General features: G+C 62.6%; 225 protein-coding genes, 12 tRNA genes, 3 rRNA genes, 1 other RNA gene and 2 pseudogenes (2 of these 243 running past the window's edge). 102 read left to right on the forward strand and 141 right to left on the reverse strand.

Annotation, left to right across the window (positions count from 1 at the left end):
- Positions 1 to 323 carry the final stretch of a fructosamine kinase family protein gene (locus tag SynWH8101_RS02380; protein ID WP_165380902.1) on the forward strand. Its footprint begins 577 nt before the window's first position, so 323 of the gene's 900 nt are visible here — the last part of the coding sequence; its start codon lies beyond the left edge, outside the window; it ends in the stop codon at positions 321 to 323.
- 48 nt (positions 324 to 371) lie between these two features.
- Here SynWH8101_RS02380 and SynWH8101_RS02385 read toward each other — a convergent pair whose 3' ends face one another.
- Positions 372 to 758, reverse strand: coding sequence for a CAAD domain-containing protein (locus SynWH8101_RS02385; RefSeq protein ID WP_130128415.1), 387 nt, complete (start codon positions 756 to 758; stop codon positions 372 to 374).
- A 19-nt stretch (positions 759 to 777) separates the two neighbouring features.
- Between SynWH8101_RS02385 and SynWH8101_RS02390 the strand changes: the two genes are divergently transcribed.
- On the forward strand, positions 778 to 1,293 hold the full coding sequence (locus SynWH8101_RS02390) for a M67 family metallopeptidase (RefSeq protein WP_254428014.1): 516 nt from the start codon (positions 778 to 780) through the stop codon (positions 1,291 to 1,293).
- A 6-nt stretch (positions 1,294 to 1,299) separates the two neighbouring features.
- Entirely contained in the window at positions 1,300 to 2,463 is a 1,164-nt protein-coding gene (gene moeB / locus SynWH8101_RS02395) for a molybdopterin-synthase adenylyltransferase MoeB (protein ID WP_130128416.1), read from the forward strand.
- Positions 2,464 to 2,502: 39 nt separating this feature from the next.
- On the opposite strand, the gene SynWH8101_RS02400 is transcribed toward moeB, so the two are convergent.
- Positions 2,503 to 3,663 carry a cob(I)yrinic acid a,c-diamide adenosyltransferase gene (locus tag SynWH8101_RS02400; RefSeq protein ID WP_130128417.1) on the reverse strand — a complete coding sequence of 387 codons (1,161 nt, stop codon included), beginning with the start codon at positions 3,661 to 3,663 and terminating at the stop codon, positions 2,503 to 2,505.
- Between the two features lie 160 nt (positions 3,664 to 3,823).
- Between SynWH8101_RS02400 and larE the strand changes: the two genes are divergently transcribed.
- Positions 3,824 to 4,705 carry an ATP-dependent sacrificial sulfur transferase LarE gene (gene larE / locus SynWH8101_RS02405; protein WP_130128418.1) on the forward strand — a complete coding sequence of 294 codons (882 nt, stop codon included), beginning with the start codon at positions 3,824 to 3,826 and terminating at the stop codon, positions 4,703 to 4,705.
- 29 nt (positions 4,706 to 4,734) lie between these two features.
- Here the strand turns inward: larE and speD are convergent, their stop codons facing one another.
- Both speD and recF read right to left on the reverse strand, forming a co-directional pair.
- Positions 4,735 to 5,223, reverse strand: coding sequence for an adenosylmethionine decarboxylase (gene speD / locus SynWH8101_RS02410; RefSeq protein WP_007100598.1), 489 nt, complete (start codon positions 5,221 to 5,223; stop codon positions 4,735 to 4,737).
- A gap of 39 nt (positions 5,224 to 5,262) precedes the next feature.
- Complete coding sequence (recF, locus tag SynWH8101_RS02415; RefSeq protein ID WP_254428100.1) at positions 5,263 to 6,348, reverse strand: DNA replication/repair protein RecF; 1,086 nt, start codon at positions 6,346 to 6,348, stop codon at positions 5,263 to 5,265.
- Positions 6,349 to 6,453: 105 nt separating this feature from the next.
- Between recF and SynWH8101_RS02420 the strand changes: the two genes are divergently transcribed.
- Positions 6,454 to 6,527 (forward strand) — tRNA-Arg (locus SynWH8101_RS02420).
- 17 nt (positions 6,528 to 6,544) lie between these two features.
- Here SynWH8101_RS02420 and SynWH8101_RS02425 read toward each other — a convergent pair.
- The 8 genes from SynWH8101_RS02425 to SynWH8101_RS02460 all read right to left on the reverse strand — a co-directional run bounded on the left by SynWH8101_RS02425 (position 6,545) and on the right by SynWH8101_RS02460 (position 17,046).
- Positions 6,545 to 7,006, reverse strand: a complete 462-nt coding sequence (locus SynWH8101_RS02425; protein WP_130128420.1) for an N-acetyltransferase — start codon at positions 7,004 to 7,006, stop codon at positions 6,545 to 6,547.
- A complete protein-coding gene (ppc, locus tag SynWH8101_RS02430) occupies positions 7,007 to 9,952 on the reverse strand; it encodes a phosphoenolpyruvate carboxylase (protein WP_254428015.1) in 2,946 nt (981 codons plus the stop codon).
- Positions 9,953 to 10,029: 77 nt separating this feature from the next.
- Entirely contained in the window at positions 10,030 to 11,172 is a 1,143-nt protein-coding gene (gshA, locus tag SynWH8101_RS02435; protein ID WP_130128422.1) for a glutamate--cysteine ligase, read from the reverse strand.
- Complete coding sequence (locus SynWH8101_RS02440) at positions 11,169 to 12,698, reverse strand: anthranilate synthase component I family protein (protein WP_130128423.1); 1,530 nt, start codon at positions 12,696 to 12,698, stop codon at positions 11,169 to 11,171. The genes gshA and SynWH8101_RS02440 overlap by 4 nt, the downstream gene beginning before the upstream one ends.
- Before the next feature lie 35 nt (positions 12,699 to 12,733).
- Positions 12,734 to 13,165, reverse strand: coding sequence for a photosystem I reaction center subunit II PsaD (locus SynWH8101_RS02445; protein ID WP_038000832.1), 432 nt, complete (start codon positions 13,163 to 13,165; stop codon positions 12,734 to 12,736).
- Positions 13,166 to 13,259: 94 nt separating this feature from the next.
- A complete protein-coding gene (locus SynWH8101_RS02450; RefSeq protein ID WP_254428016.1) occupies positions 13,260 to 14,669 on the reverse strand; it encodes a HAMP domain-containing sensor histidine kinase in 1,410 nt (469 codons plus the stop codon).
- Positions 14,666 to 15,943, reverse strand: a complete 1,278-nt coding sequence (rodA, locus tag SynWH8101_RS02455; RefSeq protein ID WP_254428017.1) for a rod shape-determining protein RodA — start codon at positions 15,941 to 15,943, stop codon at positions 14,666 to 14,668. Before rodA ends, SynWH8101_RS02450 begins: the two co-directional genes overlap by 4 nt.
- A 2-nt stretch (positions 15,944 to 15,945) precedes the next feature.
- Complete coding sequence (locus SynWH8101_RS02460; RefSeq protein WP_130128424.1) at positions 15,946 to 17,046, reverse strand: Mrp/NBP35 family ATP-binding protein; 1,101 nt, start codon at positions 17,044 to 17,046, stop codon at positions 15,946 to 15,948.
- A 118-nt stretch (positions 17,047 to 17,164) separates the two neighbouring features.
- On the opposite strand from SynWH8101_RS02460, the gene hemF reads away from it, so the two are divergent.
- A complete protein-coding gene (hemF, locus tag SynWH8101_RS02465; protein WP_130128425.1) occupies positions 17,165 to 18,220 on the forward strand; it encodes an oxygen-dependent coproporphyrinogen oxidase in 1,056 nt (351 codons plus the stop codon).
- On the opposite strand, the gene SynWH8101_RS02470 is transcribed toward hemF, so the two are convergent.
- From SynWH8101_RS02470 to SynWH8101_RS02480, 3 genes are read right to left on the reverse strand one after another with little or no spacing between them, the layout of a single operon-like run.
- Positions 18,147 to 18,983, reverse strand: a complete 837-nt coding sequence (locus SynWH8101_RS02470) for an N-acetylmuramoyl-L-alanine amidase (protein ID WP_130128426.1) — start codon at positions 18,981 to 18,983, stop codon at positions 18,147 to 18,149. The genes hemF and SynWH8101_RS02470 overlap by 74 nt on opposite strands.
- Positions 18,984 to 18,989: 6 nt before the next feature.
- Positions 18,990 to 19,544 carry a cofactor assembly of complex C subunit B gene (locus tag SynWH8101_RS02475; protein ID WP_130128427.1) on the reverse strand — a complete coding sequence of 185 codons (555 nt, stop codon included), beginning with the start codon at positions 19,542 to 19,544 and terminating at the stop codon, positions 18,990 to 18,992.
- A gap of 32 nt (positions 19,545 to 19,576) precedes the next feature.
- Positions 19,577 to 19,990 carry a helix-turn-helix transcriptional regulator gene (locus SynWH8101_RS02480; RefSeq protein ID WP_130128428.1) on the reverse strand — a complete coding sequence of 138 codons (414 nt, stop codon included), beginning with the start codon at positions 19,988 to 19,990 and terminating at the stop codon, positions 19,577 to 19,579.
- 115 nt (positions 19,991 to 20,105) lie between these two features.
- Between SynWH8101_RS02480 and SynWH8101_RS02485 the strand changes: the two genes are divergently transcribed.
- Positions 20,106 to 20,747, forward strand: coding sequence for a ribonuclease D (locus SynWH8101_RS02485; RefSeq protein ID WP_130128429.1), 642 nt, complete (start codon positions 20,106 to 20,108; stop codon positions 20,745 to 20,747).
- Between the two features lie 16 nt (positions 20,748 to 20,763).
- Here the strand turns inward: SynWH8101_RS02485 and SynWH8101_RS02490 are convergent, their stop codons facing one another.
- Both SynWH8101_RS02490 and SynWH8101_RS02495 read right to left on the reverse strand, forming a co-directional pair.
- Positions 20,764 to 21,033: a hypothetical protein gene (locus SynWH8101_RS02490; protein ID WP_130128430.1), complete on the reverse strand. Its 270-nt coding sequence runs from the start codon at positions 21,031 to 21,033 to the stop codon at positions 20,764 to 20,766.
- A complete protein-coding gene (locus tag SynWH8101_RS02495; protein ID WP_130130307.1) occupies positions 21,011 to 22,276 on the reverse strand; it encodes a lipid-A-disaccharide synthase-related protein in 1,266 nt (421 codons plus the stop codon). The genes SynWH8101_RS02490 and SynWH8101_RS02495 overlap by 23 nt, the downstream gene beginning before the upstream one ends.
- A 72-nt stretch (positions 22,277 to 22,348) precedes the next feature.
- Here SynWH8101_RS02495 and SynWH8101_RS02500 point away from each other — a divergent pair.
- Positions 22,349 to 22,419, forward strand: a tRNA-Cys gene (locus SynWH8101_RS02500).
- 152 nt (positions 22,420 to 22,571) lie between these two features.
- Here the strand turns inward: SynWH8101_RS02500 and SynWH8101_RS02505 are convergent.
- Together SynWH8101_RS02505 and SynWH8101_RS02510 are read right to left on the reverse strand one after the other, a co-directional pair.
- Entirely contained in the window at positions 22,572 to 23,069 is a 498-nt protein-coding gene (locus SynWH8101_RS02505) for a hypothetical protein (RefSeq protein ID WP_130128431.1), read from the reverse strand.
- Entirely contained in the window at positions 23,059 to 23,274 is a 216-nt protein-coding gene (locus tag SynWH8101_RS02510) for a hypothetical protein (RefSeq protein WP_130128432.1), read from the reverse strand. Before SynWH8101_RS02510 ends, SynWH8101_RS02505 begins: the two co-directional genes overlap by 11 nt.
- A gap of 23 nt (positions 23,275 to 23,297) precedes the next feature.
- Between SynWH8101_RS02510 and SynWH8101_RS02515 the strand changes: the two genes are divergently transcribed.
- On the forward strand, positions 23,298 to 24,257 hold the full coding sequence (locus SynWH8101_RS02515; RefSeq protein WP_130128433.1) for an aldo/keto reductase: 960 nt from the start codon (positions 23,298 to 23,300) through the stop codon (positions 24,255 to 24,257).
- On the opposite strand, the gene SynWH8101_RS02520 is transcribed toward SynWH8101_RS02515, so the two are convergent.
- Together SynWH8101_RS02520 and purM are read right to left on the reverse strand one after the other, a co-directional pair.
- The gene (locus tag SynWH8101_RS02520) at positions 24,245 to 24,883 is read right to left on the reverse strand and encodes a histidine phosphotransferase (protein ID WP_130128434.1); all 639 of its coding nucleotides are present in this window, start codon (positions 24,881 to 24,883) and stop codon (positions 24,245 to 24,247) included. The genes SynWH8101_RS02515 and SynWH8101_RS02520 overlap by 13 nt on opposite strands.
- A 121-nt stretch (positions 24,884 to 25,004) precedes the next feature.
- The gene (purM, locus tag SynWH8101_RS02525) at positions 25,005 to 26,042 is read right to left on the reverse strand and encodes a phosphoribosylformylglycinamidine cyclo-ligase (RefSeq protein WP_130130308.1); all 1,038 of its coding nucleotides are present in this window, start codon (positions 26,040 to 26,042) and stop codon (positions 25,005 to 25,007) included.
- Positions 26,043 to 26,397: 355 nt separating this feature from the next.
- Between purM and SynWH8101_RS02530 the strand changes: the two genes are divergently transcribed.
- A complete protein-coding gene (locus SynWH8101_RS02530; RefSeq protein ID WP_130128435.1) occupies positions 26,398 to 26,937 on the forward strand; it encodes a septal ring lytic transglycosylase RlpA family protein in 540 nt (179 codons plus the stop codon).
- Between the two features lie 44 nt (positions 26,938 to 26,981).
- Positions 26,982 to 28,484: a bifunctional pantoate--beta-alanine ligase/(d)CMP kinase gene (locus SynWH8101_RS02535; protein WP_254428018.1), complete on the forward strand. Its 1,503-nt coding sequence runs from the start codon at positions 26,982 to 26,984 to the stop codon at positions 28,482 to 28,484.
- Here the strand turns inward: SynWH8101_RS02535 and SynWH8101_RS02540 are convergent.
- From SynWH8101_RS02540 to SynWH8101_RS02645, 22 genes are all read right to left on the reverse strand, one after another.
- A complete protein-coding gene (locus SynWH8101_RS02540; protein ID WP_130128437.1) occupies positions 28,468 to 28,965 on the reverse strand; it encodes a low molecular weight protein-tyrosine-phosphatase in 498 nt (165 codons plus the stop codon). The genes SynWH8101_RS02535 and SynWH8101_RS02540 overlap by 17 nt on opposite strands.
- Positions 28,962 to 29,684, reverse strand: coding sequence for a HEAT repeat domain-containing protein (locus tag SynWH8101_RS02545; RefSeq protein ID WP_254428019.1), 723 nt, complete (start codon positions 29,682 to 29,684; stop codon positions 28,962 to 28,964). Before SynWH8101_RS02545 ends, SynWH8101_RS02540 begins: the two co-directional genes overlap by 4 nt.
- On the reverse strand, positions 29,681 to 30,538 hold the full coding sequence (locus SynWH8101_RS02550) for a HEAT repeat domain-containing protein (RefSeq protein WP_130128439.1): 858 nt from the start codon (positions 30,536 to 30,538) through the stop codon (positions 29,681 to 29,683). The genes SynWH8101_RS02545 and SynWH8101_RS02550 overlap by 4 nt, the downstream gene beginning before the upstream one ends.
- A 125-nt stretch (positions 30,539 to 30,663) precedes the next feature.
- Positions 30,664 to 31,152: a phycocyanin subunit alpha gene (cpcA, locus tag SynWH8101_RS02555; RefSeq protein ID WP_007100568.1), complete on the reverse strand. Its 489-nt coding sequence runs from the start codon at positions 31,150 to 31,152 to the stop codon at positions 30,664 to 30,666.
- A gap of 88 nt (positions 31,153 to 31,240) precedes the next feature.
- The gene (locus SynWH8101_RS02560) at positions 31,241 to 31,759 is read right to left on the reverse strand and encodes a phycocyanin subunit beta (protein WP_007100570.1); all 519 of its coding nucleotides are present in this window, start codon (positions 31,757 to 31,759) and stop codon (positions 31,241 to 31,243) included.
- A gap of 263 nt (positions 31,760 to 32,022) precedes the next feature.
- A complete protein-coding gene (locus tag SynWH8101_RS02565; RefSeq protein WP_130128440.1) occupies positions 32,023 to 32,874 on the reverse strand; it encodes a phycobilisome rod-core linker polypeptide in 852 nt (283 codons plus the stop codon).
- 226 nt (positions 32,875 to 33,100) lie between these two features.
- Positions 33,101 to 33,589, reverse strand: a complete 489-nt coding sequence (gene cpcA, locus SynWH8101_RS02570; RefSeq protein ID WP_007100568.1) for a phycocyanin subunit alpha — start codon at positions 33,587 to 33,589, stop codon at positions 33,101 to 33,103.
- A gap of 88 nt (positions 33,590 to 33,677) precedes the next feature.
- Positions 33,678 to 34,196 (reverse strand): phycocyanin subunit beta, encoded by a 519-nt coding sequence (locus SynWH8101_RS02575; protein ID WP_007100570.1) that lies wholly within the window; start codon positions 34,194 to 34,196, stop codon positions 33,678 to 33,680.
- Between the two features lie 263 nt (positions 34,197 to 34,459).
- Entirely contained in the window at positions 34,460 to 35,311 is an 852-nt protein-coding gene (locus SynWH8101_RS02580; protein WP_130128440.1) for a phycobilisome rod-core linker polypeptide, read from the reverse strand.
- A gap of 226 nt (positions 35,312 to 35,537) precedes the next feature.
- Entirely contained in the window at positions 35,538 to 36,026 is a 489-nt protein-coding gene (gene cpcA, locus SynWH8101_RS02585) for a phycocyanin subunit alpha (RefSeq protein ID WP_007100568.1), read from the reverse strand.
- An 88-nt stretch (positions 36,027 to 36,114) separates the two neighbouring features.
- Complete coding sequence (locus SynWH8101_RS02590; RefSeq protein WP_007100570.1) at positions 36,115 to 36,633, reverse strand: phycocyanin subunit beta; 519 nt, start codon at positions 36,631 to 36,633, stop codon at positions 36,115 to 36,117.
- A 263-nt stretch (positions 36,634 to 36,896) separates the two neighbouring features.
- Positions 36,897 to 37,748 carry a phycobilisome rod-core linker polypeptide gene (locus tag SynWH8101_RS02595; RefSeq protein ID WP_130128440.1) on the reverse strand — a complete coding sequence of 284 codons (852 nt, stop codon included), beginning with the start codon at positions 37,746 to 37,748 and terminating at the stop codon, positions 36,897 to 36,899.
- Positions 37,749 to 37,974: 226 nt separating this feature from the next.
- A complete protein-coding gene (gene cpcA / locus SynWH8101_RS02600) occupies positions 37,975 to 38,463 on the reverse strand; it encodes a phycocyanin subunit alpha (protein WP_007100568.1) in 489 nt (162 codons plus the stop codon).
- An 88-nt stretch (positions 38,464 to 38,551) separates the two neighbouring features.
- Positions 38,552 to 39,070, reverse strand: coding sequence for a phycocyanin subunit beta (locus tag SynWH8101_RS02605; protein ID WP_007100570.1), 519 nt, complete (start codon positions 39,068 to 39,070; stop codon positions 38,552 to 38,554).
- A gap of 263 nt (positions 39,071 to 39,333) precedes the next feature.
- Positions 39,334 to 40,185 (reverse strand): phycobilisome rod-core linker polypeptide, encoded by an 852-nt coding sequence (locus SynWH8101_RS02610; RefSeq protein WP_130128440.1) that lies wholly within the window; start codon positions 40,183 to 40,185, stop codon positions 39,334 to 39,336.
- Positions 40,186 to 40,411: 226 nt separating this feature from the next.
- The gene (gene cpcA, locus SynWH8101_RS02615; protein ID WP_007100568.1) at positions 40,412 to 40,900 is read right to left on the reverse strand and encodes a phycocyanin subunit alpha; all 489 of its coding nucleotides are present in this window, start codon (positions 40,898 to 40,900) and stop codon (positions 40,412 to 40,414) included.
- Positions 40,901 to 40,988: 88 nt separating this feature from the next.
- Positions 40,989 to 41,507, reverse strand: coding sequence for a phycocyanin subunit beta (locus SynWH8101_RS02620; RefSeq protein WP_007100570.1), 519 nt, complete (start codon positions 41,505 to 41,507; stop codon positions 40,989 to 40,991).
- A 263-nt stretch (positions 41,508 to 41,770) separates the two neighbouring features.
- Positions 41,771 to 42,622 carry a phycobilisome rod-core linker polypeptide gene (locus SynWH8101_RS02625; protein WP_130128440.1) on the reverse strand — a complete coding sequence of 284 codons (852 nt, stop codon included), beginning with the start codon at positions 42,620 to 42,622 and terminating at the stop codon, positions 41,771 to 41,773.
- A gap of 226 nt (positions 42,623 to 42,848) precedes the next feature.
- Positions 42,849 to 43,337: a phycocyanin subunit alpha gene (cpcA, locus tag SynWH8101_RS02630; protein ID WP_007100568.1), complete on the reverse strand. Its 489-nt coding sequence runs from the start codon at positions 43,335 to 43,337 to the stop codon at positions 42,849 to 42,851.
- 88 nt (positions 43,338 to 43,425) lie between these two features.
- On the reverse strand, positions 43,426 to 43,944 hold the full coding sequence (locus SynWH8101_RS02635) for a phycocyanin subunit beta (RefSeq protein ID WP_007100570.1): 519 nt from the start codon (positions 43,942 to 43,944) through the stop codon (positions 43,426 to 43,428).
- A gap of 292 nt (positions 43,945 to 44,236) precedes the next feature.
- On the reverse strand, positions 44,237 to 44,515 hold the full coding sequence (locus SynWH8101_RS02640) for a phycobilisome linker polypeptide (protein WP_130128441.1): 279 nt from the start codon (positions 44,513 to 44,515) through the stop codon (positions 44,237 to 44,239).
- A gap of 38 nt (positions 44,516 to 44,553) precedes the next feature.
- Positions 44,554 to 45,396: a phycobilisome rod-core linker polypeptide gene (locus SynWH8101_RS02645; protein WP_130128442.1), complete on the reverse strand. Its 843-nt coding sequence runs from the start codon at positions 45,394 to 45,396 to the stop codon at positions 44,554 to 44,556.
- Between the two features lie 201 nt (positions 45,397 to 45,597).
- On the opposite strand from SynWH8101_RS02645, the gene SynWH8101_RS02650 reads away from it, so the two are divergent.
- A complete protein-coding gene (locus SynWH8101_RS02650) occupies positions 45,598 to 45,987 on the forward strand; it encodes a hypothetical protein (protein ID WP_130128443.1) in 390 nt (129 codons plus the stop codon).
- A 23-nt stretch (positions 45,988 to 46,010) separates the two neighbouring features.
- Here SynWH8101_RS02650 and SynWH8101_RS02655 read toward each other — a convergent pair whose 3' ends face one another.
- Together SynWH8101_RS02655 and SynWH8101_RS02660 are read right to left on the reverse strand one after the other, a co-directional pair.
- Entirely contained in the window at positions 46,011 to 46,604 is a 594-nt protein-coding gene (locus tag SynWH8101_RS02655) for a chromophore lyase CpcT/CpeT (RefSeq protein WP_130128444.1), read from the reverse strand.
- A gap of 4 nt (positions 46,605 to 46,608) precedes the next feature.
- Positions 46,609 to 46,839 carry a hypothetical protein gene (locus SynWH8101_RS02660; RefSeq protein WP_130128445.1) on the reverse strand — a complete coding sequence of 77 codons (231 nt, stop codon included), beginning with the start codon at positions 46,837 to 46,839 and terminating at the stop codon, positions 46,609 to 46,611.
- A 215-nt stretch (positions 46,840 to 47,054) separates the two neighbouring features.
- Here SynWH8101_RS02660 and SynWH8101_RS02665 point away from each other — a divergent pair, with 215 nt between their 5' ends.
- A complete protein-coding gene (locus tag SynWH8101_RS02665; RefSeq protein WP_130128446.1) occupies positions 47,055 to 48,446 on the forward strand; it encodes a hypothetical protein in 1,392 nt (463 codons plus the stop codon).
- A 100-nt stretch (positions 48,447 to 48,546) separates the two neighbouring features.
- Positions 48,547 to 49,191 carry a recombinase family protein gene (locus SynWH8101_RS02670; protein ID WP_254428020.1) on the forward strand — a complete coding sequence of 215 codons (645 nt, stop codon included), beginning with the start codon at positions 48,547 to 48,549 and terminating at the stop codon, positions 49,189 to 49,191.
- Here SynWH8101_RS02670 and SynWH8101_RS02675 read toward each other — a convergent pair.
- Positions 49,185 to 49,715 carry a hypothetical protein gene (locus tag SynWH8101_RS02675; protein ID WP_130128448.1) on the reverse strand — a complete coding sequence of 177 codons (531 nt, stop codon included), beginning with the start codon at positions 49,713 to 49,715 and terminating at the stop codon, positions 49,185 to 49,187. The two genes, SynWH8101_RS02670 and SynWH8101_RS02675, sit on opposite strands and share 7 nt — an antisense overlap.
- A 787-nt stretch (positions 49,716 to 50,502) precedes the next feature.
- Here SynWH8101_RS02675 and SynWH8101_RS02680 point away from each other — a divergent pair.
- Positions 50,503 to 51,159, forward strand: a complete 657-nt coding sequence (locus tag SynWH8101_RS02680) for a hypothetical protein (RefSeq protein ID WP_130128449.1) — start codon at positions 50,503 to 50,505, stop codon at positions 51,157 to 51,159.
- Between the two features lie 439 nt (positions 51,160 to 51,598).
- Here the strand turns inward: SynWH8101_RS02680 and SynWH8101_RS02685 are convergent, their stop codons facing one another.
- The 13 genes from SynWH8101_RS02685 to psbB all read right to left on the reverse strand — a co-directional run bounded on the left by SynWH8101_RS02685 (position 51,599) and on the right by psbB (position 62,301).
- Positions 51,599 to 52,348 (reverse strand): class I SAM-dependent methyltransferase, encoded by a 750-nt coding sequence (locus SynWH8101_RS02685; protein ID WP_130128450.1) that lies wholly within the window; start codon positions 52,346 to 52,348, stop codon positions 51,599 to 51,601.
- A gap of 753 nt (positions 52,349 to 53,101) precedes the next feature.
- A complete protein-coding gene (locus SynWH8101_RS02690) occupies positions 53,102 to 53,470 on the reverse strand; it encodes a hypothetical protein (RefSeq protein WP_130128451.1) in 369 nt (122 codons plus the stop codon).
- Positions 53,471 to 53,487: 17 nt separating this feature from the next.
- On the reverse strand, positions 53,488 to 53,721 hold the full coding sequence (locus tag SynWH8101_RS02695) for a hypothetical protein (protein WP_130128452.1): 234 nt from the start codon (positions 53,719 to 53,721) through the stop codon (positions 53,488 to 53,490).
- A 501-nt stretch (positions 53,722 to 54,222) separates the two neighbouring features.
- Positions 54,223 to 54,295: transfer RNA gene (locus SynWH8101_RS02700), tRNA-Phe, on the reverse strand.
- Positions 54,286 to 54,984 carry a ComF family protein gene (locus tag SynWH8101_RS02705; RefSeq protein ID WP_174719489.1) on the reverse strand — a complete coding sequence of 233 codons (699 nt, stop codon included), beginning with the start codon at positions 54,982 to 54,984 and terminating at the stop codon, positions 54,286 to 54,288. Before SynWH8101_RS02705 ends, SynWH8101_RS02700 begins: the two co-directional genes overlap by 10 nt.
- A gap of 19 nt (positions 54,985 to 55,003) precedes the next feature.
- Positions 55,004 to 55,279 carry a DUF2470 domain-containing protein gene (locus SynWH8101_RS02710; protein WP_130128453.1) on the reverse strand — a complete coding sequence of 92 codons (276 nt, stop codon included), beginning with the start codon at positions 55,277 to 55,279 and terminating at the stop codon, positions 55,004 to 55,006.
- Between the two features lie 152 nt (positions 55,280 to 55,431).
- Positions 55,432 to 56,706, reverse strand: a complete 1,275-nt coding sequence (locus SynWH8101_RS02715; RefSeq protein WP_130128454.1) for an FGGY-family carbohydrate kinase — start codon at positions 56,704 to 56,706, stop codon at positions 55,432 to 55,434.
- 9 nt (positions 56,707 to 56,715) lie between these two features.
- A complete protein-coding gene (gene metK / locus SynWH8101_RS02720) occupies positions 56,716 to 57,975 on the reverse strand; it encodes a methionine adenosyltransferase (protein ID WP_130128455.1) in 1,260 nt (419 codons plus the stop codon).
- A gap of 39 nt (positions 57,976 to 58,014) precedes the next feature.
- A complete protein-coding gene (locus SynWH8101_RS02725; RefSeq protein WP_130128456.1) occupies positions 58,015 to 58,785 on the reverse strand; it encodes an HAD family hydrolase in 771 nt (256 codons plus the stop codon).
- A gap of 22 nt (positions 58,786 to 58,807) precedes the next feature.
- On the reverse strand, positions 58,808 to 59,917 hold the full coding sequence (locus tag SynWH8101_RS02730; protein ID WP_130128457.1) for a 30S ribosomal protein S1: 1,110 nt from the start codon (positions 59,915 to 59,917) through the stop codon (positions 58,808 to 58,810).
- Between the two features lie 117 nt (positions 59,918 to 60,034).
- Positions 60,035 to 60,508, reverse strand: a complete 474-nt coding sequence (gene nrdR, locus SynWH8101_RS02735; RefSeq protein WP_038000825.1) for a transcriptional regulator NrdR — start codon at positions 60,506 to 60,508, stop codon at positions 60,035 to 60,037.
- Positions 60,509 to 60,624: 116 nt separating this feature from the next.
- On the reverse strand, positions 60,625 to 60,720 hold the full coding sequence (locus SynWH8101_RS02740) for a photosystem II reaction center protein T (protein WP_006042122.1): 96 nt from the start codon (positions 60,718 to 60,720) through the stop codon (positions 60,625 to 60,627).
- A 21-nt stretch (positions 60,721 to 60,741) separates the two neighbouring features.
- Positions 60,742 to 62,301, reverse strand: coding sequence for a photosystem II chlorophyll-binding protein CP47 (gene psbB / locus SynWH8101_RS02745; protein ID WP_130128458.1), 1,560 nt, complete (start codon positions 62,299 to 62,301; stop codon positions 60,742 to 60,744).
- 232 nt (positions 62,302 to 62,533) lie between these two features.
- Here psbB and SynWH8101_RS02750 point away from each other — a divergent pair, with 232 nt between their 5' ends.
- Positions 62,534 to 63,001 carry a 2Fe-2S iron-sulfur cluster-binding protein gene (locus SynWH8101_RS02750; protein ID WP_130128459.1) on the forward strand — a complete coding sequence of 156 codons (468 nt, stop codon included), beginning with the start codon at positions 62,534 to 62,536 and terminating at the stop codon, positions 62,999 to 63,001.
- Between the two features lie 59 nt (positions 63,002 to 63,060).
- Positions 63,061 to 63,165 (forward strand): photosystem II reaction center protein PsbM, encoded by a 105-nt coding sequence (gene psbM / locus SynWH8101_RS02755; protein ID WP_007100550.1) that lies wholly within the window; start codon positions 63,061 to 63,063, stop codon positions 63,163 to 63,165.
- A gap of 32 nt (positions 63,166 to 63,197) precedes the next feature.
- Here the strand turns inward: psbM and SynWH8101_RS02760 are convergent, their stop codons facing one another.
- Positions 63,198 to 64,046, reverse strand: a complete 849-nt coding sequence (locus SynWH8101_RS02760; protein ID WP_130128460.1) for a universal stress protein — start codon at positions 64,044 to 64,046, stop codon at positions 63,198 to 63,200.
- A gap of 53 nt (positions 64,047 to 64,099) precedes the next feature.
- On the opposite strand from SynWH8101_RS02760, the gene SynWH8101_RS02765 reads away from it, so the two are divergent.
- The 5 genes from SynWH8101_RS02765 to SynWH8101_RS13970 all read left to right on the forward strand — a co-directional run bounded on the left by SynWH8101_RS02765 (position 64,100) and on the right by SynWH8101_RS13970 (position 67,377).
- Entirely contained in the window at positions 64,100 to 64,549 is a 450-nt protein-coding gene (locus SynWH8101_RS02765) for a thioesterase family protein (protein WP_130128461.1), read from the forward strand.
- Between the two features lie 77 nt (positions 64,550 to 64,626).
- Entirely contained in the window at positions 64,627 to 65,691 is a 1,065-nt protein-coding gene (locus SynWH8101_RS02770) for a DNA-processing protein DprA (protein ID WP_254428021.1), read from the forward strand.
- Between the two features lie 9 nt (positions 65,692 to 65,700).
- Entirely contained in the window at positions 65,701 to 66,600 is a 900-nt protein-coding gene (gene prmC / locus SynWH8101_RS02775) for a peptide chain release factor N(5)-glutamine methyltransferase (protein WP_130128463.1), read from the forward strand.
- A 4-nt stretch (positions 66,601 to 66,604) separates the two neighbouring features.
- Entirely contained in the window at positions 66,605 to 67,222 is a 618-nt protein-coding gene (locus SynWH8101_RS02780) for an L-threonylcarbamoyladenylate synthase (protein WP_130128464.1), read from the forward strand.
- On the forward strand, positions 67,210 to 67,377 hold the full coding sequence (locus SynWH8101_RS13970) for a hypothetical protein (RefSeq protein ID WP_165380903.1): 168 nt from the start codon (positions 67,210 to 67,212) through the stop codon (positions 67,375 to 67,377). Before SynWH8101_RS02780 ends, SynWH8101_RS13970 begins: the two co-directional genes overlap by 13 nt.
- Before the next feature lie 19 nt (positions 67,378 to 67,396).
- On the opposite strand, the gene SynWH8101_RS02785 is transcribed toward SynWH8101_RS13970, so the two are convergent.
- The 5 genes from SynWH8101_RS02785 to minC form a co-directional block, all read right to left on the reverse strand.
- Positions 67,397 to 67,468: transfer RNA gene (locus SynWH8101_RS02785), tRNA-Thr, on the reverse strand.
- Complete coding sequence (locus SynWH8101_RS02790; protein WP_130128465.1) at positions 67,459 to 67,701, reverse strand: response regulator transcription factor; 243 nt, start codon at positions 67,699 to 67,701, stop codon at positions 67,459 to 67,461. The genes SynWH8101_RS02785 and SynWH8101_RS02790 overlap by 10 nt, the downstream gene beginning before the upstream one ends.
- A 14-nt stretch (positions 67,702 to 67,715) precedes the next feature.
- The gene (gene minE / locus SynWH8101_RS02795; RefSeq protein ID WP_130128466.1) at positions 67,716 to 68,021 is read right to left on the reverse strand and encodes a cell division topological specificity factor MinE; all 306 of its coding nucleotides are present in this window, start codon (positions 68,019 to 68,021) and stop codon (positions 67,716 to 67,718) included.
- Between the two features lie 4 nt (positions 68,022 to 68,025).
- Positions 68,026 to 68,841, reverse strand: coding sequence for a septum site-determining protein MinD (gene minD, locus SynWH8101_RS02800; RefSeq protein WP_130128467.1), 816 nt, complete (start codon positions 68,839 to 68,841; stop codon positions 68,026 to 68,028).
- A 19-nt stretch (positions 68,842 to 68,860) separates the two neighbouring features.
- Complete coding sequence (gene minC / locus SynWH8101_RS02805; protein ID WP_130128468.1) at positions 68,861 to 69,568, reverse strand: septum site-determining protein MinC; 708 nt, start codon at positions 69,566 to 69,568, stop codon at positions 68,861 to 68,863.
- 106 nt (positions 69,569 to 69,674) lie between these two features.
- Between minC and SynWH8101_RS02810 the strand changes: the two genes are divergently transcribed.
- The 3 genes from SynWH8101_RS02810 to SynWH8101_RS02820 are packed head-to-tail and all read left to right on the forward strand — an operon-like array spanning position 69,675 to position 71,885.
- Positions 69,675 to 70,694 carry a phosphatidylserine/phosphatidylglycerophosphate/cardiolipin synthase family protein gene (locus tag SynWH8101_RS02810; protein WP_130128469.1) on the forward strand — a complete coding sequence of 340 codons (1,020 nt, stop codon included), beginning with the start codon at positions 69,675 to 69,677 and terminating at the stop codon, positions 70,692 to 70,694.
- Positions 70,687 to 71,277, forward strand: coding sequence for a chromate transporter (locus tag SynWH8101_RS02815; RefSeq protein ID WP_254428022.1), 591 nt, complete (start codon positions 70,687 to 70,689; stop codon positions 71,275 to 71,277). The genes SynWH8101_RS02810 and SynWH8101_RS02815 overlap by 8 nt, the downstream gene beginning before the upstream one ends.
- Complete coding sequence (locus SynWH8101_RS02820) at positions 71,274 to 71,885, forward strand: chromate transporter (RefSeq protein ID WP_130128470.1); 612 nt, start codon at positions 71,274 to 71,276, stop codon at positions 71,883 to 71,885. Before SynWH8101_RS02815 ends, SynWH8101_RS02820 begins: the two co-directional genes overlap by 4 nt.
- Here SynWH8101_RS02820 and SynWH8101_RS02825 read toward each other — a convergent pair.
- Together SynWH8101_RS02825 and ctpZ are read right to left on the reverse strand one after the other, a co-directional pair.
- Complete coding sequence (locus SynWH8101_RS02825; protein ID WP_254428101.1) at positions 71,836 to 73,119, reverse strand: HD domain-containing protein; 1,284 nt, start codon at positions 73,117 to 73,119, stop codon at positions 71,836 to 71,838. The two genes, SynWH8101_RS02820 and SynWH8101_RS02825, sit on opposite strands and share 50 nt — an antisense overlap.
- 4 nt (positions 73,120 to 73,123) lie before the next feature.
- Complete coding sequence (gene ctpZ / locus SynWH8101_RS02830; RefSeq protein WP_130128472.1) at positions 73,124 to 74,440, reverse strand: carboxyl-terminal processing protease CtpZ; 1,317 nt, start codon at positions 74,438 to 74,440, stop codon at positions 73,124 to 73,126.
- 59 nt (positions 74,441 to 74,499) lie between these two features.
- Between ctpZ and petB the strand changes: the two genes are divergently transcribed.
- Entirely contained in the window at positions 74,500 to 75,156 is a 657-nt protein-coding gene (gene petB / locus SynWH8101_RS02835) for a cytochrome b6 (RefSeq protein ID WP_006042106.1), read from the forward strand.
- Between the two features lie 77 nt (positions 75,157 to 75,233).
- Positions 75,234 to 75,716: a cytochrome b6-f complex subunit IV gene (gene petD / locus SynWH8101_RS02840; RefSeq protein WP_007100533.1), complete on the forward strand. Its 483-nt coding sequence runs from the start codon at positions 75,234 to 75,236 to the stop codon at positions 75,714 to 75,716.
- Between the two features lie 47 nt (positions 75,717 to 75,763).
- Here petD and SynWH8101_RS02845 read toward each other — a convergent pair whose 3' ends face one another.
- Positions 75,764 to 77,233, reverse strand: coding sequence for a glycoside hydrolase 100 family protein (locus SynWH8101_RS02845; RefSeq protein WP_130128473.1), 1,470 nt, complete (start codon positions 77,231 to 77,233; stop codon positions 75,764 to 75,766).
- A gap of 694 nt (positions 77,234 to 77,927) precedes the next feature.
- Between SynWH8101_RS02845 and SynWH8101_RS02850 the strand changes: the two genes are divergently transcribed.
- The 5 genes from SynWH8101_RS02850 to rrf all read left to right on the forward strand — a co-directional run bounded on the left by SynWH8101_RS02850 (position 77,928) and on the right by rrf (position 83,289).
- Positions 77,928 to 79,412: ribosomal RNA gene (locus SynWH8101_RS02850) — 16S ribosomal RNA — on the forward strand.
- A gap of 185 nt (positions 79,413 to 79,597) precedes the next feature.
- Positions 79,598 to 79,671, forward strand: a tRNA-Ile gene (locus tag SynWH8101_RS02855).
- A gap of 9 nt (positions 79,672 to 79,680) precedes the next feature.
- Positions 79,681 to 79,753 (forward strand) — tRNA-Ala (locus tag SynWH8101_RS02860).
- 443 nt (positions 79,754 to 80,196) lie between these two features.
- Positions 80,197 to 83,062 (forward strand): 23S ribosomal RNA (locus SynWH8101_RS02865).
- Between the two features lie 110 nt (positions 83,063 to 83,172).
- Positions 83,173 to 83,289, forward strand: a 5S ribosomal RNA gene (rrf, locus tag SynWH8101_RS02870).
- The 16S, 23S and 5S rRNA genes sit together here with 2 tRNA genes alongside, the layout of an rRNA operon.
- A 104-nt stretch (positions 83,290 to 83,393) precedes the next feature.
- Here rrf and mtnC read toward each other — a convergent pair.
- Genes mtnC through SynWH8101_RS02890 form a run of 4 tightly spaced genes read right to left on the reverse strand, consistent with a single transcriptional unit; the run spans position 83,394 to position 85,896 of the window.
- A complete protein-coding gene (gene mtnC / locus SynWH8101_RS02875; RefSeq protein ID WP_130128474.1) occupies positions 83,394 to 84,143 on the reverse strand; it encodes an acireductone synthase in 750 nt (249 codons plus the stop codon).
- Positions 84,144 to 84,151: 8 nt separating this feature from the next.
- Entirely contained in the window at positions 84,152 to 84,766 is a 615-nt protein-coding gene (gene mtnB, locus SynWH8101_RS02880) for a methylthioribulose 1-phosphate dehydratase (RefSeq protein ID WP_130128475.1), read from the reverse strand.
- A 42-nt stretch (positions 84,767 to 84,808) separates the two neighbouring features.
- Positions 84,809 to 85,681, reverse strand: a complete 873-nt coding sequence (locus SynWH8101_RS02885; RefSeq protein WP_130128476.1) for a DNA-formamidopyrimidine glycosylase — start codon at positions 85,679 to 85,681, stop codon at positions 84,809 to 84,811.
- A gap of 5 nt (positions 85,682 to 85,686) precedes the next feature.
- Positions 85,687 to 85,896, reverse strand: coding sequence for a photosystem I reaction center subunit IV (locus tag SynWH8101_RS02890; protein WP_007100528.1), 210 nt, complete (start codon positions 85,894 to 85,896; stop codon positions 85,687 to 85,689).
- A 116-nt stretch (positions 85,897 to 86,012) separates the two neighbouring features.
- Here SynWH8101_RS02890 and SynWH8101_RS02895 point away from each other — a divergent pair, with 116 nt between their 5' ends.
- Both SynWH8101_RS02895 and SynWH8101_RS02900 read left to right on the forward strand, forming a co-directional pair.
- Positions 86,013 to 87,053 (forward strand): hypothetical protein, encoded by a 1,041-nt coding sequence (locus SynWH8101_RS02895; protein ID WP_130128477.1) that lies wholly within the window; start codon positions 86,013 to 86,015, stop codon positions 87,051 to 87,053.
- Positions 87,054 to 87,107: 54 nt separating this feature from the next.
- A complete protein-coding gene (locus tag SynWH8101_RS02900; protein WP_130128478.1) occupies positions 87,108 to 88,607 on the forward strand; it encodes an ATP-dependent DNA helicase RecQ in 1,500 nt (499 codons plus the stop codon).
- 2 nt (positions 88,608 to 88,609) lie between these two features.
- Here SynWH8101_RS02900 and SynWH8101_RS02905 read toward each other — a convergent pair whose 3' ends face one another.
- Together SynWH8101_RS02905 and SynWH8101_RS02910 are read right to left on the reverse strand one after the other, a co-directional pair.
- Positions 88,610 to 89,557, reverse strand: coding sequence for a LysM peptidoglycan-binding domain-containing protein (locus SynWH8101_RS02905; protein ID WP_130128479.1), 948 nt, complete (start codon positions 89,555 to 89,557; stop codon positions 88,610 to 88,612).
- Positions 89,558 to 89,653: 96 nt separating this feature from the next.
- Positions 89,654 to 91,054, reverse strand: coding sequence for an aldehyde dehydrogenase family protein (locus SynWH8101_RS02910; RefSeq protein ID WP_130128480.1), 1,401 nt, complete (start codon positions 91,052 to 91,054; stop codon positions 89,654 to 89,656).
- A gap of 113 nt (positions 91,055 to 91,167) precedes the next feature.
- On the opposite strand from SynWH8101_RS02910, the gene SynWH8101_RS02915 reads away from it, so the two are divergent.
- The gene (locus SynWH8101_RS02915) at positions 91,168 to 92,871 is read left to right on the forward strand and encodes an alpha-amylase family protein (protein ID WP_130128481.1); all 1,704 of its coding nucleotides are present in this window, start codon (positions 91,168 to 91,170) and stop codon (positions 92,869 to 92,871) included.
- On the opposite strand, the gene SynWH8101_RS02920 is transcribed toward SynWH8101_RS02915, so the two are convergent.
- Together SynWH8101_RS02920 and glpK are read right to left on the reverse strand one after the other, a co-directional pair.
- Positions 92,868 to 94,472, reverse strand: a complete 1,605-nt coding sequence (locus tag SynWH8101_RS02920) for a glycerol-3-phosphate dehydrogenase/oxidase (RefSeq protein WP_254428023.1) — start codon at positions 94,470 to 94,472, stop codon at positions 92,868 to 92,870. The two genes, SynWH8101_RS02915 and SynWH8101_RS02920, sit on opposite strands and share 4 nt — an antisense overlap.
- Positions 94,469 to 96,001, reverse strand: a complete 1,533-nt coding sequence (glpK, locus tag SynWH8101_RS02925) for a glycerol kinase GlpK (protein WP_254428024.1) — start codon at positions 95,999 to 96,001, stop codon at positions 94,469 to 94,471. The genes SynWH8101_RS02920 and glpK overlap by 4 nt, the downstream gene beginning before the upstream one ends.
- Positions 96,002 to 96,058: 57 nt before the next feature.
- Here glpK and SynWH8101_RS02930 point away from each other — a divergent pair, with 57 nt between their 5' ends.
- Positions 96,059 to 97,492: a glycoside hydrolase family 13 protein gene (locus SynWH8101_RS02930; RefSeq protein WP_130128483.1), complete on the forward strand. Its 1,434-nt coding sequence runs from the start codon at positions 96,059 to 96,061 to the stop codon at positions 97,490 to 97,492.
- Between the two features lie 583 nt (positions 97,493 to 98,075).
- On the opposite strand, the gene SynWH8101_RS02935 is transcribed toward SynWH8101_RS02930, so the two are convergent.
- From SynWH8101_RS02935 to SynWH8101_RS02955, 5 genes are all read right to left on the reverse strand, one after another.
- Entirely contained in the window at positions 98,076 to 100,166 is a 2,091-nt protein-coding gene (locus tag SynWH8101_RS02935) for an ATP-binding protein (protein WP_130128484.1), read from the reverse strand.
- Positions 100,163 to 100,729, reverse strand: a complete 567-nt coding sequence (locus tag SynWH8101_RS02940) for a response regulator (RefSeq protein ID WP_130128485.1) — start codon at positions 100,727 to 100,729, stop codon at positions 100,163 to 100,165. The genes SynWH8101_RS02935 and SynWH8101_RS02940 overlap by 4 nt, the downstream gene beginning before the upstream one ends.
- A gap of 38 nt (positions 100,730 to 100,767) precedes the next feature.
- Entirely contained in the window at positions 100,768 to 101,640 is an 873-nt protein-coding gene (locus tag SynWH8101_RS02945) for a LysR substrate-binding domain-containing protein (protein ID WP_130128486.1), read from the reverse strand.
- Positions 101,641 to 101,671: 31 nt separating this feature from the next.
- Positions 101,672 to 101,743, reverse strand: a tRNA-Thr gene (locus tag SynWH8101_RS02950).
- A gap of 10 nt (positions 101,744 to 101,753) precedes the next feature.
- Positions 101,754 to 101,835: transfer RNA gene (locus SynWH8101_RS02955), tRNA-Tyr, on the reverse strand.
- Positions 101,836 to 101,914: 79 nt separating this feature from the next.
- Here SynWH8101_RS02955 and aroQ point away from each other — a divergent pair.
- Genes aroQ through SynWH8101_RS02970 form a run of 3 tightly spaced genes read left to right on the forward strand, consistent with a single transcriptional unit; the run spans position 101,915 to position 103,315 of the window.
- Positions 101,915 to 102,364 carry a type II 3-dehydroquinate dehydratase gene (gene aroQ, locus SynWH8101_RS02960; protein WP_130128487.1) on the forward strand — a complete coding sequence of 150 codons (450 nt, stop codon included), beginning with the start codon at positions 101,915 to 101,917 and terminating at the stop codon, positions 102,362 to 102,364.
- 6 nt (positions 102,365 to 102,370) lie between these two features.
- Complete coding sequence (locus tag SynWH8101_RS02965) at positions 102,371 to 103,000, forward strand: tRNA-(ms[2]io[6]A)-hydroxylase (RefSeq protein ID WP_130128488.1); 630 nt, start codon at positions 102,371 to 102,373, stop codon at positions 102,998 to 103,000.
- 60 nt (positions 103,001 to 103,060) lie between these two features.
- Entirely contained in the window at positions 103,061 to 103,315 is a 255-nt protein-coding gene (locus SynWH8101_RS02970) for a hypothetical protein (protein WP_130128489.1), read from the forward strand.
- Positions 103,316 to 103,324: 9 nt separating this feature from the next.
- Here SynWH8101_RS02970 and SynWH8101_RS02975 read toward each other — a convergent pair whose 3' ends face one another.
- Positions 103,325 to 103,882, reverse strand: coding sequence for an acireductone dioxygenase (locus SynWH8101_RS02975; protein WP_130128490.1), 558 nt, complete (start codon positions 103,880 to 103,882; stop codon positions 103,325 to 103,327).
- A gap of 101 nt (positions 103,883 to 103,983) precedes the next feature.
- Here SynWH8101_RS02975 and SynWH8101_RS02980 point away from each other — a divergent pair, with 101 nt between their 5' ends.
- Genes SynWH8101_RS02980 through SynWH8101_RS02990 form a run of 3 tightly spaced genes read left to right on the forward strand, consistent with a single transcriptional unit; the run spans position 103,984 to position 106,213 of the window.
- A complete protein-coding gene (locus SynWH8101_RS02980; protein WP_130128491.1) occupies positions 103,984 to 104,739 on the forward strand; it encodes a phosphatase PAP2 family protein in 756 nt (251 codons plus the stop codon).
- 27 nt (positions 104,740 to 104,766) lie between these two features.
- Positions 104,767 to 105,549, forward strand: a complete 783-nt coding sequence (gene cobI / locus SynWH8101_RS02985) for a precorrin-2 C(20)-methyltransferase (protein WP_254428025.1) — start codon at positions 104,767 to 104,769, stop codon at positions 105,547 to 105,549.
- A complete protein-coding gene (locus SynWH8101_RS02990; protein ID WP_130128492.1) occupies positions 105,542 to 106,213 on the forward strand; it encodes a DUF4079 domain-containing protein in 672 nt (223 codons plus the stop codon). Before cobI ends, SynWH8101_RS02990 begins: the two co-directional genes overlap by 8 nt.
- Here the strand turns inward: SynWH8101_RS02990 and SynWH8101_RS02995 are convergent.
- Genes SynWH8101_RS02995 through SynWH8101_RS03005 form a run of 3 tightly spaced genes read right to left on the reverse strand, consistent with a single transcriptional unit; the run spans position 106,182 to position 109,875 of the window.
- Complete coding sequence (locus SynWH8101_RS02995; RefSeq protein ID WP_254428026.1) at positions 106,182 to 108,209, reverse strand: cellulose synthase catalytic subunit; 2,028 nt, start codon at positions 108,207 to 108,209, stop codon at positions 106,182 to 106,184. The two genes, SynWH8101_RS02990 and SynWH8101_RS02995, sit on opposite strands and share 32 nt — an antisense overlap.
- An 8-nt stretch (positions 108,210 to 108,217) precedes the next feature.
- Positions 108,218 to 109,249: a tRNA dihydrouridine synthase DusB gene (gene dusB, locus SynWH8101_RS03000; protein ID WP_130128494.1), complete on the reverse strand. Its 1,032-nt coding sequence runs from the start codon at positions 109,247 to 109,249 to the stop codon at positions 108,218 to 108,220.
- Between the two features lie 44 nt (positions 109,250 to 109,293).
- The gene (locus tag SynWH8101_RS03005; RefSeq protein WP_130128495.1) at positions 109,294 to 109,875 is read right to left on the reverse strand and encodes a hypothetical protein; all 582 of its coding nucleotides are present in this window, start codon (positions 109,873 to 109,875) and stop codon (positions 109,294 to 109,296) included.
- 76 nt (positions 109,876 to 109,951) lie between these two features.
- On the opposite strand from SynWH8101_RS03005, the gene SynWH8101_RS03010 reads away from it, so the two are divergent.
- The gene (locus SynWH8101_RS03010) at positions 109,952 to 110,419 is read left to right on the forward strand and encodes a DUF1823 family protein (RefSeq protein ID WP_130128496.1); all 468 of its coding nucleotides are present in this window, start codon (positions 109,952 to 109,954) and stop codon (positions 110,417 to 110,419) included.
- 17 nt (positions 110,420 to 110,436) lie between these two features.
- Here SynWH8101_RS03010 and SynWH8101_RS03015 read toward each other — a convergent pair whose 3' ends face one another.
- The gene (locus SynWH8101_RS03015; RefSeq protein WP_130128497.1) at positions 110,437 to 110,820 is read right to left on the reverse strand and encodes a L,D-transpeptidase; all 384 of its coding nucleotides are present in this window, start codon (positions 110,818 to 110,820) and stop codon (positions 110,437 to 110,439) included.
- Between the two features lie 166 nt (positions 110,821 to 110,986).
- Between SynWH8101_RS03015 and der the strand changes: the two genes are divergently transcribed.
- Genes der through proC form a run of 6 tightly spaced genes read left to right on the forward strand, consistent with a single transcriptional unit; the run spans position 110,987 to position 115,744 of the window.
- A complete protein-coding gene (gene der, locus SynWH8101_RS03020) occupies positions 110,987 to 112,354 on the forward strand; it encodes a ribosome biogenesis GTPase Der (protein WP_130128498.1) in 1,368 nt (455 codons plus the stop codon).
- A 3-nt stretch (positions 112,355 to 112,357) separates the two neighbouring features.
- Positions 112,358 to 113,272: a CbiQ family ECF transporter T component gene (locus SynWH8101_RS03025; RefSeq protein WP_130128499.1), complete on the forward strand. Its 915-nt coding sequence runs from the start codon at positions 112,358 to 112,360 to the stop codon at positions 113,270 to 113,272.
- A gap of 17 nt (positions 113,273 to 113,289) precedes the next feature.
- Positions 113,290 to 113,556, forward strand: a complete 267-nt coding sequence (locus SynWH8101_RS03030) for a PipX family protein (protein ID WP_130130312.1) — start codon at positions 113,290 to 113,292, stop codon at positions 113,554 to 113,556.
- A 57-nt stretch (positions 113,557 to 113,613) separates the two neighbouring features.
- Positions 113,614 to 114,279 carry a YggS family pyridoxal phosphate-dependent enzyme gene (locus SynWH8101_RS03035; protein ID WP_130128500.1) on the forward strand — a complete coding sequence of 222 codons (666 nt, stop codon included), beginning with the start codon at positions 113,614 to 113,616 and terminating at the stop codon, positions 114,277 to 114,279.
- A gap of 56 nt (positions 114,280 to 114,335) precedes the next feature.
- Entirely contained in the window at positions 114,336 to 114,908 is a 573-nt protein-coding gene (locus tag SynWH8101_RS03040) for a cell division protein SepF (protein ID WP_130128501.1), read from the forward strand.
- Between the two features lie 17 nt (positions 114,909 to 114,925).
- Positions 114,926 to 115,744, forward strand: a complete 819-nt coding sequence (gene proC / locus SynWH8101_RS03045; RefSeq protein ID WP_255423175.1) for a pyrroline-5-carboxylate reductase — start codon at positions 114,926 to 114,928, stop codon at positions 115,742 to 115,744.
- A 14-nt stretch (positions 115,745 to 115,758) separates the two neighbouring features.
- Here proC and SynWH8101_RS03050 read toward each other — a convergent pair whose 3' ends face one another.
- Genes SynWH8101_RS03050 through hpf form a run of 5 tightly spaced genes read right to left on the reverse strand, consistent with a single transcriptional unit; the run spans position 115,759 to position 120,448 of the window.
- Entirely contained in the window at positions 115,759 to 116,934 is a 1,176-nt protein-coding gene (locus SynWH8101_RS03050) for a glycosyltransferase family 4 protein (RefSeq protein ID WP_130128502.1), read from the reverse strand.
- Between the two features lie 30 nt (positions 116,935 to 116,964).
- A complete protein-coding gene (locus tag SynWH8101_RS03055) occupies positions 116,965 to 118,344 on the reverse strand; it encodes an MFS transporter (protein ID WP_130128503.1) in 1,380 nt (459 codons plus the stop codon).
- 19 nt (positions 118,345 to 118,363) lie between these two features.
- The gene (locus SynWH8101_RS03060; RefSeq protein ID WP_130128504.1) at positions 118,364 to 119,149 is read right to left on the reverse strand and encodes a DNA repair protein RecO; all 786 of its coding nucleotides are present in this window, start codon (positions 119,147 to 119,149) and stop codon (positions 118,364 to 118,366) included.
- Complete coding sequence (locus SynWH8101_RS03065; RefSeq protein ID WP_130128505.1) at positions 119,139 to 119,843, reverse strand: 2-deoxyribose-5-phosphate aldolase; 705 nt, start codon at positions 119,841 to 119,843, stop codon at positions 119,139 to 119,141. The genes SynWH8101_RS03060 and SynWH8101_RS03065 overlap by 11 nt, the downstream gene beginning before the upstream one ends.
- 17 nt (positions 119,844 to 119,860) lie before the next feature.
- Positions 119,861 to 120,448, reverse strand: coding sequence for a ribosome hibernation-promoting factor, HPF/YfiA family (gene hpf, locus SynWH8101_RS03070; protein ID WP_130128506.1), 588 nt, complete (start codon positions 120,446 to 120,448; stop codon positions 119,861 to 119,863).
- A 12-nt stretch (positions 120,449 to 120,460) separates the two neighbouring features.
- Here hpf and lipB point away from each other — a divergent pair, with 12 nt between their 5' ends.
- The 4 genes from lipB (at position 120,461) to SynWH8101_RS13975 (ending at position 125,409) form a co-directional block, all read left to right on the forward strand.
- Entirely contained in the window at positions 120,461 to 121,186 is a 726-nt protein-coding gene (lipB, locus tag SynWH8101_RS03075; protein WP_130130314.1) for a lipoyl(octanoyl) transferase LipB, read from the forward strand.
- 28 nt (positions 121,187 to 121,214) lie between these two features.
- The gene (locus SynWH8101_RS03080; protein ID WP_130128507.1) at positions 121,215 to 123,161 is read left to right on the forward strand and encodes an AMP-binding protein; all 1,947 of its coding nucleotides are present in this window, start codon (positions 121,215 to 121,217) and stop codon (positions 123,159 to 123,161) included.
- A gap of 66 nt (positions 123,162 to 123,227) precedes the next feature.
- The gene (locus SynWH8101_RS03085; protein WP_130128508.1) at positions 123,228 to 123,671 is read left to right on the forward strand and encodes a YlqD family protein; all 444 of its coding nucleotides are present in this window, start codon (positions 123,228 to 123,230) and stop codon (positions 123,669 to 123,671) included.
- 235 nt (positions 123,672 to 123,906) lie between these two features.
- The gene (locus SynWH8101_RS13975; RefSeq protein WP_165380904.1) at positions 123,907 to 125,409 is read left to right on the forward strand and encodes a phage integrase SAM-like domain-containing protein; all 1,503 of its coding nucleotides are present in this window, start codon (positions 123,907 to 123,909) and stop codon (positions 125,407 to 125,409) included.
- On the opposite strand, the gene SynWH8101_RS03095 is transcribed toward SynWH8101_RS13975, so the two are convergent.
- From SynWH8101_RS03095 to SynWH8101_RS03115, 5 genes are all read right to left on the reverse strand, one after another.
- Positions 125,397 to 125,756 (reverse strand): hypothetical protein, encoded by a 360-nt coding sequence (locus SynWH8101_RS03095; protein ID WP_130128509.1) that lies wholly within the window; start codon positions 125,754 to 125,756, stop codon positions 125,397 to 125,399. The two genes, SynWH8101_RS13975 and SynWH8101_RS03095, sit on opposite strands and share 13 nt — an antisense overlap.
- Positions 125,757 to 126,184: 428 nt before the next feature.
- Positions 126,185 to 126,694 carry a hypothetical protein gene (locus SynWH8101_RS03100; protein WP_130128510.1) on the reverse strand — a complete coding sequence of 170 codons (510 nt, stop codon included), beginning with the start codon at positions 126,692 to 126,694 and terminating at the stop codon, positions 126,185 to 126,187.
- Between the two features lie 1,787 nt (positions 126,695 to 128,481).
- Positions 128,482 to 128,853 carry a hypothetical protein gene (locus tag SynWH8101_RS03105; RefSeq protein WP_130128511.1) on the reverse strand — a complete coding sequence of 124 codons (372 nt, stop codon included), beginning with the start codon at positions 128,851 to 128,853 and terminating at the stop codon, positions 128,482 to 128,484.
- Entirely contained in the window at positions 128,828 to 130,390 is a 1,563-nt protein-coding gene (locus SynWH8101_RS03110; RefSeq protein ID WP_130128512.1) for a ParB N-terminal domain-containing protein, read from the reverse strand. Before SynWH8101_RS03110 ends, SynWH8101_RS03105 begins: the two co-directional genes overlap by 26 nt.
- A 63-nt stretch (positions 130,391 to 130,453) precedes the next feature.
- On the reverse strand, positions 130,454 to 131,128 hold the full coding sequence (locus SynWH8101_RS03115) for a recombinase family protein (protein WP_130128513.1): 675 nt from the start codon (positions 131,126 to 131,128) through the stop codon (positions 130,454 to 130,456).
- A gap of 235 nt (positions 131,129 to 131,363) precedes the next feature.
- Between SynWH8101_RS03115 and SynWH8101_RS03120 the strand changes: the two genes are divergently transcribed.
- The 3 genes from SynWH8101_RS03120 (at position 131,364) to SynWH8101_RS03130 (ending at position 133,962) form a co-directional block, all read left to right on the forward strand.
- A complete protein-coding gene (locus SynWH8101_RS03120; protein WP_130128514.1) occupies positions 131,364 to 132,713 on the forward strand; it encodes a dihydrolipoamide acetyltransferase family protein in 1,350 nt (449 codons plus the stop codon).
- An 83-nt stretch (positions 132,714 to 132,796) separates the two neighbouring features.
- Complete coding sequence (locus SynWH8101_RS03125) at positions 132,797 to 133,426, forward strand: ISAs1 family transposase (RefSeq protein ID WP_130128088.1); 630 nt, start codon at positions 132,797 to 132,799, stop codon at positions 133,424 to 133,426.
- Positions 133,423 to 133,962: an ISAs1 family transposase gene (locus tag SynWH8101_RS03130; protein ID WP_254427991.1), complete on the forward strand. Its 540-nt coding sequence runs from the start codon at positions 133,423 to 133,425 to the stop codon at positions 133,960 to 133,962. The genes SynWH8101_RS03125 and SynWH8101_RS03130 overlap by 4 nt, the downstream gene beginning before the upstream one ends.
- A 45-nt stretch (positions 133,963 to 134,007) precedes the next feature.
- On the opposite strand, the gene SynWH8101_RS03135 is transcribed toward SynWH8101_RS03130, so the two are convergent.
- A complete protein-coding gene (locus tag SynWH8101_RS03135) occupies positions 134,008 to 136,857 on the reverse strand; it encodes a DUF4114 domain-containing protein (protein WP_130128515.1) in 2,850 nt (949 codons plus the stop codon).
- A gap of 150 nt (positions 136,858 to 137,007) precedes the next feature.
- Here SynWH8101_RS03135 and SynWH8101_RS03140 point away from each other — a divergent pair, with 150 nt between their 5' ends.
- Both SynWH8101_RS03140 and queA read left to right on the forward strand, forming a co-directional pair.
- Positions 137,008 to 138,861, forward strand: a complete 1,854-nt coding sequence (locus SynWH8101_RS03140) for an APC family permease (protein ID WP_130128516.1) — start codon at positions 137,008 to 137,010, stop codon at positions 138,859 to 138,861.
- 6 nt (positions 138,862 to 138,867) lie between these two features.
- On the forward strand, positions 138,868 to 139,986 hold the full coding sequence (queA, locus tag SynWH8101_RS03145) for a tRNA preQ1(34) S-adenosylmethionine ribosyltransferase-isomerase QueA (RefSeq protein ID WP_130128517.1): 1,119 nt from the start codon (positions 138,868 to 138,870) through the stop codon (positions 139,984 to 139,986).
- A gap of 11 nt (positions 139,987 to 139,997) precedes the next feature.
- On the opposite strand, the gene cysK is transcribed toward queA, so the two are convergent.
- The 4 genes from cysK to rpsD form a co-directional block, all read right to left on the reverse strand.
- Positions 139,998 to 140,984: a cysteine synthase A gene (gene cysK, locus SynWH8101_RS03150; RefSeq protein ID WP_130128518.1), complete on the reverse strand. Its 987-nt coding sequence runs from the start codon at positions 140,982 to 140,984 to the stop codon at positions 139,998 to 140,000.
- A gap of 102 nt (positions 140,985 to 141,086) precedes the next feature.
- Positions 141,087 to 142,568 (reverse strand): PLP-dependent transferase, encoded by a 1,482-nt coding sequence (locus SynWH8101_RS03155; RefSeq protein WP_130128519.1) that lies wholly within the window; start codon positions 142,566 to 142,568, stop codon positions 141,087 to 141,089.
- Positions 142,565 to 143,710, reverse strand: coding sequence for a PLP-dependent aspartate aminotransferase family protein (locus tag SynWH8101_RS03160; protein ID WP_130128520.1), 1,146 nt, complete (start codon positions 143,708 to 143,710; stop codon positions 142,565 to 142,567). The genes SynWH8101_RS03155 and SynWH8101_RS03160 overlap by 4 nt, the downstream gene beginning before the upstream one ends.
- A gap of 120 nt (positions 143,711 to 143,830) precedes the next feature.
- Positions 143,831 to 144,439 (reverse strand): 30S ribosomal protein S4, encoded by a 609-nt coding sequence (gene rpsD / locus SynWH8101_RS03165; protein ID WP_130128521.1) that lies wholly within the window; start codon positions 144,437 to 144,439, stop codon positions 143,831 to 143,833.
- A 74-nt stretch (positions 144,440 to 144,513) separates the two neighbouring features.
- Here rpsD and yidD point away from each other — a divergent pair, with 74 nt between their 5' ends.
- From yidD to SynWH8101_RS03180, 3 genes are read left to right on the forward strand one after another with little or no spacing between them, the layout of a single operon-like run.
- On the forward strand, positions 144,514 to 144,780 hold the full coding sequence (gene yidD / locus SynWH8101_RS03170; protein WP_130128522.1) for a membrane protein insertion efficiency factor YidD: 267 nt from the start codon (positions 144,514 to 144,516) through the stop codon (positions 144,778 to 144,780).
- Positions 144,761 to 145,069, forward strand: coding sequence for a glutaredoxin family protein (locus SynWH8101_RS03175; protein ID WP_165380905.1), 309 nt, complete (start codon positions 144,761 to 144,763; stop codon positions 145,067 to 145,069). Before yidD ends, SynWH8101_RS03175 begins: the two co-directional genes overlap by 20 nt.
- Before the next feature lie 26 nt (positions 145,070 to 145,095).
- Entirely contained in the window at positions 145,096 to 146,607 is a 1,512-nt protein-coding gene (locus tag SynWH8101_RS03180) for a UDP-N-acetylmuramoyl-L-alanyl-D-glutamate--2,6-diaminopimelate ligase (protein ID WP_130128524.1), read from the forward strand.
- 33 nt (positions 146,608 to 146,640) lie between these two features.
- On the opposite strand, the gene SynWH8101_RS03185 is transcribed toward SynWH8101_RS03180, so the two are convergent.
- Complete coding sequence (locus SynWH8101_RS03185; RefSeq protein WP_130128525.1) at positions 146,641 to 147,483, reverse strand: sulfite exporter TauE/SafE family protein; 843 nt, start codon at positions 147,481 to 147,483, stop codon at positions 146,641 to 146,643.
- Entirely contained in the window at positions 147,480 to 148,664 is a 1,185-nt protein-coding gene (locus tag SynWH8101_RS03190) for an aminotransferase class V-fold PLP-dependent enzyme (protein WP_130128526.1), read from the reverse strand. Before SynWH8101_RS03190 ends, SynWH8101_RS03185 begins: the two co-directional genes overlap by 4 nt.
- 88 nt (positions 148,665 to 148,752) lie before the next feature.
- Between SynWH8101_RS03190 and SynWH8101_RS14575 the strand changes: the two are divergent.
- The 3 genes and pseudogenes from SynWH8101_RS14575 to SynWH8101_RS03200 form a co-directional block, all read left to right on the forward strand.
- Positions 148,753 to 149,145 (forward strand): annotated as a pseudogene (locus SynWH8101_RS14575) (ATP-dependent zinc protease); the annotation flags it as partial.
- A 90-nt stretch (positions 149,146 to 149,235) separates the two neighbouring features.
- Complete coding sequence (gene rimK / locus SynWH8101_RS03195) at positions 149,236 to 150,144, forward strand: 30S ribosomal protein S6--L-glutamate ligase (RefSeq protein ID WP_370587020.1); 909 nt, start codon at positions 149,236 to 149,238, stop codon at positions 150,142 to 150,144.
- Between the two features lie 22 nt (positions 150,145 to 150,166).
- A complete protein-coding gene (locus tag SynWH8101_RS03200; protein WP_130128527.1) occupies positions 150,167 to 150,871 on the forward strand; it encodes a DUF4079 domain-containing protein in 705 nt (234 codons plus the stop codon).
- Here the strand turns inward: SynWH8101_RS03200 and SynWH8101_RS03205 are convergent.
- Positions 150,859 to 151,104 (reverse strand): NifU family protein, encoded by a 246-nt coding sequence (locus SynWH8101_RS03205; protein WP_130128528.1) that lies wholly within the window; start codon positions 151,102 to 151,104, stop codon positions 150,859 to 150,861. The genes SynWH8101_RS03200 and SynWH8101_RS03205 overlap by 13 nt on opposite strands.
- Positions 151,105 to 151,201: 97 nt before the next feature.
- Between SynWH8101_RS03205 and SynWH8101_RS03210 the strand changes: the two genes are divergently transcribed.
- Positions 151,202 to 152,695, forward strand: a complete 1,494-nt coding sequence (locus SynWH8101_RS03210; protein ID WP_130130317.1) for a malate:quinone oxidoreductase — start codon at positions 151,202 to 151,204, stop codon at positions 152,693 to 152,695.
- Here SynWH8101_RS03210 and SynWH8101_RS03215 read toward each other — a convergent pair.
- Positions 152,670 to 153,005 (reverse strand): multidrug efflux SMR transporter, encoded by a 336-nt coding sequence (locus SynWH8101_RS03215; protein ID WP_130128529.1) that lies wholly within the window; start codon positions 153,003 to 153,005, stop codon positions 152,670 to 152,672. The genes SynWH8101_RS03210 and SynWH8101_RS03215 overlap by 26 nt on opposite strands.
- 85 nt (positions 153,006 to 153,090) lie before the next feature.
- Here SynWH8101_RS03215 and lepA point away from each other — a divergent pair, with 85 nt between their 5' ends.
- Positions 153,091 to 154,905 (forward strand): translation elongation factor 4, encoded by a 1,815-nt coding sequence (lepA, locus tag SynWH8101_RS03220; RefSeq protein ID WP_130128530.1) that lies wholly within the window; start codon positions 153,091 to 153,093, stop codon positions 154,903 to 154,905.
- 19 nt (positions 154,906 to 154,924) lie between these two features.
- On the opposite strand, the gene SynWH8101_RS03225 is transcribed toward lepA, so the two are convergent.
- From SynWH8101_RS03225 to SynWH8101_RS03245, 5 genes are all read right to left on the reverse strand, one after another.
- A complete protein-coding gene (locus tag SynWH8101_RS03225; RefSeq protein ID WP_174719491.1) occupies positions 154,925 to 156,610 on the reverse strand; it encodes a vWA domain-containing protein in 1,686 nt (561 codons plus the stop codon).
- A gap of 111 nt (positions 156,611 to 156,721) precedes the next feature.
- Complete coding sequence (locus tag SynWH8101_RS03230; RefSeq protein ID WP_165380906.1) at positions 156,722 to 157,342, reverse strand: Tfp pilus assembly protein FimT/FimU; 621 nt, start codon at positions 157,340 to 157,342, stop codon at positions 156,722 to 156,724.
- A gap of 29 nt (positions 157,343 to 157,371) precedes the next feature.
- Positions 157,372 to 157,881 (reverse strand): prepilin-type N-terminal cleavage/methylation domain-containing protein, encoded by a 510-nt coding sequence (locus SynWH8101_RS03235; RefSeq protein ID WP_130128532.1) that lies wholly within the window; start codon positions 157,879 to 157,881, stop codon positions 157,372 to 157,374.
- 147 nt (positions 157,882 to 158,028) lie between these two features.
- The gene (locus SynWH8101_RS03240) at positions 158,029 to 159,783 is read right to left on the reverse strand and encodes a hypothetical protein (protein WP_130128533.1); all 1,755 of its coding nucleotides are present in this window, start codon (positions 159,781 to 159,783) and stop codon (positions 158,029 to 158,031) included.
- Between the two features lie 10 nt (positions 159,784 to 159,793).
- A complete protein-coding gene (locus SynWH8101_RS03245) occupies positions 159,794 to 160,336 on the reverse strand; it encodes a type IV pilin protein (protein ID WP_130128534.1) in 543 nt (180 codons plus the stop codon).
- Between the two features lie 105 nt (positions 160,337 to 160,441).
- Here SynWH8101_RS03245 and SynWH8101_RS03250 point away from each other — a divergent pair, with 105 nt between their 5' ends.
- The gene (locus SynWH8101_RS03250; RefSeq protein WP_130128535.1) at positions 160,442 to 160,708 is read left to right on the forward strand and encodes a hypothetical protein; all 267 of its coding nucleotides are present in this window, start codon (positions 160,442 to 160,444) and stop codon (positions 160,706 to 160,708) included.
- 23 nt (positions 160,709 to 160,731) lie between these two features.
- Here SynWH8101_RS03250 and SynWH8101_RS14555 read toward each other — a convergent pair whose 3' ends face one another.
- The gene (locus SynWH8101_RS14555; protein WP_130128536.1) at positions 160,732 to 161,208 is read right to left on the reverse strand and encodes a type IV pilin protein; all 477 of its coding nucleotides are present in this window, start codon (positions 161,206 to 161,208) and stop codon (positions 160,732 to 160,734) included.
- A 122-nt stretch (positions 161,209 to 161,330) separates the two neighbouring features.
- Here SynWH8101_RS14555 and SynWH8101_RS03260 point away from each other — a divergent pair, with 122 nt between their 5' ends.
- A complete protein-coding gene (locus SynWH8101_RS03260; RefSeq protein ID WP_254428030.1) occupies positions 161,331 to 162,635 on the forward strand; it encodes a sensor histidine kinase KdpD in 1,305 nt (434 codons plus the stop codon).
- On the opposite strand, the gene SynWH8101_RS03265 is transcribed toward SynWH8101_RS03260, so the two are convergent.
- Entirely contained in the window at positions 162,610 to 163,326 is a 717-nt protein-coding gene (locus SynWH8101_RS03265; RefSeq protein WP_165380908.1) for a response regulator transcription factor, read from the reverse strand. The genes SynWH8101_RS03260 and SynWH8101_RS03265 overlap by 26 nt on opposite strands.
- 43 nt (positions 163,327 to 163,369) lie before the next feature.
- On the opposite strand from SynWH8101_RS03265, the gene SynWH8101_RS03270 reads away from it, so the two are divergent.
- Genes SynWH8101_RS03270 through SynWH8101_RS03300 form a run of 7 tightly spaced genes read left to right on the forward strand, consistent with a single transcriptional unit; the run spans position 163,370 to position 168,013 of the window.
- Positions 163,370 to 163,822: a hypothetical protein gene (locus tag SynWH8101_RS03270; protein ID WP_130128537.1), complete on the forward strand. Its 453-nt coding sequence runs from the start codon at positions 163,370 to 163,372 to the stop codon at positions 163,820 to 163,822.
- Entirely contained in the window at positions 163,819 to 164,211 is a 393-nt protein-coding gene (locus SynWH8101_RS03275) for a hypothetical protein (RefSeq protein ID WP_130128538.1), read from the forward strand. Before SynWH8101_RS03270 ends, SynWH8101_RS03275 begins: the two co-directional genes overlap by 4 nt.
- Entirely contained in the window at positions 164,208 to 164,747 is a 540-nt protein-coding gene (locus SynWH8101_RS03280) for a GspH/FimT family pseudopilin (protein WP_130128539.1), read from the forward strand. Before SynWH8101_RS03275 ends, SynWH8101_RS03280 begins: the two co-directional genes overlap by 4 nt.
- A 4-nt stretch (positions 164,748 to 164,751) precedes the next feature.
- Positions 164,752 to 165,342 (forward strand): prepilin-type N-terminal cleavage/methylation domain-containing protein, encoded by a 591-nt coding sequence (locus tag SynWH8101_RS03285; protein ID WP_130128540.1) that lies wholly within the window; start codon positions 164,752 to 164,754, stop codon positions 165,340 to 165,342.
- 12 nt (positions 165,343 to 165,354) lie between these two features.
- Entirely contained in the window at positions 165,355 to 166,863 is a 1,509-nt protein-coding gene (locus tag SynWH8101_RS03290) for a HAMP domain-containing sensor histidine kinase (RefSeq protein WP_130128541.1), read from the forward strand.
- Between the two features lie 50 nt (positions 166,864 to 166,913).
- Complete coding sequence (locus tag SynWH8101_RS03295; protein WP_130130320.1) at positions 166,914 to 167,732, forward strand: ABC transporter permease; 819 nt, start codon at positions 166,914 to 166,916, stop codon at positions 167,730 to 167,732.
- A gap of 20 nt (positions 167,733 to 167,752) precedes the next feature.
- On the forward strand, positions 167,753 to 168,013 hold the full coding sequence (locus SynWH8101_RS03300) for a hypothetical protein (RefSeq protein ID WP_130128542.1): 261 nt from the start codon (positions 167,753 to 167,755) through the stop codon (positions 168,011 to 168,013).
- Positions 168,014 to 168,044: 31 nt separating this feature from the next.
- On the opposite strand, the gene trmH is transcribed toward SynWH8101_RS03300, so the two are convergent.
- Positions 168,045 to 168,734 carry a tRNA (guanosine(18)-2'-O)-methyltransferase TrmH gene (gene trmH / locus SynWH8101_RS03305; RefSeq protein ID WP_130128543.1) on the reverse strand — a complete coding sequence of 230 codons (690 nt, stop codon included), beginning with the start codon at positions 168,732 to 168,734 and terminating at the stop codon, positions 168,045 to 168,047.
- Between trmH and SynWH8101_RS03310 the strand changes: the two genes are divergently transcribed.
- Both SynWH8101_RS03310 and SynWH8101_RS03315 read left to right on the forward strand, forming a co-directional pair.
- A complete protein-coding gene (locus SynWH8101_RS03310; protein WP_254428031.1) occupies positions 168,733 to 169,158 on the forward strand; it encodes an MGMT family protein in 426 nt (141 codons plus the stop codon). The two genes, trmH and SynWH8101_RS03310, sit on opposite strands and share 2 nt — an antisense overlap.
- A complete protein-coding gene (locus SynWH8101_RS03315; RefSeq protein WP_130128544.1) occupies positions 169,151 to 170,515 on the forward strand; it encodes a 16S rRNA (cytosine(967)-C(5))-methyltransferase in 1,365 nt (454 codons plus the stop codon). The genes SynWH8101_RS03310 and SynWH8101_RS03315 overlap by 8 nt, the downstream gene beginning before the upstream one ends.
- On the opposite strand, the gene SynWH8101_RS03320 is transcribed toward SynWH8101_RS03315, so the two are convergent.
- From SynWH8101_RS03320 to SynWH8101_RS03330, 3 genes are read right to left on the reverse strand one after another with little or no spacing between them, the layout of a single operon-like run.
- Complete coding sequence (locus SynWH8101_RS03320) at positions 170,516 to 172,540, reverse strand: transglycosylase domain-containing protein (protein ID WP_130128545.1); 2,025 nt, start codon at positions 172,538 to 172,540, stop codon at positions 170,516 to 170,518.
- Positions 172,537 to 173,490, reverse strand: a complete 954-nt coding sequence (gene chlG, locus SynWH8101_RS03325) for a chlorophyll synthase ChlG (protein WP_130128546.1) — start codon at positions 173,488 to 173,490, stop codon at positions 172,537 to 172,539. The genes SynWH8101_RS03320 and chlG overlap by 4 nt, the downstream gene beginning before the upstream one ends.
- 10 nt (positions 173,491 to 173,500) lie before the next feature.
- A complete protein-coding gene (locus SynWH8101_RS03330; protein WP_130128547.1) occupies positions 173,501 to 173,722 on the reverse strand; it encodes a DUF2862 domain-containing protein in 222 nt (73 codons plus the stop codon).
- A 67-nt stretch (positions 173,723 to 173,789) separates the two neighbouring features.
- Between SynWH8101_RS03330 and hisF the strand changes: the two genes are divergently transcribed.
- The 9 genes from hisF (at position 173,790) to SynWH8101_RS03375 (ending at position 182,209) form a co-directional block, all read left to right on the forward strand.
- Positions 173,790 to 174,569 carry an imidazole glycerol phosphate synthase subunit HisF gene (gene hisF / locus SynWH8101_RS03335; RefSeq protein WP_130128548.1) on the forward strand — a complete coding sequence of 260 codons (780 nt, stop codon included), beginning with the start codon at positions 173,790 to 173,792 and terminating at the stop codon, positions 174,567 to 174,569.
- Between the two features lie 38 nt (positions 174,570 to 174,607).
- Entirely contained in the window at positions 174,608 to 174,829 is a 222-nt protein-coding gene (locus tag SynWH8101_RS03340; RefSeq protein WP_254428032.1) for a hypothetical protein, read from the forward strand.
- Positions 174,826 to 175,527 carry a bifunctional demethylmenaquinone methyltransferase/2-methoxy-6-polyprenyl-1,4-benzoquinol methylase UbiE gene (gene ubiE / locus SynWH8101_RS03345; protein WP_130128549.1) on the forward strand — a complete coding sequence of 234 codons (702 nt, stop codon included), beginning with the start codon at positions 174,826 to 174,828 and terminating at the stop codon, positions 175,525 to 175,527. The genes SynWH8101_RS03340 and ubiE overlap by 4 nt, the downstream gene beginning before the upstream one ends.
- 86 nt (positions 175,528 to 175,613) lie before the next feature.
- Positions 175,614 to 175,964: a hypothetical protein gene (locus SynWH8101_RS03350; RefSeq protein ID WP_038001534.1), complete on the forward strand. Its 351-nt coding sequence runs from the start codon at positions 175,614 to 175,616 to the stop codon at positions 175,962 to 175,964.
- 55 nt (positions 175,965 to 176,019) lie between these two features.
- Positions 176,020 to 176,898, forward strand: coding sequence for a glycine--tRNA ligase subunit alpha (gene glyQ, locus SynWH8101_RS03355; RefSeq protein ID WP_130128550.1), 879 nt, complete (start codon positions 176,020 to 176,022; stop codon positions 176,896 to 176,898).
- A gap of 51 nt (positions 176,899 to 176,949) precedes the next feature.
- Entirely contained in the window at positions 176,950 to 178,890 is a 1,941-nt protein-coding gene (locus SynWH8101_RS03360; RefSeq protein WP_130128551.1) for a ComEC/Rec2 family competence protein, read from the forward strand.
- A gap of 21 nt (positions 178,891 to 178,911) precedes the next feature.
- Positions 178,912 to 178,998: transfer RNA gene (locus tag SynWH8101_RS03365), tRNA-Ser, on the forward strand.
- A 103-nt stretch (positions 178,999 to 179,101) separates the two neighbouring features.
- Complete coding sequence (locus SynWH8101_RS03370) at positions 179,102 to 180,019, forward strand: LysR substrate-binding domain-containing protein (RefSeq protein WP_130128552.1); 918 nt, start codon at positions 179,102 to 179,104, stop codon at positions 180,017 to 180,019.
- Between the two features lie 63 nt (positions 180,020 to 180,082).
- Entirely contained in the window at positions 180,083 to 182,209 is a 2,127-nt protein-coding gene (locus SynWH8101_RS03375; RefSeq protein WP_130128553.1) for a hypothetical protein, read from the forward strand.
- A gap of 1 nt (position 182,210) precedes the next feature.
- Here SynWH8101_RS03375 and SynWH8101_RS03380 read toward each other — a convergent pair whose 3' ends face one another.
- Both SynWH8101_RS03380 and SynWH8101_RS03385 read right to left on the reverse strand, forming a co-directional pair.
- Positions 182,211 to 182,525 (reverse strand): hypothetical protein, encoded by a 315-nt coding sequence (locus SynWH8101_RS03380; RefSeq protein ID WP_130128554.1) that lies wholly within the window; start codon positions 182,523 to 182,525, stop codon positions 182,211 to 182,213.
- A gap of 87 nt (positions 182,526 to 182,612) precedes the next feature.
- Complete coding sequence (locus SynWH8101_RS03385) at positions 182,613 to 183,206, reverse strand: carbonic anhydrase (RefSeq protein WP_130128555.1); 594 nt, start codon at positions 183,204 to 183,206, stop codon at positions 182,613 to 182,615.
- Between the two features lie 123 nt (positions 183,207 to 183,329).
- Between SynWH8101_RS03385 and SynWH8101_RS03390 the strand changes: the two genes are divergently transcribed.
- Entirely contained in the window at positions 183,330 to 183,851 is a 522-nt protein-coding gene (locus SynWH8101_RS03390; protein WP_130128556.1) for a hypothetical protein, read from the forward strand.
- Here the strand turns inward: SynWH8101_RS03390 and SynWH8101_RS03395 are convergent.
- The 4 genes from SynWH8101_RS03395 to SynWH8101_RS03410 form a co-directional block, all read right to left on the reverse strand.
- A complete protein-coding gene (locus SynWH8101_RS03395; protein WP_130128557.1) occupies positions 183,794 to 185,956 on the reverse strand; it encodes a cation-translocating P-type ATPase in 2,163 nt (720 codons plus the stop codon). The genes SynWH8101_RS03390 and SynWH8101_RS03395 overlap by 58 nt on opposite strands.
- A gap of 30 nt (positions 185,957 to 185,986) precedes the next feature.
- Positions 185,987 to 186,535, reverse strand: coding sequence for a hypothetical protein (locus SynWH8101_RS03400; RefSeq protein ID WP_130128558.1), 549 nt, complete (start codon positions 186,533 to 186,535; stop codon positions 185,987 to 185,989).
- Entirely contained in the window at positions 186,532 to 188,961 is a 2,430-nt protein-coding gene (locus SynWH8101_RS03405; protein ID WP_254428033.1) for a cation-translocating P-type ATPase, read from the reverse strand. The genes SynWH8101_RS03400 and SynWH8101_RS03405 overlap by 4 nt, the downstream gene beginning before the upstream one ends.
- Before the next feature lie 89 nt (positions 188,962 to 189,050).
- Complete coding sequence (locus tag SynWH8101_RS03410) at positions 189,051 to 189,404, reverse strand: hypothetical protein (RefSeq protein ID WP_130128560.1); 354 nt, start codon at positions 189,402 to 189,404, stop codon at positions 189,051 to 189,053.
- A gap of 34 nt (positions 189,405 to 189,438) precedes the next feature.
- Between SynWH8101_RS03410 and SynWH8101_RS03415 the strand changes: the two genes are divergently transcribed.
- Complete coding sequence (locus tag SynWH8101_RS03415; RefSeq protein WP_130128561.1) at positions 189,439 to 190,557, forward strand: hypothetical protein; 1,119 nt, start codon at positions 189,439 to 189,441, stop codon at positions 190,555 to 190,557.
- On the opposite strand, the gene SynWH8101_RS03420 is transcribed toward SynWH8101_RS03415, so the two are convergent.
- Positions 190,497 to 191,018: a hypothetical protein gene (locus tag SynWH8101_RS03420; RefSeq protein WP_130128562.1), complete on the reverse strand. Its 522-nt coding sequence runs from the start codon at positions 191,016 to 191,018 to the stop codon at positions 190,497 to 190,499. The genes SynWH8101_RS03415 and SynWH8101_RS03420 overlap by 61 nt on opposite strands.
- 67 nt (positions 191,019 to 191,085) lie before the next feature.
- On the opposite strand from SynWH8101_RS03420, the gene SynWH8101_RS03425 reads away from it, so the two are divergent.
- Positions 191,086 to 191,793: a DUF1345 domain-containing protein gene (locus SynWH8101_RS03425; RefSeq protein ID WP_254428034.1), complete on the forward strand. Its 708-nt coding sequence runs from the start codon at positions 191,086 to 191,088 to the stop codon at positions 191,791 to 191,793.
- Here SynWH8101_RS03425 and SynWH8101_RS03430 read toward each other — a convergent pair whose 3' ends face one another.
- Complete coding sequence (locus tag SynWH8101_RS03430; protein WP_174719492.1) at positions 191,794 to 192,051, reverse strand: hypothetical protein; 258 nt, start codon at positions 192,049 to 192,051, stop codon at positions 191,794 to 191,796.
- 74 nt (positions 192,052 to 192,125) lie between these two features.
- Here SynWH8101_RS03430 and SynWH8101_RS03435 point away from each other — a divergent pair, with 74 nt between their 5' ends.
- From SynWH8101_RS03435 to SynWH8101_RS03445, 3 genes are read left to right on the forward strand one after another with little or no spacing between them, the layout of a single operon-like run.
- The gene (locus SynWH8101_RS03435; RefSeq protein WP_130128564.1) at positions 192,126 to 193,364 is read left to right on the forward strand and encodes a glycosyltransferase; all 1,239 of its coding nucleotides are present in this window, start codon (positions 192,126 to 192,128) and stop codon (positions 193,362 to 193,364) included.
- 26 nt (positions 193,365 to 193,390) lie between these two features.
- On the forward strand, positions 193,391 to 194,149 hold the full coding sequence (locus tag SynWH8101_RS03440; RefSeq protein WP_130128565.1) for a sugar transferase: 759 nt from the start codon (positions 193,391 to 193,393) through the stop codon (positions 194,147 to 194,149).
- Between the two features lie 15 nt (positions 194,150 to 194,164).
- Positions 194,165 to 194,899, forward strand: a complete 735-nt coding sequence (locus SynWH8101_RS03445) for a hypothetical protein (RefSeq protein ID WP_130128566.1) — start codon at positions 194,165 to 194,167, stop codon at positions 194,897 to 194,899.
- Here SynWH8101_RS03445 and cbiB read toward each other — a convergent pair.
- Genes cbiB through SynWH8101_RS03470 form a run of 5 tightly spaced genes read right to left on the reverse strand, consistent with a single transcriptional unit; the run spans position 194,890 to position 199,456 of the window.
- Positions 194,890 to 195,888 carry an adenosylcobinamide-phosphate synthase CbiB gene (gene cbiB / locus SynWH8101_RS03450; protein ID WP_130128567.1) on the reverse strand — a complete coding sequence of 333 codons (999 nt, stop codon included), beginning with the start codon at positions 195,886 to 195,888 and terminating at the stop codon, positions 194,890 to 194,892. The two genes, SynWH8101_RS03445 and cbiB, sit on opposite strands and share 10 nt — an antisense overlap.
- On the reverse strand, positions 195,885 to 196,880 hold the full coding sequence (ilvC, locus tag SynWH8101_RS03455) for a ketol-acid reductoisomerase (RefSeq protein WP_130128568.1): 996 nt from the start codon (positions 196,878 to 196,880) through the stop codon (positions 195,885 to 195,887). Before ilvC ends, cbiB begins: the two co-directional genes overlap by 4 nt.
- Positions 196,881 to 196,933: 53 nt before the next feature.
- Positions 196,934 to 197,536, reverse strand: coding sequence for an ATP-dependent Clp protease proteolytic subunit (locus tag SynWH8101_RS03460; RefSeq protein ID WP_130128569.1), 603 nt, complete (start codon positions 197,534 to 197,536; stop codon positions 196,934 to 196,936).
- A 59-nt stretch (positions 197,537 to 197,595) separates the two neighbouring features.
- Positions 197,596 to 198,270 carry an ATP-dependent Clp protease proteolytic subunit gene (locus SynWH8101_RS03465; RefSeq protein WP_130128570.1) on the reverse strand — a complete coding sequence of 225 codons (675 nt, stop codon included), beginning with the start codon at positions 198,268 to 198,270 and terminating at the stop codon, positions 197,596 to 197,598.
- Between the two features lie 58 nt (positions 198,271 to 198,328).
- Positions 198,329 to 199,456 carry a PIN/TRAM domain-containing protein gene (locus tag SynWH8101_RS03470; RefSeq protein WP_254428035.1) on the reverse strand — a complete coding sequence of 376 codons (1,128 nt, stop codon included), beginning with the start codon at positions 199,454 to 199,456 and terminating at the stop codon, positions 198,329 to 198,331.
- A gap of 71 nt (positions 199,457 to 199,527) precedes the next feature.
- Here SynWH8101_RS03470 and hemW point away from each other — a divergent pair.
- Positions 199,528 to 200,808: pseudogene (gene hemW / locus SynWH8101_RS03475) on the forward strand (radical SAM family heme chaperone HemW); the annotation flags it as partial.
- Here the strand turns inward: hemW and panB are convergent.
- Positions 200,693 to 201,511 carry a 3-methyl-2-oxobutanoate hydroxymethyltransferase gene (panB, locus tag SynWH8101_RS03480; RefSeq protein WP_130128572.1) on the reverse strand — a complete coding sequence of 273 codons (819 nt, stop codon included), beginning with the start codon at positions 201,509 to 201,511 and terminating at the stop codon, positions 200,693 to 200,695. The pseudogene hemW and the gene panB overlap by 116 nt on opposite strands.
- Before the next feature lie 43 nt (positions 201,512 to 201,554).
- Between panB and ffs the strand changes: the two genes are divergently transcribed.
- Positions 201,555 to 201,651, forward strand: an RNA gene (gene ffs / locus SynWH8101_RS03485) — signal recognition particle sRNA small type.
- A 14-nt stretch (positions 201,652 to 201,665) separates the two neighbouring features.
- Here the strand turns inward: ffs and ftsZ are convergent.
- From ftsZ to miaB, 5 genes are all read right to left on the reverse strand, one after another.
- Positions 201,666 to 202,823, reverse strand: coding sequence for a cell division protein FtsZ (gene ftsZ / locus SynWH8101_RS03490; RefSeq protein WP_130128573.1), 1,158 nt, complete (start codon positions 202,821 to 202,823; stop codon positions 201,666 to 201,668).
- 74 nt (positions 202,824 to 202,897) lie between these two features.
- Entirely contained in the window at positions 202,898 to 203,716 is an 819-nt protein-coding gene (locus tag SynWH8101_RS03495) for a cell division protein FtsQ/DivIB (protein ID WP_130128574.1), read from the reverse strand.
- Positions 203,713 to 204,123, reverse strand: coding sequence for a hypothetical protein (locus SynWH8101_RS03500; protein WP_130128575.1), 411 nt, complete (start codon positions 204,121 to 204,123; stop codon positions 203,713 to 203,715). The genes SynWH8101_RS03495 and SynWH8101_RS03500 overlap by 4 nt, the downstream gene beginning before the upstream one ends.
- 32 nt (positions 204,124 to 204,155) lie before the next feature.
- On the reverse strand, positions 204,156 to 205,217 hold the full coding sequence (locus tag SynWH8101_RS03505; protein ID WP_130128576.1) for a D-alanine--D-alanine ligase family protein: 1,062 nt from the start codon (positions 205,215 to 205,217) through the stop codon (positions 204,156 to 204,158).
- Positions 205,218 to 205,259: 42 nt separating this feature from the next.
- Positions 205,260 to 206,564 carry a tRNA (N6-isopentenyl adenosine(37)-C2)-methylthiotransferase MiaB gene (miaB, locus tag SynWH8101_RS03510; protein ID WP_254428104.1) on the reverse strand — a complete coding sequence of 435 codons (1,305 nt, stop codon included), beginning with the start codon at positions 206,562 to 206,564 and terminating at the stop codon, positions 205,260 to 205,262.
- A 189-nt stretch (positions 206,565 to 206,753) separates the two neighbouring features.
- Here miaB and SynWH8101_RS03515 point away from each other — a divergent pair, with 189 nt between their 5' ends.
- On the forward strand, positions 206,754 to 207,839 hold the full coding sequence (locus tag SynWH8101_RS03515) for a dipeptide epimerase (protein ID WP_130128578.1): 1,086 nt from the start codon (positions 206,754 to 206,756) through the stop codon (positions 207,837 to 207,839).
- Complete coding sequence (locus SynWH8101_RS03520) at positions 207,839 to 208,903, forward strand: DUF1611 domain-containing protein (protein WP_130128579.1); 1,065 nt, start codon at positions 207,839 to 207,841, stop codon at positions 208,901 to 208,903. Before SynWH8101_RS03515 ends, SynWH8101_RS03520 begins: the two co-directional genes overlap by 1 nt.
- 1 nt (position 208,904) lies before the next feature.
- On the opposite strand, the gene SynWH8101_RS03525 is transcribed toward SynWH8101_RS03520, so the two are convergent.
- A tRNA-His gene (locus SynWH8101_RS03525) sits at positions 208,905 to 208,977 on the reverse strand.
- An 88-nt stretch (positions 208,978 to 209,065) separates the two neighbouring features.
- Between SynWH8101_RS03525 and SynWH8101_RS03530 the strand changes: the two genes are divergently transcribed.
- Genes SynWH8101_RS03530 through SynWH8101_RS03540 form a run of 3 tightly spaced genes read left to right on the forward strand, consistent with a single transcriptional unit; the run spans position 209,066 to position 212,075 of the window.
- On the forward strand, positions 209,066 to 209,449 hold the full coding sequence (locus SynWH8101_RS03530) for a DUF4359 domain-containing protein (protein WP_254428036.1): 384 nt from the start codon (positions 209,066 to 209,068) through the stop codon (positions 209,447 to 209,449).
- Between the two features lie 5 nt (positions 209,450 to 209,454).
- Entirely contained in the window at positions 209,455 to 210,732 is a 1,278-nt protein-coding gene (locus SynWH8101_RS03535; RefSeq protein ID WP_165380909.1) for an amidohydrolase family protein, read from the forward strand.
- The gene (locus SynWH8101_RS03540; RefSeq protein WP_130128582.1) at positions 210,729 to 212,075 is read left to right on the forward strand and encodes an FAD-binding oxidoreductase; all 1,347 of its coding nucleotides are present in this window, start codon (positions 210,729 to 210,731) and stop codon (positions 212,073 to 212,075) included. Before SynWH8101_RS03535 ends, SynWH8101_RS03540 begins: the two co-directional genes overlap by 4 nt.
- Positions 212,076 to 212,095: 20 nt before the next feature.
- Here the strand turns inward: SynWH8101_RS03540 and SynWH8101_RS03545 are convergent, their stop codons facing one another.
- From SynWH8101_RS03545 to murA, 5 genes are all read right to left on the reverse strand, one after another.
- The gene (locus SynWH8101_RS03545) at positions 212,096 to 212,638 is read right to left on the reverse strand and encodes a pentapeptide repeat-containing protein (protein WP_130128583.1); all 543 of its coding nucleotides are present in this window, start codon (positions 212,636 to 212,638) and stop codon (positions 212,096 to 212,098) included.
- Positions 212,639 to 212,660: 22 nt separating this feature from the next.
- Positions 212,661 to 213,881, reverse strand: a complete 1,221-nt coding sequence (locus SynWH8101_RS03550; protein ID WP_130128584.1) for a folylpolyglutamate synthase/dihydrofolate synthase family protein — start codon at positions 213,879 to 213,881, stop codon at positions 212,661 to 212,663.
- Positions 213,878 to 215,077 carry an aspartate aminotransferase family protein gene (locus SynWH8101_RS03555; protein WP_130128585.1) on the reverse strand — a complete coding sequence of 400 codons (1,200 nt, stop codon included), beginning with the start codon at positions 215,075 to 215,077 and terminating at the stop codon, positions 213,878 to 213,880. The genes SynWH8101_RS03550 and SynWH8101_RS03555 overlap by 4 nt, the downstream gene beginning before the upstream one ends.
- A gap of 8 nt (positions 215,078 to 215,085) precedes the next feature.
- A tRNA-Leu gene (locus tag SynWH8101_RS03560) sits at positions 215,086 to 215,167 on the reverse strand.
- 43 nt (positions 215,168 to 215,210) lie between these two features.
- Positions 215,211 to 216,509 carry a UDP-N-acetylglucosamine 1-carboxyvinyltransferase gene (gene murA, locus SynWH8101_RS03565; RefSeq protein WP_130128586.1) on the reverse strand — a complete coding sequence of 433 codons (1,299 nt, stop codon included), beginning with the start codon at positions 216,507 to 216,509 and terminating at the stop codon, positions 215,211 to 215,213.
- Between the two features lie 157 nt (positions 216,510 to 216,666).
- On the opposite strand from murA, the gene SynWH8101_RS03570 reads away from it, so the two are divergent.
- The 3 genes from SynWH8101_RS03570 to SynWH8101_RS03580 form a co-directional block, all read left to right on the forward strand.
- Positions 216,667 to 216,750: transfer RNA gene (locus tag SynWH8101_RS03570), tRNA-Leu, on the forward strand.
- Between the two features lie 35 nt (positions 216,751 to 216,785).
- The gene (locus SynWH8101_RS14370) at positions 216,786 to 217,034 is read left to right on the forward strand and encodes a hypothetical protein (RefSeq protein ID WP_130128587.1); all 249 of its coding nucleotides are present in this window, start codon (positions 216,786 to 216,788) and stop codon (positions 217,032 to 217,034) included.
- Positions 217,035 to 217,051: 17 nt separating this feature from the next.
- Positions 217,052 to 217,225: the 5' portion of an RNA methyltransferase gene (locus SynWH8101_RS03580; RefSeq protein ID WP_130128588.1), read on the forward strand. The gene runs 660 nt beyond the window's last position; 174 of the gene's 834 nt are visible here — the first part of the coding sequence; its start codon is at positions 217,052 to 217,054; its stop codon lies beyond the right edge, outside the window.

Here is a 217,225-nt window from a genome sequence, read left to right on the forward strand (position 1 = left end):
ATGGGCCCGACGCTGCCTTGGTGCACGGCGATCTCTGGGGCGGGAATGCGGCCGTGTTGGCGGATGGTCGAGGCCTGATTTTCGATCCGGCCTGCTGGTGGGCCGATCGTGAGGTGGATCTGGCAATGACCCAGTGCTTCGGAGGCTTCTCGCAAGCCTTTTACAACGGTTACCACCAGGAATGGCCCCTGCCACCAGGAGCCAAGCAACGGGTGGAGATTTACAACCTCTATCACTGGCTCAACCACGCCAACTTGTTTGGTGGTGGCTACAGGCAGCAGTGCCTGCGTTTCCTTGAGCGCCTCTCACCACTGTCGTGGTGAGAGGCGCTGGTCGGTGCTCAAGGAAGCGCGTGGGGGATGGGCTGAAGCTCAGCCCAGGTATTCCTGACGCAGAGTCTGGACGCGACTGATCAGAGCCTGACGTTTTTCGCTGGTGGTGAGGTTCTTCCAGCTCCACTGGCCGACCACCACCACACCGAGCAGCTCCAGCAGGCCGGGCACCACGGGGAGCAGATTGATCGTGTCGAGGATGCCTTTGATCAGGATCTGCGCCACGATCACTGCGGCGAAGATGCCCACGATCTTGCCGATGCGACCCACCTTGCTCCAGTCGACCTGATCGAGCGTGGCATTCACTTTGCCCAGCACTTCGCTGTAGCGCTCACTGAAGTTGACGCCCTCAGCTGCAGTGGCCGTGTCGGTTTCAGGGGTGGCGGTGGACGTCGAGTCCTTCACCGCAGTGCTGTCCTCGCTCATGAAACGATCACGGGTGGAAATGCCAATCGAGCGTATCGGTCGGCTCTCGGAAATGCCAGAACGGCTGCTCCTCGGTCGTGAATGCCTGATCGTTCTCAAGCGCACCCTGGCCGCCCCGGCGCCGGAGGAGGGCTGTGCGCTTTTGCTGGGTTTGCCCATCAGCGATGGAGCTTCCCAAAGCAGCGCCTGGTGGGTGCAGCGGGTGTGGCCCTGCTGCAACGTCTGGAGCCCTGGGCTGACCGCCCTGCCTGAGCCGCCCGATGTCTCCCTCACGCGTCGCCATCGCTTCGCCCTGGATCCAAGGGAACAGTTGCATGCGCAGCGCTGGGCCCGCGCCCGCGGGCTGCAGGTTCTGGGGACGGCCCATTCCCATCCGCAAGGGGAGCCGGAGCCGTCACGGCTCGATCTTGGCTGGGCGACGACGCCGAGCCTGATGGTGATCCTGGGTGGCTCGGGAGCGCTGGGGGCGTGGTGGATCGAGGCGGGTGGGGCATCACCACTGTTGCTCGAACACACTGATGGGGAAGCGAGCTGAGTGTCGATGGTTCCGTTGGATGCTGTGCCCGAAGAGCTCAGTGCCGAAGAGCGGCAGCGCTATGCGCGCCACCTGAGCCTGCCGGAGCTGGGCCTTGAGGGGCAGAAGCGTCTCCGGAGTGCTTCTGTGTTGTGCGTGGGCACTGGTGGCCTGGGGTCACCCCTGCTGCTTTACCTCGCCGCCGCAGGTGTGGGGCGGATCGGCGTCGTCGATTTCGATCAGGTGGAGACGTCGAACCTGCAGCGTCAGGTGATTCATGGCAGCGCCAGCGTTGGCCAGGCCAAAACTCGCTCGGCGGCCAGCCGGCTCCAAGACCTGAACCCCCATGTGCAGGTGGTGGAGCACAACACGAGGCTCGATCCGACCAATGCCCTGCAGATCCTGGAGCCCTACGACCTGGTGTGCGATGGCACGGACAACTTCCCCAGTCGCTATCTCATCAACGATGCCTGTGTGCTGCTCGGCAAGCCTTGCATCTACGGATCGGTGCAGGGCTTTGAGGGTCAGGTGAGCGTGTTCAACCGCACGGCTGACAGTCCGAATTACCGGGACCTGGTGCCGCAGCCGCCTCCGCCGGGCCTGGTGCCATCGTGCGCCGCCGGTGGCGTGCTGGGCGTGATGCCCGGCTTGATCGGTCTGATCCAGGCCACCGAGGCGATCAAGCTGATCGCCGGACTCGGCACCTCCCTCGATGGTCGGGTGCTGTTGGTGGATGCGTTGGCGATGCGATTTCGGGAGTTGACGCTTGCCCCGTCGCCCACGCGCGAGCCGATTCAACACCTGATTGACTATCAGGCATTCTGCGGCCAGTCCGGATCCGCATTCGCTGAGGAGGAGCAAGTGGAAAGCGTGTCCGTGCGCGAGCTCAAGGCATTGCTGGATTCAGGCGCCGACCTGCTTCTGATCGATGTGCGCAACCCCGCTGAAGTGGAGGTGGCGGTGATCGAGGGATCGGAGCATTTCCCCCTCAGCGCCATTGAGAGTGGCGAGGCGATCGAGCCCATCCGCAACCGGGCCAGCGGCCGCAGCCTCTACATCCACTGCAAGCTGGGAGGCCGCTCAGCTAAGGCAGTGGCACTGCTGGCTGAACACGGCATCGAGGCGATCAATGTCAGCGGCGGCATCGAGGCCTGGTCGTTGGAGGTGGATGAAACGGTTCCGCGCTACTGACGCTCAGCCCATGAAAGCTTCTGGCTTAGCGGATCACCGTCAGTAGTCCACGCCGCGCTTGAGATCGACGCCCTGTTCGGCGTAGTGCTTGTGGCACACCATCTCGGAGTGCACGCTGGCCAGATCGAAATAGGCGGGAGGGTTCTTGCAGCGGCCGGTGATGATCACCTCGGTTTCCGCTGGTTTGCGCAGCAACGTCTGGAGGATCGGCTCCACCGGCAGCAGTTCCAGATCCACGCTGGGATTCAGTTCATCCAGGATCACCGTTTTGTAGAGCCCACTGGCAATCGCAGCCCGAGCGATTTCCCAGGCCCGCTCGGCTTCCACGTAATCGATCGGTTGCTGCTGGCCGCGCCAGACGATCGCATCACGGCCTGAGCGCAGGTGATCCACCAGGTGGGGGTAGCTCTCACGCAGGGCGGCGATTGCGGCGTCTTCGGTGTAGCCGCTGCCCCCCTTGAGCCACTGCAGGATCAACACCCGATGGCTCTTGTCTTGCGAGATGCCGCGGCCGATGGCCTGGAGGGCTTTGCCCAGGGCGCTGGTGGACTTGCCCTTGCCTTCGCCGGTGTAGATCTCGATGCCGCCCTGGGGAATCATTGCCGTCACGCCGGCCTCTGAGGGCTCGGGGCGCCGGTGGGCCCGCATCTCTGAATGGAGATCCGCCATCTGCACCAGGGCGCGGGGGGCGGCCCTTCCGGTGACGATGATCTCCATGCCCTCCGGCCGCTCGCGCAGACTCCGCAACACGTCGTCGAGATCGAGTAGGCCCAGCTCCAGCACCGGGTTGAGCTCATCGAGCACCACCACGGAATAGAGGGCGCTGGCGATCGCTCCCTTGGCGATGTCCCAGCCCCGCTGGGCTTCCTGCCGGTCAAAGCGGCTCACCTCATCAGCCCCGAAATACTCGCCACGACCGGTGCGCACCTGATCGATCAGATGGGGGAACCCCTGCTGCAGGGCTTCGATTGCCGCATCCTCGTCGTAGGCCCGGCCTGGCCCTTTCAGGAACCGCAGCAGCAACACCCGGGTGCGGCGTTGTTCGCAGATGCCAAGCCCGATGGTGCGCAGCACCACACCCAGAGCGGCCTGGCTTTTGCCCTTGCCCTCCCCGTCATAGACGTGCAGTTGGCCGAGACTACGTTCGCGGCTGTCAGCTGCAGTCACGATGCCGATGGCTGGTCGTCGATTCCCTGCCATGGCCGAAAGATGAGCCCTCGGAGCTTACCGAGCTTGAACCGCGTTGTGGTTGAGCTGGCGGTGATTCTGGCGCGGCGACCTTCGTTCGTTTGCTGGTCGCTTGCTGCCGGGCTTTTTTAGCGTGCGCCTACCCGATCAATTCAGGGAGTGGGCCGGTGTGATGGAGGAGACCGCTCGCACATTTCGCCAGCTCGAACTGCTGCCTGACGCGTTGCAGAGCCAGCTCGAGCAGCTGCGCGCCTGGCTGCGCTCACAGCAACGGGTGTGTGTGGCCTACTCCGGCGGGGTGGACAGCAGCCTGGTGGCGGCCATCGCCTGGGAGCAGCTCGGAGCTGGGGCGATCGCGATCACTGGGGTTTCCCCTGCGTTGGCGCCTCAGTTGCAGGAGGAGGCCCGGCAACAGGCCGCCTGGCTGGGCCTCCGCCATCAGGAGGTGGCCACCAGCGAACTGGAGGATCCTGCCTATACCAGCAACCCGCCGGAGCGCTGTTTTGCCTGCAAGCGGGAGCTGCACCGTCACTTGGCGGCCATCGCAGCCCAGGCTGGTCAGGCCCAGGTGGTGGATGGGGTGAATCACGATGATCTCGGAGACCATCGCCCCGGCATTGAGGCGGCCAGGCAGGCGGGTGTGCGCTCGCCCCTGGCCGAACTGGGACTGAGCAAGCTGGCTGTGCGCCAGATCTCCCGCTCGCTTGGATTCCCCTGGTGGGACAAGCCCGCTCAACCGTGCCTGGCGTCACGCTTTGCTTACGGTGATCCGATCGGCGCTGAACGCTTGCGCCGCGTTGGCGCGGCAGAAGCGTGGTTGCGGGAGCAGGGGTTGGATGACGTGCGCGTGCGCTGCCAAGGGGCGACGGCCAGGATCGAAGTGCCCAGCGACCAAATCGAAACGTTGCTGCTCAGGCTCCCTCGCGTTGCCCTGGTGGAACGGTTTCTGGCGCTGGGGTTCACCAGCGTCAGCCTGGATCTTGAAGGTCTCGTCAGCGGCAAGCTGAACCGTGAGCTCGCCCTGGGGGATCACCAGCAGGTGGCGATCCCCTAGCGAGGCCAGCCGGTCAGGCCGCCTGAGCTTCAGGCCGCCCGGAGCTCGGCCTGGGGATCCCGAGGGGTGTGGGCCACAGCGGCGGGCGTCTCGCGCCTGAAGCTGCGGAGTTGATGGCGACCGGCCCGCAGTTCATCCCGCAACACAGCGCAGGCTTTCTCGGGCATGGTGTGATCACCGCAGGTGAACACGTCCACTGCCGCGTAGCCACTTTCTGGCCAGGTGTGGATCGAGATGTGGGATTCAGCCAGAAGAGCCAGTCCCGTCACGCCCTGAGGTTCGAATCGGTGGGTGATCAGGTTGAGGAGTGTGGCACCAGCACGTTTCGCTGCAGTGGTGATGGTGGTCCTCAGGAAGGCTTCGTCGTCGAGCTTGGAGGCGTCGCAGTCGTAGAGCTCGAGAATGCAGTGCTTGCCCACCATGTCGGTGGCATTGGGCACGTCGGAACCGGTGGCTGTTGAGGAATCGGCGCCGCCCCATCCCGGGTTGGGATGCAGGCAAGACAGGGTCTGCTCCATCAGGGTATCGAAAGAAAACAGCCACTCATCTTAACGCAGTTACATCTCTGACTTCAATAACTCCGCGTTGAGAATCTGGGATCCAGCGCGCCAGTTCCCCTCGAAGGCGTCCAGGTGGGTGGCGCTGATCAGGCATTGATGCGTGCCGCCCACGGCTTCCAGCAGCGCCAGCTGACGATGGGGATCCAGTTCTGCCAGCACGTCATCGAGTAACAGCAGTGGCGGTTCCCCCCAGAGCTCCTGCACCAGCTGTAGTTCGGCCAGTTTCAGGGCCAGCACCAGGGTGCGCTGTTGCCCGGCGGACGCGAATCGGCGCGCGGCGATGCCATCGAGCATCAGGGCGATTTCATCGCGGTGGGGCCCGACGCGACAGCTCCCCAGTCGAGCCTCTTCGGCACGCTGGGCCAGCAGCTGGGCCGCGATCGCCTGCCGCCAGGGCTCTTCGGCTTCTTCGCCTTCCAGTCGGCTGCCCGCCTCATACCGGAGTTCGAGCGCTTCGTGGCCGTCGCTGAGCTGGTGCTGCCAGGCCGCCGCCAGGGGTTGCAGCCTCGCCAGGGCCCGGCGCCGGCGCCGATGGATCCGGGTGCTCACCAGGGCCATCTGCTGATCAAAGACCTCCAGCAGCTGCTCCCGTTCCGGTGTCGCTGTGCTCTGTCGCCGCCAGAGCTGGGCCCGTTGACGCAGCAAGCGGCCATACCGACTGATCAGGTCGCCATAGACCGGTTCCAGTTGGAGGACCACCCGATCCAGCCATTGGCGGCGCAGTGCCGGCTCCCCCCGCACCAGCTGCAGGTCGAGGGCGCTGAATCCGACGCAACGCAGGGGCCCGATGAGATCGAGCTGGCGCTCCAGCACCCGACCGTTCCGACGGGCCTGCCGACCTCCTTTGCGTCGCAGTTCCAGTTCCAGCTGATCCTGCTCCGCCGCCATGGCCCGGAGCACGGCCCGAGTCTGGTCCCAGTGGATCAGATCCTGATCCTGGCTGGCGCGATGGGAGCGCAGGCTTCCAAGCAGCTCGACCGCTTCGAGAAGATTGGATTTCCCCACCCCATTGCGGCCGATCACCAGCAGTCGAGGTGCCTCGATCGTGAGCTGCAGGTGGCCGTAGTTCCGGAACCCCTGCAGCTCGAGCTGGTGTAGCCGAATCGGTCCGGGTGCGACGTGTCGCTAAGGTACAAGGCTTGGGGTGATCTGCGGATGCATCCCCTCTGCAGCGGCATCAGCCGATGTGGGCATGTAGCTCAGTTGGATAGAGCATCAGATTCCGGTTCTGAGGGTCGGGGGTTCGAGTCCCTCCATGCTCGTCACAAGGCGTCGCGACTCAGCGAAGCCACAGTCCCATCGCTCGGATCCCGCCGGGGTCGAGCACGAATCCCTGGTCCTTGAGGGCCTGGAGTGCGGCCGGTGGGGCGGAGATCGAGATGCTGCAACCCGGCAGGTCCCGCCGCAGGATCGCCAGGGATCGGTGCACCAGCACGGCCATCACCTGCCCTTGACTCTCGCCCGGATGGGCGCAGAGGTTCCAGAGATTGGCATTCAGGGCTCGATCACTGGTCGCCCGCACAAAGCCGGCGAGCATGTCGTCGTGCTCCCGGCGCACGCTGAGGCACCACAGACTGCGCTCCAGAGCCGCCATCCAGCGCTCCTCAGGGATGGAGGGTTCGCCGCAGGCCTGGAGCAGGGCGTCGATCGCCCTGGCGGTCGGCTGGCTCTCGGGCTCCAGCACATAGCCGGGGGGAAGGGCCGGGACGGCCGGTCTGGAGCGAAAGGGAAGCAGCGCCACTCAGCCCGTGTTGCGCATGCCGGCGGCGATGCCATTGATGGTGAGCAGGGCTCCGCGCAACAGCTCACTGCGGCTGTAGGTGCGGCCATCCGGATCGGTGTTGGGTGCTTCGCTCATCGGCGGCTGCCGGTTCTGATCCCGCAGTCGGCGTAGTAGCGCCACCTGCAGGAAGCCCAGTGGAACAATCGTGCGGTTGCGCAGGTCCACCGAGAGCTGCAGGGCTGGATCGGCATCGAGCAGCCGTTCCTGGCCAGTGATGTCGAGCACTAGGCGGCGGGTGAGGCTGTATTCGTCGGCGATCGTGGCGTAAATCCGCTCGAACGCCTCCCGGTGATCGGCGCTGCCGAGGCTGGTCACATAGTGGCGCGCCAGCTCGAGATCGACCTTGGAGAGGGTCATCTCCACCTTGGAGATCAGCATCCGGAAGAAGGGCCAGCGCTGGTGCAGCCGGCGAAGGAGTTGCAGTTGTTCCTGGTCGTCGCCCACCTCGTCGGCCAGGGCCGTGCCGACGCCGAACCAGCTGGGCAGAAGAAACCGGCTCTGGGTCCAGCCGAACACCCAGGGAATGGCCCGCAGGCTGGAGAGATCCTTGGCGCCGCTTTTGCGGCGGGCCGGACGGCTGGAGATCTGCAGCTTGCTGATCTCTTCGATCGGCGTCACCTGTTGGAAGAAGGCCACCAGATCGGGGTTGTCGTGCACCAGGGCCCGGTAGTGACTGCGGGAGCGGCTGGCGAGACGGCTCATCAGGTCGTTCCAGCTCGGTGTGGCGTCCAGCTGGCTGGTGACAAGGCTGTTCTGCACCACGGCGGTGCTCATCGTTTCCAGGTTGTAGAGCGCCAGCTCCGGCAGGCTGTATTTCGAGGCCAGCACTTCCCCCTGTTCGGTGATCTTGATCCGGCCCTGCAGGGTGCCGCTGGGCTGGGCCAGGATGGCTTGGTAGGCGGGGCCACCGCCGCGGCCGACCGAACCGCCACGGCCGTGGAACAGACGCAGGGCGATGTCGTGGCGACTGGCGAGATCCTGTAAGGCGATCTGGGCCTGATGGATCTCCCAGTTGCTGGAGAGGAAACCGGAATCCTTGTTGCTGTCGGAGTACCCGAGCATCAGTTCCTGCAGGGGCTGGGCCTGTTCGCCCACCCGTGGCAGCAGTTGCCGGTAGAGCGGGTGCTCGAACAGCTGGCCCATCACCTCCGGGGCCCGCTGCAGATCTTCCACCGTTTCGAACAGGGGCACCACCAGGAGATCGGCATGGTGGGCCGCCGGATCGACCAAACCGGCTTCCTTGGCGAGCAGCAGCACCTCCAGCAGATCGGAGACGCTGTGGCTCATGGAAATCACATAGGTGCGGCAGATCCGGCTGCCGAACTCTTCCTGGAGGCGATGCAACATCCGGAAGACCGCGATGGTTTCCGCCGTTGCTGCCGACCATTCCACTGCGGGGGGGATCAGGGGACGGCGGGTCTGCATCTCCTCGAGCAACCACTCCACCCGGGCGGTTTCGTCCATCGCTCCGTAGGCGGTGGGGAGCTTCAGGTAGCGGGTCAACTCGTCGAGGGCATCGCTGTGGCGTGTGCTCTCCTGACGGATGTCGAGGCTGGCGAGCGAGAACCCGAAGATGTGCACCTGGGTCAGCAGGGTGTCGAGCGGGTCACAACTGAGCTCGGTGCTCACCAGGCTGTTGCGGATCAGTTCCAGGTCGCTGCGGAATTCGGCCACCGAGCCGTAGTGGAGAGCCTCGCCAGCGCTGGCATTGGTCGGTTGACAGGGCACCAGGCCCTCCGGTGGTGTGCGCCAACCCGCTTCCGACAACTGCTGATTGCGCTGTTGGGTCAGCCGGAGCCGCTCCAGCGTGTAGCTGAGCTTGAGCCTGTAGGGCTCCAGCCGGTAGCGAGCCGCTCGCTCTTCATAGACCTCGGGAAAGCGAAGCCGGTCCATTTCCAGCGACTCCAGCAGCGGCGCGCTCACCTGGCTCCATTGCATGGAGATGCTCAGTTGGTCGCGCAGATCCTGCACGGCTGAGATGTAGCGATCGAGCATCAGCTGTCGCTGATAACAGGCCGTTCGCCAGGTGATTTCCGGTGTGACGGAGGGGTTGCCATCCCGATCGGATCCCACCCAAGATCCGAAGGTGCAGAAGGCTGCGGGCGGCAGCCTCACATCGGGATAGTTCTGAGTGAGTGCCGCCTGGATGCGGCGACGTAACTGGGGCATGGCATCGAACAGCACCTGCTGGAAGTAGTGCAGGGCGTAATCCACTTCATCCAGCACGCTGGGTTTGAACTGGTGCAGTTCATCGGTGCGCCACCACAACCGGATCTCCTCTTCCAGTTGGCGGCGAAGGCTCGCCTGATCGCCGCTGGCCATGTCCACCGTGCCCTGCAGCTGCTGCAGCAGGCTGGCCACCCGGCGCTGCTTGTGTCGCACGGTGTGGCGCACGATTTCTGTGGGGTGGGCGGTGAACACCAACCGGATGTCGAGGTTCTGCAGCAGGGCTTCTAGCTGGGCCGGGGGCACATTCAGGCGCCGCAGGCGCTCGAACAGATCCCGGAAGGTGGCTGGTTCCGTCTGGCTGGCGAGGGGCGGTGCAAAGGGATCCACCCCCTCCGATTCAGATGACTCCTGGCAGCGGCTCATGCTGGCCAGATAGCTGTCTTCCTCGATCCTCTGCTCGAGGATGTTCACCAGTTGGAAATACAGCGAGAAGGCCCGCGCCGCGGCGATGGCCTCCACCAGATCCATTTCACGGATCAGCTGCACCACCGAATCACTGCTGCTGCTGTCGCCGTCGCCGTCGCCAGCCAGGGGTTCGCTGAGCTGCTTCATCCGCAGCAGTCGCTCCGCCTGCTCGGGCGGACACTCGCTGCGGAGCACCGTTTCCCAGAGATCCTCCACCAGCTCCAGACGCTGTTGGAGGAGTTGATCGTCTCCATTAGGACGCCGTGACATCCCTCGGGAGTCGCACTCGGAGTTGAGGGCGGATGTCGAAGGCATCGGGAGGGCGCCGTCTGCGGGTCTGGGCATGATCATCCCAAAGCGCCCGTTCCGCTGCTCATCAAGAGCTCTTCAGCGGCCATCGCGGCGATTCCCTCCCGCATCACGTCCCTCAGGCTGGAGCCGCTGCGGATGGCCTTCAGCCAACGCATCGCCTGATTCCCTTCCTGCAGGAGGGTGTCGATCGGCTGCAGGCGCTGGCGCAGGTTCAGCTCCTCCGCCAGGGGGGTGACGTCGGCCAGCAGGGCCTGAATCCAGTCGCTGCAGCGGATCGTGCGGCCATCGCGCCAATGCCGGAGTTCGGCCTCCAGGCTCTGCCGGGCGGCTGCCGCCTCATTGGCGTCACACAGAGCGGCCAGCTCTCGGGCCGACAGCGCACTGTCGTGGAGTGGATCGAGTCCGGCGGGGTGGCGCAACAGGCTGAGCACCCTCAGTTCCAACAGGGTGGTGACGGCAAGCAGCAGCTGGGGGTCGGTGATCAGATCGCAGATGCGCAACTCGAGCCGGTTCAGATCGTGGGGACGGTTCGGTCCGTTGGGCCGCACGGATGTCCAGAGGTGGCGCACGTTGTGCATCTGACCCAGGGCCATCTGCTCCTCCATCCAGCTCACGTAGTGGCTCTGGTCGCGGAACAGGGGCACCCACTCCGGCGTGAGTGGGAACTGCAGCCAGCGTTGCGAATGGGCCGTCATCACCTGCCCTCCGAGGAAGGGCGAACTGGCACTCATCGCCAACCAGAGGGCGGCTTCACAGCGGATCAGGCGCAGGCTCCGGAACAGGGCCTCCGACTCGGCGATGCCGAGGTTGATGTGGATGCTGGCGGTCACGACCCGAGTGCCATAGAGGCTTTCGATCAGGTCGTGATAGGCATTCTCTGGATCTGAGCGTTCGAAGCGGTCGGGATCGCCGAGGCTGAGGGTGCTGCCCGGCAGCAGGGTGAGATCCCGTTGGGCCAACCATTGCCTCAAGCGGCGTCGGGGCGCGATCAGAGCGTGTTCCAGCGGCTCGTAGCGCGCTTCCGGTGCTGTGACGTATTCCAGATTGCGATGGTCTGGTTCGGTGACGAAATCACCCAGGTCCCGGGCGGCTTCCACGGCAACGCCGACGTTCTCCCCGTCGTTGCGGCCGGTGAACAGCTCCACTTCAAAGCCCTTGAGCAGCAGGGGGCCGGTCATGGGGTGGGGTCCCCGAGGCAGGCAATCGCGGTGAGCATTCCCCGGGCCTTATTGAGGGTTTCCTGGTATTCCGCTTCCGGCCTGGAGTCGGCCACTACACCCGCACCGGCCTGCACCTGGATCCGACAGCCCCCGGCGGGATCGGGATGCACCACCATGGTGCGAATCGTGATCGCGGTGTTGAGCGCGCCGGCCAGGTCCACAGCGCCATAGACCCCGGAATAGGGCCCGCGGGCCTCGGGCTCCAGTGCATGGATCAGTTGCATGGCGCGGATCTTGGGTGCGCCACTGACGGTGCCGGCGGGGAACGCGGCCATCAGTAGATCCCAGATGTCGTGGTCGTCCGCGAGTCGCCCTTCCACCTCACTCACGATGTGCATCACGTGGGAGTAGCGCTCGATCACCATGAGGTCTTTCACGGCAACGCTGCCGGGTCGACAGACCCGGCCGAGATCGTTGCGTCCGAGGTCCACCAGCATCACGTGTTCGGCCCGTTCTTTTGGATCGGCCAGCAGGTCGGCCTCCAGGGCTCGATCCTCTTGGTCCGTGTCGCCACGGGGTCGGGTACCTGCGATCGGCCTGAGGCTCGCGCGGATACCCTCCGCGTCGGGTTCGGCCTTGACCATCACCTCCGGGCTGGAGCCGATCAACTGCCAGTCGCCGAAATCAAAGAAGGCCATGTAGGGCGAAGGGTTCACCATTCGCAGGCTGCGGTAGAGCTCCAGAGGCTTCTGGGGCACCGTCGTTTCAAGCCGCTGACTCAGCACCAGCTGGAACACGTCGCCGGCGGCAATGTGGTCGCGGCCGCTGCGCACGGCGGCCTCAAAATCGTCCTGATCGCGGTTGCTGCTGGTGGGAGGGAGCCCGCTGTTGGGTTGCCAGCGAAGGGGGCGCACCGAAGGCAGAGGCGCTGCCATCCGCTCTTCCAGGTGGCGGATCCGCGCTATCGCCCGTTCCCAGGCCTCATCGGCGCTGGAGGCACTGCCCCTGCCACCGCTGAGATCTCCGTAGGCCACGGCTGTAATCAGACGCTTGGCCTGGTCGATGATCAGGATGCTGTCCATCAGCATCCAGAGGCCATCGGGCGGATCGGATGCGGCCGGGGTGTGAATCGGCACCGTCGGCTCGATCCAGCGGATTAGTTCATAGCCCCAGATGCCGTAGAGCTGCCCCAGCGGTGGCAGGCCGGCGAGGCTGCCAGGGCGGTAAGGCTTCAGTTGGCTGCGCAGGATGTCGAAGGGATTGCCTTCCAAAGACTCCACCGCTCCATCGCGCCAATGACGGCTGCATGCCTTACCGCGAGCGGTCAGCGTCCAGAGCGGGTCACAGGCCACCACGCTCCAACGGCCGAGGTGGACACCGCCTTCTACGGATTCGAGCAGCACACCTGGAGGTCGGCCCTCTCCCACTTTCAACCACGTGGTGAGAGGCGTTTCCAGGTCGGCGGGCCAACTGTGAGCCACCGGAATGAAGGTGGCTCCCGCAGCGGCGGCCTCAAGAAAGGAGGCGCGGTCAGGGCTGAGCATGGAGGGATTCTCGCAGCCGACCGCGCTGCTCGACGTCAGGCGTCGAAGGTGTTGCGTCCGCTGAACTTGAGCGTGGAAGGGTCGGGATTGGCGCCGATCCGACGGGGGTTGTGACCCACCATGGTGCGTCCGTCATTCACTTTCTCAGGGAACACACCATCCTTGGGATGCAGGAATTCGGTGTCTCCACCAGGGAAGATCCGATAAATCTTGTAGTCCTCGATCCGGGGCTTGAACTTGGTGCGCAATTGGGTGCCGAGGGCGAGGCACTGCTCTTTGCGTGCGAAATACATGAGGTTTTCGCCTTCATGCATCATGGCGGCACCACCGGTGGGCAGTTCGAAAGCCTGAGCAGAAGCGCTGGTCCAGGTGATGGCGTACTTCTCTTCCGTCTCCGCGGCGTTCAGAAGTCCACCGGTGCTGCCGATGAACTGGGGGAGCTGACCGTTCAACGCCGTTGCTGTCATGGCTGTCCTCGAAAAATCGGCATGCCGTTACGGCTGGAAAGTAGCACCGTGATTCCGGTTGGATCGCCTGTCCCGCAGCCAAGCTTCACACCCGTCAACATTGATTCGAGCCGGCCACCGGGAAGAACACCGTGAGGCCTCGATCCCGTTGTTGCGTCAGCTTGCCACCCAGGCTGGCGAGCAGGCGACGGGTGGCTCCCTGGCTGAGCTGCAGGCTGCCGGTGTCTGGATTCCAGCTCAGAACGGGGCCGAGTTCGGCGCTGGGCTGCGCCGCGCTGACGCCGGCACCATCGGGATTGGGATTGTGGCCGCGGATCTGCAGCTTCAAGCGTGCTCCCGCCGCTCGGAGCTGCAGCACCAACCTGCCGCCGTGTTGCAGGCTGCGACTGCTGCGGTCGATGAGGCCCCCGAGCATCGGTTCCAATCGACCGGGATCACTGAGCACAGCCGGTAGTGCCGGGCTGATGTCGAGCTGAAGGGCAAGCCCGCGCCGCTCGAGCTGTTGTTCCCAGGCTGGTGCCAGCTGGAGCAGCATCGCGCCGAGGTCGGTGCGGGCCAGGCCTGCCGAGTCCTTCGCCTGGCGATGGCGCTCGCTGCTCTGCAGTTCAGAGGCATGCAGTTCCGCGGCATGAAAAATCAGGCCGAAGCGGTCGATCTGTTCCGTGCATTCGCTGTCGATCTGGCGCAGGCGATCGGTGACGAGATCCGGCAGGTCACGGCGGCGCAGCAGCGATCGAATCAAGGTGCGGATCGTGGCCAGCGGTGTGCGCACCTCATGGGTGATCGCCTCCAGCAGGGAGAGTTCGGCCGCTGCACCGGCTTGGGGGGCCGGGGGGGATGAATCGCTCTGAGCTGGTGGGGGGTCGGGCAGGGTCTGCAGAGTCAGGCTGGGCGCCATCCGGGCCAACCGCTCCGCCACGGCGGGCCAGAAGACGGTTGCGAAGTCGCGGCTGCTCTGCAGGGATCCCAGGCCCTGGATGGCGTCACGCAGAGCACTCGCCTGCCCAGGGCTCTCGGCCTGCAGGCGTTGGTCGATGCGTTCCAGCACAGCCGCCAGAGAGGTGGGGTCACTGCGCAGCAGTAGTTGACGCTGGTGGTCGGGGCCGTGCAGAGCCAGAGCGAGCTGCAGAGACGGGCTGATCACGATCAGCAGGGGGTCGTGGCCATCCTCTGGCTGCAGCCTGAGCTGTTCCAGCCGCTGGACCGGGGCACGGCCGCCTGCCGGTTCCGGGGCTGCCGCAGGCCCCAGCTGCGGCCAGCCGATGGGATGCGGTGTCCAGACCCAGCCGGCCATCCTCTGCAGGAGGCTCGGTTCATAGAGGGCGGGGAGGGGAGCGGCGAGCCAGACGCCTCGCCGATCGGCCGGCTGCTTGAGCAGAGCGTCCTGCACAACCTCCAGGGCTGCCCACCAGAGCCGTCGGGCGCTGGGATCATCACCCCCGCCTGGTGGCACCCCTTCAGCCATCAGGGCTGGGATGGTGGTGAGGTGGGGGCGTGCGTTCACCGGATCAGCCCTTGACGCTCCCGGCGCGCCACCGAGAGGCAAAGGCCCAGGGCGATGAAGTTCACCACCATGGCGGAGCGCCCGTAGCTCATGAAGGGGAGAGGAATGCCCGTGACCGGGCCAAGGCCGATGGTCATAAAGATGTTCACCACCACCTGGAACATCAGCATGGTGGCGACGCCGATCACCACCAGGGAGTCGAAATCGGAGCGGGCCCGGTTCGCGACCTGGAGCATCCGAGCCATGAGCAGGGCGAACCCCACCACCACCAGCACGGTGCCCAGATACCCCGTCTCCTCCCCCAGGGCACTGAAGATGAAATCGGTGTGCTGCTCGGGGATAAAGCGCAGTTTGGTGAGCTGGCCCTGCAGCAATCCCGTGCCGAACAGGCCTCCGGAGCCGATGCCAACCGTGCTCTGCAGCAGGTGGTACCCACCGCCGAGGGGGTCTTTGCTGGGGTCGAGGAACAACACCAGCCGATCGCGCTGATAGTCCTTGAGGCCATGCATCCAGAGCCAGGGGGTGATGAAGGCCACGGCCCCTTGGATCGCCAGCACCACCGCCGCCGCGATGCGTTTCCAGGGAAGGGAGCGAAAGGCGATCACCATCATCAGCGGCACCCAGAGCAGCAGGGCCCAGGGCAGGAGGCCGGCCAACAGGGCTGTGCCCAGGGGCGCGAGCAACAGCACCAGCCACTCGAAGGGCATGCCCGACCAATAGAGCATCACCAGGAGCAGGGCTCCGAAGACCAGGGAGGTACCCAGATCCGGCTGGATGAACACCAGCAACCAGGGCAGGGAGATCACGCCCAGGGGGCGAAGCAGATCCACCGGACGTTCCACAGGATGGCGATCAAGCACGGCCGCCAGCAGCAGGATGGCGGCGAGCTTGGCGAATTCCGAAGGCTGCACATGCACCCCCCCGATACTGATCCAGCGTTGAGCCCCGAGGGCGGAGGTGCCGATCACCCGCACGGCGATCAGGCTGATCACCGTGAGCCCGTAGATGGGTGCCAGCAGCGGCTTCAAACGCTCCAGCTTCATGCGCGCCAGCAAGAGCGCCACGCCGATGCCGAAGGCTGCCGTGATCCAGTGCTGGTACCAGTCGGCATAGGGGGCCTGGCGTTGGGTGCTGGCAATCAGCAGCCCCGCCACGGCCACCAGGGTCAGGGGGATGCCCCAAAGCAGGCGCTCCCCGTGGCGTCGCCGACTGCTGAGGCCGGAGGCATCGGCGCGTCGCCGTCTGCGGTTGCCCTGGAGGAAGCCGCTGCCCATGCTCAGTGCGAGACGGTGAGCCGACTCGCCACAGCATCGGCCAGAACCACGAACGCCTGGGCACTGGCGGAATCGGGTTGACTCACGACGATCGGGCGCCCCTGATCGCCACCGGAGAGCACCGGCATTTCGAGCGGAATCTGGGCCAGCAGTGTGCTGTCGAATTCAGCGGCGAGTTGCTGTCCTCCCCCTTCCCCGAACAAGGGATAGCGCCGCTCCGGTTGGTCGGGCGGAATGAAGGCGCTCATGTTCTCCACCACGCCGAGCACGGGGATCTGCATCTGCCGGAACATCGCCAGGCCGCGGCGGGCATCCTGCAGGGCCACCTGCTGAGGCGTGGTCACGATGATCACGCCGGCCATCGGCACCGCCTGGGCGAGGGAGAGCTGGGCGTCTCCAGTTCCGGGGGGAAGATCGACCACCAGCACATCCCGCTCACCCCAGCTCACCTGATAGAGGAACTGGCGGATGATGCCATTGAGCATCGGCCCTCTCCAGATCACGGGCTGGTCGGGATCGATCAGCAGCCCCATCGACACCATGGCCACGCCACAGCTCTCGATCGGCGTCATGCGTTGCTCGCTGCCGCTGCCACGCACCTCGGGCGTCTGCTCCGCTACGCCCAGCATGGTGGGGGCGTTGGGGCCGTAGATGTCGGCGTCAAGCAGCCCGACCCGGTGGCCCTGACGGGCCAGGGCGCAGGCCAGGTTCACCGCCACGGTGCTTTTGCCCACGCCGCCCTTGCCGCTGCTCACGGCGATCACCTGCTTGACCCCCGGAATCGCTTGCCGTTCGGCCATCTGGCCATGGCCGGCCTGTCCGATTGCGCCGGTTTGGGCGGAGGCGCCGGCGGCCTGATGGGGCGGGTTTCCCACCTCAATCTGCACATCCTGGATGCCGTCGAGCCCCAGCAGACGCTCCCGGCTCTCCTGCACGATCCTGTCGCGTTGGCTCTGCGCGAAGCCAGGGAGATTGAGACGGATCACAGCCCGGGGTGGTGTGACCCGGATGCGATCGATCCAGCCCAGTTCCACGGCGGAACGTCCGCTGCCCGCATCACGGATCTCCGTCAGCACCGCTGTTGCCTGCTCTGCCGTCGCCATGGGTCCGCACCGTCGGCGCGGATCCTAGGAGCGAGATCTCATGACAGACCTTCACGCACGCTTGTCGTGAACGCCCGCAGGCTGAAATGGTCATGCCTGTTCCTGCGGGATGCCGCCCATGGTCCATTCACCCCACCAGCCCGGCAGCGTTCTGACGCCTCCTGCGGGGTCCCGCGACCGGGCCCGGGCTCTCGTGCTCGGCCTCCAGGATGAAATCTGCGCAGGCCTGGAGCGTCTCGACGGTCTCGGTCGTTTTCAAGAGGAGAGCTGGGAGAGGCCGGAAGGGGGCGGTGGGCGTTCCCGGGTGATGCGCGAAGGGCGCGTCTTCGAGCAGGGCGGTGTCAACTTCTCTGAAGTCCATGGCCAGGAGCTGCCCCCCTCGATCCTGCGCCAGCGGCCCGAGGCGAAGGGTCATCCCTGGTTTGCCACTGGCACCTCGATGGTGTTGCATCCGCGCAATCCCTATGTGCCCACGGTGCACCTCAACTACCGCTACTTCGAGGCTGGTCCGGTGTGGTGGTTCGGCGGTGGTGCTGATCTCACGCCCTTCTATCCCTTTCTTGACGACGCCCGCCACTTCCATCGGCAACACAAGCAGGCCTGCGATCAGGTGAGCCCGGATCTCTATCCGGTGTTCAAGCTCTGGTGCGACGAGTATTTCTTCCTGAAGCACCGCGGCGAAACCCGCGGCATCGGAGGGATTTTTTACGACTACCAAGACGGCAACGGCCAGCTCTACAAGGGTCAGGATCCCGAGGGGCCCGCTGCCGCCATGGCGCAAACGCTTGGCTCCCGCCCCCTCGCCTGGGACGCCTTGCACGATCTGGCGCGGGCCTGCGGGCAGGCTTTCCTGCCGGCCTATGCCCCGATTGTGGAGAAACGGCATGACCTCCCCTATGGCGAGAGGGAGCGTCAGTTCCAGCTCTACCGCCGCGGTCGGTACGTTGAATTCAACCTGGTGTGGGATCGGGGCACGATTTTCGGGTTGCAGACGAACGGCCGCACCGAATCGATTCTGATGTCTTTGCCGCCCCTGGCGCGATGGGAATACGGCTACGCCGCTCCGGAAGGGTCGAGGGAAGCGCTGTTGACGGATCTGTTCACCCGGCCCCAGAACTGGCTGGAGGATCCGTCTCTGGATGAGCGCTGCCGCCCCCATCAGGCCCTGAACTGAGGGGCGATGGCGCTTCGGGCTCCAGGCCCATGGCCAGCGCCTCAATGATGCGGCGCGCGATGGTGTCGATCACCGGCTGCCGGGATTGGGGATTCCGGAGACGCTGCTCCAGGTTCCCTTCCAGCTTGCCGATCTCCAGGATGCTGATGCCTCGCCGCGGTGCTCCGAGGCCGCCGCGAAAGGTCCGTGGATAACGCCCGAACGCCAGGGCCAGGCTTTCGTCGAGGCGATTGCTGGGTTGATGGAGGGCGGGGATCAGCCCGGAGCCGAAGCCGTCGGGGCCGTAGGCGTCGAAGTGAATCTCCAGGGCATAACCACCTGCGGCGCTATGGCGACGTCCCACCGACCAGTTGGTGCGGGGATCATTCTCATCTTGGATGGTGAGCGCGTCCGGGGTGTAGGCCCGGATGTTCAGGCCCCGCTCACGCCCCAGCGCCACGACGGCATCCCGCACCCTGAGATTCCAGAACAGTTCATCGCGCATGCGGGCATCCATCGGCGTGCCGCCATGGAGCCCCACCGTGGCGCCGGAGGTGCCGGCTCCCTCGATGGCCTGGGAGTCGGCATGGCCTGCCATCACCAGAATGGGTACATCGGTCGGAAGCGGCCTGGTGCCTGTCCAGTGGGTGCGAAGCGCCACCTGCTCACCGGTGAGCAGGTCGGTGTCGGGGTTTTCCGGCGCTCGGGCTGCCGTCGACAAACCAAGGCTGGCAAGGGCCACAAGGCCGGCGGTCAGGGCCAGGCTCAGGTCACGGCGCACCATGAGGTGTCAGATCGGTGACGACAGCAGGGAGCCGTCGCTAGCCAGCTCGAGCGGACCGGCCAGATCCAGTTCCAGGGCAATGAGTTCATCGCGATGCGCCCGCAACCGGATCGTGCTGCCGCCGCTCTCGTTGGAGCTCATCAGCCGGATCTCCAGACCCTCCTGCCGCAGCGCCCGGCGTCGATAGACGAGCCCCGCGAGCGGACCGAGCAGGGCGAGCAGCAGGGGCCACCAGCCCAGGGTCGGCTGGAGCTGGCGCAGCACCAGGCCCAGACAACCGGCGCCGATCGTGCCCAGGAGAGAGAGCAGCAGGGCGAGCGGCGCACTCGCCGCCACCGTGGCCTGATACCGCAACACCTGCCGTTCAGCATCGCCGCCTCGCTGCACCCAGCCCCGTTGCTCGAGCCATTGGCTCAGGCCTTCGAGCACCTCCAGGGCCGGCCGCGGTGATTGCACGTCGACCACTGTGGTGCGGTCCTTGCTGGCAGCCCTGAGGAAAAACACCAGACCGATGGCCAGCAGCAGGGTCAACAGCAGGGTGGAGATCTGGAAGGAGGGCATCCGCTGATGAAACCGCGCTGGTTTTGTCCGTTCTAGTGCGCCACGGGCTGGTCGCTTTCGGCGAGATGGTCGACCAGCCAGCGACGCCATGGCGTCATCAAGCGCTCCGCCGGTTCGCGCGCTTCATGTTGCAGGTGGAGCATGCTGCGGGGGCGTCCGCGACTTGGGCAGCGTTTGCTGTAGTGGCCGAGCATGCCCTGACCGTCGAGAAAGGCGAGGGCTTGGTGCAGCACCGTTTCCGAGAGTCGCAGTTCCGGGTGTTCGTGCTGGAGACGCTGCAGCAGTCCTGAGGGGTAGCTGTCTTGGCGGAGGAGGCAGTCGAGTACCCAGCACACCGCCAGTTCCAGGTCGAGGAAGCGCGGCGGTGGCTGGTGAAAGTAATGCTCGATATCGGCCAGGCAGGCGCGGGAGGCTTTGCGATGGGTCTGCACGACGACGCGGATCATTCGTCTCATTCTGCTCTAACTCGATCTCACTCTGATTTTCAAGTGTGTGGTGGAAAGTCGCACCACCGAGCGCGTCAGAGTGGGTGTGACCCAGCGTCCTTCTCCGCGCACCCCCATGGCTGACAGCACCGAACCCAGGGATTTCGCCGTTTTTGATGGCGATCTGGATGCCGCCTGGGCCGATCGTTACGCCAAGGCCAGCCGCCTGGCGGTTGACACCGAAGCGATGGGCCTGGTGCACGGTCGGGATCGCCTCTGTCTCGTGCAACTCTGCGATGGCGACGACAACGTGTCGTGTGTGCGCATCGGTCTTGGTCAGAGCGAGGCGCCTCGCCTGAAGGCTCTGATGGAATCAGCGGCGGTGGAGAAGGTGTTCCATTTCGCCCGTTTTGATGTGGCGGCCCTCGCCAGTGGGCTGGGGATTGCCGTTGATCCGATCTTCTGCACCAAAGTGGCCTCGCGACTGGCCCGCACCTACAGCCCCAGGCACGGTCTCAAGGAGGTGGTGCTCGAGTTGGTGGGCGTCGAGCTCGATAAGCAGGCCCAGAGCAGCGACTGGGGCCGTGTGGAGGAGCTCAGTGAGGCTCAGCTGGCCTATGCCGCCAACGATGCGCGTTATCTGTTGCCGGCGCGGGAGCGACTGGAGGTGATGCTGCGTCGGGAGGGTCGCTGGGAGCTCGCCCAGCGCTGTTTCCGATGCATTCCCGTGATGTCGGAGCTGGATCGTCTGCGCTTCGCGCAGACTTTCGAGCACTGATTGGAGCACCGAGTGGTCAGTCTTCGAGCATGAAATGCTCGTCTTCAGGGCTCGCCACCAGCAGGGCATCGAGCCCGGAGCCATCTGCGTCCGCTGGGGTGTCGCGTGCGTTTTGTGCTTCAGCCAGCAGTTGCTTGGCCATCGCTTTGCGGGCCTCCAGATCCCTCACCCCATCGCGGGCGGCAGCGAGTTCCACCCGCCGCCGTGCCGAGGCCTGACTGATGCTCAGGCAGCTGGCCAATTCAGCGCAGAGCCGGAGATAGTCATGGTCCTGAATCGCGGCCATGGCGTGCTGACGGAGAACGTTCAGTATCCGTGATCAGTTGTTGCTGGATCCGTTGCGCGAGGGCGGCGCTGCCGCCGGGAGGTCCCATGCGCTGACGGCCGACGCGGCCAAGCTCCTCTCGCAGGCGTGCGCTCTCCAGGAGAGCGGCCAGGTGTTGGCGAAGGTCGGCCGCGTTCCGACACGACCGCACCGCGCCGCCGAGCAGTCGGCTCTGCCGTGTGGCGAAGGCGCGGGTGAACTGGGGGCCGGGCCCCGGCAGCGAGAGGCTTGGTACGCCCAGCCCCACCAGTTGTTCGGTGGCCGTGCCTGCGGTGGCCAGTCCCACTTCGGCCCAGCTGGCCCAGTCTTGAAAGCGCCCCCGCCCGAGCAGCAGCAACTGCACCCCGTTCACCCAGCAGGCGCTGGCCCCCAGGGCGTCGGCGGGGGGAGGGCAGGGGCGGTAGCCGAGGCGGGTGAGCAGGGCGGCCAGGGGTTGTTGTTCCGGCTGGGATCCCGTGGCCATCAGCAGGGCAATCGGCACCGTGCTCTGCCAGCCCTCCAGGGCTTGGAGCAGCCGTTCGGCATTGCGGAGCGCTTCCGGCATCCGGCTACCGCAGAGCAGCAGGATGCGCCGACAACGCTCCAGGGCTGCCGGCACAGGCGTCGAACGGAAGCCATCCATCATCGGATTGCCCGGAGCCTCGGCCCTGACGCGATGGCGCTGCAGGCCTCGGGCTGTGATCCGGTCGCGCATCGCCACCAGACGGCAACGGCGGCTGCGCATCAGGAGCCATTCCCATGGATCCCATTCACTGCCCTTGAGGCGGTGGTAGCGGTCACTGGGGGAACGCCCGGGGCCGCTGCGCCAGGTGTAGTCGCTTTTCGGTGTTCCCACGAATCCGAAGGGGCGTCCCGCCCCCCAGGCCATCAGCAAGGGCAACAGATCTCCCACGGCCAGCACCGCATCCACGCGCTTTCGCTCCCGACGCAGGCAGCGCCATTGGCGCCAGCTCAGCAGGGCCAGGCCGGAGCTGAGATCAGCCAGCAAACCTCGCAGGCTCTGATTGCTGAAGCCGCCGCTCGGCAGCGCCGCAGGCGGACCCACCCTCTCAATCCAACCGGCTTGCTCGGCGGCTGTGAAGGTGGCCCCGGTGCCCACCATCGGCAGAACCCGCAGCCTCAGGCCTGGGTTGAGGCGATGCAGGGCTTCGAGGATGCGCAGGGCGATCAGGTCTTCGCCATGGCCATTGCTCAGCACCAGCAGGGAGCCGCTGCCCGCAGGGATCCCCGCGCCCTCACTGATACGATCCGCTGATGGGAGCGCGGCTCCCCGGATGGCGGCATGGCCAAGTGGTAAGGCAGAGGATTGCAAATCCTTTATCCCCAGTTCGAATCTGGGTGCCGCCTTTCGTCCGATTGCATCAAGGGGCTTCTCTGTCGGTGGACTGAGGAAAGATCGCTGCTGCACCGCGGGCCTGGGCAAAAGGAAATCGACAGGCGGGGCTCCGGATTGAACCCGCTGAATCCTGTCAGATGCATCGCCGCCGCTGCGCCCTCGATCAAAGCGCGGCCACAGCGTGCAGCTTGGCACCGTCCTGGAGCAGGGCTTCGCATTGAAGCTTTCCCCGCTGGATCTGGCAGCTGCCCTGCACAGGCCAGGCCTGCGGCACCCCCATGGCCAAGCCGATCGGATCGACCCGTCCTTCCGATGCACTCGAGACCTCCCCGCGCCACTCGCTCGCGCTCAGCTGACAGCGCCCGCCTTCGCAGTGCAGTGGGATGGTCTTGGCGGGGCCGATCACCACAAAGGTGAGTTGGTGGTTGGTGGTGTCGTCCGGGCCAGAGCCGGTGAAGCGGAGGCTCAGCACGGAGGGGCCGCGGCGGGTCAGTTCCACCAGGCCGCAGGGCCCCTCGTGTCCTTCGGAGAGGGTATAGCGACAGTTTGAGCTGAACGTTTTGAACCGACCCACCGCCGATAACGGTTTGGCCGCAGCGGCGCCGGGTGCGATCAGGCTGATGGCGAGAACGAGCAGGGGCAGCAGCCGATCAATAGTCACTGTCGGCGACGCACATGCCAAGGCAACGGATTCCATTGTCCGCCGTGCGGCGGCAGTGTCGGCAGAGGATGGTCCCATTGGCGCCGCCATCGTCCTGGCGATCCTCCGGGTAGCCAGCCGCTGCCGGGATGGCGTTGGTGGGCGGGGCGTCGGAGGTCATGGCGGGTTCCGCGTCGATGGCGATCACAGCACAGAACGCGATCATGGCGTTCTGTGGCGGTGGCTGGGGTGACGGGAATCGGGTTCGGGACCTGGGCCTGGGGGAATCAATTGCTCTGGGGCTACCAGCCAGATCGGGACGACCCCTTGCTGGTGGAGACCCTTCAGGTGGCCATTGCCTCTGGGCTGTCGCTGGTGGATACGGCCGATTCCTATGGCACCGGCCGCCTCAATGGTCGCAGCGAGTTCTTGCTGGGTCAGGGGCTCGATGGTCTGTCTGCTGAGGAACGCTCCCGCCTCACCGTGGCCACCAAACTGGCTCCCTTCCCCTGGCGCCTCGGTCGTCGAGGCTTTGTGCGTGCGTTTCAGGCCAGCCGAGAGCGTCTGCGGGGCCATCTCGATCGGGTGCAGTTGCACTGGAGCACAGCCCGCTATGCCCCCTGGCAGGAGGGGCCGCTGCTGGCGGGGCTCGCCGATCTGGTGGAGGCGGGCCAGGTGGCGGAACTGGGACTCTCCAATGTGGGGCCGCGACGTCTGCGACAGATTCATGCCTGTCTGCAGCGCCGCGGCGTCCGCATCAGCAGCGTGCAGGTGCAGATGTCTTTGCTCGCTCCGGAGCCGATCGCCGCTGACGGTCTGGCGACGGTGTGTCGGGAGCTCGGCATTGCCCTGCTGGCCTACAGCCCTCTGGCACTCGGGGTGTTGACGCTGCCGCCGGGAGCAGCGATTCCGGCCTGCACGCGCCTGCGTCAGGGCTTGTTTCGTCGCCTCCTCCCAGGTAGCGAGGCGCTGCGGCAAGGCCTGGCTGCGATCGCGGTGGCCCATGGGGTCAGCCAGGCGCAGGTGGCTCTCAATTGGTGCCGTTCTCACGGCGCGATGCCCTTGCCCGGTGTTCGTCGCCCCGATCAGGCAAGCGACGTGGCTGCGGCGTTGACCTGGCAGCTGAGCGATCAGGAGCGCGCCAGCCTGGATGAGCTCGCCCTCACCTGCCCGGTTCGCATGCCCGCCAACCCGTTTCAGAGCGCTTGATCGGCGGGCTCCTCGGGGTCGGGGCTCACCACCACCGGCAAGCTGGCGAGCACCGGTTGCAGTGGCACCACGTTGGTGGCTGAAGACGATTCCGGTGCAGGCGGCGCCTCGGCAGGACTGGATTGCTCGCAGGCTGCGAGCGCTTCCTGGAGTAGGGAGTCAAAGGTGGCGCCGGGCAGACGGTGCCGGGCGATTTCCAGAAACGTGCGGGGCAGGGATTCCGATGCCGCATCGCGGATGGCCGGGTTGTTACGACGTTGCTCCTGTTCGTCGTGAATCGCCCGGAGGAATCGGTGGGTGACGTCCCGCTTGGTGCAGGCTTTGATCAGGGTGTCGCGATCCCCCGCATCGAGGGAGAGATCGCTCTCCAGTTCGCCGATGCGGCGCTCCAGGCTGCCGAGCACTTCCTCCGCTTCCTTGCCGATCTGGGTGAGCTGTCCATCGGAGAGATGGGGGATATCGGCCACATACACCTTGCCGTGATCCTTGAGGGCCAGATAGGTGGGCCGTGGACCGTGGCGATGCAGGGTTGAGCGCTCGTGGGTCTGGCCGACGGGACGCCGGGGGGGCACAGGGCCCGCTGACGAGCGGCGTCGGGTGATCCGCTGGGGTTTATCGAAAGACATGACTGAGTATGGGAATGTGACGGCACCGCGATCGACAATCAGATCGATCCGCTTGACGCAAGGGTAGGGATCTCAGGACTGGGTGTGTCCTGGATTACGGAGGATGTTGAAGTCTGACGCATTACGCCGGGAGTCCCAGCACCGGTTCCTTGGCTTGGGGGGCGGCCGGCACGATCTCGCCGATCAGCCAGGCGGGCAGTCCCTGCTGCTCGCTGATGGCGATGGCCCGTTCGGCATCGGCTTCAGGAAGGACCACGCAATAGCCAATGCCCAGGTTGAAGGTGTGCCAGAGGTCCCGCTCCGGGATTGCTCCGTGCTCCTGCAGCCACTGGAACAGATCGGGCCGAGGCCAGCTGGTTGGAATCACCTTGGCCTGGCACCCGGCGGGCAGGCCCCTGGGCAGGTTTTCGGGGAGTCCGCCGCCAGTGATGTGGGCCATGCCGTGGATGGTCACGCCTTCCCGCAGCAGGTTGCTCACCAGTTCGCCATACAGAGTGGTGGGGGTGAGCAGCGCTTCGATTAAGGGGCGGTTTTCGGCTCCGAAGCGGGTCGAGGCATCGGCACCACTGTTCTGGAGCACCCGGCGCACCAGGCTGAAGCCGTTGCTGTGCACACCACTGCTGGCGATGCCCACGATCCTGTCGCCGACGGCGACAGTGCGGCCGTCGATCATGGCGTCTTCTTCCACCACGGCCACGCAGAAGCCAGCGAGGTCGTAGCGGCCGGCGGGATAGAACCCCGGCATTTCGGCGGTTTCACCTCCCAGAAGGGCGCAGCCGCTGCGGCGGCAGCCCTCGGCGATTCCCTCCACCACCGTGGCCATGCAGTCGGGACTGAGGGCGCCGGTGGCCATGTAATCGAGAAAGAAGAGTGGTGCGGCTCCACAGGTGATCACGTCGTTGACGCACATCGCCACCAAATCGATGCCCACGTTGTGATGGCCTGCATGGTCCTGCGCCAGCTCCAGCTTGGTGCCGACCCCATCTGTGCCAGACACCAGCAGAGGGCGACGCATCCCGGCCGGTAGCCGGATCACCCCCCCGAAACCACCGAGGCCGCCGATCACCTCCGGCCGAAAGGTGGCTTCCACGCTGGATCGAATCCTGTCAACGAAGGCCCGTCCGGCCTCGACATCCACACCAGCGCTTTTGTAGTCCATCGATTCGTTTGCGGGCGCCGGGCCCACGGGAGTTGCTTCTGATCCTCTCGCTTCATCGCGCACGCCAACTCGCTGGATCCAGTCAGCCCATCGTCCACTTCAATGATCAGCCAGGCTTGTGCGTTTCATAAGCCCAGCTCATTTATATGGCGCTCTGGTGGCGTCGCAATCCCCTGTCGCAGCTGGTCATCTGGTCGATCGGCTCTTCAGATCAGGCCCGGGGCTTGGCTTGGGCTTCGGGGTGCGGCGCTGTGGGGAAGCTCCTTACCGTCAGCTCGACCTTTGAGTGCTCAGGTTGTCGCCGCGGAAACCTTCGCGGACTGCGTCGTTCCCAAACAGGCGTCAACCGATTGGCATGCGTTCACCGTTTATCCCCCTTGTTGTTGCAGGCCTCACCACCGCCGGAGCAGTGGTGTTGCCAGTGTTGGCACGCGAGCTCGAGCCTGAGTCGGTGCGTGAGTCTGTGGATCTGGCGCTGAATTCGGCCATCGAGGCTGAGACGCTGCCCGCAGAGTCACTGCCTTCCGAATCACTGCCTGAGGCTGAACCAGTTCCCGCTCCGGTCAAGGCCGAGCCTCCCAAGCCCCCAGCTCCTGCGGTGGTGTCCGTGAGCACCGGACAGGCCAGTTGGTATGGCCCTGGCTTTTTCGGAAACCGCACCGCCAGTGGGGAAGTCCTGCGCCCTGGCACTCTTACCGCTGCGCACCGCACCTTGCCCTTTGGCACCAAGGTTCGCGTCACCAATCTGTGGAACGGTCGTTCGGCTGTGGTGCGAATCAACGATCGTGGCCCGTTTCACGGTGCACGGGTGATCGACCTGGCCCATGGCGCCGCCAATCAGCTCGGACTGGTGGCTAGTGGTGTCGCCAAGGTCAAACTCGAGGTGCTCCGCTGAGCCTTTCCGTTCTCCGAACGCTGGCGGAGCTGACCTCCTGGCGATTGGCAACTGATCGCACCGTGCATTTCGTGCCCACGATGGGGGCACTCCATCAGGGTCACGCTCATTTGATTGAACGGGCTGGCCAGTTTGGATCTGGCCCGGTGGATGTGCTGGTCAGCGTGTACGTAAACCCGCTCCAGTTCGGCCCAGGCGAAGACTTCGCTGACTACCCACGCGATGTCGAGGCGGATGTGCGCCTAGCGGTCTCCGCTGGGGCCGCAGCGGTGTGGTGTCCCGATGACCGACAGATTTACCCGGGGGGTGTGGCAGAGGCTTTCGGGGTTCAGGTGCCTGCGTCCCTCCAGGCCCATCTCTGTGGGCCGGGCCGTCCTGGTCATTTCGATGGCGTCGCCACCGTGGTCTGCCGACTGCTGGCCTTGTGCCGGCCACAGGGGCTCGTGCTCGGTGAAAAGGACTGGCAACAGCTGATGATCCTGCGCCAGCTCGTGAAGAGTCTCGGCCTGCCTGTTCGCATCTTCGGCTGTCCGACGCAGCGCGATGCCGATGGACTGGCCTGCAGTTCGCGCAATCGTTATCTCACTCCGCCGGAACGGGAACGGGCCACACGGCTTCCTTCACTGCTCAGCAGCGCTGCCCAGGGTGTGCGTGGGGAGCGGCAGGTGGTGGATCCTGGGGCGATCCGCACCGCGCTGGAAGCGGCGGATCTGACCGTCGAGTATGTAGAGATAGTGGATCCGATCCGCCTGCAGCCGACCCGATCGGATCAGCCCCTGCGTCTGCTGGCGGCGGCCGTGCGTTGCGGCCGAACCCGTTTGATTGATCACACCTTTCTGATGACCCGTTCGCCCATCGTTGCCATCGACGGCCCGGCAGGTGCCGGCAAGAGCACTGTGACCCGGGCCTTCGCCGAGCGTCTGGGTCTGCTGTACCTCGACACCGGCGCCATGTATCGGGCGGTGACCTGGTGGGTGCAATCCCAAGGGGTGAACCCAGGCGATGAGACGGCGGTGCGCCCTCTGCTTGAGGGGCTGGAGCTGGAACTGGATCCCCTGCAGCAGGGTGTGCAGCAGGTGCGGGTGAATGGTCGCGATGTCACCGAGGCCATCCGCGATCCGCAGGTCACCGCTTCGGTGTCTCTGGTGGCGGCCCATCCTTGTGTGCGCGCCCTGCTCACCAGGCAGCAACAGCGTCTGGGTGAGCGGGGGGGACTGGTGGCCGAAGGGCGCGACATCGGAACCGCGGTGTTCCCCGACGCCGAGCTGAAGGTGTTTCTCACCGCCTCGCCGGAGGAGCGCGCCCGGCGCCGGGCTGCGGATCTGGAGGCGCGCGGCCATGCCGTGCCTGCGTTGGCTGAGCTGGAGGCCCAGATCCTTGAGCGGGATCGACTCGACAGCAGCCGCGCAGTGGCGCCGTTGGTGCAGGCCGAAGATGCCACCGAGCTGATCACCGATGGCATGAGCATCGACGACGTGATCGAAGCGCTGGTGGATCTGTTCCGCTTCCGGGTGGCTGAGGAGGTCTGGCCTACGCCCGTGGGCTGAGCTCCTCTAGCAGACCCTCACAGGCATCCTCGAGCAGATCGAGCACGTCCTCGAAACCGTCTTCACCGCCGTAGTAAGGATCCGGCACCTCGCTTAACTGATGACGACGGGCATAACTGAGCATGGGCCGCACCTGGGCTGTGGCCCGTTCGCCCGCTTCCCGAGCCAGGTTCTGCACCGCCAACAGATTGTCGGCATCCATGGTGAGGATCAGATCAAACTGCTCCAGATCACCGAGATCCAGCTGCCTCGCCCGGCTGGGCAGGTCAATGCCGCGTCGCTTCGCAGCGGCTTGCATGCGTTGATCGGCCGGCCGGCCCACATGCCAGCCGCCGGTGCCGGCCGAATCCACCAGAAAGTGGTCGTCCAGATCACGTTGCTTCACGAGGTGGAGAAACACTCCTTCCGCCGCCGGTGAGCGACAGATGTTGCCAAGGCAAACGAACAGCAGGCGCTGCGGTGGCACGGGAGCGTTGGTCATGGTTGCGAAGGGAGTGGGGAGGACATGCTGGGGGAGGAAGGACTTGACGTGGTGGCGAGGCGTTGCAGCGCCAGCCGAGACCGTTGCCGCACGACGGCAATCTCTTCAGCCTCTGGCTCAGCCAGCCGTTGAAGCACAGCAGGAATTCTCTTCAGGCTTGACGCGGCTCGCTCCGGAACTGGGCCGTGCCGTCGTTCCAGGCCCACCACCACGGCATAACGCACCACCCATTCACCATCTTCGCTGCCTTCCTCAAGGCTTCGGATGCAGAGATTGAATTGATCTGCGGCCCGATCCGGTTCGGGATTCAGCACCAGATCGCCGAGGCCGCGGGCGGCGGCGCGACGCACGCTGGGGCCCACATCATGCAGCAGGGCATCCACCAGCACCTCCAGGCCGCGTTCATCAGCCAAACCCGCCAGGGCTCGCACCGCCCAGGCGCGCGCGCCGTAGTTCCGCGCATCCAGGTTGTTGAGAATCGTGGGCACCGCATCGGGGCCGATGGCGACCAGTCCGTCCACGGCGGCCAGGGCGGCTCCGGGGTTGTTGAAGGCCAGCACCTGCATGAGTGATTCGGCGGCCCCGGGGTGCTGCAAAGCGGCCAGTCGCCGCGTGGCCACGATCAGCCCTTCGCTGCTGCTGGCTTGCTCCAGATCAGCGATGGCGGTATCGAGAGACGGTGATGGGGGGCGCATCACGGGGGAGGGGTCCAGCGTCACAGCAGAGCGTCCATGGCATCCAGCAGGGCGATGTCCGCAGCGGGTGTGGGGGGCTCCCCCATGGGGCTGCGGGGGTGTTCGGCCAGCCCTCTCAGGGCAATCAGCTTGAGGCTGTTTTCGGCCAGCGTCGCCTCGATCGCCGGCAGCGCTGGACGCCAGCCGACGGCGCCCAGGTCCATCAGGGCGGCGCGGCGCACCTGAAGCTGGGGATGGCGCAGCAGGTCGATCAGGGGCTGGGCCCAGTGGGGATCGTCGCTGAGCTGCAGCAGAGCGCGGCAGGCGGCGCTGCGGATGAGGGGGCGTTCATGGCTGGTGAATGGGGTCACCACGGCGAGCACCTCGGTGGTGTTGTCGCCGATCTCCCCCAGGGCCTCCAACAGGGCTTCGCAGGGTTCCTGCAGGCGGGGGGAGCCGGGAGCAGGAGCTCCGGCCACCGTCGGTCCGCTCGCCAGTCGTCGGCAGAGTGCCGGCACGGCCTCGCGTGCGCCGATCTCCCCCAGGGCGCGGGCGGCCACCTCCCGCAGGCCATGGTCCTCGTCGTCCAGGGTGGCGAGCAGATCGGCAATGGCCGCCTCTGCACGCAACAGACCGAGGGCGCGAGCGGCATTACGGGCCACGGCATTGGCTTCGACGCCGGAATCCAGTTGGCGTGGTTGGCGTTGTTGCAGGGCCTTGCAAAGAAGGGGGATGGCCTCAGGGTGCTGGCTGCGCATCCGTCCGAGCCACCAGGCGGCGTAATACTGCGCGGAGGAATCGTCGGTCTGCTTCAGCCTGGCGATCGCTTCGGCTTCATCGATCGGAGCACCTTCTGCGCTGGGGCCTCCATTGTTGGGGCCGGGGCCGGGCTCCCGCATGGGCCGGACTGCATCGACTGGGCTCGATCCTGCCAGAGGCGTTGATGATGGCGAGCTGGATGGAGTGGATGGCAACAAAAAAGCCCCCTCGTTGGAGGGGGCGATGAGAAGAAGCGAGAACGCGATCAGACGAGAGCGTTGATGGCGTAGTCGATGTAGTTGTTGGCGATGACGCCGGCGTCGCCGGAGACGCCGTGGTTGGCCTTGATGTAGTTGAGAGCTTCGACGTACCAGGAGGGGGAGAGTTCGAAAGCGCGGTTGATCTCGTCGAGACCGGCGATCAGGTACTCATCCATGGGGCCGGTGCCACCAGCCACGAGGCAGTAGGTGACCATGCGGAGGTAGTAGCCGATGTCACGGGCGCACTTCTCTTTGCCGCGAGCGTCAGCTGCGTAGTTGTTGCCCTGCATCTGGGTGGTGTAGGGGAACTTGTTGTACACAGCCTGAGCAGCGCCGTTCACGAGGGAATCAGCGTTGGCGGTGAGGGCCTTGGCAGCAGCCAGAGCGTTGGCGGCACGCTCGAAACGACCGAAAGCAGCGTTGATTTCGGTGTTGGAGAGGAAGCGGCCCTGGGAATCAGCGGCGGCGACGGCTTCGGTGAGGGGGGTCTTCATTGTTGGAAAAGACGAAGGTGTTCTGATGAGAAATCACGGGGTGATGGGCCTTAAACGTCATCACCCAGGGTTGATCGGCGCAGCCGGATCAGGCGACAGCAGCGGCAGCGCGGTCGAAGTAGGTGCCGATTTCAGACATCAGAGCGGAGCAGTCACCAGCGGTGATGCCGTTCTTGTCGTTGGCGATAGCGATGGCCGCGTCCTTCATCTTGCGAACGCCTTCAGCCACGGAAGCGCCAGGAACGCCCAGGGCCAGGTAGGTCTCACGCAGGCCATTGAGGCAACGGTCTTCCAGCACGGAAGCGTCGCCGGTGAAGGCGGCGTAGGTGACGTAGCGGAGGATGATCTCCATGTCGCGCAGGCAGGCAGCCATGCGGCGGTGGGTGTAAGCGTTACCACCGGGGGCGATCAGGGCGGGCTGCTGAGCGAACAGTTCGCGAGCGGCGTTGGTGACGATGGACGAAGCGTTGGAGGTGATGCGGTTCACGGCATCCATACGCTTGTTGCTGTCAGCAACCATGGCAGCCAGAGCATCGATCTGGCCGGCGTTGATGAATTCGCCACGGGCGTCAGCCTGGGCAACAACCTTGGTGAAGGCGTCGAACATTGAGAAAGCTCCTGTTCTCGACGAGGGGTCGGGAGTGGTTGGGGGTGAGAGCCAAGACGTGAGGGCTTGGATGCTCGTGTCGACGCCATCGCAGTGAGAGCGAAGCGCTGACAGAGATAGTTTGCGTGCTCCTCTTTGGTCTGATGCGCAACCATTAACAAAGGGTCATCCGGTTTGTTCGGGTCTGCGGTGGACCACAAAAAGCCCCCCGTCCTGCCCTTCAGGGCGGGGGGCGTTGGCTGGTGACGGGAGCAGGACAGAGCTCAGGTCACGGGCGTCACACTGGCAACGCGACCACCCTGGCGATGGATCATCTGCTGGGTTTCCAGCAACTTGTTGAAGGGCACGAAGCGGACCGTGCTGCTGCGCTTGTGCAGGCGGTAGTTGTTCAGACCGGTGACTTCAATGCGATACATCTTCGCTTTCTGGCCGATTCCTTGCATCATCTGTGTGATGCCCTCGTTGGCCACCTGGGTGGGCTGGAAGGCGGCGCCGCTGGCCGCCGGACTCACCACCGGAACCGCGCGATTCTGGTGCAGGGCCTTGCCGAGTCGGAATTGGCGGCCGGCCGTGTCGCCCTTGACGGAGGCGGCAGCACCGCGTGCCAGTTGCATCAGCCAGGAGAACTGGCGCCCTTCCTGACCAGCGCTGTAGTTCCAGCCGTGCAGGTAGGGCACCACCTCTTCGCCGAAACGCTCCTGATATTCAGCGCTGTCGATGTAGGCATCGATTTCGGCATCAAAACCCTGCTCCTGCAGGATCGTGAAGTGGTGCAGCATCTCGGCCTTGTTCTGGGGTGCCCGGCCGAGCAGATGCTTGTGGTTCAGTTCGATGAAGTGATAGGGATTGCAGTTATTGAAGAACTTCTCGCGATACAGCCCGCTCTTGGCCAAGTTGCGCATCAGTTCGCGCACACTCAGATATCCGTTGCGAAACAAGGATTCAACGCCATCAAGGCGCTCACTGTCCATGATGTATTGGCCACCAAAGACTTGCTGATAAGCAGCGCGAAGCACCGCTTCTTTGTCGTTTGAAGATCCTGTGTTCCAGTTTTCACGATTGCGTTCAGCGCGGAAGCGCTCGATGCCCAGATAGGCCGCATTTTTCAGAGCCATGTGCTTGGGGATTGGTGGGAGTGGAGAGGTCATTGCGATCAGTGAAGCCGGCCCTCGGCTTGCGCTGTCGCAATCACGACAGTCTCAATCGATTGTTCGCTGACCTCTCAGAAACTCAGTACTTCGTTACCTGCCAGAGGCGTTGATGATGGCGAGCTGGATGGAGTGGATGGCAACAAAAAAGCCCCCTCGTTGGAGGGGGCGATGAGAAGAAGCGAGAACGCGATCAGACGAGAGCGTTGATGGCGTAGTCGATGTAGTTGTTGGCGATGACGCCGGCGTCGCCGGAGACGCCGTGGTTGGCCTTGATGTAGTTGAGAGCTTCGACGTACCAGGAGGGGGAGAGTTCGAAAGCGCGGTTGATCTCGTCGAGACCGGCGATCAGGTACTCATCCATGGGGCCGGTGCCACCAGCCACGAGGCAGTAGGTGACCATGCGGAGGTAGTAGCCGATGTCACGGGCGCACTTCTCTTTGCCGCGAGCGTCAGCTGCGTAGTTGTTGCCCTGCATCTGGGTGGTGTAGGGGAACTTGTTGTACACAGCCTGAGCAGCGCCGTTCACGAGGGAATCAGCGTTGGCGGTGAGGGCCTTGGCAGCAGCCAGAGCGTTGGCGGCACGCTCGAAACGACCGAAAGCAGCGTTGATTTCGGTGTTGGAGAGGAAGCGGCCCTGGGAATCAGCGGCGGCGACGGCTTCGGTGAGGGGGGTCTTCATTGTTGGAAAAGACGAAGGTGTTCTGATGAGAAATCACGGGGTGATGGGCCTTAAACGTCATCACCCAGGGTTGATCGGCGCAGCCGGATCAGGCGACAGCAGCGGCAGCGCGGTCGAAGTAGGTGCCGATTTCAGACATCAGAGCGGAGCAGTCACCAGCGGTGATGCCGTTCTTGTCGTTGGCGATAGCGATGGCCGCGTCCTTCATCTTGCGAACGCCTTCAGCGACGGAAGCGCCAGGAACGCCCAGGGCCAGGTAGGTCTCACGCAGGCCATTGAGGCAACGGTCTTCCAGCACGGAAGCGTCGCCGGTGAAGGCGGCGTAGGTGACGTAGCGGAGGATGATCTCCATGTCGCGCAGGCAGGCAGCCATGCGGCGGTGGGTGTAAGCGTTACCACCGGGGGCGATCAGGGCGGGCTGCTGAGCGAACAGTTCGCGAGCGGCGTTGGTGACGATGGACGAAGCGTTGGAGGTGATGCGGTTCACGGCATCCATACGCTTGTTGCTGTCAGCAACCATGGCAGCCAGAGCATCGATCTGGCCGGCGTTGATGAATTCGCCACGGGCGTCAGCCTGGGCAACAACCTTGGTGAAGGCGTCGAACATTGAGAAAGCTCCTGTTCTCGACGAGGGGTCGGGAGTGGTTGGGGGTGAGAGCCAAGACGTGAGGGCTTGGATGCTCGTGTCGACGCCATCGCAGTGAGAGCGAAGCGCTGACAGAGATAGTTTGCGTGCTCCTCTTTGGTCTGATGCGCAACCATTAACAAAGGGTCATCCGGTTTGTTCGGGTCTGCGGTGGACCACAAAAAGCCCCCCGTCCTGCCCTTCAGGGCGGGGGGCGTTGGCTGGTGACGGGAGCAGGACAGAGCTCAGGTCACGGGCGTCACACTGGCAACGCGACCACCCTGGCGATGGATCATCTGCTGGGTTTCCAGCAACTTGTTGAAGGGCACGAAGCGGACCGTGCTGCTGCGCTTGTGCAGGCGGTAGTTGTTCAGACCGGTGACTTCAATGCGATACATCTTCGCTTTCTGGCCGATTCCTTGCATCATCTGTGTGATGCCCTCGTTGGCCACCTGGGTGGGCTGGAAGGCGGCGCCGCTGGCCGCCGGACTCACCACCGGAACCGCGCGATTCTGGTGCAGGGCCTTGCCGAGTCGGAATTGGCGGCCGGCCGTGTCGCCCTTGACGGAGGCGGCAGCACCGCGTGCCAGTTGCATCAGCCAGGAGAACTGGCGCCCTTCCTGACCAGCGCTGTAGTTCCAGCCGTGCAGGTAGGGCACCACCTCTTCGCCGAAACGCTCCTGATATTCAGCGCTGTCGATGTAGGCATCGATTTCGGCATCAAAACCCTGCTCCTGCAGGATCGTGAAGTGGTGCAGCATCTCGGCCTTGTTCTGGGGTGCCCGGCCGAGCAGATGCTTGTGGTTCAGTTCGATGAAGTGATAGGGATTGCAGTTATTGAAGAACTTCTCGCGATACAGCCCGCTCTTGGCCAAGTTGCGCATCAGTTCGCGCACACTCAGATATCCGTTGCGAAACAAGGATTCAACGCCATCAAGGCGCTCACTGTCCATGATGTATTGGCCACCAAAGACTTGCTGATAAGCAGCGCGAAGCACCGCTTCTTTGTCGTTTGAAGATCCTGTGTTCCAGTTTTCACGATTGCGTTCAGCGCGGAAGCGCTCGATGCCCAGATAGGCCGCATTTTTCAGAGCCATGTGCTTGGGGATTGGTGGGAGTGGAGAGGTCATTGCGATCAGTGAAGCCGGCCCTCGGCTTGCGCTGTCGCAATCACGACAGTCTCAATCGATTGTTCGCTGACCTCTCAGAAACTCAGTACTTCGTTACCTGCCAGAGGCGTTGATGATGGCGAGCTGGATGGAGTGGATGGCAACAAAAAAGCCCCCTCGTTGGAGGGGGCGATGAGAAGAAGCGAGAACGCGATCAGACGAGAGCGTTGATGGCGTAGTCGATGTAGTTGTTGGCGATGACGCCGGCGTCGCCGGAGACGCCGTGGTTGGCCTTGATGTAGTTGAGAGCTTCGACGTACCAGGAGGGGGAGAGTTCGAAAGCGCGGTTGATCTCGTCGAGACCGGCGATCAGGTACTCATCCATGGGGCCGGTGCCACCAGCCACGAGGCAGTAGGTGACCATGCGGAGGTAGTAGCCGATGTCACGGGCGCACTTCTCTTTGCCGCGAGCGTCAGCTGCGTAGTTGTTGCCCTGCATCTGGGTGGTGTAGGGGAACTTGTTGTACACAGCCTGAGCAGCGCCGTTCACGAGGGAATCAGCGTTGGCGGTGAGGGCCTTGGCAGCAGCCAGAGCGTTGGCGGCACGCTCGAAACGACCGAAAGCAGCGTTGATTTCGGTGTTGGAGAGGAAGCGGCCCTGGGAATCAGCGGCGGCGACGGCTTCGGTGAGGGGGGTCTTCATTGTTGGAAAAGACGAAGGTGTTCTGATGAGAAATCACGGGGTGATGGGCCTTAAACGTCATCACCCAGGGTTGATCGGCGCAGCCGGATCAGGCGACAGCAGCGGCAGCGCGGTCGAAGTAGGTGCCGATTTCAGACATCAGAGCGGAGCAGTCACCAGCGGTGATGCCGTTCTTGTCGTTGGCGATAGCGATGGCCGCGTCCTTCATCTTGCGAACGCCTTCAGCCACGGAAGCGCCAGGAACGCCCAGGGCCAGGTAGGTCTCACGCAGGCCATTGAGGCAACGGTCTTCCAGCACGGAAGCGTCGCCGGTGAAGGCGGCGTAGGTGACGTAGCGGAGGATGATCTCCATGTCGCGCAGGCAGGCAGCCATGCGGCGGTGGGTGTAAGCGTTACCACCGGGGGCGATCAGGGCGGGCTGCTGAGCGAACAGTTCGCGAGCGGCGTTGGTGACGATGGACGAAGCGTTGGAGGTGATGCGGTTCACGGCATCCATACGCTTGTTGCTGTCAGCAACCATGGCAGCCAGAGCATCGATCTGGCCGGCGTTGATGAATTCGCCACGGGCGTCAGCCTGGGCAACAACCTTGGTGAAGGCGTCGAACATTGAGAAAGCTCCTGTTCTCGACGAGGGGTCGGGAGTGGTTGGGGGTGAGAGCCAAGACGTGAGGGCTTGGATGCTCGTGTCGACGCCATCGCAGTGAGAGCGAAGCGCTGACAGAGATAGTTTGCGTGCTCCTCTTTGGTCTGATGCGCAACCATTAACAAAGGGTCATCCGGTTTGTTCGGGTCTGCGGTGGACCACAAAAAGCCCCCCGTCCTGCCCTTCAGGGCGGGGGGCGTTGGCTGGTGACGGGAGCAGGACAGAGCTCAGGTCACGGGCGTCACACTGGCAACGCGACCACCCTGGCGATGGATCATCTGCTGGGTTTCCAGCAACTTGTTGAAGGGCACGAAGCGGACCGTGCTGCTGCGCTTGTGCAGGCGGTAGTTGTTCAGACCGGTGACTTCAATGCGATACATCTTCGCTTTCTGGCCGATTCCTTGCATCATCTGTGTGATGCCCTCGTTGGCCACCTGGGTGGGCTGGAAGGCGGCGCCGCTGGCCGCCGGACTCACCACCGGAACCGCGCGATTCTGGTGCAGGGCCTTGCCGAGTCGGAATTGGCGGCCGGCCGTGTCGCCCTTGACGGAGGCGGCAGCACCGCGTGCCAGTTGCATCAGCCAGGAGAACTGGCGCCCTTCCTGACCAGCGCTGTAGTTCCAGCCGTGCAGGTAGGGCACCACCTCTTCGCCGAAACGCTCCTGATATTCAGCGCTGTCGATGTAGGCATCGATTTCGGCATCAAAACCCTGCTCCTGCAGGATCGTGAAGTGGTGCAGCATCTCGGCCTTGTTCTGGGGTGCCCGGCCGAGCAGATGCTTGTGGTTCAGTTCGATGAAGTGATAGGGATTGCAGTTATTGAAGAACTTCTCGCGATACAGCCCGCTCTTGGCCAAGTTGCGCATCAGTTCGCGCACACTCAGATATCCGTTGCGAAACAAGGATTCAACGCCATCAAGGCGCTCACTGTCCATGATGTATTGGCCACCAAAGACTTGCTGATAAGCAGCGCGAAGCACCGCTTCTTTGTCGTTTGAAGATCCTGTGTTCCAGTTTTCACGATTGCGTTCAGCGCGGAAGCGCTCGATGCCCAGATAGGCCGCATTTTTCAGAGCCATGTGCTTGGGGATTGGTGGGAGTGGAGAGGTCATTGCGATCAGTGAAGCCGGCCCTCGGCTTGCGCTGTCGCAATCACGACAGTCTCAATCGATTGTTCGCTGACCTCTCAGAAACTCAGTACTTCGTTACCTGCCAGAGGCGTTGATGATGGCGAGCTGGATGGAGTGGATGGCAACAAAAAAGCCCCCTCGTTGGAGGGGGCGATGAGAAGAAGCGAGAACGCGATCAGACGAGAGCGTTGATGGCGTAGTCGATGTAGTTGTTGGCGATGACGCCGGCGTCGCCGGAGACGCCGTGGTTGGCCTTGATGTAGTTGAGAGCTTCGACGTACCAGGAGGGGGAGAGTTCGAAAGCGCGGTTGATCTCGTCGAGACCGGCGATCAGGTACTCATCCATGGGGCCGGTGCCACCAGCCACGAGGCAGTAGGTGACCATGCGGAGGTAGTAGCCGATGTCACGGGCGCACTTCTCTTTGCCGCGAGCGTCAGCTGCGTAGTTGTTGCCCTGCATCTGGGTGGTGTAGGGGAACTTGTTGTACACAGCCTGAGCAGCGCCGTTCACGAGGGAATCAGCGTTGGCGGTGAGGGCCTTGGCAGCAGCCAGAGCGTTGGCGGCACGCTCGAAACGACCGAAAGCAGCGTTGATTTCGGTGTTGGAGAGGAAGCGGCCCTGGGAATCAGCGGCGGCGACGGCTTCGGTGAGGGGGGTCTTCATTGTTGGAAAAGACGAAGGTGTTCTGATGAGAAATCACGGGGTGATGGGCCTTAAACGTCATCACCCAGGGTTGATCGGCGCAGCCGGATCAGGCGACAGCAGCGGCAGCGCGGTCGAAGTAGGTGCCGATTTCAGACATCAGAGCGGAGCAGTCACCAGCGGTGATGCCGTTCTTGTCGTTGGCGATAGCGATGGCCGCGTCCTTCATCTTGCGAACGCCTTCAGCGACGGAAGCGCCAGGAACGCCCAGGGCCAGGTAGGTCTCACGCAGGCCATTGAGGCAACGGTCTTCCAGCACGGAAGCGTCGCCGGTGAAGGCGGCGTAGGTGACGTAGCGGAGGATGATCTCCATGTCGCGCAGGCAGGCAGCCATGCGGCGGTGGGTGTAAGCGTTACCACCGGGGGCGATCAGGGCGGGCTGCTGAGCGAACAGTTCGCGAGCGGCGTTGGTGACGATGGACGAAGCGTTGGAGGTGATGCGGTTCACGGCATCCATACGCTTGTTGCTGTCAGCAACCATGGCAGCCAGAGCATCGATCTGGCCGGCGTTGATGAATTCGCCACGGGCGTCAGCCTGGGCAACAACCTTGGTGAAGGCGTCGAACATTGAGAAAGCTCCTGTTCTCGACGAGGGGTCGGGAGTGGTTGGGGGTGAGAGCCAAGACGTGAGGGCTTGGATGCTCGTGTCGACGCCATCGCAGTGAGAGCGAAGCGCTGACAGAGATAGTTTGCGTGCTCCTCTTTGGTCTGATGCGCAACCATTAACAAAGGGTCATCCGGTTTGTTCGGGTCTGCGGTGGACCACAAAAAGCCCCCCGTCCTGCCCTTCAGGGCGGGGGGCGTTGGCTGGTGACGGGAGCAGGACAGAGCTCAGGTCACGGGCGTCACACTGGCAACGCGACCACCCTGGCGATGGATCATCTGCTGGGTTTCCAGCAACTTGTTGAAGGGCACGAAGCGGACCGTGCTGCTGCGCTTGTGCAGGCGGTAGTTGTTCAGACCGGTGACTTCAATGCGATACATCTTCGCTTTCTGGCCGATTCCTTGCATCATCTGTGTGATGCCCTCGTTGGCCACCTGGGTGGGCTGGAAGGCGGCGCCGCTGGCCGCCGGACTCACCACCGGAACCGCGCGATTCTGGTGCAGGGCCTTGCCGAGTCGGAATTGGCGGCCGGCCGTGTCGCCCTTGACGGAGGCGGCAGCACCGCGTGCCAGTTGCATCAGCCAGGAGAACTGGCGCCCTTCCTGACCAGCGCTGTAGTTCCAGCCGTGCAGGTAGGGCACCACCTCTTCGCCGAAACGCTCCTGATATTCAGCGCTGTCGATGTAGGCATCGATTTCGGCATCAAAACCCTGCTCCTGCAGGATCGTGAAGTGGTGCAGCATCTCGGCCTTGTTCTGGGGTGCCCGGCCGAGCAGATGCTTGTGGTTCAGTTCGATGAAGTGATAGGGATTGCAGTTATTGAAGAACTTCTCGCGATACAGCCCGCTCTTGGCCAAGTTGCGCATCAGTTCGCGCACACTCAGATATCCGTTGCGAAACAAGGATTCAACGCCATCAAGGCGCTCACTGTCCATGATGTATTGGCCACCAAAGACTTGCTGATAAGCAGCGCGAAGCACCGCTTCTTTGTCGTTTGAAGATCCTGTGTTCCAGTTTTCACGATTGCGTTCAGCGCGGAAGCGCTCGATGCCCAGATAGGCCGCATTTTTCAGAGCCATGTGCTTGGGGATTGGTGGGAGTGGAGAGGTCATTGCGATCAGTGAAGCCGGCCCTCGGCTTGCGCTGTCGCAATCACGACAGTCTCAATCGATTGTTCGCTGACCTCTCAGAAACTCAGTACTTCGTTACCTGCCAGAGGCGTTGATGATGGCGAGCTGGATGGAGTGGATGGCAACAAAAAAGCCCCCTCGTTGGAGGGGGCGATGAGAAGAAGCGAGAACGCGATCAGACGAGAGCGTTGATGGCGTAGTCGATGTAGTTGTTGGCGATGACGCCGGCGTCGCCGGAGACGCCGTGGTTGGCCTTGATGTAGTTGAGAGCTTCGACGTACCAGGAGGGGGAGAGTTCGAAAGCGCGGTTGATCTCGTCGAGACCGGCGATCAGGTACTCATCCATGGGGCCGGTGCCACCAGCCACGAGGCAGTAGGTGACCATGCGGAGGTAGTAGCCGATGTCACGGGCGCACTTCTCTTTGCCGCGAGCGTCAGCTGCGTAGTTGTTGCCCTGCATCTGGGTGGTGTAGGGGAACTTGTTGTACACAGCCTGAGCAGCGCCGTTCACGAGGGAATCAGCGTTGGCGGTGAGGGCCTTGGCAGCAGCCAGAGCGTTGGCGGCACGCTCGAAACGACCGAAAGCAGCGTTGATTTCGGTGTTGGAGAGGAAGCGGCCCTGGGAATCAGCGGCGGCGACGGCTTCGGTGAGGGGGGTCTTCATTGTTGGAAAAGACGAAGGTGTTCTGATGAGAAATCACGGGGTGATGGGCCTTAAACGTCATCACCCAGGGTTGATCGGCGCAGCCGGATCAGGCGACAGCAGCGGCAGCGCGGTCGAAGTAGGTGCCGATTTCAGACATCAGAGCGGAGCAGTCACCAGCGGTGATGCCGTTCTTGTCGTTGGCGATAGCGATGGCCGCGTCCTTCATCTTGCGAACGCCTTCAGCCACGGAAGCGCCAGGAACGCCCAGGGCCAGGTAGGTCTCACGCAGGCCATTGAGGCAACGGTCTTCCAGCACGGAAGCGTCGCCGGTGAAGGCGGCGTAGGTGACGTAGCGGAGGATGATCTCCATGTCGCGCAGGCAGGCAGCCATGCGGCGGTGGGTGTAAGCGTTACCACCGGGGGCGATCAGGGCGGGCTGCTGAGCGAACAGTTCGCGAGCGGCGTTGGTGACGATGGACGAAGCGTTGGAGGTGATGCGGTTCACGGCATCCATACGCTTGTTGCTGTCAGCAACCATGGCAGCCAGAGCATCGATCTGGCCGGCGTTGATGAATTCGCCACGGGCGTCAGCCTGGGCAACAACCTTGGTGAAGGCGTCGAACATTGAGAAAGCTCCTGTTCTCGACGAGGGGTCGGGAGTGGTTGGGGGTGAGAGCCAAGACGTGAGGGCTTGGATGCTCGTGTCGACGCCATCGCAGTGAGAGCGAAGCGCTGACAGAGATAGTTTGCGTGCTCCTCTTTGGTCTGATGCGCAACCATTAACAAAGGGTCATCCGGTTTGTTCGGGTCTGCGGTGGACCACAAAAAGCCCCCCGTCCTGCCCTTCAGGGCGGGGGGCGTTGGCTGGTGACGGGAGCAGGACAGAGCTCAGGTCACGGGCGTCACACTGGCAACGCGACCACCCTGGCGATGGATCATCTGCTGGGTTTCCAGCAACTTGTTGAAGGGCACGAAGCGGACCGTGCTGCTGCGCTTGTGCAGGCGGTAGTTGTTCAGACCGGTGACTTCAATGCGATACATCTTCGCTTTCTGGCCGATTCCTTGCATCATCTGTGTGATGCCCTCGTTGGCCACCTGGGTGGGCTGGAAGGCGGCGCCGCTGGCCGCCGGACTCACCACCGGAACCGCGCGATTCTGGTGCAGGGCCTTGCCGAGTCGGAATTGGCGGCCGGCCGTGTCGCCCTTGACGGAGGCGGCAGCACCGCGTGCCAGTTGCATCAGCCAGGAGAACTGGCGCCCTTCCTGACCAGCGCTGTAGTTCCAGCCGTGCAGGTAGGGCACCACCTCTTCGCCGAAACGCTCCTGATATTCAGCGCTGTCGATGTAGGCATCGATTTCGGCATCAAAACCCTGCTCCTGCAGGATCGTGAAGTGGTGCAGCATCTCGGCCTTGTTCTGGGGTGCCCGGCCGAGCAGATGCTTGTGGTTCAGTTCGATGAAGTGATAGGGATTGCAGTTATTGAAGAACTTCTCGCGATACAGCCCGCTCTTGGCCAAGTTGCGCATCAGTTCGCGCACACTCAGATATCCGTTGCGAAACAAGGATTCAACGCCATCAAGGCGCTCACTGTCCATGATGTATTGGCCACCAAAGACTTGCTGATAAGCAGCGCGAAGCACCGCTTCTTTGTCGTTTGAAGATCCTGTGTTCCAGTTTTCACGATTGCGTTCAGCGCGGAAGCGCTCGATGCCCAGATAGGCCGCATTTTTCAGAGCCATGTGCTTGGGGATTGGTGGGAGTGGAGAGGTCATTGCGATCAGTGAAGCCGGCCCTCGGCTTGCGCTGTCGCAATCACGACAGTCTCAATCGATTGTTCGCTGACCTCTCAGAAACTCAGTACTTCGTTACCTGCCAGAGGCGTTGATGATGGCGAGCTGGATGGAGTGGATGGCAACAAAAAAGCCCCCTCGTTGGAGGGGGCGATGAGAAGAAGCGAGAACGCGATCAGACGAGAGCGTTGATGGCGTAGTCGATGTAGTTGTTGGCGATGACGCCGGCGTCGCCGGAGACGCCGTGGTTGGCCTTGATGTAGTTGAGAGCTTCGACGTACCAGGAGGGGGAGAGTTCGAAAGCGCGGTTGATCTCGTCGAGACCGGCGATCAGGTACTCATCCATGGGGCCGGTGCCACCAGCCACGAGGCAGTAGGTGACCATGCGGAGGTAGTAGCCGATGTCACGGGCGCACTTCTCTTTGCCGCGAGCGTCAGCTGCGTAGTTGTTGCCCTGCATCTGGGTGGTGTAGGGGAACTTGTTGTACACAGCCTGAGCAGCGCCGTTCACGAGGGAATCAGCGTTGGCGGTGAGGGCCTTGGCAGCAGCCAGAGCGTTGGCGGCACGCTCGAAACGACCGAAAGCAGCGTTGATTTCGGTGTTGGAGAGGAAGCGGCCCTGGGAATCAGCGGCGGCGACGGCTTCGGTGAGGGGGGTCTTCATTGTTGGAAAAGACGAAGGTGTTCTGATGAGAAATCACGGGGTGATGGGCCTTAAACGTCATCACCCAGGGTTGATCGGCGCAGCCGGATCAGGCGACAGCAGCGGCAGCGCGGTCGAAGTAGGTGCCGATTTCAGACATCAGAGCGGAGCAGTCACCAGCGGTGATGCCGTTCTTGTCGTTGGCGATAGCGATGGCCGCGTCCTTCATCTTGCGAACGCCTTCAGCGACGGAAGCGCCAGGAACGCCCAGGGCCAGGTAGGTCTCACGCAGGCCATTGAGGCAACGGTCTTCCAGCACGGAAGCGTCGCCGGTGAAGGCGGCGTAGGTGACGTAGCGGAGGATGATCTCCATGTCGCGCAGGCAGGCAGCCATGCGGCGGTGGGTGTAAGCGTTACCACCGGGGGCGATCAGGGCGGGCTGCTGAGCGAACAGTTCGCGAGCGGCGTTGGTGACGATGGACGAAGCGTTGGAGGTGATGCGGTTCACGGCATCCATACGCTTGTTGCTGTCAGCAACCATGGCAGCCAGAGCATCGATCTGGCCGGCGTTGATGAATTCGCCACGGGCGTCAGCCTGGGCAACAACCTTGGTGAAGGCGTCGAACATTGAGAAAGCTCCTGTTCTCGACGAGGGGTCGGGAGTGGTTGGGGGTTGAGAGCCAAGTCGTGAGGGCCTGGATCCCTGGCAGGGAGCGGGATGCCGATGGCTACCGCTCGTGCTCGCCGATTATTCTTCAAGAAGATGAGAACCCGGCGCGAGCCTTTTAACAAAAGGTCATTCCGTCGCCGATATCCCAGGCCTGGAGAGTGTTCTGCCTGTTACGGAGTGCGAGGTGTACTTGGCCTTGTCATGAAAAAAGCCCCCCGAGATGGGGGGCTGGAACATCGCGACTGAGGCGTCACCCTTCCGCCTGCTTGCGGGTGCGGCGGGCTGGTTTGGCGGCGGCGCCCTCACCGCCACCATTGGCTCCGAGGTCGCCACCGCTGACGCTGACCTCTTCGATCCGGCCCCCCAGGCGCTGGATCATGCGCATGGTTTCGTTCATGCGGGTGTAAGGAACCTGCATCACGGTGTCGGCCGTGCGGATGAAGTCGTTGTTGGCGATGCCGGTGACCTTGAAGGTGACCTGGCGACTGGAGGCGAAGCCCGAGGAGCGACTGCCGGCAGAGACTTTCATGGCTTGGATGGTGAGAGGAAACAGCTGACCCTGAAATGTCAGTTCACGGTGGTGATGCTGGCGATCCGGCCGCCCTCGCGCTGAATTTGGCGCTGGGTGTCGAGCAGTTTGCTGAAGGGCACGAAACGCACGCGGTTGCTGCGCTTGTGGAGGCGGTAGTTGTTCAGACCGGTGATTTCGATCCGGAAGGTGCGCCCCTCTTCGGCGGCGCCCACGCCCTGGCGAGTCACGCCATCGGTGCCCACCTTGCGGAACACATTGCCCTTGGCATTGGGGCTGACCACCGGCACGGGGGCTTCCGCATGCACTGAAGGGTTAAGGCGCGACTGGTTCTTGCAGATGTCACCCTTCACCGAAGCGGCTACGCCGCGGCTCAGTTGCAGCATGTAGGAGAACTGCAGACCCTGCTGGCCGGCGCTGTAGTTCCAGCCGTGCAGGTAGGGCACCACCTCTTCACCGAAACGCTCCTGATATTCGGCACTGTCGATGTAGGAATCGATTTCGGCATCAAAACCCTGCTCCTGTAGGATCGTGAAGTGGTGCAGCATCTCGGCCTTGTTTTGGGGTGCCCGGCCAAGCAGATGCTTGTGGTTCAGCTCAATGAACCGATAGGGGTTGGAATTTTCAAAGAAGCGCTTGCGATACAGACCACTCTTCGCCAGTTGACGCACAAACTCGCGGGTGCTCAGGTAGCCGCGGCGGAACAGGGATTCCGGGCCTTCCAGGCGATCACTGCTCAGGATGTACTGATAGCCGAAGACCTGTTGATAGGCAGCCCGGATCAGGGCGGCGCGATCATTCTCTGAGCTGTTGGTCCAGTTTTCCTGGGCGGGCTGCGTGTAGCGCTCGATTCCCAGGTAGGACGCGTTGGCGAGTGTCATTGGCACGGGGTGACGAAGCTTGGTTGAGGCAATGGCCTGCCTCAGGCTCAAGACATGTTCGATCTGGATCCTATGGAGAGAGTCGATGACAGATCCAAGCCTTTCAGAATCGTTACAAGACCAGGGCTGGCGCTGGTGTGCGGCAGGACTGGTCTGTGCCTGAATCGCCGATACCATCCGGCGTAACACCCACCTGTGGCAATGGACGCCCTGCAAGGTCAGCAGCTGTTTCAAAGCCGCCTCTGTCAACAACTGAGCTTGCTCACGGCCGTGAGTGAGTCGTTGACCGAACGGATGCTGCAGGTGGAGTTCCGTCTTCAGGAGCTTGAGCAACAGATGCAGCGGCTCGAGGCGCCGGAGGCATCCGACTGGGAGGGTGCGGCCGCGCTACTCAGCGCCACCGAATCACGACTCAGCCGGCTTGAACGGCGACTTGGCTCGTCTGTTGTGGAGCCGCAGGCTCCGGTCTGGGACGAATCTGATCCTTTCCCGGAAGAGGAGAGCCAGGAATTCCCCGTTGATGCCATCCCTGCCGATGACATGCATCTCAATGGGGAAGAGGAGCAGGGGCTGCTGGTGGAGATGCCTTAAGCCGTTGGCGTGAGGCTTCCGCCTTATTCCAGGTTCCAGTGGCTCGGGATGTCGCTGGAGTAGTCGTCCACGCGGCGGAACTGAAACGGTCCCGCCAGTGATCCCCAGACCTGTTCATGGGTCTGAGGGTCGTGGCCGCGGTCGATCGTGCTCATGCCGGCGGCGTCGATCTCGAACTGGCTCACCAGGTAGGTGGTGCGTCCCTTGCGTTCCACCATGCAGTGGCAGCCAGGTTCCACCTCGCCACTGAAGCCATCCCCCTTCGGGCTCACCACATAGGTGCACCCTTCGAGCAGTTGCAGATCGTCGCTGCCGATGGCGGTCAGCTGGTGTGGATTCAGGGTGGCGCCCCAGAAGCGCTGCGCATCCGTGAGCGAGTGGTTGCGCACGTGCAGGGCGTCCCCCTCCTGGCGCGCTTCGAGCACCCGGATCCGGTAGGGCTCGGCCGGGGCAAGGGCGTAAGCCTGCTCAAGCAGGAGCATGCCCGCCTCCAGGTGCGGCAAGGGGCGCACCGTCACGTTGATGTGGGCGTAGAGCGGTGGATTCTCGAAGGCCTGTGCCTCGTTGGTGAAGCTCCCACAGAGCAGGCGCACCAGACGATTCAGAGGAGCAGACATGGCGTCAGAGATTGAGAAGTCTCAGGCGGAATTCGGCCACCTGGCGGGCCAGATCCGATGAGCTTTCCATGAAGGGATGCCCCTCCAGGCTGCTCATGACGGAAGCGAGTCGGGTCGTCACATCCTGATCGCCATCGACGTTGACACTGCGCTTCCAGGCCTCGTCAAAGGCCATGGCGAAGCTGTCGGCGTTGTTGAACTGACGGGTGTCGTTGAGCTCTCCGAACTGAGGCATGGGAGAGAAAAAGGCATGCCAGGACCCAGATTTGAACTGGGTTCAAGACGCCGAAAACCGCCCCAAAACACCATATTCAGTGGGTTTAGCGCCGAGCAAGACCCCATATACAGGGGTGATGTGACAACTCACCTACCGCTCACCTACCATTGAGGTTTGTGATGGTTGGTGCCAAGGTCCGCCTGGTGTCGGTCATTGGTAGGTGAATCCTAGGGATGCCCAGACCCCTGCCCGAAGACTGGAAGACCCTCAACGTGGCGAGGCATCTCGGTCTAAAGGGGGCGTATCCACAGGACCTCCGCCTAAAGAGGGTCTCCAGGACCAAAAACCTTGTTGCCCAGTTCCTGCCCCCCATAGAGGACGATCCCCGTCCCAATGGCGGTAGAAGCAAAGGTGGCAAGCGACTCGCCATCTCGGCGTCCATGGGCACGGACGACCCTTGGGAGGCAGGCAAGAGAGCGATTGCCTGGGTCCAAGAGAAGCAACGTGAAAACCGTCAAATAATATCCACTCACCAGATAGAGAGAGAGTTTTTGCTGGAGAGGTATTGGGAACAATGGTTTAGCAGGGAGGTAGAAAAGACTCGTCGAAATCCTGGCAAGTGGAGGGAGAAAAAGTTGCTGTGGGAGGGCAACGAATATGGAATCAAGCATCAACCCTGGGCAAGCAAACCGCTTGACGAAATCACCGCTGGTGATATGGAAGATTATTGGGCAGTTTTGGATGCCAGAAGAGACCTTTCAAAAGGTGTCACAATGTCTGGACAGAAAGAGCAACTTCGGGCGCTTCTCAATCACTTGTTCAAGGAAGCAAGGCGAACTACACCAGAGAGATATTCGTCCCTTCGACTTCTTGAGTTTCCTCCTGTCTCAAGACAAAAAAGAGCACCAAATCACATTCCCAGTGCTGGGTGGACCCTTTTGATGAAAACCCTTGTCGACCTGACAGAGGGTGCTGTCCTTAAGGACCTCAGCAAGGTCGAATACGAGACCCTGCCTTGGACCTCAAGGAATAAAAAGAACATTAGGAACTACGTAGATTTATACGATGCTCTTCAATTCCAATGGTATTTTTATCTCCGAGCGGAGGATATGTCTCGCCTACGAAGCGAGTGGTTCAAGGACGAAGGCGATAATATCTACTGCTTTCTTGAAGACACGAAGGGGAATCGAGAGCAAAAGTCAACCAGGGCGTTTCGACCTCAGCACTACATGACGATTAAGCGAATTTTAAAGAGGCGACCAAATGGTTATTTAATTTTGCCATGGGTTGACCGCCAGCAACATAGAGAGGCGGAAAGCAATTGCCTTGAAACTCTCAATGGTTTACTGAAAGACGCTGTATCAATCTGCCTGCCAGATTTTAACTTGGGCAAAAAACCATGGACTTGCATGAGGCATACCTCATTACGCTTGACGCTTGAGGAAGTGCCATTACTTGGAACTGACCGGTGGATTCATCAGTTTGCCGAAAATGCTCACACTAGCGCCAAGATGCTTAGAGAAACATATCTACGTTTTATTGATAGAGATAATCTTATTGAGCAGGTTAAAGACCAATTCACGCCAAGCGAGTGGCAAATGGTCAAAAGAGTTCAGTCTGATTGATTTTTCTAATAGCAAATCAACTTGACTGGGCAAGAGCGCTGAAGTCGAGTATTCTGTCCTGATTCAAACGGACGTATCAAAATAGGACATGAGGCGTTATTTGCTCTACCTCCGTGTCTCATCTCAAGACCAAGGACGTAGCGGTCTTGGTCTTGAGGCACAGCAGCGGGACATCGACCTGTTTCTGGAGAACTACGCCGACACCCCCTACGAGGTCATCGAGCGGTTTGTGGAAATCCAGAGCGGGAAGGACGACGACCGCCCCCTTTTGGATACCGCTATCACCATGGCGAAGAATCAAGGTGCCGTGCTCGTTGTGAGCAAGTTGGATCGCCTGTCCAGGCGGGTCTCCTTCATTGCCACACTGATGGAGGACAAGTCGCTGGAGTTCAAGGTTGCCCAGATGCCCTTTGCTGATAAGTTCCAACTCCATATCTATGCCTGCCTGGCGGAGCAGGAACGGGACTTCATATCTCAACGAACCAAGGCAGCACTGGCAGCAGCAAAGGCAAGAGGCACAAAACTGGGTGCTCCCGTAATTCACCTGGAGAAACTGGCGAAAGCACGGTCTGAAAAGGCGACAGCAGATGCCAGCAAAGTTGCTTCGGTCATCATGCCCCTGAAACGACAGGGGGCATCCTTAAGACAGATTTGTGATGCTCTCAACCACAGCGGTGTCAAAACCCAGAGGGGAGGGAAGTTTCACCCTTCGCTCGTCTCCAGGATGCTCAAGCGTATTCAGTGAGGACTCGATCCGTATTTTCGCTGGTAGTTGAGCGCTTTTCTCTTTTGCTCGGCAAGGCGGTATGCCTGACGACGCTTCTCTTTCTCGCTCAGGAGATGCTCTTTCGCCTTTTGTGGCAATGGACAGTTCCAACCGCCACCACAAAGTTGCCCAGCGTCCCATCTTTCTTGGGCATATCCTTCAGCAACGTCAACGCCTTGAGATTTTGCCAAGAACTTGAAGGTGGTTAAAGTCGTGTCACAAGCACAGCAGTGAAACACATATCCTTCATTCCCGCCAACAGTCAAATACGCTGGTTTGTAGGATTCGTATTTCTGCTTCTTCTGTGCCCTCCAGGAGGAGCAGAAAGGGCACTTCCCCTTCCAACCATGCCTATCCCCTTTGAGTTGCTCCTGACCCGTTAGAGCGTCTTGTAGATGCCTCTCATCAATCGCTTGAATCCTGGCGAGCATCTGCGGTGTCTTGATGACCTCTAAAGAGTTTTTGTTGTGACAACGGGAATATCTGTAATTTTTTGCTGGCATATTACTGATTCAACTTAGAGGACTATTTTATATCTTTCTTGCTGATATGTCAAATGTTACGGAATGCTAACACAAAGAGGGATGGTGAGGTATTTTGTATAAATAACAGAGGTAGAGATGATAACCACTTAAAGAGTTATCTTTAAGACCCATTAGGGAACTCAAGAATCCTTTGGGTCACCACAAGAATTACACCAGAAAAACAATCAAGAGCAACCTCTTCAATCATCAATTAAAATAATCAAGAGTAATCAAATAAAAATCTACTTGAGGAAAACAACAGAAGAATACTCAAGAGAAGCATAGGAAGAAATACTCAATAGAAAATCAAAAAGAAATACTCTTCGGTTGTGGTCTTAGGTTTCAGCAACAGAAGAACATCAATTCAACTTAAGATAAAAACTATATAAATAACTACAGATAATCAATAGAGATTCTATTGGATTATTCAGTAAACCATATCAAAAGAAACATATGAATGAAACTCAAGGTAAAACTATTAGCATTTACTTTAGCGATTACGAGATTCCTTTATTAAAAAAGTTTGATGAGTTATGTCAACAAACATATTCAACAAAATCTGGATGGGTAAAAAGAAGAATTAGCGAAGAACTACGCCAAAGAAAACTACAAGGAGAAAAACTATGAAAACATTGAAAATGGATAACCTTACTTATTCAATGCTTGAAGAGTTATCCAAAAAACATAATACCAAGATGGATATGATGTTCACAGAAATGATAACCAGAGCATTTATGGAATTCAAGAGAACAGGAAAGAAAGTGTTATGACAAATAATAATAAAAGAAAAAAGACAAAACAAAATAAGAAAACCTCCACCAATACTGCCACGACAAATACATTCACTGGTGGAGAACAACAACAAGATGATTCCAAGTTGATTTATGTTGGTGGGTTAGTCGGATTTGATGAATCAGCAGTCAAACCAAAATGGACCTTGAAGCAATTTAGAGAAAAAGCAAAAGATACTTTACTCAACACAAATCGAGATATGCTGTATGAATCTCCATCATTACCACTCCAAGAGATTCTTCAAGAACTCTTAGAAGAAGAAGTTGAAGAAATCCTCAGCAAAGAATGGGTTTCGTTGCCAGAAACTTTTGAATTATTACTGGAAGAGAATACGTTTTACATCTACAGAACCGATACGAATGCTGTTTTGGCACGGGGAGTTCGTGGATTTGAAAATGCCAAGAAGCGTGCCAACGAACTCAGGAAGTCAAATAAACTCAAATGGAACCAAGTAAAGTTCAAATCTGAACGACGGAGAAGTGATTTTGGCGTCAGCAATTCTGGCAAAACATACACAGATTCATCTGGCAACCGAACAAAAGTCCAATACGCCAGAAACTACAACCCATCAAAGCGAAGACATTTTCGTGGTGGTATCAATAGTGATGGCACGTCGTTTGATATTGATTAAAACAAAGGAGAAAACTAATGACAGTAAATATACGAGAAAGGAATCAACAACTGGTAGATTACTTAATCAAAGAGAGAGACAAAATTGAAAAATCATCCGATTTCAGGATTGACCCAGATTTACGAGCAACCTATCAGTTCATCACTGAGAGGATTTCTCAACTCAAAATGGAGCAATTCAAAGAGAAATACGAGGTTTTTGAGGAGCAACTCAGCAAGGTGTTAAATCTTTGAGAATCAAATAGCATTTGTTTTTAGCAATCCAACAGTTCCAACAATCTTCCAGCATCATCAACTAAACGGTGACGCTTTTTTGTTGTCTTGACACGATTCATGGCAACACGATAAGCGTCCACTTGGTTCTGCTTGGTCTGATAGTGATGCCAGTTACCGTTTTGGTCTTGCCATTCAATGTTGATGCTTGCCACACAGGTATATGCTTACAACTTTTTGGCAATATAGAAACCATATCCATAGTATTGATGAAAAGTACTGAATAGTTCCATCTCCTTCTCTTCTGAGTCGACGATTTCCCTCGCCATCTCCGAGTGTTCGTTATGTCGTAGGAATTCAGAAAATCTTGACCTCATAGGAGCATAGTAGTTCTCCTCCCAGCATTTCTTGGGTAATGGGAAATATCCCATAATGGAAAATCCATTACTCTCCAGGATGCCCATTTTCTCGCTGGCAGTTGCTATTTCTGGGTATTCCAGATTCCAGTAGTCCTCAAGTTCTTTTGGGCGCTCTTTGGAAAACCAGGTTATCTCGGATACCGCCAGTATTCCATTGGGTTTTAGAAAGTCACGAAGGTACGAAATACCTTTGCCAAATCCCATATTGTAGATAGAACCCTCTCCCCAGATAACATCAAATTCCTCTTTGGCAAAAGGCAGGTCTTCCATGGGGCAATTACGAGTTCTTATCTTTGAGTCCAGTCCTTTTTCATTTGATTTATGGATAACTTCCACTAAGAACTCGTCAAAGATATCTATTCCCGTAACTTGGCAGTCAAGGCGTGATGCCAGAGCAATAGTGGACGCTCCAGTTCCACAACCAACATCAAGAACATTGAGACTTCCTGCTGTGTCAAGTCCTGAAAGTTTGATGGCAAGTTCGGTCTCGGAGTCTCCGCCAGGTCCCTGCCTGTAACCTTTTTTATGTAAATCAATAAGTAATTGATAATCTTCCATTGTGATTTTAGGGTGTTTTCAATCTTACTTATCTTACCCCCACAACTCCAACCCAAGACCCGCCAACGCTGCCGCCCTCCTCAAGCAGGATGAAGCAGCAACCTCAGCGGCAGGTGCTTGGGACCTGGATTCCAGCGGTTCCGAAGCAACTGCTGAGTAGTGGAGCAGATCGCCATCAGCGGTCGGAATGGTCAAACGACCAGTGACCACCACAGCACCACCAACCTCTTGAACCGATTGAACCTCCCAGCACCAACCAGGAGCACGGTGGTGGAAGTGCTAGGCGATAGTGTTCCAGGAGCAGTAGGTTAGCGTGACTCCACTTAATTGCGGCAATAGCGATACACCCTGAATCGAAAAACAAAGTCTATAGACTGGACTGTAAATTCATTGATTATTGTGCCAGGCAATATCGATTGTGAAATGCTTCTGCCAACGAATCTTTCTCGATGGGTGCCCATTTGCCCTTCCATCGCCGAAGAGAAAGGCGGCAATTCACAGCATATTCAATGTTTGCACGCACTTCTCCGCGACTGCTGATTCGATATCCAGAAATTTCTACGATGCTTCCACTGCGAGTTTTTAGTTTTGAATAGAAGTCTTTCCCTTGCCCGAAGCGACCTTCATATGAATAACCAGCAGGAATGGACTCGGTTTCTACAGGTCTGGAGAGTTGATGCTGGTGCTTAGCGCACCTTGAGACGAAAAAACCACTGGCAATTGCGATACTCGTAATCAAGATATGACCGACTTTCATGGCAATCTTGAACCGTCTTTATTTAATTGTATTCGGTCTTCTCGGTCTTTATCGAGCGAATGCTGAGGTGCCGTGAATCCTACGATAATTCCACCAATGACGAACCAGTTGAGCATTGCCTGAATCCCAATCAGAGTCAATGCTCCATACAGAACCGCGATAAGCAGGCATTGAGCGAGTAATCCAGAGATAAACTCCCTTGACTTAAAAGTGCCTAAAGTTCTCAGCATCCCAATGATAGTTGGAATGCCTAGCATGAACATGCCAAATAAAAACCATAGAATCGCAAAAGCAAGTGCTTGTGCGATTCCATATCTTGCTAGTGCGCGAGAAAAACCTAAAACAAGAATCAGGTAACCAACCATTTGCCACCATGCTCAACTTATAATTTTGAATTATAAGCGTTTCGTTGAAATCTATCGGCATCAACCGCAACCTCGATGCCCACTGCACGGGCAATGGAACCACTATGCCCACGACCCTTGCGAATCAGATCCAGTCCCTCCCCAGCGGACATGTTCTCAATGGTGCTGAAATCAGGCGGCAGCACCTCCAGGAGCAGGTCACCCAACTCAGTGGGGTCTGTGATGGCGGTGGTGGGCACCGAATCGGTCACGGCGACTGTTCCAGTGCTCCCATTGTCCTGTGAGGCGGTTTTGGTGTCCTCCCTCACTTGAGGGATAGGTTGGTTTTATGCCGATTTGGCATGAAACTGTGCTCTAGAGCGAAGTCACGAAACTTAATACTCCTCTGGTGTCGAAGGGTCACGGCACGCCTCATATTGCTTGCCCTAATTGCCTCAGGTGCTCTTGGGCGGTCGCCTCGGGTGGAAGCGCTGCCTTAGGGGGTCTGGACTATGGGAAGACCTGGGCGAAAGGAGCATTTGCCCCATGGACACGTGCCTTTCATCAAGTGGTTTCCCGATGGGGGGGGTAGGTGACTTCTGGGTCCTGTGAGCACCACCCAATGGGGCGCTGATTCACCTACCGCTCGCCTACCGCTCTTCGCCGCCTGGATTCTTGGTTGGTCCCAAGGCGAGACCTGTATTTAGCGTTGTTTTTGGCGTTTGGGTAGGGGTTTGACGCTAGGCGTGGCGCCTGTCGTCTCATATGGGAAATGCCAGGACCCAGATTTGAACTGGGGACACGGCGATTTTCAGTCGCCTGCTCTACCAACTGAGCTATCCCGGCGCGTCGTCTGCGCGACAACCAGATCTTAAATCACGACGTTCCGAGCTCGTGCTCCGGCGCGGCGTTCTTGCCAGGCACACCAGGCCAGCTACGGGCAGGTTCGCCCTGGTGAGTGCCGCCTGGGCGGCAACGGCTGTGGCACCGGTGGTGAGGATGTCATCGACGATCCAGACTCTTCCGGTCGACCGACCGACGTCTGCCGCGACGGGGGCGACGGCGTGAAACGCCTCTTGTTGGTTGCTCTGGCGTTGATGCGCGTTCAGGTGGTGTTGCCCCAGGCCGGGCCGACGGCGTTGCAGCAGCTCCAGGGTGGGGCGGTTCAGGCCCTGGCAGAGCAGAGCCGGCAGCGGATTGGCCCGACTGGTGTGTTTCCAGCTGGGGATGGGCACCAGCAGGGCATCGCTGGGAAGGTGGTCGCGGAGGTTGGCGCAAAGCGCAGCGAGGGTCTTGGCGTCGCGGCTGCGGCGCAGTTGGAGCAGCACCTGGCGCAGTGCACCGCTGTAGAGCCCGGCGGCGACCCAGGTCAGGGGAGCCCGTCCATGCAGCAGCTGGCTGCGGAGTCCCAGGCGGCGGTTGCAGGCGTCACAGGGGCGCTGCTCGTCCTGATCGTCGGTGAGCGGTTGGGTGCAGAGGGGGCAGCTGGGCTGATGAAGCAGGGTCTTGAGGCACGACGACAGGGCGGTGAGCACGGCAACGGGGACGCTGCCTTCAGGATTCCCCGCTGGCCATGGAGCGCAGCATCGCCACCAAGGTGCGGTGCGCATCCTCGCTGTCGCTCAACTCGTGATCAAAACGGATTTCCAGCTTGGCCCCATCCACCTCCAGCTCCATCGCATCCGGACGCACGGCGAGCATGGTGGCAGCTTGCGGTTCAGCGACACCTCCGTAGTGCCGGGCGTACTGGAGGACGGCCTCGGCGTGATCGGCATTCATGTGGCGACAGATGCGATCGCTGACGCTAGGGGTGAGGGGATCGGCGGCCATGGAGGTGGAAAGAGGGAGTCGTCAACCGAAGCGCTGCCACAGCAGCAGAGCCAACCGGATGCCACTGAAGGTCACGTATCCGGCCAGAACCAGAAACAGCCCAACGGCCAGGGCATCGCGGAGTTTGGCAGGCACCTGAAGCACTCGTGAACTCAGGATTCTGCCCCGGATCCAGCTCGTTTGGCGCCTGGCTTCAGAGCCTGTAGGGCGAGTCGGGCCACCCCCGCTGCCGGAGGGGCATGACAGGTGAGGATCGGGCGGCCCAGCATCCGTTCACGGATCCGGCGCCACTGGGGGTTGCGGGCCCCACCCCCGAGCGTGATCAGCCGCCGGGGCTCGGGGGCACCCAGTTGACCAAGCCGTTGCCAGCCCTGGGCTTCAATTCGCGTCAACCCCTCGAGCAACCCGTGCAAATAGAGGGCGTCACTCACCGGTCGCGGGGTAAGCACCGGCTCCAGAGTCGGATCATCCACAGGAAAGCGTTCCCCCCGGCCCGGCAGTGGACGAAACTCCAGGCCACTGCTCTGGTTGGGATCGATCTGTCGGCTCAGGGCGGCGAGGTCGATGTCGCCGAACAGTGACTGCAGCACGGCGCCGCCGGCATTGGAAGCCCCTCCGCAGAGCCAGCGCCCGCCGACCCGATGATTGGTCACTCCCGGTGCGTTGAGGGGGGCGTCCACGAACCGTTTGAGCACGATGGTGCTGCCGAGAACGGTGATGCCCTCATCGACGGCTGGGTTGGCGGTCAACACCGCTGCATTGGCGTCGGTGGTGCCGGCCACCACCTGCACCGACTCTGGACAGCCCAGGGCACGGGCGATCTGCGGCGCGATGCGGCCAAGAACACTCCCACTGGCCTCAATCTCAGGCAGGGCCTCGGCCCAGGCCTGGTCGTGGAAGGTCGCAGGCCATTCGCCGCGCTCCAGATCCCAACCCAAGCGCAGGTTGTTGCCTTCTTCGCCGAAGCGCCAGTGTTGGAGCAGCCATCCGGTGATCCAATCGGCCTGATGGCGCAGCAGGAGATGGGATTCTCTGTGGTTGCCCAGCAGCCTTAGGGCCCGGGCCAGGCTGCCACTGGCGCTTCCGGCAGGATGTTCCGGTGCGATCAGGCGGCGGAGAGTCTCCACCTGCTCCGGGCAGCTCTGCTGATAGGAGAGTGCAGGCCCTAAGGGGGTGCCATCCCGGCGGCAGGCGAGCAGAGTTCCCGATGTGCCGTCGACGGCGATGGCGGCCAGGCCGGCGCGGCGATGCCGGGGGATGGCCCGGATCAGGTCAGAGCAGGCCTGACGCCAGGCGACGGGATCGGTGAAATCGCCTGGATAGGGGGTGGCTTCGCTATGGACGAGCTCACCTTCAACACTGAGAACGGCCACCCGAACACCACTGGTGCCCAGATCGATGCCGAGCACGGTGGTGTCGGGTGGCACTGGCGGCTATCAGAGGCTGCTGCCTTGTTGCAGCCGGGAGGCTTCTGCCTGCAGGAGGGTGGCGGCTTTATCCGCCACATCCTCCCAGGGAAGCTTGAGGTCGGGGCGGCCGAAGTGGCCATAGGCCGCGGTATCGCGATAGAAACGGCCTCCGTTCAACGCCGGCATCTCCCGGAGCTTGAACTGTTCGATGATGGCGCCGGGGCGCAGATCGAAGTGCTGATTCACCAGTTCGGTGAGCTCGGCGTTCGATACCTTGCCGGTGCCGAAAGCATCGACAAGAATCGATACCGGCTTGGCGACGCCGATGGCGTAGCTCAGCTGCACTTCAGCTCGCTTGGCCAGACCGGCGGCCACCAGGCACTTAGCGACGTAGCGGGCGGCGTAGGCCGCCGAACGATCCACTTTGGTGGGATCTTTGCCGGAGAATGCACCACCGCCATGGCGGGCGTAGCCGCCGTAGGTGTCCACGATGATCTTGCGACCGGTTAGACCCGCATCCCCCTGAGGGCCTCCCACCACAAACTTCCCAGTGGGATTGACCAGATAGCGGGTGCTGTCTTTGCTGGGGCGCAGGGGGAGGTCGGCTGTCGCCGGTTCCACCACATGGGTCCAGAGATCGTCGCTGATTTTCTGGCGCACCTCCTGCTCACCACTCATGCCGGCCACCTCGGCGGTGTGCTGGGTGGAGATCAGGATGGTGTCGATCGCCACGGGCTTGTCGTTCTCATACACGACACTCACCTGCGTCTTGCCATCCGGCAGCAGGTAATCAAGGCTGCCGTTGTGGCGCACTTCGGCCAGGCGACGCGAGAGCCGGTGGGCGAGGCTGATCGGCAGGGGCATCAGCTCCGGCGTTTCGTCGCAGGCGTAGCCAAACATGATGCCCTGATCGCCGGCCCCCACCTTGTCGAGGGGATCGCCGGCGTGATCATCGGCCTCATCCACGCCCTGGGCAATGTCGGGCGATTGCTGATCCAGGGCCACCAGCACCGCGCAGCTGTTGGCATCGAAACCGCCGGCCCGGGCACCGCTGTAGCCGATGTCGCGGATCACATCCCTCACTAGATGAATGAAATCCACCTGAGCCTTGGAGGTGACTTCACCCGTGATCATGCAGAGACCGGTGTTGACCACGGTTTCGCAGGCCACCCGGCTGGCACTGTCCTGGGCGAGCAGCGCGTCGAGCACGGCATCGCTGACCTGATCACAGATCTTGTCGGGATGGCCTTCGGTGACGGATTCGGAGGTGAAGACGTAACGGCTCATGAGTTGCAGTAGCTGCGGCGACTGTAGGGGGAAGTGTTTTCACGTCAAACACTCCACCTGGAGCTCGCGCCAGTGTTGAATCAGATGCTGGTGGCCGGTGAGGCGAGGTGGTTGCTGCCATCCAGCCACGTAGCCGAGAGTCACCGCCACGCCGGCCTCCCGTGCCATGTGCAGATCGGAATCAGCGTCGCCGATCAGGGCACAACGCCGGTGGTCAAGCTGCATCTGCTTGCAGAGGCGATGCACCGCGGCGGGATCCGGCTTGCAGGGAGTGTCGTCGGCGCTCCAGATGGCGCTCACCAGGGGGTGGAGACCATGATTGTCCAGAAACCGCTCGATTCCCTGGCGCGAATCGTTGCTGATCACCGCACAGCGAACGCCCGCTGCCTGCAAGGCGTGGAGGACGCGATCGGCCTCTGGCAGCAGCGGGCTGGGCTGCTCGGCGAGGGCCTGATCAGCGAGCTGAAAGCAGGCGTCGGCCAGTCGCAAGGCCTGGGGCCAGGAGGGTTCCAGCTGGGTAACGGTGGCAGCTGTGGCGATGAGGTTGTGCTGGCGTGAGGCCACGGCCAGCAGGCCAGTAGGGGAGACCCCGGCGGCACTGATGCCATAGAGCCGTTGCAGTTGATCCACCAGCTGCTCGCAAACGCCGGCGGAGTGACCGGCCTGGCGGAATACCGTGGCAGCCGCTTGAAGTCGCTGCCGACCGAGGCCGATCAGGTGGGGTTCGCTATGAGACAGGGTGCCGTCCTTGTCGAACAGCACCCCGTCAACGTCGGCCAGGGTGATGCCGTTGAGCAGCAACCGGGCCATGAATGGAAGGCTGGACCGTTGATCAGCCCATCATGCCGTAGCCATCGTCGCCTTCCTCGGCCTGCTCCAGCAGCATCTGCTTGTAGCGGGCTGCCATCTCCTCGGCCTTTTCGAACACCTTCTGGGGATCGGTGAGCATGTCGCCCGGTTCCGGTTCGAGTGCCTTGGTAGAGAGGGAAATCCGACCCCGCTCGGCATCGAGGTCGATGATCATCACCTTCATCTGATCATTCACATTGAGCACCGAGTGCGGCGTTTCGATGTGCTCGTGGCTGATTTCGGAGATGTGCAGCAGACCGCTGACGCCACCGATGTCGATGAAGGCGCCGTAGGGCTTGATGCCGCGGACGGTGCCGATCACCACTTCGCCCACCTCCAGGCGATTCATCTTGCGCTCCACCAGGGCGCGGCGATGACTGAGCACCAGACGGTTGCGCTCCTCGTCGACTTCCAGGAACTTGAGCGGCAGGAAATCGGCGACCAGCTCTTCCTTGGGCTTGCGGGTGCTGATATGGCTGCCAGGAATGAAGCCGCGCAGGCCCTCCACCCGCACCAGGGCACCACCGCGGTTGGTGGCAAACACCTCGGAATAGATGGTGGCGTCTTCCTTCTGCAGCTGACGCACCCGCTCCCAGGCCCGCTGGTACTCAATCCGGCGGATGGAGAGAGCAAGCTGCCCGTCTTCGTTCTCCTCACTCATGATGAAGAACTCGCGCACCTCACCGGGCTGAAGCACGTCGCTCAGACCTTCCACCCGGTTGATCGACACCTCCTGCATCGGCATGAAGGCGGCGGTCTTGGCGCCGATGTCGATCATCGCCCCCTTCGATTCCAGGGCGAACACGGTGCCGTTGACGATGTCGCCCGGCTTGAAGTTGTAGTCGTACTTGCTGAGAAGCGCCGCAAACTCGTCGAGGGTGAAGCCGGCGTTATCGAGATCACGGCTGCTCGCCCGGCTGCTGGGGTCGTCGGCCGTGGGCACATCCTCCGGAATGCTCAGGTCGTTCTCGTCGAAGGCTTCATCGGCAGTCAGCACCTCAGCCTGAGCAGCGACTTGCTCGGCGGCATCGGTGAGGTTTGCAGCTGATTCGACAGCGGGGTCCTGAACCTGGTCGGTGGAGGAAACAGACATGGAGCGATGGCGGTCTGCCCGGAGACAGTGCGAAGGAATGACGTGGTGGCCCGCCGACCACAACGATCGAATCCGCCATTCTGTCAGATCGACTTGGTTGAGCCGTGGAGGGTTGCTTCAGACCGCTGCCAGCGGGGTGGCCGAGTCGTTCATGCCTTCGAGGGTCTTCACAAAATCATTGACGCCACGGAACTGCCGGTACACAGAGGCGAAGCGCACATAGGCCACTTCGCTGAGCTCCTTGAGCTGATTGAGCACCATTTCCCCGATCTCCTGGCTGCTCACCTCCCGTCCGTTGCGCTGTTGCAGGGCAAGTTCGAGATCGTCCACGATCGTTTCCAGTCGGGAGGCGGTCAGACCGGTTTTTTCGCAGGCCCGGCTGAGACCGTGAAGCAGTTTGCTGCGACTGAAACTTTCCCGGCTGCCATTCCGCTTGAGCACGGTGATCGGCATGGTTTCCACCCTTTCGTAGGTGGTGAAGCGGAACTCACAATTGAGGCACTCACGACGGCGCCGCACGCTTCTGCCGCCGTCGGCAGCACGGGACTCGAGCACCCGGCTGTCTGTGTTTTGGCAGGAAGGGCACTGCACGCCCGAGCTACTCCGAGTTCAAGGTTGTGAACCGATTGTAGACACTGTGTCCAGAGCTGGAATCACAACAAAAAAGCCCCACCGATTGGTGGGGCTTGACGTAGGAACTCTGTGGATCACTTGCCGATCTTCGGAGGATCGCGGAAGGCGATCGCGAAGAAGAGCGTGGCAATCGCCAGGGTGAGGATGAGGATGTAAGCGAAGCTTTCCATCGGGGAATCTCCTGAGGGCGATCAGCTGAGGGGGGAACCGGCCGGGGGCACGTAGCCCTCGGGAAGGCGACGGGTGGAACGGTCGCCCAGTTTTTGGAACAGACCGAACTCCACTTGTTCGCCGAGATCCGGATCGATACCGGCAAACACATCGCGATACAGGGTCCGAGCGCCGTGCCAGATGTGCCCGAAGAAGAAGAGCAGGGCGAAGGTGGCATGGCCGAAGGTGAACCAGCCGCGGGGTGAACTGCGGAAGGTGCCGTCGGAGTGGTAGGTCTCGCGGTCGAACTCAAAGGCCTCACCAAGTTGAGCCTTACGGGCCAAACGCTTCACATCGGCAGGATCCGTGAAGGTTTGGCCATCCAGGGCCCCACCGAACACCTTGGCCGTCACGCCCTGCTGCTCAAAGGAATACTTGGCTTCAGCGCGACGGAAGGGGATGTCAGCGCGAACGATGCCATCGCTGTCTTCCAGAACCACAGGGAAGTTCTCGAAGAAGTTGGGAAGACGACGCACCTGAAGATCGCGACCATCCTTATCGGTGAAGGCGATATGACCCAGCCATCCGGTGGGCAGGCCATCACCGTTCACCATCGGACCGACGCGGAACAGGCCACCCTTGGCAGGGCTGTTGCCGACGTAGTCGTAGAAGGCGAGCTTTTCAGGAATGGCTGCGAAGGCTTCCTGAGCTGAGGCGCCCTGATCCATCGCCGTCTGGACGCGACGGTTGATTTCCGTTTTGAAGTAACTCTGATCCCACTGGTAACGGGTGGGGCCGAACAGCTCGACAGGTGTTGCAGCGGAGCCGTACCACATCGTGCCAGCCACGATGAAGGCTGCGAAGAACACAGCGGCGATGGCACTGGCCAAAACCGTTTCGATGTTGCCCATCCGAAGCGCCTTGTAGAGACGCTCGGGCGGTCGGGTGGTGATGTGAAAAATGCCGGCAATGATGCCGACGATGCCGGCTGCGATGTGGTGAGCGACGATGCCACCGGGATTGAAGGGGTTGAAACCCTCTGGCCCCCAAGCCGGTTGAACCGCCTCGAGATGGCCGGTCAAGCCATAGGGATCGGAGACCCACATCCCCGGACCAAACACACCGGTGAGGTGGAAGGCGCCGAAGCCGAAGCAACCCAAGCCTGCCAAGAGCAGGTGGATGCCGAAGATTTTGGGGAGGTCAAGGGCAGGCTCGCCGGTGCGGGGGTCCTGCCAGATCTCGAGATCCCAATAGGTCCAGTGCCAGATGGCGGCAAGCATCAGCAGGCCACTGAACACGATGTGAGCCGCTGCGACACCTTCAAAGCTCCAGAAGCCAGGATCCACACCGGTTTCTCCGGTGATGCTCCAACCTCCCCAGCTGCCGGTGACGCCAAGTCGGGCCATGAAAGGCATGACGAACATGCCCTGACGCCACATCGGATTCAGTACAGGATCCGAGGGGTCGAAAATAGCGAGTTCATAAAGAGCCATCGAGCCGGCCCAGCCGGCAACGAGGGCGGTGTGCATGAGGTGCACGGCCAGAAGTCGGCCGGGGTCGTTGATGACGACGGTGTGCACCCGATACCAGGGCAATCCCATGGGTCAGGTTCGGGGGAACGAAGCTGCTGATGCAGCCAGACTTCGCGATCGTAAGGGGTGTGGTCGGTGGGACGGGGGACGCTGTCGCGAGCTGCAATGTCTGCCCATGCGCTCTTTCGGCCGTGCTAACCGCACGGATTGACTTGGTCTGGCTGCCCAAAGGGGCCCCTTGAGGGAGGTTACAAATCGAAATCCCTCGATTCACAATGGTGAGGCAGCTGCCCAAGTCGCCATGCCGGTGATCCGATTTGTACGAGAAGGTCGCGACGTGGAGTGTTACCCAGGCGAAAACCTGCGCGAAGTGGCGTTACGGGAAGGGATCGCTCTTTACGGGCTCAAAGGTCAGCTGGGCAATTGCGGCGGCTGTGGACAGTGCATCACCTGCTTTGTGGATGTGCCGGAAGGGGGAGCGCTGGGGGCCCTCTCGCCCCGCACGGCTGTGGAGGAGGCCAAGTTGCGCCGGCGACCCCAGTCCTGGCGGCTGGCTTGCCAGACCCTGGTGGAAGGGTCGGTGTTGATCATGACGCGCCCGCAGACGGGCCTGGCTGATGCTGCGGCCCGGTTGGCCGCTGCTCAGGCGACGCCGTTGCCATCAGGGCCCACCGCCTGGCCGGTCACGCAAGAGCCAGAGGTTTCCTCTGAGGACCAGGAGGTCAGCGCATCGTCGGATGAAGCTGCTACGCCCGGTGACGAGGACTGAGGCAGTCGGCGGGTTGCCGGCCGAACGGTGATACGTTCCGGTGGAATCTTTCAGCGGTCATGGAAACCAACGATCTCGGTTTTGTTGCCAGCCTTCTGTTTGTGCTGGTTCCGACGGTCTTCCTGATCATCCTGTTCATCCAGACCAACAGTCGTCAGAGCTGAGCGGCCCCTGGGCCCGAAGGGGACCGATCCCCTCAGGAACGCTCCGGCTCCCGTACCAACAGGACGGGCGCCGGAGCATGCACGCGGATGTAATCGCTCACCGAGCCTCCCAGCAGTTTGTCGAGATCCACCAGGCCTCGAGCCACGAGGGGTCGGCGATCCTGTGAGGCGATCACCACCAGATCGGCATTCACCTCCTTGGCGGCTTGGCAGACGCCGCGACCCACGTCATTCGCGGTGATGTGCAGGGGGGTCAACGCGACGCCGAAGCTCCTAGCCCGCTGCACCGCCGCATTCAGCAGGCTGTCACTCTTGCTTGCTGCCCCCCTGGTCGGGGCCACGTCCTGACGGGCCACATGCACGCCGGTCAGATGGCCCCCAGGAATGTCGCGCACCATCTCGCAGGCCAGTCGCAGGGCGTCGTCTCCCACGCCGGTGCCATCCACAGTGACCAGCAGCCTGTTCACATGACGGACGTAAAGGTCGTCGCGCACGAGCAGCATCGGGCGAGTCGAGAGCTGGAAGACGTACTGACTGGTGCTGTTGGCCAGGATCGACTGCAGGCGTCCCAGTCCGCGGGAGCCCATCACGATCAGGTCAGCATTGAGTTCATCGGCGACCTTGAGCACGGTCTGCTTCGCATCACCGGAGCGGATGATCGCGTTGACCTCGCTGCGATCGAGGCCCAGGCGCTCGGCGGCCTGAGACAACAGCGCCGCTGCAGCACTCCAGTGCTCATCCGATCCGGATTTGTCCTGTTCCGGCACCACATGCAGCAGGTTGATGCGCGCTGAGCGGAACCCGGGCAGGTCGCGGAGCATCCTCACCATCTCCTCGACGTGACCCTTGCCGGAGTCGGCGATCAGCAGGTTGTTGAACACGGCAGTGCAGCGGCCTTTGCAGCAGCCTATGGCCGATGATCCGCGTCAGAAACATGGTGATTGAGAGCGTTACGACGCCCCCCTGGTGCTGGCGGAAGCGGGTGCTGCCCCAGCACACCGACCATGGTGGTGTGATGTGGCATGGGGCCTACGTGGCCTGGCTGGAGGAAGCGCGTGTGGAGGCCCTGGCTGCTGTGGGCCTGCCCTACGACCGCCTCGCCGCTGAGGGGCTGGAAATGCCGGTGGTGCGCCTGGAGGTGGAGTATCGCCAGGCCCTGCACCATGGCGAGCGGGTGGACCTGGAAAGCTGGGCGCTGGAGCGCCGGGGCGTGCGCTGGCCCTGGGCGAGTCGCTGGCGCCGTGAGGATGGACAGGTGGCAGCGATGGCGCGTGTCGAGCTGGTGCTGGTGCGGCTCGAGGGGGCGCGGCGCACCGTGCTCCGCCAGGCGCCGCCGGCCTTGCGGGAGGCGCTGGAGTGCCTGCAGCGGGGACCGTCCGCATGAGAGGGTGGTACACATGAACTAAGGGGAAGGGATTGGAGGCGCGTGATTGGTGGTGGCTCTGGAGTCGCTGTCCTGGCTTGGGGACCGTTCGCCTGTCGGCGTTGCAGTCACTGGCGACGCAGGATCCAGCCGGCCTGGCTGGTCTCTGGTCTTGGCCGCTGCCACGGCTGCAACGTGCATTGCGTTGGCCAGACTCCCTGACGCAGACGGTCGATGCGTACCGCAGCCGCTGGGGCGCCAGCCCGGCAGTGCGGGCTCCTGACACCGTTCTGATTCCCGGTGATGCCAACTGGCCCCTGGCCCTGGCGGATCTGAAGCGGCCGCCGCCTCTGTTGCACTGGCGGGGCGATGCCGCTCTGCTGCCCACGGTGTCTGCGCGGCAGGCGGTCGCGATCGTCGGCACCCGCCGGCCCTCCAGCCATGGCCTGCGCATGGCGGAAGCTCTCGGCGCAGCGCTGGCGCGGGCGGGTTGGCCCGTGGTCAGCGGCCTGGCTGAGGGGGTGGATGCGGCGGCCCATCAAGGCTGCCTGAAGGCAGGCGGTGCTCCGGTTGGCGTGGTGGGCACGCCCCTCACGCGGGTCTATCCGCCTGAGCATGAAAGGCTGCAGGCGGCCCTGGCGAGCCAAGGGCTGCTGCTCAGTGAACATGGGCCCGAGGCCAGGGTGAGTCGGGCCAGCTTTGCCCTGCGAAATCGGCTTCTGGTAGCCCTTGCCGATTGGGTGGTCGTAGTGGAATGCCCGGAGGGAAGCGGCGCGCTGATTTCAGCCGAGATTGCCCTCGCGATGGAGCGGTCGCTCTGGGTGGTGCCTGGGGATGCTTTGCGTCAGTCGTCCTGCGGCAGCAATCGCTTGCTCACGTGTGGCGCCTGCCCGTTGCTCTCGATCGAGTCGTTTCTCACCGCCCTCGGGCCCGGCCCCTGCGCTGATGGTGCTCAGGCTCCTGCGGTCAGCGGGGGTGGTGGCAGCCATGCCCCCGAGATGCAGGATGAGCCTCTGTTGCGGCTTCTGGAAGAGGGAGCCGGCCTCGATCGTCTGGCTCGGGATCTGGGGCGTCCCACCGGGGTGCTTGCCGAGCAGCTGTTGCAGCTCGAATTGCAGGGGCTGGTGAAGGCGGAAGCAGGGATGCGATGGCGGCTTGTTTAGGTTCAGCCCATGACCCCAGTGGAGCTGAGCGGTAACGAGCTTCTGGCCTGGCGCCAGGCCCAGCTGGCCACAGGCGGCCGTGCTGTGGATCTTGATTGGTTGCTCGATCTGGCCGGTGGCTTGCGTTGGGCCGACCTGCAGGCCTTGCATCTCGATCCGGCGGCCCGTCGGGTGCGGCTCGCCTGCGAGCTCTCCGAGCTTGCCTCGCTCTGGCAGCGCTATCGCCTGCAGCACGAACCGCTCCAGCATCTGGTGGGTCGCTGCCCTTGGCGCGATCTTGAGCTCACGGTGTCGGCCGCCGCTCTGATCCCCAGGCAGGAGACGGAATCTCTGGTGGATCTGGCCCTGGAGCGCTGGCGGGCGGCGCAACCCGGTGCCTCCGCCAAGCCGCTGCTGCGCTGGGCGGATCTGGGAACGGGCTCCGGCGCCCTGGCCGTCGCCCTGGCCCGTGCCTTTCCCCAGGCCAGTGGTCATGCCGTCGACTGCAGCGAAGCGGCCCTGGCGCTGGCGCGCCTCAATCTTGAACAGCATGCGGTTTCAGAACGCTGCAGCCTTCACAGCGGGGATTGGTGGCAGCCCCTGAGGCCCTGGTGGGGTCTGTTGCAGCTCGTGCTCAGCAATCCCCCTTACATCCCAAGTGCTGTGGTCGATCAGCTCGACCCTGTGGTGCGTGAGCATGAGCCTCGGCTCGCCCTTGATGGCGGAGCGGATGGTCTGGCGGCGACGCGCCTGATCATTGCGGGGGCTCCCGAGGCCCTGGCCCCGGGCGGCTGGCTCCTGATCGAGCATCATCACGATCAGAGCGAGGCGGTGCTGGACCTCTGCGCTGCCGCCGGTCTGGACCATCTGAAGGCTGAAACAGATCTGCAGGGTGTGCGCCGCTTCGCGTGTGCGCGTCGGCCATGCTGAGGCGATGACAGCCGCTTCGCCCCTCGCGACCCATCCCAACGACCTGCTCCACCAGCTCCGGAAGGGAGGCGCCGCCATGCTCCCCACCGACACCCTGCCGGCTCTGGCGTCTCTGCCGGAGCATGCCCGGCAGATTTGGCAGCTCAAACAGCGTTCGCTCCGGAAGCCCCTCATTCTGATGGGGGCTGAACCCGAGAGCCTGTTCGCCCATGTGGCCCCCGATGTGCGTGGGGAGGCGGCCGCCTTGGCTTCTTCCCACTGGCCCGGGGCCCTCACGCTGGTGTTGCCCGCCTCCGGCCCGACCGTTCAGCACCTGCACCCGGGGGCGGCCACCCTGGGTCTGCGCATTCCCGATTGTGCGCCCACCCGGCACCTGTTGACCCTCAGTGGTCCCCTGGCGACCACCAGCATCAACCGCTCCGGTGAGCCAGCAGCTCGGTCAGACCGGGAGGCGACGCAGTGTTTCCCGTCGCTCCCCCTGCTGGGCCCCTTGCCCTGGCCGGAGCCCTCCGGACAGGCCAGCACGGTCCTGGCCTGGCTTGGGCCGGGCCGGTGGCAGTTGCTGCGGCAAGGCGCTGTGATGCCGAAAGGTCTGCTGCTTCAGCCTCCATGCTCTGGTTGATCGCCCTGGTGGTGTTGCTCCAGGCCCTGGCCCAGTGGCCCCTGGAGCCGGTGATGCGCCTCTGCACCTCCGTGCTCAATCTCCAGTGGCTACCCTGGCTGCTGGCCCTGATCGGGGTGTGGCTGTTGGCAGGTCGTCCTGGCGAGGAACGTTGACAGGGTGGCCTGAAGCTGAAGCCGGCTAACGGATTTGAACCGATGGCCTTCGCTTTACAAAAGCGCTGCTCTACCGCTGAGCTAAGCCGGCGATAGCGGCAGTGTAACGGTCGGTTCAGCGCCCTCGTTTTGGCTCCGGTCGAGCCGCCAGAGCACCAATTCCAGCCGAGAGCGACAGCCTGTTTTCTCCAGCGCGTGGCTGATGTGGGACTCCACCGTGCGGATGCTTACCACCTGACGTTCAGCGATGGCACGGTTGCTGAGCCCTTGGCTGAGCAGATTGAGGATGATCTGTTCCGTGGGGGTGAGGCGATGGGATGGCAAGGCGTCCTTGGCGACTAATCGAAGGATTCCCCGTTCCTGTCGATGCTCCGTTCGCTCACAGCCAGTGGTCGGCGGATGGGCAGATTGGCAACCAGGGCGGTCACCCGGTCTTCGGTTTCCAGGCTCACATCGCCGTGGTCCAGGTCGATCTCCACATACTTGGCCACCACCTCCAGAATCTCCCGACGCATCTGTTCGAGTAGTTCGGGGCTGAGATCCGTGCGGTCATGGGCCAGCACCAACTGAAGGCGCTCCCTGGCGGTGGTGGCGCTGGCCGGTTGGCGGCCGAGCAGCTTGTCGAGGATGTCGCGCAGGGTCATCGGGTCAGAAGATCTTCTTTTGCATCAGGCGACGGACCTTGGCCCGCAGGCCGCGGCCTTCCTTGGCGGGGTCGATCAGGGGGACATCTTCACCTTGGAGTCGGCGGGCGATGTTGCTGTAAGCGCGAGCGGCCGGAGACTGGCTCCCACTGAGGGTGAGCGGCTCGCCGCGATTGGTGCTCACGATCACCTGCTCGTCTTCCAGCACCAGGCCGAGCAGAGGCAGGGCGAGGATATCGGTGACGTCATCAACTGCGAGCATCTCCTGGTTGGCCATCATTTTCGGCCGCACGCGGTTGAGCACCAGCTGTACGGGGCTGAGCCCCTGGGTGTTGAGCAGGCCGATCACCCGATCGGCGTCGCGGACGGCCGAAACCTCCGGTGTGGTGATCACGATCGCTTCCCGGGCGGCGGCGGCCGCATTCTTGAACCCGTCTTCGATTCCGGCCGGGCAGTCGATCAGCACGGTGTCGAACTGCTTCGCCAGCATGCCCACAATCGACTGCATGTCTTCAGGCTTGAGCCACTCGAGCATGCGCGGATTGCCCGCCGGCAGGAGAGCCAGGTTCGGCTCCTGCTTGTGCTTCACCAGCGCCTGGTCGAGCCGGCAGCTTTTGGCGAGCACCTCTTGGGCGGTGTAGACGATCCTGTTTTCCAGGCCGAGAAGGAGATCCAGGTTGCGGAGGCCGAAATCGGCATCGAGCACCACGGTCTTCTGACCCTGGCGTGCCAGGGCGATACCGAGGTTGGCGGTGAGCGTGGTTTTACCCACTCCTCCTTTGCCGGAGCAGATCAGGATCGTTCGCGAGATGGACGCCACGGGCTCCCGGGAAGTCGGGTCAGCCTAGAGGTGGTCTGGGCATCTGAGCATCTGCCGCTTCAATCACAATCTCTCCCGCATCGAGTCGGGCCTGTTCGGCCAGTCCGGGCTGGGGGCGTTCTTCAGGACCGCGCGCCACGGTGTCGGCGATGCGCAGCTGCAACGGTCTGAGTTGTAGTGCCACGATCCGTGCTCCTTGATGGCCGTGAACGCCCGCGTGGGCACTGCCACGCAGGCGTCCCCACACGAGCACGTCGCCGCCGGCGGTCACCCTGGCGCCAGGATTGACATCCCCCAGCACCAGCAGGTGCCCCTGGGTGGTGAGGTGATCACCGGACCGCAGGGTGCCGCGATGGAGGCGGAGGCTGTCATCGGGCTGGGCCTCTTCCGCCGGCTGGTTTTGATCTGGCTGGTCTGGGGGCCCCTGCTTCGATGGCTCGATCCAGCGCGTGGGAAGGCCGAGAGCGTGGCCACTCACCACCGTGTCGATGCTCTGAGCCTCCAGGCAACGGATCGGGTGACCCGCTGCTTCGAGTTCGCTCAGCAGTTCCAACAGCTCACGTCCGCTCAAGGCCCAGTCGGCGCAGACCAGATCCACCGGCCCAGGCGGAAGCCTTGAGAGCGCGGCAGGCAGGGCATCGCGCCAGTGGAGCGTGCGCTGGCTGGGCAGCGTCAGCACCGGGTGGCGCTGGGCGGGAACCGGTGACTGGGCATCGGGCGCGTGCATGGTCCAACGCTAGAGCTGATCTTGTCGTTGAGGCTCGCGCCGATGAGAATGGAAGGGTTCTTGTTCAACAACGTCGGCGCACCTCGCCGTGCGGCCGTTGCTTCTCATGACGATGCTTGAAGGCCTGGCTTGTGATGTCAGGCACCCTCATCAACGGCTGATTGTGATGCCGAATGATGGGGCGGAAGCGGTGCTCGGTTTAATTGCTCTGGCGCAGCGTGAGTTGCTGCTCAAGCAGTTCAAGCTGGAGTCTCCTGAGGTTCTGCAGGCGCTGGACGATGCCCATGCTCGTGGTGTTCGCGTGCGCGTGATGTTGAATCCCCATACCTCAGGAGGAACGCGTTGGAATGACAGCGCCTTTGAGCGTTTGCAGGCTGTTGGTGTTGACGTGGCCTGGACCAGCGATCGATTCCCGGTGACCCATGAAAAGTCAATGGTGATCGACCGCAAGGAGGTTTTGATTTCGACCTTTAATTTGTCCAATAAGTATTTCACGCAGACACGTGATTATGGGATCGTCACCTTTGCGACTGAGGTCGTGGAGCAGGTGATCGCCTGTTTTGAGGCTGATTGGGAGCGTCGCGAGTTTGAGCCGGATCTCACGACCGGCTTGTTCTGGAGTAATCAGTACAGCCGAGGCCAGATCGCCCACTTGCTTGATGAAGCGGAAGAAACATTAGATATTCAGCATCCCAAGTTTGTCGATGCCGTGATTCTTGATCGCGTGATCAAAGCCAGGGAGCGGGGTGTGAAGGTTCGGGTGTTGTGCGGCGGCAAGCATGGCATCAGTGACTGGGATATTTACGACACCTTTTCGTCGTTGCGAATCATGCGTCATGCCGGCGTTAAGATTCGCCGGCAGAAGCATTTGAAGCTCCACGCCAAGTTGATTCTTGTGGATGGCCGCTATGCCCAGACCGGTTCCATGAATCTGGATCGCAGTGCGTTTGATGTGCGCCGAGAATTGGGTGTTGGCAGTGACGCTGAGGATGTGCTGATGCGCCTGAAGCGCATTTTTGAGGCTGACTGGGATGAGGCGCATGCCTATGAGGCGCCCGATCCTCTCGATCCAGCCGCTCACGATGACGGTGAATTAATTCCTGATCCCGAGTTTGTTCATGAGTGATCTATCCGGGCTGTTGTCTGATTCTCATACGAAGCCCACGCTCCGTCAGCTCTTCATCGGCATGATGCAGGTGGCCTTGTCGTCTTTCGGCGGCGGCTTGTCGGCCTGGAGTCAGCGCATCGTGGTGGAGCAGCGCCAGTGGATGACCAACGAGGCGTTCATTACAGGCCTCACGGTTGCGCGTCTGTTTCCTGGCCCCAATCAAGTCAATATGGCGGTGTATATCGGCACAGCCTTCCGAGGTTTGCCCGGTGCGGTGGCTGCCTTGGCGGGGCTGTTGTTGGTGCCCTTCACGCTGTTGACAACGGTCGGCTTGCTCTACTTTCAGTTCCACACCATCCCCGCTGTGGACAGGGTGCTGGCTGGTGTGGTGGCTGCAGCTGCAGGCATGGCCCTCTCCATGGGCTTCAAGATCCTCCATGAGTATTGGCGCGACCGGATGGCTTTGCTGCTGGCGCTGGTCACCTTCGTGGCGTTGTCAGTATTCCGGTTTCATCTCATTCCTGTGGTTCTCGTTCTTGGACCCTTGGCCATGGCCTGGTATTGGCCGCGTCAACAACAGCAGGGAGATCCGGCTCCATGATTATGACCCTGGAGGGCTGCTTCCATTGGTTGGCGTGCGCGCCGAGGCCGGATGGCCCGATCGCTGAGCTGCTGCGCATGGCCTGGCAATTTCTATCCTTATCTCTGTTTTCCCTCGGTGGCGGCAACACGCTGCTGGCCGCGTATCACCACCTCAGTGTGGAGCAATTCTGTTGGCTCACCAACAACCAATTTGCCGATATTTATGCTCTTGCCGAGGCGGCGCCAGGTCCCAGTTCCATGATTGCCGGTTTGATCGGCATGAGTTCTGCCCTTGGCGAGGGTCTGCCCTGGGAGCTTGTGTCGGCCTACACGGCTGAAACAGCCCTGCTGTTGCCCTCCACCCTGGTGATGATCGTGGCCTGTCTGGGCTGGAAACGGTTTTCGCATTCACCCTGGAGAGTGGCCTTTGAGCGGGGGATGGGCCCGGTCACCCTGGGAATTCTGTTTTCCGTTGGCCTCAAAATCCTTCGCACGGCAGACAACAACATTGGCGGTTATCTTGTTTCCGTGATTGTGTGTGTGCTCATGTTGCGCACGCGCATTTCCCCTCTGTGGTTCATGGCTGTCGCCGGGGTGCTGGGGGCGTGGGGCCTGAATCAACGCTGAGCATCGCGTTGTTCAGCGCTGGGCTGATGCTGCCGGGATGGATCAACCAGGCCGTCTCCTCGGGGGTGGAGAGGCTGTTCACCAGAGCTGAACACTGCTCGAGCGCCTGCAGGCGATGGCCGTCCCAGAGACGCAGCCCGCCCCGGTAAGGGTGGTAACCACGCAGCTGCTGATGGCGCAGCCCGCAGGTCAGCGCCGGATCCAGACCCTCCTGCTCCGCCAGTTGTCGCGCCAGGGCGAGCAATTCCAACTGGGCCCCTGAGGCGAGCTGATTCACCGGCATCGCCTTGAGCAGCCGGCGATGCAGAAATCGCTGGCAGAGTTCCGCCAGGGGAGGCGGCGCCTCCTCGCTCCAGCGCAGCAGGTGATACCCGGTGCGCAGGTCGTCGTTGGCCTCGAAGCTGTCGAGATCCAACGCCTGGGGATTCCAGAGCCAGCGGGCCATGGTGCTGTCGCTCCACACCCGTTCCGGCCCCAGTTGGCGCGCGGTGCGGATCAGTTGCTCCAGCAGCCAGTTGCACACCACGTTCAGGCGGTGGTTGTACACGCTGCGATACATCAGATTGCGCACCACCAGGTAGTGCTCCACGGCCATCAGGCCTTTGGGGTGGATCGCCAGCGCACCATCGGGCGCCAGGGTGAGGGCGGAGAGGATCCGTTCCAGATCGAGTTGGCCGTAGCGGGTGCCGGTGCTGTAGCTGTCGCGAAGCAGGTAATCGAGGCGATCGCAGTCGAGTTGGCTGCTCACCAGCGCCTTAATCACCGGCCGTTCGGCCTGGCCATGGAGCAGGAGATCGGCCACCGCTTCAGCGGTTCCGTGCCCCACTTCATCGAGGATCTTGCGAATCTCCGGGTGGTCGCGCACCAGTCGCGCCGACCAGGTCTCATGGCGCAGGCCAAACATCTCCTCCCCTGTGTGACTGAGGGGGCCGTGGCCGAGATCATGGAGGAGGGCCGAGGCGTAGAGCACTGCGCGTTGGGCCTCCAGGCTGGGATCACGTCTGATCAGCCGCTCAAAGGCCTGGCGGGCGAGGTGAAAGACCCCAAGCGAATGGGTGAAGCGGCTGGATTCGGCGCCATGGAAGGTGAGGAAGGCCGGCCCGAGCTGACGGATGCGCCGCAGGCGTTGAAACGGTCGGCTGTCCACCAGGGCCAGCACCATGGCCTCTGCCGGCTGGTCGCCATCGAGGCGAATGCTGCGGTGGAGGGGGTCATGGAACGTTCGGCTGCCCATCGGATCAGCCGGCTTCGAGGGCTGCAAGCGCCGCATCAGGATCAGCCGGAGCTTCGTCCAGGGATTGGGTGGTGGTCTCCCGATCCAGCAGCGAGTCCATGAACCGTTCGGCGTCGAGCAGCCAGCGATCGCCCTCCCCGCCTGGATTGAGCGGTTCCGGTTGATCGAGAAGCCGCTCGGGTTCGATCCCCTGCCCCTGGATGTCGCGACCACTCGGGGTCACATAACCCGCCACGGTCACCGCCAGGCCGCTGCCGTCACTGAGATGGGTGAGCGTCTGGATCAGGCCTTTGCCGAAGGTGCGGCCGCCGAGCAGTGGTGACCGTCCATCGTCCTGAAGCGCTCCCGCCAGAATTTCACTGGCGCTGGCTGTGCCCCCGTTCACCAGGGTCACCATGGGGCCGTCGTAGAGGGTTCCCGTTCCTGCCTGGATTGGGTCCGCGATTCCATCCCGATTGCGGGTCTCCACGATCGGCTGGTTGCTCAGGAAGGCATCGGCCACGCTCAAGCCCGCACTCACCAGGCCACCGGAATTGTTCCGCAGATCCAGCACCAACCCCTCGATTCCCTTGTCCGAGAGTTCTTGCAGCGCTTCGTGCACCTGATCGGGCACCCCGTCGCTGAATTGGGTGATGCGTAGATACCCGAGGGTGTGAGTGTCGCTGCGCAGACGGCGGGTGCGCACGGGGCGAAGATCCACATGGCGTCGCTCCAGGGTCACCTCCTGCTCCGCACCGTTAGGGGTCTGGAGCTGAAGTACCACCTGGGTGCCAACGTCACCGCGTAAGCGGGCCGCGGTGGCCTCCAGGCCGAGGCTGTCGGTGGATTCGCCGTTTACGGCACACACCAGGGTGCCGCTGGTGATCCCGGCATCGGCAGCGGGTGACCCCTCCAGAGGGGCGATGACCACGACGCGCTCATCCTCCCGTCGGTGCCCCAATTGCAGACCCACGCCACTGAGACTGCCTTCGTTGCTCGCCTTCATGGCGTCGTAGTCGGTCGGTCGCAGCAACCGCGTGTAAGGGTCCCCGATCGGAGCCAGCATTGCGTCGATGGCGTTGTAGGCCTCGTTGCTGGTTTGAATCGATCCCTCCAGGGCCTTCTGGCGCAGCCGGCGCCAGTGGATCTGATCGAAGCGGGCTGGGTCGACATAGCTCTGGTTCACGAGCTTCCAGCTCTCCACCACCAGCTGCTGGGCGTCGTTGAGCGCCAGAGCCGGATGGGCGGCCATCAGGCTGGTCAGCATCAGGCCAATCAGGGCAAAAGCCAGATGCCGCAAGGGGTTAGCCCAACGGTTAACAGTCGGCAACATCGGCTTCATCGCGGACGCGGTCGCTGGAACGTGTTCAGTAGACTCTCGCAATCCAAGCCCACCTCTGCATGGCGAACTCCTCACCCGTCTACGACTGGTTCCAGGAACGTCTTGAAATCCAAGACATCGCTGATGACATCAGCAGCAAGTACGTGCCCCCCCACGTCAACATCTTCTATTGCCTGGGCGGCATCACCCTGGTCTGCTTCCTGATCCAGTTTGCGACTGGATTTGCGATGACCTTCTATTACAAGCCCACGGTGGCTGAGGCTTACAGCTCGGTTCAGTATCTGATGACCGACGTCAGCTTCGGTTGGCTGATTCGCTCCGTGCACCGCTGGAGCGCTTCCATGATGGTGTTGATGCTGATCCTGCACGTCTTCCGCGTGTATCTCACCGGTGGCTTCAAGCGTCCCCGCGAACTCACCTGGGTGACGGGCGTCACCATGGCCGTGATCACCGTGTCCTTTGGTGTGACCGGGTATTCCCTCCCTTGGGATCAGGTGGGTTACTGGGCCGTGAAGATTGTGTCGGGTGTGCCTGCTGCCATTCCTGTGGTGGGTGACTTCATGGTTGAACTGCTGCGCGGTGGTGAGAGCGTCGGTCAGTCCACGCTGACGCGCTTTTACAGCCTCCACACGTTTGTGATGCCTTGGTTGCTGGCCGTGTTCATGCTGATGCACTTCCTAATGATTCGGAAGCAGGGCATCTCCGGTCCCTTGTGATTGATTGCATTCGCTTCACAGTTTGAAGCGGATACCGAACTGCTCCTTCTACCGTTCGTACAACTCCGTCCTGCATCATGCACATCCTCAAGAAGCCGGATCTCACTGATCCCAAGTTGCGGGCCAAGTTGGCCAAGGGCATGGGTCACAACTATTACGGCGAACCCGCCTGGCCTAATGATCTGCTCTATATCTTCCCTGTCGTTATCCTGGGAACGATCGCCTGCATCGTGGGTCTGGCTGTTCTCGATCCCGCCATGCTGGGCGACAAGGCTGATCCCTTCGCCACCCCTCTGGAAATCCTCCCCGAGTGGTACCTCTACCCGGTCTTCCAGATTCTGAGGGTTGTTCCGAACAAGCTCCTCGGAATCGCGCTCCAGACCTTGGTTCCCTTGGGTTTGATGTTGGTGCCTTTCATTGAGAGCTTCAACAAGTTCCAGAACCCGTTCCGTCGTCCGGTTGCCATGGCGGTCTTCCTCTTCGGAACGGTCACCACGATCTATCTCGGCATCGGTGCAGCCCTGCCGATTGATAAGTCTCTCACCCTCGGTCTGTTCTGATCCAGGGCCTCGATGGTTTCGCTGCCCGGCTGAAAGCCGGGCTTTTTTTATGGCTGCTGGGTGCTCGGTTGCAGCTCCTCGAGATCGAGCAGCTCCACATCGTCGGGATTGACCCGGAGAAAGTGGTGAAGCAGCAGAAACCCCACGATGGTCCAGGTCTGGTAGGTGCGTGACTGCTGTCCAACCCAGGTGCCGGTGGGGCCATCAAAGTATTCGGCCCACTGCTGACGGGGCAACTGATTGAGGTGGCTCCAATAGCTCTCCTCCAGGAGTGCTTTCATCTGGCCCATCAACAGCACATCCGCGTGAGGGTTGCGCCGTTCATGCAGCAGGATCGAGGCGCCGAAGAACCAGAGCAAACTCGGCCAGTGGCCACCGTTGTGGTAGCTCCAGGGCCAGTTTTTCGGATCCGATCCGGTTTTGTTCTGCCACTCGAGCCCATCCATCGGTGGATGACAGATCCGCATCGGCATCTGTGCCATCAGATGGTCGCGGTTGTGGAGCACCAGTCGGAACAGGGCGCGCTGCTGCGGACTGGTGAGCAGGCCGAAGAGGCAGCCGAGCGAGTTGCCAAGGCTGTAGAAACGGAAATCGGGTCGGCCTGTCCGCATGTTGCCGATCAGGTAGCCGCCCCGGTTTTCCAGCCAATCCTGCAGCCAGTCGGGAATCACCTGAGGCTGCACGTTGAATTCATTCTGATGTTGGTTCTCGCCGTACTGCTCGGTGGGGCGCCGGCGCAGCACTTGCATGGTTTTGCTGGTGACCCAGTAGTGCTTGAGCAGAAAGCGCCGTAGATCATGCACCCATTGGCGCGTCAGCACCAGGCGTTGGTCCAGCAGGCGGCTTTTGTGCTGGCTCCGCGACAGCTCCATCAGCTGGATGCAGCTGCGTAGAGAGCCGAAGAGCAGCACCTCCACTTCCAGGGGCGCTCCCCACACGTCCATGGGACGGTCGATCATGAAGGCGCAATCGGGAACAAACAGCACCGGTGTGCCCTCGAAGGTGGGATGCAGCACCAGATCGAGCAGGAGTTGGATCCCGCGTTGCACCTTCTGGCTCGACCCGAAGGCGTGATCACCACTGTGTTTCACGTACAGCCAGCAGAGCACCGGCCACCAGAGGCTGGCGTCCACGGAAGTGATCCGCCCGATGGAGCGCTGGCCGTAATCGGCGATCAGCTCCTGGTTTTCCTCCACAAAGCTGGTCGGGAACACGCCACGGGTTTGGTATGTGGTGCTCTGAAGGTCCAGGCACACACTCAGGAACTGCCGCACCACCTCGAAGCGCCTCTGGGTGAGCAGGTAGACCATCACCGGCACGTTGTCGCGCAGGAATATTTCGCCGTAATTGAGGGCGCCATCAAGGCTGGGGTGTTCCAGGGCAGCGACGCTTCCCGCCAGGGATCCCGCCACGGGCACCAGGGTGCGTTCGAAATGTTCCCGGGCTTTTTGCACCACCTGGTCTTCCTTGGAGCTTGGCCGTACCCGTTGGTGCTGCTGGCTGAAGCGTCCTGCCATGGTGTTTCCACTCACCTCTCCTGTCAGGACCCTAGTGATTGCAGGCGATCTGGCCAGTGGAAGCAAGTCTGGAGATCTGCCCCTTGGGTTCTGAAGTTGCGTGCTTAGGGGTTGATGGGTTATGTTTTTGGACTGCGCGGGGGGCTGAGGCCTGAAGCGCAGCCGAGAGGCGAGAGAAGCGAGAGCTGCTTGCGTCAATCGGTGCTTACGAGACCAAGAGGAGCGATCCGACGGTGTTGTAAGTTTCACAAGCGGTCGCGAGAGACCGCACCGCTCACCGCTCCTGAAGAGGGAGCGCGACGGCAGAACCTGGACAATCAAAAAGTTTAGGAACTGACGCTTTCATTGCGTCTGATCCGGCCAAGGAGCTGAGAGGTTCATTGGAGTGGATGAGATGAGAAGCGATGAAGGTGTGAGGTCCCGTCAAACATTTTATGTTGCGTTGAAGTCATTCGCTGCAACAGGGAAGTTTTCACGAGCTTCTGTGTTGCCGGTGTGCGAATTGATGGAGCGACAAACCGGATCTGAGATCCTGGAAAGTCACGAGGGAGAGATTCTAAGTGCACTCTTTGAACCCTTCTGTCAGAGGAAGGAGGCCTCAACTGCGATTGTGTACGCCAGTGCATGATTGTGGGTGACGCAAATCATTTTGAGTGTGTTGCTTGAGAGAGCAAGATGCAAGAGGAAATGATCTACAACGGAGAGTTTGATCCTGGCTCAGGATGAACGCTGGCGGCGTGCTTAACACATGCAAGTCGAACGAACCTTCGGGTTAGTGGCGGACGGGTGAGTAACGCGTGAGAATCTGCCCTCAGGAGGGGGACAACAGCTGGAAACGGCTGCTAATACCCCATATGCCGCGAGGTGAAACGAATTTCGCCTGAGGATGAGCTCGCGTCTGATTAGCTAGTTGGTGGGGTAAAGGCCTACCAAGGCATCGATCAGTAGCTGGTCTGAGAGGATGATCAGCCACACTGGGACTGAGACACGGCCCAGACTCCTACGGGAGGCAGCAGTGGGGAATTTTCCGCAATGGGCGAAAGCCTGACGGAGCAACGCCGCGTGAGGGATGAAGGCCTCTGGGCTGTAAACCTCTTTTCTCAAGGAAGAAGATCTGACGGTACTTGAGGAATAAGCCACGGCTAATTCCGTGCCAGCAGCCGCGGTAATACGGGAGTGGCAAGCGTTATCCGGAATTATTGGGCGTAAAGCGTCCGCAGGCGGCCCTTCAAGTCTGCTGTTAAAAAGTGGAGCTTAACTCCATCGTGGCAGTGGAAACTGTTGGGCTAGAGTGTGGTAGGGGCAGAGGGAATTCCCGGTGTAGCGGTGAAATGCGTAGATATCGGGAAGAACACCAGTGGCGAAGGCGCTCTGCTGGGCCATAACTGACGCTCATGGACGAAAGCCAGGGGAGCGAAAGGGATTAGATACCCCTGTAGTCCTGGCCGTAAACGATGAACACTAGGTGTCGGGGGAATCGACCCCCTCGGTGTCGTAGCCAACGCGTTAAGTGTTCCGCCTGGGGAGTACGCACGCAAGTGTGAAACTCAAAGGAATTGACGGGGGCCCGCACAAGCGGTGGAGTATGTGGTTTAATTCGATGCAACGCGAAGAACCTTACCAGGGTTTGACATCCTGCGAATCTCCTGGAAACGGGAGAGTGCCTTCGGGAACGCAGTGACAGGTGGTGCATGGCTGTCGTCAGCTCGTGTCGTGAGATGTTGGGTTAAGTCCCGCAACGAGCGCAACCCACGTCTTTAGTTGCCAGCATTCAGTTGGGCACTCTAGAGAGACCGCCGGTGATAAACCGGAGGAAGGTGTGGATGACGTCAAGTCATCATGCCCCTTACATCCTGGGCTACACACGTACTACAATGCTACGGACAAAGGGCAGCAAACTCGCGAGAGCTAGCAAATCCCATAAACCGTGGCTCAGTTCAGATCGTAGGCTGCAACTCGCCTACGTGAAGGAGGAATCGCTAGTAATCGCAGGTCAGCATACTGCGGTGAATACGTTCCCGGGCCTTGTACACACCGCCCGTCACACCATGGAAGTTGGCCACGCCCGAAGCCGTTACTCCAACCCTTGTGGAGGAGGACGTCGAAGGTGGGGCTGATGACTGGGGTGAAGTCGTAACAAGGTAGCCGTACCGGAAGGTGCGGCTGGATCACCTCCTAACAGGGAGACACACAATGATTTTGATGCCTGAGTACTTTTATTCTTAGGTCAAAATCCTGTCACCTTAGGTCGATCGGTACCTCAGCTTTGAATTCATCTGATTTGTAGAAATACAAATGGAGATGGAATCAATTCTTAGTTCCTAAACTTTGTCTAGGTCACACCCCAAAAGGGATGAGACTCCTGGGCCATTAGCTCAGGTGGTTAGAGCGCACCCCTGATAAGGGTGAGGTCCCTGGTTCAAGTCCAGGATGGCCCATTCGGTGTTGGGGGTTTAGCTCAGTTGGTAGAGCGCCTGCTTTGCAAGCAGGATGTCAGGAGTTCGAGTCTCCTAACCTCCACTGACCGAACGTGATCCCCAGCTCCTATTTTTGGAGTTGAATGATTTTGGTGTGTGATTTAGATGTGTCCGCTGGAGACCCCAGCTTCCTGTCATTCTGAGATTCAATCATGGATTGAATTTTAGTTGATAAGATGCTGGGCTCGAATCAGGTGTCAGGGTTATCGCGAGATAGCTTTTTCGTTTTGATTTGAAGTCTAGCAGAACCTTGACAACTGCATAGGTGAGTCTGGAAAGAATAAAGCATCTCATGGATGATGCATTCTTTCAGTATTGTTACCCGAAAGGGTGATGGTAATGAGAGGATGTGAATTCTAGAGCAAGAGCCGAGACTCCATGGTGTTCTTCTGCTTGTGTCGAGCAAGTGGGAGTTTGATTGTTGATTCTGAAAGGAATCAATGAGAATCTGTTTTCAACAACAGCAAGCATGATGGAGATTAATTTGGTCAAGCTACAAAGGGCTCACGGTGGATACCTTGGCACACAGAGGCGATGAAGGACGTGGTTACCTGCGATAAGTCTCGGGGAGCTGGAAACACGCTTTGATCCGGGAATTTCCGAATGGGGCAACCCCTGGAACGGCTACCTGAATCCATAGGGTAGCGCGAGCCAACCCAGCGAACTGAAACATCTTAGTAGCTGGAGGAAAGGAAAGTAAAAACGACTCCCTCAGTAGCGGCGAGCGAACGGGGAAGAGCCTAAACCGATGGTTTCGACCATCGGGGTTGTGGGACAGCAATGTGGACCAACAAACCTAGAAGAAGCGTTTGAATGGCGCGCCACAGAGGGTGAAAGCCCCGTATTCGAAAGGAGCGTTGGCCTAGCTGTATCCCGAGTAGCACGGAGCACGTGAAATTCCGTGTGAATCCGCGAGGACCACCTCGTAAGGCTAAGTACTCCTGTGTGACCGATAGCGAAACAGTACCGCGAGGGAAAGGTGAAAAGAACCCCGGGAGGGGAGTGAAATAGAACATGAAACCGTGAGCTTACAAGCAATGGGAGCCCGACTGATCGGGTGACCGTGTGCCTGTTGAAGAATGAGCCGGCGACTTATAGGCACTGGCGGGTTAAACCGGAAATGGTGGAGCCATAGCGAAAGCGAGTCTGAATAGGGCGTTTGTCAGTGTTTATAGACCCGAACCCGGGTGATCTAACCATGGCCAGGATGAAGCTTGGGTGATACCAAGTGGAGGTCCGAACCGACTGATGTTGAAAAATCAGCGGATGAGCTGTGGTTAGGGGTGAAATGCCAATCGAACCCGGAGCTAGCTGGTTCTCCCCGAAATACGTTGAGGCGTAGCGTCTCGTGCTCCAGCAGGGGGGTAAAGCCACCATTTCGGTGCGGGCTGCGAGAGCGGTACCAAATCGAGATGAACTCTGAATACCCTGTGTGTAGCGAGGCAGTCAGACTGTGGGGGATAAGCTCCATGGTCGAGAGGGAAACAGCCCAGACCGCCAGCTAAGGTCCCCAAATCAACGCTAAGTGATAAAGGAGGTGGGATTGCCCAGACAACCAGGAGGTTTGCCTAGAAGCAGCCATCCTCAAAGGAGTGCGTAATAGCTCACTGGTCGAGCGATCCTGCGCCGAAAATGAACGGGGCTAAGCGTTGTACCGAAGCTGCGGATTTATGGTAGGGGAGCGTTCCATGTGGGGTGAAGCGTTAGCGTGAGCGGGCGTGGACTGCATGGAAGTGAGAATGTCGGCTTGAGTAGCGAAAACATGGGTGAGAATCCCATGCACCGAAACCCTAAGGGTTCCTCCGGCAGGCTCGTCCGCGGAGGGTTAGTCTGGACCTAAGGCGAGGCCGAAAGGCGTAGTCGATGGATAACAGGTCAACATTCCTGTACCGGTTATGTTTTGGGAAGAGGGACGGAGAAGGCTAGCCAAGCCAGATGTTGGTTACTGGTTCAAGCGTTCGAGGCGTTGAGGATCGGCGAAAACGATCCGAGCTGAGGCGTGAGTACGAGCTGCTACGGCAGCGAAGTTGGTGACGTCATGCTTCCAAGAAAAGCTCTATACCCGTTAAGGCATAACTGCCAGTACCCGAAACCGACACAGGTGGGGTGGTAGAGAATACCGAGGTGCGCGAGGTAACTCTCTCTAAGGAACTCGGCAAAATGGCCCCGTAACTTCGGGAGAAGGGGTGCCAGCGCGAGCTGGTCGCAGTGAAGAGTCCCAGGCGACTGTTTACCAAAAACACAGGTCTCCGCTAAGTCGCAAGACGATGTATGGGGGCTGACGCCTGCCCAGTGCCGGAAGGTTAAGGAAGCCGGTCAGCGTAAGCGAAGCTGGCGACTGAAGCCCCGGTGAACGGCGGCCGTAACTATAACGGTCCTAAGGTAGCGAAATTCCTTGTCGGGTAAGTTCCGACCCGCACGAAAGGCGTAACGATCTGGGAGCTGTCTCGGAGAGAGGCTCGGCGAAATAGAATTGTCTGTGAAGATGCGGACTACATACACCCGGACAGAAAGACCCTATGAAGCTTTACTGTAGCTTGGTATTGTGCCCGGGCTCTGAATGCGCAGGATAGGTGGGAGACGTTGATCTAGTGCTTGTGGGTGCTAGGGAGTCAATGGTGAGATACCACTCTTTCAGAGCTAGGGTTCTAACGTTCACCCGTTATCCGGGGAGCGGACAGTATCAGGTGGGCAGTTTGACTGGGGCGGTCGCCTCCTAAAAGGTAACGGAGGCGCGCAAAGGTTTGCTCAGGCTGGTTGGAAATCAGCCGACGAGTGCAAAAGCAGAAGCAAGCTTGACTGTGAGACCTACAAGTCGAACAGGGACGAAAGTCGGCTTTAGTGATCCGACGGTTCTGAGTGGAAGGGCCGTCGCTCAACGGATAAAAGTTACTCTAGGGATAACAGGCTGATCTCCCCCAAGAGTTCACATCGACGGGGAGGTTTGGCACCTCGATGTCGGCTCATCGCAACCTGGGGCTGAAGTCGGTCCCAAGGGTTGGGCTGTTCGCCCATTAAAGCGGTACGCGAGCTGGGTTCAGAACGTCGTGAGACAGTTCGGTCCATATCCGGTGTATGCGTAGGAACATTGAGAGGATTTCTCCCTAGTACGAGAGGACCGGGAGGAACGCACCTCTGGTGTACCAGTTATCGTGCCAACGGTAAACGCTGGGTAGCCATGTGCGGAGTGGATAACCGCTGAAAGCATCTAAGTGGGAAGCCCACCTCAAGATGAGTGTTCCCATGGGGTAACCCAGTAAGGTCACGGGAAGAACACCCGTTGATAGGCTCTACGTGGAAGTCCAGTAATGGATGCAGCGGAGGAGTACTAATAGACCGAGGGCTTGACCAAACCATTGGTTCTTGCCCAAGAGACATGTTTTATTCCATCCAGACGTAGCAACCTCTGTTGCGACAACCTATGCAGTTCTCAGGGTTCACCCCCTAGAGAATTGAAACTATCCTGGTGTCCATGGCGCTGTGGTCCCACTCCGATCCATCTCGAACTCGGTTGTGAAACGCAGCAGCGGCGACGATATTTGGGGGGTAGCCCCCTGAGAAAATAGCTCGATGCCAGGTAAAACAATTCTCAACCCATCGCAATCGGATCGGAGTATTCCATCCCGTTGCGCTGAAAAGCCACCCTCTCGGGGTGGCTTTTTTGTTGTCTGCACCCCCGAACGCTACCGTTGAGGCGTGGTGAAGATTGTGTTCACCTGATCCAGTGAAGTGATCACGGTGTGTCGGCCCGGTTCCTGATCAGGATTGCCTGGGCGCAGGCTAAACAACACCTGCAATCCTGCGCTTTTCGCTGCATCGCATTCAGCGCGGCTGTCACTGATGAATGTGATGCTCTGAGGTTCGCATTGGAGCTGTTTGCTGATCGCTCTGTAGCTTGAGGCTTCTTTTTTGTTGCCTGTGCGGGTGTCAAACCAGCCGCAAAAGAGTCCTCTGAGGTCGCCCGCTTCCGTGTGGCCATAGAGCAATTGTTGGGCCTGGATGCTCCCGGAGGAATACACTGCCAGCTGCAAGCCAGCCTGATGCCATTGTTGTAAGCAACGGATGGTTTCTGGGTAGAACTCGGCCTGAATGGCCCCGCATTGGAAGCCTTGGTTCCAGAGGTGGCCCTGCAGATCTTTGAGTGCTGTCGACTTTCTGTCGGCATCGATGAGATCTTGCAAATAGTGTGTGATGGCCTGCAGAGATTCCCGTTTTTGCTCCTCCACTTGGCGCAGATTGCTCTGCTGTTTCGGATCTGGATCCTGTTCCCATTCCTGCCAGGCCGCTTCCAGGATTGCGGCAATGTCTGGGTCTTGCCCATGCTGTTGTAGGAAGGTTGCCAGGTGCTGAGAGGCATAGGGAAACAACACGTCGGCCACGAAGCTGATCGGGCAGGTGGTTCCCTCAATGTCGAGGAGCAGGTATTGCGTCATGAGTTGTGTCAGTGCAAGAGGTGTTGCCGCCAGTGCAGGTTCAGCAAGAATTCCAAGATCTCCACATGGCGTTGGGCTGCCTCCAGCGTTTCGCCCCAGGCGTACAGGCCGTGGCCAGCCACCAGCAAGCCATGGGCAGCGTTGGGTAAATGTTCAGCGGCTTTCTGACTGAGCAGCTGCAGATTCTGGTGATTGGCGATGATGGGGATCTGCACTGAGGTGTCATGGGTGGTCACGCCAGCCAGTCCTTTGAGCATTTCCCATCCCTCCAGATGAATGCCGCCAAGCTTCTGATGATGGTTTGACAGCAGTGTGGCGGTGAGGGAGTGGGTGTGAAGCACCGCACCGGCCTGGCAGTCCTCGATGATCCGCAGGTGGAGGAGAGTTTCAGCACTCGCCTTGCCGCTGCCGGAGATCACAGCGCCTTCACGATTCACCTCAATCAACTGGTCGGCCTGCACCCTGCCCTTGTCCACTCCGCTGGGCGCCATCAATAAGCGCAGCGGCTCCCGTTCGAGCACCAGGCTGAAATTTCCACCGGTCCCATCACACCAGCCCCGATGGTGAAGCTTTTGGATCACATCCACCAGCTGATCTGCTGCCGTTGACACCTGCTTTTGCATTAATCCCTTCCCCGTCTTAGCGGTGCAGCGCGGTGTGAGCCGTTATTGCGGCTGGCAAACCGGACACCAATGGGTACTGCGTCCAACCAGTTTCTGACGTTCGATCGCTGTCCCGCAGCGAGGACAAGGCTGGCCTGTGCGCCGGTACACCGACGCTTGGCCTCCATAGTTGCCATTCACCCCTTCGAGATCGCGGAAATCGCTGAAGGTGGTGCCCCCGGCGCCAATGCTCAGTTCCAGCACTTGGACCAGGGCATCGCGCAACCGCCCTAGTTGATCCAGGTTGAGGCTGCCCGCGCAGGTCTGGGGAGCAATCCCAGCGGCATGCAGACTTTCATCGGCATAGATGTTGCCGGTGCCAGCCACAAGACTCTGGTCGAGCAGGGCCGCTTTGATTGAGCGTGTTGATCCCTTCAGCTGCGTCTGCAAATACTCAGCCGTGAAGTCTGTGCTGAAGGGTTCGGGGCCCAGGGTTTGGAGCCCGGTGATCACCGACTCTGCGGCTTCGCCCGGTGGCACCCACCACATTTGCCCGAAGCTGCGTAGATCGACAAAGCGCAATTCCTCTCCGGCGTGGTTCCAGATGCGCACTCGCGTGTGCCTGCAAGGCGGCGTTGGGACGCTGTGCCATTGGAACTGCCCTGTCATGCGCAGATGCACGCCCCACAAGCCAGCATCATCGCCCTGGCTTTGAGCCAACCCCGCCCCAGGGGGATGGAGCTGGGCGATCAGATATTTCCCCCGTCGTTGCCAGCGGCCAACACGACAACCCTGAAGTTGCTGAACAAAACAATCGGGTCCGCCGGCACTGGCAATAGCCCGGTCCCGACAGACCTCCACACGATGAATGTCAAAGGCGTTGAGACGCTCCGTCAATCCACGACGAACCGTCTCAACTTCTGGAAGTTCCGGCAAGGGCCTCAGGCGGGCTCCAGCTCGGCCTCGGCGAAATTGTTGGTATTGATTCCGCCCTCGGAGCCGGAGATGCCGTTGTAGTTCACCTTCTCGAAGCGAACGACGACGGGGTAACGGATGCCAGAGGTGTCAACGGAGGCCACAGTGCCCACGTCGTTGAACCAGTAGGACTCAGGGCGCTTGATGCGCACCTTGTCGCCGCGGGAGATCGCCATCGCTGCGCTGAAACGGGATGCACTGGGAGCGTATCGCTGTCCGGGCGGAGAGGTGCAGGCAGCGTCACAGAATGTCGTTCGGCGTGGCAGCATCCAGCCCCGCCCATTGCGTTTCCGTGAGTTCCAGCGTTCTTTCCGATCCACCGCCTCTGGAGCTCGATCTTCCCGATCCGGAGCGCGACGACATCAGCACGATGGAGTTTCTCGCCCAGCTTGAACAGGCCTGGGCGGTGTGCGACCGATTCGATCTGCAGACCGAGATCTGGCGTGGTCGCATTCTTCGTGCGGTGCGTGATCGCGAAAAACGTGGTGGTGAGGGGCGTGGCGCCGGTTTTCTGCAGTGGCTGCGGGAGCGCGAGATCAGCAAAACGCGCGCCTACGGCCTGATTCAGCTCGCCGAGTCGGCCGATGACCTTGTGGGCGGGGGCATGCTCGAGGCCACGAGCGTGAATCAGTTCTCCAAGCGGGCTTTTTTGGAGACGGCCCAGGCTGCTCCGGAGGTGCAGCTGATGATTTCGGAAGCTGCGAATGAGGGGCAGGAGATCACCCGGAAACAGGTGAGGCGTCTCACTGATGAATTCACCGCGGCCACCAGTCCGCTTCTGCCGGAGGAGATCCGTCAGCGCACCCAGGAGAACCTGCTCCCTCCCAAGGTGGTGGCGCCGTTGGTGCGCGAACTGGCCAAGTTGCCGGAGCCCCAGCAGGAGGATCTGCGCCGCGCCCTCCGCGATGAGCCCGAGCTTGATCGGGTCAAGGATGTGACCAGCACCGCCCGCTGGCTCCATAAGGCCACCGAATCTGGCGTGGCGGTTCGCGCCTTTCAGCAGGGCGAGCTCAACCTTGAAAAGGCCATGCAGGAGGCGCAGCGTCTCGATGCCCTCGGTTTGCTGGCCGATGCGGTGGGCCAGGCCCAGGCCCTGGAGTCGGCCGTTCTCAAACTGCACACCTCCTGGCGCCGCCTTGGTGGTCTCCAGGAGCGCCTCTGGGTGGAGAGCGGCAGCAGCACGCCCCACCTTCGCGAGGTGTTGTCTGCGTTGCAAAGCCTCAGCGGTGCCACCCTGCGGGTGTCGCTGGGTGAACTTGCCGGGGGCAAGCGGGTGCGTCTGCAATTGGTGGAGGAAGCGCCCGACCAGTTGGAGTCCCCCCTGACGCTCTGAGCGTTTCACCAGATCTGGTGCTCGTTAAGGTGGGGGCGCCATCCGTGGTGTGCCTTGGATCCCCTGCTGTTGACGCTGCAGGAGCAGTTCGGATGGGATCGTTTCCGCTCCGGTCAGCGTCCGGTGATTGAGGCGCTACTGGAGGGGCGCGATGCCCTGGCGGTGTTGCCGACCGGCGCCGGGAAGTCGCTCTGTTATCAGCTGCCCGCTCTGGTGCGGCAGGGGCTGGTGCTGGTGGTGTCACCGCTGGTGGCCTTGATGGAAGACCAGGTGCGCCAGCTGCACCAGCGTCAGATTGCTGCCGCTTGTTTGCATGCGGGTCTGGCTCAGGATCAGCGTCAGGCGGTGTTCCGGGATCTTGCGTCTGGTGCCTTGCGCCTGCTGTATCTGGCTCCGGAGCGGTTGCAGAGCACGATGATCAAGGGGGTGATCGCCAGCTCCGCTCAGGCTGGCCATCTGGTGGCCCTGGCCGTGGATGAGGCTCACTGCATCAGTGCCTGGGGCCACGATTTCCGCCCCGATTACCGCCGGCTCGGAGAGATCCGCGCCCACTGCCCCGGGGTGCCGGTGGTGGCCCTCAGTGCCACCGCAGCGCCCCAGGTGCGGGCCGACATCCTGCGCTTGCTCGCTTTGCAGCAGCCGCTCGTGCAGGTGGGCTCCGCCCGCCGCGACAACCTGCATTACGCGATGCGACGGCGTGCCAAGGATCCTCTCCCCGATGTGTTGGCTGCTCTGAAGGAGGCCCGTGGAGCGGCCCTGATCTATGCCCGCACCCGACGTTCGGTGGAGCAGTGGGCCGAGCGGCTTTGTGCGCAGGGCATCGAAGCGATTCCTTATCACGCGGGATTGCAACCGGAGGTGCGTCAGCAGGCCTTGCGTCATTTCCTTGAGACGGAGCACCCCGTTCTCGTGGCCACCGTGGCTTTCGGGATGGGAGTGGACCGGCCTGACGTGGGTCTTGTGCTCCATCTCAACCTGCCGGCCACGCCGGAGGGCTATCTGCAGGAATCGGGTCGCGCCGGCCGTGATGGCTTGCCAGCCCAGTGTGTGGTGCTGTTTTCGCCGGGCGATCGCACCAGTCTCGGTTGGGCGATGCAGGCCTCCTGGCGTCGATCCGAAGCGGCGCGTGGGACCGCGTCACCCGATGAGCCTGAGGAGCGCTGGCGCCTGGAACAGGCTCAGCAGAAGCTGCGTCGGATGGAGGCGGTGGCGGAGGGGGAGCAGTGCCGTCAGCAGGCCCTGTTACTGGCGGTGGGGGAGGTGTCGCCGCCCTGTGGACGCTGTGATCGCTGTTTGGGCCAGGGGCAAGGCCAGGACTGGTCTGAGCAGGCTCTGACATTGCTGCAAGCTCTCGACCAGGAGCAGGGCAAGGATGTGCGCTCCCTGACGGAGGTGCTGGCCGAGCAGGAACCCCAACGCTGGGGCTGGTTGACCCGGCGCCTCGTGCAGGAGGAGTTGATTCGGGAAAGCGACGATGGCAGCCAGCGGCTGACGCTGCGCCCGAGCGGGCGACGCTATCTGCGTCAGCCCTGGCCCCTGCGGTATGTCGCCTGAGCTCAGCCGCCCTTGACGGTGCAGCGATCCTTCACCAGATCTTCTTCGAAACTGGTCTGGGGAGCGCTCCAGTTTTTCCAGCCGCCGTCGGCGCCGGTCACGTTGATTTTCTTGGCGCCGCAGTTCACCGCCACGTAAAGCGGTTTGCCATCGGCATTGAGTGTGGGGGCGACGTCGCTACCGCCCATGGATTGCCAATTGGCCCAGTCCACCTGGAGGGGGCCGTAGGTCCGCCAGTCGGCGTCTTTCGGTTGCACCTTCTGGGCGGCGGGCGTTGTGGACGCCTTAGCAGTTTGCACCGGCTTGGCTGTTTGCGCTGGCTTGGCTGTTTGGGTGGGCGTTGCTGTTTGTGTTGGCGTCGCCGTGCCCCGCAGCATCAGCTTGGTTCCCACTTCCACCTTGTCGGGGTTGGCGATGCTGTTGAGCGCAATCAAGGAGGCCACGGGCACCTGATACGCCTTGGCGATCTGCGTCAGGGTCTGGCCTCGGGCCACGGTGTGAGCGCTGGCCTTCGGATCTGCCTTGATGGGCACTGGTTTCGCTTTGGCCACCGTCTTGGCTTTCGGCTTGGGCAGTACAGCGTTGCTGGGCAGCTTCAGGGTGTCGCCGAGCTCTACATGGTCGGCACTGGGCAGGTTGTTGAGGGCGATCAGATCCCGTTCACTCACCCGGTATCGCAGGGCGATGACGCTGAGGGTGTCGCCGTTCTGCACCTTGTGCCGTCCAGACCCTGCCACCAGCCGCGGTCCAGGAACCTGAAGTCTCTGACCCACCTCCACGTGGTCAGCATTGCGAATCCCGTTCATCCGCATCAGAGCACCCACCGAGATGCCATAGCGGGCGGCGATATCGGAGAGGGTGTCACCAGGCTTCACGGTGACACTGGCTGCCATGGCCTGCAGCGGCAGCAGAGCCGTCAGGGCCAGGGCGGCAACGAAGGTGCGGCGCATGCGTCTCGGTCGGCTGCGCGAACCATAAGGTGCCTTGCCACGGACGCCAGTCCCTCCAGCGGATGCCAGGCGCTCCAACCCAGATCGGCGTCAGCCTCAGCCGAGCAGACGCTTGAGCAGATCCCGCTTCACCCGGTAGGGCGGGTAGCGCAGACGGACATCCAGGGCGAAGGGGCGGCGCAGCACGGAGCGTTCGTGGGAAAAGGTGCGGAAGCCCGCTTCGCCGTGATACGTGCCCATGCCGCTGGGGCCCACACCCCCGAAGGGCAGGTCGGGAACGCCCACCTGCATCACCACATCGTTGAAGCACACCCCACCGGAGCTGGTGCCGTTGAGCAGGGCCTGCTGCTCCTGGGCTTGGCCGCCGAACAGATAAAGGGCCAGAGGTTTGGCTTGGCGGCGAATCCGGGCGATCGCCTCCTCCAGTGAAGAAACGCTGAGCAGCGGCAGCAGAGGACCGAACAGCTCCTCCGCCATCAGCGGGTCGTGGTCGTCGCCCACCTGCAACACGGTGGGGGCGATCCGGCTGCTGGCAGCGTCGCTTTCACCGCCGATCAGCACCTGGCCCGCTTCCTTGGCGCCATCGAGTAACCGCTCGAGACGCGCGTACTGGCGCGGGTTGATGATCCGAGCCAGATCGGGGGATTGCAGCGGGGCGTCGCCGTACAACTCGCGCCGGGCCTGAGCCAGGGCTTCCAGCAGCTCCTCCCGGATGCTGTCTTGCACCAACAGGTGATCGGGGGCGATGCAGGTCTGCCCCGCATTCAGCCCTTTGCCCCAGATCAATCGCCGGGCCGTCACCGCCAGATCCGCCCCTTCCAGCACCACGGCTGGGCTCTTGCCCCCCAGCTCCAGGGTCACCGGCGTGAGATGGCGGGCCGCTCCTGCGAGCACCTTGGCGCCGATCGCACCACCGCCGGTGAAAAAGATGTGGTCGTAGCCCTGGTCGACCAGAGCCGCGGCCACAGCGCCGTCGCCTTCCACCACCTGCACCACGTCGCCTGGCAGATGCAGCGGCAGCAGGCGGCTGATCAGGGCGGCCGTGGCTGGCGCTTGCTCCGAGGGTTTCACCACGGCGGTGTTGCCGGCGGCCAGGGCACTGATCAGTGGTTGCAGCGTGAGGTGGAAGGGATAGTTCCAGGGGCCGATGATCAACACGCAGCCAAGCGGCTCGCGAATCACCTCGGCTCGCCCTGGCTGCTGGGCCAGAGGCACGGCCACCCGGCGTGGGCGCATCCAGCGGCGCAGCTGACGGCGGCAGAGTTTCAGCTCCTGACGCAGGGCCAGGATCTCCACCATGCCCTCCAGTTCTGGTTTGCCCAGGTCATCAGCCAGGGCCTGAAGAATCTCCTGCTCGTGCGTTTCGATCAGATTGGCGATGGCCTCGAGCTGGCGTCGTCGCCAGGCCTCCGGGCGGGTGTCGCCCCGATCCACGGCCTGGCGCAGCGTGGTGAGATCCGGCAAGGGCCGGTTGATCGCTGCAGGCGTGCTGGTCATCGCGCTCTCTCCGATGCCGCCATGCTCGCAATGCTGTGGCCCTGTCGTTGGCGTCAGGGGGTGACGCGCTGGGCCAACACGCCTAGCAAGTGGAGGAGTGACAGGGGAATGGCATGCAGCAGCCCTGGTGGAGCGGCGCCGTCATTTATCAGCTGATCGTGCGCAGTTATGCCGATGGCAATGGTGATGGCACGGGGGATCTCCAGGGTCTCTCCTCCCGGCTTCCCTACCTGCGTTGGCTGGGGGTGGATGCGGTCTGGCTGACGCCGATCTATCCCTCTCCCCTACAGGACGGCGGCTACGACATCACCGACTTCAAAGCGGTGCATCCCGATCTCGGCGATCTGGCCGCCTTTCACCGCTTTCTCACCGAGGCCCATGGCCAGGGCATCCGGGTGATTCTCGATCTGGTGCTGAATCACACCAGCACCCTGCATCCCTGGTTTCAACGCGCCCGCTGGGCCCCCAAGGGCAGCCCCGAACGGGACGTTTATGTGTGGAGCGATGACCCCCAGCGCTATGCCGACGCGCCCGTGCTCTTCCGGCATTTCGAAGCGTCGAACTGGGAATGGGATTCCGTGGCGGAGCAGTATTACCTGCACCGCTTTCTGCGGCATCAACCCGACCTCAACTACGACAACCCCCTCGTGCAGGAGGAGATGCTCGCGGTGGTGGATTTCTGGGTGGAGCGGGGTGTGGATGGCTTCCGCCTCGATGCCGTGCCCTTTCTGTTCGAAGAGGAGGGCTCGCGCTGTGAGGGATTGCCCCAGACCCACGCGTTTCTTCAGGTGATCCGGGAGCGGCTGGAGCAGCAGGGCCGTGAGGTGCTCCTGTTGGGCGAGGCGATTCAGCCGGTGGAGGAGGCTGCGCCTTACCTGGTGGATGAGGAGCTGCACGGTGCCTTCAATTTCGTGCTCACGGCCCATCTGTTCGCGGCGATCGCCAGTGGCAGCACTCGGGACTTACGCCAGTGTCTGGAGGCGTCGCATCAGGCTGTGCCGGGTTGCCGCTGGGCGCTGCCTTTGCGCAACCACGACGAGCTGTGGCTGGGGGATGGCCACCTCGTTCCCGAGGAGGTGATCCAGACCATCCGCACCGGCCTGCATCAGGGGCAGGGGCACTGGCTCAACTGGGGGATCAACCGACGCCTGGCCCCGCTTTTGAACGGCGATCCCGGCTCCAATCGGGTGCTTCATGCCCTGCTCTACAGCCTGCCGGGAATGCCCTGTGTGTATTACGGCGATGAGCTGGGGATGGGCGACTGGCCCGGCCTGCGCGATCGCGACCCCAACCGCACGCCGATGGCCTGGACCCCCGCCCGCAACGGAGGGTTTTCCACCGCCCCCGATCCCCTGCTGGTGCTGCCACCGATTACCGCTCCCGGCTACGACTATCGGGTGGTGAATGTGGAGGTGCAGAAACAGCTGCCTGGATCCCTATTGAACTGGCATCGGCGCATGCTCACCTGCCGGCGACTGCTACCGGCGCTGCGCAGCGGCGACTTTGCCTTGCTCGACTGTGCCCATCCCGCCGTGATCGTCTACGTCCGCTGCAGTGAGGCGATGACGGTGCTGGTGGCGGCCAACCTGTCGGCAGCGGGTGCCTCCTTCCGGCTTGACCTCAGTCGCTGGCAGGGGCAGCGCACCCGGGAAGTGCTTTGGGGTTGCGAGTTTCCCCCCGCCAGCGCCGACTGGTTTGTGTATCTGCCCGCCCACGGGTTCAGCTGGTGGCTTATCGGTGAAGTGGATGCCATCAGCGAGGAGCCCGGGGCTGAGCCAGATCCGGCTGATGGAGGCGAGGCGGTGATTCCGGCTTAGTGCTGCAGGTTGAGGCTGCCTTCCCGCTCAGACAGGGGCTGATCGGGGCGCGAGCGCTCCAGCAGGGCGATGACCTCGGGCCTGATCCTCTGGGCTTCCTGCTCATCCACCATCGCCAGCCGGCAGCGGCGGGCCAATACATCGGTCACGCTGCGGGCGTGCTCCCGTTCGATCGCATGGCGCAGCTCGCCCCGGCAGATCGGCATCACCGCGCTGAGGGGCTCCCGGTCGGCCTCTGGCCACTCGCTCACCCGCGGCACTGCCTCCAGGCCATGGGCCGCCTGCAGATGGTCGATCTGATGGTGCTGCAGCACGGTGTCGGGCAGCAGTTCCTTGAGCTGCTGCCGTTGCTCCGACAAACGCTGCGGTGTTCGCGTTGGGTCGGCGGCGGCACCAAGGAGGGGCAGGGTGTTGGCGGCAGGAAGGGGCTCGCCCAGTTGCTGTTCCACCGCCGCCAGGGTGTCGAGCGCCATCGGCCGGCACGTGGTCCACTTGCCTCCCATCACGCTCACCAGGCCGCAGGCCAGGGTTTCCACCTCGTGCTCCCGCACCACCCGGCTGCTGCTGCGGGAGGCATCCGCAGGGCGCAGCAGGGGCCGCCCGCCTGCCCAGCGGCTGCTGACTCGCGGCTCCTGAAGGCCGGGGAACCAGCGCTGCACATAGTCGAGCAGGTAAGCGGTCTCATCGCCTGATGGCGCCTGGGCCTCCTCCAGGGGGCAGGGGGTGTCGGTGGTGCCTACCAGCGTCCGCCCCAAGAACGGCAGCATGAACAGCACCCGTCCGTCATCGGTGGCCGGCAGGAGCAGGCCAAGGCCCTGCGGACAGAGATTGGTCTCGAGCACCAGATGCATGCCCCGGCTCGTGAGCATGCGCGGCGGCAGGTCGGGATCGGCCATGTGGCGAATGGCGTCCGCCTGGATGCCGGTGGCATTCACCACGACGCGGGCCGTCCAGCGCTCCTCCTCTCCGGAGCTGCTGCAGCTGAGGGCGCCGGTGATCCTGCCCTGGCTGTTGCGTTCCAGGGCGGTCACCTGGCAGCCGGTGCGCACCACCGCTCCGGCCCGCTCAGCGGTGAGGGCCAGCAGCAGATTGAGGCGCGCATCATCAAACTGACCATCGCTATAGGCGACCCCACCGCTGCTCTGCGCTCGGATCTGGGGCAGGGCCTCATGCAGCTGGCGGGCGGACAGCAGCCGGCTTGAGCCGATGCCACTGCGGCCGGCGAGGGCGTCGTAGAGGCCGAGGCCGATCCGGTAATAGGCCTGGCTGAACCAGTGGTCGGTGGGCAGGGCGAGTTCGAGCCGATGGGCAAGAAACGGGGCCTGCTGCAACCAGTGGCCCCGCTCCAGCAGGGCCTCGCGCACCAGGCGCAGCTGGGCGGTGTCCGCTGTTTTGAACGCCAGCTCCAGATAGCGCACACCGCCGTGGAGCAGCTTGGTGCTGCGGCAGCTGGTGCCCCCGCCGATGTCGCTGGCCTCCAGCAGGGCGACGCGCAGGCCGCGGCGCACCGCTTCGTAGGCGACGCTGGCACCACTGGCGCCGGCGCCGACCACCAGCAGATCAAAGCCGGTGTTGTTGGTCATGGTGTCTGCTGTGGTCATCCGATCGCCTCTGCGTTGTGGTGGCTGCCGCTCCAATGCAGGCTGCGGCGCACGGCGTCATCCCAGCGTTGCCGCCAGCGGTCCCGCTGCTCGCCGTCGAGGTGGGGCATGAACACGCTGGCCCCTTCCATGCGCTGCTTCTGCAGGGCCCGCAGATCGCTCACGGCGCCGCACTGCACTCCGGCCAGCAGGGCCACCCCCCGGGCGGTGCTCTCCAGGCTGGCTGGCCGGCGCACCCGCAGGCCTGTGCTGTCCGCCTGCGCTTGCAGCAGGGGATCGGAGGCTGCCGCCCCCCCGTCAACGGCCAGTTCCCCGAGCCCCTGCCCCAGAGCCGTTTCCGCCAGATGCACCAGGGTGGCCACCGACAGGGCGATCCCCTCGAGGGCGGCCCGGGCGATGTGGCGACGGTCGCTGTCGCGCGTGAGGCCGATCAACAGACCGCGGGCTTCCGGATCCCAGTGGGGCGTGCCCCAGCCGGTGAAGGCGGGCACCAACATCACGCCGGCGGACGAGTTCACCTGGGCCGCCAGCGTGTTGATCGCTTCGGCGTTTTCGATGATGCCGAGGCCATCCCGCAGCCATTGCACCACCGTGCCGGCATTGAAGAGGCTGCCCTCCAGGCAATAGGTGGGCGTGCCATCGGCATCGGTCCAGCCCAGGGTGGTGAGCAGGCCGGCATGGGAACGACGGATGACCGAGCCGGTGTTCACCACCAGAAAGGCGCCGGTGCCGTAGGTGCACTTGGCCTCGCCGGGATCCAGGCACAGCTGGCCGAGGGTGGCGGCCTGCTGATCGCCGAGCAGGGCACGGATCGGCACGCCGGCGAAGGGCAGACCGCTGGCGATGGCACCGAAGTCGCCGCGGCAGGGAACGAGCTCGGGCAAGGCGGACAGGGGCAGGCTGGCCTGTTCGCAGAAGGCTTCGACCCAGTGCCGCTGCTCCAGATCCATCAGCAGGGTGCGGCTGGCGTTGCTCATGTCGGAGCAGTGCCGCGTGCCTCCGCTCAGATGCCAGAGCAACCAGCTCTCCACGGTGCCGAAGCAGAGGTCATGGCGGGCCGCCGCCGCATTGGCGGCCGCTTCATGCAGCATCAGCCAGCGGATCTTGCTGGCGCTGAAGTACGGATCGAGCAGCAGGCCGGTGCGTTGGCACCACTCCGCCTCCAGTCCCTGTTGCTTCCACTGCCGGCACAGATCAGCGGTGCGTCCGTCCTGCCACACCAGGGCCGGTCCGCATGGGGCGCCGTCGCTGCGCTGCCACAGCACCGTGGTTTCGCGCTGATTGGTGATGCCGCAGCAGCGCACGGCCTGGCGTTGCTCGGGGCTGAGTGCCTTCTCAAGCGCTGCCATCGCCTGGAGCTGGCTCTGCCAGATCGCCGCTGGATCCTGTTCCACCCAACCATCCGCCGGGTAGTGGATCGCCAGAGGGGCGGCGGCGCTCGCGATCAGCTGGCCCCTGGGGTCGAAGAGGGCAGCCCTGGAGCTGCTGGTGCCCTGATCCAGAGCCAGGAGGAGGGGCGGTGAAGCCATGGCCATGCCGTTTTTCAAGTGCTAGCGGTGAGGCAGAGCGCTGCAAAGGGGGTGGCGATGGGCGATCTGTCGGCAGCGCCGCCGGCCTGGGTGGCGGATGCGGTGGTGTACCAGGTGTTTCCCGATCGGTTTCGTCGCAGTGGTCTGGTGCCGATTCAGGAGAGCCTCGCCCTCCAGCCCTGGGGCAGCGATCCCCAGTTGCAGGGCTTTCATGGCGGCGATCTCTATGGGGTGATCGAGGCTCTGGATCACCTGCAGGGCATGGGCGTCACCTGTCTGTATCTGACGCCCGTGTTCAGCTCAGCGGCCAACCACCGCTATCACGCCTACGACTACCTGGAGATCGATCCCCTTCTCGGTGGTGATCCAGCCCTCGAGGCCTTGATCGATGCTCTGCATGCCCGCCGGATGCGCCTGATCCTCGATGGCGTGTTCAACCATTGCGGCCGCGGCTTCTGGGCGTTCCACCACCTGCTCGAAAACGGTGCTGTGTCGCCCTACCGCCACTGGTTCCATGTGCACCACTGGCCGTTGCGTCCCTATCCCCGCGTCGGGGAGACCTGTGGGTACAGCTGTTGGTGGAACGATCCGGCCCTGCCCAAGTTCAACCATCACCATCCCGCCGTGCAGGACTATCTGCTGCGGGTGGGGCGTCACTGGCTGGAACGGGGCATCGACGGCTGGCGGCTGGATGTGCCTGATGAGGTGCCGCAACCGTTCTGGCAAAGCTTCCGTCGGATGGTGAAGGCCGTGAACCGCGACGCCTGGATCGTCGGTGAGATCTGGGGCGACGCCAGGCCCTGGTTGCAGGGGGATCAGTTCGATGGCGTGATGAATTACCGGATGGGATGGAGCTCCCTGAGCTGGGCGGCGGCGGGGGAGCTGGCGTCGGATTTTGACCACGCCCTCTACCCCCTGCGCCCCCTGGATGGTCAGGCGTTACTGGAGATCTGGCAGCACACGCTGAGCTGGTATCGGCCGGAGGTGCGTCGCGCCCAGCTCAATCTGCTCGACAGTCATGACGTCCCCAGGGCGCTCCACAGCTTGCGGGGCGATCGGGCTGCCTTGAAGCTGGCCCTGGTGTTGCTGTTTCTGCAGCCGGGAGCTCCCTGCGTCTACTACGGCACGGAGGCCGGTCTGGCGGGTGGTCCGGAGCCCGGCTGCCGAGAGGGAGTTCCCTGGGGTGAGGGCTGGCCCCAGGATTTGCAAGTGTTGCTGCGCGATCTGGCCGGCTTGCGGCAGCGTTATTCGGCCCTTCGCCATGGCGTGGTGCGGTGGAGCGTCCTCGCGGACGATGGCCTGCGGGCCGAGGCCGATGCCTTGGTGGTGGTGCTGAATCGCAGTCGTCACCGAACATTGGCGTTCAGCGCAGACTCCTGCCTGGCAGGGAACGGGCTCGTCCCGCGCTGGCAGCTGGGGACCTGGGACCCTGGCGCACGGGCGCTGGGCCCCCAATCGGTCGCTTTGTTTGCGGACGCGGGGAGTGCCTGAGGACCTGCAGCAGTTCGCGGCTCGCTGGATGGGCCGTCACATCGCTTTGCAAGACCAGGGCCACATCATCACCATCCGGCAGGGTGCTGCTGTGGAGGGGGAAGACAGCGAGGGTGGAGTCGTTGGCGTCAACGTCCTGCAGCCGACAGAGCAGGGCGTCGATGATGCGCTCGCGCAGGAGCGCCAGGCTGTGCATTGGGTCCTGTAGTCGCGATGCACAGGCCAACCAGCGTTCGGGGATGGAGCGGCCAGAACCCTCTGCAAGCCAATGGCTCGTCTCCAGCCGCAACCGGCCTTTCCCTTCCAGCCGTGCCCGTTGGTGCACCCGCCGTTCCATCTGCAGCAGAGTGGTGTCGCCACGAATGCGCCAGCGTCCGCGCTCTTTCTCAATCGTGAGCCGAAAGGCCTGCGCGCATTTGCGTTGATTGCGGCTGACGGTGGTTTGATGCTGTTGCAGGGCGACACCCACGTGTTGACCTGATTGCAGCCAGATCAGACCGTCCAGGCTGCTGAGCAGTTCGAGGCTGACCATGCGCTGATGTTTCAGCATCTGATCGGATCCTCCGAGTGCAGCGGCAACCGATCAATCCCCAGCTCTGGGTAGGGCGTCGCTGGCTGATGGGATCGGCGGGCTTAGTCGGGCCAGCACGCCGCCTTCCTCTCGGTTACCGATCTGCAGCGCGCCGCCGTGGTTCTCCATGGCACTGCGCACCAGGAACAAGCCCAAACCGCTGCCCTCCTTTTTGCTGCTGGTCAGCGGCTGCTCGATCAAGCGCTCCTGGGGGATGCCTGGGCCGTTGTCTTGCACGTCGATCTGCCAGGTGTTGTTCACCTGAGCCAAGCGGAGGCTCACCCTGGGATCGGCGTTGGCAGGTTGTTGACTCTTGATCGCTTCGATCGCATTTCTAATCAGATTGATCAGGGCGATCTGCAACTGGGTGGCATCACCCTGGATCAACGCTGTGCCATCCGGCACGGCATGGACCGACTCGATCTGGAGCCAGTGCGCAATGTTGGGGGTGTTGGATTGGACGTAGCGCACGCTGTTGCTGATCACCTGCTTCAGATCAATGCTTTGCTGCTCGCTGCTGGTGTTGCGCAAAAGGGAGCGAATTTTTTCGCTGATGTCGGCAATGCGCTGGCTTTGGCTGTTGAGCAGCCTGAGCTGGCTGGTGAGCTGATCGGAGCGCTCTTTATGTGGCTGAGTTGGTAGCGATTGCAGGAGGTGCTCCGATGTGAGCCGAAGAATGCTGATGGGCTGGTTGATTTCGTGGGCAATCGATGCGGCTTCCAGGCTCACTCTCAATTTGTTGCTCATCTGGGTGAGCGCTTTTTCGTCTCTACTGCGTTGTTGCTCGAACAGCTCAATAATCTGCGTTTCCTTGTCACGCAATTGGCTGGTGAGAGCGTTGAAGGCGTTGATCATGGCCCGGATCGCCTGGTTGAGATCCCAGACCTCGCGAGCGCTCTCCTGTTGCAGTTGGCAATGGAAGTGGAGCGGCTGGGGTTGATCACCCAGCGCAGCAATCTGGGCTTCCGTGTCTTGACTGGCCTGCTTGAGCGCCGTGAGAGGGGTGAGCAAGCCTCGGATCAGCCGCTGATTGATCACGAGCGCGAAGCCCAGGGCCGACAAGGTGGCCAGCACTGTGATCAGCAGATCCCGCTGCAAGGTTGTCACCTCCGGGGTGGCGGCGATGGCGGTGAGCAGCATCCAATCCAGCCCCTCATGGTCCCCCCAGGGGGTGGCTTTGACCAGAAAGGGCTGGCCCTTGAGCTGCACGAGTCGTGTGGCCCCGGGTTGGATTGTTGTGGCATCGGCCAGGAACTGCTCCTGCAGCTTGCGGGCCAGTGGGGAGGGCAGGTTGCGGAGGTTGCGTCGGCGCGTTTCGGACGCGGAGCGGATGAAGGTGAGTTCCGGTTTGGAGCTGGCCACCAGATCACCGTTTCGTTCCACAATCAGGGCCAGCCCTGTGTTGTTGGTCCAGGCGTCCTGCAGCCAGGTGCTGAGTTTGTTGATGATCATGTCAACACCCACCACGCCGATCAGGGTGTTGTTTCGGTTGTAGACAGGAGCGTTGTAGGAGATCGAGTAGGTGTCGGGTTGATCTTCCCAGGCGTAGATGCGACTCCAGGTGGGTTGCCCAGCTTTGACGGTGTCGACATACCAGGCCTCTTCATGGGAGGTGCTCATGTCGGGGATGGTGCTGAGGTGTTGCTCGCGCTTTCCGGTTGCATCCATGCTGAACACGAGCATCTTGCCTCGGCCGAAGCGTTTGCTGTCTTCGTTGTGGTAGTAGCGGTTGTCTTGGCTTTTCTCGATGCCGAGAAAGGTGCCATCAGTGGCGCCATAGTTGATGTAATCCACCGGAAAAGATTTCAATTGCCGCCAGAAGCGCTGGCTGAGTTTGTCGAAGTTGTTCAGCAGCTCAGGTTCGGTGGCCAGGGCGGATTCATTCAGTTCGTTGATGATCGTGGGGTAGCTCAGTTTCTTGCTGAGGCGTTCCGAAACCTGCACGGCTGTGAGGTTGGCGCGTTGCGCTTCGCTTTGATGGATGCCGCTGTCGCGCCCGAGGAAATAGGTGAGCACGCTGAGGGAGCCCGCCACGAGAATCAGTTGCAGCCCGGTGGCGCGCGTCAGCGTGCCAGCAAGTGAGCGCGGCTTCCTGGCTGTCATTGGATCGCTTGTCGCTGTGTGGCAAGGGCGGCTGCTTTGACCAGTTCCGCGCCGCTCAGGCCCAGGGTGCGGGCAATCGCCTTGCGATGGGTTTCCACCGTGGCAACCGAGCATCCGAGATGACGCGCGATCTCCTTGGTGCTCCTCCCAGCGCCGATCAGGGTGTAGATCTCCCGTTGCCGTTGTGTTAGCCGCTGTTCGGCCGGTTGCAGGATCGCGTTCAAGCTCTGGCGCAGACTGGCGAAGGCGCTGGCCTTGTCGATCACGGCTTTCACGGCTGGTTGAAGCTCAGCCGGGCAGGCGAACTGTTCGGCGGCACCGGAGAGCACGATCAACTGAATGCCGGCATGGCGCTCCACCAGGTGGCGGGCGAGGTCGCTGCCTTTGCCATCCGGGAGTTGCAGATCGAGTAGGGCGAGATCGAGGTCATGGTTGTGGCTGATCGTTTCGGCGGCGGCGATGCTCTGCGCCTTGGACACGGTGCTGATTTCACTGAAGGATTCGACCACCGAACCGAGCAGATCCAGAAGGATGCGCTCGTCTTCCACCACAAGGCAGTGCAACGGCCTGCAGCCACTATCTCCATCGTGCCATTGCCCAATCAGGGGGCCAGTGCCAGCTCGGGGAAGCGGGGCTGCAGGTGGGCCAAGCGTTCTTTGAGCGTGTGGATCAGGGTGGCCATCGCCGGTTCGTCGCGGAGGTCGCGCTGCAGCACCAGGGCTTCGCCTGAGCGGAACGGCAGGGTGATGGGGAGAGGCACCAGCCCGTCGCCGGACACCGCCTGGCTCAGGCAGTGCCCATAGCCGATCGTCACATCCTTGGCGCTCCGCCCCTCCCAGCGCTCCCGGCGATAGCGGCTCATGTGCACGGGCGTGTTCCAGAGGCCGAGCTTTTTCAGTTCCCGTTCGACGATCGGATAAGCGCCATCGGGCAGGGCCAGGCTGGGGAATTGCTGCAGATCTTCGAGGCGGATGTGGGCTTGTTTCAGCAAGGGGTGATCCGCCTGCACCAGCAGGTGCAGTGGCATGGCGCAGAGGGGAACGGCGCAGAGGTCGGGGTCGTTCTCGTCGGGGCGGTCCGGCAGGCCGCAGATCCAGGCATCGCAGATCCTGCGACGCAACAGAGACAGATTCGGCTCCATGCCGACCAGATTGGAGAGACCGGCGATCCAGCCGCTGGGTTCGGGGTTGCAGAGCAGGGGCAGGGTCCAGTAAGTCGCCTCCAGGCGCAGGGGACGCAGGCCCGACAGGCGGGCTTTCTGGTGCACCTCCCGTTCCAGGTTCAGCAGGGTCTGGTCGCCGTTCAGGACCCATTCCTGATCGTTTTTCTCCAGGCTGATGCCGAAGCTTTTGGCGCAGATCCGCTGGCGGCGGCTCACTGATGACTGGTCAAGCTTCAACCGGGTGGCCACCTCCCGACCGGTTCGCAGCCAAATCAGGCCGTCCAGGCAGGCCAGCGTGTCGAGATCAACCATGGCTGTGGTGCAAAAGCCATCGTTGGATGGAAGCCCTTGACGAGACTTGAACTCGTGACCTCTCCCTTACCAAGGGAGTGCTCTACCGCTGAGCTACAAGGGCATGTGGAAGGTGGGCCGGGTTGGATTTGAACCAACGTAGGCAGAGCCAGCGGATTTACAGTCCGCCCCCATTAACCACTCGGGCACCGACCCGAACCACACCGCAAGAACTTACCAGCCCGAGGGGCCCGCACCCCTCGATACGATCGGCCCAAATGCATCGCAACGGGCCATGCGCCTTCTGCTGCTCAATGGCCCCAATCTCAACCTGCTCGGTCGACGCGAGCCTGGGTTGTATGGCCAGCAGAGCCTGGCGGCAATCGAGCAGTCGCTGCAGGAGCGTGCGGCGGCGGCAGAGGTGGCGCTCGACTGCTTTCAGAGCAATTTTGAAGGTGCCCTTGTGGAGCGGATCCACCAGGCCATGGGCCAGGTGGATGGAATCCTGATCAATGCGGGCGCCTACACCCACACTTCGATCGCACTGCGCGATGCACTGCTGGGGGTGGCCATTCCCTTTGTGGAGCTTCACCTGAGCAATACCCATGCCCGCGAACCGTTCCGTCATCACTCGTTGCTGGCGGATCGCGCCGTAGGCGTGGTGAGTGGTTTCGGGGCCACCAGCTACACCCTGGCCTTCGATGGATTGCTGCAGCATCTGAGGGCTGCAGTGGCTGGGAGTTGAGCAGCGATGGTGACGAGTATTCGTTGGTTGGCTGCCCCCACCAGTGAGGCCTGGGTTGAGCAGGCGATCGCGCGGCCGATCGAGGTCTTGATCGATCACGCCCATTGCGAACGCAAGGCGGCGGGGGCGGCGGTGCAGCTGATGTTCCGCTATCTCTGCGAGCCAGGTCTCGGCGAGGCGCTCAGTCCGCTGGCTCGCGAGGAGCTGGAGCATTTTGAGCAGGTGCTTGCGCTTCTGCAGGCGCGGGGGCGCTATCTCGAACCCCTGCCCTCTCCGGGATACGGCGCCCAGTTGGCCAAGCAGGTGCGCCGGGGTGAGCCCGAGCGCATGCTCGATTCCTTCCTGGTGGCCGGCTTGATCGAGGCGCGCAGCCATGAGCGGATGGCGCTGCTGGCGGAGCACAGCCCGGATCCGGAGCTGCGGGATCTCTACGCCAGCCTGCTGCAGAGCGAGGCCCGTCATTTCGGCCTCTACTGGGTGCTGTGCGAGGAGCGCTGGTCACGCGAGCTGATCGTTCCCCGTTTGGAGGCGTTGGCGCTCGCAGAGGTAGAGGCGTTATCTGGAGATCTGGAGCGTCCCGAGGATGTGCGGATGCATTCCGTTGGAATCCGCAAGCAAAGTCCAAAAGAAGCCTGAAGAGACGCGCCAGTCTTTGTGGGCGGTTTTAGGATTGACCCAGTTCTTGCTTGGTTCGTGATGACCGATTCGGCGGTGACGGTGAAGGCCACCGTGGCGGCGGCCGTGGCTGATTCCCTGCAGGCCCTGCGCAATGGCACCACCGATGAACAGTGGAATGGTCTCAAGGCCAACCCCCTCGTGCGCGATCTGATCGGCCGTTGCGCCGATCTTGAGGCCGCCTTACTCCTCGATGACGGGTCTGCAACTGGCTGTCGACGGCCGTTGCAACAGCTGCAGGCGCCGGTGGAGTCCCGGTTGCTTCTCGCGGCCTGAGGGGGGCGATCAGTCGAGGCGCGGGTACAGACGCGCGATCGGGTCGCCTGTGAACCGGGCGACCCAGCCTTCCGGGTTGTTGAAGAAGCGGATGGCGCAGAACGAGGGCTTGGATCCCATGTCGAACCAATGCTTGGTGCCAGCGGGAACGGCGATCCAGTCGCCGGCGCAGCACAGCACCTGAATCACCTCCTCGTTGATGTGGAGGCAGAACAACCCCTGGCCTTCCACGAAAAAACGCACCTCATCCTCGGCATGGGTATGTTCCTCGAGAAATTTCGCCCGCAGGGCGACGCGATCAGGGTGGTCTGGTGTGATGCGGATCGCGTCGACGGTCGCATAATCACCGCCCGCCTGCACTGCAGTGATTTCGTCGCGGTAGGCGTGAAGGATGCTGTCCTGGTCAGCGCCCGGGGCTAAGGACTGCCGAGCCGGCCAGCGTTCGAAACGAATGCCACGGCGCCGCAGTTCGGTCTGAATCACGCGGACGTCTTCACTTTCGAGGTTGGCCTCCTCGTGACTGGATGTGGCAGGTGGCTCGATGGAATAAAGACGCAGGTGGCTCATGGGGCCTTGAGGCTGCTCGATGAGGTCATCCTGCCCGCATCCCGATCCTTAACGCGTGGCCATCACCCTGGGAGGGCTGTTGCCCTGCACCACCCACACCGATGCTTCGCTCGTTTCGTCTGCGGCCCCTCGCTGCTTCGATCGCTCCGCTCGCTGGCCTTGGGCTGGCGGTCATGGCTCCGGTCTCCCGGGCTGCGGATGCCAATCCGGCGGTGGGGCTGAGCCTTCAGGTGGCGCCCCTCGCCAAGGCGGTCGGTCAGCCGCCGCGAGCGGGCAGTGCCGCTCTGGCCAGGGATCTTTCCGTGCTGCGTTGGATCCAGACGAGCCGGGATCCGCAGCAGGTGCGCCATGCCTGGACTTACCTCGATCGGGTACCCACCGCCTTTGAACCGGCAATCGGTTCCGACCTCAGCAAGACAGCCCCGCGTATCAAGGCCGGTGTGCCCGCTTTCGTGAAGGTGGTGGAGACGGTCAAAGATCAGCTCAAGGAGTCCATCGCTCGCCCGCGTCCGTTTCTGAGCCACGCCGATCTCAAACCTTGTTTGCCGCTGGAGCGCTCGAAGAGCTATCCCAGTGGCCATGCCACCTGGTACACAGCCACCAGCCTGCTTCTGGCTGATCTTTTGCCGCAGCGGCGCGAGCGATTGCTGGCGGTGGGTGAGCAGGGGGTGGCCGCCCGGGTCACCTGTGGCGTGCACTACCCAAGCGATGTGGAGGCTGGACAGCGGCTGGCTGCGGCTGGAGTGGCCCAGATCCTTGCCAGCGACCAGTGGCAGCGGTTCAAGGCGTCGGTGCAGGAGGAGGTGAAGGCCCTGATGGTGCCGCCGCCCGCCGGACTCCCTCTGCTGTTCGACTGAACGGCGTGGCTTAGAACGTGCCCAGTCATGGTCATCGTTCTGAACAGCGCTGCACCTCCTCTTGTTGCATCGCCCGTGTCCGCGCCCGGCTTGGCGCTGATCGGGGTGGGTCCGGGGAATCCCGAGTGGCTCACCCTCGCGGCCCATCAGGCCCTGCAGCAGGCGGAGGTGGTGGCCTATCCGGTGGCGAGACGCGACGCCACCGGCATGGCGGCCACGATCGTGGAGCGGTTTCTGCTGCCGGAGCAGCAACGGTTACCCCTGGTGTTCCCGATGGTTCGGGCCATGGAATCGCTGCGACCGGCCTGGATCGCTGCGGCCGATGCGCTGGCGGCGGCGGTGACGGCTGGTCGGCGCGTGGTGTTTCTGTGCGAGGGGGATGTGTCGCTCTTCGCCACGGGGAGTTACGTGCTGCTCGCGCTGCGGCAGCACCACCCCGACTGTCCGGTGCGCCTCATCCCCGGGGTGTCCTCCGTAGCGGCGGCGGCAGCCCAGGGGGCCTGGCCCCTGGCCCTGCAGCAGGAGGGATTGCTGATCCGTCCCTGCCCCGACGATGCTGCGGCGCTTCAGCGTGTGTTGCGCTGGGCGCAGGAGGAGAACACGGTGCTGGCCCTGCTCAAGCTGGGCCAGCGTTGGCGCTGGGTGCAGCCGTTGCTGGCGGAGCAACAGCTTCTTCACAACGCCCTGTTCGCAGAGCGGATCGGCTGGCCCGATCAGCGGGTGCTGCCGGCGGCGGCGGTGCCGGCGGGGGAACGGCCCTATTTCTCCCAGCTATTGATCCGCCAGGGTGAGGTTTTGGCCGATGTCTGAACTCGGCGTTCTGTGCATGGCGTTGCCGGCACTCACCCCACTGCAGTGGTGCGCGCTGGTGCACCCGGTGCTGATCATCCTGTTTGTGTACCCCGTGGTGGGTGCGACGATCCGCTTGGGGATTCTGGCGCGAGAACGCCGGCTGCAGATCAATCCGATCGCCCCCACCGTGCCGATCGAACATGCCGACCATGGCCGCTGGGTGACGGGGGCGCTGGTGCTGGCGGTTCTGCTGGCCTTCTCCCAGGAGGTGGCGGCCGCCTGGATTGAGCAGCCCCTCGATCCGGCCGAGGTTCCCGCCCGCTTGCTGGCGCTGGTGGTGGCCACCCTGGGCGTGCTGGCGGCCTTGGCCGCCCTGCTGCGGGCGTCCCGCACCTCCCGTCGGCTCGGCTGGGGCCTGGCCTGCTGGTTGGGCCTGCTGCTGCTGGGCTCCCAGCCGGAGGTGGAGCGCCTGGCGGATTCTCCGTTGCAGGCCCTGTTCTGGCAGTCCCATTTCTGGGGTGGGGTGCTGCTGACCGGCTGTTTCTTGCTCTCGACGGCGCTGCAGGCAGAAATTGCGGCCAGGCCGCGGATCCGTCGTATGCACGTGGCTCTCAACCTGCTGGTGGCTCTGCTGTTCGCCACCCAGGCGATCAGCGGGACCCGAACATTGCTGTTGGCTTGACGGTCTGCGGGATCAGGCTGCGGGCGAATGGGCCAGGCCCGCGCCACGGCGGTGGAATTCGTGCGATCAGGGCCAGAAGCGCCCGCCATTCGCCCTTGGCCTGCCGGTCGACCCAGCATCCCGGTCGCGTGAACAGCCAGCGCAACAGGGCGTGCCGTTGGTGGTTGCTCAGCTCGCCCCAGTCGAGTGCCAGACGACCGCGCTCCTGGGCACACAGCGTCACGCTGAGTGGGGGCACATCGGGGCTCCAGTGCAGGCAGGTGCTGCTCACCAGCGGCGGTGGCGGCTCCGTCACGGTCAGTTCGACGCCCCGTTCGCTGATCGCCGTGATCCGGCAGGGATGGCTGTGCCCGCCCGCGTCTTCGAGGCGGGCTTCCCAATCCATGGCCTGCCAGGGTGCCGGGTCGGTGGCGGCGGGATCCCAGCAGGCCCGCAGGGCCACCAGCAGGCTCAGGAGATTCAGCAGCGCCCAGACCAGGCCCACCGGTTGGCCTTGCAGGGCCAGGCCCAAGAGCGGCGTCGTTGGCACAAGCAGCCCCACCAGGTTGAAGCCATTGAGCAGGATCAACAGCAGCAGGGGGGCTACCAGGGGCAGGCTCCAGCTACCCCGGTCGCGGCGTTGATGTTTCGGGGTGACTCGGAAGCCACCCAGGCGACCCCAGAGCTGGCTGATCACCGTGATGGTGAGAGGCACGGTGAGCACCCATCCGGTCAGTTCACTGAGGAAGGCGGCGCGGGAGCCCCGGTTCAGCCAGCCCAGGCTGAGCAGCAGGGTGGCCCACAGCGGTAGCAGCAAGGCCACGGCCGCTTCGGCCGTCAGGCGGATCGGCACCACGCCCAGGAGGCCGTAGCTGAGGGGCATCAGCAGCAGCACAAGCCGCGGCAGATTGTTGAACCAGTGCACGACTCCCTCCAGATAGGCGAGGCGTTGCCCTGCCGGCAGCCCCGTGCCCCCGAGAGGCCCCTCTTTCATGCGCAGGCTCTGCAAGGTGCCCGCCGCCCATCGCTGCCGTTGGCGCACGAAGTCGGCCATGGATTCCGCGGCCAGGCCAGCGCTGAGCTTTTCCTGCAGATAGCGGAGGCGCCACCCCTGGCGACGGAGGGCGATTCCGGTGACGAAATCCTCTGAAATCGCCTGTTCCACGAAGCCACCCACGCTGTTGAGCGCCTCGCGGCGTACCAGAAAGGCCGTGCCAGCGCACACCACCGCCCCCCAGCCGTCGCGAACGGGCTCGATCCAGCGGTAGAAGCTCTCCTCATCGGAGAGCAGCCAGTGTTCCATGCGCAGATTGCGCATCACCGGATCGGCGTTGATGAAGGTCTGCGGCGTCTGCACCAGCGCCACATCGGGCTCCTGCAGAAAGCCGATGCAGCGCTCCAGGAAATGGCGCTGGGGAATGAAATCGGCATCGAACACGGCCACCAGTTCGCCGTGGCTATGGCGCAGACCGTGGTTGAGATTGCCGGCTTTGGCGCCATGGCGCTCCGGGCGGTGTAGGTAGCGACAGCCAAGGGAGCTGGCCAGTTGCCGCACCTCCGGCCGGCCGCTGTCATCGAGAACCCACACCGTGGTGCGGGGGTAGGTCTGGGCGCAGCAGCCCACCAGGCTGCGCTCCAGCACGGCCAGCGGTTCGCCCCGGGTGGGCACCAGGATGTCGACGCTGGGTCGCCAGCTGCTCTGCTGCCATTGCCGCCACCGCGCGTCGGCTTCGTGCCGACGGTCAGGGAAAGGGCGCCAGGCCAGCCAAAGGGGAATCAGGCCTGTGAGCAGCAGCCATCCCTCCGCCAGGAGCAACACCAGGCTGAGGGCCGTGCTGAGCGTGCTGCTCAGGTTGAGGCTGTCGCTGACGCGCCAGACCAGATAGCGGAGGGTGAGCAGGTTGATCAGCAGGATCAGGCTGCGTCGTGCCCACAGAGGCGACTGTTGCTCAGGGCGTCGCTGCAGCCAGAGGGGCCAGATCAGCACCAGGAGGGGAAGCCAGACGGCTGCGCTCATCGATCCGCTCATGGATCGGTGCCATCGAGTGTCTGCCTGGCGGTGTCCAGCAGCTCCAGCGCGGCCGCAGGCGTGGGGGCCCGTATCAGGGCATGGCGCAGCTGGGGGGCGCCGGGAAAGCCGGTGCAGGTCCAACTCATGTGCTTGCGGGCGATCAGCAGGCCGTGGTCGCCGCGGCTGGCGACGAGGGCCTGCAGCTGATCGCGGGCCAGCTCGAGGCGTTCGGCCCCGGCCGGCGTGGCGGGAATGGGCCGTCCGCAGAGGGCGGCATCGATTTGCCCCACCAGCCATGGGGCGCCCATGCTGCCCCGGCCCACCATCACGCCAGCCGCACCGGTGATGGCCAGGCAGCGTGCAGCATCTTCGGGGTTGTTCACATCACCGTTGGCGATCACAGGAATCGCCAACGCCTCTTGCACCGCGGCGATCGCCTGCCAGTCGGCCGCCCCCTTGAAGCCCTGGTTGCGGGTGCGTCCATGCAGGGTGAGCAGTTGGGCACCGGCTCGCTCCAGCTGCTGGCACCAGCTCACAGCGGCGGCGGATCCAGCCTCAAGCTCACTCCAGCCCAGGCGGGTTTTCACGGTGACGGGAATCGACACGGCTGCGGCCACTGTTTCAACGATGCGGCAGGCCAGCTCCGGGGTCTGGATCAGGCCGCTGCCGCCTCCTTTGCGAGCGATCTTGCGCACGGGACAGCCCATGTTGATGTCGATCAGAAAGGCGCCTGCCGCTTCGGCGCGCCGGGCCGCCTCCGCCATCGCCGCCGGGCGGTGATCGAACAGTTGCACCCCGATCGGTCCCTGCTCTTCCGCCAGTTCCTCCACCTTGCGGCGTCCATGGCCCAGTTCCAGGCTGGTGGCATTCACCATCTCCGTGAACAGCAGCGCATCGGGCGCCCAGCGCCGCACAAGGGAGCGGAACACCCGGTCGCTCACGCCGGCCAGGGGCGACTGCAAGACCCGGCAGCGCAGCTGACGGGAGGTGCCCGACCCCGTCAAATGCAGAGCGCCCTGAGGGCGTGAGGGGGCGATGACCACCATCGATGCAGGCCGTCAAAAAGCGGGCACTTTCTCCATCCTGACCTTCAGGCGACGGTCTGTCGGTGTGGCAGGCGGGCTTTCTGCAGGGTCACCTGCTGCTCGATCGCGTTGCGCAGCCAGGCGGTGGTCGACCAGTCTTCGGCTTGGGCCAACCGCTCCACCTCCTGGGCAAGATCCACCGGCAACTGCAGTGCGTAGCTCTGGATGCTGTGGGGGGACGCGGGTCCGCCGGGCAGCGGTGCATCCATGTGGAGCAGCTGCAGTTTGAGCACCTCCAATCGGGTGTTGGCGCTGTGGCCGCCGCGACGCACCTGGCGCAGGGTGAGTCGTACGGGCTGGCCGGGCCGCACCTGCCGCAGGCTGCGTGGTGGCAGGGGGTGATCGCGACGGTCGCAGAACACCGGTCGGCTCCGTTCGGAGCTGGTGGTGTACGTGAAGGTGACCAAACCATCGCCACTCCATGCGGGGGGAGGGCCGTCGTGGTCGCTCAGATGGGCCAGCAATCGGCGGCGATCGTGGCGCACCCGGCGGAGCACAGGCCTGGGCAGCCGAAACACGAGTCGCTGGGTGGGGCGGTCGGGATCGATCCGGCTGGCCGGTTCGAGGCTGGTGTCGAACACATACATCCCATGAACGTAATGGCCGGATTAAGAAACCGGCACCGCCTGTCGTGAAACGATGGCTCCCGCTGCTGCAGATCCGATGTCGGCATCACCCTGGCCGCTCAGTGTGGAGCTGCTGGAGCGGATCCTCGACGATCGCCTCTCGGATCGTTTCGTGGCAGAACGGATCTGGGAGCGGCTGGGGTACCAGCCGGCGGCGGACGACGGCGGGGAGCCCTGGCGTGCCGGACCCGAGACCCCGGACGCGTGGCGGCAGGCCTTCCCCCAGGCACCGGAGGTGATCGCCACGCGGCCGGCTTCCGTGCAGCTCACCCGGTCGATTCCGCCGGAGTACAAGCAACTGCTCAAACAGCAGCTCGGTTTTCAGGGGTATCGCATCGGTGGCCTCTACCCCCGCCGCACCCGGCGTGCCACCGCGGTGAACTGGCTGCTGGCCTGGCTGGCGGAGCGGGGTGAGTCGCTGCCGCCGCAGGGACCCGTGCCGGAGCTGCTGCCGCCACCGGAGGATCCGGTGCGAGGCCACCCAGGCGATCCACCGGTGGGCTGATCCGATCGCCCCTGTGCTCACACCTGAATGATCACCTTCGTGCCCTTGCGGGTGTTTTCAAACAGCCAGCGGGCCTGGTGAGTGGGCATCCGCACGCAGCCATTGCTGCGCGGCACACCGAAGGCCTGACCGGCGTCTTCCTGCCAGGGGGCGCCGTGCATGCAGATGAGCTCGTTGGCCGTGATGCACATGGCATAAGGCACGCCAGGGGCGACGTAGTTGCGCCCGCGCATAGTGACGGAGCGGTATTTCGTGAGCACGGAGGCGTGACCGGTGGGGGTGGGGGTGGACGCCTTGCCGGTACTGACGGGGATCACCCGCACCACCTGCTCATTTCGGTCGTAAACGGTGAGTTGCTGGTCGGAGAGGTCGACCACGAGTGTGGCGATGAGCTCGAGCATGACTGTGACAGTGGCGACACTGCACCAGGCCTAGCGATCTCACTCGCGTCTCATTAGTCTCTTCCCGGAAATTTTCCTGTTCGCTCTTGGTCGGGTGATGCCGCGGTGCCTTGGTGGCTGGGGGTGGCGGCTCTGTACTGTCAAGATTGAATGTTGTGCTTCCGTTTTGGCACGTCCCGTCGTCGCGATCATCGGGCGTCCCAATGTCGGCAAGTCGACGCTGGTGAACCGCCTCTGCCGCAGTCGGGAGGCGATCGTCCACGACGAGCCCGGTGTGACCCGCGATCGCACCTACCAGGACGGCTACTGGGGCGATCGGGAGTTCAAGCTCGTCGACACCGGTGGGTTGGTGTTCGACGACGACAGCGAGTTTCTGCCAGAGATCCGCGAACAGGCGTCTCTGGCTATGGCCGAGGCCTCCGTGGCCGTCGTGATCGTGGATGGCCAGCAAGGGGTGACGGCGGCGGATGAATCGATCGCCGAGTGGCTCCGCAGTCAGGCTTGCCCCACGCTGCTGGCCGTCAATAAGTGCGAATCCCCCGAGCAGGGCTTGGCGATGGCGGCTGAGTTCTGGGGGCTAGGCCTGGGCGAGCCCTACCCGATTTCTGCCATTCATGGTGCGGGCACCGGGGAACTGCTCGACAAGGTGCTCACCTTTCTGCCCCCCAAGGATCAGGAGGGAGACGAGGCGGAACCGATCCAGATGGCGATCATCGGGCGTCCCAATGTGGGCAAATCGAGCCTCTTGAATGCGATCTGCGGTGAGCCGCGCGCCATTGTCAGCCCGATTCGTGGCACCACCCGCGACACGATCGACACCCGGCTCGAGCGCAATGGCCTCAGCTGGCGGCTGGTGGACACCGCCGGGATTCGCCGGCGCCGCAGTGTCAATTACGGCCCGGAGTTTTTCGGCATCAACCGCAGCTTCAAGGCGATCGAACGCAGCGATGTGTGCGTACTGGTGATTGATGCGTTGGATGGCGTCACCGAGCAGGATCAGCGCCTTGCCGGTCGGATCGAGGAGGAGGGACGCGCCTGTGTGGTGGTGGTGAACAAATGGGATGCGGTGGAGAAAGACAGCCACACCATGCCGGCGATGGAGAAGGAGCTGCGCGCCAAGCTCTACTTCCTCGACTGGGCGCCGATGCTGTTCACCTCGGCACTCACCGGTCAGAGGGTTGACAGCATTTTTGCGCTGGCAGCCCTGGCGGTGGAGCAGCACCGCCGCAGGGTCAGCACCTCGGTGGTCAACGAGGTGCTCAAGGAAGCCCTCAGCTGGCGTAGCCCCCCCACCACCCGCGGCGGCCGGCAGGGGCGGGTGTATTACGGCACCCAGGTGGCCGTCCGGCCTCCGAGCTTCACCCTGTTCGTGAATGAGCCCAAGTTGTTCGGCGACACCTATCGGCGCTACGTGGAACGACAGATCCGTGAGGGTTTGGGTTTTGACGGCACGCCATTGAAACTCTTCTGGCGAGGCAAGCAGCAACGGGATGCTGAGCGCGATCTGGCCCGCCAGCAGCAACGTCAGGGCTGACGGATGGACTGGCTGCGGCAAATTCCGATCGGGCAGTACGTGGACGGCAGCAGCAGCTGGCTACGGCGGCTTGATCCGCGTCTGAAGCTGGCTTGGGTGCTGCTGTTTCTGCTCACCCCCGTGCTGGCTGGTCCGCTCTGGCGCCTGGGCCTGCTGGGCCTCTTGCTCTTGCTCACGCTGTTCAGTGGGCTACCGCCGCGGTTGTGGTGGCGCTCTCTTTTGCTCTTGAGCCTGCTCGGTGTGGGCGTTGGACTCCTGGCCGCCCTGCTGCCCACCGGTGATCCAGCCGCGACCCTGCCGTTGCGCTCTCCGCAGGAACTCCCCGATCTGACGATCCCTCCATCAGGCTGGGAGCTGTTGCGCCTCGGCCCCCTGAAACTCGGGCCGTTCACGCTCGGGCCCTTCGTGGTGGATCGGCGCTCGGCTGAGCTCGGACTCAGCAGCGCCACGCTGATTGTCACGGTGGTGCACAGCGTCAATCTGATGCTGCTCACCACGCCCAGTGAGGAGCTGGTATGGGCCCTGAGCTGGTTGATGGCACCGCTGGCCGTGCTGGGCCTGCCCGTGGATCGCCTCAGCTTCCAGCTGTTGCTGGCGCTTCGATTCCTGCCGCTGGTGCAGGAAGAGTTGCAGAACCTGTTGCGGGCACTCGCCAGTCGGGCGGTCAATCTGAAAAGCCTCGGATTCAAAGCGTCCTTCGGCCTGGTGCTCGCCGTGGCTGAGCGCCTTCTCGCCAACATCCTGCTGCGCGCCGAGCAGGGCGCGGATGCCCTGCTGGTGCGGGGTGGGCGCTGGTGCCCTGCCGCCGCGTTCCGCCCGGCCGCGGCGGTGGCTTGGCGCGACCATCTGCGCAATGGTGCAGGGGTGGGGCTGCTGCTGCTGTTGCTCGGGCTGCGCGGGAAGTACGGTGCCCTGTGATCTGCATGACTGCCACCGTGGGTGCCGAGCGCTATCTCAATCACCCCACGTTTGGCATGCTCTATCGCGTGGCGCCGGCGGGCGAAGGCCGCGACATCTACGCCACGCTCTACGCGCAACGGATGTTTTTCCTGGTGACGCTGCAACCGCGGGGCGCTCAATTTGAGGTGATTCCCTATCAGGATGCTCGTCATCATGCTGAGCTCAACCTGGCCCGCAGTCGCCGGGATGGCTCCCCGGAGCAGGAGCGCTGGAAGCAGCTGTTCGACCAGACTTTTATCTGAGACCTTGATTAGGTCGGTCTGTTCTTCTGGAACAGGTGCCGACCCAGGAGCCTGTCCATGGACGCACATGATCTTTCCCGGCGCTGGCAGAGCTTGATGGCAGCCCTGCCACCGTCGGCCCGGTTGTTGGCGGTGAGCAAAGGGCATCCAGCGGTGGCGATTCGTGACCTTGCTGCCCTCGGTCAGGAGGCCTTCGGGGAGAGTCGTGTCCAGGAGGCGTTGCGGAAACAGGAGGAACTTGCGGATCTGACCCAGCTGCAGTGGCATTTCATCGGTCGCCTGCAGGCGAACAAGGTGCGCCAGGTGCTGCGCGCTTTTGGCACGATTCATTCCCTTGACAGCCTTGCCCTGTGTGAACGGGTCTCGCGCATTGCTGGAGAAGAACGGTGCCAGCCGCGGGTGATGCTGCAGGTGAAGCTCCGTCCGGACCCGAACAAGGGAGGCTGGGATCCCAAGGACCTGCGCCAGGTCTGGCCGGATTTGCAACGGTTGCCCCATTGCTCCATCGTTGGCCTGATGACCATCGCCCCCCTGGGGCTGGCGCCTGAGGAGCGCTTGGCCCTGTTTCGCGACTGTCGTCAGCTCGCGGATGACTTGGACCTCAGCGAGTGCTCCATGGGGATGAGTGGCGATTGGGCTGAGGCGGTGCATGCCGGTGCCACCTGGGTACGACTCGGGTCTGCGTTGTTCGGAGAGCGTTCGATACAGCAATCGGTGGCTTGACGCTTGCTCTCATTCCGTCGGAGCGCTATCTAGGGTCAAGGTTTTTCAAACGTCCGGTGTCGCTCATTTCCCGCCTTCGCGCCGTTGTTGCCGGTGATGATTATCTCGATGGCGAATATGACGATCTCGATTACGACACCGGCGAGGAGCTGGAGACTGACGGCGGGGCCAGCCATGCCTCCGGTGGCGCTCTCGCCCCTCTCGGCTCCGCCAATCCTTTCGCCAGTGATGAGGCCTTTGCCAGCAGCTCCAATGTGATCGGCATGCCTGGAATCAGCACGGCGGCCACCGAAGTGATGCTGATGGAGCCCCGCAGTTTTGACGAAATGCCTCGGGCGATTCAGGCCCTGCGTGAACGCAAAACCATCATCCTCAATCTCACGATGATGGAACCCGATCAGGCGCAGCGTGCTGTTGATTTCGTGGCGGGTGGCACCTTCGCCATTGATGGTCATCAGGAACGCGTGGGTGAAAGCATTTTTCTCTTCGCCCCCAGCTGCGTCACCGTGACCAACGCCCATCAAGACGAAGCCTCCTCACCCACCGTGGTGACGAAAGATGTGGAGCAGGCTTCCGCTGAGGCCAGTGTCGCCCCCGCTCCCGCCTGGGGCGGTGCCGCGGCTCTCTGAGTCGGCGGGTTGCTCGGGTGTCACACACGCTTGGGGTGATTGGCCTGGGTCGGATGGCCCAGGCTCTGCTTTGGCCACTGCTGGACGAAGGTGTTGTGTCCGCCACGGACGTGATGGCCGTGGTGGGCCATGCCGCTTCAGCCCAACGGTTGCAGGCGGCCGGTCCAGCTGGGTTGACTCTCTTGCCTGCGACGGATCCGGCAGCCTCAGCCGTCTGGGGATCTGCGATTCAGCTCTTGGCGATCAAACCGCAGCAGCTTGATGCCGTAGCCGCCACCGTTCCGGCGGTTGCGCCAGAAGCCCAGCCCCTGCTGATTTCTGTGCTCGCGGGAGTGAGCCTGGAGCGCTTGCAGAAGGCGTTCCCCGGGCGCCGATGTGTGCGTGCCGTTCCCAACACCCCTTGTTTGGTGCGGGCTGGTCTCACCGGTCTGGCCTGGGGGCAGGGCGTAACGGCCGCCGATCGTGAGCGGGTCAAGGCGTTCTTCTCGCCGGTGAGCGAAGTGCTTGAGCTGGCAGAGGATCGGTTGGATGCCTTTCTGGCCCTCACCTCATCGGGTCCGGCCTACGTGGCGCTGGTGGCCGAGGCGATGGCCGATGGGGCGGTGGCGGCCGGTCTGCCGAGGGATCTCTCCCACCACCTCGCCCATCGCACTCTGGCGGGAACCGCAGCGCTCCTGCAGGAGCAGGAGCTCCACCCCGGCCAGCTCAAAGACATGGTCGCCTCCCCTGGTGGTACGACGATGGCGGCCCTGCGCCGGCTGGAGCAGGCGGGGGTGCGTTCAGCCCTGATCGAGGCGGTGGTGGCGGCCGCTGAACATGGACGCCAATTGCGCTGAAGCGGCTCCCGATTTCAGGCCGCCGTGCGGCTGGTGGTGCTCAGTAGGTCGGCGTAGAGGGATTCAATCGCATCGATATTGCGGCTCAGCGTGTAGCGCTCCAGCACGCGCTGGCGGGCACGTTGTCCGAGTTCGGCCGTGAGCACCGGTTGATCGCGCAACACCGGCAGCAGGGTGCGCAGCTGGGTGGTGACCCCCTGGGTGCTGAGCACGATGCCAGCCCCGTCGGCGAGCACCTCGCCATCGGCCCCCGCGTCGGTGGCCACACAGGCACAGCCGCTAGCCATCGCTTCCAGCAGGGCCAGCGACAGCCCCTCCACCAGGCTGGGCAGCACAAACACCTCGGCGCATTGCATCAGGGCCACGCGGGTGGCCAGATTCGATTCGTAGCCCCACCAGCTCACGGAGCTTTGGCCATGGGCGTTCTGCAGGGTGGCCCGCAGGGGACCATCCCCCACGATCACCAGCCGGCATCCCTTCGGGCTCACCAGGCGCCACGCCTTCAGCAGCGCCTCCACATTCTTCTCGGTGGCGATCCGTCCCATGTAGAGGAAGATCCGCTCGGAGCCAAGACGTTCACGCACCGCCTGCTGCGCTGACGATTTCGGCTCGCTGTCTGTGGACGGGGACCAGCAGAGCGGATCGACACCGTTGGGGATCACCGCCAAGCGGCTGTCACGCACCCCGAGGCGGGCGAGCACCTCCGCCTGGAGCTCGGAGAACACAATCACCCGGTCGTAACGGGCCAGGGCCGGCGCATAGAGCTGATAGGTGAGCTGCTGGGTGCCGGCGGTGAGATTGCGCAGGCCGGCGTCGAAGGGAGGGTGGAAGGTAGCCACCAGGGGGACGCCCAGTTGCTGGCAGAGGTCGGGAAGCCGGAAGTCGAGGGGCGAGAGGGTGAGGCTGGCGTGCACCAGATCGGGCTTGAGGCGCTCCAGTGATTCCCTCAGCTCCCTTTGGGCACCGGGAGATGGAATCGTGTAAACCTGCGACTTCACCAGGTAAGGCAGGCTCACATCCGGATCGTTGGCCAGCAGTGATGTGGTGCCGCTGCCGGGAACGCCGGGATTATCGAAATGAATGAAGCTGGTCTGGTGACCCCGTGCTCTCAGGGCCTCGGTCGTGCTCAGCCCGTAGGTGACGTTGCCGCAGAACGGTGTTTTTTTGCCCAGCCAGGCGATATGCGCCACCTGCCGCTTCCCTTCTGCTGAACCAGAAAGTTAGCAGCGTTGCCAGGGGCGTTCGATCAGAGCAGCGATCAGGGCCAGGAGCGCCAGCAGCCCCAGCACAGGCGACAGGCCGATGCTGCTCACCAGGGTGCCTGCCAGCACCAGGGGAAGGCTCAGGGCGATGTTGATCAGGTTGTTCTGCAGACCGAACACGCGCCCCCGCTGCTGTTCCGGGGTGTCTTCCTGGATGGTCGTCTGCGCCGGAATCGCCACCAGGGCGGCACCGATGCCGAGGATGCCGCAAAGGGTGAGGGTGGCGGCCAGCGAACCCTTGAACTGGCTGAGCAGCAGCAGGGTCCAGGTGATCGTGCCGAGGCCGGTGGCCGTGAGGCGGCGGCGGCTGAAATGGTGACCCAGCTGCGCCACCACTACGGCACCCACCGCCATCCCCAGGCCGCTCATCGCCAGCAGGGTGCCGAAGCCCGAGGGGCCTAGGCTGCTGATCAGGGCCGCCAGCTGTAGGGCGAGCACATACAGGGCCGCCAGCAGGCTGTAAAGCAGCCCAAGATGCACCATGGCACTGCGCACCGTGGGGAAGCGTTGCAGCACCTGCAGCCCTTCCATGATTTCGTGCCACACGGAGCGACCGGAGAGGTTGCGGGGTGGTTCGGCGCGATCAATCGCCAGCAGGCACAACGCGGCCATGCCGTAGCAGAAGGGCAGCAGAACGAATTCGCCGCCTTCCAGGCCGATCCGTTCGGAGAGATGGTTCAGCCCACGCAGGATCGGTTCGCCCAGGGCGAAGCCCACGATCGTGGCCCCCATGCTCGTGGTCTGATACAGGGAATTGGCGGCGAGCAGGTGCTCCCCAGGCACCAGCCAGGTGATGGCGGCCTGTTCAGCCGGGGCGAAGAACTGGGTGAGGATCGATTCCAGGAAGGTCATCAGCACCAGACCCCAATACCCCCAGGGCAAACCAAGGATCAGGGGGCCTGGGATCAGAAAGAGAGGGGTGAACAACACCAGCAGGGCCCGCAGCCCGTTGGAGGCCACCATCACCCGGCGCTTGGGCCAGCGGTCCACCCATACGCCGGCCACACTGCCCAGCACCATGGCCGGAATGGTGTTGGCCACGAAAATGCCGGTGGCCAGGAGGGTGATCACCTGGGTGCGGGTGCTGATGTCGAAGCCGATATCCGAGGCCACCTCCGCCAGAACGCCGTTCTGCTCAGAGCTGAGCAGCAAGTGCTGATCGATGAGAAACACCATCAGCACGATGTAGAACTTGTCGGCCAGCTGGGAGAAGATCTGGCCGATCCAGAGCTTGCGAAAGTCCACGAGGCGGAGCACCGCCTGCAGGCCTCGCCCGCCCTCAGGGTTTTCACTGGTCGGCAGGGCCGGCTCCGGAGTGTTCAGGGATGGACCGCTCAAGATGCCTTGGGTGACCGCGTCATGATCGCCCAGCCTCACGCACCATGGCGAGCGCGCGGACGGGCCGGGGGAGATGGCTGCGGATCCAGCACTCCACCACGGTGAGGAGGCGTAGCCACACGTCGGGAGGCCCCATCAGGGCGCCATCCCGCCGGCGGGGCAGTTCGGCCCTTGGCAGCCGTTGCAGCAGGGCCAGTTCGGAGGGATTGAGTTGAATCGCAGCCCCCGGTTGCGACCCGATGGCGAAGCCTTCGTCTGCGAGCAGACTGCAGCGCCATTCCCACTGGCCAATCGGCGGCAGCAGGGGGGCTCCGCTGCGGCAGCAGCTCTGCAAAGGAAGTCCATAGCCGCCAAGGGCGAGCAGGTGCACGGCAGCCTGCACCGTGGTGGCCAGGGCGAGGCCGGGTTCCGGTGTGGGAGTCCGGCTGCAGGTTTCCAGCCGCTCCAGATGCATCAGCACCGTGTCGAGCAGGCCGGGAATCGGGTCATCCCCAGCCACCAGGGCGATGCAGAGCTCGGCCAGGGCCTGAGCCCCGGCCAGGGTGTCGAGCCGTTGGCCGACGGCATTGAAGCTGTGCTGCACCCGCAGTTGCCGGAGGCGCGGAAGACCGCGACGGCCCACCACCTGGAGTTCCAGCAGGGTGAGGGGAACGGCGGCGGCCAGGCTGCTGCGGGGCCGGCGTGCGCCGGGTACGGCCAGCCGGATCACGCCTGTCTCAGCGCTCAGCACCGTGAGCAAGCGGTCGTGCTCCCCGAGGGGGCCTGCCTTGAGGGCGAGAGCCTCGAGGCGCCGGTCAGTCCCCACGGGCGTCGTTCGCCTGGGGGCGGCGCAGTTCCTGCAGCAGCGAGGGACCGCGGCTGGTACCGATGGCCGTGGCACCGGCTTCCACCAGGGCGATGCAGTGGTCGAGCCGATGCACGCCCCCCACGGCTTTGATGCCGCAGCGGCCCCGGCAGAGCATGCGCAGCCGGATGATCTGCTCCGGGGTGGCGGGTCCGCCGAAGCCATGGCCGCTCTGTATGGCGGCAGCACCGGCATCGATCGAAGCCTCCACGGCCAGTTGCAGAGATTCCCCTTCGCAGCGGGTCAGGTCGAGGATCACAGTCAGTGGCAGGCCGATGCCAGCCAGAGCGGCCAGTTCTTCGGCGAAACAGTTGGTGTCTCCGGCGGCGAGAGCGGCCAGATCCGGTGCCACATCGAGGGCCTCGGCCCCATGCTCTGCTGCCCATTCCGCCTCCGCCTGTTTCAGGCTGCTCGGCAGGGCCCCGAACGGGAAAGCGATTGAGGCGATCAGGCGTGTGGCACCAGGCGGCCCCAGCCGTTGCCGCACGATCGGCAGGTGGCGAAGGCTCGTGCAGAGCCCGCCCAGGCCGAGCTGGCGGGCGGCATCACACCCCTCCAGGAGCTGATCCGGCATCAGGTGGGGATCGAGCAGGGCCTGGTGGATCAGGGGGGGCAGCTCCGGTAGCTCTCGCTGTCGTCCGGACGCTTGGGACATCAAGGCAATGGTGGTGTTCAGTTCCGAGCCTGAATCACGCCGTAACCGCCATGGTTCCGGCGGTAGATCACCTGCAGGTCGCCCGTGCTGGCATCACGAAACAGGTAAAAGTCGTGATCGATCACGTCCAGTTGGTGCCGCGCCTCCTCCAGGCTCATCGGCGGCATGGCGAAATACTTGCGGCGCACGCCTGGATCAGGCAGCTGTACCTCCTTGCCATCGAGCAGAGACCCATCGATCGGAGCCGCGTCCGCGATCGCATCGGTCGGCGGTGTCTCGCTGGCCCGATGACCGTTGCTGTGGTGATGATCGCTGTGGCGTTCCTTGAAGCGACGCAGCTGGCGGCTGAGCTTGCTCGCCACCAGATCAATGCTGGCGTAAAGGTTTTCACTGCGCTCCTGGGCCCGGATCACCGTGCCATTCGCGAACACGGTGACTTCGGCGGTCTGTTGCGGCACCCGCGGGTTCCGGGCCACCGAGAGATGCACATCCGCTTCCTTCACCATGTCGTTGTAGTGCTGCACCGCCCGCTCGAGTTTTGACTGGGTGTAGTCGCGCAGAGCAGGGGTCAGTTCAAGATTGCGACCATGGATCAGCAGCTTCATGGCATCCCTCCGGTGCCGGTTGATATCCGCAAGCTAGAGACGCCATCCCCGTCAGCCCAGAGGGCTGCGGCATTTCTTTTTGAGCCCTCTTCGCCGGTGGCCTTTCCCGAGGCCTGGGGCTGGCAACGCCGCTGGCAGGAGCGGCTGCTGGCGGAGCAGGGTGCTGCTGCCCCGGAGGCGGTGTGGTTGCTGCAGCATCCCCCTTGCTACACCCTTGGCCGCGGTGCCAGTGAGGAGCATCTGCGTTTTGATCCCTCCACCCCTCCGGCGCCTCTGCATCGGATTGATCGGGGCGGTGAGGTGACCCATCACGCCCCGGGGCAGCTGGTGGCTTATCCGGTGCTCGACCTGCGCCGGCATCAGCCCGACCTGCACTGGTATCTGCGTCAGCTGGAGCAGGTGGTGCTCGATGTGTTGCTGGCGCTGGAGCTGCGGGGGGAGCGCATCAATGGCCTGACCGGCATCTGGCTCGAGGGGCGCAAGCTGGCGGCGATTGGCGTGGGCTGCCGTCGCTGGGTCACCCAGCACGGCCTGGCGCTCAACGTGAGTTGCGATCTGCGTGGCTTCGAGGCCGTTGTGCCCTGTGGCCTCGTGGGCCGGGCGGTGGGGAGCCTGAATGCATGGATCCCGGGCCTGACGGTGGCGCAGGTGCAGCCGCTGTTGCGTCAGGCCCTGGCAGAACGCTTCCACCTGCGCTGGCTTGCCGGCGAGGCCATTGCCGAACCGGAGCTGGGGTGATAGCCCTGGGCGACCCTGTTCCACCGTCGTGACATCGTCTGCTGCTCAAGCCACCTGGACGCCCACCGCTCAAGAGCGCAGCGCCCTGGCCCGTCAGGAGCATGTGCAGGCCCTGGGGCGGGTTGATCAGATCTGGCCCTGGCTGAAGCGGCATCACGGTGAAGTGATGGCGGTGGAAGCTCCTCATGCCACCCACGCGGAGCGGTTCAGTTACCGGGAGCTGGCGGATCGGATCGAGCGGGCCGCCGCAGCCTTTGTCGCCCTCGGTCTCCGCAGCGGGGATGTGGTGGGGCTGTTCGCGGAGAACAGTCCTCGCTGGTTGGTGGCGGATCAGGGTTTGATGCGTGCCGGTGCCGTGGATGCGGTGCGTGGCGCGGCCGCTCCCGTGGAGGAGCTGCGCTACATCCTTGACGATTGCGGCGCTGTGGCCCTGGTGGTGCAGAACGCTGAGATCTGGCACCGACTCGATTTGCCGCCGCAGCTGCGTGCCCGCTTGCGTTTCGTGCTGCAGCTGGAGGGAGAAGCCCCTGAGGGTGTGCTCGATTTCGAGGCTTTTCTCGCCCACGCCGACGTTCAGGTGCCACCTGATCCTGATCAGGGGCGCGGGCGGGAGTCGGCGGCTATCACCACGGCCACGATCCTTTACACGAGCGGTACTACCGGCCAGCCCAAGGGCGTGCCCCTGAGCCACGGCAATCTGTTGCACCAAATGCGCAGTCTCGCTTGCGTCGCCCGCCCGGAGCCCGGCACACCGGTGCTGAGCGTGCTGCCGATCTGGCATGCCTATGAACGCAGCGCTGAGTATTACTTCTTTTCCTGCGCCTGCTCGCAGAGCTACACCACGATCAAGCAGCTGAAGCGGGATCTGCCCCGGGTGAAACCGGTGGTGATGGTGACGGTGCCGCGCTTGTGGGAAGCGGTGCAGGCCGGTTTTGAGGATGTGCTGAAAACCTTCCCCGCGTCTCGCCAGCGTCTGTTGCGGGCGGCGCTCGCCAACAGCAGTGCCTATGGCCTGGCTCGCCGGCGCAGCCGCAATCTGATGCTCGAGCCGGTGCGTCGACGCGACCGGCTCGCGGCCCGGGCCGAAGCGCTGCGGCGCTGGCCCGCCCATGCACTCGCCTCGCGTCTGATCTGGCCGAAGCTGCGGCTCCAGCTCAGTGGCGGCCAGCTGCGTTATCCGATCAATGGCGGTGGGGCGATCGCCCCCCATGTGGATGCCTTTTTTGAAGCCGTTGGCATCGAACTGCTGGTGGGCTACGGCCTCACGGAAACCAGTCCGGTGGTGAGCTGCCGCCGGCCCTGGCGGAATATCCGCGGCAGTTCCGGTCTGCCGATGCCCGACACGGAATTCCGGATCGTCGATCCCGACACCCGCACTCCTCTGGGATTTCGCCAGCGGGGGGTGGTGTTGGTGCGCGGGCCTCAGGTGATGGCTGGGTATCTCGGCAAGCCAGAGGCGACGGCCAAGGTGCTTGATGCTGATGGCTGGTTTGACACCGGCGATCTGGGCATGTTGCTGCCGGATGGTTCCGTGGTGCTCACCGGCCGCGCCAAAGACACCATCGTGCTCAGCAGTGGCGAAAACATTGAACCAGGCCCCCTGGAGGAGGCCCTGGTGGCCAGTGATCTGATCGAGCAGGTGATGCTCGTGGTGCAGGACGAGCGCCAGCTCGGTGCCCTGGTGGTGCCGCGTGCGGCAGCGATGCGGGCCTGGGCGGCGGATCAGGGGCTGCAGCTTGCGGAGGATCTGGGCGGCAGCCCCGGGGATGACAACCTGCTGCGCCTGTTGCGCGGTGAATTGAACCGCCTGCTCAGCCAGCGCCCCGGATCAAGGGCTGATGAGCGCTTGGCGGGGATCGCCCTGGTGGAACCGTTTTCGATTGAGAACGGTCTGCTCACCCAGACGCTCAAACAGCGTCGCGATCGGATCGGCCAGCGTGATGCCGCGGCGATTCGGTCGATCTACAGCCGTTGAGGGCAGGTCCGCTGGCTTGACCAGCGGGCGCCGGGCTGAGACGCTTGGCGCTTCTTCCCAACATCCATGTCTGACGGCACCACCCTGTCGATCAAGCGGTCCATCACGGTGCGCGCCGTGGTGACGCCGGCCTGGAAAGAGGAGGCCGAGCGTGAGCTGAGCAACGCCATTGCCACGAGCGATCAGCAGCTGGCCCAGCTGGAGCAGGAGGGACAGCAGGTGGTGGAGGAGATCCGCAGGCAGAGCGCCAACCCCCTCGATCCCCGTGTGCAGGAGCAGGTGGCTCAGGTGCAGCAGCAGGTGGCCGCCAAGCGGGCCGAGCTGGAGGAGCAGAAGCGGAACGTGCTCCAGCAGCAGGCCCAGGTGCGTGAGCTGGAGATGGAGCAGATCGTGGAGCAGGGTCAGATCGAGAGCTTCTGCGACCTCAAGGTGGGCGACAACCTGGTGACCAAGATGAAGGTCGCCGTGGTGGTGCGCGACGGCGTGGTCGAGTCGATCGAGCAGGGCTGAGCGGACCCGTAAAATCCCCCTACTCAGCCCTTCTGGAGACGGTTTTGGCGACCCACGACATCCCCAGAATGTAGTGGTGGTCTTGTTTTCATAGTTGGAGCAGGGGTTGGAACACACACCAGAATCCTGCTAACCTCGCATCAATGCTGGTGCGAGGTTCTTTTGGTTGGAACGGATCTCGGAACAACTGGTAGGCAGTTGATAACGCTGTCGTTTGTTCTTACCTGATATTTTTATGCCTAAGATTATTTTCAAGGAATTAACACTAAACGATCAAGCATATATCATAAAATATAATCATCGAGACACATTTTATCTCCGAATAAAACGAGATGGCAAAAGATACACGAATGTTTCACTTAAAACAAAAGATTTGAATGTTGCAAAGCAAAATGCGTTAGCAACATATTTGCAGATAGCATCAGAACCACCAAAATCAAGAACCAGAAGATTTGGTTTTGTTGCTGCTTGTGATGAGTTTTTGGATGAGAAAGAGAAAGAGGTTTCTCGCAAACAATTATCTCTAAGATCTCACAATACATATTGCCAACGAATTCGACAGAGAATTATTCCGTTTGCCAAGTTTGTTGGTGTAAAAAACATTGGTGATATTGATAAGAAGACTTTTGAAGGATATCGGACTTATTATCTTGATATTCAGACCAAAGGTAAATGGAAAACTGCTACATCTGGACTTGCTCCTTCGACTATTAATTCTGATATCTCTACTCTTCGTGAATTCCTCAACTGGTGCGTGGAAAAAGAATATCTTGACCCTCGTAAGATTGGTTTAATTAAAAAAGCAATAGACAATACGGATTATCGTGAGGACTCAAACCCAGCATTCTTCCCCGATGAGTTTGCTCGAATGAAAGATGAGCTATACAAGTTCGATACCAACTGCAAGGATGAAGAAGAAGAATGGAAAAAGAGATGGTTTATAAACTATATTCTTTTCCAGTATCATCTCGGTTCAAGACCGCATGAAACTGCCAAGATCCGTTGCGGGAACTGCCGAGTTGAAAAACGACCTGATAATAAGTTGAAGGGAATCGTAGAAATTCCTGCTGATACCAAGAGAGGAAAGAGAACTGCAATTATGAATGGACATACCCTAAAGAGAATTCAAGATCACTTGCGTAAAGGAATTAAGATTAGGAATCAACAGATAGAGAAATACAATCAATTCATCAAGGATGAATTATCCCTTGAAGAACTTGGAGTTGATGATGATATAAGCACTTCAGCAAAACCAAATGCTCGTTATTATGACAAGGATGGAAAGATTGATCTTGTTAAAGTAAAGAAGAGATTTCCTCGCATTAATCTGAAAACTTTGCAATACGACTTTTTAGATCCTGTTTCTAATGATGATCTATTGATGATGAATCCTTTTCTGGTGGGAAGGAAAATGTACCATGCAGAGCATATAAGAACATGGTGGAAAGAGATAATGTCAAAATGTCGGTTTGACAAAAACTATACTTTGTATTCCTTGCGATCAACTCATATTACGCATATGCTTCTTTTAGAGGGTGCGAGAATCAAGGAAGTTGCTGATAATTGTGGGACATCACAAGCAGAAATCGAAAGAACTTACCGAAGATTGAATAATCTTTTGAATATCGATAAACTTGGATTCCATCAGGACAACAAATTTGTATTCCAAGATAAGCAAGGTAGAGAAATCATATTTAAACCAGAGATGGATGATGGTTCTTTTGATTATTTGAGGTAACGACCAGTTTCTACTTTTTTCTCCACTTCCTCCAATCTCTTGAAGATGGTCTCAAAGGTCTCTGCATTGAACTCATCGTTCTCTTCCAGACGCATCACACGACGCATAAGGTCTTGATTGTCCGACGCTGTGGTGTTGGTAGTGCTCTGCGGTTTTCCAGACGTTGAGGGAGATGGAACAGGCACTCCAGAAGCACCTGAGAGCAACTCTCCTTTGGTTTTGAGGTAGGCAATGGCAAGTTGCTCCAGAACCTTCGTGTATCTCTCTCCACGACCCATACAGAAGGATCTGAACTCTTCCAGCACTACTGGATCGAAGTTTGCTGAGAATGCTCCTGCTCTTGCCATACTTCAGCCATATAGGCACTTATGCTACTGGCATAGGCAAGGTCGTGAAAAGTTTGCATGACCTTTACGACCCAGAATTTTCAGTAGAAATTTTTTTTGGTAGAAATAGAACAAGAACTGGATATTGCAAATGTAGGTTAAAGTAGTGATTGATTTTTATCGCATGATCCTGCATATCACGAATACTATTATTCATGCACATAGTTTACACGATAATTTGAATACCAAAAGACTATAGTTCTAGAAAATATTATAAAAATAAAAAATTTCTTGCGTACTTGACCTATAATTTGAGGATGCATCTCAATCATGAACTAGCAAATTTTCTTACTCGTCTAATTACGAACATCTTGACAATTTTACAACGGAAGAAGTGCAACTAGATCTTCAAAGCAATGAGAAATCATTTGTTTCCTCTGCGATGCAATTCATATTTGCTTGTAGTGCAATGCTTCACAGAGAGAGTCTTTTGCTACAATCAGGATCGGTAAGGTGCTTTGATAGTACCTTATGCAAATATCTCGATTTTTCACCACTTCATGAGGTGGATAATTCTTCAATAAACGTTTCCCGTATGCAGTGTCAGGGAAAATCATAAACCTAAATGCATCCACATCTCCCTGATTGCTTTTATGAGTGAGTATATCTATTTTGCCAATCTCAATATTGTTCAATCTTAGGTAGCATGAGTTGTGTTTTGACCAAATTCCATACGATGTTCGAGCATTGACCTCCTCATTTGAGTCACAATTGTTTAGAATCTTGTTTCTATGATCTTCATCAAAAAGAAATCTCTCTTCATCTGATTGAATAGATTGATCAACTTTTTCTGTGTCTTTTACCTCTGGAAGAGATTTGCCTTGATTAACGGTAGAGCATGAAGTTAATAATATTGCAAGGAGAATTAGTAGTTTATGCACTTTCCTCCTCTGATTCACTTTCCCTGTGATCTAAAATTTCAATATCTGAACTTTGTCTCTTTTTGCAGAATTCCAATAATGCCTCTCTTGTTATAGAGGCAATCGTTCGATCTTCGATAAATGCCAGTTTTTTAAGAGAAAGGTGAATATCATTGGATACTAAAAGAGTAATTCTTCTCATGAAATTTTAGTGTCTCTAATTAACCTCTCATGCATGAGGCAGTCATGTCAATATGAATCGCATGAAATTGGTGCTTTATGCAAAGAATGCATCAAATGCTTCGACCAATCTTGGGTACAGCAGCACAACATTCTGCTGGTTTATGCAAAATACGCATCAAATGCTTCGACCAGTCTCGAGCACAGCAGCACAGCAGCACAGCAGTTTTACTCTCTCAAACTGCTATTAACTATGTTTTCTCCAAACAATGCATTTTCTTCTGCTTGAAGGTGTTCTTTTTTCCAGTGCGATATTTGTTCTTTGAGATAGTTTATTGATGACAAATCTTCCTTTTGCTCTTCATCCAGCACGCATAGTTTTGAATAGTAAAACTCAAGTCGTTCTTCGATTTTACGAATAGAATATATCCTTTGCATTGTTATACCTCGTTACCTTTTGTGTTTAGTGCTGTAAGAGTCTCTGATTAGATCTTCCAGAAGATTCTCAATAGAGATTCTTCTCTTTTTAGACAACTCTACAAGCATGTGATAGTGAACGTTGCTTAACTTGATTTGTTTCATCGTTAATCAGATAAAAGTCAGATCCTTCTGCTGCTGATGCACTTTGTAAAGATACTTAAGTGCATATTTGTGTAGATCAGAACGAGTAGGTATGCATAAGTCGTCCATAAGTGATTTTTCAAGATTCCAGAAAGCACCTGCTTCTTTCTCCTTGTAAGACATCTGGAATCTATTTTGTTTCTTGTTTAATACTGGCATTCTTTGTGACTCCTTTTGGTGTATTGATGTTCAAGTGGGATTTTTCAGATTATCCTGTAACTTTATTGGTCTCAGTCTAAGATCACCAGACATACTTTCTTCAAACCAATTCTAAATTACTTTCTTAATGCTTTCACTCACCTTCGGTTCGTGAAAATGCCTGCGGCATGAACCTTCTTGGGATTTTATGGTTAAGACCAAAGGGACAATTTCCTGAAACTCCTTATGTAGTATATAGACAAATTAGAAGTTTAAGATGCACTCTTGCCTTTAATTCACCATGTTTACATTATAATTAAAATTCGATACTTTGTCAAGTCTATTTGACTCAGTAGGATGTTGACTTATGTGGTATCTTGTGACATAATTCACTCATGACTGAAGAGTCAATAATATGCATTTCACACTTAAATCTAATGAATATCACGGATTGCGTTAAACAGATCAAAGATGCTCTTGTCATTTCTGTGGAAGGTAAAACAGTCTATCCAGAAGATTTCCCAATTAAAGATGGTTGGGGGATAGGTTTTAAGTTTGCTTGTCCATATTGCAGCCATAGAAAGCAGAGACCATCCAAGAAAAGAGAAAAGTGTGCAAGGATTTATCCAGTGACAGGTTGTTATACTTACAGATTTAGTTGCAATAAGTGTAATCAGTCTATGAGTATCCACAACTTTCTTGAAGATAAATTCCCTTGCGTATATCAAAGATACAAGAGGGAAAAAATGATGCGGCAGAAAGACTATCGTCCTAAATTTAATGATTGAGTCTTCTCCTGTGATTTGCGTCAAGCAAGATGGTTTTCATCTTTGGTTCTACAGCAATAATAGATTGCCTGAGAATTCCAAAGAAGAGATAGAAGATATCTAATTCATGGTGCTTGTTTTGCATTTTGCATTCTTTGCTCTAATTTCTTCTCCTTGCTTGTCGAAATTTGCAAGCAACTCGTTTGTTTTCGTGTTGTAAATAAAACTTGCTCTTCCCATTGTGTCGTTACCCATAGATGCGTAGACAATTTTATCTATCTCTGCTGATGGCATTACTTCGTTGTAGACTTGATTTCCTATCTTGACGAAAATCAATTCATCTTTCTTGGGTCTGTAGATAAAGGTTTCTTCGTTGGTGCAACTAATTAGGAATTGTGGATTATGTGAGATGATCTTGTGGGTAAGTGATACTGCTGCTGCAACAACTACTGCTGTTATGAATATTTTACTTTGCATCTTGAGACTTAACATATTTCACCATTACTACAGAGCATTCATGAGATTTGATTGTATATTTGTTTTCAATGCATCTGCCAACATTGAAAGATTGAAATGACGATCTAAGTTCGTTGAAGATTTTGTCGTGAATTGTCAGTCCGACCTTTCTTGCAATGATTTCAAGTTCAACATCCATCGAAACCAATCCAGTCCCAATAGAATTTCTTCTACCACTACCAACCTTCATTACTATTGGATTGAAAATTCGATCTTTCCAAGAACTTGGTTTGATTAGTCGTTTCATGTTTTTCAAGCATACCTCCATTCTTTTATGATATTCATCCAGATTTTTGACCTTGCATAAATCACGATCGTCACCACTTTTATAATCCTCAGCACCAAAGATATAAGGCACATCATTTATTATCATGTCGAAGTGATCACTGCAGGACTCGTATTCTGCTAATTCGATGCCACAGCTATGATGGAGTGTGAGGTCTTCTGGTTTGATTCGAGTGTGTTCCAAGCATGTTCCACGAATCAAATCGAGGTTCGTGGATGACAAGTCATATCCCACGACTCGACGACCCTCGTAGGCAGCAGCAATAAGGTTGCTGCCACGACCAGCAAAATTATCCATCACCAGATCTCCTTCCTTACTAAAAAAGTTGATGAACCATCTACTCATCTCAGGATTAGTCTGATAGTTACGAACTGGATTTGTTCCAAAGTATGCCGTCCTCTTGTTGACAATAGTATCTTCTGAATCTGACACCAGTGAACATATCTTTGTAAGTTCTGTATCCTTTCTTTCCCATTTCATTATGCTTTTTGGAATTCCAATCTTATCTTTGACTTCTTTAATTTCATCAGTCCATCGATCCTGCTTAAATTTCATCTGAGCCATAACAAATGCTCTCCTGAAAGTTCGTGCTTTCCCACAAAGTAATAAATTTGCAACCTCAAGTTGAATGTGATCTGGTTCTTTTTGTAGTTTCACCATATCCATCAAGTTCTCGGCAAACTTTGTTTCTGATAGAAGATCCTTTACTTCTGGATTCAGATTGGCAACTGATCGTTTGTATTGATATGTTCTTTTTGTATATCCCATTTGTCTAGCAAGGTCTTCATTCGTGATTTTATCTTCTGTATATTGATTATTTCCCACTACTGCTTTCTTTCCAAGAGCAATTAAGAGTTCTTCTCTTTTGATGATATGTTCTGCAGTTTGAATTGCATTTAATTCAGATCGAACCAAATTTTCCTCAACCTCTATCAGTTGATCTATGCGGTCGTTGCTTTGTCGAACTGTTGCAGTAATGCTGGTTCTTCCAAGAATCTTGAATGCTTCTAATCTATGCAATCCACTCAGTAGAACATAACTCCCATCTTTAAGTGCAACACTAATGTTATGGAGCAATCCAATGTTTTTGATTGATTCAGCAAGATCTTTGATTCTTTCTTCGTCGGTTCTTCTCATTCTTCGATTGACTTTGATTTCGTCAATCGGAATTTCAATCGTATCTTTAGGTTCAGCATTCTCGTAATCGTGCAATTGCGATTCAAACACTTTTGATGCCTGCTCTGAACACTTTATAGATATTAACCACCATCACCGCAAGAGGTGGTGAAATCATTGCATTACCTCAGTTGCTCTCTTTAGTATCCTATGAACTTGAACTGGATGGAAGTACTTCCCAGTTCTGGTCTTGATTCCAGAGGAATTGAGGAGCTCGCATATCTGACGATATGTTTTTCCATCGTTTCTTAGATTTTTGATTAATTCAGAATGTTCGTAAGCATATATTCTTGCTTCGTGTTTTCTTGTTTTATTCAATTCTGCAAGTTTAGGATTTCCAAATTTTACTCCCCGTTCTTTTGCTTCTCGCATACCAGAACGAACTCTTTTAGATATAAATTCTCTTTCTTGTGATGCAAGTATACCATAAAGATGAATTTGAAAATTATCTGCATTAGGAAGTGATGCGATTCTGATATCTACATTCTTCATCTTAGTTAGACGACCAAGAGTTTCAACATCACGAGTCAATCTATCGACCTTCTGAACCAAGAGAGGGCATCGGTTCTTCTGGCAGCACTTAATTGCCTGTTCCAGCACGGGTCGTTCTTTGGCTGCTCCTGACTCGACCTCTACGAACTCTTCGATCACACGAGGGTTGTCCTGCTGCTGCAGGAAGAGGTTGATATCTCTCCTCTGTGCTGCGATGCCGTTGGAGTCGATCCCACCAGTCTTGGCAGTTGAGATTCGTAGTAGCACCACGAAATCTTGAGTTGTTCCGTTTGCCATAGACAACCTTGTGTGTTCCGTATAGGCACAATTGTATTGATGGTATAGGCAATTGGTATAGGTGTTATGCCAGTCGCATAGGTGGTATAGGCAATCTGTCTATACCGACCTCCATGTATGAGGTATCAGTCCCGTAGAGTCGTTTGAATTGCAACTCGGTTGCACTTTTCCTCACTTGGAAAAAGTTGGACCATGAGTTGGAACACCTCTCCTAATCGCACTCAGGCACTGGTTTATGGCAATCCACGACATCTTCATGCCTGCCCTCAGCTCCACCATGACTGAGGGCAAGATTGTGGAGTGGTTGAAGCAGCCTGGCGACAAGGTGGCCAGAGGGGAATCGGTGTTGGTGGTCGAGTCGGATAAGGCCGACATGGACGTGGAGTCGTTCAACGAGGGCTACCTGGCGGCCGTGTTGATGCCCGCCGGCAGCACCGCACCGGTGGGCGAAACGATCGGCCTGATCGTGGAAAGCGAGGCCGAGATTGCTGCGGCACAGGCCAAAGCCGGCGGCGGAGGTGGCGGTGCGGCCCCGGCTGCAGCAGCAGCCCCCGCAGCAGTCACGTCTGCGACCCCGGCGACTCCTGCCGCCTCTGCACCGATCGCGCCTCCAGCGCCTGCAGCCGCCGCTGTGCCGCCGCCCCTAGAGCAGCCTGCCGCTTCGGCGGATGGTCGGATTGTGGCCAGCCCTCGGGCCAAGAAATTGGCGGCCCAAATGGGCGTGGAGCTCACCAAGGTGAGGGGCAGTGGTCCGAATGGCCGGATTCAGGCTGAGGATGTGGAGCGGGCGGCCGGTCGTCCGGTGACGCCACCGCGGGTGGGTGAAGGCACGGCCGCGGCGATCGTCGCCGGGGCTGCGTCTGCATCTTCTACCGCGCCAGCCTCACCCGCTGGTAACAGTTTTGGGGCCCCTGGGGAGACCGTGGCCTTCAACACCCTGCAACAGGCCGTCAATCGCAACATGGAAGCGAGCCTGGCGGTGCCTTGCTTCCGGGTGGGCTACACCATCACGACCGACAAGCTGGACGCCTTCTACAAGCAGGTGAAGCCCAAGGGCGTCACGATGACGGCGCTGCTGGCCAAGGCTGTGGCGGTGACCCTGGCCCGGCACCCCCAAGTGAATGCCGCGACCACGGCTGCGGGGATGGCCTACCCCGCCGATGTGAACGTGGCAATCGCTGTCGCGATGGAAGACGGGGGACTGATTACTCCCGTGCTGCGCCAGGCCGATCGCACTGATCTCTACGCGATGTCTCGTCAGTGGGCCGATCTGGTGAAGCGCTCCCGCAGCAAGCAGCTGCAACCTGAGGAATACAGCACCGGCACCTTCACCCTGTCGAACCTGGGCATGTTCGGTGTGGATCGTTTTGATGCGATCTTGCCTCCGGGCACTGGTGCGATTCTGGCGGTGGCCGCATCACGGCCCACGGTGGTGGCTGGCAACGATGGCTCGATTTCCGTGAAGCGGCAGATGCAGGTGAACCTCACGGCCGACCACCGTGTGATCTACGGCGCTGATGGCGCCGCTTTCCTCAAAGATCTGGCCGAGCTGATTGAAACCAGGCCGGAAAGCCTGGCTCTGTGATCAGGGCCGCCTAAAAGTCTGTCCCTGTAGTCCTTGGCGGGCCTGTCACCATTGGGTTTCGTCAGCGGGTCTCACCGCTCCCGATGCCCGAAACCGCCTCCGTTGCAGCTGATCTGAGCGCACCGGATGATCTGATCAACTTTCTCAAGGCCATTCCCGACGGCCGCTACCGGCGTGGCGTGCGTTACCCGCAGTGGTTCCTGCTGTTGGTGGCGGTGCTTGGGATCCTGAGCGGCTGCAGGAGCTCTCGCGATCTGGAGGCTTTTGCCAAGCGGCACCGGGAGGCGCTGAACCAGGCCCTGGACCTGAACTTCAAGCGCTGGCCGTCAGATGCCACCTTCCTTTACCTGTTCAATAAGGCGCATCTTCAGCAGTTTGGCGAGGTGCTGCAGGCCTGGATGATCAGCCAGATCCCAGGTGGCGCCGAGGGTCTGGACCAACTGGTCTGCGACGGGAAAACCCTGCGGGGCTCCGCCATCGAGACAGATGACGGCAACCACCGGTTCGTTGCCCAGGTCACCGTCTACGCCCGAGCCCTTGGGGTGGCGTTGGCCCAGACGACCTATGACACCCACGAGTCCAGTGAGAAGGCAGCGCTCAAGGAGCTGCTCAGCACGCTTGATCTCAATGGCGTCCTGATCCAGGCCGACGCACTGCACACGACACAGGCGTTTTTCGCTGGTGCCTGGAGCAGGGGGCCGACCTCCTGTTGACCGTCAAATCCAACCAAAAGATCCTGTACCGGCAGATCGGCTGCCAGTTCGAGGGAAAGCGCAAGATCCCTTTTGCAGCAACGGATGTCGAGAAGCGGCACGGACGCCAGACACGCTGGGAACTCAAGGCCAAAGAGGCGCCAGAGCACATCAAGGCGAACTGGCCAGGCAGCGCCTGGATCGTGGAGGTGATCACCAGCAGCACGACCCTCAAAGGCAAGCGGGACATCGCCTGCCACAGATTCATCACCAGCCTGCGCACCACACCAGATGCTCTGCTGCGACTGGTCCGTCAGCGATGGAGCATTGAGAACGAGTGGCACTGGGTGCGCGATACGCAGCTCGGTGAGGACGCACACCGCTACACCAATCGGACCGGTGTCGGCGTGTTCTCCTTCCTGCGAACCGTGGTGATGAACCTGCTGCGCCGTGGTGGCTATCGCTCAATCCGCCAGGGCTTCCGGGAGCTGGCCTACGACATCAAAGGGATGCTGGCGTTGGGTGGGGTTCGGCTCGCGCAGGCGAATTCCGAATGACTTTCAGGCAGCCCTGGCTCTGTGATCAGGAGGGGGGCGTGGTGATCAAGCGATCGCTTCGAATTTAACGATGGCGTCGTTGTAGTCGTAATCAGAGTTGCGATCGTATTGATCTTCAAATCCAACCGTGTAGTCGCCAAGGATGCGGGTATGGGTTGATTCTCCGATCAGATCGTGCCCCAGCGCGAAGATACCCCCTTCTTCTGTGAGAAGAACAGGCGCGAAGAGGCCTGTTTCTTCAACGGTCCAAGTGAATTCGCGCTGGGAATAGGGATTCAGTGTTTTTGAGCCGAATTGCGTTCCACTTTGCTCTTGGCCAAAGGTGTTGATCAAGAGGTCATTCATTTCTGAACTGTCGATGGCGCTGCCGAGGTAGCTCGCCTCACCCGTGATTGGATCTCGGTCGATTTTGATGATGGAAAAGCGATTGGTCATAGCGGCAATCGCATTCACGGCGATTTTGAGACGAGTGCCTTCTGTAAATGAGAAATAGGTATCGTCAGAACTGTCGCGCGCGGTGTCGTCATCGCTGACGGATTCCTTGCCATCAATGACCGGTGCAAAGCTTGCCGTCGCTGAGAAAAGACTGTCGCCAGTCTTGAGTCCCAAAAGCTGATAGCCGTTATCAGTTTCCTGAAGCTGAATAGAGCCTTGGATGGGATCAGGCGAGTTTTTTGTTTGTATTTCAAACTCAAGCGAGTCACCCGCATTCATCATCAAGGCTTGAGGCCCGTTGTCGTATTCGAAAGGAGCTTCTTCATCGGATCCACCCAAGGAGCCGCTGTAGATGCGTTGACCGTCTGCAGTGAGTTTGTAGATATCGATCAAGCTCAAGTAGTCGGTATCAACTTGATCCAGGTCAATCTGGACTGAGTGATTCAATTCTTCGTCGGAGGTAAATGAGAGTTGCCCCTGCTCATTGGATTCCAGGTTCATTACGTTCATGGCTGAGAGTAGGTGAACGTATCCGCCTTTATTGATAATGCCTTCTCGTGTGGCTTGATAAATATTCTCGTAGAGATTGAAGAAGCTTGGGTCATAGGGACCTGGTCCCGAACTCAGGTTGTAGCTCGTGAAAATATTAAGTTCACCCTTTTGTTTTTCTTTGATGGCAAAGTAGGGATTGTCAATGGTTTCGACGTCGAGCTTGTAATAAGCAAGGTAGGTGGCTTTCTCTTCATCGTCCTGCCATTCATCACTGTTGTCCCATTGCCAGACGGGCTTTTCACCCTGCCATGCCGATCGATCAAAGATGTATGGAAACGCTGCTGGGGTGTTGAATGGGGCGAAGTCCCGCACTTGACTGTCGGATTGCCAGGAGGCGAGAGATCCTTCTCCGCCAAATAGCTTGGCCAGGTCTATCGGCACAGTGAAATCTTTGTCGAGACCTGTGACTTCTTTGGGAATAATCCCTGGGTCGGTATTGTTGACAAAAAAAGTAAGATCAAAATCTTGATCAACCCCATGCTCTCTTTGGATTTCGCTGACGATATTGGCGACTGTTGTGTTGTCGACGTAGCCGCCGTCGATGAATCTATAGTTTTGTGCGTTGGTTAGTTCGTTGAGGTTTTTGAAATTTTCTGGGTTTTCGTAGCGGGCTACTCCTCCAGAAAGGCTCACTGGCACAGCAAAGTTTGAGAATGCTCTGCTGAGTGTTGAAGAGAATCCCGTGATAATTGGTTTCAGGGTTGCATCAAAGGCGCCGTCTAGGACGTTGTTTAATACACTGACAACACCAGACCTAAGTCGTGGAGGGATCCAAGACAGGAGGCTTTCTGTTGTGGAATTTAGTTGAGATTTAATACTCTCAGGGTCGAGGTCGACACCCAGCTTGTCTTTAATCAGCCTGTTGAATGAGTTGATGGATGAAATATCTCCCGCGAAAGCTCCCGACAGGGTGGCTGCCTCGATAATTGAAAGATCGAGATTCAGTTCATTGTTCAGAGCTGCTCTCTTAGTATCGGTTGGGTTGCTAAAAAGATTGAATTGATTGAATTGTTGCTCGAAGCTGCCACTCAGGGATGTAAATTTATTTGTTGGATTGACTCCGCCTCCGATCACCATGCTCATGGGCGTGATCAGCTGACCTTCGCGAAGCTCAGGGCTGTTTGATGTTGCACTCGTTGTGTAATATCGAGCAAGATTGCCAAACGAAGATACCCTTGTATTGTTGAATGCTCCAGGAAGAATCAGTTGCAGGCTCGTTGCCCATGGGTTGCGATTGATTTCGTTGAACCCTCTGGACATCAGGGTGCTCATTCCATAGGGGGAATAGGCGGTATTTTTGACTAAATCGAGCCAATTAAAATTGTTTTGCGAGGCAAGGTACAGAAGCGTCGGGTAAAGGCCGTATTCGTTCCATGCTGTTTGTAGGGCCTGGATGGACCCAAGGCTGTTAACAGCGAGATCGACAACTCCATTGTTGATTGTGGAGACGATGTCCGCGATAATGTCGTTTTTTCCGAGGAATAGTTCTGCTAATTTTGCTGGAGCGACTACGAGAGGATTGCTGTTTAGCGCTTGATAGAGAGATGTTGACTTGATGTTTTTATTGAGTTCTTCTTTGAGGATTCTTTTGATCAGTTCGGCAGCCTCTGTGGCATTCGGCTGAAAAATCTGCCGTTGCTGGCCCATGTAGCCACTGGTGAACCAGTCGTCGGCCTGATTGGCTAGGGCGTCGGCGAAGCCTGGCGAGTAGCTGAGCATGGTGAGAAACCAGCTACCACCCGAGTTGCCAGCCGCCCCGTTGAAGTTGTTGAGCAGCAGTCCAAAATCGCCATCGGTTGCGCCACGTTCGCGCGCCATCTGCAGCGCCGCGCTCATCATTCCCGACGACACCGTATGGGTGTTCCATCCGCCGCCGGAGAAGCCGAGATAGCGCAGCGGAGTGGCCATGGACTACTGGATTAATGCGTTTTCTGCACTTTAAGAGGCGCTGGAAGGTGTTGATCCCCAGCTCACCCGTCTTGGTCTGGTCTCATTCCGGGGCTGTCGGCATCCGGTGCCCTTGGCATGATTCCAGCGTGGTGACGCACGCTGCTTCGCATGTCTCGGCTCTCGTCCCTGTTGGGGCGCCCCCTCCCGCGCTCGGCGGCAGCCGATGAGCGCCTGCCCAATGTGCAGGCTCTGCCGATCCTCTCGTCCGACGCACTCTCCTCGGTGGCTTACGCCACGGAGGCCGCCCTGGGGGTGTTGATCCTGGGCGGGAGCGCCGCTCTGGGGCTGTCGGTGCCGATCACCCTGGCGATCATCGCCTTGATCGCCATCGTGGTGTTGTCGTATCGCCAGGCGATCGCTGCCTATCCCAATGGTGGCGGCTCCTACGTGGTGGCGCGCGACAACCTGGGCCGCAATGTGGGGCTGGTGGCTGCCGCCGCTCTGCTGATCGACTACACGCTCACGGCTGCGGTGAGCCTGATGGCCGGCACCCAGGCCCTGTCCTCCTTGGTGCCGGAGCTGTTGCCCCATGAGGTGTCGCTGTCGCTGCTGCTGTTGGCGCTGGTGGGCTGGGCGAATCTTCGCGGTGTGAAGGAGGCCGGCCGTGTGTTTGCGATCCCCACCTATGCCTTTGTGGTGATGGTGGTGCTCCTCACCCTGGCGGGTCTCAAAGACCTCACCTTCCACCACGGTTGGGCTCCTGACGCCCCGCCGGTGGTGCAGGGGCTGGAGCCGATTGGCCTGTTTCTGATTCTGCGTGCCTTCAGCTCCGGATGCTCGGCGATGACGGGAATCGAGGCGATCGCCAATGGCGTGAAGGTGTTCAAGGAACCCGCCCCCGCCAATGCGCGCAAGACGCTGCTGGTGATGGGGGTGTTGCTCTCGGCGATGTTCCTGGCGGTGAGCGGCATGGGGTTCATGTATGGCATCGCCCCCAACCCCAAGGTCACTGTGCTGGCACAGATCGGAATGCGGGTGTTCGGCGAGAACAGTGCCTTGCTGTGGGCCTTGCAGATCGCCACCCTGTTGATTCTGGTGCTGGCCGCCAACACCGCCTTCGCTGGCTTTCCGCGCCTGGCCGCCATGCTGGCGGAAGATCGCTGCCTACCTCGGCAGATGAGCTGGCTGGGCGATCGGTTGGTGTATCAGAACGGCATCGGTGTGCTGTTGGCCTTTACGGCTGTGATCATCCTGATCTGCCGTGGTGACACCACGGTGGCGGTGAATCTCTATGCCCTCGGGGTGTTCACCGCGTTCACGCTGTCGCAGCTGGGTCTGGTGCGCCGCTGGGCACGGCTCAGGGGAGAGGGGTGGCAGGGGCGGATGCTGATGAATGCCCTTGGCGCCCTCGCCACCTTCCTGGTGTTGGTGGTGATTGTGGTGAGCAAGTTCGATGAGGGGGCCTGGACGGTGGTGATCGCGATCCCTCTCCTGGTGGCGGGATTGGCACGGATCCGTCGTCGCTACCGCCAGGTGTATGCGGCGATCGCGCCAGCGGAGGGGATGGCGCCGCTCAGCTGCCCGCCGCGAACCACCGCGACGGGCCATCACTGCATCGTCTGGATCGCCGGGCTCACCATGCCGTCGTTCGAAGCGGTGCGGTATGCCTGTTCCTTCGCTGACTCGGTCACGGCTGTGATGGTGCTGGAGGAGGCGGATGAGGCTGGCTTGATCAGCGCGGAGTGGGACCGCTTGGTTGGAACGCAGACGGGCAATCTTGAGTTCAAATTGCTCGACAGCCCGTTCAGTTCGCTGTTGGATCCCTTCTGTGACTACGTGGAACAGGAGGAGAAGCAGCACCCGGAACGCACCACCACGGTGGTGATGCCGATGGCGATTCCGCGCGATCGCCTCGATATGACTCTGCTCAATCAACGCGCCCTGAATCTGTTCCGGGCCCTGTCGACCGACGGCAGCCGGGTGTTCTCGATCGTGCGCTACTACGTGGAGGAACCTGCCTGACGCTCGGTGCCCGATCCAAGGGATTGTCTGCTCAGTTCCTACGACTACAAGCTTCCCGAGGAGCGCATCGCCCAAGAGCCGATCGAGCCCCGGCATGCGGCAAGGTTGTTGATGGTTCCACCGGTTGGGGCTGAGCTCGAGCAGGTGCGTCATGAGACGGTGTGGGACTGGCAGAACGCGCTCCAGCCCGGCGATCTTCTGGTGGTGAATGACACCCGGGTGCTGCGGGCGCGGCTGCGGGTGCGGCGATCGGGGGGCGGTTTGGCGGAGCTGCTGGTGCTGGAGCCACGGGGGCAGGGGCGCTGGCTCTGTCTGGCGCGGCCGGGCAAGAAACTCCGCCCCGGTGATCAGGTGTGGCTCGAGGCCCAGGCGCAGGAGCCGCTGCCGTTGCAGGTGCTCGCCAGCGATGCGGCCAGCGGCGGTCGCATTGTGCAATTCCCCCCCGGCTGTGAGGACGCAATCGCGATCGAAGCGCTGCTAGAGAGCTACGGGGAGGTGCCGCTGCCCCCATACATCAACCGCCACGATGAGGCGGACCAGACCCGCTACCAAACGCGTTACGCCGCACGACCCGGTGCTGTGGCAGCGCCCACCGCGGGGTTGCATCTAAGTGATCCCCTGCTGGCGGCGATCCGGGCGCGGGGGGTGCAACTTGCCACGGTGACGCTGCATGTGGGCCTGGGCACGTTTCGGCCGGTGGAGATGGAAGATCTCAGGGCCTTGACGCTGCACAGTGAGTGGGTGGAGGTGTCACCCGCCTTGGTGGAGGCAGTGGAGGCATGCCGGGCCCGGGGTGGACGGGTGATCGCCGTGGGCACCACCAGCGTGCGTGCTCTGGAAGGTGCTGCGGCCGCCGCCGGCGGCACGCTTCAGCCCCTGAAAGGACCAGTGGATCTGGTGATTCAACCCGGCTTTCGCTTCGCCGTGGTGCAGGGGCTGCTCACCAACTTCCACCTGCCGAAAAGTTCACTCCTGCTGCTGGTGAGTGCGCTGATCGGTAGGGAGCGGTTGCTGCAGTTGTACGACGCTGCAATCAAGCAGCACTATCGCTTCTATTCCTATGGCGATGCCATGTGGATTGATCCGGGGGCGGTGTTGCCGGACGCCCGCCCCCTCGGCACCTGAGTTGTGGCTGCTCAGGCCGCCACCGGCTGCTCGATGATGCCGGTGGGCACATCCGCGAACATCACCGAGGACAGATAGCGCTCCGCCAGGTCGGGCAGCACCACCACGATCGTTTTGCCGGCGTAGGCGTCCTGCTGGGCGAGGCGGATGGCGGCTGCAGCAGCAGCACCACAGGAAATGCCCACCAGCAGACCTTCTTCCTTGGCGAGGCGAAGGGCCATTGCAATGGATTCCTCGTTGGTGACCTGCTCTACCTTGTCGACGACGGAGAGGTCGAGGTTCTTGGGAATGAAGCCGGCGCCGATGCCCTGGATCTTGTGGGGCCCAGGTTTGACCTCTTCTCCATTGAGGGTCTGGGTGATCACGGGGCTGTGGGCCGGTTCCACCGCCACGGATTCGATCGCCTTGCCGGCCTGGTTCTTGATGTAGCGCGACACGCCGGTGATCGTGCCGCCGGTGCCGACGCCGGCCACGAGCACATCGATGGCGCCGTCGCAGTCGTTCCAGATCTCAGGACCGGTGGTTTTCTCGTGAATTTCGGGGTTGGCGGGGTTCTCGAACTGACCGGGCATGAAGTATTTGGCCGGATCGCTGTCGGCGATCTGCTTGGCCTTGGCAATCGCTCCTGGCATGCCCTTGGCCGCTTCGGTGAGCACGATCTCGGCGCCGAGCACCGCCATCACGCGGCGGCGCTCGATCGACATCGACTCGGGCATCGTGAGGATCAGCTTGTAGCCCCGAGCCGCGGCGGTGAAGGCCAGGGCGATACCGGTGTTGCCGGAGGTGGGCTCAACGATTGTTTTACCTTCGCTGAGCACACCGCGTTTCTCGGCATCCCAGATCATGTTGGCGCCGATGCGGCACTTCACGCTGTAGGCGGGGTTGCGGCCTTCCACCTTGGCGAGCACGGTGGCTTTGCAACCCTTGGTCACATGGTTGAGACGCACCAGGGGGGTATTGCCGATGGCCTGGCTGTTATCGGCGTAAACGCGAGACATGGTGGGAAAACGCAGGTGCCCAATCGCGTCAATGTAGAGAGTCTTCAGCGGGATCCGGCCGGCTGTTAAGGCCTTGTTCAGACTTGCTCCACGCTGGTGATCTCAGGCCGACAGGGCCGTGTGGAAGCGGTTCCAGAGCTCATCTGGATCCTCCAATCCCACCGACACCCGCAGCAGGTCGGAGGGCACGCCGCAGCTTTCGGCCCAGCCCAGCTCGTCGTAGTGGGCGAGCAGCACATAGGGGCAACAGAGCGTGAAGGTGGTGCCGAGGCTGGGGCCCTTGCATACCGCCAGGGCGTCATAGACCCGCTGGGCCTTGTCGCTGCCGCCTTTCAGCTCAAACGACAGCAGGCAGCCATGTCCTGAGCTGGGTCGCATCAGGGCGCGAAAGTTGGGGCAGCCCGCTGGATGGAACACGCGGGCCACCGCCGGGTGCTGCGCCAACCTCTCAGCCAGTTCCAGAGCGTGGCGGTTGAGCCGAGGCAGGCGCTCCTCCAGATCGCGGCTGCCCTCCTCGAGGGCGATGGCGTCGGCATCGGCCAGGGGGGCCAGCGCCACGGCGTTCGGGTCGTCGCCATCTCCCCTCGGTTGCAGCCACCGCGCTCGGGGGCTCACGATCAGGCTGCCCGCCAGCACATCACCGCGGCCGGCGAAGCTCTTGGTGAGGGAGCTGAACACCAGGTCGGCATAGGGCAGGGCATCGATGTTCAGCCCAGAGCCGATCGTGTCGTCGGCAATTACCGGGATAGCGCGGGCGTGGGCGAGCCGGGCGATGGCGGCAAGATCCACGCAGCGCAGCAGGGGATTGCTCGGCAGTTCCACCACCACCGCCATCGGTTGCAGGCGATCCAGCGCTGCCTCCACCGCTGAGGGCGATGGGTCGAGGAGCAGTTCACCGCCGTGAAACAGCACCTGGGGCTGCTTGAGCACATCCACATAGGGAAAGCCGATCTGCAGGGTGGGACGCCCAGGACGCAGGGCGCAGACCCGGCGCAGAGCCTGATGCAGCGCCGCCATGCCTGAGGGATGGAGGCTGATGGCTTCGCTTGGGCAGCCGTAGATCCGCGCCAGGCGTTCGATCAGCGTGCGCTTCGCGGCGACTCCAGCCTCCGGGGCTGGGGCGCGCTCTCGGCCCAGGGCGATGGCGGCCAGCCGCGAGGAGGCACCGAGACCGGCGTGCTGCCAGAAGGCCTTCGCTGCCGCCGTGCTGGTCCGATCCGCGATCAGGCAAGGCAATTCGCGCACCATGACGATCGAGGTATGGGCCTCGGGCGTCGTGCGGCGGCAGTGCGTCTGGGCGGCGCGGGCGGCGGCTTCGGTGGGGTAAGGCCAGGCGCTGGTCGCGTCCGGAGTGTTGGTCACGGCCAGCGCGCAGCGGGCCAGCTCCTCCACCAGGGTATGGAAGCCGAAGCGGGGATAGATCGCGCGCAGGGCCTTGCGGCAGGCGGGATCCTTTTCCTCGTAAGCGATCACGTCCTGCCAGCGGGGCAGGGCCACCGACACGGCATGCACGGCGTCGGGCAGCGGATGGCCCAGTTCGGCGGCCTGCCAGCAGGGGTCGCGCAGCAGATCACGCCCGCTCATGGCAACAGGCTGAGGGCCTGATCAAGATCGGCGATCAGATCCGCAGTGTCTTCGCATCCCACCGACAGGCGCACCAGCCCATCGCTGATGCCGAGCTTCTCCTTCACGTCCACAGACACAGCAGCGTGGGTCATGGTGGCGGGGTGGCAGATCAGGCTCTCCACGCCCCCCAGGCTTTCGGCCATGGTGAACCAGCGCAGGGCCTTGCTAACGGCATAGGCCAGATCGCGGTTGGCGTTAAGGCCAAGGGTCACGATGGCGCCACCGCCCTGCATCTGCCGCTGGGCCACCGAGTGCTGCGGGTGATCTGTCCGAAGGGGGTAGCGCACCCAGGCCACCGCTGGATGGGCCGCCAGGTGGTCGGCGATGGCGGCCGCGCTGGCCATCTGCTGGCGCAGGCGCAGCGGCAGGGTCTTGATGCCGCGGGTAATCAGCCAGCAATCGAAGGGCGAGGGCATCAGCCCCAGGGCCTTCTGGGCGAACACCATCTTTTGGTGCCAGGCGGGGTCGTCGCAGCAGACCGCACCGCCCAGGGCATCGGAATGGCCATTGATGTATTTGGTGGTGCTGGTGAGCGAGAGGGTGGCCCCCATCGCCAGGGGGCGCTGCACCAGGGCGGTGGCGAAGGTGTTGTCGACCACCACGGGCACGCCGGCGCTGCGGGCTGCCATACACACCGCCTCCAGATCGATCACCTTGAGCAGGGGGTTGGTGGGGCTTTCCAGCCACACCATCGCCGGCTTGCGCTCAGCGATCGTCGCCAGTGCGGTGGCGTCAGTGAAGTCGACCCATTCCGTGCGCACACCGAACTTGGCGAACACCTGCTCGAACAGGCGCACGGTGCAGCCGTAGAGGTTCTCCTCGCAGAGCACCCGATCGCCCTGGCGCAGGGTGGAGGCGATGGCGGTGATTGCACTCACACCGGAGCCGAACACCGTGGCGTGGGCGCACTGCTCCACTGAGGCCAGCACCGCCTCGAGGATGCGGAAATTGGGATTGCCGGAGCGGGTGTAGTCGAAGCCGCCAGGGTTGCCGTGGGCAAAGGTGGAGGTGGCGTAGATCGGCGGCATCACCGTGCCGGTGCCTTCGGCGAAGCTGTCGCCGTGATGGATGGCCCGGGTGGCGATCGCCGGCTTCTGCACGCTGGTGGGGCACGGGGTGGGGCGAGCCTACGCAGCCAACCGTGCCAGCAATTCATAAAAAAGCCCCCGCCGGAGCGAGGGGCCATCGATGCAGCGGAACGCTGGTAGGGAGCGCTGGGCTCAGACTTTCCTGGAGTAGTACTCCACCACCAACAGTTCGTTGATCTCCAGAGCGACCCACTCACGCTCGCAGCGGCCAATCACCTTGGCGCTGAGCTTGGTTTTGTCGAGTTCGAGGTGGGGCGGCACGTTGGCGAGGCTCGGGAATTCCAGGTTGCCTTCGGCCAGCTTCTTGCTGCCCTTGCGTTCGCGGATGGCGATCACATCGCCGGCCTTGCACTGGTAGCTGGCGATGTCGGTGACGCGACCGTTCACGGTCACGTGGCCATGGTTCACCAGCTGCCGCGCACCGGGAACGGTGGGACCGAAGCCGAGACGGAAACAGACGTTGTCGAGACGGTTCTCGAGCAGTTTCAGCAGGTTGGTTCCGGTGGAACCCTCCTGGGCGCGCGCTTTCTTCACGTAGCGCACCAGCTGACGTTCAGAGACGCCGTAGTTGAAGCGAAGCTTCTGCTTTTCTTCGAGACGGATCGCGTATTCAGAGCGCTTGCGACGGGCCTGGCCGTGCTGACCGGGGGGATAGGACCGCTTTGCGGCCTTCCGGGTGAGACCGGGGAGGTCTCCCAAGCGCCGCGTGATCCTCAGGCGAGGGCCGCGGTAACGAGACATAGAGACAGGAAGGGATGGAGCTTCCGCGCCGCTGACCCGTCATGCTGGGCAAGAGGCCCAGGTTGCGGCTCCGCATGCGCGAATCCACCACTGTATCCGGCGGCTTTCCCGCCCAGATCAATCGCCTCATCAGCGGCCTGCTGCTGGCGCTGATCGGTGTCTACCGCCGCTGGTTCTCTCCCCTGCTCGGCCCCCGTTGCCGCTTCATCCCCAGCTGCAGCGCCTATGGCCTGGAGGCGATCCAGCGCCATGGCCCCTGGCGCGGCGGGTGGCTCACCCTGCGTCGGCTCAGCCGTTGCCACCCCTTCACCCCCTGTGGCTGTGACCCCGTCCCCGACTGAGCCCCTTCCCCTGATCCTCTACAGCCGAAGGGGTTGTTGCCTGTGTGAGGGCCTGGAGCAGCGCTTGCGAGAGCTTGCGCTTCACACCCTGGCGCCGCCGCTGCAGTTGCAGGTGATCGACATCGATGGAGCCGGTGTCGATCCCTCCCTGAGGGCCCGCTACGACCTGGAGGTGCCGGTGCTGGCGCTTCCCGCCGGTGTGTTGCCACGGGTGTCTCCTCGTCTGTCGGGCGAGGGTCTGTTCCGCTGGTTGCAACGGGCTTGCGCCACCAGGCTCGGATCGGATTAGAACGACTCCACCTGATCGGGCAGCCGATGTCCCAGACGTTGCATTCACTTCTGCGGGCGGTGGGGTTGCCCTGGCCTGAACAGCTGGCCAACGTGCCGATTGAGGCGATTACCTGCGACTCCCGCTGTGTCAGCCGCGGCAGCCTGTTTCTGGGGCTGCCCGGCGTTCGTGTGGATGGGGGCAGCTTCTGGCCCAGGGCCCTCGCCGATGGGGCTGCTGCTGCGGTGATTGGTCCGGCGGCAGCGGCGGTGCAACCACCCGGCCCAGAGGATCCGGTGCTGGTGGTGCCGGAGCCGGTGGCCCAGTGGATCGGTGAGCTAGCGGCGGCGTTCTGGCAGCGGCCCTCCAGCCGCATGACCCTGATCGGGGTGACGGGCACCAACGGCAAGACCACCACCACCCATCTGATCGAGCACCTGAGCCTGGAGGCCGGCCGACCCGCCGCCCTGTTCGGCACCCTGGTGAACCGCTGGCCCGGACACAGCATCACGGCCACCCACACCACCGCCTTCGCCGATCGGCTGCAGGCCCAACTGGCGGAGGCCGTGGCCGGTGGCACCCAGGTGGCTGCCATGGAGGTGAGCTCCCATGCCCTGGAGCAGCAGCGGGTGGCCGGGTGCCGCTTCGCCGGGGCGGTGTTCACCAACCTCACCCAGGACCACCTCGATTACCACCCATCGATGCAGGCCTATTTCGAGGCCAAGGCGCGTTTGTTCAGCACGCCCCTGTTGCTGGAGGACGGGATTCGGGCGGTGGTGAATGTGGATGATCCCTGGGGTCGCCAGCTGGCCGAGCGGCTGGGCGCGCGGTGCTGGCGCTGTTCCCTGGAGCCCGATCAGGAGGCGGAGCTGACCATGACTGATCTGGTGATGCGCTCCAGCGGTGTGGAGGGGCGCCTGATCACTCCCAAGGGCGAGGGGCGGTTTGCGTCGCCACTGGTGGGGCGCTTCAATCTGATGAATCTGATGCAGGCGGTGGCGGTGCTGCAACAGCAGGGTCTTCCCTTGCCTCTGCTGCTTGAGGGTCTCGGCAGTTTTCGTGGCGTTCCTGGGCGGATGGAGCGGGTGGTGGTGCCCTCAGCCGCAGCGGCTCAATTGCCCGCCGTCCTGGTCGACTACGCCCATACCCCCGATGGTCTCAAGAATGCGCTCGAGGCGTGTCGCCCCTTTGTGGAGGGGCGTCTGATCTGCGTGTTCGGCTGTGGCGGTGATCGCGATCGGGGCAAGCGCCCTCAGATGGCCTCGATCGCCGCGAAGCTGGCGGATCGGGTGGTGGTGACCTCCGATAACCCCCGCACCGAGAATCCCCAGCAGATCCTTGCCGATGTGGTGGAGGGGCTGCCCTCCAGCACCGACCGCGTGGTGGAGGGTGATCGGGCGGCGGCGATTGCCGCTGCAGTCGCCGAAGCGAGACCCGGCGATCTGGTGCTGATCGCTGGCAAGGGCCATGAGGATTACCAGATTCTCGGCACCGAGAAAGTGCACTTCGACGATCGTGAGGAGGCGGAGAAGGCGCTGCGCTCTCGGCTGATCCGCTGACCGCCTGAACACTGATCGCCTGATCCCGTCTCCCTACAGCAGGGCCAGGATCCTGCTGCGGCCCACGATCAGGGCCACGCTCACGGCAAAACCGATCAGGAGCAGCACCTGATAGCAGAGGAAGAACAATCGCTCGCTGGCACCGCGATAAAACCGCTGGCCGCTCAGATTGCCGATCACCGTGACCGGAATCAGCAGCAGGGCACTGCCGGCGTTGCCGAGATGGAGGATGCCCAGGCTGATCAGGGGAATCAACTTCAGCAAGTTCTGCACCAGCAGCGCCACCAGTTGCGCTGCCACGAAGCGACTGCGTGGCACCTGATGGCGCAGGAAAAACACCGTGAGCAGCGGTGAGCCGGAATTGGCCACGGTCTGGCTGATCCCCACCCCCGATCCCACCATCAGTAGGCCGGTGGGGCCGGCCGGTCCACCGCCACCACCGGCGCGGGCAATGGCGTTGCGCCCTGCCACCAGGGCCACATACAGCAGCGAGAGCAGGGCCACCAACACCTCCATGCGGCGATGCACAAGGTTGAGATCGCCGCCCGACACCAGAGCCCAGAGCGCCAGTCCGCCCAGGGCCGTGCCCAGCACCATGCCGAGCACCAGGGGTTGCAACAGGCGTCGTTCGCCTTCGCCGCGGTGCTGCCACACGCCGAGCAGGGCCGCCGGCAGCATCAGCACGGCCACCACGGCCAGGCCATCGCTTGGGCCGAGGGCGAACACCATCAGGGGTGACACGACAAAGCCACCGGTGCCCAGGCCACTGCGGGCGAACCCCATCAGGAAGGCGGCGCTGAGGGCGAGCAGCAGGGCCAGCCAGGGCAGGGGCTGGGTGAGAAACGCCTGCAGCACAGCGATGCCCGAATCGTTCACACCCTAAGTAGCTCCGCCAGGGCTTCCTGTAGCTGCAAGAGCTCCTCATCGGTGCTGGTGATGTGGGTGCAGGCGCGCAGGCAGGCGGGATCGGCCAGGTCGCGGATCCAGATCCCTTCGGCACCAAGCGCCTGCACCACCTGGCTGGGCGGGCTGGCAGCGGTCAGCGTGAAGCTCACTAGCCCGGCCGGCGGTGGACCCTCGAGCAGGGGTGTCGCCCCCGGCAGCGTTGCCAGTTGCTGCCAGAGCTTGGCGCTGAGCGCCTGAATCTGCTCCAGGCGCCGCTCGGCACTGCCCTGCTGCTCGAGCAGCTCCAGCGAGGTGCGCAATCCGGCCATCAATGGGATGCAGCTGGTGGCGACTTCGAAGCGGCGACTGTCGTGATGGAACGGATCGGGATCGCCCATCACGGCGCGAGTTTCATCCTGGAGACTGCGCCAACCGATCAGGGTGGGGCTGGCCTCTGCCAGCACCCGTTCGGAGAGGGCCACACCTCCCAATCCCTCCGCACCGCAGGCCCACTTGTGCCCCGTGAAGGCGTAGATGTCGGCTGCGGCCGCGGCTTCGGCCACGGGGATCTGCCCAAAGCTCTGGGCCGCATCCACCAGCAGGTAGGGCTGGCTGGGGTGCTGCCTGAGCTGGGCCGCCACCGCGGCGATCGGCATGCGTTGCCCTGTGTTCCAGAGCAGATGGGAGAGCACCACCAGGCGGGTGCGCGGCTGAAAATGGGTCTCCAGTGCCTGGAGCACGGCGGCATCGGTTTGCGCTTGTTCCTCGCGCCCGCCCCGGAGCTGTTGCACCGTCAGGGTGTCGATCTGCAGTTGCTGGCGCCGCGCCAGTTCGTGGCAGGCGGCCACCACACCGGGGTGTTCGCAGTCGCTGATCAGGATCCGATCCCCCGGCGCCAGGGGCAGACCCCAGAGCGGCAGCACACAGCCACTGGTCACGTTCTCGCTCAGGGCGAGGCGATGGGGGGCGACGCCGCACAGTCCGGCCAGCAGGGCCCGCGTGCTGTTCACCTCCCGGCTGATGTAAGGCCACACGTCGGCGGTGAAGGGCCCCAGCTCCTGAATCCGCTGCCATGAGCTGGTGATCGCCTCCAGCGTTGGCGTTGGCAACGGACCCTGGCCGCCGTAGTTGAAGTAGGTCTTGTTGGCGAGGGCGGGGCAGTGGTGGCGCATCGCTCCAGGCGTCAGCGTCTGAACTGGATCATCGCTGGATCAGCGCCCTGGCAGCGGGATCAGATTGAGGTGTGTCGCGCTGATGGCGATGGACGCCAAGGTGATCGTTGGCAGTGAGGAATGGTGCGGCCTGCCGGGCATAGGCCTGCCGGCGATCAAGGCGCGGGTGGATTCCGGTGCCGCCACCTCATCACTCCATGCCTTCAACATCGCGCCCTTTCAGCGGGAGGGGCAGGAGTGGATCAGCTTTGAAGTGCACCCGCTCCAGAACGACCGCTCAGTGGTGGTGCGGCATGAGGCACCGGTGCTGCAGCAGCGGGGCGTGAAGAACACCAGCGGCCTGGTGGAGGCCCGCTATGTGATTCGGGAGACCCTGCAGCTTGGTGATCAGAGCTGGCCGATTGAGATCACCCTCACCAATCGCGATGCCATGGGGTATCGGATGCTCCTGGGCCGTGAGGCGATGGTGGGGCGGGTGCTGGTGGATCCTGAGGGCAGCCATCACCTCGTGCAGTACGCAGCGCCTGAGGTGGAGGCGATGTATGCCCATCACCGGGTGGAACGCACGGGCCTGCGCATTGCTCTGTTGGCCACCGATCCCGACCTTTACAGCAACCGCCGCCTGATGGAGGCGGGGGAGGAGCGGGGCCATCGCATGGAATTTCTGGCGATCAAGCACTGCTACATGCGCCTCGATGCCCAGAGCCCGGAGATGCATTACCGGGGTCGCGATGTGCTGGAGCGTTTCGATGCGGTGATCCCGCGCATCCGCCCCAGCGTCACCTTCTATGGCTGTGCGGTGACGCGTCAGTTTCAGGCCATGGGCCTGCAGACGCTCAATACAGCGGAAGCGATCAGCTGCTCGCGCGACAAGTTGCTGGCCTCGCAGCTGTTCGTGCGCCACGGGCTGAATGTGCCGGTGACGGGCTTTGCCAGCTCCCCGCTCGACACGAAAGACCTGATCAAAATGGTGGGTGGGGCGCCGCTGATCGTGAAGTTGCTCGAGGGTGCCCAGGGGCGTGGCGTGGTGTTGGCGGAAACCCAGAAGGCAGCGGAGAGTGTGATCAACGCGATGAAAAGCATCAACGCCAATCTGCTGGTGCAGGAATTCATCAAGGAAGCCGGCGGCAAGGATCTCCGCTGTTTTGTGATGGGCGGCAAGGTGGTGGCGGCGATCGAGCGCACAGCAGCCCTGGGCGACTATCGCGCCAACCTGCACCAGGGCGGCAAGGCCCGGGCGGTGCGGGTGCTGCAGAACGAGCGACGTCTGGCGATCGCGGCTTGCCGTGCCATGGGCCTGGATGTGGCTGGTGTCGACATCATCCGTTCGGAACGCGGCCCCCTGCTGCTGGAGGTGAATTCCAGCCCGGGGTTGGAAGGCATTGAAACCGCCACGGGCAAAGACCTGGCGGGGCGGATGATTCAGGAGCTGGAGCGCAAGCTCGGCTGGGTGCGCCCCGTGCATTCCGCCTTAGCCTGAGGTCCTGAACTCAGGCTGGGTTTTGGCTTCCGTTGACTGGCTCTGGATCCTCCACCCGTTTCTGGCGGTGGTGCTGATCTATCCCCTGATCGGCATGGTGATCCGCCTGGCGTTGCAGACCCGGCAGCGTCGCCTGCAAAAAAGCAAACTTCCCGCCACGGTGGGGCGCGACCACAGTGATCTGGGGCGTTGGTTGTCGGCCGGCGTGGTGGTGATCGTGCTGATCGCGCTCACCGTGGTGATTGCCACCAAGGCGCCTCTGGCGGCCTTCGCGGGGGGAGCCTCCCGGGCGATCCAGCTGCTGCTTGTGCTGATCGGCACGCTGGTGAGCCTGGTGGCGCTGTGGTTCGCGAAGGCGCCGGGGTTGCGCCTGGTCTTTGCCCTGATCACCTGGGCCGGTGTGCTCGGGCTCGGTGCCCAGCCGGAGGTCTGGCGACTGTCGGATAACCCCCTGGATGGAGCCTTCTGGCAATCGCATTACTGGGCTGGCGTCGGCGTGACGGGCTTGATGCTCTTTTCGCTCGGCGCTCGGCCAGAGATCCTGCGCGACATCCGCCTGCGGCGCCTCCACGTGAGCGCCAGTTTGCTGGCGGCGGTGCTGTTTGTGCTGCAGGGGCTCACTGGCACCCGGGATCTGTTGGAGATCCCCTTGAGCTGGCAGAAGCCGGCGGTGTATGCCTGCGATTTCGAGGCGCGCACCTGCCCGCCGCCGGTTCAGAGCACCTGAACCACTTCACTGACCTCGGGGATCATTTCGCGCATCTTGCGCTCGATGCCCATCTTGAGGGTCATCGTGCTGCTGGGGCAGCTGCCGCAGGCCCCCTGCAGACGCACCTTCACCACGGGGCCATCAATTTCCACCACTTCCACGTTGCCGCCGTCGGCCATCAGGAAGGGACGCAGCTCATCGAGCACCTTCTCCACGTTCTCGCTGGAGAGGGGCAGGGTTTCCGTGCTCATGGCGGCGTTGCTGGGATGTCAAGACCACAATCGTAGGCAGGTCCTGCGCGACACCGGCCCATAGCCTTGAGCAGCTGTGCCGTCTGCTGCCATCGCTTTGGAACGCTACGACGCTGTGCTGGTGGGCGCTGGGATCATGAGCGCCACGCTGGCCTCGCTCTTGCAGGCCCTCGATCCCGAGCTGCGCCTGCTGCTGGTGGAGCGGCTGGAGGCGCCGGCGCTGGAGAGCAGTGCTGCGGTGAACAACGCCGGTACAGGCCATGCCGCCAATTGCGAACTGAATTACACGCCGCAGCAGCCGGATGGCACCGTGGCGACGGCCAAGGCCCTGGCGATCAATGCGTCCTTCGAGACCAGCCTCGAGTTCTGGGCGTCGCTGGCGGAGCAGGGGCAATTGCAGCCCGAAACCTTTCTGCACCGGGTGCCCCATTGCAGCCTGGTGTGGGGTGATGCCGATGTGGCGTTTCTCCGGCAGCGGCATTGCCAGCTGAGCGCGCTGCCGGCGTTCGCAGCAATGGAATGGAGCACCGATCGGGCTGAAATCGCCGCTTGGATGCCGTTGGTGATGGCGGGGCGTCGCCAGGATCAGCCGATCGCGGCCACCCGGATCGCCCGGGGGATGGATGTGGATTTCGGGGCCCTCACCCGTGCCCTGCTGGCGCCCCTGCAGGCGTCCGGCGCCCTGGAGCTCCTGTTGGGCACCACGGTCACCGATCTGCAGCGCTGCTCAGCGGCCCCGGGTGAGGGAGCGGCTGACTGGTGCCTGACGCTGCGCGGTCCTTCTGGCAGTCGCCAGGTGCAGGCGCCTTTCGTCTTCCTGGGTGCCGGAGGTGGCGCCTTGCCCCTGCTGCAGCGCAGCGGCATTCCGGAAGCGGACGCCTACGCCGGGTTTCCGGTGAGTGGTCAGTGGTTGGTCTGCAACGACCCGGCCCTGGTCGAACGCCACCACGCCAAGGTGTACGGCAAAGCCAAGGTGGGCGCGCCGCCGATGTCGGTACCCCATCTCGACAGCCGCTGGATCGATGGCCAGCGGTCGCTGTTATTTGGCCCCTATGCCGGCTTCAGCAGCAAATTTCTCAAAACCGGCTCCCTGCTCGATCTGCCCCGCTCGGTGCGACGCCGCAATCTGGTGCCGATGCTGCAGGTGGGCGTCAATAACCTGCCTCTGGTGCGGTATCTGATCAATCAGCTGCGCCAGAGCGATGCTGAGCGCATGGAGGCCCTGCGCGCCTTCCTGCCCCAGGCGCGCGATCAGGACTGGACGCTGTCGGTGGCGGGTCAACGGGTGCAGATCATCAAGCGCACGCCGGAGGGTGGTCGACTTCAGCTGGGCACTGAGGTGGTGGCCGCCGCCGACGGCTCCCTGGCGGCCCTGCTGGGGGCCTCGCCCGGGGCGAGCACAGCGGTGACGATCATGCTCGAGGTGTTGCAGCGCTGTTTCCCGCAGCGCCTGGCCAGCCCCGCCTGGAGCGAGCGTCTGCAGCAGTTGCTCCCCAGTGTGGGCCAGGATCTCAATGCTGATCCGGCGTTGTTGGCCCGCACGCGCGAGCGCAGCGACGCTTTGCTCAGCCGTGCTCCAGCGACCCGGTGAGATTCACGATCACCACCCCGGCGGCGATCAGGCCCATGCCGATCAGCTGACCGGAGCTTGGCACCTGGCGGTAGGCCAGCACCCCCACCAGCACGATCGCCACGATGCCGATGCCGCTCCAGAGGGCATAGGTGAGGCCCAGAGGAATGCTTTGCACCACCCGCGACATCAGGGCCATCGAGGTGGCGTAGGCCGTGAGCACGAGCAAGGTCGGCAGCGGCCGGCTGAACCCCTCAGACAGCTTGAGGCAGGACGTGCCCACCACCTCAGCGGCGATGGCGAACAGCAACAGGATCCAGGGAGAGGTCAAGGGCGTGGAGCGCAGCGCTCTGGTGGCTGCTCCCTAGGATCGCTTCACTGAAGCCGCACACCCGAGCCGGGATTACGCCAACCGCATGACCGACGCCCCCGTCTCCCGGATCCGTAATTTCTGCATCATTGCCCACATCGACCACGGCAAGTCGACCCTGGCCGACCGCTTGCTGCAGGACACGGGCACGGTCGCCAGCCGTGACATGCAGGATCAGTTCCTCGACAACATGGAACTGGAGCGGGAGCGGGGCATCACGATCAAGCTCCAGGCCGCCCGGATGAACTACAAAGCGGCTGATGGCGAGGAGTACGTCCTCAATCTGATCGACACCCCCGGCCATGTGGACTTCTCCTATGAGGTGAGTCGCTCGTTGCAGGCCTGCGAAGGGGCGCTGCTGGTGGTGGATGCCAGCCAGGGGGTGGAGGCGCAGACCCTGGCGAATGTGTATCTGGCGCTGGAGAACGATCTCGAGATCATCCCGGTGCTCAACAAGATCGATCTGCCCGGGGCGGAGCCGGAGCGGATCAAGGAGGAAATCGAGGCGATCATCGGTCTTGATTGCTCCGGGGCGATTCCCTGTTCCGCCAAAACCGGTCTGGGAGTGCCCGAGATCCTGCAGGCGGTGGTGGATCGGGTGCCGCCGCCGGCCGATGCGGTGGAAGAGCCCACCAAGGCCCTCATCTTCGACTCTTATTACGACCCCTACCGGGGCGTGATTGTGTATTTCCGGGTGATGAGCGGCCGGATCAGCTGCAAAGACAAGGTGCTGCTGATGGCCAGCCAGAAAACCTACGAACTGGATGAGATCGGTGTGATGGCACCGGATCAGCGCAAGGTGGAGGAGCTCCACGCCGGCGAGGTGGGTTATCTGGCCGCCTCGATCAAGGCGGTGGCCGATGCGCGGGTGGGCGACACGATCACGTTGGTGAATGCCCCGGCCGACGAACCTCTGCCTGGCTACACCGAAGCCAAGCCGATGGTGTTCTGCGGCCTGTTTCCCACGGAAGCCGATCAGTACCCCGATCTACGCGAAGCCCTCGACAAGCTCCAGCTCTCGGATGCGGCCCTGCGCTATGAGCCGGAAACGAGCAGCGCCATGGGCTTCGGCTTCCGCTGCGGTTTCCTCGGCCTGCTGCACATGGAGATCGTGCAGGAACGGCTGGAGCGGGAATACAACCTCGATCTGATCGTCACGGCGCCGTCGGTGATCTACAAGGTGAATCTGATCGATGGCAGCGAGGTGATGATTGACAATCCCGCCACGCTGCCCGATCCGCAGAAACGGGAGTCGATCGAAGAACCGTATGTGCGCATGGAGATTTATGCGCCGAATGACTACAACGGCACCTTGATGGGCCTGTGCCAGGAACGGCGTGGTGACTTCATCGACATGAAATACATCACCACCGAGCGGGTGACCTTGATTTATGAGATGCCGCTGGCGGAGGTGGTCACCGACTTCTTCGATCAGATGAAGAGTCGCACCCAGGGGTATGCCTCGATGGAATACCACCTGATCGGCTATCGCCGCAACGATTTGGTGCGCCTGGATGTGCTGATCAACGGCGAAAAAGCTGATCCGCTCACCACGATCGTGCATCGCGACAAGGCCTACAACGTGGGCAAGGGCCTGGTGGAGAAGCTGAAGGAACTGATCCCTAGGCAGCAGTTCAAGATTCCGCTGCAGGCCTCGATCGGCAGCCGGATCATCGCCAGCGAAAGCATCAATGCGATTCGCAAGGATGTGCTCGCTAAGTGCTATGGCGGCGATATCTCACGCAAAAAGAAACTGCTGCAGAAACAAGCCAAGGGCAAGAAACGCATGAAGGCCATGGGCAAGGTGGATGTGCCCCAGGAAGCCTTCATGGCGGTGTTGAAGCTGAATCAGAGCCCTTGAGCGGGGCTCTTGCTTCCCCTCAAGGGTTGCGGAACTGACCAGCACCGGTGAGTTCCACGTCGTCGGCATCGTTGCAGTAATCGAAGTTGGCACTTGGATTGCTGGGATCGCAGAAGCCTTCGTTGTTGCCGATGCCGTTGTTGTCTTTCAGCGACTCGGGATCGATCTGGGTGTACACCCCCTTGCCTCGTTCGGCGAACAGCTTCATCCAGGGGGATTCCAGTCCGAGCGCGGTGGTGAACACCTTGGCCGGGGTGGTGCGCTGGTTGTTTTTGGCGATGTAATACTCCACCGTGGGGCCGTAATCGCGGCTGCTCCAGCTGCGACCGCGTCGATCCTGGCTCGGTTCACCATCGGAGAGGAAATACACCGCATTCACATCGGCCATTGTCATCGCTTTCTCCAGGCCATTCCAGGGATCGGTGCCGCCCCAGCGGGTCACATCACCGGCGCTGAGGGAGTTCACGAACTCCTTGGCGGATTGGTAGTGGTCCACATCACCGATGCGCACCAACCCATCGGAGGAGCGACTCCATTCGCGGTGGTTGGAATATCCTTTTGAGCTGAAGGCGGTGAGGGTGATTTTGGTGTCGGGTGCGTTGTGATGCAGATCGGTGAGCACCGCCAGCAGTTCCTTCTGCAGCGATTCCATTCGGGTCATGGCACAGGAACGCCTGGTGCTCTGATAGCGCTGGCCATTCCAGTAGGTGCGCTTGTCTCCATTGCCGCTGCCCCAGAGGATGCAGGCGCTCATTGAACCGGACCCATCCACAAGGAAAGCGACGCGATCGCTGTTGAGTTCGGGAAAGAAGGCGGAATCGATGGCAATGCCGGTTTCGCCGTAGTTTTCGAGGCGCTTATCTGCCCGTGCAAAGGCGGCGAGATACAGCGGATAAATCGAAAGGGAACGGCTGCTGTTGCTCAACTGCAGATGGCTCTCGTTGAGATTGTCGTTGTATTCCGTGCCAGTGTTGGGATCAATAAATTTCACTAGCTTGTAGTTGGGATCGGTTTCAATCCTCAGGGCTGGCTCGCGATAGATGCGCTCCGGGGTGGTGTAGGAGTCGGTGCTGAAGTTGACATCGAGGCTGGAAGCGATGTCTTTGAGTTGCTTGGTTTTGTTGCTTTCTTCTGTGTCGGTGCATTCACCGTTGGCGCAGGGCATCACGGCGATGTCGTCGATCACCCTGGCAATGAAGATTTCGTCGGTTTCGTTGTAGGTGCCGTCGATGCTGAGCGGTGCGCCACAGCGGGACAGGCTGTAGCCCTTGCCGCTGGAGCTGGTGCTGATCCCATAGAACACTGGATCGGTCAGCTCAATCATCTTCAGGCCGAACACAGGCCGAAACACCTGGTTGCTGGTGCTCGCTTTGGCCTGGCAGGTTTGCAACGATGCGGCGTATTGCTCATCGGCCAGATCGAAATCTCCCCCCTGGCTGGCCTTGCTGCCGTTCACCATGATGTGCATGCTGCGTTCCACTTCAGAACGGAGCAGCCGCAGCCCGTTCGTGGTGTTCTGACGCAGGCTCGCCTTCCCTTCGGCCCGATTGATCAACACGTCGGTGGAGCGCAGCGCCATCGCCCCTGCACCGATCACCAGCACGCCGGCGGCGAGCGACACGATCGCTTCGGTGGTGCCCATGCCGCGGGAGCGCTTCGATCTGCGCTTTGGTGGTGTGTTGCGTAGGAAGGAGGGGAGTTTCATGGCATCCGGGTCAGGGGGACTGACCTCGATACATTCAGTGTGACGGAATCAAGCGGTCTGTTCCTAAGGCGGCTGTGAACAGACTCTGAGAAGAGGCTGAATTCACGTCGTTCAGCTGCTGTCGCATTGGCTGGTGCTCTGATTCCAGTTGCCTCGATGCAGGTAGCCATTGCCCGAGAGCAGCACGCAGCGCTGCTTCAGGGGCTGGTTGGTCATGCTGGCGTGGTGCCGGGAACGGATCACGAACACCACATCGTCGTGGTTGATCGTGCCGGGCGGTGTGATCTCAAACGTGGTCTGGCCCCCTTTGAGGTGAATCATGATTTCTACCTCACGCGCCTGCTTGGTATTTTCGAGCTTGAGAAAGCGAAAGTCAGGATCGCGACGATTTAATGCAGCATCTGCATTGCAGGCGGGATCATTGTCCCCTTCGATGACGCACAGACGACCATCACTGCCATTGATGCGTGTGCCATCGGGTTTGGTGAATTCCACCAGCTGCCATGGTTCCAGAAAGCTGTCTCGGGCCGGAGGGGTGGCGATGAAGCTGATTTTCTCTTTTCCGGCCTTGGCTTTGAGGTCAAACAGACCGGCTTCCAGGTTTTCGGCATAGCGATCCACCTGCCCCTGCAGCAGCTGTCGCCGCCAGGCGGGCAGGGCCCAGGCGGTTGTGAGGCCGGCAATCACCAGCATCACCAGCATCTCCAGCAGGGTGAATCCCCTGGACGGCATTGCCTGAGTGGAGGGAGCATGCATGCTGATCACGGGCAAAGGGCCTGGAAGTTGGGATTCAGCTCCAGCACGCGATACTCCCTGCCGATGGATCGTTCGGGTGCCTCAAACCCGTAGCTGATCACCAGGGTGTCGGCCGTGTCGGCCGAGCGCATCGTGCGGCTGACGTCCGGCAGACGAAGTCTGAGGCTGCGGGAGGGATCGGTGCTCGCTGACGAGCGGGTTTCGATGTAAGCCTTCAGCGCTGCTGAGGGATCAGAGCAGGCGGTACTGCTGGGTTGATCGGCCGGATTGGGCGCATCAAAGCGAAATTCCGAGTCGGCCTTCTGGATCAGCTGGATGTTTTCGCTCACCGCCGCCTCGATGCGGGTACGTTCGCCCTGAAGGCGCCCGGTGGCGAGAGCTGCCACCGTGAGCCTTCCCACTGCTGCCATCATGGCCGACATCACCACAGCAGCGATCAGCACCTCCACCAAGGTGAAGCCGGACTGCATGCTGAGGCGCACAGTCCGCTGATGCCAGCGAGGGCGGCGGATCATGGCGAGGCCAGGGACGCTTGAAAAAGAACGACGAGGACAACCCTTTTCTTCTCTTCATGCTCAGTTGGTCATGCCCATGCCTGGGTTGCAACTCAGCCAGAGTTCTCTGAGAACTTTCTGAGTTTCGAATTCGAGTCGGAGTGAGCGTCAGAACCGCTTGAAAATGTCGAGACCGGTGCCTCGGATGCCGCGCAGCACCTGCCGGCCATAGCCGTTCTCTGGCTCCCAGCCCCAGAACTCCTGGGCTGAAGCAATCACTGGCGTGCCGCCTACTTCGGTGCTGAGTTGGAGGCCATGGCCGTTGGCACAGATGTCGTGGGCCCACACGATTCCTGCCATCTGGGCCTCAGCCGAGAGCGAAAGGCTGGCCTTGGGCAGATGAATCAGAGCGGCGGGTAAGGCATCACCAGCGATCTGAAGCACATAGGGCTTGCTGGTGATGCTGTTGCATTGGGATGGTTGAGGCCCAGTGGATGAACTGATCACCAACCGCTCCGGTTGGGAGACATCACAGCTGGTGCCACCGGTGCTGGTGAGGCAGAGGCTGCTGTTGCCATCCAGCTGGATCCTGCCGCTGAGTCCGCTCGCGACTGCTGTGTTGTAGGGCAATTCCAGATGCAGCACCACCGCGTCGATGGCGCTGCCAAGCGTGCGGAAGCGCAGGTCGGTGTTGTTGAGATTGATGTGCTCGACGAAGAGATGGCACACGGTGTTGGTGCTGTTGTTTGCCGCGCAGATGTCATCCGCATCGATGGCCACGGTCCAGCGGCTGTTGCTGCTGTCGCGCGTTTTGCTCACCGCGGGCACCAACGTGACGGTTGAATCGTGGGCACGGGCGCATACCACCGAATTGCTGCATCCGGAGGCGCTGCCGCCGCTGTCATCAAAACTCCAGATCCGCACCTTGCTGGTGCTACCCGGCATCATGTCGATGGTCTTGCCTTTGTCGTAACTGGTGAGGGGGATGCTGCCCTGCAGCACCGGCCAGAGATCTCGGGCAATGGCGCTTTCGATGCTGGTATCGGAACCGCTGAAACTGAGGCCAGGCAGTGTTTTCAGATAGGTGGCATTGGCGCAGTTGCTGCTGGGGTTACGGAAGTTGGCATCGCTGCTCACATTCCAAACGATTTTTCCCTTCGATTCAGTGGAGGCGCCGGCGATTGAGGAGCTGCCGAGATTGAGATAGTTGCCAGCAATCACGGCCCAATCCTCTGGGGTGAGCACCATGGCCGACACATTCAGGGTGCGTGTGAGCAGGGCGCGCGACAGCTCTTCACCTTCGCCGGTGCCTTCGCGACGCACCAGGCCTTCCACCTCAAACACCCCCTCACCACTGGGTTTGGCGTAACCGCGCAGGCGGTAGTACGTCTTGATCGCATCGTCGCGGCCATCGTCACGCAAGGTGTCGGCATCCGATGGCAAGGAGAGCGGGGTTTCATCCAGCGGATCCCAGTTGATCACCCCATTGCTCAGTAGCGCTGAGGAGTTGGTGCAGAGCTGGGGAAGGACGGGTGGGGCGTCGGTGGCAAAGAGATTCCACTGATAGCCGGGTGCGGGGATGCCGGGCTCCCCTGCTTTCTCCCGGTTGTTCACCGCATAGAGAAACCCGAGGTAGTCGCCAGGGATGTTGTTGTTGAGGCGGCCAAGGATGCGGTTGAAACCATTGACTGCAGCGGTTTCCGCCAGCTGCTGGTAGCTCTCGCTGGCACCGAGTTTGCGGGCCATCAGCTGCCGGATGAGCAGGCCGGTGGCCGCGGCGATCAGCAGCATGCCGATGAGCAGGGCCAGCAGCAGGGCAATGCCGCGTTCTCCTCGTGTAGGCCCAGGCACACCCTGCCCGGCGCTGTGGCGCAGAAGCCAGTGCAGGCTCGAGATCCGGTGGCGGCGCGGCTGCTGGGTCATGGGGGCTCTGCTAACGGCAGTCGAGATCGGAGGCTGTGATCGCGGCGCTGCTGCTGCCTTGTTCCAGATCACTGGCTCCGTTGCTCAGATCCACACAGGCCATCACGTTGAAGTTGGCAGCCGAGCTGTCGGCAGCCGTGAACTCGTAGTAATCGTCGTTGGCGCTGTTATCCGAGCGGGTGATGGTGTATCGCCCGTTGGGCATGGTGATCGCGCTGCTGAGCGAGGTGCAGCCACTGGCCGGACCGGAGTCGGTCATCACGGCAGCAATTCCGTTCAGGTCTCCCCAGGTGGGGGCTGTGCCTGCACCGCAGCCACTGGCGGTGGTGTTGTTCTCGTCGACGTAAGCCACCAGGGTGTTTTGCAGCTGGGCCAGGGCTGCTGCCGCCTCGCTCTGCCGGGTGCGTTGCACCTGATTGAAGTAGTTGGGCAGGGCGATGGCGCTGAGAATCCCCACGATCACCACGGTGATCAGCACCTCTGTGAGAGTGAAAGCCTCGGCTCTGGCGTGTCTGGATCGGCCCGATGAAGGCGTTACGAATCGCGTCCCCATGGGCCGTGACTACTACACATGATCATCATGTGCCTCGCAGGGCGAATTTGGCTGTGAACTCCCTGAGACCTTGCTTTGAACTTCTCCCGGTCTTGACCTGACACCATGCCTGCTCTGAAGTCTCGCGCGGTCCACCGTTGGCTGGTGCCCCTCGCGGCGGCGCCTCTTCTGCTCACCGTGATCACGGGGGTGGGCTTTTCGCTCTCAGAAGAGTGGGGCGTGAAGCAGAAGTGGTTGCTGCAGCTTCACATCGGCCATTTTGGGCCACTCAACCTCTCCAGTGTGTATCCAACGCTGTTGGGAGTGATGACCGTGGTGATTATTGTGTCTGGCGTGCAGTTGTATTGGCCGGTGAGGCGACGCGGAATGTAAGCTTTTGGAGCGGTTGGCGGTTTTTAGCTGGAAGCATTAGTGTCTTTAGTGCATGGTGTGATGACTCCAGTGGGGCCGTCGATTGAGCATGCGCTGAGGCCGAGGTTGTCGTTGGCGCTGTCTGCAACTCCTGTGGCTGCTAAAACTATTGAGTCTCCGTTGGCGGCAGGGGTGCAAGTATAAGTCCAGTTGTTTTCTGTGTACGCGCCATTGGCGTCAGCTGTGAATCCGATGTCAGCGCATGTGACGCCTGTAAATGTGCCAGTTTCCACCCATAGGCTCTGAGCTTGTTTAAGGCCCGCTGATACTTTGCCTAATGGTTCGGTGATTTTGGCTTTTGACGCTTGCCCTAAGAAATTCGGCAGCGCCACCGCCGAGAGGATGCCGACGATCACGATCACGATCATCAGCTCCACCAGGGTGAAGCCTTTCTGGAGGGCGTTGCCGGAGCGCTTGCGCTTCAGCAGGGCCAGTTGGAAGCGGTTGTTAAGAATGCTCATGGCCGAAAGGGCGATGGGTGCACCACAGGTGCGGTCCCTTTCATCATTCCCCGTTCAATTTGACTTGGGATGGAAGTTGGGCTGAGGCTTCCCTAAGAAGGCTCTTAGGTGATCTCTCAGACGTGTCAATCCGGCCACTGCCTTCCCTGCGCCTCTGGTTGCAGTCCACCACGCTGTTGGCCGTGATCGCTGGCTACAGCTTGCTGCTGGCGATGGATTCCATGATCAGCGAGCGGGAGCGGCGCGGCCAGCATGAGCGCTTGGTGGAGGCCCTGATCTCTCTGGAACAGGATCAGCGCTTGCCCCGCCTCAGTCCGGTGGACGCCGATGGCGAGGCCCCATTGCTCCGTTGGCGTGTTCTCCCCGGCCGGCAGCCCCAGCCGATCACCCGCACTGGCGGCAGCGATGGGCCTCAAGAGCTGGTGAGCCGCCGCCCCTTGCCCGGCGTTCGCGCCGCGCCCCTCACCCTGGAGGTGCGCCAGAACATCACCGCCTCCCTGCAGCAACAACGCAGCACCCAGTTGTTATTGGTGGCGGCCGCAGGCGTGTCCGCCCTGTTCACATCGCTGTTGCTGCGGTTGGTGTTGCGCCGCGGTCTGGTGCAACCGCTGCAGGCGCTGGCCGCTGATGTGGCCTCCCTGGAGGCCGACCATCTCGGTGAGCATTGGCTGCCGGTTGCCCAGCAGTCGCAAGAGCTGCAGCCGATCGCCCGGGCGTTCAATGAGCTTCAACAGCGTCTGGCCCTGGCCTGGCAGCAGGAGCGCACCTTCATCGACGGGGTGGCCCATGAGCTGCGCACGCCGATCACCGTGATCTCCGGCCATGCCCAGCGTCTGCAACGGTGGGGTCTGCCCATCGAGCTGCAGGAACCGCTGCGCCTGATCGCTGCGGAGGCCGCTCGCATGGGCACCCAGCTGAGCATTCTCCGCGATCTGGCGCGCAGCGATGCCGGTCGCCTCCAGCCACAGTGCCAATCGCTCGATCCCGATGAACAGCTGCTGCTGGCCTTCGAGCGCTGGCAGGCGCGCACGCCAGCACGGCTCACGCTTCCGGTGCCCGAGCCAACGCCCCCCCAGCGGATTCAGGCCGATCCCGAGCTCCTGCAGCAGTGCCTGGATCTGTTGATCGACAATGCTCTGCGCTACAGCTCCGATTCGGTGGCGTTGCAGCGCAGTGTGGGCGCAACCGGGGAGACGATCCTGCATGTGCTCGACCGTGGTCCCGGCATCCCAGTGGCGGAGCGCGACCAGGTGGTGCGCCGGTTTGTGCGAGGCGGCAGCTCCAGCGGCACCCGCGGTATGGGCATCGGTCTGGCGCTGGCGTCAGCGCTTGCCGCCGCCCTGCGGGCCCAGCTGCGGATCGCTGATCGCAACGCGGGTGGTGCCGATCTGCAGGTGGTGTTCAGTGCAGTTCCTCCCGCGCCATGAAGCCCACCCCGCGCACGGTGTGCAGCAGGCGCGGTTCGTCGCTGCTTTCCAACTTGCGGCGCAGATACCCCACATACACATCCAGGGTGTTGGGGTCGCCCACGAACGGGCTGCCCCACACCCCATCGAGAATCTCTTGGCGCGGAATCACCTCTCCGGCACGGCGCACCAGAAAGGCGAGCAGGTCGAATTCCCGTTGCGAGAGGTTGATCGTCCGCTCTCCCCGTCGCACCTGGCGCGTCAGCAGCGCCATGGTGAGATTGCCGAGCTGGAGGCAGTCTCCGTCGCTGCGTTGCCGTTGGTAGTGCCCTCGTCGCAGCAGGGCCCGCACCCGGGCATGCAGTTCGACGATCTCAAAGGGTTTGCTCAGATGGTCATCGGCACCCATGTCGAGGGCCATCACCCGATCGCCCGTGTCGGCGCGTGCTGTGAGCATCAGCACCGGGGTCTGGTCGCCACTGCGGCGTAGCCGTTGGCAGATCTCAGTGCCGGCGAAGTCCGGCAGCCCCCAATCGAGCACCACCAGGTCGAACCGCTCCTGGCGCAGCCGCATCAGGGCCTCCTGGCCATTGAGCACGCCGGTGCAGCTCCAGCCTTCCGCCTGCAGATCGTCGAGCAGGAAGCGCAGTAGTTCCGGGTCATCGTCGACGACGAGGAGGTGATCCACCGCAGTGGGGTCAGGTTTCTCCATCGTGCCGTTCGGGGGAATCCTTCACACAGTTGCCTTGGATTCGATGCTCTTGCCACTGGCCCTCTCCGCATCCGCGGTGCTGCTGCTCGGCAGCGCCTCCATCCATACCCTGAGCCTCCAGGGGCATCTCCGTCTGCAGGCCGCTGAGCGGCGCAGCGAAGCGGCCGATTGGTTGCGCTCAGCCGCGCAGGCGTTTGCCGCCGCTGCCAGTGGTGAGGAGGCCTGTCTGCTGCCCTGGCCGATGCAGGCCTGGGATGGGGGCGTGGTGGGTTGCACAGCCGCTGATCCCGCCCGGCTGCGCAGTGGTGTGCTGGCGGAACGCCGTTGGACCCTGCGCGACTGGCAGCCCTCTGGTGATACGGGGCTGCTGCATCTGCAACTGGATGACGGTCGCCGTGCCGCCTTTCGCCTCAGCCTCAACCCGGAGGGCCCGCTCGTGCTGGGCATCAGCGAGCCCCAACTGCAGGGACGTGTCAACGGGGAGGTGGCGTCATGAGCCTGGTGGAAGTGTTGGTGTCGTCGGTGCTGTTGGCTTCCAGCAGCAGTGCCGCCCTGGCCGTGTGGAGTCAGGCCGGGGTTGCGGTGCAACGCAGCAGCCAGCTGGAGGAGCGGGCGAACCAGTTGGAGCGCCAGCGCCTCGGCACCCACCGCTGGTTGGCGTCGCTGGACGATGGTTTGGCGTTGCTCGATCCAGCCGCCGACTGCGCTTTTGCGGCAGGGGCCGTGGCGGCAGCGGCTGACCAGGCCCTGCCCCTGCCCGATGGCGCCGAGCGCCGCTGGGTTGCGGCGGCTGAGGGGGCGGGCCTCTGGTTGGAACTTGAACATGGGCCGGCGCGGCGCCGCCAGCTGTTCAGTGCGGCGGCCTACGGGTTGTGCCAGCCATGAACAAGGCCTCGAAGGGATTCAGCCTGGTGGAGCTGCTGGTGGCGATCGCCATCCTCGGCATCCTGGCGTCGGTGGGCCTGGTGCATGCCGGCAGCGATCGCGATCAGCTCCAGCTCGACACCGCGGCCCGGCGCTTGCAGCTGGGCTTGGAACGGGGTCGCAGCCTCGCCCGGCGCCAGCAGCGCGCCTGTGGCATCAGCCTCGACGCCGAGGGCTGGTTGCCGTCAGCCGAAGAGGCCCTGCCCGGAGAGCTCGTCGCCTGCTCCGGCGCTGGCCTCGCCCTGCAGGAAGCCCTGGAGCAGGGGCCGATTCAGCTGCACACCAATCTGCCGCCGGTGCTACGGATCGCCGCCAACGGGCTGCTGATCGATGGCGGAACCGTGGTGCTCAGCCATGGGCGCCTGAAGCGCAGCCGCTGCCTGGTGGTGAGTCTGCCGCTGGGGATCAGCCGCCTGGGCCTCTACGACGGTGCCGCACCGGCTGGGGGAGAGGCGCCGAGCAGCAGCCGCTGCCGTCCTGATCCTGGGGAGGCCTGACGCCATGCGCCAATTCAGGAGCCGGGATAGGGGCTTCACCCTCTTGGAGCTGATGCTCGCCCTCAGCCTCGGTGTGATGGTGTTCGGGGTGTTGCTCAACCTGATCGCCGGTGATCTGCGCCTGGGCGGTGCGATGGCGACGCGGCTGCGGGAATCGGCCCGGCAGCGCCGCACCCTGGAGCTGATTCGCGATGAACTCGCCCTCGGCGAGGGCCGCATGCTGGAGCCGCCGGTGTCGGATCAGTGGCCCTGCGCCATGGCCGGTCGACGCCCCGTGCTCGCCATTGCCACCGAAGCCGGCGACCCCCAGGCGCGCCGCCGCGCGATTGTGTATTCGGTGGGTCGGGCACCGTCGGCGATCTGGCGCGGCCGGGTGTTGATGCGCTGTGGACCGGCCTACAACCTGGAGGGCCTTCCCAGCCTCGATGCTGCTTATCAGAATCGGGTGGTGCTGGATGCACTTCCCGATGATGCAGCCGTCGGTTTTGCGGTGTCGCCCGATCCGGAGCTTCCCGTGCTCCAGCTCGAACTGGAGCAGTCGCTGCCGGGTCGCGATGGTGCCGCCCGGCGGCTTCGCACCGCCATGGCGGCTTGAGAGATGGCCGGGATGTTGAGGCGATGGCGTCGCTGGCTGCAGGCCCCCAGCACGATTCAGTCGAGGCTGGAGCGCACCAGCCTGATCGCGGTGCTGCTCGGCTACGGCTTGCTGCTCGCTGTGGATCTGCAGCTGTTCAACGAACAGCGCCACCAGCGCCAGCTGCAGACGATGGGACGGGCCGAGCTGCTGTTGGCGGAGAGTGCCCAGGCGATGGCCCGATCCTCCGGCGGCAGCCGACAGGGACGCTTCGATTCGAGCGGGCTGCAGCGCACGCTCAGTGATTTCTCCTCCTACCGCCTGGCCCTGTGGATGCATCCCCAGGGCATTCCCGCTTCTCTGGTGGCGCCGAAACGCAGCAGCAATGCCCTGATCAGCACCATGCCCGGTCTGCGGGAGCGGGCCGAAACCCTGGCCCATCGCAACACCTTGCCCCAGCTGTTCGAAGACCAGGATCGCCACTACGTGATCTCCAGCCGGGTGGTGGAGTTCGGCGGCGCCAGCTGGGACCTCTATCTGCTTGAGGATGTGAGCGAAGAGGTGCGCTTCCAGCGCCTGCTGAACGGCCTGCTTCTGCTGGCGGCCGCCCTGGCGTCCCTGGTCACGATCCTGATCAATCGGCGCGGCATCGAGCGCAGCCTGCAGCCCCTGAGGTACTTCAACCGAAGGATCGCTGCGGTGAGCTCCAGCTCACTGGAAAAGCAGCCGTTTCGCCCTGAGCAGGAACCGGAGGAGCTGCAGCCCCTCGCCCAGGGGTTCAACGATCTGCTGGCTCGCCTGGCGGAGGCCTTCACCCGGCAGCGCCAGTTCGCCAGCACCGTGAGCCATGAACTGCGTAATCCGATCACCCTGATCAGTGGCTACAGCGGTCGCTTGCTGCGACGGTCTGAGAACCTCACGCCGCAGCAGATCGAGCAGCTGGGAATCATCGAGGAGGAGGGGCGGCGCCTCTCGCGGCTGATCAGCGACCTGCTGGCGATCACCCGCGCCGACAACGACCGGTTGGCGGTTGAGCCGGTGCCGGTGCGGGTGTGTGATGCGGCGGAGCAGGCGCTGCGGCTGGCCCAGGGCTCGAGATCCCATCACCTGCGCCTGGTGCCGCCTGACTTGGCCGATCCCCACACGCTTCAGGCCCTCGCCGATCGCGACCGTCTGGTGCAGTGCCTGGTGAATCTGCTGGAGAACGCCTGCAAGTTCAGCCCGCCCCATACCACGGTGGAACTGTCCTGCAGCTGCAGCGATGAGCGCGTGCTGCTGCGGGTGCAAGACCAGGGCCCGGGCGTGCCGGAAGCCGATCGCGAGAGGATTTTTGAGCGCTTCAAGCGGGGGCGTCATGCGGCCGGCGTGCCCGGTAGCGGCATCGGCTTGTCGGTGGTGCAGACCCTGGTGCAGCAGATGGAGGGGTCGATCCATGTGGAAGCGGCTGAGGGGGGCGGCGCTGCATTTGTGCTCGGCCTGCGGCGATGGTTGGGTCCCCAGCGAGAATCCCCCCAACCCAACGACTCCCGCGGCGGCCTTTGAGCTTCGGTTTCTCTCCCTTAGGGCTTTCGCGCCCCAGCCTGTCGGCGCGCATGGCCCGCTGGGGGCTAGTGATCGTGGCGATCTACATCGCCGTGGCCCTGCTCACCCCCCTGCTGCTGGCGGCCGGCCTGCTCCCGGATCCCAATGCCGGCCTGGATAATCCGATTTACGCCCCGCCTTCTTGGCAGCATTGGTGCGGCACCGATCGGCTTGGCCGCGATGTGTGCGTGCGCACGCTGCAGGGCAGCGGCGTCGCTTTACAGGTGGTGCTGCTGGCGGTGGTCCTCGCCCTGGTGATCGGCGTGCCCCTGGGCATGGTGAGCGGCTACCTGGGGGGCGGCGTCGACCGGGTGTTGGTGTTGTTGATGGACACCCTCTACACCCTGCCGGTGCTGCTGCTCTCGGTGGTGCTCGCCTTCCTTCTCGGCCGGGGCATTCCCAATGCGGCCGCGGCGTTGTGTGTGGTGTATGTGCCCCAGTATTTCCGGGTGGTGCGCAACCAGACCGCCCAGGTGAAGGCCGAGTTGTTTGTGGAGGCGGCGCAATCGCTGGGGGCCGGGCCGGTGTGGATCCTGCGCCGTTATCTGCTGCGCAATGTGATCACCTCGGTGCCGGTGCTACTCACCCTCAATGCCGCCGATGCGGTGCTGGTGCTGGGGGGGCTTGGGTTTCTCGGTCTCGGCCTGCCCGAAACCGTGCCGGAGTGGGGCGGCGATCTCAACCTGGCCCTGGCGGCGGTGCCCACCGGCATCTGGTGGACGGCTCTCTATCCCGGGCTGGCGATGTTTGTGCTGGTGCTCGGGCTCTCATTTCTTGGTGAAGGGCTGGAGGCCTGGATGAGCAGCAGCGGTCGAGACGCGGCAGACTGAAGAAATCTGCAGCTGCTGCCATGCCCTGGTGGGCCACGCTGATCTTCCTTTCCCTGATGACCTACCTGTGGTTGTCGGGGCGATCCAATCCGGATGATGTGATCGGTTTGCTGGAGCAGATGCTGGCCATCGCTCTGGCCCTGGTGGTGCTGTTCATCGGCCACAACCTGCTGCTCGAAACCCTGGTGCTGTTGTTCGCCCTGCGTCTACCGACGGCACGGCGCGGCATCCCGGTGATCGATCGGCCCCAGGCCAGTAAGGATGTGCTGATTCCGTTCTGATCGGCTGCTGGGACTCAGCAGCTGCTTTCACTTAACAGTGCAATCGTGCCGTGCGTGGGAGGTCCTCGAGAATGTCTCCGTCCTCACTCAAGGCCGGATAGGGCCGGCCCTTATCGCGACACCAGCTGGCCACCTGGGGGTAGGCCCACTCAAACAGCAAGGTGTTGTAGCGCTCAGGTGGGATGCCTTCTCCCAGGAGGGGAACCCGGCCCGAAGCTTGGCGTTGTCGCAGCGCCTCAAACAACAGGGTGGCCGTGGCCACCGACACATTCAGCGACTGCACCATGCCGCGCATCGGGATGAACACGGCCTGATCCATCAGGCTGGTGGCGGCATCGCTCAGGCCCCACTTCTCCGCTCCGAGCACGAAGGCGCAGGGGCCGGTGAAATCGCAGTCGCGATAGTCGCGTGCATCCACGCCCAGATTGGTGCCATAGAGCTTGAAGCCCTGCGCCTTCAGGTGGTGCACGGCCCTCTCGATGTCGGGGTGGTCGTGCAGCGGCACCCAGCGCTGGCTGCCCTGGGCCGTGCTGTTGAAGGTGCGTGGCCTGCCACTCAGGCTCACTGCATGGGCCTCCAGCACCCCCACCGCATCACAACTGCGCAGAATGGCGGAGAGGTTATGGGGCTTCTCCACATGCTCCACCAGCACCGTGAGATCGGCCATGCGCCGGTTGAGCACCGAGCGCAGCCTTTCAAACCGGCGGGGGAGCAGGGGCATGCCTCAGGGTGGATCCTTTGATTCGAGGGTATGGGATGCCGTGGCCCGCATCCCCTGGGGCCGGCTGGCCACCTATGGCCAGGTGGCCGACTGGATCGGGGCCTACGGCTGCGCTCGCCAGGTGGGCTGGGCCCTGCGCCGCTTGCCCTTGCCTTCGCCGATCCCCTGGCACCGGGTGGTGAATGCCCAGGGGCGGGTGGCGATGAGCCTCAGCCGTGAGGGGTCCGACTGGATGCAGCGGCAGATGCTGATCGCCGAAGGCATTCCCGTCGACGATGAGGGGCGTCTGCCCTTGAAGCGCTTCCTCTGGACGCCGGAGCCGCAGGCGATCCGCGGAGCGCTAGGTCTGGAACCTGACCAATCGGATCCGCTCCCCTGCCCATGCTCCCTTCCACCCCATCGCATGGCTGATTCGCATGGCTGATTCGGCTGCCTCGCAGGGCGTGGCTACGCCCACCGGGCTGGGGCCGCGGCGCGTCGCCTGGGAGGTGCTGGAAGCGGTGGCGGCCGGTGCCTACGCCGATGTGGCGCTGGAGCGGGCCCTGCGTAGTGCTGGCCTCTCCGGCGCCGATCGCGGACTGGCCACGGAGCTGGCCTATGGCGCCATTCGCCGTCGCCTCTGGCTCGATGCCTGGCTCGATCGGCTCGGTCGCGTGCCCGCTCGCAAGCAGCCGCCCCGGTTGCGCTGGCTCCTGCATGTGGGGCTGTATCAGCTCTTCTGGATGGAGCGGATTCCGGAGGCCGCAGCGGTGAACACCACGGTGGAGCTGGCCAAGCACCATCGCCTGGCCCGGCTGGCGCCGGTGGTGAATGGGCTGTTGCGGGCTGCCCTGCGGGCTCGGCAGGCGGGCGACACCCTGGCGCTGCCCGCCGATGCGGCGGAGCGCCTGTCGTTGGAGCAGTCGCTGCCGCTGTGGTTCTGCCAGGAGTTACTGGCCTGGGCCGGTGGCGAGTGGGGCGCCACCATGCCCGCAGTGGAGCGCATCGTCGCCGCCTGCAATCAGGTGCCGCCCCTCGACCTGCGCGTCAACCGTCTGCGCAGCACGCCCGAGGCGGTGGCTGCTGCCTTTGCGGCGGCCGGCCTGGCGACCCGCCCGATTGCAGGGTGTGGCTCGGGCCTGCAGGTGCTCGGCGCTGCTGGGGATCTGCGCCAATGGCCCGGCTATGCGGAGGGCCATTGGTGTGTGCAGGACCGGGCGGCCCAGTGGGTGGCGCCCTTGCTGGAGCCCCGGCCCGGCGAGCGGCTGCTCGATGCCTGTGCTGCTCCTGGCGGCAAGGCCACCCATCTGGCCGAGCTGATCGGCGATGCGGGTGAGGTGTGGGCGGTGGATCGTTCCGCCGGGCGTCTGCAGCGGGTGGCGGCCAATGCGGTCCGGCTCGGTTGCGGCTGCGTGAACGCGTTTGCCGCCGATGCCTGCGAGCTGCTGCAGGAGCGGCCCCACTGGCGCGGTGCGTTTCAACGCATCCTGCTGGATGCGCCCTGCTCCGGCCTGGGCACCCTGGCCCGCCATGCCGATGCCCGCTGGCGTGTCACGCCCGACACGATCACGGAGTTGCTGCCGCTGCAGGCGCGATTGCTGGACGCGATGCTGGCTCTTCTCGCCCCGGGGGGGCGCTTGGTGTATGCCACCTGCACGATTCATCCGGCGGAGAACCAGAACCAGATCGCTGGTTTTCTTGCGGCCCATCCCGAGCTGACACTGCACTCGGAGCAGCAGCGCTGGCCCGATCCGGCCGGTGGCGATGGCTTTTATGCGGCCGTGATCACAACGCCACGCTGATCACTGCACCGGCAGGGGCCGGAAGTTTTCGTCCACCGGCGGCCCTCCCGGTGGGGCCACGTAGCGGGGCGGCGGTGCCTGGGGGGCGGGAGCTGGCGCCGGCTCCGGCGCCCAGATGCTCGGATCCGGGTCGTAGTCGTAGCCGCGATAAGGCGCTTCCTGGTTCTCCTTGGGTGTCTTGGCTTTGGCGCCGGGCTTTTTGAAGGTGCGTTTGAGCACGGGCTTGGGTGGGAAGGTCTGCACCGGAAACTGGTTCTTGATCTTGCTCATGAACTGGTTCCAGGCCCAGGCGGCCTCGCCGCTGTTGCTGTTGGTTTCGCGGTTGTTGTCGTGGCCGAACCACACGGCCGTGGTGAGTTGGGGAATCGAGCCGATGAACCACAGGTCGCGAGCACCCTCGGAGGTGCCGGTCTTGCCGGCCACTGGCCGGTCGTTGAGCTTGGCGGCAGCTCCGGTGCCGCCCTCCACCACCCGCTGCAGCATCCAGTTCATGGCGTCGGCCACATCGCTGTCGACGGCCCGGCGACCCCGATCTCCATCAACGCGGCGGCTCCAGATCACCTCGCCACCCGGTCCGCGGATCTCTTCAAAAGCCGCCGGCTTCACATACACGCCGCGATTGGCCACCGCCGCGTAGGCGGCCGCCATGTCGAGGATGGTTTGCTCGTAGGCGCCGATGGCCATGGGATAAAACTTGCCCAGGGGGCGCGTGGTGCCGATCCCCAGGTTGTTCGCCATGGCAATGATCGGGTCGAAGCCCACCTTGTCTTGCAGCTGCACCGCCACGGTGTTGAGCGAGTTCTTCAGGGCATCGGCGAGGGAGATCGGGCCGAAATACTTGTTTCCGAAGTTCTTCGGGCAATAGCCCCCCCAGCAGCGGGGCGAGTCGTTGAAGATGTCTTCAGGCTTCACGCCGGCATTGATCGCTGCGGCGTAGGGAAACAACTTGAAGGTGGAGCCAGGAGAGCGCAGCGCCTGGGTGGCCCGGTTGAACTGGCTGGCGTTGAAATCCTTGCCGCCCACCATCACCCGCACCAGGCCCGTGCCGGGTTCGATCGACACGATCGCTCCCTCGGTGCCGCCGGGAGCAAACTCCTTCACCACCTGCTGCGCATCCTTCTGCCAGGCAAGGTTGAGACTGGTGCGGATTTTCAGACCACCCACCTCAAGCTGATCGGGGGTGAGGATCGTGGGCAGCTGCTGGGCGACCCAGCTGGTGAAGTAAGGGGCGGCGCTGTTGAAGTATTTCGGTGTGGCCGGTTTGAGATCGAGCGGTGCGTTGCGCGCTTCCGCCGCTTCTCCGGCCGAGATGAAGCCGGCCTGTTGCATGCGATCGAGGACGATCGAGCGCCGTTCCAGGGCCAGGTCGGGGTTCACCAGCGGTGAATACACCGAAGGCGCCGGCGGGAGGCCGGCGATCAGGGCCGCCTCCGGCAGGGTGAGCTGATCCGGTTGCTTGGAGAAATACACCCAGGCGGCATCAGAAACGCCATACGCGCTCGAGCCCAGATACACGAAGTTGAGGTACTGCTCGAGAATCTGTTCCTTGCTGAGTTGACGCTCGAGTTTGTAGGCCAGAGCCGCTTCCTTCAGCTTGCGGGTGAGGGTGCGGTCCTGGCTGAGAAACACCGTGCGGGCCAGCTGCTGGGTGATCGTGCTGGCGCCTTCCCGCACGGCCCCCTGGCGCAGGTTGGTCACCAGGGCGCGACTGATGCCCCAGAGATCCACGCCATCATGGTCGTAGAAGCGGCGGTCTTCCGCTGCCACGAAGGCCTGCTTCACCAGCTCCGGCATCTGGCCGGGTTGGATTTTTTCGCGCGTGGCGGGCCCGAGCTTCTGGATCACCTGGCCGTCGCTGGAGAGCAGGGTGATCGTTCCGGGGCGGTTGAAGCGGGCGATACCCCTGGCATCGGGCAGGGTGGCATCGAGAGCCTGGGTGAGCGCGGCCTGGCCCAGAGCCACGCCCACACCGATCGAGCCGGCGGTGACGCCGAGGAGCACCCAGTGACGGCGGGTGCGTTTCACATCCCCTGGGTCAGGGGGCTGTGGCCAACGGCGAGGGCCGTCACGAGCATGCCGAGCACAAGAAAGGGTTGAGCGCTGGCCTGATATTTCACATCGAAGGCCACAGGGTCGCGTAGCAACCAGATGTCCTGGAAGGTGATCTGGGGCACGATCAGCAACACGAGCAACACGGCAGCGAAATGCTGTCCGATTCCGATCAGAACGGCAACCATCAGCAACTGGAAGACATCAATCATGCCGGCGCTGATCCAGCTGGCTCGTTCGATGCCGAATACCACCGGCAGCGATTGAAGGCCGAGAGCTTTATCACCTTCCACGCTCTTGAAGTCGTTCACCACCGCGATGCCAAGCCCGGCGAGGCTGTAGGCAAGGGTAAGAATCGCCGTCGACCAGGTGAGCTGGCCAAACAGGGCCTGGCCCGCCCACCAGGGCAGGGCGATATAGCTGGCCCCGAGGGCGTAATTGCCAAGCCAACCGTTCTGCTTGAGCTTCAACGGTGGCGCTGAATAGATGAAGCTCACGAAGGAGCCACCGAGGGCGAGGAGCAATACCACCGGGGTGGTGTGGCCCGCCCAGACATCGAGGCCCCAGGCCACCGCAAGACCGGCCAGGAGCAGCACCCAGATCTGCAGCTTCACCTGGCCGAGAGGGATCGCGCCGGAGGGAATCGGCCGATAGGGCTCATTGATCGCGTCGATCTCGCGGTCGTAGTAGTCGTTGATCGTTTGAGTGAAGCCCGCCAGCAGCGGACCGCTCATCACCATGCAGGCGAGAGCGGCGAGCAGGTGATCCCAGCGCCACACGTAATGGCCACTGGCGGCGGCACCGCAGACCACACCCCATATGAGGGGGATCCAGGTGACTGGCTTCATCAGCTGCAGGCGCAGCTTCCAGATATTGGTAGTGCCGCTGGCACCTTTCATGCCGAGCAGCTGACGGGCGTCGCTCATGGCCTGGACCTCAGGCGGGGGCGATTTCGTCGTCGAAGAACCAGCTGGTGGAACCGTCGCTGAGCTCCACGACCACGCCGATGCCTTTGCCATCGGTGGTGCGGAAGTCGGTGACGGTGCCCGTTGCGTCCTTCTTGAGCAGCTCCACCAGAGCGGCGGGAATGCGATCACGCACCCGGGTGACCCGCACCTTGGAGCCGATGTCGATGGTGACTGCCGCCTGCTGTGACATGGCCTGCAAGGCTTGGAAAGTGGGCGTCACCCTAACAGTTGCGCCTGAGCCTTCCGTTTGCCCGCCGATGGTTGCCCTGCGCTTGATTCCCTGCCTCGATGTGGCCGATGGTCGCGTGGTGAAGGGGGTCAACTTCGTTGGCCTGCGCGATGCAGGTGATCCAGTGGAGCTGGCCAGTCGTTACAGCCAGGCGGGTGCCGATGAGCTGGTGTTTCTCGACATCGCGGCCACTCACCAGGGGCGCGCCACCTTGGTGGATTTGGTGCGCCGCACCGCCGAAGCGGTGACGATCCCGTTCACCGTGGGGGGCGGCATCAGCACGCTGGAGGGGATCACCGAGCTGCTTCGGGCCGGGGCCGACAAGGTCAGCCTCAATTCCTCCGCCGTCCGTGATCCGGAGTTGGTGGCGCGGGGGGCGGAGCGCTTCGGTTGCCAGTGCATCGTTGTGGCGATCGATGCCCGGGCCAGACCTGGGGGTGGTTGGGATGTGTTCGTGAAGGGGGGGCGTGAGAACACCGGCCTCGACGTTGTGACCTGGGCCCGGCGGGTGGCGGAGCTGGGGGCGGGGGAGATCCTGCTCACCTCGATGGATGGCGATGGCACTCAGGCCGGTTATGACCTGGCCCTCACCCGGGCGGTGGCCCAGGCCGTGCCCGTGCCGGTGATCGCTTCGGGGGGAGCTGGCTGCATCGATCACATCGCAGCAGCTCTTGATCCAGGGCCGGAAGGGGGGCAGGCATCGGCGGCACTGCTCGCTTCCCTGCTTCACGATGGCGTGCTCTCGGTGGAGGCGATCAAGGCCGATCTGCTCGGTCGGGGGTTGCCGATTCGGCCCCCGGAGGCCTGAGCCAGTTTTCTAATGTTGATGAACTTCTGTGAAAGGCTTTGGCTTCTGGCCTCCCCCTGATTGCGCGTTCCTGGGCGATGCCGGTGGGTGTGATCTGGGTGGTGCTGGTGATTGCCCTGGTTGCCTGGGCCTTGCAGTTGATGCAGGCGGCGATTGATCAGCAGGAGTTTTCGCTGATGCTGGCGGGCTGCATGGTGTGTTCGGCGGCCGTGGGGCTGGCGACCGTCATGGTGATGACCCTGAACGGCCTGCCCTTGTGAAGCCTGGTGATCCCGCTGCCGTCGAGCAGCTGTTCAACGCGGTGGCGCCCCGTTACGACCGCCTGAACGATCTGTTGAGCCTTGGTCTTCATCGTGTCTGGAAGCGCCAGTTGTTGGCTTGGCTGCGTCCCTGTCCTGGAGAACGCTGGCTGGATCTCTGTTGCGGCACGGGTGATCTTGCCCTGTTGTTGGCGTCTCGGTTACGACCGGGCGGAGAGGTGCTCGGGATGGATGCGGCAGCCGCACCCCTGCAACGCGCTCGGCAGCGTTCGGAGCAGCAGCCCTGGCTGCCTGTGCGATGGCAGCAAGGGGATGCGCTGCACACCGGCCTGGCGTCGGCCGGCCTTGATGGGGTGGTGATCGGTTACGGCCTGCGCAACCTCGCCGATCCTGCGGCGGGGCTGGCGGAGGTGCGCCGTCTGCTTCGGCCTGGTGGCCGCGCCGGCGTGCTCGATTTCAATCGGCAGAAGGCCGGTGGTGCTGGCGAGGCGTTTCAGCGCGCCTACCTGCGCCGACTGGTGGTACCGACGGCGGCGCTGGTGGGCTTGAAGGAGCATTACGCCTATCTCGAGGCCAGTTTGCAGCGGTTTCCTGATGGCGCCGCCCAGGAACAGCTGGCCTTAGAGGCAGGGTTTCGCGCTGCCCGCCACCGTGCTCTGGCCGGCGGCCAGATGGGCCTACTGCTTCTGGAGGCATGAGCCATCAGTTCGTCTCATGGTGTGTCGCTTGCGACAAAGCGGCCATGCGGATTAGAAAGAAATGATTAAGACCTGGGTTGATGGCTGTGGCCTTTCCCCTTCCTTCCTTGCTCGCCTCGATTGAGGATCTGCTCCTGGAGGTGCAGTGGCTCGACGGGATGGTCCTGGTGACCGACTCCCAGCGCGCCACCTTCGTGTCCTTCTCCCAGGTGGATCCGGTGCTGCGCCGCTTGCGGGCTCGCCCCAATGGCATGGACGTGGCGGAGAAGCTCTGTCTGTCGCTGCTCGAATCCCACGGCAAGGCGGCGGCCAAGCCCGTGCTCGTGTTTCAGGGTGACGGCAGCTTCTGGCTCGGCACCATGAGCCCCAGTCGCAGCAATCCTCACCGTCACCACGCCATCGCCCATCTGCATCGCTGTTTCGCCATCAGCGGCTGAGCCGAACCCCTGGTGCGGCTGAATTGGAGAATGGCGTGCGATCGGCCCGCCGTGGATGCACTTTCAAGACATCATCAGCACGCTTAACCGCTTCTGGGCCGAACAGGGTTGCCTGTTACTGCAGCCCTACGACACGGAAAAGGGCGCCGGCACCATGAGCCCCCACACGGTGCTGCGGGCGATCGGTCCGGAGCCGTGGGCGGTGGCTTATCCCGAGCCCTGCCGGCGCCCCACCGACGGGCGCTACGGCGATAACCCCAACCGCGCCCAGCACTATTTTCAGTATCAGGTGCTGATCAAGCCGTCGCCGGATGGCATTCAGGAGACCTATCTGGCCTCGCTGGACGCCTTGGGGATCCAGGCCAAGGAGCACGACATCCGCTTTGTTGAAGACAACTGGGAGTCCCCCACCCTCGGCGCCTGGGGCGTGGGTTGGGAGGTGTGGCTCGATGGCATGGAGGTGACCCAGTTCACCTATTTCCAGCAGTGCGGCGGCATCGATTGCCGGCCTGTGTCGATTGAGATCACCTACGGCCTCGAGCGTCTCGCCATGTATCTGCAGGATGTGGAAAGCATCTGGGATCTGAGCTGGAACGCGAAGCGCAGCTATGGCGACATCTGGCTGCCTTTTGAAAAGGGGCAGTGTCAGTTCAATTTCGAAGCGTCCGATCCAGAGCGGCTCAAACAGCTCTTCGCGATCTATGAGGCGGAGGCGTCGGATCTGATCACCCAGCAGCTGCCGGCCCCGGCGCTCGATTTCGTGCTCAAGTGCAGCCACACCTTCAACCTGCTGGAAGCGCGTGGTGTGATTTCGGTGACCGAACGCACGGCCACGATCGCCCGCATCCGCACCCTGGCGCGCAAGGTGGCCGAAACCTGGCTGGCGGAGCGTGAAGCCCTCGGTTTCCCACTGCTTGCCGAACGGCTCGCGTAACGACGTCTTCAGGGAGGGGAATCCTCTGGGTAAGGCCTCCGTGCTGCCGCCATGCCCCGCTCCGAATTCACCCTGGCCGCCACAGCGCTCGCCCTGGCGGCTCTGATGGCCGGGGCCCTGGCCGTGACGCCCGGGCACTGGCTGCTGGTGTTGCTGGCGCTGGCTTGCGGGCTCGCCTGGCTCTGTCGCTGCCGTTCTTTGTCCTGGCGCCACGGCGGTGCTCTGTTGCTGCTGCTGCTTGTCCTGGCGGCAGGGACGAGCTGGCGCAGCCAGACGAGCCCGCCGCAACGCGATCCGCTCCTGGCCGTGCTGAGCGATGCGTCGATCGAGGCTCCTCAACAGATCGAGGCGGTGCTGCTAGCCGACAGCCGGAAGCTGGGCGAGCGGTGTCAGGCGCTGCTGGCGGTGGAGCGTGTGAACGGGCGGCTGGTAAACGGACGCACGGAACTGCAGATCCAGCCCTGCGAGCGGGGGTTGGAGCAGGGTTGGCGCATCGCTGCGGAGGGCCGCCTGCGCCAGCCTGCGCCTGCCGCCCATCCCCTCGTGCCAGGCGCGGCAGAGCGTCTCGCGGCCCAGGGGGTGCACACCCAGTTTCGGGCTGAGGCGTTCAGGTTGTTGTCGCAGCATTGGACGCCGTTGGCCGATGCCAGGCGCCGGATCGCCGCCCAGCTGCAGCGCTGGGCGGGGCCCCGGGAGGGATCGCTGTTGGCGGCGTTGGTGCTGGGGAGTGCCCAGGTGGCGGTGCCGCTGGAGCTGCGGGATGCCTTCCGGGTGGCGGGGCTCTCCCACGCCCTGGCCGCCAGCGGCTTTCACCTTTCGGTGCTGCTCGGCACCACCCTGGCCCTGGTGCGCTCCTTGCCCGTGGCGTTGCGGCTCGGTGGCGGCGGGCTGGCGATGGCCAGTTTTCTGGCGCTGGCTGGCGGTCAGCCCTCGGTGGTGCGGGCTGTGCTGATGGGGGCAGCGGCGCTGCTGATCCGCGAAGGCGGTGGCCGCAGCCGTCCGCTGGGGGTGCTGCTGATCACGTTGGTGCTGATGCTGCTGATCCATCCGGCCTGGGCGCGCTCCATCGGTTTTCAGCTCAGTGCTGCCGCCACTGCTGGACTGGTGATCAGTGCTGGCCCGATCGAGGCCTGGTTGGCGCAGCGAGCGCCACGGGGTTGCCTGGGGTGGTTGCCGGCAGCCCTCTCCGCGCCGCTGGCGGCCCTGCTCTGGACCTTGCCACTGCAGCTGCTGCACTTCGGCTCGACGCCCCTCTATGCGCTTGTGGCCAATCTGCTGGCGGCGCCGCTGCTGGCGCCCCTCACCCTGGCGGCGCTGGCGCTGACCCTGACGCTGCTGATCCTGCCCGTGGGGCTGGCCGCGCTGTTGCTGCCCTGGCTGATCTGGCCCGTGGCCAAGCTGGCGGGTTTGCTGATCGCGTTGGTGCTCTGGATCAGCACCTGGCCCTATGCGCAGCTGCTCACCGGCCGGCCCCAGCCCTGGGTGGTGCTGCTGTTGCTGCTCGGCTTGCTGCCCTGGTGCCTGCCCGCCCTCGCCCGCCTGCGCTGGCGGGCGCTCCCCCTGTTGCTGCTGGCTCTGATCGTGCAGGCCAGCGTGCAGCTGAAGGACGGGCTGGTCGTGGTGGGGCAGTGGGGGCGCCATTGGGTGCTGGCCCGCCACCAGGGGCGGGCTGCACTGGTGAGTAGCCATGGCGATGGTCTCAGTTGCGCCCTCGCCCGTCGCCTCAGTGAGGCCCATGGTCATCGCCGGCTCGACTGGGTGGCCGTGCTCGACCCGGTGGCTTCATCGCAGCAGCCCTGCTGGCGGTCGCTGGCGCGCACGGTGCTGGCCGAGCACCAGGGTCAGAGCCCCTTGCAACCCGGCCAGCGCCTGGCGAGTGCGGGACTGGAACTGGGTGCGGAGCTGGATGCCGACGCGACGCGAGCCCTCTGGCTGCGGGCCGGTGTCCAGCGGTTGCGCTTGCAGCGGGCCACGGGCCGACCTTTACAGTGAGGTGTGCCCATCGGGCGCGCTGGAGAGGTGGCAGAGTCCGGTTGATTGCGCACGACTCGAAATCGTGTAGGGGTCACACCCTCGTGGGTTCGAATCCCACCCTCTCCGTTTTTAAGGCACTGTCGTTGCCAGCAAAAACATGCGGATCTCGCATGAAGTGTGGACGAGGTTGCTGATGAATAGGTAGGTGTAAACAGGTTTCTGAAGAGTTGTGCTGAAGCTTGATGAGCTTGCGCTCTTCGATGGTCTGATCTGGTTGCGAACCGGAGAGTCGGTGGCGCGTCGTTTCAGCTGTGCCCAGTCCACCGTCAGTCGCAACACCGCCAAGGTGCTCGAGCTGTTTGGGCTGGAGCTGGTGCGCGATGACTTCGGCGAATGGCAGTTGCTCGGCGATCTCTCCCTGCTCAACGCCGAACGGCAGGTGCATCAGAAGGCACGCTGGGCCTCATGGGCGCCGTTGCGCCTGGAAGCCACCTACTGGACCGCGCTCTCCTATTGCGCCGCTGAGCTCGGCCCCTGGATGCTCGGCAATTCCGACATCATGTCGATCCGTCATCGCCATCTGCTGCTCGACCACAGGATCGTGGACTGCCAGATCACCACCCTGCCCGATCTGCTGGGCCCTGTGGATCCGCGTTACCGCTACCTCCAGCTCACGGCGATGCAGCCGTTCTTTGTGTGTGCTCCGGATCATCCACTCACCAAAATCAAAAATCCCAGCCTCGACGATCTCGCCGCCTATCCCTCCCTCGCCTTGCCGCCCCAGACCTTCCCGAAGGTGGAGGCTGCCCTCAAGCAGCTCGGCCTCTGGAATACAACGGTGCGCATGCATCGCTATCGCTACGAAAAATGGGAAGGCAAATGCGAGTCGGAACTGCTTATCTCCTACGGCAACCCGCTCACCCACCACACCGCACCCAAGCCCCTGTATCGCCTTCCCCTGGCGTTGCCGTTTGCCTCCGGTGACGTGCTCGTGTATCGCCAAGACTTTGAGGGGCACCCCCTGCTTCTCGCCTTGATCGAGCGACTGTCGCTTGCCGTGGATGCGGTGCGCGAGATCGTGCCCGGCATCACCAAAGTGTTTGCCCCTCTGGATGTTGCAGCGCTCGAGGTGCCTGTTCGCAGCTGATTGCCGCTGACGGTCGTCGCTTGGAACACCTGATCGCCATCCTGGATCCAGCAGCCTGGAGGCATGAGTCAGCTTCGCGTCGGTCAGGTTCTCGAGTGCAGCGCCAATGGCAGCCACTGGCGCGTGATGCACCAGCTCCCCGGTCGGGTGCGTCTGCAGCTGCTGAACATCGGTCTCGATGCTGAGCTGGCCCAGGCTCTCGCCCATCAGAGCCTGCAGCGTCGTTGGGTGAAGCGGTTTCGGCTCAATGCCCTGGCGGGAAGCCTGGTGCTCGAGGGTCGGCCGGAGCGGTTGCGTCGCCGGCGAGCCATTGCGCTGTTGCTGCAGCAGGCCGCCCAGCAGGAGGCTGGCCTTCCCCTGGAGATCACTCCCCGGCTTGAGGCTCGCTCTCTGCGCCGACTCGGTCTGGTGGCTGGTCTCTTCAGCCTCAACGCCCTGCTCGAGCTGCCCCTGATCCTGCTGCTGCTGCCGGTCACCCCCCTGCTGTTCGTGCCCTTGTTCCGCTCGATCTGGGCGGAGCGCCGTGCCGGACGTTTACCGGCCAAAACCCTGGATCTGCTCTGGTATGGCTCGCTGGTGCTGCGCGGCCACAGCCAGGCTCTCCTGCTTGAGTGGGGCATCGAGGTGGGCAACCATTCCCTCCAGGGCTGGACCCCCAACCACGGCCAACACGAGCGTCTCGCCGATCGGCTCGAAGCATTTCGCCTGAGCACGGTGGTGACCCGGATCGAGCGCGATGGTCGCCTCTCGACACCCACACTGGCGGAGCTCCAACCCGGAGACAGGCTGTGCCTCATCGCCGGAGACCGGGTTCCCTGTCATGGCCTGGTGATGGATGGGGAGGCCGTGATCACCTCGTTATGGGCCGATGGCCGCACCGTGCAGATCGCAGTGCGACCGTTTCAGCAGTTGCCCTCCGGAGTGCAGCTCGTGAGCGGTGCGCTGACGCTCCGGGTGATCCAATGTGCCGATCCAGTGGAGCGTCGGCTGGAAAACATCCCAGTCCGTGAGCCGGAGGCCCATGTCCCCGCCCTTGTGGAACGCGCCCGCTGGCTGCACACCCGGTCTGTTCCCTTGATCCTGTTGGCGGGGGGTGGTCTGCTCGCCACCGGCAATTCCGGTGGGGCGGCCGGCCTGTTGCAGTTCGATCCCGCCAGCGACTGGCAGTTGAGCTGTTCGCTGCTCTACGGCGCCGTGCAGCGAGATGCCCTCAACCTCGGCGTGGTGCTCAAGCGTCCGGAGGTGAGTGATGGGATCGCCCACAGCCGTCAGCTGCTGATCACCGAAGCGGTGCTGGAGCGGCTCGGCCAGCGATCTCTCGCCGGCATTCACCCGCTCGACGACACCACGGTGGAGGAGTTGGCCCAGATCGTGGCCGGCTTCCGATGCCGCCAGCGCCCATTCGGGCTCACGGCGTTCCTGCCCCTGCTGCATGCGCTGGATCTGGACCCGTACATCGTTGATGACCTGGAGCCGATGCATCCCTTCGGCTGGCGGGGCATCATTCGCGGTGAACGGGTGGAATTGGGCGGTCCCCGGCTGCTGCAGTCCCGGCATCTCCGCCACGATCCTTCCTTCGGACGCCATGCCGACCAGACCTGGATCTATGTGCTCCGCAGCGGCCGGCTGATCGGTGCGATCGATCTCCGGGTGCACCTCTCCAGGCGTTTGATCCGTTCCCTCAAGCGGATTCAGCGGATGGGGATCGGGATCCGCTTGCTGATGGCGTCAGATCTGCAGCTGGCGGATCTGCTCTGTCAGCGCCTCGATCTGCCCGCTGAGGCCGTTGTCGTGGCACCGGAACCGGAGCGTCAACTCGCCCAAGTGAACCGCTGCCGCAAGGCTGGGCCGGTGATGCTGCTTGGCGGTGCCGATGCTGATACGCCCCTGATCGCTGCCGCCGATGTGGGCATCACGATGGTGGAGTCCCAGCCTCAGGTGAGTCAGTCGGTTGCCGATGTGATGATCGCCGCCCGATGCATCGACCGGCTGCCCGCTGCGATTGTGCTTTGTCGTCGCTCCCATGGCGATCAGGCCGGTCAGGCAGCTCTGGTGCTGCTGCCCCATCTGTTGGTGGTGCTGGTGAATCTGGTGCTACCGATTCACCCCCTGCTCGCGGTGTTCCTGGTCGACATGCCGATCCTCACCAGCGAGCTGCTGCTGGTGAGGGCCGGACGTCAGCGTCGCTGAGTCAGGAGCGGCTGCTGCTGATCGAGGTGGTGCGCTTGGCCTTGCTCTGCTCCAGGTCGGCTTTGGCTTCCGCCAGCAGATCGGTGAAGCTCTCACCCACTTCCGAGAAGCCCTGGCCGATCCCCCGCAGCAGGCCACCCGTGCTGTCGGCGAGGCGGATGCCCAGCTTGAGCCCCTGCTTGGTGATGGCGCGGCCGGTGTCGCCGATGGAGCGGCTGACGCGGTTCTCGCCGCCACCCACAGCCTTGACGGCGGGGGCGATGGCCACGAGGGCAGCACCGAGGCCCATGGCGATCAAGAGTTCTAGTTCAAACATCGCGGGTCAGAAAACAACCATCACACCCTGATTGCAGCATGAAAGGGGCACGTCGTCGCGTGTTCCGGGCATAGCCGCAGCTGTTTGTCAGCTGGCGCTGACCGGGCCAAGCCACTCAATATCGCCTTTCTCCAGGGTGTAGCAGGCGGCTTCGATCCGCAGGGTTCCCTCCGCCACCCTGGAGCGCATCAGCTCACTGCCCTGGAGCAGACGCCGGGCCGCCACCCGGCTGTTGGCCCGGAAGGCCCGATCCAGCTCCGAGCCCACGCCTTCCTCATCGAGGCCGCTGCGGATGTTGAGCACCAGGTCCTGCAGGGCCGGGGTCATCGCTTCTTGGGGGGTGCAGGCCGCGGTCACCGCGCCGCAGCCTTCATGGCCCATCACCACGATCAGCTGCAGGTTGAGCCCCAGCACGCCGTAATCCAGGGAGCCGATCGTGTCGGTGAAGCTTGTGTTTCCTGCCGTGCGCACCACATACAGGTCGCCGAAGCCGGCGTCGAAGAGCAGCTCCACCGGCACGCGCGAATCGGAACAGCTCACCACCGCCGCCAGCGGATGCTGGCCCTCCACCAGCTGGTGGAGCCGATAGGCAGAGGAGTGGGGGTGACGGGATTCCCCCGCCATGAAGCGGGCATGGCCCTCCTGAAGCATCTCCAGGAGTTTCTGGGGGTCATGGTGCATTGCTGGCCGAGGGGAATCACGCGCGTTGGCCGCAGGGTGGCACAACAGACCCGATTCTGTTGTTGTCTGTTTCGGCCATTGGCTCGATCATGGCGGCCAAAGACCTGCTGGCCGGTGTCCCCCATGAGCGAAGAACTGGTGCCTCTCGCCAAACTGGAGACCGATCTGGGTCTGTCGCGGGCCGATGTGCTGCTCCTGCTGCATCGCCTCAAGCTTGAGCCGGTGCGTCGTGGCCTGCGCACCTATGTTCAGGCCGCTGATGTGGCTCAGCTGCTGGCCGCTGCGGGGGCTGGTGATGCGGAACCGGTGGCGGCCGAGCTGGTGCTTGACCCCGTCGGTGTGGAGGCGTCCTTGCCCGTGCCAACCGGAGATCGCGACTGGAGAAAGGCGGAGCTCTACGCCGATCTGAGGCTCTTCCGCGAGCGGCTCGACATCCTTGAGCAACTGGTGCGCACCGGCATTGAGGTGGAGAGTGGTGAACTCGCCGACCTGTTGCAGCTCAAGCGGCTGCCCTCGGTGGAGTCCCTGCCGGAAGGACCTGGTTTCATCCGCCGTGGTCTGCGCTGCCAGAGGATGCAGCGTCCAGGTCAGCGGGCGTCCTGGCGCTTGTTTCGCGATGGCAGCGGGTGGCCGGATGCGGCATAACCCGCCGTCTGCACGCTCAGAATGTTGTTGAGCTCCGCCAGCAACATCGGCAGGTCGTAGAAGAGGATCGCTTGCATCGGAGCGATCCAGCCGGTGGCGGTGATCAAGGCGGTGGCGATCTGGGAGCCAGTGATCAGGCTGAAGTTCCCGGTTTCCGCCTGTTGCAGTCGCCGGCTCATGGTCACCAGGCGCGGCAGCCAGGAGGCATTGGTGGGGATCATCAGGTCGCAGAGCCGCGCCACCATGAGGCTGTCGTCGGGGGTGGTCATGCCCATCGACACGTCGGCCTGCTCCAAAGCGGCCAGATCCTGGAGCAGGTAGCCCATGTAGGCGACCCCGTCTCGGCCGTTGCCCTGTAAGCGACGAATCAGGGCGAGGCGTGCTTCGGCATCGCAAGCACCATGCCGCTGGTCATCGGGGAGCTGCAGCGCTTCAGTACAGGTTTCCAGCTGGTCATCGGGAAGCGACGACACCACATGCAGGCGGATGCCGAGCCGGTTGAGCATCTCTGCAGCCTCCAGCCAGTGGTCATCCGGCAGGAACTCCAGCACAATCCGCCCGATGGAGGCACCATTACGGCTCACCCGCAGGGATGTCAGCAGATCGTCGGGCCGTTCCGCTTCGATCACCACGCTGTCGCCGGCACGGGTGCGCAACCTGTAACGACTCCCTTCCGCCTCGATCGCCACGGAGGTGATCGCCGTTGGCGTTTCGATCTCCTGCAGCTGCCGGGTCCAGATCGCCATGCCATTGATTCCGCTCAACCAGCTTTGAATGCCGGCGAGCAGGCGGAGCAGCTCTCCTTTGATCGGGTTGGTGCCCGGGGCCGCTTCTTCCTTCAGTCGCATGCCGCCGGCCTGATTCAGGCAGCTCTGGGTCACCACCAGATGGCGGATGCGTCCCAGGCTGCTGAGCACATTCGGGTTGCGGATCCGCACCTTGTGCAGGGCCAGATCGGCCACGGCGGTGAGCCTGGAGGCGGTGACGCTGTCGCTCCAGTTGTGCAGCGGGCTGAAACGGAGCGCCGCCAGGGCAATCTCCCCCGATCCCCGCGCCAGCATCACGCCGCCACCGGCCAGCAGCAGCGGACTCATCCAGTCGGAGAGTCGCTGCAGGCGCCGATCGAGCACACCGGTTTCGATCCGGCTGCGGTCGTGCTGTTCGTGCAGCAGGGCGTAGGTGGGATCGCTGATCAGCGCTTCGCTCAGTTCGAGAGTTCCCTGGCCGCGGATCACCAGAGAACCGGTGGGAATCACCTCGCCCCGCTTCAGCCAGCGCGGATGCCAGTGGCCGTTGATGCGGCGATTGCTCACCAGCAGACGGCCCGACACCAGCGTCGAGCGCAAGGGGCAGAGCTGCTGGCCATGAATCAGGTAGTGCTGGCCCGGTTTGGCCTCGGCCAGGGGGATCGGATCGGCCGCACTGTCTGGCGGTTGCAGTTGCACCACCCGGCCGAGACGAGCCAGCAGGCGGTCGCCATCCACAACGTCTTCATCCGGTTGCATCACCCCCTGGACGGCACCGGTGGCATCGTGAATGCCCAGGTCGGTGAGGGTTTCGCGGGGCAGACCCTCCAGCAGCATGGCGGTGGAAAAGCCCAGCTCCAAGGTCTCCACATCGAGCCGGCCCTGCCGCAGTTGCCGCAGGGCGGCGTTAATCCTGGGCCAGAGCAGCAGGGAGGAGAGACCCAGCAGCAGGGTGAGCGGCAGGGGGGTGATGGCATCGATCAGGAGGATCGAGGCGCAGGAGAGACCATGGCGGATCAGGGGCCGTCCGGGTGCGAACAGCGACTGTTCCGGATCGGCGAGGTCGAGGCCGCTTCCAGGGAGCGGGGGCGTCAGTGCTCGCTCCAAGAGCGTTTTCAGGTCGCGCCGATGCTGCGGTGGGTAGTGGAGGCAGATGCTTCCCGCCAGGGGATTGATCCGGAAACCGCGCAACCAGTGACAGCTGCTCAGGGTGAGCCGGCAGTGGTGCAGCAGGGTGGAGTCGAGCCGGTTGCTCGCCGGTTCCCCGACGGGGTTCAGGCCATGACATCGCACCCGCAGCCGCCCGGGCAGGTCGCTGACCTGGGTCCAGTGCCGGGAGTGGGCAAGGTCGGCAACCACAGCTGAGGAGAGTGCACGTTTGGAGGCGCTTCAGTGCGCTGAAGCGATGAAGGGGCGCCGCAACAGAAAGGCCAGTTCGATCAACCAGGCCGCGAGCAGCAGCAGCAGGGCGCCGGGAGAGAGGGGGAGCAGCAAGCCGGGGACCCCGATCAGGATCAGGCTGAAGGCTGTGAGGGTGAGAAGCAAACTGAGGGAGACGGTCATCAGGTTGGTCAGGCCACCCAGCAAGGCCACAAGCCATCGCCAACGACGCTCAGGCCTCTGGCGCAGCGGCGTGGCGATGTTGCGTAGGGGAATCGTGATCACCTCCGGTGCCGGCGCTGCGGCGCCGATCTCCTCCAGCGCGGCCACCAGAGCCACGGCCGCCGGTTGCCAGTCTTGATCATTGCTGGCACTGATCCCGGAGATCACTACCGATTGGGCAAGTGGATTGAGCCGAAACCGGAAGGGTGTTCCCGTGAGCCTGACCCGCAGGGTGTCGGCGAGGGCCGACCAATCGATCGGCTCCTCAAACCGGAGGGAGTAGCGCCGACGCCCCCGGCCGCGATGACGAAGCCTGAGGCAGTCGGCAGCACTCATGCGGCAGCCAACGCCTCGGGCACATACACCTTGCGGCGCTCGCAGTAGCTCCAGCTGTGGCCATCGGGATCGTTCTCCCGGCTCCAGCGGTGCAGTTCACCCTTGCGACGCAGAGAACTCAGCTGTTGATGGCTGGTGCCAAGCCGCTTGGCCAGTTCCCTGGCGCGCAGGGGCTGGATCGCCGTTTCGGAGTCGGCGACCTCCGTTGTGGTGCTGGCGTCGCTGCGGCCAGGGCGAGCCTTTCGCACGCCGCCGGCCTCCAGTTCGGGTAGGGGTTCCGGGCGGAACTGCAGCGTGCGCATGGCATTGCCCGCTGCCACCAGGGAGGAGCCGTTGTTGATCAAAACGGCGGCCACCGGTCCGAGGGGGAAGAAGGTGCCGATTACCAGGGCGGTGAGGTTGGGCACTCCCACGATGCCGATGTTCTGGTTGATCAGGCGGAAGGTGCGGCGGGATAGGTCCTGGGCGGCGATCAACCCCGACACCTTGTCGTTGGTGAGCACGATGTCGGCGGTTTCACGGGCCAGATCACTGCCGGATGCGAACGACACCGACACATCGGCGTAGGCCAGGGCGGCGGAATCGTTGATGCCGTCACCCACAAACACCACCCGACGTCCCTGCTCCTTGAAGCTCTTCACCAGCTCGGCCTTCTGGTCGGGCAGCGCTTCGGCGTGCACCTCTTCGGGATACAGGCCAAGGCGTTCGGCTACGGCATGGGCCACGGTTGCCACATCGCCCGTCAGCATGTGGGCTTCGATGCCGCGACGATGCAGCTCCTGCACCAGGGCCTTGCTGTCGGGCCGCAGCTCATCAGCGGCGTGGAACACGGCCGCCATGGCGCCATCCACAGCGAGATACACAGGGGTGGAAGCGTTCAGCTCGGAGCGCTCAGGCAGCTTCGGCTCGCTCAGGCCTTCCTCATGCAGCAGGCGAGCGTTGCCGATCAGCACCTGATGTCCGTCGATCACGGCGGCAACACCACGGCCGATGCGGTAATCCCAGGCGTCCGGGCTGACACCCGCCACGTCTTCGGCTGCAGCGAACTGAATGATCGATTCGGCGATCGGGTGGTTGAGACCCTGCTCGGCGCTGGCGGCGAGGCGAATCAGTTGTTCCCGGGAGTAGGCATTGTTGAGCACATCCAGGTGAACCACCGAGGGGTGACCCTGGGTGAGGGTGCCGGTCTTGTCGAAGACCACCACATCCACATCATTGAGCAGCTCGAGGGCGCGGCCGCTGCGGATCAAGAGGCCCTGACTGCCGGCTCGGGTGAGGGCCGCCATGATCGCGGTGGGCACCGACACCCGCAGGCCGGTGCCGAGGTCGAACATCAACAGAGAGGCCGCCTGGGCCAGGTTGCCGGCACTCAGTAGTAGGGACACACCGGCGAGAGCCAGGGTTGGCAAGACGAACCGGTTGGCAATCCGCGCTGCCACATTGCCCACTCGCGTGTCGAACACCGGAGCGGAATCGATCATCGCCGTGATCTGGCCGATCCGGGTCTGCTCACCCACGGCGGTGGCGCGCATGATCAGGGTGCCTTCGAGAAGAATGAATCCAGCCAGCACCTCATCGCCGGCTTCGGCATGGCGTGGCACGGATTCACCGGTGAGCTTCACCACATCGAAGCTCACTTCTCCCTTCTCCACCTCTCCATCCACAGGAATGCTATCGCCGGGATAGAAGATCAGACGGTCGCCAGCGACGACTTCCGTACTGGGAATCACCTCTTCTTGACCCGCATCATCGAGCCGGCGCACATCGGCCTGCAGGCTGGCAAGCAGATCGGTGCTGGCGGAATGGGCAATGCGCTGAGTCGCGTCGCGAACGGCTTCGCCGCCCTCGATCATGCTGATCATCAGCGCTGGACCCGTCAGGAAGCCCTCCAGGCTGTGGATCGTCACCGCCAGGGCATCGAGAGCATCCACATTGATGCGGCGCTCTTGGCGCAGGCCGTCCCAGGCTCGCTTGAAGCTGAGGCGTGCGGCCACCAGGATGAAGGCGGCCACCGCCAGGGGAGGCAGCGAGAGCGGACCCGCCAACAGGGCCAAGGCCAGTGAGCTCACCGGCAGCACAATCCGGGAGGGAACAAACGGTTCCTCTTCATCACCCCCAGCGTTTTGCTCCGCCGGGCTCGCCGGCGTGGCATCAATCGCCACTTCGTCGAGACGATGATCACCGCTGCGGGGCAGCTGCTCGAGCCAGGCTTGAAGCTGCTGCTCATCCCAGCTCTTGGCCGTTGGGGCCAGTTGCAGCACAAGACAACCTCCGATGCGGTTGTGGCGAACGCTGCTGATCTCAGCCTGAGACTCGATCCATCGGGCCAGGCGCTGGCTCTCAGAATCGGTGCTGGGCAGGCGCAGACGTAGGCGCGCGCCGCAGCGGTGCACGATCTGGATGTCGCTGGGATGCCAGGGGGTCAAGGCCCTGGCACTGGGAACGGCCTTGAGGCCGGATCGATGTCCGTTCGGTGACGGGCTATCGACTGCAATGGAAACTGCCACTGATGCCGTCACTCCACCGTTACTTCGGTGGTCGCAGTCGAGGCTTTGCTGGCCTTGGCCGGAGTGGCAGCACTGTCGTCGCTGCTCTGCATTTCATGGCGGGCTTCCGCCACCAGATCGCCGATCGATTCGGCCGCTTCAGCGGCCCCCTTGGCCACGCCTCGGGCCGCTGCACCAGCCGCACCGGCCACGGTGACGCCCAGCTTGATGCCGCTCTTGGCCATGGAGCGACCGGTGTTGTTCATGGAATCGCCGAGCTGGGGATTGCCAAAGCGTTTGACCATCGGCGCCAGGGCCACCAGGCCCGCTCCTACGCCAAACGCCAGAACTGTTTCCAGTTCAAACATGAATCCACCAGCCATCAACGCAGCGGATCTTACGCCGATCTGCTGAAATGTGGCGATTCTGCGCAACCCTCTCGGGGAGTTGGTATTGGGCCACACATCCAACCGTGATCCGGCTGCGATGGCTGTGGTGTTGCTGGTGGCTGATCAGCCCCAACAGGGGCTGGATCTGGTGAATGCGCAGCAGCAGCTTGCCGCTTCGGGGCTGGTGGTGCTCGATCTCAATGGCGAGAGCAGTCACCTGCTTGAGGGGCGTGATCCCCAGGGCGGCAGCCTGCGCTGGGAGGCCTTTGTGGCCCAGGAGCACGCGGCGGCGCTCTGGCCCGACCTGGAGGGTCCCTTGCGTCCCTGGGCGGCGATGCTCGGATTGTCGATCGACTCGCCGACGCCTCCTTGGCTGGTCCCCGGATTGGAAGATCTCCAGCGTGTGCTCTGGCTGGCGGACCGTCTTGCGGCGGCGACGGCAGATCCCGAGGTTCAGATGGTCACGGTGCTGCTGCCGCCCCTGGCCCAGGCCTTGCCGCTTCTGCGGCTGGCCCAGCGGGCGCCGGAGCTGATCCTCAGCCTCTGGGATCCCCTGCTGAATTGGTGGAGCGAGACCCGTCAGCGCCTGTCCCACCTCGAATTGGTGCTGCGTTTGCAGTTACCCAGCGCCGAATCCCTGCGTCCTCCCACTCCATGGCTGGAGCGTTGCCGGTTGCTGGCTGACCGTCTGAATGACGAGCAACGTCTCGATGTGGTGCTGGCCCTCAGCGGCGATGCCGACACCTGGCCGCTGCAGCGTCGCCGCCTGGCAGCGTTGCCCTTGAGCGGCTACCCCCTGCATCGCCTCTGGATCCAGGGGCAGGGCTGGTCAACGCCGCTGCTGGAGGGGTGGTCGCCGCCCTTGCTGCTGGGCGACTCCTCGTGGGCGGATCGGCAGGATCCACTGGTGACCCTGCTGGCACAGCAGGCCCCGTCGATCCCTCTGACCCATTGGGAGGACCAGCTCTGCCGCGTGTTCGCCCCTGGCGTTGGCCGTGAGGATCTGCGTGTGCAGCAGCAGAAGGACGCTCTGGTGATCTCCGCTTTGGGGCAGCGGCGGATCATTCCGCTGCCGGAGGCCTGCCGTCAGCGCGAACCCGCTTCCGCCAGGGTCTCTGCACCATTCGTGGAGGTGGTGTTTCGCTGAGAGGGTTGGGGCGGTCGCCAGCCCAGCCACCAGGCCATCAAAAAGAAGGGGGTGCCGGGCAGCACCGGCAGGGCCCAGCCCGCCACCGCCAGGGCCATCAGCATCTTGATGCTGCCGAGGCGTGAGCGTTGCAGCACTCCCGGCAGACCCCGCTCTGGTGGGGCGGCAAGGTGGGCAGGCGGCAGCTGGATGGTCTGCTCCAGCAGCTGCAGGCCCTGGTGGATCGACTGCTCGGGATCGAGGCTCCAGAGCACGAGCCCGCGACCGGAGGAGGCAGGGCGCAGGGCGAACCCGGCCTGTTGCTGTTCCATCAGCCAGAGCAGGCTGCGCATGCGGTGCGAACAGAGGGGCTGCCGGAAGCGGATACGGACGCGGTGATGGAGACGGTGCTCCACCACGTAGGCCTCTCTGGCGACGGGCGCTTCAGGGCAATGCATGGGGAGGCCCTGGTTGGCATTCACTGAACATTGTTCATCAGCCTATGCCGCCTCAAGCAACCATTGCTTGACTGCAGGCCGTTCCTCCGGCTTGGTCGAATCGCAGCCCGTGAATTTCTCCGAAACCACGTTCCGAAATTTCCATGATCTGGCCAGGGCGCGGCGGGCGTTGCCGATCGGGATTGTGGTGACCCTGGTGGCCCTGTTCTGGATGGGCGGACGGCCCGGTCGCCTCGATGAGGCGTTTTCCATGGGCTTCTTGATTGCGATGCTGGTGGATCTCTGGCATTTCAATCGGGCGGCTTATCGTCTCGGTGCCGAAGAAACACGCGTGTTGTTTGGCCATGAACGGGCGCGCCGGCAGCGGCTGATCGCCCGCACCGTGGTGTTCACGTTCATGAGTATTGGTGTGCTCAGCCTGAGTATTCAGGATCTGCACCATGCCAAGGGGGCGCTGCCGGAATGGTTGCGGATTCTGGTGTATTTCGCGGCCATGTTCGCCACCTGGATGCAGTTGCACTATGGCTTTGGAATTCATTATGCCAAGGCCTATTTCCAGCTCAATCCGATCGCCCGAGGCGACGGTGTGGATCCCCAGGGCTTCATTTTTGAAGGCGATGATCCGATCTTCACCGATTTTCTTTATGTCGCTTTCGCCGTAGGGCTCACTTACGCCATGAGTGATGTGACCCTGGAAGACGCCCGGGTGAGGCGAACGGTGTGGTTCCATTCCTTGATGAGCTTCCTGTTCTATTCCACAGTGATCTCGGCTGTGCTGAATCTGTTCACCAGCGCCTGATCAGGAGTGGAACAGCAGCACCAGGCCGTGGCTCACCTGGTGGAACTCCCGCTCTTCACGACTGAGATCCAGACCAACTTGAAGGCCTTCTTTGAGGGCGTCGTCGAACGGTGGGGTCAGCGGTGACTGGCTTTTGTTCCAGAGAGCAGCGATGCCGACGGGGGTGGCGTGCCAACGGAAACACGTGGTCTCGCCGATGGAAGGTTCGTTGAGGGATTCTTCCAAGAGGGCGTTGATCGCCATGGTTGTGCTGGACATGCACCAAGCTTCGTGAGCGTGTTCGTGGGCGGCAACCGGCTGAGAGACTTCGTGATGAAACTGTTCATCGCGTCATGTTTGGTCAGGCCAGGGCTGACCTGCCCAGCAAGATTGCCTTGGTGCACGAGTGGTTCACCCCTCGTTCCGTTGGTGGTGCTGAGCAGGTGGTGGCTGCCATCGACACCTGTCTGACGCTGCGAGGCCACCAGCCCGACCTCGTGGCTCTGGTGGATGGGGAGAGCGGTCGGTCCGGCAGCCCCTGGCAGGGACGGCGCATCCTCACGAGCCCGATTCAGCAGCTGCCCTGGGGGATCAGCCATGTGCAGCAGTATCTGCCGCTGTTGCCGCTGGCGATCGAGCAGATCGACCTGGCCGCTTATCCCTTGGTGATCAGCAGCAGCCATCTGGTGGCCAAGGGAGTCCTGACGTCCCCCGAGCAGCTGCATGTGAGTTACGTGCACACACCCGTGCGTTACGCCTGGGATCAGATGCATGCCTATCTGCGTCGCTCGGCGCTGGCGCGTCGCGGGCTTGGGCCCCTGATCCGCTGGCAACTGCATGCCTTGCGTCAGTGGGATCAGCTCAGCGCTGCCCGCGTGGATCACCTGCTGGCTAATTCCCGCTTCACGGCCCGGAGGATTCGGCGCTTCTGGGGGCGGGAGGCCCAGGTGCTGCATCCGCCAGTGCAGGTGGAGCGGTTCCGCTGGGATCAACCCCGCGATGCGACCTATCTCTGCGTCTGCCGCCTGGTGCCCTACAAGCGCGTCGATGTGGTGGTGGAGGCCTTCAATCGTCTCGGCCTGCCCCTGCTGGTGGTGGGCGATGGGCCGGAACGTCGCTCCCTTGAGCGGCTGGCTGGTCCCACGGTGCAGATCCTTGGTCGCTTGCCCTCGTCGCGGGTGGAGGCCCTGATGGCCCGCTGTCGCGCCTTTGTGTATGCGGGGCTGGAGGATTTCGGCATCGCGCCGGTGGAGGCGATGGCGGCCGGCGCTCCCGTGATCGGCCTGGGTCGTGGCGGTCTGCTCGACAGCGTGCGCTGCGCCTCCTCCGGTGTCAGCGCTCCGACCGGTGTGCTGTTCCCCGAGCAGACTCCCGCCTCGGTGGCCGCTGCCGTCAGCTGGTTTGAGGAGCGTCGCCTCTGGCGTGAGCTGGCGCCGGAGCGGATGCGCGCCTGGGCCGAGCGCTTCAGCCCGGATCGGTTTGCGTCCCGTTTTGAGACAGTGCTGGAACGGCTCTGGTCTGGTCATCAGCAGGCCTGTGCCGCAGCAGGGAGTGACCCCGGCCAGCTGCCAGGTCTCGCTGCCTGCGATTGAGTGGCGTGAGACGCGTGGGAAACAGGATGGTGAGCACCGCGCGTCGTCTGCGCTTGAACACTGCCCCGGCCGCACTGCGGCGCAAAGCCAGTCGCCGCCATCTCGAGCTTCTGGCGGCACCGCCCTCTGAGCTGCCTGTCAAGGCGTTGGTGCGTCAACAGAGCACCCTGGGCCGCAGTATTAAGCGCACAGGTGACGTGGTGTTCGCCCTGGCCGTGCTTGCCCTCGGTTCGCCGCTGCTGGTGGTTCTGGCGCTGTTGGTGAAGATCAGCTCACCAGGTCCTGTTTTTTATGTGCAGCGCCGTGTGGGGCGGGGCTATCGCCGCTTCGGCTGCATCAAATTCCGCACGATGCGTGCTGATGCAGATCAGGTGTTGAGTCGTGTGCTGGCGGAATCGCCCGACATGCGCGCCGAATTTGAACGTGATTTCAAGCTGCGCCAGGATCCCCGCATCACGCCGATCGGCCGTTTTCTGCGCCGTTCCAGCCTCGATGAACTGCCCCAGTTTTTCAATGTGTTGCGCGGAGAAATGAGTGTGGTGGGTCCACGCCCGATTGTGGACAAGGAGATTCAGCGTTACGGCCCTTACATGGATGAGGTGCTGGCGGTGCGTCCTGGTCTCACTGGGCTCTGGCAGGTGAGTGGGCGCAACAATCTCAGCTATGCCAAGCGGGTGCGTCTCGATCTTGCCTACGCCCGGGGGCGTTCATTCCGACTCGACCTGGCCATCATCCTGCGCACCTTCGGTGTGTTGTTGCTGCCCATGGATCGTGGCGCTTACTGAGATTCCGCCACGCCCTTGAGCCGCTTCACGCGCGATCAGATCCATCGCCTGCGCAAGCGCCATCACGGTTACATCGTGATGTTGATGTGCGAGTTGGCCTTTCTGATTCTGCTCCCGCTCTGCGACATCTGGCCGCCGCTGTTGTCGGTGCTGTTGATCAGTCTCACGGTGGTTCTGGTTCGTCTGATCGGCCGTTATTCGCTCCTTCCCCGCCACCAGGCACTCGTGCTCAACCTGGGTCTGCTGGCGATTGCCCTGGAGGTGACCTGGCAATTGTCGCTGCGTTGGTTGTATCCGCTCGGGCATTGGCTCACGCTGCCCCATGTGCTCATCTGGCTGCTCTTCTTCTTTCTCACCACCCTGCGGATGATTCAGTCGTTGATCCGCGAACCGTTTGTGACCCTGGCGGTGGTGATGGGGGCGGCTCAGGGTTATTTACTGATCGGTGTGGCCGGAGGGGTGCTGCTCACGGCCACCTACGAACTGCATCCTCTGGCCTTTGATCCGGCCGTGTTGAATGCATCGCTGCACAGCAACCTCACGGAGCGGTGGGGAGATGCCGGGTCGGTGTTGCAGTTCGCGCCGGTGTTGATGGCGGCCTCGTTCAACCTGCTCACCACGGTGGGATCCGGGGTGATGAACTCAGGCGATGTCACCTCTCAGGTGGTGGTCACAGCCATCACGGTGAGTGGCCAGCTGTATGTGGCTATCTTGATTGCCCTGATTCTTGGCCGTTTTCATCAGCGTTGAGCGGCGCTGATTATCAGAGCCGGCAGCAGCCAAACCAGTTCCAGCCTCAGGCTCAAGTGGAGGATGTGACGCACCGCTGGCTCGCTCACCGCTGCCTGGTCGCTCGCCAGCAGGGGTTTCTCCACCCAGCGCTCGCCATAGCGATTGGCACCACCGAGCCGAACCCCTGCGCAGTGGGCATAGATCGCCTGGGAGCGGCCCGCATTCGGTGAGGGATCGGGACGTCCATCCCGTTCGGCGGCACGCACCAGCCGGAGCCAGCCCCTCCAGGGGCGACTGACCAGGGGTAGCGTCAGGAGCACCAGGCGGCAGGGCAGCCAGGTGAGCGCATCATCGAGTCGGGCGCCAGCGGTGCCAAGCCATTGCAGGCGACCGCGGCGATACCCGAGCATGGAATCGAGTGTGCTGCTGGCCTTGAAGGCCCAGGCCAGGGCCAGCGGCCCTGGCCCCGTTGTGTCACCCAATTGCCAGAGCGACGCGCCGAGCAGCATCCAGAACAGGGGAGCGAAGAGGCCATCCACGGCGTTTTCACTGGCAGTTTCGGCGGCGGCCCGCAGGATCTCCTCCTGATTGAGCGCCTCGGTGTCTCGCCCCACGATCCAGGCCAAAGCCTGCCTGGCCGCGACCAGATCGGGGAGCGTATCCACGACGGCGAGCACGCTGTCGCGCAGGCTGCGCGCCGCCAGGGCGCTGGCCAAGGCCACCACCAGCACGATGGCAGCCCAGGGCGATGGCAGAGGCGAGCCTGGAAACACCAACCGTTCCAAGGCCCAGCCGCAGGTGCCACTTCCCAGCACCAACAGCAGCGTGATCAGCCCACCGCCGATGCGAAGGCCCAGGCGGTGATCACCGGCGAGCCGTTCAACGCATCGGCGCAGGATGGTGATGCAGCGCCCCATCCACACCACGGGATGGGGACACCAGCGGGGATCACCCAGCAGCAGGTCGAGACCTGCTGCGGCGATTACATAGAGGAAGGGCTGACTCAGGCCGCCTTCAGCCAGCTGAACATCGAGCGCAGCCCCTTGCCCACCTTCTCGATTGGATGCTCAGCATCGCGGTCGCGGATCTTCTTCATTTCCGGCTTGCCGGCTTCGCATTCCGCCACGAAGTTGCGGGCGAAGGTGCCGTTCTGGATGTCGGCCAGAATCCGCTTCATCTCGGCCTTGGTGTCGGCGGTGATCAGACGTGGTCCGCTCACATAGTCGCCGTATTCAGCGGTGTTGGAGATGGAATCGCGCATGGCGGTGAGACCGCCCTTCACCATCAGATCCACGATCAACTTCACTTCGTGGAGGCATTCGAAGTAGGCGAGCTCGGGCTGATAGCCGGCTTCCACCAGGGTCTCAAAGCCTGCCTTCACGAGCTCGGAGAGGCCACCGCAGAGCACGGCCTGCTCCCCAAATAGATCGGTTTCCGTCTCTTCCTTGAAGTTGGTCTCCAGGATGCCGGCACGGGTGCCGCCGATGCCCTTGGCATAGGCCATCGCCAGAGCGCGGGCATTGCCGGAGGCGTCCTGCTCAATGGCGAAGAGGGCGGGAACGCCCTGACCGTTCTGGTATTCCCAGCGGACGGTGTGGCCGGGGCCTTTGGGGGCGATCATCACCACATCCACATCGGCGGGAGGCTTGATCAGGCCGAAACGGATGTTGAAGCCGTGGGCGAAGCTCAGCACCTTGCCGGCGCTGAGATGGGGCGCGATCTCGTTGTCGTACACCTCCTTCTGGAATTCGTCGGGCAGGAGCACCATGATCCAGTCGGCCTTGGCGGCCGCTTCGGCCACGCTCAGGACTTCCAGACCATCCGCCTTGGCTTTCTCTGCGGAACGGCTGCCGGCGTAGAGGCCCACCACCACATCCACGCCGCTGTCCTTCAGGTTGAGGGCATGGGCGTGGCCTTGGGAGCCGTAGCCGATGATGGCCACCGTCTTGCCGCTGAGCAGCGAGAGATCGGCATCGGTGTCGTAGAAGAGCTGGGCCATCCGGGCGGCGTGCAGAGCGGAGAAGATGCTGAGCTTACGTAAGCGCCTGTCGTTCAGGCCTCGTTGGGATGGGAGATCACCCGGTCAATCAGGCCGTAGTCCTTGGCTTCCTCGGCGCTGAGGAAATAGTCGCGATCGGTGTCTTTCTCGATCGTCTCGAAACTCTTGCCGGTCATCTCAGCCATGGAGCGGTTGAGCATCTCTTTGATGCGCAGAATCTCGTTGGCTTCGATCTCGATGTCGCTGGCCTGCCGCTGGGCCGTGCCGCCGAGGGGTTGGTGGATCATGATCCGGCTGTGAGGCAGCGCCAGACGCTTTCCCTTGGTGCCCGCCGCCAGCAGGAAAGCTCCCATCGATGCGGCGAGCCCCACGCAGATCGTCACCACGTCACTCTTGACGTACTGCATTGTGTCGTAGATCGCCAGCCCCGCTGTCACCGAGCCGCCGGGGGAGTTGATGTAGAGATAGATCGGTTTGCTGCTGTCTTCCGAATCCAAATACAGCATCTGGGCCACCAGGCTGTTGGCGATGCCGTCGTTCACTTCCTGGCCGAGGAAGAGGATGCGCTCCACCCCCAGACGGGTGTAAATGTCGACCCACCGCTCCATCTGGCTGCCGGGCAGGCGGTAGGGAACGCTGGGAGTACCGATCGGCATGGGTCCGGGCTGAGAGGGGAACGGGGAAAGGGAAAAGAGCGCCTCGGGCGCTTATGGGTTTAGACCGCTGCTGGCGCAGCGGTCGGCAGCTCCTTGCGGCTGCCCAGCACCCGATCGATCAGGCCATACTCCACAGCCTGCTCAGGTGTGAGGTAACTCATCCTGTCGGAATCCTTGGCGAGCTGTTCAACGCTGCGACCGGTGTTCTCAGAAAGGATCTCGAGCATCGCCCGCTTGTTGTGCAGCACTTCCTTGGCCCGGATCTGGATGTCCGTAGCCTGCCCTCGGGCACCGCTGCGGGGCTGGTGCAGCACGATCGACGCGTGGGGCAGTGCAGCCCTTTGCCCTTTGGTGCCGGCGGAGAGAATCACCGCCGCCGTGCCCATGGCCTGACCAATGCAGATGGTGTGGACAGGGGGCTTCACATAGCGGAGGGTGTCGCAAATGGCGAAGGCTTCTGTTTCGAAGCCGATCGCATCACCGGTGTACCAGCTGGTGCCTGTGGAATTGATATAGAAATAGATCGGTTTCTCCGGATTGTCGAACTCCAAATACAGCAGCTGGGCAATGATCAACTCGGTCACATCAAGCCCGAGTTGTCGCTTGGTGTCGTCATCGGAGAACAGCGGCAGCCCTAGATACACGATCCGCTCCTTGAGCATCAGAGAGGGCAGATCCGGGGGCGGTGTGCGCAACACCGTTGATTCCCCGTAGTAGGGCGCAGACGTGGTCATCCTCAGCACATCCCCTGGCGTTTCGGGAGCCTAGCGGGGGCTGGCTGGTCAGGTGTGTTCATGGGCCTGGCTTGGCGGGGCGGGAGGGCCGATTCGGTTTGCTGGGCTTTCCCGCGGGAGCCTCCTTTTCCAGACGGGCAAACACCATGCGTCCGGAGGGACTCTGCAGCGCGCCGGTCACCACCACGGGACGTCGCTCGCCGATCGCCGATCGCGCCCCTTCCACCACGACCATCGTGCCGTCCTCGAGGTAGCCCACCCCCTGGTTGTCTTCCTTGCCCTCACGCACGATTTTCAGCAGCAGCTCATCACCGGGTTGCACCTCGGGGCGCAGGGCGATCACAAGGTCGCTCAGATTCATCACCTTGAGCTCCTGAACCTGAGCCACCTGGGCGAGGTTGTAGTCGGCCGTCACCAGCGTGCCGCCGGTGTCGGCGCTCAGTTTGAGCAGGCGGTCGTCAGTGCCGTCACCCTCGTAGCGGGTGGTGTTGATCACAAGGCGACGGCCGTAGGCCTCCCGGAGTTCGGTCAGCAGTTTGAGGCCGCGGCGGCCACGGGCGCGCTTCTCCGGATTGTTGGAATCAGCGAGTTGTTGCATTTCATCGATGACCGTCTGGGCGACGATCACCTGGCCCTCGAGCAGGCCGCAGGCCAGGAGGCCGCTGACGCGGCCATCGATAATCACGCTGGTGTCGAGAATCTTGGCGCTGGCTGGGGTGAGGACCCCATCGGCCACCAGCAGGGCTTCAGCCGAGGATGGATTGAACAACCTGAGCAGAGTGCGGCCATGCACTTCGGCGAGGTTGTAGCCCAGCACTCCGAAAAACACATTGCTCAGCACCGCCGCCAGGGGTTTCAGCAGCGCAATCGCCCCCCCCAGGGGCAACAGCAGGATCGGCGCCAGCAGCAGATTGGCCACCAGTAGCCCCAGGATCAGGCCCACGGCCCTGCTCACCAGCAGATCGGTGGGCATGCTGCGCACCTGCCGCATCAACTGCTCGCGCAGGCGTTGAAACACCAGGCCAGCGATCAGGCCGAAGAAGGCGCCGAAGCCCGTGAGCACCCATCGCACGCCAGCCACGTTGGTGCTCTCGTCGAGCAGCTCCTGAGGCAGCAAATGCACACCCATCCATCCGGCCGAGGCGCCGGAGAGCAGGAACACAAGCAGGATGAGCGGTTCCACCATGGATTTAGGTCGTGGCTGCTCAGTCCGTTTGCAGGCAGCATGCACCATCTTCTGTCGCTATGCCCGGGCTGATGTCCGCACCCCGTAGCGCCTACGTGCACATCCCCTTCTGCCATCGGCGTTGCTTCTACTGCGATTTTGCCGTTGTGCCCCTTGGTGACAGGGCTGATGCGGCGGCGGGGCCCGGGCGGACCTCGATCCAGGCCTATCTCGCTCTCCTGCATGAGGAGATCGACCTTTCCCCGGTAGGGCCTCCCCTGGCGACGGTGTATGTGGGCGGCGGCACACCCTCCCTGCTCACTCCTACCCAGATCGCCGATCTGCTGCAGCGGTTAGAGCGGCGTTTCGGCTTTCAGGCCGGGGCGGAGATCACCTTGGAGATGGATCCGGCCAGTTTTGACCAGCAGCACCTGGAGGCTGTCCTCGACGCCGGCGTGACCCGGGTGAGCCTGGGCGGACAGAGTTTTGATGATGCGGTGTTGGCCAGCCTCGGGCGGCGCCATCGCCGGGCGGACCTGCAGACGGCCTGCTCCTGGCTGCAGGGGGCGTTGCGGCAGGGACGTTTGACGAGCTGGAGCCTCGACCTGATCCGCAATCTGCCAGGGCAGACCGAGGTGCAGTGGCGGCAGCAGCTGGAGCTGGCCCTGTTGGTTGACGCGCCCCATCTATCCGTTTACGACCTGTCGGTGGAGCCCGGGACCGTGTTCGCTTGGCGGCAGCGACGGGGGGAGCTGGAGCTCCCTGATGACGGGGAGGCGGTGGAGCGGATTCGGCAGACCGGCGAGCGCCTGCGACAGGCGGGGTTCTGCCGCTATGAGGTATCGAATTACGCCCGGCCTGGGCATGCCTCGCGCCACAACCGTGTGTATTGGAGCGGTGCCGGCTGGTGGGGTTTCGGGCTTGGGGCCACCAGTGCCCCCTGGGGCCGGCGCCTGGCGCGGCCGCGCACCCGTGAGGCCTACGCCAGCTGGTTGGTGACGCAACGGCAGCAGCCCGACCGTTCGCTTCTGGCGTCAGCGGCGGTGCCGCTGCCCCTCGATGATCTGCTGTTGGTGGGGCTCAGGCGGCGCGAGGGCGTCGATCTGTGGCGTCTGGCTGCCGCCAGCGGCTGGGACGCGGCCACATGCGAGCGCCATCTGCCCGATCTGGAGCGCCGCTGGTCGGAGGCGGAAGCCCAGGGCCTGATCGAGTTGTGCGGACGCCGCTGGCGCCTGCGAGATCCCGAGGGCCTGGCCCTCAGCAATCAGGTGCTGGTGGAGGTGGTGCGCTGGTGGGAGACCCTGCCGGCTGCCGTTGTGCAGCCACCCAGCCCTGAAGCGCCTCCACCAGCAGTTGCCGCCCCGGGATCAGGGCCGGGCTGAAGGGCGGTTGCAGGGGGGTAAGCCCGAGCAGATCGGCGCTCACCCGCACCTGACCGTCGCAGTCGTCTCCGGCACCGATGCCGATTACAGGAATGCGCAGCGCCTGGCGCACCCGGCTGGCTAACTGGGCTGGCACATGTTCCAGCACCAGGGCGAAACAGCCGTTGGCTTCCAGCGTTGCCGCTTGGCGGAGCAGGGTGTCCTGGCTGCGGGGATCTTCCGCCTGCCGCCGGTAGCCGAGGCGATGCACCGCCTGCGGCGTGAGCCCCAGATGGCCCATCACCGGAATCCCCATCCGCACCAGCCGGTCGATCACTTGCACGATCTCCGGCTCAGCTCCCTCCAGCTTCACGGCGGCGGCTCCGGAGTTCTTCAGCAGGGTTCCGGCGGCTGCCACGGCCTGCTCCTCGCCGCATTGGTAACTGAGAAAGGGCAGGTCGCACACCACCAGGGGCTGGCGCTCCAGCGGTCCACTAAGGCCACGACAGACCGCCTGCGTGTGTTGCAGCATCTGCTCCAACGTCACCGGCAGGGTGGTGGCATGGCCCAGCACCACCATGGCGAGCGAATCACCCACCAGCACCAGATCGGCGCCGGCTGCCTGCACCATGGCCGCCGAAAGGGCATCCCAGGCGGTGAGCATGGTGATGATTTGCCCCGACTGCTTGAACCGGATCAGGTCGGCTGGTCGCATCCGCCTCTCCAGGCCAACGGGGGTTCATTGCTAGCATTCCAGCGACTCGGACCCATGCGGTTCAGACGCCTAAACCTGGTCAGAACCGGAAGGGAGCAGCCACACGGGATGCTCTGAGCAGGCGTGGACTCCGGGTCACCCCATCCTGGAAGCGTCAGTCGTTGGTCGACTCGCGACGAAGCTGACGCTGGCGCAGAAATTGAGGGATGTTGGCGCCGGAATCCTGGCTGGATGACGGGGTGTAGGGCGTGGATTCAGATCGTGTCGCGGCGCGTTCGGTGCGATAAGGCTGGCCGTTCTCAAACCCGGTGGCGATCACCGTCACGTGGATTTCTCCCTCCAGTCGCTCATCGACGACGGCACCCACGATGATGTTGGCTTCCGGATCCACCACGTCGTAGATCACTTCGGAGGCGGTGGTCATGTCTTCGAGGGTCATGTCTCGACCACCGCTGATGTTGATCACACAACCCTTGGCGCCATCGATGCGGGCTGCCTCCAGCAGTGGGCTGTTGATCGCCGTCTGGGCGGCTTCCACGGCACGGGAGCGGCCAGAACCGACGCCGATACCCAGCAGGGCGGTGCCGGCCTCGGTCATCACCGAGCGCACATCGGCGAAATCCACATTCACCAGGCCTGGGCAGGTGATGATGTCACTGATGCCCTTCACGCCCATGCGCAGCACGTCATCAGCGCTGCGGAAGGCTTCCTGCAGGGGGGCTCCGGCAATCGCATCCCGCAGACGATCATTGGGGATCACGATCAGGGTATCGACATGCTCGGCCAGGCGGGCGATGCCTTCATCGGCCTGGCGCATGCGGCGCCGACCTTCAAAGCTGAAGGGTTTCGTGACGATGCCCACGGTGAGGGCGCCGCTCTCCTTGGCCACTTCGGCCACCACAGGAGCAGCGCCGGTGCCGGTGCCACCGCCCATGCCGGCGGCGATGAAGACAAGGTCAGCCCCTTGAAGCGCCTGTTGCAAATCGGCGCGGGATTCTTCTGCTGCCTTCTGGCCGATGCTGGGATTGCCGCCCGCTCCTAATCCGCGGGTGAGGGTCTGGCCCAGTTGCACTCGATGATCTGCCGCCGACTGGAGCAGGGCCTGGGCATCGGTGTTGAGCACCCGGTAGGCCACACCTTCCAGATCGCTCTGGATCATGCGGTTCACGGCATTGCTGCCGCCCCCACCCACCCCGATCACCTCAATCCGCGCAGACTGGCTGGGGAGGATGCCAGTGGAATCGGCATGGGGGGATTGATGTGCTCCCATCATCTCCATCGTTGCGGCCGAACCATTGAGCTGTGGGTGCATTATGTCCTTGCGGGTTGCATCCGCCGCAGATTCTGATCAGCCTTGTCGCCCGAATCCCGATCTGCAACGAAGCGTCAGGATTCGCTGGCGGGAGTCTTGCCGGCACGGAGCTGGAGTTCCGGCTTGGCGGGATCACTGAGATCGATGCTTGTGCCCGCTTTCTGGCGCAAGTGGCTGGGGAGGCTGCGGCTGAGCTCGGCCATGCTCACCACCTGTTGATCCAACAAGTTGGGGTCTGCGCCCAGGTCCACCCTGCCGAGAGCGGCCGTCTGAATGCTGATGGCACCATCCGGAGCAATGCTGATGCGTTGCAAGGGGCTCCCCAGGGCATCGCGTCGCTCCAACAGTCGGGCGATCATGGGCCGTTGGCGAGCGGTCCAGCCCGTCACCAGGATCGAGGTTTCCGGCTGATCGCCCCGCGAGGCCACGGTCTGGGGCATCCACTGGCCGTTGCGATCGACCATGCCCCTCTCCATACCACCGGGGCTGACTCGACTGGCGGCCGCCATGGGGCGACGGTCCTCCAGGTCCACATCCAGGGCGGGGGGCAGGAGTCGGCGATGCACAGCAGCTGATTGCACCGGCAGTTCCCGCAGCAGGGTGCGTTCCAGCGCCCTGGGGTCGAGGCTCAGCAGGGGCAGGGGGAAACGGAGACCTGCCGCCTGGGTCACGGCTTCGCTGCTGATCCGCTCGCTGCCGTTCACCCGCAGTTGCTCCGGGCTGCGCAGGGTCCAGCCCATGCTCAACAGGAGCCAGGCAAGAGCCATGGCACTGCCGCTGAACAGCAGCAGGCGCCACAGCTGAATCAGCCGGTCGCGGCGCCGTTCCTGGCGTAGGCGACGGCGGCGTTCAACGCCGGGGGGGAGAGGGCGGGCAGATCGCTGGCGGCTCACAGGTCGCAACGCGCCTTGGACATCAATTGGTTCATCCAGCTGCGCGCCCGTTGCGCATCGGAGAAGGGCACATCCATCTGTTGGCCATCGCCGATCAGGCGCAGGCGGCAGCGACCCTCCGATTCATGGGCCAGGGGGGCCTCTCCGGAGGCCAAGGCCATCAGCTCCACCAATTCGAGGGAGTTGATCGTGAACCGCCCTTGTTCTTCGAAGCGACCGGCAGAAAAGCTGCACCACTGCAGTTCCCCATCCATGACCCTGGCGGCTCCGCAGCCATCCAGCTTGGAGAGTTCAGCCCCTTCTGCCCAGCGGCGAAACAGGGTCTGGCGTCGACGCTCGAGCCAGCCGAGGGCGGCGAGGAGCACGAAGGCCAGAAGCAGGGGAAACCAGAGCAGACCGTGAATCATCGCTGGATCAGGGGAGCGCTGCTGGAAGGTGCTTATTCTCGCGCGCTCTCCACGAGCTGTGCCACCAGATCCTCAAGGGGCAAGCCACTGGCCTCCCAGAGCATGGGATACATGCTCTGGGAGGTGAAGCCCGGCAGGGTGTTCACCTCATTGATCCAGAGGCGCTCCTGGCTCTCGTCGTAGAAAAAATCCACCCGGGCCTGGCCCACCACCCCGAGCACCCGACAGGCCTCCAGGGCCATCGCCTGCAATTCAGCCTGCCTCGCTGCGGAGATCGGGGCCGGAATCAGGGTGTGGCTCAAGCCATCGCTGTATTTCGTGGTGTAGTCGTACCAATCCGCATCGAAGCGGATCTCCCCTACGACCGAAGCCTTGAGCTGACGCACCCCGAGCACGGCACACTCCAGTTCCCGGGCCTGCACGCCCTGCTCCACCACCAGGCGGTGATCCAGCTCTGCGGCGACCGCCAGGCCGCGCTCCAGTTCCGCCCGGTTCCGGACCTTGCTGATCCCCACCGACGAACCGAGATTCGCCGGCTTCACGAAACAGGGGTAGCCCAGCTCCGTTTCAATTCGCTCGAGCAGAGTCGCGCGAGTGGCGGCACTGTCGAGGCTTGAGGCGTCCAGGCCCACGTAGGGGACCTGGGCGAGGCCGGCGGCGGCGAAAGCCGCTTTCATCGCCAGTTTGTCCATGCCCATGGCCGACCCGAGCACGCCCGCTCCCACAAACGGTTTGGCCATCAGGGTGAACAGACCCTGCACGGTGCCATCTTCGCCATTGGGGCCATGCAGCACCGGATACCAGATCTCCACGGTTTCGGAGCCTGCCGGCAGCTGGGAGAAGCCAGGTGCGGGCAAGGGTTGGGGCAAGTCAGTCTCCTCCGCTGCTTCGCCGCTCTGCAGCACGCTTTCGGCCACCGCCGCCGGCCACCAGCGTCCGGCGCGGTCGATGTAAAACGGCACCACGTCGAAGCGCTCCCGGTTGCGTCCGCTGCGCAGGGCCTGAACCACCGTGGTGGCCGAGCGGATGGCGATGGCGTGTTCCCCGGATGCACCGCCAAACACCACGCCGACGCGAACAGGGGAAGTGGGCATGGAGAGGGGCCGGCACTGGCAGGAGCGCCAAACGTATCAGCCTCAGATGGGGGTGCCACTGAGGGAGAAGGACCTCACGGCCTCGATCCGAACCTCCACAAGATCACCCGGCTGCCACCGGCTGCCATCGCTGCGGGCGGCGGGGAAGAAGGTGAGTCGGTTGGTGCGGGTGCGGCCCATCACCTGCTCGGGGTCTTTGGGGTTGGCGCCTTCCACGAGTACCTGTTCGGTGCGGCCGGCATAACGGGCGCTGCGGGCCTTCGCTACCCGCTCCACCAGGGCGTTGATCTCGCGCAGGCGCTCCACCTTCACCGCCTCGCTCAGCTGGTTGGGCCAGTCGGCGGCGGGGGTGTTGGGGCGTGGGGAATAGGCGGCGGTGTTCACCTGATCGAAGCCGATCTCCTCAATTAGCTCAAGGGTGCGGCGGTATTGGGCTTCGGTTTCTCCTGGGAAGGCCACGATCACATCGGCGCTGATCGCCGCATCGGGCATGCGATCGCGGATGCGGTCGATGATGCGGCGGTAGCGATCCACCGTGTAGCCACGGGCCATCGCCTTGAGCACGGCGTCGTCGCCGCTCTGGAAAGGAATGTGGAAGTGTTCGCACACCTTCGGCAGCTCGGCGCAGGCGTCGATCAGGCGCTCCGTGAAATAACGCGGGTGGCTGGTGGCGAAGCGAATCCGCTCGATGCCTTCCACGCTGTGCACCCTCTGAAGCAGATCGGTGAGTGTGTGTTGCCTGCGGCCCTCCGGAGTGATGCCGGGGAGATCGCGGCCATAGGCATCGATGTTTTGCCCCAGCAGGGTGATCTCCTTGAAGCCCTGGGCGGCCAGGCCCTCCATTTCCAGCCGGATCGCTTCCGGCAGCCGTGATTGCTCCTTGCCGCGCACGGAGGGCACCACGCAGTAGGTGCAACGTTCGTTGCAGCCATAGATCACATTCACCCAGCCGCAGATGGCGCTGTCGCGGCGGGCGGTGGTGATGTCTTCCAGGATGTGGTGCTCTTCGGTGGCCACCACCTGCTGGCCCTGCTCCACCCGGGCGAGCAGCACATCAAGGCGGTTGGCGTGCTGGGGGCCCATCACCAGATCCAGCTCGGGCACGCGCCGTAGCAGGGATTCACCCTCCTGCTGGGCGACGCAGCCGGCCACCACCAACGTGAGATTGGGGTTGGTGCGTTTGCGCTGCGCCTGGCGCCCCAGATAGCTGTAAACCTTCTGTTCGGCGTTGTCGCGGATCGTGCAGGTGTTGTAAAGCACCAGATCGGCCTCCAGCTCGGCCTCGGCCTCGCGGTAGCCCATCGATTCCAGGATTCCGGCCATGCGCTCGGAATCGGCCTTGTTCATCTGGCAACCGAAGGTGGTGACCCAGTAGCTGCCGCGGCTCGAAGCGCGCTCATGGCTAAGGGGTTGGCTGCTGGTGGAGGCGGAGACGGTCAAGGGGAACGGCGTTTCGGAGAACCGCGGAGCGGACGGCTTGAATCAGTGTCGGTCACGGCGGTGCTGTGCCAGTTTGAGGATCGGTGCGATCAAGGGATGGGCTGGTGCCTGCGGCGGTTTCCACTCACCAAGGCGGTGCCCCTGGCCATCAGTCGCGGCACCACCGCAGGGGTTGAGCACCTTTTGTTGCGCTGTGAGGCCGAGGGGGTGGTCGGCCTCGGTGAGGCCGGTGGTCTCGACACGGGACACCGCGCCTACGACACGGCGGCTATCGCGGCCGAATTGGCGGCGATGCTGCCCGCACTGGATGAGCTCGATCCCAGCCAGCGTCACACCTTCGCTCCGCTGTTGCCGCTTCTGTCGCCACCAGCTCGTTGCGCGGTGGATCTGGCGCTGTGGGACTGGTGGGGACATCGCCTCGGCAAGCCTCTCTGGCGCTTGTTCGGGCTTGATGGCGATTGCGCCGTGGCCACCAGCGTCACCCTCGGACTCGGCCGTGTGGAGCAGGTGCTGCAGCGGCTCGAGCGTTGGTGGCAGCAGCGACCGGCCACCCGGATCAAACTCAAGCTGGGCAGTCCTGACGGGCTCGACCACGACCGGCAGCTGTTGGACGCTGTCGCTGCTGCGCTGCAGCAGGAACAGCAGCGGCGCCAGCAGCCCCTTGAACTCCAGGTGGATGCCAACGGTGGTTGGTCGCTCGATCAGGCGCGACGGTTCATGCCCCAGCTCCAGGCCCATAGGGTGGTGTTGCTAGAGCAACCGATGGCTGCCAGTGCGGATCCGGAACTCGATCGCACCGCCTTCGCCAGGCTCAAACCCGACTGCCCGCTCCCCCTGGTGGCCGATGAGAGTTGCTGGGATCTGGAGGACCTGCTGCGCCTGGCTCCCCATGTGGATGGCATCAATCTGAAGCTGCTCAAAACCGGTGGCCTCAGCGAGGCCTTGCTCATGGCTCGAGTGGGTCGGCGGCTCGGGCTCGATCTGATGGTGGGGTGCTACTCCGACAGCAGCCTGCTCAATGGGGCAGCCGCCCAGTTGCTGTCCTTGATCCGCTGGCCGGATCTCGACAGTCATCTCAATCTTCTGGATGACCCATTCCAGGGTCTGCCGATTGAGGTCGACCGGCTGCGCCCGCCCCAGGCGGTGGGGCTCGGCATGGCTCCGGTGGCGGAGGTGGGCTGATGCTGGGGGCGGATCAGGCGGTGGTGTTGCTCCAGCACGGGGGCCTGGACAGCCTCACCGGCAAAACCGGACTGGCGATGCTGCGCCATCGCCGTGGGCCGGTGGTCGCGGTGATCGATCCCCACCATGCCGGGGCGTCCCTTGAGGCGGTGACGGGGATTCACCGTTCGGTGCCGGTGGTGGGTGATCTGCAGGCGGCCCTGGCCTTCGGCCCCGAGGTGGCCGTGGTGGGCTTGGCGCCGTCCGGAGGCCGGCTGCCGGATCCGGTGCGCGCCGATGCGCTGGCGGCTCTGCGAGCTGGGCTCTCCCTGGCCAGTGGGCTGCATACCCGGCTGGGGGATGACCGGGAGTTGCGGGCCGCCTGTCAGCCCGGGCAGTGGATCTGGGATCTCCGGTGCGAGCCTGCAGGGCTGCAGGTGGCCCAGGCCAGGGCCGCCGCTCTGCCCCAGCGCCGGGTGTTGGCGCTGGGCACGGACATGGCCGTGGGCAAGATGAGCGCCTGCCTCGCGCTGCAGGCTGCTGCTGAGGCACGGGGACTGGCGTCGGGCTTCGTCGGCACCGGGCAAGCGGGCATCCTGATCAGTGGCGCCGGCGTGGCGCTCGATGCGGTGCGGGTCGACTACGCCGCCGGTGCGGTGGAAGCGGCCGTGCTCCGCTGTGCCGAGCGCTTGCCTGCCGATGGCCTGGTGCTGGTGGAAGGCCAGGGTTCGCTTTGTCACCCGGGGTCGTCTGCCTCCCTGCCCTTGCTGCGGGGCAGCCAAGCCACGGCATTACTGCTGGTGCATCGGGCCGGCCAGGCGACGATTGACCGTCTGCCCCAGGTGCCGCTGCCCCCCTTGGCTGATCTGGTGCAGCTCAGTGAGGCACTCGCCGCTATCGCGCGACCCGCAGGAGCGGGGCCGGCCCCCAGGGTGCGGGCCCTGGCGCTCAACACGGCGCGTCTGACTGCTCCTGACGCACAGCGGGCGATCGCAGAAGCAGAGCAGGCACTTCAGCTGGTGTGTGCCGACCCACTGCGAGGCGGCGCTGAGACCTTGCTTCAGGCTCTGGTGGAGGTGAGTTGAGGGCGAGCGAGGGGATTCGAACCCCCGAATAGCGGCGCCACAAGCCGCTGCCTTAACCACTTGGCGACGCCCGCCGCGTCGGTAAGAATCTAACAATTCGCCTTCAGCGCCCTGCAGCCCGCCACTTCCACGCGTCGCGGGCCCAGCGCTGCCCACCTGGCCTTGGCCGTTGCTGTAGTGGGAGCTGGGGCCGCCCTGGTGGTCACCAATCCCTCTATGGCTGACTATCAGCAGCATGCCGGTGCCCAGCTGGTGCAGCTCGCCACCGAGGAGCTCTGTGATCGGCAGGGCCTGCCGATGGTTCTCCGCCTCTGGATTCGCGACTGTCCGCGGCTGATTGCTGATCAGCGCGGTGCACTCACGGCCCTGGCCGCCCAGGTCACCCGTCGCCGTTCCTTCGGGCTGTTCAGCGTGTTCACCACCCAGCTGGGGGGGCAGGATCTGCTGCCATCGCTGCGGCTGCCCGGTTACACCGTGACCACGATCGGCATTGCCGGTCAGTTCCTCACGGTGCAGACCAAGGCCGACGGGGGCAAGCTCGAGTGAGTGCGATGGCTGGTGGTCCAGCTGCCGCTGGGACGCTTCACGCCTGGTGTCCCGCCAGCCTGCTCGAACAGCCCGGGTTGGGTGATGCCCGTAGAGATGGCCTGGTGGCGATCGAGATTGCCTGGCGGGACGGGGTGATCAGCGCCCTGCGTGCTCTCCCCCCCGGAGCTGCTCCACCCACCGAGCTGATGCTGCCGAGGTTGGTGGAACCCCACGCCCATCTCGACAAGGCCTTCACCTGGGCGGACCACCCCAATCACGAGGGCACCTACGCCGGGGCGATGGCGGCCAATCGGCAGGAACACGCCACGCGCAACGTGGAGCGGGTGGTGGCCCGCGCCGAGCGGGGCCTGCAGCTGGCCTGGCGCCATGGTCTGCGGGGGATGCGGAGCCATGTCGACAGCCTGGGGCCCGGGGCCGCGTGCAGTTGGGAGGCGCTGCAGGACCGCCGCCAGCTCTGGCGTGGGCGGATTGAGCTTCAGCTGGTGGCTCTGGTGCCGATCAGCCACTGGAGCACTCCGGAAGCGGGCGTGCTCGCCCGCCAGGTCGTTGCGGTGGGGGGGCTGCTGGGGGGCGTGCTCGTGCCCCCTTGCCGCGATGCCCAGACCCGCCGCGGCTTGGAGGATCTGCTCGCCCTGGCGGATCGCCTTGGTTGCGGCATCGATCTGCACATTGATGAAGCGGATCAGGATCCCGCCGCAGGCCTGCGGCTGCTGGTGCATTGCCTGGATCGGCGCCCGGTGTCGGTGCCGATCACCTGCAGTCATGCCAGCAGCCTCTCGTTGCTGTCTGCTCGCGCCCTGGCCCAGCTGGCGGATCGCATGGCGACCCATCGACTCGGCGTGGTGGCCCTGCCGCTCACCAATGGCTGGTTGCTGGGGCGTCGCCCGCAGCAAACCCCCCTGCAGAGGCCGCTGGCGCCGCTGCAGCAGCTGCAGCGGGCCGGTGTGGTGGTGGCTGTCGGAGGCGACAACGTGCAGGATCCCTGGTTCCCCGGTGGCAGTTTCGATCCGATCGCCCTGATGGCAGCCTCCCTGCCCCTGGCCCAGCTGGCGCCTTGGCAGCGCCGCGGTCTGATGCCGTTCACCACGGAGGCCGCCCGCTTGCTGGGGCTGGCCTGGGACGGTCGGCTGCAGCTGGGCGCTCCAGCCGATCTGATCCTGCTGGAGGCCACGCACTGGGGTGAGGTGCTGGCCTCTCCCCCTCGGCGGCGGGTGCTGGTGGCAGGACGTTGGCTGACGGAGACTGGTGCCGATCACAACACGGCGGCCAGCGGCTCATGACCCAGGGATCGGCAGCCCTTCAAGCGCTCCAGGCGGAGTTGACATCGCTCCCGCAGCTCAGCCTGTTGCTGGGGGAGGCCGATGTGCTGCGCTTTTCCCGGGATGCCTATGACTATTCACCCGTGCTGCGGGAGCGGTTGACGCACTGTCGAGCCGGCCTGGTGGTGCGCCCCGAGAGCGTGGCTGCCGTGTGTGCCGTGGCTGCCGCCTGTGCCCGTCACGGCGTGCCCCTCACCCTGCGCGGTGCGGGCACGGGCAACTACGGCCAGTGCGTGCCACTGCAGGGCGGTGTGGTGATGCTGATGGGCGCCCTTGCGGCGGTGCGTTCGATCGATCCGCACTCCGGGGTGGTGGAGGTGGAGAGTGGCTGCCTGCTACGGGATCTCGATCAGGCGGTGGCGAGCCACCATCGCCAGCTGCGGCTGCTGCCCAGCACCTGGCGCACGGCGACGATCGGTGGCTTCATCGCCGGGGGCTCGGGGGGAATCGGCTCGGTGCGCTGGGGGTTTCTGCGCGATCCCGGTCATCTGCTTGGGGTGGAGGTGGTGACGCTGGAACCGGAGCCCCGCCTGCTGCAGCTCGATGCGGCGGATGCCGAAGCCCTCAACCATGCCTATGGCACCAACGGCATCATCACGGCGCTGCGTCTGTCGACGGCCCCGCGGCAGGCCTGGCATGAGCTGAGCATTGATTGCGCCGATTGGGAGATGGCGGTGCATTTGGCGCAACGTTGTCAGCAGGCAGCACTGGAGTTGCATCTCTGCACGGTGCTGGAGCGTTCGATCGTCGATCAACTGCCGAGCTGGAGCGGTGCCTCAGCCGGCTGCCACCGGCTGCTGTTGCTCGTGGCTGCCGATGGCGTGTCCACGGTGGAGCGGTTGGCTGCTGCGGTGGGGGCTGTTTGCCGCCACCTCGGCCCGGAGGCGGACAATCACGGCAACGGCCTGCGGGAGCTCAGTTGGAACCACACCACCCTTCATTGCCGCAGCCTGGATCCGAGCTGGACCTATCTGCAGATGCTGCTGCCCCAGCCCGAGCTGCCCCTGCTCAACCAGCTGAGCGCCGACTGGGGGGACAACCTGTTGTGGCACCTCGAGGGTGTCCGGCAGGGTGGTGCTGCCCGCCTGGCAGCCCTGCCCCTGGTGCGCTGGCAGGGGGCTGATGCTCTTGAGCGCCTGATCGCTCAGTGCCGCGATCTGGGCGCCGTGATCTTCAACCCCCATGTGCTCACCGTGGAGGATGGCGGTCTGGGGGTGATTGACGGTGATCAGGTGGCGGCCAAGCGGCACCACGACCCCATGGGGCTGCTCAACCCAGGAAAACTCAGAGGCTGGTCAGCCTGAGCCGGCCGCTCGCCTCTGGATCAGCAGCCCAGGCTCTCGCGGGTGGAGACCCCCGTCTGCGGATGACTCCCTTCCGCATCGCGACACAAACGCCGCACGTCATCGCGATCGAGCAGGGCATCGCTGAAGTCGGCCCCTTCGATCTGTGCGCCGGCAAAACTGCTGCCTGAGGCGATCACGCCACTCAGCAGCGTGCCGCGCAGGTCAGTGCCGCTGAAGTCGGCACGGTCCATCAGGGCATCGGAGAGATCAGCGCCGTGGAAATCGGCGTCGGCGAATGCACCTTGGGTGAAGATCGCACCATGGAGGTTGGCGTCGCTGAAGTCGGCGCCGCGACCCACCGCCCCGGCAAAGGAGGTGTTACGCAGATCCTGACCATGAAAGTCGTGGTCGCTCTGGTTGGTGAGGGTGTAATCGACCCGTTCCTGAAACAGAGCCCGATCCTGCAGCCCCGTTCCCGTGCTTGTGTCGAGTGCCTGGGCGGGGCTGCTGTTCAGCGCCAGTAGGGCGAGCAGCAGTCCGGCGAGCAACCAACGTCTGGGCTGGAGGAGACGGGAGGCCATGGCGGCAGCAAGCGGCTGAATCTCACTCTGCATGCAGCAGGTCGCGTCGCAGCAGGTCGCCGAGCAGATAGAGGGACCCGGCAATCACCGGCGGGGCCTGCGGCCACCCCCTGCACTCCAGCCTGTCCAGCACGCTCAGCACGGGATCCGGCCCGCTCGTTTCGAGCAGTTGGTGGGCCAGGTCTGGGCAGAGGCGCTGCAGCGCCTCGGCGCTCCAGCTTCGGTGCTCAGGCACCGGCACGATCCAGGCCCGATCCGAGGGTTGCAACAAACTCTGCAACATCGGTTGGGCTTGCTTGTGGGCCTGGATGCCCAGGATCCAGTCGATGCCCTCACGCTCCCCAGGCCAGTGCCGCCGTTCTGCTGCGAGGCGGGCCGCCGCCGGTGGGTTGTGGGCCCCATCCAGCAGCAGCCGATGCCCTCGCCAGCGCATCGGCTGCATCCGTCCGGGCCAGCGGGCCGCGGCGAAGCCGCTGCGGATGCTGCTGGGGGAGATCGGCCAGCCCAGGGCGCCGATCCGTTCCAGCACGGCCAGGGCCACGGCGCCGTTCTCCCGTTGCCAGGCGCCTTGCAGGCCAAGCCTCCAGTCGTCCGGGAGCGGTGGCACCCAGTGCAGTGCAGCGCCCACATCGTGCACACGTTGCTCCAGCACCGCCTCCACCTCAGGGGCCTGTTGGGCGCTGATCACCGTGGTTCCGGCCTCGATCACGGCCGCTTTCTCTGCGGCCACGGCGGCGAGCGTGTCGCCGAGATGCTCGCAGTGATCCAGTCCGATCGAGGCCACGGCCACCAGCGGCCGATACGGGTGCGCGGTGGTGGCATCGAGACGACCGCCGAGGCCCGCCTCGAGCACCATCCAGTCCACGGCTTCTGCTTTGAAGTGCATCAGCGCAGCGCTGATCAGCAGCTCAAACGGCGTCAGCCGTTCGCGCTTCGCCAGCGGTTGCAGCGCGATCAGGTGGTTCTCCAACTCCTGGGAGCTGATCATCCGACCCTCCACACGGATGCGTTCACACCAATCGATCAGGTGCGGAGAGGTGGTGAGGCCGGAGCGGATGCCGGCGGCCCTGAGGCCGCTGTCGATCAAGGTGGCCACCGACCCTTTGCCGTTGGTGCCCACCACCTGAACGGCTGGAATGCTTTGGCTCGGCGATCCCAGGGCCGCAAGAGCGCGTTGGATTCTGATCAGTGACAGATCCATGCCGCGCTGCTCAAAGGGGGGCAGCAGCTCCTGCAGCGTCACGCCTGGGTGGTGCGTGCAGGCAGGGAGGCGAGGCTGGCATCGAGCCGCTGAAGCAACAGCGTGACCTCACGCCGATTGATCACCAGGGGCGGCACCATGCGCACCACTCGGGCACCGGCCGCCACCAGCAGCAGCCCCTGGTCCAGGGCCGCCCGGACCACATCCACGGCATTGACGTCCCAGTCGTCGCGTAACACCAGGCCCTGCAGCAGGCCCCAGCCCCGCACCGCTTCGAGGCGATCCGGGTAGCGCCGGATCAGGGATTCGAGGCCTTCGCGCAGCTGCTCGGCACGGGCGTTCACATGAGGCAGGAGCCGTCGGCGCTGCAGTTCCCGCGCCACGGTGAGTCCGGCCCTGCAGGCAAAAGGGTTGCCGCCGAAGGTGCTGGCGTGGTCGCCGGGCGCGAAGTGATCGGCATGGGTCTGCACCAGCAGGGCACCGATGGCATGACCACCACCCAGCCCCTTGGCGAGGGTGAAGGCATCGGGTTCGATTCCGAGATGCTCATAGCCCCAGAGCTGGCCCGTTCGTCCCATCCCCGTCTGCACCTCGTCGAGGATCAGCAGGATGCCGCGTTGGCTGCAGTGCTGCCGCACGGCCTGGAAAAAAGCGCCATCGCCTGGGTTCACGCCCCCCTCACCCTGCAGGGGTTCGATTAGCACGGCCGCCACCCGGGGGCCCTCAGACTCCCAGCGCTTCAGGGTGGTTTCGAAGCCTTCCAGATCGTTGTAGGGAAAGGTGTCAAAGCCGGCCACCATCGGCTCAAACCCCTGGTGGTACTTCGGCTGACCCGTGGCGCTCACGGCGGCAAGCGTGCGGCCATGGAAGCTGGCCTTCGCCGTGAGGATTACGGGCGCCTCGATCCCTCGCACCGTGTGGCCGTGTTTGCGGGCTAGCTTGATCGCCGCCTCATTGGCCTCGGCGCCGGAATTACAGAAGAACACGCTGTCGGCGCAGCTGTGGTCCACGAGCCATCGCGCCAGGTCTTCCTGCTCCTGGATCCAATACAGATTGGATACGTGCTGAAGTTTTCTCAGCTGCTCGCTGAGGGCCCGACGCAAGGCTGGATCGCTGTGACCCAGGGTGCAGGTGGCGATACCGGCGACGGCATCGAGGTAGCGACGTCCGCGTTGGTCACGTACCCAGCAGCCCTTGCCACGCACCAGCGTGAGCGGAAACCGACCGTAGGTCGCCATCACTGCAGTGGGAGCGGTGGGACTCGAACCCACATGCCCGAGGGCGCTCGATTTTGAGTCGAGTCCGTCTACCAATTCCGGCACGCTCCCATGCGGCTGATGTTATGCGACGAGCAGCCGAGGCACCGCCGAATCAGCCAGCTTGCCGTTGCAATCGGGCACCGCTGGCTCCGAGTTTGGCTTCGATCGCGTCGTAGCCCCGGTCGAGATGGTTCAGGCCCGAGACCTGGCTTTTGCCGCGGGCAGCCAGTGCGGCCAGCACCATGGCGGCTGCGGCACGCAGATCGCTGCCGGTCACCGGGGCGGCGCTGAGTTGGGGCACCCCTTCCACCACGGCCGTGTTCCCCTGCAGGCGGATGGAGGCTCCCATCCGTTGCAGCTCGGCCACGTGCTGCATGCGGTTTTCGTAGATCTTTTCGGTGATCACGCTGGTGCCGCGGGCTGTGGCCAGAAGGGCCATGAAGGGAGCCTGCAGGTCGGTTGGGAAGCCTGGAAAGGGCTGGGTGGTGAGATCAACGCCCTGGATGTCGCCCGGCGTGATGGTGATGCCTTCGTCATCGATCTCGAGATCGCAGCCGCAGTCGCGCAGTTTCTGCAGCACGGCACTGAGATGTTCTGGCACCACCGGCGCTACTCGCAGCCGGGAGCGGGTGATGGCCGCTGCGAGCAAAAACGTTCCCGCTTCGATCCGATCTGGAATCACGGCGTAGGTGCAGCCATGAAGGGCTTCGACGCCTTCCACGGTGATGGTGGGGCCGCCGGCGCCCGTGATCCGGGCTCCCATGGTGTTCAGCAGGTTGGCCAGATCCTGCACTTCAGGTTCCTGCGCTGCGTTTTCGATCACGCTGGTGCCATCGGCGAGGACGGCCGCCATCAGGATGGTTTCTGTTGCGCCCACGCTCGGACAATCCAGCACGATGGAGGCACCCCGTAGGCGCTTGCTGCGTCCAGGGACGGCAGCCGACACCACGCCGTGCTCCACATTGACGACGGCGCCGAGGGCCTTGAGTCCGCGGATGTGTTCCACCACGGGCCGGGCGCCGATGCGACACCCACCCGGGAGCGGCACCTTGGCACTGCCCAGGCGTCCCAGCAGGGGGCCAATAGCGAAAAAGCTGGCCCGGAGGCCATTCACTAAGTCATACGGAGGTTCGCCGTGCTGCAGCTGGCCGGCGTGAATCTCCACCGTGGAGCCGTCGCGCTTCACGTGCACACCCAGGGCACGCAGGATCTCCGACATGCCGTCGATGTCGGTGAGTTCCGGCACATTGCTGAGACGGAGCGGCTCGTTGCAGAGCAGCGCCGCTGTCATCAGAACCAGAGCTGAATTTTTGGCACCACTCACCTTCAGCTCCCCGCTCAGGCGATGCCCGCCTTCGATCTCCAGAAGCGGCTTGAGAATCTCCTGAGACACGGGTGCCGCAGCCGGCATAGCTGGAAATCCTTGAGATGTCGGACACATCTTGACAACGACGTCTGAGACCGTCTAGACGGCCGGCCCTCAAACTGGTTCTCGCTGGCTGGCTGCAGTCGGTGAGGACGGCGGGGCGATGCCGTATGTTCGTCAACGTCGCCTGTGCGACACGCCAGCGGATGTGGCGGAATTGGTAGACGCGCTAGTTTCAGGTACTAGTGGCAGCAATGTCGTGGGAGTTCAAGTCTCCCCATCCGCATTATTTTGTAGGGAAGCCAACGCCGTGTCCCGCCCATGATCGTCCTCAAGATCTCCAATTCCTCCGAGGTCGTGGCCTCCAAAGTGGGCAAATTCCTTGAATTTCTCACCCCCGATGCGGTCGACCAAAGCGCCGTTGAGGATCAGGTGATCAAGAAGTTGATTGAGAATCTGGCTGCGGAGGGCATCAAAGGTGAGATCGCAGCTGTGCGCGGCCTTGATCTTGATGGCCAAGAGCTCAGCCTTCACGATGGTTTGAAGGTGCGGAAGCACGAGGCGTTCTGACACAGCGTTCTGACGCTTTGATCACCAGCCGTCGCAACCCGCTGGTGCGGAGGTTGCGGGCCTTAGGTCAGCGTTCCGGACGGGAGCAGGAGGGTCTGCTCTTGTTGGAAGGGTCCCACCTGCTGCAGGAGGTGCTGCGCAGCCAATCGCCCCAGATCGGCTTGGAGTTGATCGTGACGCCCGCCTGGCTT

Source organism: Synechococcus sp. WH 8101 (assembly GCF_004209775.1).
Taxonomy (GTDB): domain Bacteria; phylum Cyanobacteriota; class Cyanobacteriia; order PCC-6307; family Cyanobiaceae; genus Synechococcus_C.

What these genes read in the sequence shown, in the direction of transcription:
- cpcA (WP_007100568.1), bottom strand. Translation starts at nt 31,152, where the DNA reads ATGAAGACCCCCCTCACCGAAGCCGTCGCCGCCGCTGATTCCCAGGGC.
- SynWH8101_RS02645 (WP_130128442.1), bottom strand. Translation starts at nt 45,396, where the DNA reads ATGACACTCGCCAACGCGTCCTACCTGGGAATCGAGCGCTACACGCAG.
- minC (WP_130128468.1), bottom strand. Translation starts at nt 69,568, where the DNA reads ATGCACGCGCCCGATGCCCAGTCACCGGTTCCCGCCCAGCGCCACCCG.
- SynWH8101_RS02490 (WP_130128430.1), bottom strand. Translation starts at nt 21,033, where the DNA reads ATGGCCGCGATTCAGGACCATGACTATCTCCGGCTCTGCGCTGAATTG.
- SynWH8101_RS14555 (WP_130128536.1), bottom strand. Translation starts at nt 161,208, where the DNA reads ATGAGCATTCTTAACAACCGCTTCCAACTGGCCCTGCTGAAGCGCAAG.
- SynWH8101_RS03010 (WP_130128496.1), top strand. Translation starts at nt 109,952, where the DNA reads ATGTCGGCATCACCCTGGCCGCTCAGTGTGGAGCTGCTGGAGCGGATC.
- SynWH8101_RS03240 (WP_130128533.1), bottom strand. Translation starts at nt 159,783, where the DNA reads ATGACCCAGCAGCCGCGCCGCCACCGGATCTCGAGCCTGCACTGGCTT.
- cobI (WP_254428025.1), top strand. Translation starts at nt 104,767, where the DNA reads ATGGTCATCGTTCTGAACAGCGCTGCACCTCCTCTTGTTGCATCGCCC.
- SynWH8101_RS03135 (WP_130128515.1), bottom strand. Translation starts at nt 136,857, where the DNA reads ATGGCCACTCCGCTGCGCTATCTCGGCTTCTCCGGCGGCGGATGGAAC.
- SynWH8101_RS02660 (WP_130128445.1), bottom strand. Translation starts at nt 46,839, where the DNA reads ATGCCTCAGTTCGGAGAGCTCAACGACACCCGTCAGTTCAACAACGCC.
- SynWH8101_RS02815 (WP_254428022.1), top strand. Translation starts at nt 70,687, where the DNA reads ATGAGTGATCTATCCGGGCTGTTGTCTGATTCTCATACGAAGCCCACG.
- SynWH8101_RS03065 (WP_130128505.1), bottom strand. Translation starts at nt 119,843, where the DNA reads ATGTCCCAAGCGTCCGGACGACAGCGAGAGCTACCGGAGCTGCCCCCC.
- SynWH8101_RS02910 (WP_130128480.1), bottom strand. Translation starts at nt 91,054, where the DNA reads ATGACCAGCACGCCTGCAGCGATCAACCGGCCCTTGCCGGATCTCACC.
- SynWH8101_RS02990 (WP_130128492.1), top strand. Translation starts at nt 105,542, where the DNA reads ATGTCTGAACTCGGCGTTCTGTGCATGGCGTTGCCGGCACTCACCCCA.
- trmH (WP_130128543.1), bottom strand. Translation starts at nt 168,734, where the DNA reads ATGCCCCTGCTCCCCCGCCGGTTTGAAAGGCTGCGCTCGGTGCTCAAC.
- SynWH8101_RS03190 (WP_130128526.1), bottom strand. Translation starts at nt 148,664, where the DNA reads ATGCGCCACCACTGCCCCGCCCTCGCCAACAAGACCTACTTCAACTAC.
- SynWH8101_RS02610 (WP_130128440.1), bottom strand. Translation starts at nt 40,185, where the DNA reads ATGGCTCTGAAAAATGCGGCCTATCTGGGCATCGAGCGCTTCCGCGCT.
- SynWH8101_RS02970 (WP_130128489.1), top strand. Translation starts at nt 103,061, where the DNA reads ATGACCGATTCGGCGGTGACGGTGAAGGCCACCGTGGCGGCGGCCGTG.
- SynWH8101_RS03315 (WP_130128544.1), top strand. Translation starts at nt 169,151, where the DNA reads ATGGCTGATTCGGCTGCCTCGCAGGGCGTGGCTACGCCCACCGGGCTG.
- yidD (WP_130128522.1), top strand. Translation starts at nt 144,514, where the DNA reads ATGCGCGAATCCACCACTGTATCCGGCGGCTTTCCCGCCCAGATCAAT.
- cysK (WP_130128518.1), bottom strand. Translation starts at nt 140,984, where the DNA reads ATGTCTCGCGTTTACGCCGATAACAGCCAGGCCATCGGCAATACCCCC.
- SynWH8101_RS02965 (WP_130128488.1), top strand. Translation starts at nt 102,371, where the DNA reads ATGGTGACGAGTATTCGTTGGTTGGCTGCCCCCACCAGTGAGGCCTGG.
- SynWH8101_RS02825 (WP_254428101.1), bottom strand. Translation starts at nt 73,119, where the DNA reads ATGGGCAGCCGAACGTTCCATGACCCCCTCCACCGCAGCATTCGCCTC.
- moeB (WP_130128416.1), top strand. Translation starts at nt 1,300, where the DNA reads ATGGTTCCGTTGGATGCTGTGCCCGAAGAGCTCAGTGCCGAAGAGCGG.
- SynWH8101_RS02540 (WP_130128437.1), bottom strand. Translation starts at nt 28,965, where the DNA reads ATGACCAACGCTCCCGTGCCACCGCAGCGCCTGCTGTTCGTTTGCCTT.
- larE (WP_130128418.1), top strand. Translation starts at nt 3,824, where the DNA reads ATGGAGGAGACCGCTCGCACATTTCGCCAGCTCGAACTGCTGCCTGAC.
- SynWH8101_RS02845 (WP_130128473.1), bottom strand. Translation starts at nt 77,233, where the DNA reads ATGGCAGGACGCTTCAGCCAGCAGCACCAACGGGTACGGCCAAGCTCC.
- minE (WP_130128466.1), bottom strand. Translation starts at nt 68,021, where the DNA reads ATGACCCTGCGCGACATCCTCGACAAGCTGCTCGGCCGCCAACCGGCC.
- SynWH8101_RS03280 (WP_130128539.1), top strand. Translation starts at nt 164,208, where the DNA reads ATGAACAAGGCCTCGAAGGGATTCAGCCTGGTGGAGCTGCTGGTGGCG.
- SynWH8101_RS03390 (WP_130128556.1), top strand. Translation starts at nt 183,330, where the DNA reads ATGAGCGAAGAACTGGTGCCTCTCGCCAAACTGGAGACCGATCTGGGT.
- SynWH8101_RS02650 (WP_130128443.1), top strand. Translation starts at nt 45,598, where the DNA reads ATGGACGCCCTGCAAGGTCAGCAGCTGTTTCAAAGCCGCCTCTGTCAA.
- SynWH8101_RS03410 (WP_130128560.1), bottom strand. Translation starts at nt 189,404, where the DNA reads ATGGCTGGTGGATTCATGTTTGAACTGGAAACAGTTCTGGCGTTTGGC.
- SynWH8101_RS03180 (WP_130128524.1), top strand. Translation starts at nt 145,096, where the DNA reads ATGTCCCAGACGTTGCATTCACTTCTGCGGGCGGTGGGGTTGCCCTGG.
- SynWH8101_RS02935 (WP_130128484.1), bottom strand. Translation starts at nt 100,166, where the DNA reads ATGACAGCCAGGAAGCCGCGCTCACTTGCTGGCACGCTGACGCGCGCC.
- SynWH8101_RS03225 (WP_174719491.1), bottom strand. Translation starts at nt 156,610, where the DNA reads ATGAAACTCCCCTCCTTCCTACGCAACACACCACCAAAGCGCAGATCG.
- cpcA (WP_007100568.1), bottom strand. Translation starts at nt 36,026, where the DNA reads ATGAAGACCCCCCTCACCGAAGCCGTCGCCGCCGCTGATTCCCAGGGC.
- SynWH8101_RS02665 (WP_130128446.1), top strand. Translation starts at nt 47,055, where the DNA reads ATGCCCAGACCCCTGCCCGAAGACTGGAAGACCCTCAACGTGGCGAGG.
- SynWH8101_RS02655 (WP_130128444.1), bottom strand. Translation starts at nt 46,604, where the DNA reads ATGTCTGCTCCTCTGAATCGTCTGGTGCGCCTGCTCTGTGGGAGCTTC.
- glyQ (WP_130128550.1), top strand. Translation starts at nt 176,020, where the DNA reads ATGCACTTTCAAGACATCATCAGCACGCTTAACCGCTTCTGGGCCGAA.
- SynWH8101_RS13970 (WP_165380903.1), top strand. Translation starts at nt 67,210, where the DNA reads ATGCTCTGGTTGATCGCCCTGGTGGTGTTGCTCCAGGCCCTGGCCCAG.
- hemF (WP_130128425.1), top strand. Translation starts at nt 17,165, where the DNA reads ATGGTCCATTCACCCCACCAGCCCGGCAGCGTTCTGACGCCTCCTGCG.
- SynWH8101_RS03245 (WP_130128534.1), bottom strand. Translation starts at nt 160,336, where the DNA reads ATGGGGACGCGATTCGTAACGCCTTCATCGGGCCGATCCAGACACGCC.
- SynWH8101_RS02470 (WP_130128426.1), bottom strand. Translation starts at nt 18,983, where the DNA reads ATGGTGCGCCGTGACCTGAGCCTGGCCCTGACCGCCGGCCTTGTGGCC.
- chlG (WP_130128546.1), bottom strand. Translation starts at nt 173,490, where the DNA reads ATGAGCGACGCCCGTCAGCTGCTCGGCATGAAAGGTGCCAGCGGCACT.
- SynWH8101_RS02920 (WP_254428023.1), bottom strand. Translation starts at nt 94,472, where the DNA reads ATGACCACAGCAGACACCATGACCAACAACACCGGCTTTGATCTGCTG.
- SynWH8101_RS02980 (WP_130128491.1), top strand. Translation starts at nt 103,984, where the DNA reads ATGCTTCGCTCGTTTCGTCTGCGGCCCCTCGCTGCTTCGATCGCTCCG.
- ftsZ (WP_130128573.1), bottom strand. Translation starts at nt 202,823, where the DNA reads ATGCACCCACAGCTCAATGGTTCGGCCGCAACGATGGAGATGATGGGA.
- SynWH8101_RS03555 (WP_130128585.1), bottom strand. Translation starts at nt 215,077, where the DNA reads ATGGCGACCTACGGTCGGTTTCCGCTCACGCTGGTGCGTGGCAAGGGC.
- SynWH8101_RS02565 (WP_130128440.1), bottom strand. Translation starts at nt 32,874, where the DNA reads ATGGCTCTGAAAAATGCGGCCTATCTGGGCATCGAGCGCTTCCGCGCT.
- SynWH8101_RS02445 (WP_038000832.1), bottom strand. Translation starts at nt 13,165, where the DNA reads ATGACAGCAACGGCGTTGAACGGTCAGCTCCCCCAGTTCATCGGCAGC.
- SynWH8101_RS03230 (WP_165380906.1), bottom strand. Translation starts at nt 157,342, where the DNA reads ATGCCGTCCAGGGGATTCACCCTGCTGGAGATGCTGGTGATGCTGGTG.
- SynWH8101_RS02480 (WP_130128428.1), bottom strand. Translation starts at nt 19,990, where the DNA reads ATGATCCGCGTCGTCGTGCAGACCCATCGCAAAGCCTCCCGCGCCTGC.
- SynWH8101_RS02460 (WP_130128424.1), bottom strand. Translation starts at nt 17,046, where the DNA reads ATGGCGACGGCAGAGCAGGCAACAGCGGTGCTGACGGAGATCCGTGAT.
- SynWH8101_RS02605 (WP_007100570.1), bottom strand. Translation starts at nt 39,070, where the DNA reads ATGTTCGACGCCTTCACCAAGGTTGTTGCCCAGGCTGACGCCCGTGGC.
- SynWH8101_RS02475 (WP_130128427.1), bottom strand. Translation starts at nt 19,544, where the DNA reads ATGCCCTCCTTCCAGATCTCCACCCTGCTGTTGACCCTGCTGCTGGCC.
- ppc (WP_254428015.1), bottom strand. Translation starts at nt 9,952, where the DNA reads ATGTCACGGCGTCCTAATGGAGACGATCAACTCCTCCAACAGCGTCTG.
- SynWH8101_RS02915 (WP_130128481.1), top strand. Translation starts at nt 91,168, where the DNA reads ATGCAGCAGCCCTGGTGGAGCGGCGCCGTCATTTATCAGCTGATCGTG.
- SynWH8101_RS02390 (WP_254428014.1), top strand. Translation starts at nt 778, where the DNA reads ATGCCAATCGAGCGTATCGGTCGGCTCTCGGAAATGCCAGAACGGCTG.
- SynWH8101_RS03505 (WP_130128576.1), bottom strand. Translation starts at nt 205,217, where the DNA reads ATGCCCACTTCCCCTGTTCGCGTCGGCGTGGTGTTTGGCGGTGCATCC.
- SynWH8101_RS03125 (WP_130128088.1), top strand. Translation starts at nt 132,797, where the DNA reads ATGCCCGAAACCGCCTCCGTTGCAGCTGATCTGAGCGCACCGGATGAT.
- SynWH8101_RS02725 (WP_130128456.1), bottom strand. Translation starts at nt 58,785, where the DNA reads ATGGCCCGGTTGCTGCTCAACGGCATCACCCTGGCCGACGTTGACGGG.
- SynWH8101_RS02740 (WP_006042122.1), bottom strand. Translation starts at nt 60,720, where the DNA reads ATGGAAAGCTTCGCTTACATCCTCATCCTCACCCTGGCGATTGCCACG.
- SynWH8101_RS02750 (WP_130128459.1), top strand. Translation starts at nt 62,534, where the DNA reads ATGCCGGTGATCCGATTTGTACGAGAAGGTCGCGACGTGGAGTGTTAC.
- hisF (WP_130128548.1), top strand. Translation starts at nt 173,790, where the DNA reads ATGGTTGCCCTGCGCTTGATTCCCTGCCTCGATGTGGCCGATGGTCGC.
- rpsD (WP_130128521.1), bottom strand. Translation starts at nt 144,439, where the DNA reads ATGTCTCGTTACCGCGGCCCTCGCCTGAGGATCACGCGGCGCTTGGGA.
- SynWH8101_RS03465 (WP_130128570.1), bottom strand. Translation starts at nt 198,270, where the DNA reads ATGACCACGTCTGCGCCCTACTACGGGGAATCAACGGTGTTGCGCACA.
- SynWH8101_RS03535 (WP_165380909.1), top strand. Translation starts at nt 209,455, where the DNA reads ATGGCTGGTGGTCCAGCTGCCGCTGGGACGCTTCACGCCTGGTGTCCC.
- SynWH8101_RS03120 (WP_130128514.1), top strand. Translation starts at nt 131,364, where the DNA reads ATGGCAATCCACGACATCTTCATGCCTGCCCTCAGCTCCACCATGACT.
- SynWH8101_RS03155 (WP_130128519.1), bottom strand. Translation starts at nt 142,568, where the DNA reads ATGAGCGGGCGTGATCTGCTGCGCGACCCCTGCTGGCAGGCCGCCGAA.
- cpcA (WP_007100568.1), bottom strand. Translation starts at nt 43,337, where the DNA reads ATGAAGACCCCCCTCACCGAAGCCGTCGCCGCCGCTGATTCCCAGGGC.
- ilvC (WP_130128568.1), bottom strand. Translation starts at nt 196,880, where the DNA reads ATGGCCCAGCTCTTCTACGACACCGATGCCGATCTCTCGCTGCTCAGC.
- SynWH8101_RS13975 (WP_165380904.1), top strand. Translation starts at nt 123,907, where the DNA reads ATGCCTAAGATTATTTTCAAGGAATTAACACTAAACGATCAAGCATAT.
- SynWH8101_RS03360 (WP_130128551.1), top strand. Translation starts at nt 176,950, where the DNA reads ATGCCCCGCTCCGAATTCACCCTGGCCGCCACAGCGCTCGCCCTGGCG.
- hpf (WP_130128506.1), bottom strand. Translation starts at nt 120,448, where the DNA reads ATGAAGCTGCTGATCCATGGTCGCAATCTTGAACTGACCCCTGCTCTG.
- SynWH8101_RS02595 (WP_130128440.1), bottom strand. Translation starts at nt 37,748, where the DNA reads ATGGCTCTGAAAAATGCGGCCTATCTGGGCATCGAGCGCTTCCGCGCT.
- SynWH8101_RS03380 (WP_130128554.1), bottom strand. Translation starts at nt 182,525, where the DNA reads ATGTTTGAACTAGAACTCTTGATCGCCATGGGCCTCGGTGCTGCCCTC.
- SynWH8101_RS02945 (WP_130128486.1), bottom strand. Translation starts at nt 101,640, where the DNA reads ATGGTTGATCTCGACACGCTGGCCTGCCTGGACGGCCTGATTTGGCTG.
- prmC (WP_130128463.1), top strand. Translation starts at nt 65,701, where the DNA reads ATGACCCCAGTGGAGCTGAGCGGTAACGAGCTTCTGGCCTGGCGCCAG.
- SynWH8101_RS02550 (WP_130128439.1), bottom strand. Translation starts at nt 30,538, where the DNA reads ATGCGGGAGCCCGGCCCCGGCCCCAACAATGGAGGCCCCAGCGCAGAA.
- SynWH8101_RS03470 (WP_254428035.1), bottom strand. Translation starts at nt 199,456, where the DNA reads ATGGTGGAACCGCTCATCCTGCTTGTGTTCCTGCTCTCCGGCGCCTCG.
- cpcA (WP_007100568.1), bottom strand. Translation starts at nt 33,589, where the DNA reads ATGAAGACCCCCCTCACCGAAGCCGTCGCCGCCGCTGATTCCCAGGGC.
- SynWH8101_RS02690 (WP_130128451.1), bottom strand. Translation starts at nt 53,470, where the DNA reads ATGGTTGGTTACCTGATTCTTGTTTTAGGTTTTTCTCGCGCACTAGCA.
- SynWH8101_RS02810 (WP_130128469.1), top strand. Translation starts at nt 69,675, where the DNA reads ATGACGATGCTTGAAGGCCTGGCTTGTGATGTCAGGCACCCTCATCAA.
- SynWH8101_RS02440 (WP_130128423.1), bottom strand. Translation starts at nt 12,698, where the DNA reads ATGCTCAGCCCTGACCGCGCCTCCTTTCTTGAGGCCGCCGCTGCGGGA.
- speD (WP_007100598.1), bottom strand. Translation starts at nt 5,223, where the DNA reads ATGGAGCAGACCCTGTCTTGCCTGCATCCCAACCCGGGATGGGGCGGC.
- SynWH8101_RS03375 (WP_130128553.1), top strand. Translation starts at nt 180,083, where the DNA reads ATGAGTCAGCTTCGCGTCGGTCAGGTTCTCGAGTGCAGCGCCAATGGC.
- mtnC (WP_130128474.1), bottom strand. Translation starts at nt 84,143, where the DNA reads ATGACGCAATACCTGCTCCTCGACATTGAGGGAACCACCTGCCCGATC.
- petD (WP_007100533.1), top strand. Translation starts at nt 75,234, where the DNA reads ATGCACATCCTCAAGAAGCCGGATCTCACTGATCCCAAGTTGCGGGCC.
- SynWH8101_RS03270 (WP_130128537.1), top strand. Translation starts at nt 163,370, where the DNA reads ATGCTCTTGCCACTGGCCCTCTCCGCATCCGCGGTGCTGCTGCTCGGC.
- SynWH8101_RS03035 (WP_130128500.1), top strand. Translation starts at nt 113,614, where the DNA reads ATGGACGCACATGATCTTTCCCGGCGCTGGCAGAGCTTGATGGCAGCC.
- SynWH8101_RS03400 (WP_130128558.1), bottom strand. Translation starts at nt 186,535, where the DNA reads ATGAGTGCTGCCGACTGCCTCAGGCTTCGTCATCGCGGCCGGGGGCGT.
- cpcA (WP_007100568.1), bottom strand. Translation starts at nt 38,463, where the DNA reads ATGAAGACCCCCCTCACCGAAGCCGTCGCCGCCGCTGATTCCCAGGGC.
- SynWH8101_RS03500 (WP_130128575.1), bottom strand. Translation starts at nt 204,123, where the DNA reads ATGATTCACGGTCTGCTCTGGTTTCCCCTGCTTCTGGCCTTCGTGCTC.
- SynWH8101_RS03430 (WP_174719492.1), bottom strand. Translation starts at nt 192,051, where the DNA reads ATGTCCAGCACAACCATGGCGATCAACGCCCTCTTGGAAGAATCCCTC.
- SynWH8101_RS02905 (WP_130128479.1), bottom strand. Translation starts at nt 89,557, where the DNA reads ATGCGCCGCACCTTCGTTGCCGCCCTGGCCCTGACGGCTCTGCTGCCG.
- SynWH8101_RS03025 (WP_130128499.1), top strand. Translation starts at nt 112,358, where the DNA reads ATGGACTGGCTGCGGCAAATTCCGATCGGGCAGTACGTGGACGGCAGC.
- murA (WP_130128586.1), bottom strand. Translation starts at nt 216,509, where the DNA reads ATGCCGGCTGCGGCACCCGTGTCTCAGGAGATTCTCAAGCCGCTTCTG.
- SynWH8101_RS03435 (WP_130128564.1), top strand. Translation starts at nt 192,126, where the DNA reads ATGTTTGGTCAGGCCAGGGCTGACCTGCCCAGCAAGATTGCCTTGGTG.
- SynWH8101_RS02710 (WP_130128453.1), bottom strand. Translation starts at nt 55,279, where the DNA reads ATGGCCGCCGATCCCCTCACCCCTAGCGTCAGCGATCGCATCTGTCGC.
- SynWH8101_RS02730 (WP_130128457.1), bottom strand. Translation starts at nt 59,917, where the DNA reads ATGTCTGTTTCCTCCACCGACCAGGTTCAGGACCCCGCTGTCGAATCA.
- rodA (WP_254428017.1), bottom strand. Translation starts at nt 15,943, where the DNA reads ATGGGCAGCGGCTTCCTCCAGGGCAACCGCAGACGGCGACGCGCCGAT.
- SynWH8101_RS03520 (WP_130128579.1), top strand. Translation starts at nt 207,839, where the DNA reads ATGCTGGGGGCGGATCAGGCGGTGGTGTTGCTCCAGCACGGGGGCCTG.
- SynWH8101_RS03310 (WP_254428031.1), top strand. Translation starts at nt 168,733, where the DNA reads ATGCCTCAGGGTGGATCCTTTGATTCGAGGGTATGGGATGCCGTGGCC.
- SynWH8101_RS02780 (WP_130128464.1), top strand. Translation starts at nt 66,605, where the DNA reads ATGACAGCCGCTTCGCCCCTCGCGACCCATCCCAACGACCTGCTCCAC.
- SynWH8101_RS03460 (WP_130128569.1), bottom strand. Translation starts at nt 197,536, where the DNA reads ATGCCGATCGGTACTCCCAGCGTTCCCTACCGCCTGCCCGGCAGCCAG.
- psbM (WP_007100550.1), top strand. Translation starts at nt 63,061, where the DNA reads ATGGAAACCAACGATCTCGGTTTTGTTGCCAGCCTTCTGTTTGTGCTG.
- SynWH8101_RS03300 (WP_130128542.1), top strand. Translation starts at nt 167,753, where the DNA reads ATGCCCTGGTGGGCCACGCTGATCTTCCTTTCCCTGATGACCTACCTG.
- psbB (WP_130128458.1), bottom strand. Translation starts at nt 62,301, where the DNA reads ATGGGATTGCCCTGGTATCGGGTGCACACCGTCGTCATCAACGACCCC.
- SynWH8101_RS02685 (WP_130128450.1), bottom strand. Translation starts at nt 52,348, where the DNA reads ATGGAAGATTATCAATTACTTATTGATTTACATAAAAAAGGTTACAGG.
- miaB (WP_254428104.1), bottom strand. Translation starts at nt 206,564, where the DNA reads ATGAACAAGGCCGATTCCGAGCGCATGGCCGGAATCCTGGAATCGATG.
- SynWH8101_RS02590 (WP_007100570.1), bottom strand. Translation starts at nt 36,633, where the DNA reads ATGTTCGACGCCTTCACCAAGGTTGTTGCCCAGGCTGACGCCCGTGGC.
- SynWH8101_RS03235 (WP_130128532.1), bottom strand. Translation starts at nt 157,881, where the DNA reads ATGATCCGCCGCCCTCGCTGGCATCAGCGGACTGTGCGCCTCAGCATG.
- mtnB (WP_130128475.1), bottom strand. Translation starts at nt 84,766, where the DNA reads ATGCAAAAGCAGGTGTCAACGGCAGCAGATCAGCTGGTGGATGTGATC.
- SynWH8101_RS03545 (WP_130128583.1), bottom strand. Translation starts at nt 212,638, where the DNA reads ATGGCCTCCCGTCTCCTCCAGCCCAGACGTTGGTTGCTCGCCGGACTG.
- SynWH8101_RS03515 (WP_130128578.1), top strand. Translation starts at nt 206,754, where the DNA reads ATGGGCTGGTGCCTGCGGCGGTTTCCACTCACCAAGGCGGTGCCCCTG.
- dusB (WP_130128494.1), bottom strand. Translation starts at nt 109,249, where the DNA reads ATGGTGGTCATCGCCCCCTCACGCCCTCAGGGCGCTCTGCATTTGACG.
- SynWH8101_RS03290 (WP_130128541.1), top strand. Translation starts at nt 165,355, where the DNA reads ATGTTGAGGCGATGGCGTCGCTGGCTGCAGGCCCCCAGCACGATTCAG.
- SynWH8101_RS02575 (WP_007100570.1), bottom strand. Translation starts at nt 34,196, where the DNA reads ATGTTCGACGCCTTCACCAAGGTTGTTGCCCAGGCTGACGCCCGTGGC.
- glpK (WP_254428024.1), bottom strand. Translation starts at nt 96,001, where the DNA reads ATGGCTTCACCGCCCCTCCTCCTGGCTCTGGATCAGGGCACCAGCAGC.
- SynWH8101_RS02485 (WP_130128429.1), top strand. Translation starts at nt 20,106, where the DNA reads ATGGCTGACAGCACCGAACCCAGGGATTTCGCCGTTTTTGATGGCGAT.
- SynWH8101_RS02820 (WP_130128470.1), top strand. Translation starts at nt 71,274, where the DNA reads ATGATTATGACCCTGGAGGGCTGCTTCCATTGGTTGGCGTGCGCGCCG.
- panB (WP_130128572.1), bottom strand. Translation starts at nt 201,511, where the DNA reads ATGCGACCAGCCGACCTGATCCGGTTCAAGCAGTCGGGGCAAATCATC.
- SynWH8101_RS02675 (WP_130128448.1), bottom strand. Translation starts at nt 49,715, where the DNA reads ATGCCAGCAAAAAATTACAGATATTCCCGTTGTCACAACAAAAACTCT.
- aroQ (WP_130128487.1), top strand. Translation starts at nt 101,915, where the DNA reads ATGCGCCTTCTGCTGCTCAATGGCCCCAATCTCAACCTGCTCGGTCGA.
- SynWH8101_RS02530 (WP_130128435.1), top strand. Translation starts at nt 26,398, where the DNA reads ATGCGTTCACCGTTTATCCCCCTTGTTGTTGCAGGCCTCACCACCGCC.
- SynWH8101_RS03385 (WP_130128555.1), bottom strand. Translation starts at nt 183,206, where the DNA reads ATGCACCATGACCCCCAGAAACTCCTGGAGATGCTTCAGGAGGGCCAT.
- purM (WP_130130308.1), bottom strand. Translation starts at nt 26,042, where the DNA reads ATGGACTACAAAAGCGCTGGTGTGGATGTCGAGGCCGGACGGGCCTTC.
- SynWH8101_RS03250 (WP_130128535.1), top strand. Translation starts at nt 160,442, where the DNA reads ATGCCTGCTCTGAAGTCTCGCGCGGTCCACCGTTGGCTGGTGCCCCTC.
- gshA (WP_130128422.1), bottom strand. Translation starts at nt 11,172, where the DNA reads ATGACCGGCCCCCTGCTGCTCAAGGGCTTTGAAGTGGAGCTGTTCACC.
- SynWH8101_RS02635 (WP_007100570.1), bottom strand. Translation starts at nt 43,944, where the DNA reads ATGTTCGACGCCTTCACCAAGGTTGTTGCCCAGGCTGACGCCCGTGGC.
- SynWH8101_RS03285 (WP_130128540.1), top strand. Translation starts at nt 164,752, where the DNA reads ATGCGCCAATTCAGGAGCCGGGATAGGGGCTTCACCCTCTTGGAGCTG.
- SynWH8101_RS02680 (WP_130128449.1), top strand. Translation starts at nt 50,503, where the DNA reads ATGACAAATAATAATAAAAGAAAAAAGACAAAACAAAATAAGAAAACC.
- SynWH8101_RS03140 (WP_130128516.1), top strand. Translation starts at nt 137,008, where the DNA reads ATGTCTCGGCTCTCGTCCCTGTTGGGGCGCCCCCTCCCGCGCTCGGCG.
- SynWH8101_RS03095 (WP_130128509.1), bottom strand. Translation starts at nt 125,756, where the DNA reads ATGGCAAGAGCAGGAGCATTCTCAGCAAACTTCGATCCAGTAGTGCTG.
- SynWH8101_RS02625 (WP_130128440.1), bottom strand. Translation starts at nt 42,622, where the DNA reads ATGGCTCTGAAAAATGCGGCCTATCTGGGCATCGAGCGCTTCCGCGCT.
- SynWH8101_RS02995 (WP_254428026.1), bottom strand. Translation starts at nt 108,209, where the DNA reads ATGAGCGCAGCCGTCTGGCTTCCCCTCCTGGTGCTGATCTGGCCCCTC.
- SynWH8101_RS03105 (WP_130128511.1), bottom strand. Translation starts at nt 128,853, where the DNA reads ATGTTAAGTCTCAAGATGCAAAGTAAAATATTCATAACAGCAGTAGTT.
- SynWH8101_RS03540 (WP_130128582.1), top strand. Translation starts at nt 210,729, where the DNA reads ATGACCCAGGGATCGGCAGCCCTTCAAGCGCTCCAGGCGGAGTTGACA.
- SynWH8101_RS03265 (WP_165380908.1), bottom strand. Translation starts at nt 163,326, where the DNA reads ATGGAGAAACCTGACCCCACTGCGGTGGATCACCTCCTCGTCGTCGAC.
- SynWH8101_RS03330 (WP_130128547.1), bottom strand. Translation starts at nt 173,722, where the DNA reads ATGTCACAGCAGGCGGCAGTCACCATCGACATCGGCTCCAAGGTGCGG.
- SynWH8101_RS02510 (WP_130128432.1), bottom strand. Translation starts at nt 23,274, where the DNA reads ATGATCGCGTTCTGTGCTGTGATCGCCATCGACGCGGAACCCGCCATG.
- SynWH8101_RS03275 (WP_130128538.1), top strand. Translation starts at nt 163,819, where the DNA reads ATGAGCCTGGTGGAAGTGTTGGTGTCGTCGGTGCTGTTGGCTTCCAGC.
- SynWH8101_RS02975 (WP_130128490.1), bottom strand. Translation starts at nt 103,882, where the DNA reads ATGAGCCACCTGCGTCTTTATTCCATCGAGCCACCTGCCACATCCAGT.
- SynWH8101_RS02930 (WP_130128483.1), top strand. Translation starts at nt 96,059, where the DNA reads ATGGGCGATCTGTCGGCAGCGCCGCCGGCCTGGGTGGCGGATGCGGTG.
- SynWH8101_RS02400 (WP_130128417.1), bottom strand. Translation starts at nt 3,663, where the DNA reads ATGGCAGGGAATCGACGACCAGCCATCGGCATCGTGACTGCAGCTGAC.
- SynWH8101_RS02520 (WP_130128434.1), bottom strand. Translation starts at nt 24,883, where the DNA reads ATGTCTTTCGATAAACCCCAGCGGATCACCCGACGCCGCTCGTCAGCG.
- SynWH8101_RS03015 (WP_130128497.1), bottom strand. Translation starts at nt 110,820, where the DNA reads ATGCTCGAGCTCATCGCCACACTCGTGGTCGACCTCTCCGACCAGCAA.
- SynWH8101_RS02580 (WP_130128440.1), bottom strand. Translation starts at nt 35,311, where the DNA reads ATGGCTCTGAAAAATGCGGCCTATCTGGGCATCGAGCGCTTCCGCGCT.
- SynWH8101_RS03005 (WP_130128495.1), bottom strand. Translation starts at nt 109,875, where the DNA reads ATGTATGTGTTCGACACCAGCCTCGAACCGGCCAGCCGGATCGATCCC.
- SynWH8101_RS02640 (WP_130128441.1), bottom strand. Translation starts at nt 44,515, where the DNA reads ATGAAAGTCTCTGCCGGCAGTCGCTCCTCGGGCTTCGCCTCCAGTCGC.
- SynWH8101_RS02560 (WP_007100570.1), bottom strand. Translation starts at nt 31,759, where the DNA reads ATGTTCGACGCCTTCACCAAGGTTGTTGCCCAGGCTGACGCCCGTGGC.
- SynWH8101_RS03440 (WP_130128565.1), top strand. Translation starts at nt 193,391, where the DNA reads ATGGTGAGCACCGCGCGTCGTCTGCGCTTGAACACTGCCCCGGCCGCA.
- petB (WP_006042106.1), top strand. Translation starts at nt 74,500, where the DNA reads ATGGCGAACTCCTCACCCGTCTACGACTGGTTCCAGGAACGTCTTGAA.
- SynWH8101_RS03085 (WP_130128508.1), top strand. Translation starts at nt 123,228, where the DNA reads ATGTCTGACGGCACCACCCTGTCGATCAAGCGGTCCATCACGGTGCGC.
- SynWH8101_RS14370 (WP_130128587.1), top strand. Translation starts at nt 216,786, where the DNA reads ATGATCGTCCTCAAGATCTCCAATTCCTCCGAGGTCGTGGCCTCCAAA.
- SynWH8101_RS02385 (WP_130128415.1), bottom strand. Translation starts at nt 758, where the DNA reads ATGAGCGAGGACAGCACTGCGGTGAAGGACTCGACGTCCACCGCCACC.
- SynWH8101_RS02890 (WP_007100528.1), bottom strand. Translation starts at nt 85,896, where the DNA reads ATGGCGATCTCCCGCGGCGACAAGGTGCGCATCAAGCGCCCTGAGTCC.
- SynWH8101_RS03115 (WP_130128513.1), bottom strand. Translation starts at nt 131,128, where the DNA reads ATGGCAAACGGAACAACTCAAGATTTCGTGGTGCTACTACGAATCTCA.
- metK (WP_130128455.1), bottom strand. Translation starts at nt 57,975, where the DNA reads ATGAGCCGTTACGTCTTCACCTCCGAATCCGTCACCGAAGGCCATCCC.
- SynWH8101_RS02620 (WP_007100570.1), bottom strand. Translation starts at nt 41,507, where the DNA reads ATGTTCGACGCCTTCACCAAGGTTGTTGCCCAGGCTGACGCCCGTGGC.
- cpcA (WP_007100568.1), bottom strand. Translation starts at nt 40,900, where the DNA reads ATGAAGACCCCCCTCACCGAAGCCGTCGCCGCCGCTGATTCCCAGGGC.
- SynWH8101_RS03205 (WP_130128528.1), bottom strand. Translation starts at nt 151,104, where the DNA reads ATGAGCACGGAAACCCTGCCCCTCTCCAGCGAGAACGTGGAGAAGGTG.
- SynWH8101_RS02765 (WP_130128461.1), top strand. Translation starts at nt 64,100, where the DNA reads ATGGTGATTGAGAGCGTTACGACGCCCCCCTGGTGCTGGCGGAAGCGG.
- lepA (WP_130128530.1), top strand. Translation starts at nt 153,091, where the DNA reads ATGACCGACGCCCCCGTCTCCCGGATCCGTAATTTCTGCATCATTGCC.
- SynWH8101_RS03295 (WP_130130320.1), top strand. Translation starts at nt 166,914, where the DNA reads ATGGCCCGCTGGGGGCTAGTGATCGTGGCGATCTACATCGCCGTGGCC.
- ctpZ (WP_130128472.1), bottom strand. Translation starts at nt 74,440, where the DNA reads ATGAAGCCGATGTTGCCGACTGTTAACCGTTGGGCTAACCCCTTGCGG.